Raw genomic sequence first — 228,948 nt, 5'->3', positions numbered from 1 at the left:
AAGAATGACCAGTTCTCGTGGTTTGATTACCGCTCAAAAGGCTTTGACGATAACCGTGGCCTGCGTATCGATCTGCTGCTGGCGAGCAACCCATTGGCGGAACGCTGCGAAGAAACCGGCATCGACTATGAAATTCGCAGTATGGAAAAACCGTCCGACCATGCGCCGGTATGGGCTAAATTCCGCGTCTGACCTTCTATGTTTTTTTACTCTCCGGGCCCGGCCTGGAGAGTCTGTTTATTCTGTGCAAAATCAATAAAGCGACGGTAATACATTGTTGCGGCCGGGAATTTATTATATCTTCGCGCGCACTTTTCGCTGACGAAAATGCTCCATTGCACTCGGTTTTACAGGAGAACCCCCATGAAAAAGAAGTTCGCATAAAGCAGAATACCGGCTGCTGATTGTCGCGGTCCTGTTCTGCGTTCTGGCGGGAGTTTTCCATCATTATGGTCTGACCGACCTGATAACCAATTTCCATCATTTGCAAGACGTCATCCGCCAAAGCGGTATGTTCGGCTATACGCTTTATATCCTGCTGTTTATTGTTGCTGCGCTGTGTCTGATCCCCGGCAGCATCCTGGTGATCGTCGGCGGTGTGCTGTTTGGCCCCGTGGCGGGGACGCTTATCTCGTTAGTGGCAGCAACCGTGGCCTCGGCGCTGTCGTTTTTGCTGGCTCGCTGGCTTGGACGGGATCTGCTCCTGAAATACGTTGGGCATACGACAATGTTTCAGGCTATCGAAAAAGGTATTGCCCATAGCGGAGTTGACTTTCTGATCCTCACCCGGCTCGTGCCGCTGTTCCCTTATAATATTCAAAATTACGCCTATGGGCTGACGGCCATTCCGTTATGGTCATTTACCGTGATATCTGCGGCAACCACTTTACCAGGCATTTTTATTTATACGCTGATGTCGCACGAACTGGCCAGCGAAGGAATTAGCTGGGCATTTATCGGTAAGCTCAGCGTGGCGGGGCTGGCGTTATTCGCCCTCGTACAGGCAACCAAAGCCTGGGCCCGTTATAAGCATGTCGATCCATCAGCTCCTCACGAGTGCGCAGATAAATGATAAAACGACGCATCCATTACTACCGCGCAGGAGTGATAATCCTGCTGCTGCTCGCGCTGATAGCGTGGGCGTGGATACCTGGCGTGAGCGATTTTCTCCACGCCAGCCTGGCGGCATTTGCCACGCTCGATCAGCATGCAATTGAGAATTTTATTCGTTCTTACGGAACTCAGGCGGCGGTCGTTTCATTCTTCCTGATGATCTTGCAGGCCATCGTCGCCCCGCTTCCCGCTTTTGTGATCACCTTTGCCAACGCCTCGCTGTTTGGTGCATTTTGGGGCGGCATATTGTCCTGGTGCAGCGCAATGGCAGGCGCGGCGCTGTGCTTTTTTATTGCCCGCGTTTTAGGCCGTGGCGCGGTGGAGAAACTGACCGGAAAAACGGTGTTGAACAACATGGACGCTTTTTTCGAGCGCTATGGCAAGCACACCATTCTGGTCTGTCGCCTGTTACCTTTTGTACCGTTCGATCCGGTAAGCTACGCAGCAGGCCTGACCTCGATTCGGTTTCGCCATTTTTTCATCGCCACCGGCATCGGTCAGTTACCCGCCACTATCGTCTATTCATGGGCGGGTAGCCTGTTAACCGGCGGTACATTTTGGTTTGTAACCGGCCTGTTCATCCTGTTCGCTCTGAGCGTAATAATTTCAGTGGCGAGAAGCCTTTATCTTGAACATCAGCGAAAAAAAACCTGAGACTTCCCCCATTTTTAGCCATGGAGATACTATGCGTTACTGCTTATTGTGCCTGAGTTTAATGCTCTGTCCGCTGGCGACGTTTGCCCAGGACGACGGCTGGCAACAAATCAAAAATGATGCCCGCGGTCAGACGGTGTGGTTCAACGCCTGGGGTGGCGACAATGCAGTTAACCAGTATCTCGACTGGGTTAGCGGCGAGATGAAAACGCACTATGCAATTAACCTGAAAATCGTACGTCTCGCAGATGCCGCCGACGCGGTAAAACGTATCCAGACAGAAGCAGCATCCGGGCGAAAAACCGGGGGTTCTGTCGATTTATTGTGGGTTAACGGCGAAAACTTCCGCACCCTGAAAGAAGCCGGGCTTCTGCAAACTCAGTGGGCGCAAACGCTGCCTAACTGGCGCTATGTTGATACCCAGAAACCGGTGACCGAAGATTTCTCCGTTCCAACGGAGGGGGCTGAATCACCGTGGGGCGGTGCCCAACTCACCTTTATTGCCCGGCGCGATCTCACCGCACAGCCGCCGCAATCTCCGCAGGCACTGCTTGAATTTGCGCAGGCGCACCCTGGCACGGTGACCTATCCGCGCCCGCCAGACTTTACCGGCACGGCGTTTCTGGAGCAGTTGTTAATTTCGCTCACCACCAAACCACAAGCATTGAAAGTTGCGCCAGATGCAGCGACATTCGCCGACGTTACCGCGCCATTGTGGCATTATCTTGATACCTTGCACCCTGTACTTTGGCGTGAAGGCAAAGATTTTCCGCCCACGCCAGCACGAATGGATGTACTGCTCAATAGCGGCACCCTGCGTTTGTCATTGACCTTTAACCCTGCCCACGCGCAGCAAAAAGTAGCCAGCGGCGAATTGCCTAAAAGCAGCTACAGTTTTGGTTTCTCACAGGGCATGCTCGGCAACGTGCACTTTGTTGCCATTCCGGCGAATGCCCGCGCCAGTGCCGCAGCAAAAGTCGTGGCAAACTTCCTGCTTTCGCCCGAAGCACAACTGCGTAAAGCCGACTCAACTGTCTGGGGAGATCCTTCGGTGCTTGATCCACAAAAATTACCTGTCGAACAGCGTGATGCGCTGCTGGCACGGATCCCACAAGGACTCCCTGCCGTTCTGCCGGAACCGCATGCTGCCTGGGTAAACGCTCTGGAACAAGAATGGCTACGCCGCTACGGTACGCATTAATTTTGCTACTCTGGGCCATCATGGCGACAGTTTATCTGCCGTTGGTGCCAGCGGCTTTCTCTCTGATAGCGCCAGCCCTTAGCCTAACCCATTGGCTGGCTCTCTTTGCCGACCCTCAACTTCCGCAGGCGTTACTGGCGACGCTTGTTTCCACAGGACTGGCTGCCGGCGGCGCACTAATCATCGCGCTGCTGGCGATCCTCGCTTTATGGCCCGGTGCAGGCTGGGCGCGACTAAGCACCCGTCTTCCGTGGCTGCTGGCGATCCCGCATGTTGCCTTCGCCACCAGCGTGCTGTTGGTTTTTGCCGAAGGCGGTAAAATCTGGCAATGGCTTCCGTTCCTCAGCCCACAGCCAGACCGTTACGGCATTGGGCTTGGCGTGACGCTGGCGGTGAAAGAGAGCGCTTTTTTGTTATGGATCCTCTCGGCTCTACTGAGTGAAAAACAACTTTCGCAGCAGGTTATCGTGCTGGATTCGCTGGGTTACAGCCGACTGCAATGCCTGAACTGGCTGGTACTGCCCGCTATCGGCCCGGCATTAGGCAAAGCTATGCTGGCGATTGTTGCCTGGTCACTCTCCGTTGTGGATGTGGCAATCGTCCTCGGCCCCGGAAATCCGCCAACACTGGCCGTATTGAGCTGGCAATGGCTCAGTCAGGGCGATGTCGAACAGCAGGCGAAAGGCGCACTCGCCAGCCTGTTGCTGGTGCTGTTACTCCTCATTATCGCGCTGGTGAGTTATCTGTTGTGGCGCGCCTGGCGACGTACTATCCCGGCAGTAAATGGTGAACGCCTGCATTTTTCACCTATAACAATCGCACGCCCGCTGGTACAGATCTTGCCCGTCAGCGGTGTGGTATGCGCGCTTGTACTGGCGCTTATCGCGAGCTATTCCTCACTAAACCACGAGGCGCTCTGCAATAGCCTGCAGCTAGGGCTCCTTTCCAGCGTGTTAGCGCTACTGATACTTTTTGTCTGGCTGGAATGGGGTCCACAAACCGGGCACCGCTGGGTCTGGCTACCGCTCATTTTGCCTGCGCTACCACTGGTAACCGGACAATATCTGCTGGCGTTATATGCCGAACAGGATGGACTGATGACAACCATTATCTGGGGCCACCTGCTGTGGGTGATGCCCTGGATGCTATTTGTGCTTAAACCGGCCTGGCAGCGCATTGACCCGCGATTAATTTTGATTGCACAAACGCTGGGCTGGTCGCAGGGGCGGATATTCTGGCTGGTGAAATGCCCGCTGCTGGTGCGCCCGGCATTGATTGCCTTCGCGGTTGGCTTCTCGGTCAGTATCGCCCAGTATATGCCGACGCTGTGGCTAGGTGCCGGACGCTATTCCACTCTGACCACCGAAGCGGTGGCATTAAGCAGCGGCGGTAGCAGCGAGATTCTGGCAACACAAGCGTTGTGGCAGCTTCTTCTACCACTGCTCGTTTTCGCACTCGCAGCCATTCTCGCCGCGTGGATTGGCCGCTTTCGACAAGGACTCCGCTAATGCTCATTGTGCAAAACGTTTCGTTGTACCAGGGGGCGACTGCGCTGCTGAAGAACGTTACCTTTCAGGTGGACAAAAGTGACATTGTCACGATTATGGGGTCTTCCGGCAGCGGAAAGTCTTCGTTGTTTTCGTGGATGGTCGGGGCGTTGTCGCCTCAGTTTCAGGCATCAGGCGAGCTGTGGCTCAACGAACGACGCGTTGACGCGCTGCCTACGGCGCAGCGCCAGATTGGCATTCTGTTCCAGGATGCGTTGTTGTTTGACCATTTCAGCGTTGGGCAGAATTTACTGCTGGCCCTACCTGCCAGCCTGCAGGGTTCCGCCAGACGACATGCGGTGGAAAGTGCTCTCGCACGCGCTGACCTGGCCGGTTTTTATTCTCGCGATCCGGCGTCGCTCTCCGGCGGACAACGCTCGCGTGTCGCCCTGCTCCGCGCGCTACTGGCTCAGCCCCAGGCACTGTTACTTGATGAACCCTTTAGTCGGCTGGATGCGTCGCTACGCGACACCTTTCGCCAATGGGTCTTCACCGAGGTGCGTAAGCTAGGGATCCCGGTGGTTCAGGTGACCCATGACGCGCAGGACGTTCCGCCTGCAGGCCGCGTACTTCAGATGGAAAACTGGGCGTGAATGTGGCGATATGCTGCGTTAACGCAAGGTTTTTACGTAACCGGCGGCACAGAATGTCGTCCTCTTTTTTTCAACGTCGGGCTATTCGATGAAACGTGTTTCTCAAATGACCGCGCTGGCACTGGCTTTAGGGCTCGCTTGCGCTTCTTCCTGGGCTACTGAAACAGCACAGACGCTTACCCTCAACCAGTTACAGCAAAAGCAAGGCGCGGCGATCGATACCCGTCAGAGCGCTTTTTACAACGGCTGGCCGCAGTCGCTTAATGGTCCTTCAGGACACGAACCTTCCGCACTGAACCTGTCTGCCGCCTGGCTCGACAAGATGAATAATGAACAACTCAGCGCCTGGGTTAAGTCACATCAACTCAACACCGACGCGCCGGTGGCGCTGTATGGCAACGATAACGACATACAGGCTGTCAAAGCCCGCCTGCAAAAAGTTGGCTTTAACCATATCTCCACCCTCAGCGATGCGCTTACGGACCCTGCCCGCCTGCAACGTCTGCCGCACTTCGAACAGCTGGTGTACCCACAGTGGCTGCACGACCTGCAGCAGGGTAAAAACGTAACCGCTAAACCGGCGGGTGACTGGAAAGTGATTGAGGCCGCCTGGGGCGCGCCGAAGTTGTATCTGCTCAGCCACATCCCTGGTGCGGGCTACATTGATACCAACGAAGTTGAAAGCGAACCGCTTTGGAATAAAGTTTCCGACGCGCAGCTCAAAGCGATGCTGGCGAAACACGGTATCCGCCACGACACCACGGTGATTTTATACGGTCGCGATGTCTATGCCGCCGCTCGCGTGGCGCAAATTATGCTGTACGCAGGCGTGAAAGATGTTCGTCTTCTCGACGGCGGTTGGCAAACCTGGTCCGACTCAGGTTTACCGGTCGAACGCGGCACTCCGCCAACGGTGAAACCAGAACCTGATTTCGGCGTGAAAATCCCAGCCCAGCCGCAGTTGATGCTCGATATGGAACAGGCTCGCGGTCTGCTGCATCGCCAGGATGCGTCTTTGGTGAGCATTCGTTCATGGCCAGAATTTGTCGGTACCACCAGTGGCTATAGCTACATTAAGCCAAAAGGTGAGATTGCAGGTGCACGTTGGGGCCACGCTGGCAGCGACTCCACGCATATGGAAGATTTTCATAACCCGGATGGCACCATGCGCAGCGCGGATGACATCGCCGCCATGTGGAAGCAATGGAATATCCTGCCGAATCAACAGGTCTCTTTCTATTGCGGCACCGGCTGGCGCGCTTCAGAAACGTTTATGTATGCCCGCGCGATGGGCTGGAAAAACGTCTCCGTCTACGACGGCGGCTGGTATGAGTGGAGCAGCAATCCAAAAAATCCGGTTGCCAGCGGTGAACGGGGCCCGGACGCCAGTAAGTAAGATTGTCATTATTGCCGGATAAGCATATCCGGCAACGCAATACGCTACGCCTGACGCTGGACCGCTTTCAGTGTCAGGTATCCGCTCCAGATCCGGGTAAACGTCGTCATCCAGCACAGCGCGCCAAAGACCCACGCCATCACGGCAAAATATTCCGGGAACAGACACCCCAACACAAATAGCAAAATCGTCTCAGTACCTTCGGTCAGTCCCCCCAGATAATAAAACGATTTATGCGCGTAGCCCGGGTTATCAATTTGATGTTTCGCCGCCAGCGCGGCAAAGGCCAGAAAGCTGCTGCCGGTTCCCATAAAGGCGAACAGCAGCCAGCCGCCAGCCAGCGAGTTAGCCGCCGGATCGGCGAGCATAAAACCGAATGGCACTAAGGCGTAAAACAGAAAATCGAGCGAGATATCAAGAAATCCGCCTGCGTCGGTTAGCCCTCTGCGCCGCGCCAGAGCCCCATCCAGCCCATCAAAAAGCCGATTGAGCACAATGACCGCCAGCGCTGCCAGATACCAGCCTAACGCCAGAAATGGCAAGGCCAACACGCCAATGGCAAAACCGACCAGCGTAAGCCCGTCCGGGGTAATCGCCGGTTTATCAATAATGCTTACGCAGCGATGCAAAAGCGGTTTTAATCGCGGATGAATATGACGATCAAGCATGCGGGCGTCCTTTAAAGCTGTCGCACAGCCCCTGGGAAGGAATATCGAGAGCAGCATTAAAACGCGCAGAGAGATTTTGAAACGCAATCAGCGCGGTCATTTCCGTAATGGCATCATCGGTAAAATGCTGCTTCATCTGCGCTTTCAGCGCATCATCAACCTGTGGAGGCGTTGCGGTCACCGCATCGGCATAGGCCAGAGCTACTTGCTCTTCTGCGCTAAATAGCGCCGATTCTTGCCAGTTGGCAACCTGTAAGACTTTATCCAGCGCGCCACAGCGTTCAGCCAACCGTAAACTGTTGGCATCAACGCAGAAAGCGCAGTGGCACACCTGAGAAACGCGGGTCATCAACAGCGCGCGCATCACCGGCGTTAAACGCGCCTTTTTACGCTCCAGAAACCCGACAAACAGCGCCACCAGCCAGAACAGAAACGGCATCCGCCCCCACCAGCGCGTGGGATGCAGCACATCGCCATAATGTTTTTTCTGCGTAGCAACGAGCGGTTTTAGACTGGAAGGGATACGCGTTAACGGCTTTACCCACGACTGAGGTTCGTTCAACGGTGGCTCCTGAATACTTTAGATAAAACAAAGATAACGATAGTATGTCATTTTCTGCTGTTAGATCTTGATGAATATAATGAAAACCCTCGACGTGGTCGCCGCTATCATTGAACGTGATGGCAAAATTTTACTGGCTCAGCGTCCGCTACATGCGGATCAGTCAGGCATGTGGGAGTTTGCCGGCGGTAAGGTTGAATCGGGCGAAAGTCAGCCCGAGGCGCTGTTCCGTGAACTGCGTGAAGAGTTGGGCATTGAGGCAGTCGTGGGGCGCTACATTGCCAGCCATCAACGCGAGATTTCGGGCCGACTGATTCACTTACATGCCTGGCATGTACCGTCATATCAGGGGGAACTGAAGGCGTATGAACATCAGGATATCGTCTGGTGTTCACCCGAAGAGGCGCTGCGTTATCCGCTGGCGCCTGCCGATATCCCACTACTGGAAGCGTTTATTCTTTTACGCGACGCCAGACCAGCGGATTTGTGCTGATCGTTTTCTCATCGCGTTGGCACTGAAGCAAGACGCCGTCAGCTTTAATCACTGCCCCTTCTGAATAGTTTTGATCCTGATAAATACAGCACTGGCTACAGGGCTGCGCCCGCTGACCGCTGGAACTGAACACTTCCGGCGGTACGTTAACCTGCACATCCGGGCGATAAGGCTGATTTGCCAGCGTCGCGCCGGACACCAGGGCCAACACGCCTGCCACGATTAAACGGCGCATATTCTTTCCTTTTTAACTGACAATTATGCTCAGTATAACGGTATAAATCGGCAGAAACTTTAGCCTCTTCGATCATCGTTTTTGGTTATGACCCACGACGCAATATTAATTTACTTAGCGGGGTTAATTTTTTCTTGCGTCGCGTCACAGTGCTGATGGTATAGTCAAAAACTGCACAACACTTAACACAAAAATCAAAAATATAACCATATCAATACATAAGAGGTTCTTATATCTATGGATCAGACATGTTCTCTGGAGTCATTCCTTAACCATGTGCAAAAGCGCGACCCGAATCAAACCGAGTTCGCGCAAGCCGTTCGTGAGGTAATGACCACGCTGTGGCCTTTCCTTGAGCAAAACCCGCGTTATCGCCAGATGTCATTGCTGGAACGTCTGGTTGAACCGGAGCGCGTGATCCAGTTCCGCGTAGTCTGGCTGGACGACCGCAATCAGGTGCAGGTCAACCGCGCATGGCGCGTGCAGTTTAGCTCTGCCATTGGCCCATACAAAGGCGGTATGCGTTTCCACCCTTCCGTGAACCTGTCGATCCTGAAATTCCTTGGCTTCGAGCAGACGTTTAAGAATGCCCTCACCACGCTACCAATGGGCGGGGGTAAAGGCGGGAGCGATTTCGATCCAAAAGGGAAAAGCGAAGGCGAAATCATGCGTTTCTGCCAGGCGCTGATGACCGAACTGTTCCGCCATTTAGGTCCCGATACCGACGTTCCGGCGGGCGATATCGGTGTGGGCGGCCGTGAAGTCGGCTTTATGGCCGGGATGATGAAAAAACTCTCCAACAACAGCGCCTGCGTCTTTACCGGTAAAGGTCTCTCTTTCGGCGGCAGCCTGATTCGCCCGGAAGCCACCGGCTACGGTCTGGTGTATTTCACCGAAGCGATGCTCAAACGCCATGGTCTGGGCTTTGAAGGCATGCGCGTAGCGGTTTCTGGCTCCGGTAACGTGGCGCAATTCGCCATTGAGAAAGCCATGGAGTTTGGCGCGCGGGTGGTTACCGCCTCCGATTCCAGCGGTACCGTAGTTGACGAAAGTGGATTTACCAAAGAAAAACTGGCGCGGCTGTGCGCAATCAAAGACAGCCGCGACGGTCGCGTAGCAGATTATGCCCGTGAGTTTGGCCTGACCTACCTGGAAGGCAAACAGCCGTGGTCGGTTCCGGTCGATATCGCCCTGCCGTGTGCCACGCAGAACGAGCTGGATGTCGATGCAGCACGCGTATTGATCGCCAACGGCGTGAAAGCTGTCGCCGAAGGGGCAAACATGCCGACCACTATCGAGGCCACCGATCTGTTCCTCGAGGCAGGTGTACTGTTCGCACCGGGTAAAGCCGCCAACGCCGGTGGTGTAGCGACATCCGGTCTGGAAATGGCGCAAAATGCCGCTCGTCTGGGCTGGAAAGCGGAGAAAGTGGATGCGCGCCTGCACCACATCATGCTGGATATTCACCATGCCTGCGTTGAATACGGCGGCGAAAGCAAGCAGACCAACTACGTACGTGGCGCCAACATCGCAGGCTTCGTAAAGGTTGCCGACGCGATGTTGGGTCAGGGTGTGATTTAATATTGTCTCTGCAGGCCCGTAGGCCGGATAAGGCACGGGTGCCGTATCCGGCTAAGCCTGATGCGCTATGCTTATCAGGCCTACAAACTTACAGACCCGCCTCTTCAGATGGCGGGCTTTTTTTCGCCGAACGTTTACGCGGCGCACTCTTTTTCTTATCGCCACCACTACCGCCAGGTGCAGCAATTCCACGAAAGCGTCGTACCGGTGTGCTGCGCGCCTGATCGATAAGCTGATACAGCGTCCCCACCAGCGGCTGCATGAAATCCTGATAGCGACATTGCTTTTCGCTGATTTGGGTCAGTATAGATTCCCAGTGCGCGGTCATGTCCGGGCGCGTCGCCATTTCTGGCAACGAGTGGAACAGCGCTTTTCCCGCGTCGGTCGAATGGATATACCGCCCTTTTTTCACCAGGAATCCACGCTTAAACAGCAGTTCGATAATTCCGGCGCGCGTCGCTTCCGTACCTAAGCCATCCGTTGCGCGCAGGATCTTTTTCAGATCTTTATCCTGCACGAATCGCGCAATACCGGTCATCGCTGACAGCAGCGTGGCATCGGTAAAGTGACGTGGTGGTTGAGTCTGACGTTCAACCACTTCGCCTTTTTCGCACAGCAGTTCATCATCTTTTGCCACCACCGGCAGCGGCGTCCCGTCATTATCTTCGTCGCGCTCTTTATTGCCAAGCAGCGTGCGCCATCCGGCTTCCGCCAGAAAACGCGCTTTAGCGACAAACTTGCCTTTGGCAATATCCAGCTCAATAACGCACTTCCTGAATACCGCATCTGCGCAAAATTGCATCAGATACTGACGGGCAATCAGGTTGTAAATTTTCGCTTCGTTGTCATTCAGATTGATGGACGAACTGCGCGCGGTAGGAATGATGGCATGGTGCGCATCCACTTTTTTGTCGTCCCAACAGCGATTTCGCGTATCGGGATTGACCGCCGGTTGCGGGAGCAGATCCGGTGCATGGACGCTAATCGCGTTCAGTACCGCATGACGTCCGGCAAAGTGCTCTTCCGGCAGATAACGGCTATCCGAACGCGGATAGGTAATCAACTTATGGGTTTCATACAACTTCTGGCAGATATCCAGAACGTTTTGCGCACTTAAACCGAAGCGCTTCGCCGCTTCAATCTGCAACGCCGACAGCGAGAACGGTAACGGCGCGGATTCTGATTCCCGTTTATCGTTATAGCTGGTGACTATCGCCGGTTGACCGTTAATTCGGTTCACCACGTGTTCAGCCAGCGTGCGATTCAGCAAGCGTCCTTCTTCATCCTGATACGGCTCACACGCTTCACTCGGCTGCCAGATAGCGGTAAACCGCTCATCGGCGGGCGTTACGATATGCGCTTTCACTTCGAAGAAGTCTTTGGCGACGAAGTTCTCAATCTCTTCATCACGACGCACAACCAGCCCGAGCACCGGCGTTTGTACGCGCCCGACCGAAAGTACGCCCTGATAGCCCGCGTTACGTCCGAGAATGGTGTAAGCGCGCGTCATATTGATACCGTACAACCAGTCCGCACGCGCTCGCGCCAGTGCCGACACGCACAGCGGAATAAACTCACTGTTGGCGCGCAGCCGCTCAATAGCCCGCTCAACGGCCTGCGGGTTGAGGTCGTTAATCAGGCAACGCTGCACCTTCTGGCGCTTTTCAGGCGCCAGTTGCAGGTAATCCAGCACTTCATCCACCAGCAACTGCCCTTCACGATCGGGGTCACCGGCGTGAATAACTTCGCTGGCCTCATGCAAAAAGCGCTTAATGACGTTGAGCTGTTTGGTCACCGAGGGGCGCGGTTGCAGTTGCCACTTTTCCGGGACAATCGGCAGATCGACCAGACTCCAGCGAGCATAACGACTGTCGTAGGCATCCGGCTGCGCCTGTTCAAGCAGGTGACCAATACACCAGGTCACCACTTGTCCATTTCCGCATTCGATAAAACCATCGCCTTTGCGATGCGGCTTTGGCAGCACATCGGCGATAGCACGCGCCAGACTTGGTTTTTCGGCAATAAACAACCGCATCGAGTTAACGAATCTCAACCATGGCGCGACCGCCACGAGCTTCCACTAACTCACCAATGGCGGTGAGATCGATACCGAACTGCGCCGCTGCCGCTTTCACTTCGGCTTCAGCTTCCGGCGTTACCGCCAGCAGTAGGCCACCGGAAGTTTGCGGATCGCACAACAGATCGCGTACCGATTGCGGCATTTCACCCATCAGGTGTCCGTAGCTGGCAAAGTTACGTTGGGTACCGCCGGGTACTGCACCCTGCGCGATGTATTCTTCAACGCCAGGCAGCTTAGGAATATCCTGGTAGATAATTTGCGCCTGAACGCCTGCGCCCTGACACATTTCGCTCAGATGCCCCAGCAGACCAAAACCGGTAACGTCGGTCATGGCTTTCACGCCGTCGATATCGGCGAATGCCGCACCGGCAATGTTCATCCGACACATCACTTCTGTCGCCAGTCCTTTGTGTTCTTCCTTCAGTAGTGATTTTTTCTCTGCTGTCGTCAGAACGCCAATCCCCAGAGGCTTGGTCAGGAATAACTTACACCCTGCCTCTGCGGTGCTGTTTTTCTTCACGCGTTCGGTCGGCACAACGCCGGTTACCGCAAGGCCAAAGATAGGCTCTGGGGCATCGATAGAGTGGCCGCCCGCCAGCGCAATACCCGCCTGACGGCAGGCAAAACGTCCGCCTTCGGTGACTTCGCGGGCGATTTCCGGCGCCAGCTTATCCAGCGGCCAGCCCAGAATAGCAATTGCCATAATCGGTTTGCCGCCCATAGCGAATATATCGCTGATGGCGTTAGTCGCGGCGATGCGGCCAAAATCAAACGGATTATCGACAATCGGCATAAAGAAATCGGTGGTGCTGATAACGCTGGTGCCGTTTCCCAAATCGTATACGGCCGCGTCGTCGCGAGTTTCATTACCCACCAGTAAGTTCGGATCAACAAACTTCGCCTGCTCGCTGTGCAGGATGGTTTCCAGCACTTTTGGGGAAATTTTACAACCGCAACCGGCTCCGTGGCTGTATTGCGTTAAACGAATAGCTTGCTCGCTCATGGACATCTCCTGTCATTGCAATCCGGATATGGTAGCGCTCATTCCATGATGTGGTAAGAGTGACTGTCTGAATTCGAGTGTCTTTGCTCAGAATCCAGACAGTTTTGCCGTTGATATCAGAAATAACGGACGAATGCGCTCGGATCGGCAAGGTTGATCGTCGTGGATGCTTTTAGCTGCGGTGTGCCCAGATAGAGGAAACCGACGATTTTATCTTGCGGGCGACAGTCGAATGCTTCACGAACGACCGCACTTTCGGTTAATGCACCACTTCGCCAGATACCGCCAAAGCCCTGGGCAATTGCGGCCATCTGCATAGCCATCACCGCACAACCGGCAGACATTTCTTGTTCCCACAGAGGAACCTTGTCGTTTTCTTCACATTTCGCCACCACGGTAATAATCAGCGGTGCGCGAAACGGTGCGTTGCGCGCTTTTTCCTGAGCTTTCTCATCGCTACCTGCGGCAATCGCGCCTTTCTCAAGTACGGTGCTAAAGCGTTCACGCCCTTCGCCCTCAATGACATAGAATTGCCACGGTTGCAGCGTTTTATGGTCCGGTGCGCGCATTCCCGCCCGCAGAATGTTTTGCAGTTGCTCTCCCGCCGGGGCCGGCTCGACAAGACGAGAAGCGCTACGACGGGTGATAAGTAATTCGAGTGCATCCATTTGCTTAACTCCAACAATGAGATTTGTTCACAAAATTAACACGTGAGCGGATTTTGTTACAGCACAGGCGGTGATTCCTGCTGACAAGTGCCTGTCTGGTCATTACGATAGCCTCATCTTATCGCCTTTCTCCGGGATTTCGGGATGGCGTGTTGTTAATCGGTAGGGAGAATACATGCGAACCCTGTGGCGATTTATTGCCGGATTTTTTAAATGGACATGGCGATTACTTAATTTCGTCCGTGAATTTGTGCTTAACCTGTTCTTCATCTTCTTGGTGCTGGTGGGCGTGGGTATCTGGATGCAGGTCAGCAGCAGCAATACCAGTGAACACGCTGAGCGAGGCGCACTGCTGCTGGATATCTCGGGGGTGATTGTCGATAAGCCGTCGAGCACCAGTCGCTTAAGCGTTATTGGTCGTCAGCTGTTTGGTGCCAGTTCCGATCGCCTGCAGGAAAACTCCCTGTTCGATATCGTGAATACTATTCGCCAGGCAAAAGATGATCGCAACATCACCGGCATTGTGATGGATCTGAAAAATTTTGCCGGGGCCGACCAGCCTTCCATGCAGTATATCGGTAAAGCGCTGCGGGAATTCCGCGACAGCGGCAAACCGGTCTTTGCCGTAGGCGATAACTTCAGCCAGGGGCAGTACTACCTCGCCAGTTTCGCCAATAAAATTTATCTTTCTCCACAGGGTTCCATTGATCTGCACGGCTTTGCCACCAACGGTTTGTACTACAAGTCCCTGCTCGACAAGCTGAAAGTTTCCACACACGTGTTCCGTGTCGGAACTTATAAGTCTGCCGTAGAACCGTTTATCCGTGATGATATGTCTCCTGCCGCGCGTGAAGCTGACAGCCGCTGGATCGGCGAGCTGTGGCAGAACTATCTCGACACGGTTGCTGCCAATCGCCAGATCCCTGCTCAGCAGGTGTTCCCTGGCGCACAGGCCATGCTGGACGGTTTGACAAAAGTCGATGGTGATACCGCGAAATATGCGCTCGACAACAAACTGGTAGATGCACTGGCCTCCAGCGCTGAAGTCGAAAAAATGCTGACCAAACAGTTTGGCTGGAGCAAAGCGGATAAAAATTATCGCGCTGTCAGCTATTACGATTACTCACTGAAAACGCCAGCGGATACTGGAGACAGCATTGGTGTTATCTTCGCCAATGGCGCGATTATGGACGGTGAAGAAACCCCTGGGAATGTGGGCGGTGACACGACTGCCGCGCAGATCCGCGAAGCCCGTCTTGATCCGAAAGTGAAAGCAATTGTTCTGCGCGTGAACAGCCCAGGCGGAAGCGTCAGTGCCTCCGAAGTCATTCGTGCTGAGCTGGCTGCGGCAAAAACGGCGGGTAAACCGGTTGTGGTGTCCATGGGCGGCATGGCGGCATCCGGTGGGTACTGGATCTCCACCCCAGCAAGCTACATTGTGGCGAACCCCAGCACCCTGACCGGTTCAATCGGCATCTTTGGCGTGATCAACACCGTGGAAAATAGTCTGGATTCCATTGGCGTACACACCGACGGCGTGGCGACATCCCCACTGGCGGATATCTCCATCACCAAAGCGTTACCACCAGAAGTGCAGCAAATGATGCAACTTAGCATCGAGAACGGCTATAAGCGCTTTATCACGCTGGTCGCAGATGCGCGTAAAACAACACCTGAGCAGATTGACAAAATCGCGCAGGGCCACGTCTGGACCGGACAGGATGCAAAAGCCAACGGTCTGGTAGACAGTCTGGGTGATTTTGATGACGCCGTGGCGAAAGCGGCTGAGCTGGCCAAACTGAAACAATGGCACATTGCGTATTATCAGGACGAACCGACATTCGTTGATATGGTGATGGACAGCATGTCAGGCTCCGTTCGTGCCATGCTGCCTGACGCCATTCAGGCTATGCTCCCACCACCGCTGGCCTCTGCGGCCAGTGCAGTAAAAGCCGAAAGCGATAAGCTGGCCGCATTCAACGATCCGCAAAACCGCTATGCGTTTTGCCTGACCTGCGCCAACGTTCGCTAACTATTGACCCCTCTTCGGGATGAAGAGGGGTTTTCTTTGAGACAGAAGAAAAGTCATGCAGAAAAAATCAATTTACGTTGCCTATACCGGCGGTACCATTGGTATGCAGCGCTCAGAACAGGGTTATATTCCCGTTTCCGGTCATCTGCAGCGCCAGCTGGCATTGATGCCTGAATTCCACCGTCCGGAGATGCCAGACTTCACCATCCACGAATACGCCCCGCTGATGGATTCCTCCGATATGACGCCGGAAGACTGGCAGCATATTGCGGAAGACATTAAAGCGCACTACGACGATTACGATGGTTTTGTCATTCTGCACGGCACTGACACCATGGCGTTTACGGCTTCGGCGCTCTCTTTTATGCTGGAGAATCTGGGCAAGCCGGTCATTGTGACAGGGTCACAAATCCCATTAGCAGAACTACGTTCTGACGGACAAATCAATTTGCTGAATGCGTTGTACGTTGCAGCAAATTACCCGATCAATGAAGTTACCCTGTTTTTCAACAATCGATTGTTTCGCGGCAACCGGACCACTAAAGCGCATGCTGATGGTTTTGACGCGTTTGCCTCACCCAACCTTGCACCACTGCTGGAAGCCGGGATCCACATTCGTCGGCTGGGAACTCCGCCCGCACCTCACGGTACAGGTGAGTTGATTGTGCATCCTATCACTCCGCAACCGATTGGCGTGGTCACCATTTATCCTGGGATCTCCGCTGATGTAGTACGCAACTTCCTGCGCCAACCTGTAAAAGCATTAATTTTGCGCTCCTACGGCGTGGGGAATGCGCCGCAGAATAAAGAGTTCCTGAAAGAACTTGAAGATGCGAGTTCGCGTGGCATTGTGGTGGTGAACCTTACGCAGTGTATGTCCGGCAAGGTGAACATGGGGGGCTACGCGACAGGCAATGCGCTAGCGCATGCTGGCGTGATTGGCGGCGCGGATATGACCGTCGAAGCCACACTCACCAAACTGCACTATTTGCTGAGTCAGGGACTGGATACGCAGACTATCCGTGAAGCGATGACGCAAAATCTGCGTGGTGAGCTCACGCCTGACGATTAAAGGAGTCTATGCCCATGGCCCGAGCCTTACTGTTGGTCGATTTACAAAATGACTTTTGTGCCGGTGGTGCCCTCGCGGTCCCACAAGGTGACAGCACAATCGATATTGCCAACCGTCTGATTGACTGGTGTGCCTTACGCGGCGACATGGTCGTTGCCAGTCTGGACTGGCACCCGGCTAATCACGGCAGTTTTGCCAGCCAGCATCAGGTCGAGCCCTACAGCCAGGGACAACTCGATGGACTGGCGCAGACATTCTGGCCCGATCATTGCGTACAAAACAGCGCAGGTGCAGCCCTGCATCCGCTGCTGAACCAGCGTGCGATAACTCAAACGTTCACTAAAGGTGAGAACCCGCTGGTCGACAGCTATAGTGCGTTTTTTGATAACGGTCGTCGTCAGGCTACCGCGCTGAATGCATGGCTACTCGAACGCCGCATTGCCGAGCTCATCATCATGGGTCTGGCAACCGACTATTGCGTTAAATTCACCGTACTGGATGCGCTCGATCTTGGCTACACCGTCAGCGTTATTACCGACGGCTGCCGTGGGGTTAATATTCAACCCCAGGACAGTGCAAACGCCTTTATAGAAATGGCGGCGGCGGGTGCAACGCTGTATACGTTGGACGACTGGCTGGAAACCCAACCGTAAGCGATGCCGACAGGGTCACTCCTGTCGGCGCGTTATCTCAGGCCAGCGCTGAAATCTCTTCCAGCGATACTTTGCGTGTTTCGATGCCAAAACAAAAAAGAATCAGCGCGCATAGAACCAACATTACTCCTAACACGATAAAGACCGTAACGGAGCCATAGCGGGTCAACAAAATAGCGACGCCATAGGGCGTAAACACAGCGACAATCCTTCCCACCGCATTAACAAAACCTGATCCTCTCAATCTTAGGTGCGTGGGCCATAGTTCTGGGACATAAACTGCAGAGGCAAAGCAGACATACATATACAGAAAAAAAATCATCACCAGCCCGTAGCTCAGAATGGCCCACTCTTCAGTTTGAAGTGAATAGAAATACCCGAGCAATGCGATAATAATCAACAAGAATGAGCCAAACAATCGCCGTGGAAAGCGATCGATAATTAACGCGGCAATAAATATCCCAACTGGCGCGCCAATCATAATTATCGCAGTCATAAATATGGATTTCGTTACATCGATTCCCGAATTAACAAATATAGTCGGGATCCATACCGTAATGGTGTAGAGCGAAATATTCATTGCGATAAGCACCGTGATCGCCACCAGTGTACAGCGCAACATTGGCCCCTTAAACAATAGCCAAAATGAACCACTTGCCGTGCTTAAATCCGCCGACGGGCATTCGTTCCGGCAGGATGGTAAAGTGATGTTTTTTTCTAGCTCAATTTGCGATTCAACCTGCATAAGATGTTTTTCAGCTTCGCTTCTCTTCCCTTTACCAGCCAGCCAACGTGGGGATTCAATATAGTATTTTCCTGACAGATACCAGGCCAACAGCATTGCCATGCCACCGAGCAGAAACATCACCCGCCAGCTTAAAAGTGCAATGATCACGACGCCAATTGCCGCAGATAGCATTGGTGCCCAGTTGCCGACAAATGACAGACGGGCAGACCATTTCCCACGTACCGCGGGTGGAATGAATTCTGTAAATGAGGCATAGCCCACCATAATTAGCGCCCCCATTCCAATCCCCATCAGACAGCGGAAGAAGATAAGCCAGTACATGTTGGGCACAAACGTTGCAGCGCAGGCTGAGGCCCCGACGATTAACAAATTGATACGGAACGCTTTGCGTCGACCGAGATAATCACCAATAAAGCCGCCGGCTAGTGAACCGATAAAGTAGCCGAACATCAGCGCTGAGGTAAACGCGGCATTTAGATAATTGTTTGACCAGCCAGTGTTGACTAATTTTGCTAATACCACATTCCCGGAATAGCTGAGAAAACCGGTTATTAACAAACTAAAACTAATAATACCGAAAATACGAAAATGAAATCGAGATAAAGGTAAGCGATCTAATCTTGCGCCGATAGGGTCACATTGTTCCATCTGGATGCCTCAAATTCAGCTAAATAGAAAGTATGGCGATCGCGGCAGAAGCAATTTTGCCGCGCCATCCATCATCATTAGATTCTTATGGCATTTCCCAGGTGCAAACTAAAATAATATCGACACAACCCTCGCTATAGTTAATAAACGAGTTGAATATTATTCTCTTTGCAAAATGCAATCCACTCTGCACCCGGTGCCTTATTGGTTATTAGGTAATTAATATGGCTAAAGTCCACTAGCTGAACGAAAGCTTTACGATCAAACTTTGAGTGATCAACTAACAATGCCACCTCAGTCGCCTGGCGGATCATGGTTTTTTTGATTTCCGCTTCCGCTTCATTAGAATCAAGCGCCCCACTCTGCATATCCAAACCTTTGCAGCTCATCACCATGATATCAACATGATAGCGGCTGATAATCTCCTTGGTGATTCTTCCCTGCAGCGACAGCGTATTCTTATTCAGCTCACCGCCAGTAGAGACCACGTTAATTTCTGACTGCGCCAGCTCATGAAATGCTTCAGCCGAATTGGTAAGCAACGTCAGATCGTTTCTTTCCTTCAACAGCTTTAATAATTCCATCGCGGTACTGCTGGAGTCGGCAGCCATTGTGGTCTTATTTTTAATAAACGGTAATGCATTACGTGCAATGATCTGCTTTTCTTCGAAGAAAGATTTTGCACGCTTATAAAAATGAATATTGTCGGACAACGCAGTGGTATTGAGCACTGCACCGCCATATGTTCGGGTCAAAAAACCTTCATCTTCCAGTTTTTCAAGATCGCGGCGAATCGTTTCCTCAGTCACCTGAAAGATTGAACTTAAATTAGATACCACCACTTTCTTATCGTTAGCCACCATTTGCTTAATGGCCTGAATCCTGTCTTTTGCCGCCACGATGATACCTCTGTTTCCTGCAAAGTAATAATAAGACCCTAGTATCTCACAGGCTATATTTATTTTCAAAAGAACATGTCTGAATCACAGATTTTAATACTCTTTTACACAGAAACAGAGGTCAATCCTATCTGAATTAATTTATATCCAACGCTTCCGCCATTCGCCTCATCAATAATGAATCATCATCTGTCAGGGGAATGGTTAACGCCTCGACATTCTCGCGAACCTGTTCAGGTGCGGTTGCGCCACTCAGTAAGGTGATCAAATCGCTTTGCTTTAAAATCCACGCCAGAGCTAGTGCGGGGATTGTGCAGCGGTATTTTTCACAAAGCGGCTGCCACTGCCCAAGCATATCAATCACCCGCAACATATTTTCCCGCTGAAACCAGACCTTGTTAGCCCGCGCGCCGCCAGGAACATAATCTCGGGCGATAGTACCGGTCAACAACCCCTGCTCAAGCGGTGAATATACCTGCACGATGATGCCATTCTGCTGACATAGCGGCAGCAGTTCAGCTTCCAGCGCCCGGTCAAGAATGCTGTACTTGGCCTGGATAATATCCAGCTCACCGTGTTTGAGATACTCCCTGATATGCCCGGCATTGACGTTTGCCGCACCAATCGAACGGATTTTCCCCTCTTTTTTCAGTGCGTTCAGCGTGTCTACGGTTTCCGAAATCGGCGTAAAACAGGGTTCGACCGACTGCCAGTGGGTCATATAGATATCAATACTGTCGATACCCAATCTTTGCAGGCTGGCATCAACCTCTTCGCGAATAGACTCAGGCGTGAGGTTTTTATACAGCTGGCGATCGCCCACTTTGTTAAACAGGCTGCCTGTTCGCTCCCAGACGATGCCGCATTTGGTTTCAACCACTACCTCGCTGCGCGGCAGCTTTTTCAGCGCCTGACCGACAATCACTTCACTGTTGCCAAAGTTGTAGCCTGGCGCGGTATCAATCAGATTGATACCGCAGCGATGCGCCTCAACAATGGTATCGATACAAATCTGCAGATCGAGATCGCCATTCCATGCCGGACCACCGCCAATAGCCCATGTGCCTAATCCCATGCGGGAAAGCGTAATATCCGTACTTCCTAAAGGAATCATTTTCATCTGCCGCTATTACCCTTCGTATTCGTCAAGAAGTTGTTCAACCAGCTTTCTGTTCTTCACACCCGTCGTGGCACCCACGCTCAGTACCGATATTGCCGCCGTTGCATTAGCAAACAGCGCGCAGTCGCGAAGCGGTTTGCCTTCTAGCAGCGCGGAGATAAATCCTGAAGCAAAGTTATCCCCCGCGCCGATGGTGTCGATGGCGGTAATTCCTGACACCGCCGGGACCTCCATTTTCATGTCAACACGCTTGATAAAACAGCCTCTCTTGCCGGTCTTAATCACGACGGTTTTCACGCCACAGTTCAGAAAACTGTCGGCAATCTCATCCAGCGTCTCTTTCCCAGTGAGCAGTTTTGCCTCTTCAAAATTGGGAAACAGATAATCCACGTAGCTCAGCGCTTCACGGATATCGTCCAGCGTTTCATTCAGTCGCGGTTTAATCATATCCGCGCAGATAATGAGCTTATGCGCTTTCGCCTGAGTGAAAATTGCCGTCAGTGCATCACCATCCAACAACGGGCTATTAAAAATACTCGCCAGCGACAGCAGCTTTGCTTGAGAGAAACGGTCAAAATCAACATCGTTTATATTCAGTTTCCATAAGCTGCCGTTACGGTTAGTCACAAAGGTGCGTTCACCATCAGCGGTGACTAAACCCACGTTAATGGAAGTATCAATATCAGCATCCTGCTTCAGGCTTTTAATATCAATATTCTCCCGACGGCAGTGGTCGACAATAAAATGCCCCGCAGCATCGTCACCTATCCGGCCTATTAACGCCGTGCGATGGCCGAGGCGAGAAATAATCGTCGCCTCATTAATAGCGTCACCTCCCGTGGTCATAGCTATTCGTTCTAATGGATAAGAGTCAACATCAAAGATATTTTTACTCACTGGTTGCAAGGGAATATCAACAATTGCCGCCCCTATACAAATAACCTCGATATTATCCATATTGTCATTCCGCTTTACCGTCTGAACCAAACAATTTGATTTTCTCCAGCGCGCGCGCTTTTACGGCTTTACGTACTTCACGTTCAACGTGCAGGAACGGCTGGTCCTGGTTCTCCTGCACCGCCACCATTGCGGCCTGGCACAGTTCGGTGTGAATATTGATTTTCGAAATGCCTAATGAAATGGCTTTTTTGATATCCGCGTCGCTAATGCCGGACGCGCCGTGCAGCACCAGCGGAACGGATACCGCCTGACGCACTCGTTTAACCACGTCAAAGTTCAGTTTCGGTTCGGAGGTGTAGACGCCGTGCTGGTTACCAATCGCTACCGCCAGCGAGTCACAGCCGGTACGCTCGACAAACTCAGCCGCCTGGCTTGGGTCAGTGTAGTGATAACCCGCCAGCGCCTCTTCGTAGACCGTTTCATTACCCACATGGCCCAGCTCTGCTTCGACCGGAATACCCAGCGGGTGGAAGAAATCGACCGCCTCTTTGGTCAGGCGAATATTCTCCTCGAAATCAAAAGCGGAAGCATCACGCATCAGTGAATTCATGCCGTGGGCCCATGCGTTATGGATTATCTCCATGCTGCGTCCGTGATCCCAGTGGGTAATAACCGGCACCGAGGCTTTTTTCGCCATAGAAACCATCATATGCGAAAAATCTTCAAACGAGGTATTACCCACAAAGCCGGTACCGAAGGAGATAATTACCGGCGATTTAGATTCTTCCGCCGCATCAATCACTCCCATTAGCATTTCCGCATTCCACACGTTAAAGTGGGCAATCGCATAATGTTTATTTTGAGCATCATTTTCCCAATATTTAATATCTGCCAGCATGGTTATTTCTCCCTTTTCAATAGATTAATAATTTACTTTAATAACGCCTTTGATAATTTCACATTTGTTATTAACGGATTCATCAAACGCGCGCTGAACATCTTCATAATCGTAAATATGCGTCACCATCGACTTCACATCAAAACGCCCTGAGGAGATGGCTTCAATCGTGACCGGGTAGCGGTTGGCATAACGGAAAACGGTCTGAATAGACACTTCACGGTTAATTTTGAGGAAATTAATCGCTGAATCACCAGGTACAGTACCCACGATCATGATTTTCCCGCCGCGCATTACCAGATATGGAGCCTGCTTAACAGTGATCGCTGAACCTGCGGTTTCAAAAACAATATCGGCCCCCATATCGCCGGAGAACTGCTGGCAGCGGACAACGGTGTCCTCTTTCGCCCCGTTGATCACGGTCGTCGCACCAAGTTGCTCGGCCATGGTCAGACGCTTTTCCAGGACATCAACCACCGCAATGTCGGTAGCACCCAAACATTTACAGGCTTGCAGGGTCATTAAACCAATACAGCCCGCCCCCAGAATGACGATTTTCTTGCCCGGTTTAACGTCCGCCAGCATTGCGGCATGCATCCCTACCGCCGCGGGCTCTACCAGCGCGCCTTCCATGGTGTCCATATTATCGGGCAACTTGTAAGTGAAGCTCTCCGGATGGCACAGATAGTGGGTTAGCGCGCCGCGATAATTAGGTTGCGTGGCCATAAAGTCAACATCAGGGCAGATGTTGTATTTCCCTTCCAGACAGAAGCGGCAGTGACCGCACGGCACGCCCGGTTCGATATTCACCTGGTCGCCGGGTTTAAATTCAGTCACACGGTTCCCTACTGCCACCACCGTACCGGCGCATTCATGCCCCAGACCAATTTCCTGATTGGGATCTTTCGGCGGAATAAAAGGACCTGATTCAAAACCATGAACATCTGATCCACAAATTCCAACGTATTCCACTTTAATCAGCACTTCGTGCTCTTTTGGCACCGGGATATCGGCGGCAATAATTTTCATCGTGCCCGGCGTTTTTAATATCGCTTTTGAATTTTTCATTTTATTTCCCATCAATATTATTTGCTGGTAACTGCATCAATACCGAGACTTTCGACAGAGACGCCTTTGGTTTCAATTCCGATGGTAGCAATGGCGACAGCGACAATAATGGAGACCGCACCCAGCAGTACAAATACACCCGTCACTCCATAACCATTAAGCAATACCGCGACCGCATAAGGCGCAGCGATACCACTGATACGTCCTACCGCATTCGCCAGACCAGAACCGCGGAGTTTCGCTTCGGTTGGCCATATTTCCGGAACATAGACTGCCGAGGCGTAGCAAACGTACATATAGACAAAAGTAATCAGGAAGAAACCAATTAGCGTAATCAGCAGCATGCTGGTTTGCAGTGAATAGATATATCCCAGCACGGCAATTAACACTAATAACCCCACACCCATGGTCTTTCTCGGAATTTTATCCATTACCAGCATGGCGATAAAAATCCCAAACGGCGCGCCGAACATACTCATGGTATTTAAGACAATGGAGTCTTTCAGATTAATGCCCTGTGTCATAAATATTGTCGGTAGCCAATTAATTAAGGTGTACTGGACGACGTTCATAGCAATCAGAACAAAGGAACCCAAAATAACCCGCTTCAGTAACACCCCTGTTAATAATGCGGAGTACGGAACAGAACACGGTTGTTTGCCATCATCATCTATTACGACTGGTGGCAGCGGCTTACCGGTCTGTCGAATGACACCTTCCTCAATTGCCCGCATCACCTTTTCGGCTTCCTGGTAGCGCCCGCGAGACTCCAGCCAGCGAGGCGACTCAGGGAAACTGCGCCAGGCAATAACCGTTGCTATGAGCGACAGCACCGCAGGAATCAACAACTGTACGCGCCAGTTCCATTCCGTGCTGATAAGTGGCGTCAGCCCCATCGCAATCAGCGAACAGAGTGGATAAGACCAGTTGCCGATAAACGAGACCCGACTCGACCATGTACCACGATTTCTACCAGGCATATATTCGGTAAACCCGGCAAATAAGGTCACTAACAGCGCGCCTAATCCAACTCCCATTACAAAACGGCAGGCGATCAGAAAGGTCATATTGGGTGAAAACGCACCCACGATCATAGAAATAATATGAATCGCTTCATATAGAATAAATGCGTTTTTACGCCCGATTTTATCGCCAATAATTCCCCCACCGAGCGCGCCGAGAAACATTCCTGCCGTCGTAATGGCAGAGAACGTGGCGGTGGTGGAATTATCAGTCCAGCCAAGTTCTTTTAACTGCGCGAGAATTAATCCGCCGACGGCATTACTCCAGCAAACCAGTAATCCGAAGGCAACCATCGCAAACATTGACGTATGCCAGCGACAGTCAGGTAGCCTGTCCAGTCTGGCGCCGCAGTGCGGTTTTGCTATTTGTTCCATGCGATAACGTCCTTTTAATAAACATGTTATTCATCAAAGTCGTAAGTCATGATGACTTTAATCGCGGTTTTATTGACCATGGCGTCAAATCCTTCGCGCCATTGCGATAGGCCGATACGGTGAGTGATCATCGGTTTGACCTTGATCGCTCCGCTGGCCAGCAGGCGTATGGCGTTGCGCCAGGATGTAGAATCGTAGGCCATATGGCCAATGATGCTTTTGTTCCACGCGGTGATGTCGTTGATGGAGAAATCGAGAGGTTTAAAGCCCATGCCGACGCGAACGACTTCACCATTCGGGCGCAGCATTTCGATCGATTGTTTCAGAGCTATATTGGCACCAGAGCATTCAATGACTAGCCCCAGATTGTCTTTACCGCAGATTTCCTGGCAACGTGCAACCACATCTTCGGTCGAACCGTTAACGACAGCTGTCGCGCCCAGGTCTTTGGCGATGGGGAAGCGTACGGCAACATCCTCTTCCAGCCCGACCATCACAATATTAACGGCCCCCATAATGCGCGCCATTTGCACGGAAAAGAGCCCTAATGGGCCGGTGCCGAAAACCACGACATCCTGGCCGGGAAGGAATTTGGATTGCTGAGCAATAGATTTGTAGGCGTTACAGATAGGATCCAGCACCGCCGCTTCTTCATAATCAACGCCTTGTGGGATTTCCCACAGCGCATGGCGGTGAATTTTGAGGATTTCTCCCGGCACCAGGCAATATTTAGAGAACCCTCCGCCCCATGTGTTGTTGTCGAGACCTAAGTTCACTTTTTCTGTACAACACAGAAAATCGCCTTGTTCGCAGGCCGGGCAAACACCGCAGACATGTCCACTATTGTCAGAAACCACCCGCTGACCGACTTTCCAGTCCTTAACTTTGTCGCCAACGCGGACAATTTTACCGGCGAACTCATGGCCGCGGATGGAGTTAAATTGATCAGATCCGCTATCAACATTGTAGTGTTTCATGTCCGCGCCGCAGATAGCCGCCGCTTTGATTTCAATCACGATGTCATCCGGGCCACAAACTGGTTCCGGTACATCAATCATCTTATAGCCGCCAAAGGCCTTGCCAAATCTTGCCAGTGCTTTCATTGAATTTTCCTTTGTGTTCAGTTTTGCATCAGTGACAATCATACTTATCCATATAATTTTTGAGGTCAACATCAAATCTTTAAAACACAGATTATTATCTGCATTTCACAACCAAGATCACAAATAAGTGCAAAGATGAATTGAAAACCAAGTGAACCTGGCAGCCGCTTCGCTAAAATGGCGTGAACCCCTTCGCATTTTTCCTGTTATGAAACTGTTAACCTGCGGGTGCTGTTTTTTTCGCCACGCCATTTCCGTGGCGTGTTTACTTGTTTAAATGTCAAAGAGGAACACCGATGAAACTATTGCCTTTGTTGGCAGCATTACCCTTGCTCTGCGCCAGCGTTGTTTCCGCCAATTCACTGATGTCAGTTGGCTACTTTAATGGCGGTGGCGACGTCACTGCCGGTCCTGGCGGCGACATCAATAAACTGGATGTTCGCCAGATAACTCATCTCAACTATTCGTTTGGCCTTGTCTACAACAACGAAAAAGACGAGACCAATGACGCCTTAAAAGACGCCAGCAAACTGCATCAAATTTGGCTTTCACAGAAAGTGCAGGATGATTTGCTGAAAATTCCACAGCTGCGTAAACAAAATCCAAACCTGAAAGTGTTACTTTCCGTCGGCGGTTGGGGAGCGCGTGGATTCTCTGGTGCGGCGGCAACGAAGGATACGCGCGCAGTGTTTATTCAGTCTGCGCAAGAGATAATTGCGAAATATGGTCTGGATGGCATCGACCTCGACTGGGAATATCCGGTTAACGGAGCCTGGGGACTGGTCGAAAGCCAACCGGCTGACCGCGCTAACTTTACCGCGCTGCTAACAGAACTGCGGACCGCATTGGGGCATAAAAAACTGCTGACCATCGCCGTGGGCGCAAATGCAGAAAGTCCGAAAAGCTGGGTGGATGTAAAAGCCATTGCACCATCGCTCGACTACATCAACCTGATGACCTATGACATGGCTTACGGCACCCAGTATTTTAACTCGAACCTGTATGATTCGACGCAATGGCCGACGGTCGCCGCGGCGGATAAATACAGCGCCGATTTTGTGGTCAGTAACTATCTCGCAGCCGGTCTGAAACCGAGCCAAATGAATCTGGGCATTGGCTTTTATGGACGCGTACCAAAACGCGCCGTTGAGCCAGGTATTGACTGGAGCAAACCTGACGCGCAGAAAAACCCGGCTACCCAGCCCTATTTCGAGTCAGCTCAAATTGAGTTGTTCAAATCACTGGGCGTCGACCTGAGCAAAGATACCTACGTGAAGTACAACGATATCGTGGCGAAGTTGATCAACGATCCGCAAAAGCGCTTTAGCCAACATTGGGATGATGAAGCGAAAGTACCGTGGCTGTCGGTGCAGTCTGCGGATGGAAAAACACTCTTTGCCCTCTCCTATGAAAATCCGCGTTCGGTGGCGATCAAAGCCGACTACATCAAAAGCAAAGGGTTGGGAGGCGCCATGTTCTGGGAGTACGGCGCAGATGACAATAATCAGTTGGCGAAGCAGTTAGCCGATTCGTTAGGCATCAAACACTGATCCCAACGCCTGACACAATAGGTTATGATTAGCACATTCTGCTGCGCCAGCTTTTGGCGCAGCTCTTCATTTTCTACTGGAGGCATGAGCTTTATGGCTTTTATCCCTAAAAATTACGCCCGTCTTGAAGTCGGTTACCGGGAAAAGGCGCTTAAACTCTTTCCCTGGGTCTGTGGACGCTGTTCCCGTGAGTTCGTGTATTCAAATTTGCGCGAGTTGACGGTACACCATATCGATCACGATCACTCGAATAACCCAGAAGATGGTAGCAACTGGGAAATGTTGTGCCTGTACTGCCACGATCACGAGCATTCCAAATATACGGAAGCGGACCAGTATGGTTCAACGGTGGTTGCAGGAGAAGATGCGCAAAAGGCCGTAGGCGAAGCGAAATACAACCCGTTCGCCGATCTGAAAGCGATGATGAATAAGAAATAACATCAACTGCAGGCCCGACATCGATGTCTGCCGGGCCTGGGTAATCAGGATTTAAACGTCGCAATCGGTTCGGGCGTAATACCAAACTCAACCTTCAACTGCTGCTTGCTCTTCATCACCATCTCACCGTTGGTATCAATCGTCATATGCTGCGCGTCAATATTGTTACGCGCCTGCCATAACATCACCAACTGTAAGCTATTCTCTTTTTGTTCTGCTGTTAGCGCTACCCCATCCGGCCATTTTCCGAGCTCAACGGCAGTCGATAAGCGCTGATAAACTTCCGGCGTCATACTGTTGATCATCTCATCAAGATTCATGTTAAATCCACTCTCCGTAGAATAATTTGCTGAATCGTTTCTTCAACCCTTGGTTTGCTCACCGTTTTCACTATCAGTGAAGTTCAAAGACGCTGAGTTAACGCAGTACCGTTCACCGGTAGGTTTCGGCCCATCCGGGAAGACGTGTCCCAGGTGCGCATCACAGTTTCCGCAGCGGATTTCTATGCGCTGCATGCCGTGTGACGTATCTTTTATGTAATGGATAGCCTCATCGCTGACAGGCTCGTAAAAGCTGGGCCAGCCGCAGCCAGAGTCATATTTTGTCTCGGAACGAAATAGCGGTTTATCGCAGATCAGACAGTGGTAGATGCCGTCTCGCTTGTTATGCAGCAAACGCCCGGTAAATGGCGGTTCTGTCCCGTGATTCTGCGTCACGTAGAACTGCATTTCGGTTAAATTTTTTTTCAGTTCTTCTGGAGAAGGTTGATTAGCCATTTGCTCACATCTCGCTTTATCTAAACTCACATCGCGAGACAGATTCTAACAAAACATTAACACCGGAGTGCGAACTTTTGTTCTAAACTTGATCCTTGCGAAATGGCAGCCTGCAATTCGTGATCAGAATCACGTTTTTATCTTGATTGCCCTTTAAAATTCGGGCCGCCGACCCCATGTGGTTTCAAGCCCAAAGGAAGAGTGAGGCGAGTCAGTTGCGCAAAGCTTAGGCAGCAGATTGATTTGTCGCAATGATTGACACGATTCCGCTTGACGCTGCGTAAGGTTTTTGTAATTTTACAGGCAACCTTTTATTCACTAACAAATAGCTGGTGGAATATATGACTATCAAAGTAGGTATCAACGGTTTTGGCCGTATCGGTCGCATTGTTTTCCGTGCTGCTCAAGAACGTTCTGACATCGAGATCGTTGCAATCAACGACCTGTTAGACGCTGACTACATGGCTTACATGCTGAAATATGACTCCACTCACGGCCGTTTCAACGGTACCGTTGAAGTGAAAGACGGTCATCTGATCGTAAACGGTAAAAAAATCCGTGTTACCGCTGAACGTGATCCGGCTAACCTGAAATGGGACGAAGTTGGTGTTGACGTAGTAGCTGAAGCTACTGGCCTGTTCCTGACAGATGAAACCGCTCGTAAGCACATCACTGCTGGCGCGAAAAAAGTGGTTCTGACTGGTCCGTCCAAAGATAACACTCCGATGTTTGTTAAAGGCGCTAACTTTGACAAATACGAAGGTCAGGACATCGTTTCTAACGCTTCCTGCACCACTAACTGCCTGGCTCCGCTGGCTAAAGTTATCAACGACAACTTCGGCATCATCGAAGGTCTGATGACTACTGTTCACGCGACCACCGCTACTCAGAAAACCGTTGATGGCCCGTCTCACAAAGACTGGCGCGGCGGCCGCGGCGCATCCCAGAACATCATCCCGTCCTCTACCGGTGCAGCTAAAGCTGTAGGTAAAGTACTGCCAGAACTGAACGGCAAACTGACTGGTATGGCGTTCCGCGTTCCTACCCCGAACGTATCCGTTGTTGACCTGACCGTTCGTCTGGAAAAAGCTGCTTCTTACGAAGAAATTAAGAAAGCAATCAAAGCTGCTTCCGAAGGCCCGATGAAAGGCGTTCTGGGTTACACCGAAGACGACGTAGTATCTACCGATTTCAACGGTGAAGTTTGCACTTCCGTGTTCGATGCTAAATCTGGTATCGCACTGAACGACAACTTCGTGAAACTGGTATCCTGGTACGACAACGAAACCGGCTACTCTAACAAAGTTCTGGACCTGATTGCTCACATTTCCAAATAAGTTGAGATGAGTATCTGATCCAAAAAGGCGACTTCGGTCGCCTTTTTTTATGACCAAAATATTCACATACCAAGGATTGCATCATGATTAACAAAATTTTCGCTCTCCCGGTCATTGAACAGCTTACCCCTGTCCTCTCCCGCCGTCAGCTTGATGAGCTTGAGGTTCTTGTTGTCGATCACCCCCAGGTTAAAGCGTCTTTCGCGCTACAGGGCGCACATCTTCTTTCCTGGAAACCAAACGGCGAAGAGGAAGTCCTGTGGTTAAGCAACAATACCCCGTTTAAAACCGGCGTAGCGCTGCGTGGCGGCGTACCAATTTGCTGGCCGTGGTTTGGTCCGGCTGCTCAGCAGGGCCTGCCTTCGCATGGTTTTGCCCGTAACTTGCCATGGACGCTGAAAGCGCACAACGAAGACGACAATGGCGTGGTGTTGACGTTTGAACTGCAGAGCAATGCCGAAACGCGTCAGCTTTGGCCGCACGAGTTTTGCCTGCTGGCCCGTTTCAAAGTGGGAGCCACCTGTGAGATGGAGCTGGAAGCTCACGGTGAGTTTGAAACCACCTCGGCACTGCATACCTATTTCAACGTTGGTGACATTGCGGCAGTGAAAGTTAGTGGTCTCGGCGATCGCCTGATCGATAAAGTGAATGATGCTAAAGAAGATGTGCTGGCTGATGGTATCCAGACCTTCCCGGACCGCACCGATCGTGTCTATCTGAATCCGGAAGCGTGCAGCGTGATTCATGATGATGCGTTGAATCGCAATATCGACGTTGTCCACCACCACCACCTGAATGTCGTGGGCTGGAACCCTGGCCCGGCGCTGTCCGTCAGTATGGGCGACATGCCGGATGATGGCTACAAAACGTTTGTTTGTGTAGAAACGGCTTACGCGACCGCTCCGCAGAAAACCACCGAAGAAAAACCATCTCGCCTCGCGCAGACTATTCGTGTTGCTAAACGCTAAGATAACTCTGCTCATCATGCCGGATGCGGCTAACGCCTTATCCGGCCTACAAACACACGCAGTCGTAGGCCTGATAAGCGCAGCGCCATCAGGCAAATCAGTGCAACATGCCGGATGCGGCATGCAAACCACACGCAGCCGTTGGCCTGATAAGCTGCGTGAGCAGCGTCATTTGGCAAATCAGGCCATATCCAGCGCTGTTTTACCTTTTGGCGCCGGATACGCCTTATCTAACTGCTTCAGCTCATCTACAGAGAGCGTTATCTCCAGCGCGGCGGCATTTTGTTCGACATGCGCTACGCTTGCGGCTTTTGGAATTGCTATTACACCCGACTGACGAATCACCCACGCCAGCAAAATCTGTGCAGCACTAACATTGTGCACGCGCGCAATGTCATTCACCACGGAATTAGAAAGCAAATCGCCACGCAGCCGTCCCGCCTGGGCCAGCGGACTGTATGCCATGACCGGCATCTGTTGCTGCTGGCACCACGGCAGTAAATCATATTCAATACCGCGCGAGGCTAAATGATAAAGCACCTGGTTAGTTGCACACTCCCGTCCACCGGGTACCTGCCATAACGCCTGCATATCATCATAATCGAGATTTGAGACGCCCCAACGGCGGATTTTCCCTTGCGCAATCAGTGTTTCCATGGCATCGACGGTCTCTGCAAATGAAAAATCGCCCATCCAGTGCAGCAAATAGAGATCCAGATAATCAGTTTTCAGTCGACGCAGGCTGGCTTCGCAGGCGGCAATGGCTTTCTCTCCACCGGCATTCCATGGGTAAACTTTCGAGACTAAAAAAGCGCTATCACGCCGTCCCGTTAATGCTTCACCCACCACCTCTTCCGCTGCACCATCAGCGTACATTTCTGCGGTATCAATCAATCGCAGGCCGAGATCCAGTCCGGCCTGCAGCGCAGACACTTCATCCCGGCGTCGGCTTGGATCCTCGCCCATGTACCATGTTCCCTGCCCAATAGCAGGAAGCGATACCTGGTTTGTAAACGTCACCTGTTTCGCTGTCATCGCACCCTCCTGTGTTAATGCACCACAGTAAAGCAAAACAACATGCATGTGTCCTGTTAGGGTGCACAAATTGCACCATCATGATCTGGGGGTTGTCTTAAATTTAATGACGTAAAAAAGCCCGCAGAGATGCGGGCTAGTGTTTGACACCGAGTAGTATCAGAACTTGTAGGTCACACCCACCGAGAAGATGCCAGACCAGGACTTATCGACCATCGGGCTGTCTTTCACTTCATCACTCAAACGCACATAACGGCCAGTGCCGTACACGTTCCAGTTGCCAAGGAAGTTATAGCTCGCGGTCAACTCCAGGTACGGATCCCATCCATCGTCAGCGTTGTAGCTATTCAGACCACTGCGGCGAGACTCGTGATTGGACACACCATAATAGTAGTCGTTGTAGTTTTCGCTGCTGTACTGCACACCGATACCCGGCGTCAGGGTCAGACCACCATTGGTGTAACGGTAGAGCCAGGCCAGATCCCAGATAAAGCCGTTGCTGTTATCCAGGGTATCACCCGCCAGCGCGGTACGCAGGAAACCATACTGGGTGTTATGTACATATGATAGGCCAGCCATCAAGCTGCTTTTACGCTTGTCGAGTTGGCGTAAAGCATGGCTATCGCTATCACCCGGCTTGAAATGCGTCGGATCATAGTACGCCATGATGGAAAGCTTATCTGCCGTATCATTCCACAAATAGTAACCGCCACCCAAGCCGCGGAACCACACATTATCGCCTTCATAGGTGACAACCGGAACAGGGTAAACATCGCGGTCATACTGTTTGTACGGGCTGTTAATCACACCAACACCCGCGCCAACAGTCCACTGACTTTCCGCCTGTGCGGTGCTAACTGCGGTTGCGGCAAGGACGCCAAGTGCCAGAAGTTTGAGTTTGGTCACAATCCATAATTCCTTATTCAAATGTGTAGCGGTCAAAGTGTAACCGCCAATACGCTTCAGCCCAACTATTTTACGTATTCACCCCAGAATGTAACCCCCTAATTTCTCAGCGAGTGATGACATTTTGCTTGCAGCACGGTGAACACCGCATGAATCCCGCTCCAATTCTTTACATAAGATGTGCTTTTTTTGCTGATGAGTTATTGATATGCCATTGAAATTCATTTGCGCACACAGGCAAGTTTTGCAAATGCCATCTACGCTTAATTTTAGAAGGTGTATCACCGAATACGTTGATCTCCTGACCACTAAAATGGCATGAGAGTTGCTTATTTCTTCAGCAGCGACGTCGTTCAGTTTACCTCTTCAGGGGCCTCTACTATTCATATGAACGGCTCTTAACATGTGCTAAAAAACGAAAGGACGGCATACCATGAATATATTCGATCACTATCGCCAGCGTTATGAAGCTGCCAAGGACGAAGAGTTCACGCTGCAGGAGTTTCTTACCACTTGTCGGCAAGATCGCAGTGCTTATGCCAACGCGGCAGAGCGGCTATTAATGGCTATTGGTGAGCCTGTCATGGTTGACACTGCCCATGAACCTCGACTTTCTCGACTCTTTTCGAATCGGGTAATTGCACGCTATCCCGCTTTTGAAGAGTTTTACGGCATGGAAGACGCCATTGAGCAGATTGTTTCTTATTTGAAGCATGCGGCTCAAGGTCTGGAAGAGAAGAAGCAGATTCTGTATCTGCTGGGGCCTGTGGGAGGGGGGAAATCATCTCTTGCTGAGCGGCTGAAGTCGCTGATGCAACGAGTACCGATTTATGTCCTGAGCGCCAATGGCGAACGTAGCCCGGTCAACGATCATCCGTTATGCCTGTTTAATCCGCAGGAAGACGCGCAGATCCTGGAAAAAGAGTATGGGATCCCACGTCGTTATCTCGGTACGATCATGTCGCCGTGGGCTGCTAAACGTCTGCATGATTTTGGCGGGGACATTACAAAATTCCGCGTCGTCAAAGTCTGGCCGTCTATTCTGGAGCAGATCGCTATCGCTAAAACGGAGCCTGGTGATGAAAACAACCAGGATATTTCTGCGCTGGTCGGGAAAGTGGATATTCGTAAACTCGAACACCACGCCCAGAACGATCCTGATGCCTACGGTTATTCGGGCGCACTGTGCCGCTCAAACCAGGGGATTATGGAGTTCGTTGAGATGTTTAAAGCACCGATTAAAGTGCTGCATCCTCTGCTGACCGCCACCCAGGAAGGAAACTACAACGGGACAGAAGGTATCTCCGCCCTGCCGTTTAACGGGATTATTCTTGCCCACTCGAACGAGTCTGAATGGGTAACGTTCCGTAATAACAAAAACAATGAGGCGTTCCTTGACCGTGTTTACATCGTCAAAGTGCCTTATTGCCTGCGGATCTCTGAAGAGATCAAAATTTACGAAAAACTGCTTAACCACAGTGAGCTGACCCATGCGCCTTGCGCACCGGGCACGTTGGAAACGCTCTCTCGCTTTACCATTCTTTCTCGCCTGAAAGAACCTGAGAACTCGAGCATTTACTCGAAGATGCGCGTTTACGATGGCGAAAGCCTGAAAGATACCGATCCAAAAGCGAAATCCTATCAGGAGTATCGGGATTACGCCGGGGTTGATGAGGGAATGAACGGTCTGTCCACGCGTTTCGCGTTTAAGATCCTCTCTCGCGTCTTTAACTTTGACCATGCCGAAGTGGCAGCTAACCCGGTTCATCTGTTCTACGTACTGGAGCAGCAAATCGAGCGTGAACAGTTCCCGCAGGAGCAAGCTGAGCGTTATCTTGAGTTCCTGAAAGGCTATCTGATCCCGAAATATGCTGAATTCATCGGCAAGGAGATCCAGACAGCTTATCTCGAATCCTATTCCGAATACGGACAGAACATTTTCGACCGTTATGTCACTTATGCGGATTTCTGGATTCAGGATCAGGAGTATCGCGATCCAGATACCGGTCAGCTGTTTGATCGCGAGTCACTGAACTCAGAACTGGAGAAAATTGAGAAGCCGGCGGGTATCAGTAACCCGAAAGATTTCCGTAACGAGATCGTCAACTTTGTTCTGCGCGCCAGAGCGAATAACAGCGGTCGCAATCCAAACTGGACCAGTTACGAAAAACTACGCACGGTTATTGAGAAGAAAATGTTCTCCAATACCGAGGAGCTGCTGCCGGTCATTTCGTTCAATGCTAAAACCTCGACTGACGAGCAGAAAAAACACGACGATTTTGTCGACCGTATGATGGAAAAAGGCTACACGCGTAAACAGGTGCGTTTACTGTGCGAATGGTATTTGCGCGTACGTAAATCGTCTTAACATAAGTGCCCGGTGGCGCATGCGCTTACCGGGCTTGCAAAACAATGTTCCGTAGGCCGGATAGCGACAGCGCCATCCGGCACTTACAGACATGGCGAACAGTTGGCAGTACGGGGGGCTTATGACCTGGTTTATTGACCGGCGTCTTAACGGCAAAAACAAGAGCACGGTAAACCGCCAGCGCTTCTTACGCCGTTATAAATCGCAAATTAAACAGTCGATCTCCGAGGCCATTAACAAGCGTTCGGTGACTGATGTGGATAGCGGCGAATCTGTCTCTATTCCGACTGATGATATTAGCGAACCAATGTTTCATCAGGGACGTGGTGGCCTGCGCCATCGCGTACATCCGGGTAACGACCATTTTGTGCAGAATGACCGCATTGAACGCCCACAAGGCGGCGGTGGCGGCTCAGGAAGTGGACAAGGCCAGGCCAGCCAGGATGGTGAGGGTCAGGATGAGTTCGTCTTTCAGATCTCTAAAGATGAATATCTTGATCTGTTGTTCGAAGATTTAGCACTTCCTAACCTGAAGCAGAATCAGCAGCGTCAGTTAACGGAGTATAAAACACACCGGGCAGGTTTTACCTCTAACGGTGTGCCTGCCAACATTAGCGTGGTGCGATCCCTGCAAAACTCACTGGCGCGCCGTACGGCGATGACAGCGGGTAAGCGTCGTGAACTGCATGCTCTCGAAGCGGATCTGGAAACCATCGCGAAAAGCGAACCAGCGCAGTTGCTGGAAGAGGAACGGTTACGCAAAGAGATTGCCGAACTGCGGGCAAAAATCGAACGCGTGCCATTTATCGACACCTTTGATTTACGCTACAAAAATTATGAAAAACGCCCCGACCCTTCCAGCCAGGCGGTGATGTTCTGCCTGATGGACGTCTCTGGTTCGATGGATCAGTCGACCAAAGATATGGCTAAACGTTTTTATATCCTGCTGTATCTGTTCTTAAGCCGGACCTATAAGAACGTGGAGGTGGTTTATATTCGCCACCATACCCAGGCGAAAGAAGTGGATGAACATGAGTTCTTCTACTCTCAGGAAACCGGGGGGACCATTGTCTCCAGTGCACTGAAGTTAATGGATGAAGTGGTGAAAGATCGCTACAACCCTGCCCAGTGGAACATCTATGCTGCACAGGCATCGGACGGTGATAACTGGGCAGATGATTCACCGCTGTGTCATGAGATTTTGGCGAAAAAGCTACTGCCAGTGGTACGCTATTACAGCTATATCGAAATCACTCGCCGCGCCCACCAAACCTTATGGCGTGAATACGAACATCTGCAATCAACCTTTGATAACTTTGCGATGCAGCATATCCGCGACCAGGATGATATTTACCCGGTATTTCGCGAACTGTTTCATAAGCAAAGTACGACCAGTAACAATTAATCTAAACAAATCAGTCAGCGCGTAGATGTGCTGACTGATTTTATAAATAGTGCCCCATCCTGTTTTTATTTTCCCTTAACAGAGCAGCAGGCAATGTAGTTTAGCTGATGACGTTGCGAACGGAAGAAGCGGAACATTTTCAGGAACCGACGACGATTTTCGCTCGTGCGTAAGCCGTTAAACACAATTTTAACTGCCCCTGTAAGCCCTTCATCACGAATTAATCCGCGCGGTGACATCAGCGACATGTTGCCATTCTGCTGCAAGACCTGTTCGAACCCGCAGTTAAGAAACAAATCACGCCAGCCTTGTCTGGTCATTGGGCTAACGTTTGATTTCACCACATCGACAAGCTGGCCCTGATCGCCCGCGCCCAGTTTTTGGGCGGTGAACATAATATCGTGGGTGAGCAGGCGCCCACCGGGCTTCAACACACGATAATATTCGGCAATTAACTTCGCCTTCGCTTTATCGGCATACATTGTCAGCATGGCTTCGTTAATCACAACATCAAAACTGTTATCCGCAAAAGGCAGGGTACTGGCATTCGCAGCCATCACATGGATGTGATTTTCCAGCCCATTTGCTGCCACATTATTTCTGGCATTAGACAGCGCGGTTTTATCCATATCGATAGCGTAGACCGTACAACCAAAGCGTTGAACTAACTCTATCGCCGTCGTGGCCATGTTGCACGCCACTTCAAGCACCTGGCTGCCGGGCGTCAGCTGTGACTGGCTAAACAACCATTCTGTTGCTTCAACGCCGCCCGGACGCAGACGGGTTTTGCCCAGGCTGGCTAAAAATGTATGACCCGCTTTTTCAGTCGCGCTCATTGGCCTGTCTCCTTTTATAAGTTGCATTATAAATACAACATTAAGAGTTAAAGGTGAAGCGCGCGAATGATTTTTATTACAAAATGTCCTTGCCCGTAGCGTTAGAGCGGATGTATGCCGTGTGATAGACTGAACTATCAGACTTACAGGGCTGTAAATCATTATGAAATTGCATCATAAAGCGCTCAGGCTCTTTATCTCCGTCAGCGTAATTGTTTTGACGTCTTCTTTTTTGGTTTATGAGCTCATTGCCAGCGATAAAGCAATGAATGCGTACATGCGCTATATCAATGAGAAAGCCGACTCATCGTTCCTCTATGATAAGTACACAAATCAGAGCATCGCAGCCCATCTGATGCGCACATTTTCGTCCCCCCATGAGCCAGCCTCTCTCGAACAGCAAAAAGCACTTTGCACCGCTTTCGACAGCGTTAACGGCGCTCATGGGCTCAACCTTACTAAGCACAACTATCTGCCATTGCACGGTACGTTGCAGACCACCTCAACAAAATGTAGTGAGCAGCTTGATGACATTTTTCTGCTGCCTTCTTTTGACCGGGCGGTCAATGTTAATCGTCAGCAGAAAGATTACGGTCAGGGATTAGGGACGTTAGAGTATAAATTTCGATATTACGTCGATCTCAAAAATAACTACGTCTATTTCTATGATTTGATCGACTCGCGGAAATTTGCGATACACAACTGGTCGTTTTTGCAAAAAGGTACGCTGGGAATCGACCAGAATGATATTGATGGTATTTTCACCGGCCGCACGGTGATTTCCAGTATTTATGAAGATAACCTGACCGAGAAAAAAGTGATGAGCTTTTTAACACCGGTCTACTACACCGGTAAGTTAAAAGGTGTGGTGATGGTAGATATTAATAAAGAGAATTTACAGAATATTTTCTATACCAGTGACCGCCCTCTCGTCTGGCGCTATCTTAACGTAACGGTCTCGGATACCAGCTCCGGTAAAGAGATTCTCGTTCATAAAAGTGAAACCGATCTGTTCCGCTATGTTCACTATGAGAAGGACATACCCGGTGGTATACGCATCACACTCTCACTCGATGTTATGTATTTTATTGTCTCGTCCTGGAAGATATTCGCATTCTATTTACTGGCAACGATATTACTGCTGAATATGGTCAGAACGCATTTTCGGCTGTATCACAACGTCACGCGGGAAAATGTCAGTGATGCGATGACCGGGCTCTACAACCGTAAAATTTTAACGCCGGCGCTTGAGCAGCGTTTGCAACAGTTGGTGAACACGGGAACGCTCGTCACCTTTATCGCCATCGACTGCGATAAACTGAAAGTCATCAATGACACGTTAGGGCATAAAGAAGGCGATCGGATTATCACCCATCTGGCCAAAGCCATTCAAAGTTCTATTCGCAAAAGCGACTACGCCATCCGCCTCGGCGGCGATGAGTTTTGTATTATCCTCATCGACCACCCCAGTGATTTAACGCCCCGCCTGCTGGAGAGAATTCGCTATAACTTACAAATTATTGCGCATGATATATCCATCAGCTTCTCCGCCGGGGTTTATAATATGCAGCCGAACGACACTATTGATGATGCTTACAAAACATCTGATGCACAGCTCTATCTGAACAAACAGAAAAAACACGCCGGTGCGTGATTATTTTTCTGCAGGATTTTCATTGTTGTACCAGGAGTAAGTCATGACGGAAGTGAACAAAGGTAACGCAACGCATCAGCGTTTAATTTCGCTGTTGTCAGAGCAAGGCGCAACGTACCGCGTGGTAAGCCATGAAGCCGTCGGCAAATGTGAGGCAGTTTCTGAAATTCGTGGTACCGCACTGGGCCAGGGAGCAAAAGCGCTGGTCTGCAAAGTAAAAGGCAACGGCGTCAATCAGCATGTTCTGGCGATCCTCTCTGCCGATCAGCAGGCCGACCTGAGCCGGTTAGCCAGCCATATTGGCGGGTTGAGAGCGTCTCTTGCCAGCCCGGCGGAGGTAGATGAACTGACTGGCTGCGTATTTGGCGCTATCCCACCGTTCAGTTTTCATCCTAATCTCAAGCTGGTCGCTGATCCGCTACTGTTTGAGCGTTTTCATGAAATTGCGTTTAATGCCGGGTTGCTGGAAAAATCCGTGATCATGGATACCGCAGATTACCTGCGTATCGCGCAACCTGAATTAATGCCTTTCCGCCGCGAACAATAATGGTCTGCGTTAGCAGTAAAAAACGTCGCATCGTGCGTTAGCCCAAAAAAATCATAATCATTAAAAAAAGCCTGTTCCGTCACGCATTTACGCGTACAGTAAGCAGGCTTATTTTTTCTTTTGGCAAGGAAACTACGATGTTTGATGTCACTCTGCTGATCCTCCTCGGACTGGCAGCTCTGGGCTTTGTCAGCCACAACACCACTGTCGCTGTTTCAATTCTGGTGCTGATCATTGTCCGTGTTACCCCTCTGAATACTTTCTTCCCCTGGATTGAAAAACAGGGCCTGACCGTCGGGATTATCATTCTGACCATTGGTGTCATGGCACCGATCGCCAGCGGAACGCTACCGCCCTCCACGCTCATCCACTCCTTTGTAAACTGGAAATCACTGGTCGCTATTGCCGTCGGGGTATTTGTCTCATGGCTCGGCGGACGCGGCGTTACGCTAATGGGCAGTCAGCCCCAGCTTGTTGCCGGATTACTAGTGGGCACGGTACTGGGCGTGGCACTGTTTCGCGGTGTGCCGGTGGGGCCGCTTATTGCGGCAGGCCTGGTCTCGTTGATTGTTGGGAAGCAGTAGCCAGCCCGTTCAGATAACGGCCTGGCGTCTGCCCCAGGCCTTTTTTGAACATAGTGATAAATGCCGTGGTCGAATCGTACCCGAGCATTTGCGCGACCTGTTGTACATTGCGGCCATCGATCAACGCCTGCAGCGCCAGAATCAGCTGGAGCTGGTGACGCCAACGGCGAAAACTCAACCCCGTTTCTTTGACGACCAGACGAGCAAGGTTACGTTCACTCATCGCAAATACGCTGGCCCATTGTCCCAACGTCTGCCATTGTGCTGGCTCTTTCGCCATCGTTGCGACCATTCTGCGAATTTTCGGGTGATCGGAAACCGGTAACTGCATCTGCTCCTGTGGTTGCTGCGGGAGTTCATCAAACAACACTTGCGTCAGCCGCTGGGTTGCCGGCTCCAGTCGCTGAGCATCCGATTTGGACGCCAGCGCCAGAATGAGTTCCCTACATAACGGGGCGATTTTCAGCGTGCAGCAACGTTCAGGCATCACGACAGCCTGCGGCTCAATAAACAGAAAACACAATTGCGCGCCCACGGTAACGTGGTTGCTGTGTGGAATTTCGCCAGGGATCCACACCGCATATTGCGGAGGTACCATCCACATAGCGTTTTCAACTTCACAGGTGATCGCGCCATGCAGCGCCAGGATCAACTGTCCCTTACGATGCTGATGCAGCGGACTGAAAAGTTCATCTTCCCGAGCCTGAATACAAAATGCTACCGCCGCATCGTGGTGCAAATCGGGCTCATATCCATCCAGTCTCAGCCCCAACATAAGAATGTCCTATTTTAGCGATAATCTGTCATTTTAGCTTGATTCATCCATAGTGTAAAAACGCTAAAGTATCGCCTCGCCTGACGATATGAGAACAAAATGATTACTACACCTTCCTCCCGTGGCAAAAACGCAGCGTTGCTGATCGCGGGGATCCTGATGATTGCCACCACACTGCGCGTCACCTTTACCGGCGCAGCCCCGTTGCTGGATGCCATTCGCGCCGACTACGGCTTGAGTACCGCCCAGACTGGGCTTCTGACTACCCTGCCGCTGCTGGCCTTCGCGCTGGTATCCCCCCTGGCTGCCGCTGTTGCGCGCCGCTGGGGCATCGAACGTAGCCTGTTTGCCGCGATGCTGTTGATTTGCGTAGGTATTGCGATTCGTTCGCTGCCTTCGTCAGGGTTCCTGTTTAGCGGTACCGCCATCATTGGTTGCGGAATCGCGTTGGGAAATGTGCTGTTACCCGGATTGATTAAGCGTGATTTTTCCCAGCATGTGGCGAAACTCACTGGCGCATACTCGCTGACCATGGGCGCGGCGGCGGCACTGGGCTCGGCAATTGTGGTTCCATTGGCACTAAATGGATTTGGCTGGCGCGGTGCGTTGATGGTGCTGATGGCCTTCCCGCTGCTGGCGCTGATTATCTGGTTGCCCCAATGCCGCCAGACTGCTCATGCCAGCCTGAGTAACTCGCGCGCCTTGCATTCCCGCGCGATCTGGCGCTCTGGCCTAGCCTGGCAAGTGACGCTGTTTCTGGGGATCAACTCCCTTGTCTATTACGTCATCATTGGCTGGCTACCCGCCATTTTAATTAGCCATGGCTACAGTGAATCTCAGGCCGGTTCGTTGCATGGTTTACTGCAGCTGGCGACTGCCGCGCCGGGAATATTGATCCCTCTCGTCCTGAACAGATTTAAGGATCAGCGCGCCATCGCCGCTCTGGTTTCGTTAATGTGCGCCGTCGGCGCGGCGGGATTCGCCATAATGCCCGAACAGGCATTGCTATGGACCATCCTGTTTGGCTTTGGCTCAGGCGCGACGATGATCCTCGGCTTAACCTTTATTGGCCTGCGCGCAAGCTCAGCGCATCAGGCTGCAGCGCTCTCCGGCATGGCGCAGTCTGTCGGATATTTACTGGCCGCCTGCGGGCCACCGCTGATGGGGAAAATTCACGACCTCAACGGTAGTTGGCTGATTCCATTAACGGGTGTCGCCGTGTTAGCGATGCTGATGGCGGTGTTTGGTTTGTGCGCGGGGCGCAATCGGGAGATCGCGAGCGCATAATGCAGAGGGCAGGTTCGCGGACAACCTGCCCAATATTTATCCGCGCGCGGCGCGCAGCATCGCCTGAACCAGAGGTACGGGTTTTCCCGCCAGCGCTCCGCGTTCATGCTGAAAGAGCGTGCCGACATAAAATGGATGTGTCACCAGCTCAATGGCACGAATATCACCAGCCTCATCCCAACCGGTCACACGGAGATCGCCACGCTCCAGCTCAGCGGCAAAATCTTCCGATACGCCGTAGTTGCAGTGATATCCCTCCGAGATAACATCCCGTCCGTAGGCTTTGGCAATCAGCGTATTGGCCCGAAGCTCAATATCATCCGTTTTTTCTACCAGCGAGCAGGTCAACGGTGCTATCACCATCCGACCCGTGGTGTCCGTCTCCGCGTGGGCGGCGTCGATCCAGCCCAGCACGTTGCGGGCATACTCCAGAATGGCATGTTGAAAGCCGCCACAGGTACCCAGGAATGGGATGCTGTTTTCACGCGCATAGCGTATCGCGATCAGCGCCCCTTCCAGGTGGCGATAAGGACTGCCTGGAACGACCCAAATGGCATCATAACCTACCAGGTCCTCACTGCTGCTGATATCAGATGTGGTTAGCCAGTCATAATCAGCCACTAATTCCAGGACGGCAGCGGCATCATCAATGGTAAGAGGAATAGCCTGATGCGCCACAATATCGGGGTTGTAATCGCCCACCAGCGCAATGCGAAGCGTATCTTTAATCGGGGAAATTTCCATTAAACGTTCCTTATGTCCAGACAATGAGGGACACTATAAGGAGCCTCAGCCTACCGATTTTTTGTTGGTATCACAATCCCTTAAATTGGGAGTCAGGGCTGGCGGAATGCTATAATGGTCACGTTTTACGATCTTATTTAACCGTAATAGCGATAGCTTAATGGAGCGGATGAAGAGATGAATATTCAGTGCAAACGTGTGTATGACCCGGCAGAAAAAAGCGATGGTTACCGCGTGTTGGTCGACCGGTTATGGCCTCGCGGGGTGAAAAAGAGCGATCTTATTTTCAACGAATGGAATAAAGCACTTACCCCGTCATCTGATTTACGTAAGGCATTCCACGCAGAGTTGATTGATTTCTCGCATTTTTCTGAGCAATATCGCGCTGAACTGGCTCAACAGCAGCAAGAAGGAAAGCGCCTCGCAGAGATTGCCCGACAGCAAACCTTAACGCTACTGTATGCGGCGAAAAATACCCAGCAAAACCACGCGCTGGTGCTCGCTGAGTGGCTACGTCAATGCTGACCGCGTATCACTTGCCCGTTGTCGGATGATCTCTACGCCAGAGCGCCCATTCATCAATCACTTCCCCTCCGGGTAGTTTGCAGTCTGACCTTACGCCTTGCGGAGTCTGCACCGCAACCAGCGTACCGCCCTTTTGTTCGCAATACACCGATGCCGGATTCGCCATGCCGATTTTTGGTGGTTTAGGGGCATCAGGCTGCGTGGTACACCCCGCCAGCACCAGCAAGCCGGGCAAAATAATAGACGCTAGTTTCATCTCTACTCCTGTTTAAAAGCATTATTCCGGCAGGTTACCCCGACTTCCCTTCTATCTCCATGTTTTACGTTCTAATTTCAATTTTATGATTACATTTCAGCCAGAAACACGTGTTTCATCTTGCTCCCTGATGTTCTATCATGCGCCCACGCCAGCCTTGTCATCACTCAGGAGTATTTACACCTCATGTCGGACATGATCCTTGCCAGAGTCTCACAATCCTTAGCCACGGAGCAGTCAGTTGAGAGTCTGGTACGCCAACTTCTGGAAATGCTGGAAGTAGTGACTGAGATGGAATCTACATACTTGACCAAGGTCGATCTGGATGCCCGTCTGCAGCATATTCTGTATGCGCGTAATAGCTGCCAAATGCAGATCCCCGAAGGGCTGTCCGTACCGTGGGATGAGACGCTGTGCAAACGCGCTATTGAGGAAAACTGTCTGTACAGCGACAACGTGCCCGTACGATGGCCGGAATGTACCACCGCTCGCGCACTGGACATCACCACTTTTCTGAGTACTCCCGTTCATCTTCCGGACGGAACGTTTTACGGTACGCTCTGCGCCACCAGTCGCCGCCAGCATGCGTTAAGCGAACGTGGTGAACAGGTGTTGCATCTGTTTGCCGGACTAATCGCCCAGTCTATTCAAAAAGAGTCGCTGGTTGCTCAGTTACGTGAAGCGAACGCTGCGCTGATTGCTCACTCCTACACCGATGCCCTGACCGGATTACCGAATCGGCGCGCAATTTTTGAAAATGTAGAGACCCTTTTTTCGCTCGCCCGCCACCTCAGGCAGAAGATAGTTGTCGCATATATCGATTTGGATGATTTCAAATTGATCAATGACCGCTTTGGCCACGAGGTTGGCGACCAGTTCCTGATCCAGATTGGCCACCGCCTGCTGCGTAAATGTAGTGATAATGACATTCTCGGTCGACTGGGCGGTGACGAATTTTTAGTCGCTCGCCTGTCGCCGGATGATGACAGGGAGCAACGCGTTCGTCTGCAGCAGGTGAAACATCAGTTGCAGCAGCAAATTTGCGGCGACTACCACCTGGGCGATATTCATCTGTTTTATCCTGGCGCCAGTCTGGGCGTGGTGGAAATTGATCCGCTGGAGACTGATGTAAACTGTGCGCTTCACCTCGCAGACAGCGCAATGTACAAGGATAAAAAGCGTCAGGATAAAACCGCTTTTGTCGTACATTAACCCCTGCTATGCTGACTCGTCTTTAAATAACTCTGGTAGATAATCGTATGCGACTCGGTATTATTTTCCCTGTCATTATTTTCATTTCCGCTGTCGTTTTCTTATCCTGGTTTTTTATTGGCGGTTACGCTGCGCCTGGAGCATAACGATGAAAAAAACAACGCTTATTATGATTGGCGTGGCTATCATCGTGGTTCTGGGCACGGAACTGGGGTGGTGGTAACCAAAGAAAAAGGCCACTTATCAGTGGCCTCTATTGTCTGCATGTTTACTTAACTTTTGACTTTTCTATAGATAAACAACACCACAATCGCACCGATAACCGCTACGACAAAACTGCCAAAGTTGAAACCATCAACTTTACCAAAACCAAAGAAGGTACTGATCCAGCCACCCACTACCGCACCGACAACCCCTAAGATGATGGTCATAAAGAATCCGCCGCCATCTTTACCCGGCATAATCCATTTTGCCAAAATCCCAGCGATAAGACCGAAAATCACCCATGAAATAATGCCCATAATATCCCTCACTTATGTTTTTAAGTTAACGATTCGCTCGTTGTATAAAAGCATAGCATAGCGCTGGAAAATTAAAATTTGTGATCGGTATCACCTGCTATTTTCATCTTTTTCTGATCTTTCATAAGGTTAAACCATTCGATGCGACATTTTCCCTGACGTAGCTCGTCATTAATGTCGAATCGTCAGTCATTCTGCTTTACTCATTCGCCCTCAGTCCCTGCAATTACTGGGTTTTCACTTCTGGCACGATTTATGCTTAAACAACCGGTCACTATGACAAATCGTAGTCCGCGATGCGTATCGCGCGGCTCCGTTTACAATTCGCGCTATTTCAGCATTTAACAGGTCTGTTATTGATGAAAAAAATCACCAGTGTATGCCCATACTGTGGGGCCGGGTGCAAGCTCAAGCTTGTTGTTGAGAATAACAAAATCATCCGCGCCGAGGCCGCAGAGGGTGTAACGAACCAAAATCAGTTATGCCTGAAAGGCTACTATGGTTGGGATTTTCTTAACGACACTCGCCTTCTGACTCCCCGTCTGACTCGCCCGATGATCCGTTATGAAAAAGGTGGAAAATTCACTCCCGTTAGCTGGGATGAAGCCATTCGTTACACCGCAAAACGCTTATCTGAAATCAAAAATACCTATGGCCCCCGCGCCATTATGACCACTGGGTCTTCACGTGGAACAGGGAATGAAACCAACTACGTGATGCAAAAATTCGCACGTGGCGTTCTCCATACCAATAATGTCGATTGCTGCGCCCGTGTCTGTCACGGCCCTTCCGTTGCCGGGTTACAGGAAACATTAGGCAATGGCGCCATGAGCAATTCCATCAGCGACATTGAAAACTCAAAATGTCTGCTGATCTTTGGCTATAACTGCGCCGACTCGCACCCGATCGTGGCTCGCCGGGTAATTAAAGCTCGCCAGAATGGCGCAAAAATCATTGTCTGTGACCCACGTCGTATTGAAACTGCTCGTATCGCTGACCAACATTTGCAGTTAAAAAACGGTTGTAATATGGCACTGGTTAACGCCTTTGGCCATGTCCTCATCGAAGAGCAACTCTACGATCGCGAGTATGTACAAAAGCATGCGGAAGGACTGGAAACATACTGGGAAACCGTGAAGGACTATGCGCCTGAAGCCGTTGAACATTTAACGGGTGTTCCCGCACAGCAGGTTCGTCAGGCGATGCGTACATTTGCCGCAGCGCCATCGGCAACCGTGATGTGGGGAATGGGCGTCACCCAGTTTGGCCAGGCCGTTGACGTGGTTCGTGGTTTGTCGAGCCTGGCGTTGCTGACCGGCAATCTGGGACGTCCTAACGTCGGCGTTGGGCCGGTGCGTGGGCAGAATAACGTGCAAGGCGCGTGCGATATGGGGGTACTGCCTAACCAGTTCCCTGGGTATCAGGACGTGACCGATTTCACCATCAGGGAGAAATTCGCCAACGCCTGGGGCATTGACGTTAATCAGATGGATGACAAGATTGGGACGCGCATCACTGAAGTTCCGCATCTGGCTATTGAAGGCAAAATTAAAGCCTACTACATCATGGGGGAGGATCCGTTGCAAACCGAGGCCGATTTAGGTCTGGTCCGCGAAGGGTTTAACGCGCTCGATTTTATTGTCGTGCAGGATATCTTCATGACCAAGACAGCGGAAATGGCCGACGTCCTCCTGCCGGCCACCTCCTGGGGTGAACACGGTGGCGTCTTTACCTGCGCCGATCGTGGATTCCAGCGTTTTGAAAAAGCGATTGAACCCTCAGGTGATGTCAAGCGTGACTGGGAGATCATCAGCCTGCTGGCCAGTGAAATGGGCTATCCCATGCGGTATCAAAGTAACCAGCAAATCTGGGATGAGATGCGCGAGCTGTGCCCGCTGTTCTACGGCGTAACCTATGAGAAAATGGGTGAAATGGGGCATATTCAGTGGCCATGTCCGGAGCTCGATCACCCCGGCACACCTTACCTTTACGCGAACAGCCAGTTTGATACCGCCAATGGCAAAGGCAAACTGTTTGCCGCACAATGGCGAGCGCCCGCAGAAGTTCCTGATGAAAAGTATCCGCTGGTCCTGTGTACAGTGCGTGAAGTTGGGCACTACTCCTGTCGTTCAATGACCGGCAACTGCGCAGCGCTGCAAGCCCTGGCAGATGAGCCTGGGTATGTGCAAATCAATACTCATGATGCAGAAAAACTGGGTATTCGTCATCGTGACCTGGTATGGGTCAGCTCGCGTCGTGGTAAGGTCATCAGCCGCGCGGATGTATCCGAGCGTATCAATACCGGAACGGTGTATATGACCTATCAATGGTGGATTGGTGCGTGTAACGAGTTAACCCAGGATAACCTCGATCCTATTTCGAAAACGCCGGAAACCAAATATTGCGCCGTAAGTATTGAGCACATTAGCGATCAGGGATGGGCTGAAAAGTATGCCGCACAGACGTATAGCGACATGAAATCACGCTTGTGCGAGGCCATTGCGTAAGTCACCTCGCTAACCGCCTGAGTCTGGTCATCCAGACTCAGGTATTTTCTCGTTACTTCGCCAACTGTGGTTCACTAAAGCGAATAGCAGCAGATTCTTCCTGCTTATCCCGCTGCATAAAACCGAGGTTCATCAGGAACAATCCTACCATAAACGGGAGTTCATACAGCTCTTCAATGAGATCGCCGTACTGCGCGTTGTGCAAAAAGACAGGGGCCAGCAGACGATGATGCTCTACCGTATCGGAGATCAAAAATGCACAGGTGGTGATCGCTAACAGCCATAGCGGCAGCGGTTCATTGCGTAAGCGACGGGCAATATCCTGGCGTAAGCGTTTTGATATCAGGACAGGCAGAATAATCATTGCAATCAATACCACTGAGATAACTCTGAACAGAAGTTTAGGGTGCTCGGGGAAATAATCACGGCCCCAACTGGTACTGCGACCCAGCAACACCAACCACCACACAGCCGCCCAAAGCCAAAATTGTTTCTCGCCTTCAGGACGTGATAAAGGCCGGATGTAGCTGAGAGTAAAAAGCGCTCCAAACAGCAGCCATAACGCCTGGCCATTCTCAATCCATCTGACGACAGTACCGTTGAGCAAAGGTAGATTCCAGTTCGCAGTGAACGGGATCGCTACGATGATCAGCCCAAGAATGAAAGTGGGTAATGTTAGTCGGGTATTCAGTTTCATAAGCGAGGTTCTGTATTGTGACTGTTTCACGATCATAACCCCTGTGAATGATCCAACATTAGCAATCAATGCGGATTTCTTAAGGTATTCTTAAGAAATCTTTTTCCGGATATTTCCAGGTTTAACACGGATAAAAAAACCGCTCTGCGCCAGAGAAACGCAGTGCGGTTTATAAATCAAAAACGAAAATATGCAATCAGAGGCAGAGGCTAACATCTACCAGCCGCAGACGTCGTGCTCATTCTCGGTATCGTATGAACGTACCGTATTGACCAGGTCTTTAACCACTTCAGCGGCCACATCCGGAATCAACAGCGTCATCGGCGCTTCAGTTTCATAATCGACTGACACGCCGTTGCTGTTATTGGTCACTGTTACGGTATAGGTTGCTTTGCCCATGATTTACTCCTTGCCGGTGCGCACGACTTTTCGTTGATTCGCGCTCTCCATCAGAACTTCCGGGGCAACGAAAAAATCGATATTAAAGTAAGTGTCGTCGGTCATCACTTCGATGTTATGCCATTTTTCCGGTGGAAAAACGCCAAACTGACCGGCTTCAATAACCATCACCTCTACGGGCTCCGGGCTATGTTCATCTGCGTATCCGAGATATTTGACCGCCCCCTGCATAACCGAAAGTCGAGGATAAACCCCGGCACGGGTTCCTTTATCAAGGTGGCGTTCGAAAATTCCGGCAGGTGCCGTTTCTTTGTTCCAGAATGGAGTAGAGCGTGTATGGATATGGTTCTGTGGAATTTGAAGCATTTTTCTTCCCTTTTCCAGTCGACAACCAGCGAGTTCTTACTGAACCGCTGCTGTACACAGGGTACGCCTCATAATATACATTTAAAATACCATTTATTGGTTATAACAATACAATTATAAATGAATTGCAGGGTGTAATATTGAAGGCCCGCCGTAACCAACGGGCCAATGGCGTCACGACTGAAGCGTGGCCAGACGAGCGGCAAAACCAACAAAAATCAGACCAATAAGGGAATTACCCACTTTGGCCAGTTTTTTCTTCGTACGGATATACTGCGTCACGAACGCGCCGGAGAAAATAAGAAAGCTCAGATAGAAAAAGCTCACTATCTCAAGCGTAATAGCCAAAATAAAGAATGACAGCCCTGAGTGCGGCGCATTGACATCAATAAACTGCACGAAGAACGACACATAAAACAAAATAGCTTTAGGATTCGTCAGGCTCAGAATTAACGCACGTTTAAAAATAGCGCCAAACGGGACTTCTTCAGGCGCGGCATCGCCAGCTTTCGATTTCAGTGTTGCATACAGGATCTTCGCACCGAGGTACAGCAGATAAAACGCGCCAAGATAGCGAACGATGTTGAACAAAACGGGCGTTGTTTTGATCAATGCGGCAACTCCGGCATAGGCCAAAAACATTAACACGGCATCGCCGATAAACACACCGCTTGCGGCGAGATAACCGCCCTTCACTCCCCGACCAACGCTGTTCTTCAACACAAATATCGTATTTGGCCCCGGTACCAGCACGATAAAAATAGCCCCCACCAGATACGTCCAGTAATTCAGAACTCCATACTCTGCGAACACGTTAACCTCTTCCTGAAAAAACACATGCACTTGCTGCGAGACAATATGCTAACGAATGCATCGGGTGATGGAAAGAGAAGGTTATGAATTAAAAAACCCGCCACTGGTGACGGGTGTGTACAGATAAGGTTAGCCCGGATTAATGGTGCAGCATCTCATCCACAACCTCTTCTCCCTTCAACTGGTAAGGGTAGTAGGTAGGCCAGTTTTCCATCTCTTCAAGCAAGGCTGCCTGCGAGGTATTTCCCATAAAGATATGGAAGTGGCTCGATTTACGCGGCGCGATAATATGATCGCTGAATTGCACGTATTTAGGTGCTTTGCTGTTAGCGTCTTTACACTCAAACAGATAGCGTACACCTTTCTTGCCTGACTTATAGTGCAGAATTTTATAACCGGCGTAGTCGTATTTACATGATGCAACCTGATTACCGGTGTGAAATTCCATTACGTCATTTTCGATGCCGATGGTGTCTACGTTGGTTGCATAACCTTTACGGTAGTAATCTTTAATTTGTTCTGCCGTTTTGCTTTTGTCTTTCTCCGCTTTCTTTTTGAAGACCGGATCAAGCTCGCCGCTGACCAGATACGGATAGACAGATTGCCACATGCCATCCCAGTCGGTCAGCTCCCTATTTTGCACCTGGTTATCATCAAAAACCCCTTCCGACGCCTTTTGTTCTGCTTCGCTCATCGGCGCACCATGGGAATGATGACCGTGCGCCATAACCGAACCACTGACTACAAGCATCCCCAGAGCAATTGTCAGTTTTTTAATACAAATAGCCAAAATTTCACCCTCAAATCATTTGCGAGTGAATGTTATAATATAACATATCAATTTAATCAATAGATCAGCTACAAGCCTTATCTCATTTCACGTTACAAGGAGTTTGCTGGAACAAAGCTGCTCAAGCAGGGCCTGTTGATGGCTGATAATCAGCATAGCCAATGGCCGACGCTGGCATTCTTCAAGCAGCAGCGCCCAGATATCCCGTTGAATGGAAGGATCGAGCTGGGCGGTAATTTCATCAGCAATAAGAAAACGTGTCCGCGGGTCCAGCGCACGAAGTAAAGCAATTCGCGCCAGTTCACCGCCAGAAAGTTGTCCGGGGCGGCGAGTTAACCACTCTGGGTTGATGTGAAGACGGGTAAGCATTTCAGCATCCGGTCGCCAGGCATCATGAACCGCATCACCGGTGCTGCGTCGGGGGTTAAAAGTTAATTCCGGATGCTGTGGCACCAGTTGCACCGGGCAATACTGGTGCATCGGTAACGGTTGTTCATCAACCAGAATGTCACCCGAAGTTGGTTTCTGCCAGCCCGCCAGCACGCGTCCCAGCGTCGTTTTGCCCGTCCCACTTGGCGCACAAATCCCAATACGTTCTCCAGGGTGTAGAGAGAAGGTCAGATTTTGCCACAGAACCTTTTCTCCCTGACGGATTGTTACATCACGACAGCACAACATCGCGCTCTCCAAAAAGTTGATTTCTTTCAGGCAGCGCCCGCCATTGTCGTTGCAGATGTTCGCTAATCTCTCCGCGTAACAGCTGTTCCCGGCTGACGTTATCCGACACCCTTCCCTGATGCAGCGCGACAATACGATCCGCATGGCGGGCCGCCAGCGTGAGGTCATGCGTTACCCATAAAACGCCAGCCCCTTGCTCACATTGCTCACGCAACTGTTCAAGGAGTTGATTAGCCAGAGGTGCATCAAGCCAGGCGGTAATTTCATCCGCCAGAATATAGCGAGCCTGACTCAGAGACGCATGACAGGCCAGGACACGTTTCGCCATACCGCCTGAAAGCTGGCGCGGAAAAGCATCTAATACGCGACTTTCCAGTCGGCTACGCTGGAGCAATCGTTCAATTTTTCCGGCATTCCATTGTTGGCCAGAAAGCTGGCATGCCCTGCGCAGATGCTTTTCAATCGAGAGCAGCGGGTTAAGCGCCTGAACGCCTTGCGGGACATAGCTGAAGGTATCGCCACGACATTTGCGAATATCATCGCTGTTCAGCGTTTTGCCCTCCAGTGTGATAGTGCCCTGGAAGCGCAAATTCTCCGGTAAGAGATCGAGCAGGCATTGCAGCAGCAGGCTCTTACCCTCCCCGCTTCCTCCCACTAACGCCACCATTTGACCCGGTGCCACGTCGAAAGAGATATCCTGCAACAGCGAAGACCAGTTTCTCGCGCCGTACCAGCGATAACGCGCCACCTCCAGCGAGACCTGTCTTAAACTCAACATGCGTCACCTTGTAACCATAAACGATGTACCGCCCTTGCGAGCTGATCGAATAACATCACCAGACTGAACAGCATCAGTCCCGGAAACAGCACCAACCACCAATCGCCATGACTGATAAATCTCAGCGCATCCGCCAGCAGCAGTCCCAGTGACGGTTCATGCGGTGCCAGCCCAAAACCGAGGAAGCTTAACGCCGCACTGTGCAACACCGCGTGGGGAAACATCAGTAGTGTTCCCGTTAGCCATTGAGGTAATAAGGCGGGTAGATAGTGATGTCGCCAGCAGTAAAAATGGCCGTGCCCCAGACGCCAGGTCAGCGTCAAGTAGTCACTGTGGGCCACGCGCTGCGCTTCAGCACGCAGGATTAGCGCCAAACGCGGCCAGTGGGTCAGCGCAACCGCCATAATCACGCCGTTTTTCCCACCGCCCAGCGTAAAACAGATCAAAATGAGCAACAGCAGATGCGGCATCGACAGCATGGCATCGGTAATCAGGCGCATAAGCACATCCAGACGCGGATGTATGCGCGAAACCGCCGCCATCACTAACGCGATGAAACCGCTACACAACGCCGCACCAATACCAATTTGCAGACTGGTTAGTGCACCCTGAAAACAACGGATCCACAGGTCGCGACCAAGGTTGTCGGTGCCAAACCAGTACAGCGCATCAGGCGGTAAATGCCGGGCGAGCAGATTAACGCTCAACGGGTTATCCAGCATTGCGGCACCATACACTGCAATGAATAACAGGCAGCTAAAAGAGAGCAAAAGACGAATCAGCGTCGGCGTCGGGTTATAGAGCATCAGGTCGTTCCAGAGCACGGTTCAACATACGGACAAGCCAGGTAGACAGCGAGTTACCAATAAACACCAATACGGTACTGAACAATACAATTCCCATCAGTAACGGCAGATCTCCACGTAATCCGGCATCAATAGTGGCCTGCCCCAGTCCCGGGTAAGCAAAGACTTTTTCGGCCAATAATGCGCCTCCCAACAACTCCCCCAGCGAGGCAAACTGCAAACACAGCGCAGGCGTAATTGCATGACGCAGAACCTGATGGCGTAACAGTGACCAGCCTTTATCTCCCTGAGAACGCGCAAAACGGACAAAATCGCTTTTCATCACGCTGGCGATGCTTTCCCGTGTATGAAGCGTAATTTGTCCCAGCCCCAGCAAACTGAGCGCGCAAACGGGAAGCACCAGATGGCGCAGACGCTCAGTCAGCGTCGCCATATCGCCGCTATTGCCCGGCTCCCACGCGCAGCAGACCGGAAATACCGGCCAGCGCACGGCAAATAATGCCAGCAACAGCATGCCAATCCAGAAGGTCGGCAGCGAAGAAAGCAGATAACTGAGGCGACAGATTGCTTTATCCGGCCAGCGATTCAGGTAGCGACCCGCGACAAACCCCATTGCCGTTCCCAATATGCCAGAGAGTAGCCACGCGCCACCAAGCAGCGCAAACGAAGTCGCAAAGCGCTCCTTGATCACGCTGGCAACCGGCGCGTTAAACAACATTGAGTAGCCGAGATCGCCCTGTAATACACGGCCAAACCAGTGACCAAAACGCTCCCATAGCGGTTGGTCCAATCCCCAGCGAGCCGCGATACGCGCATATTGCTCCGGCGGCACATGCAGGAGATCGTTGCCGATATAAGCCCGAATCGGATCGACCGGAGAAAAGCTGAGCAGCACAAAAGTGCCAGCCGCAACCAGCACTAATAACACTATCAGCCGTAGAAAATGGCCCACAACAGACTTCATCAACGGCAGGTCCAGGTCCATTCATCCAGATTATTGAGCAGTGACCAGCTACCGTGAATCTCCGGTGCGCCTTTACCTAAGTCAATACACGGATTTGCCAGGTAGGTATGCTGAATATTCAGCAGCCATGCCCAGGCAGCATCGCCCTGCACGCCAGCCCCTTGCTTGCCATCCCACTCAACTTGCTGCCAGAACGGCAACGCTTTTTGCCAGTCCGGAGCGTCAATTGCCTGTTTAAGATGCTGCTCAACGACAGGATTGCTGTAATAGCCTGGATTGTAGTATTCCACGCCCGCAGCCTGATTACTGTAGTGATGGAAAAGCTCCATCGGATCCAGACTTCCCCAGCCAAACAGCGTCGGGTTGGCATGCATATGCCGCTCAACAGTTTCCCAGCTCCCGGATTGCAGAGAAATCTGAATACCCACTGGCTCCAGCATCGCACGTACGGCTTCGGCTAAATCCCGGCGTGTACTGTCACCGCTGGCGTACCACAACGTTAAGCGAGCCTCTTTACCGTCCTTCACGCGTACGCCGTCTTTACCCACCTTCCAGCCGGCTTCTTCAAGAATCGTTCGCGCTTTTTCGCTATCGCCATCTTTGAACGCAACTGATTGTCCCTGCCATGGCAGACCCTGAACCGCGCTATACGCCGGAATCGCATGACCTTCCATGACCTGATCGGCAAGCTGCTTACGGTCGATGGCGTAGTTGATGGCGCGCCTGATGGCAACATCGGCAGTGATATCGTTCCCAATCGGATAGCCATTGGCGTCTTTTTTACCTGCAGGAACCATCGGGAACACAATGCCGCGGTTTTCCACGCTGTCGCGTACCCAAAGTTTCAAATTTTTCTGCTGAGGAGCGACCGCCATCGACGGCGCGATACGTACGAGTCCCAGTTGGCCGCTGCGCGCTGCGGCATAAGCGTTATCTTCATCAAGGAAGACAAACACCAGCTTACTGAAATCATTTTTCTTACCGGCATACCAGGGATTAGCCTCAACGATCAACTGCTGCCCCGGCTGAAAACTCACCAGTCGATACGGACCCGCGCCAATCGGATTTTTAGCGAATGTTTTTTCGTCATACCGTTTTTGCGGAACAATTCCTAATGAACCCAGCACGTTCACAAAGGTACTTTGCGGGCTACGCAACGTAATTTCTACCGTGCGGTTATCTTTCAGACTGGCATGGGTGAAGTTTCCCATGTCGATTTTGCCGCCGCTTTTTGCTGCTTTGTTATAGGTGAACACCACATCTTCAGCGGTTAGCGGCGAACCATCAGAGAATTTAAGGTCAGGTTTTAACGTCAACGTCCAGGTTTTGCCGTCTGCGCTGGTCTCTACTTTTTCCGTCAGCAGGTTTCCCCAGCTCATATCTGCATTTTGTTTTAATAATGGTGCATGCAAAAGCAGATAGCTGCCATGACTCCAGCCCAACATCGGGTCAAAACCTTCCGTTGGCTCCGGTCCAATTGCCAGTTTTAACGTCTGCCCTTCGCTCGCATTTTGCGCGGCGAGAAGTGGTGAGGTTAATGCGAGAGTCAATGCGCACGTAAGCAGTGCCAGCTTGCCTTTGATCATTATGTTATCCAGATTTACGTTATTTTTATGCTGCATAACGATTTACAGTCGTTAAGCAGTCTCCTGGGGAAGGGATTATGGCGGACAGAAATGACGAAAAAAATGATGCGGCGCAGAAAAGTATGACGATTTTCTAAAATTATCATACTTTTTTCTGATACTCCGTTATGAGTACGATGTGAATCTCAAAATATAGATTAATCCCTCGCCATTTATTCAAAGGAATATTAATCCCTATCTAATAATTACTCATGTTGACTATTTACCCTTCCTGCTATTTCCTTATCTAAAATTAATGACAATTTATGTATATTTATTCAAAAAAAACACCAGAAGTGACAAGTTATGTAAATTTGTAATGATAATTATTTGTATTATCATTACGATCACTTATCTTACTGCCTTTGATTTTTAACAAAGGAAGTTTGACTATGCGTTTAAAACCCGTTGCCTCTGTCGTTCTGTCCTGTTTAGGATTTTCCAGCCCCCTGGTATTTGCTGAAGATGTCATGGTGGTAACCGCTTCCGGTTACGAAAAGAAAATCACCAATGCCGCCGCCAGCGTCTCTGTTATTTCGCAGCAAGAGTTACAAACCAATAAATATAATGACTTAGGTGAAGCCCTGCGTTCTGTTGAAGGGGTAGATGTTGAAAGCAGCACCGGTAAAACTGGCGGTCTGGAGATCAGCATCCGTGGCATGCCCGCCAGCTATACCTTGATCCTGATTGACGGTATTCGTCAAAACGGCAGCAGCGACGTGACGCCAAACGGCTTCTCTGCCATGAATACCAGCTTTATGCCCCCGCTGGCGGCAATCGATCATATTGAGGTTATCCGCGGCCCGATGTCGACGCTTTATGGCTCCGACGCAATCGGTGGCGTGGTGAATATCATCACCAAAAAAAGCACCGATAAATGGAGCACTTCCATCAATACCGGCGTTAACCTGCAAGAGAGCAATAAATGGGGTAACAGTACGGTCGCCAACTTTTGGTCAAGCGGCCCGTTAATCGCGGGCGTACTGGATATGCAGGTTCGGGGGAGCACAACTCAGCGTCAGGGTTCCAGCGTCACTTCGCTGAGCGATACCTCTTCCACCCGCGTACCTTATCCAACCGAGTCGGAAAACTACAATATTGGTACGCGATTCGACTGGAAAGCCAATGAAAGCAATACGCTGTGGCTGGATCTCGACTCCGCCAGACAGCGTTATGACAACGATGACGGTCAGTTGGGTAACCTGACGGGAGGTTATGATAAAACGCTGCGCTATGAGCGTAACAAAGTGACCCTCGGCCACGATACCGCCTTAACGTTCGGCACCTGGAAATCCTCCCTCGGCTGGAATGAAACCGAGAACAAGGGCCGACAACTGGTCTCCTCCGCACTCACGCCAGAGAACGCAGGTCGGGCCGGTGACGCGCGTGAACTGAAGAACACCAACGTCATTCTGGACTCCGTGCTGCTGACACCACTAGGTGATTCGCATCTGTTAACCCTCGGCGGGGAATATTGGGATGCACGGATGAAAGATGGTGTGGTGCTGGCCAATACCGGCGAGACGTTCCACCAAAAAACGTGGGCAGCCTATGCCGAAGATGAATGGCATATTCTCGATTCGCTGGCCTTAACCGCAGGAACACGCTATGAGCATAACGATGTCTTTGGCGGTCATCTCAGCCCACGTGCGTATATGGTCTGGGACGTATCTGATGAATGGACCCTCAAAGGCGGCGTAACGACAGGTTATAAAGCACCATCACTGAGCCAGTTACATAACGGGATCAGCGGTGTAACCGCGCAGGGAACGGTGAATACAGTCGGTAACCCGGACCTCAAACCTGAGGAAAGCATCAGCTACGAAACCGGGCTGTATTACGAGAACAACGCCGGGCTTAACGCCAACATTACCGGCTTCTATACTGAATACAAAAATAAAATTGTCTCGTATTCTATCGATGATAATACCAACAGTTATACCAACAGCGGCAAGGCGAGGACCGATGGCGTTGAATTTGCCAGCACCTTCCCTCTATGGTCGGATGTGCTGACCTTATCTCTCAACTACACCTACACTCAGAGCAGGCAAAAAGATGGTGACAATAAAGGCGCGCCGTTAAGCTATACACCAAAGCATATGGCTAACGCCCGTCTGAACTGGCAGGCAACGGAAGATATGAACGCCTGGCTGAGCGCACGTTATCGCGGTAAGGCCCCACGCTTCACGGAAAATTACGACAATCTCAGCGCAGTACAAAAAGCCGTCTATGACGATAAAGGTGCTAATTTAAAAGCCTGGACCGTCCTGGACATGGGAATGTCTTACAAACTGACCAAAGATCTGACACTTAATACGGCAGTTAATAACGTGCTGGATAAAGACTTTAGCGAGGTTAAACTTTACCAGGTGGGCCGTAATAGCACCTACGCAGGTGATTATTATCAGACTGCACAATCCACTACCGGATACGTAAACCCGGGCCGTAACTACTGGGTATCGTTAAACTATCAGTTCTAATGTTGTTTTCCCTTCCTGACGGACTGGAATTGATAGCCCGTCAGGAATTATGTTACATCAAATAACAGGCGGATGATGTTGTAAAATCGCACTCTTTATAAGGATATGATTAAAACACTCTCAGCTACCTGTAACTAAAAGTAACTAATTTTCATGTTAAATTCTTACCAGGCAAGAACACCAGAATCATATTTATTCACACAACAAATGCCTGGATTTTAAAAACCGAAAAACAAAAGCCAACATCATCATATTTTCCTGAGTTACCAGATCTTACTCTCAAAAAACATTTATCAAAATAATAATAAAAATACATTCACATAATCAATTCTTCAAGTTTAAAAAACAAAAAGAAACATCTTCTTTGATTTGGAACGGATACTCAATGTTATTATTTCAAAAATAACATCCACGGTAACCGCCATGCTCATCACACACGAAATACTTAATGGAATAATGGGTGAAAGAGTTTCCGATGATTGTATTATTTACTTGTCTGGACCTTCATCATTAGATACGCCCCTTGAGATAATGCGTAGTAAAAGCTGCATTTGCGTAAATGGTAGCGCAGGCTATTTAATTAACAACAATATCCCTGTATTTCTTTATGTTGTTTGTGACGGTTCTTTTTATGAAAACAATAAAGACTTATTTTATAAGTATTCCGCCTATGCTCAGCATACCTTTATTAGTGAAGATGTTATTAAAAGAGCTAATTCAACAGAGGCAGAGAACTTGCTCAACACATGTTTTCTGTTAAAGGACATTTGCAAATCCAGAGGTGGTATCGGTAGAAAGATTCGCTATAAAATAAAAACAATGACTAACAGGAATCTTCGAATTAAATGCTCTGCATTCAGAAAAGTGAAAACAATTGCATTTTCAACTGATGTAACACATGGTCATTTTGGTAGTGCTACGGTCGCATTTAGCGCGTTACAAATAGCCTTTAGTCTAAAATTTGAAAGAATAATTTTTTCAGGTTTAGATTTGAAAGGTAGCTGTAAACGGTTTTACAATGAAGTTAACGCTCAACCCACGACTCTACCCGCTGATCTTAGCTTTATATTAAGGTCATTTTCTTATGTAAGTAGCCACTATGACGGTAAGATCTACAATCTTTCTCCACAAACAGCTATTCCCTACGATGTTATTCCGTTCATCAATACAGAAGAAGTAGCTTGTTCCACCTCCTACTAGCAATACACCAACGGTAAGAATATTTAAACAATTAATACAGAAACACCCCTTCTTGCGCCATTAGATACAATGTCAAAACAATAACCCCGACGATACCACCTAAAAACAGTACTGCGGCAATCGCAAACTGGTTGCGGTTTGTGTACTTCGTATTGTTTCGCACATCCAACTTTTTTTTCGCCGCTTTGTGACTTGAATCACGCTCCATCGCGAATGTTATATCTGCCATGCCATTATCCAGTTGCTGTATATGAAAACACAAATAACCACCACATCGATAAGGGTATAGATTTTAAATAACAGAATCTGAGATTTGTCTCACGATAAAGATAATCATCGGATTTTTACTCCCGAAGCAGATTTCATGATCCCTTTTCATCAATAGGGTTATCATGTACTTATTCGACAAAAACCTTCACTTTAGGCTTTGCCAGCAGAATCATGACGAACTCAGTGAAGGTTACTGGTTTATAGAAATAGTACCCTTGCAGGAAAACAATGTTGTTTTTGTTGAGATAATCGAGCTGAGCCTTCGTTTCAACTCCTTCTGCAACGATGCTTAAAGATAGCTTGCGCGCCAGATCGAGAACACAAACCAAAATTCGGGTTGAATCGGGAAGCTCATTAACCCTTCCCACAAAGCTCTGATCGATTTTAATGTAATCAATGTGCAGGTCATGCAAATAAGAAAGCCCGGAATAGCCCGTACCAAAATCATCAAGCGCAATCACAAAGCCATTTTCATGCAGGATATTGAGCCTCTGCACAAGTTCTTCATCTACATGTAATGGCACACGCTCAGTAACTTCAATCACCAGGTTGAGATCATGGCGGCTGAAGCCATCTTTGAATTTCAGACACTCTTCAACAAATGTAGGGGTAGTGATATGGGATGCGCTGAAGTTAATACCGACATGGAATCCAGATGGCAGTTTGCTGGCAATGGCGTTCATATTCGCCGCAACCTGCCTCATGAGACTTTGAGTTAGTGGCACTATCAGGCCTGATTTTTCGGCGACGGGAATGAAAGAGGCAGGAGAGATATATCCGGCTTTTGGATGTTTCCATCGGGCCAGCACTTCAACACCGCGTAACGTCCCCTCACGACCATTTACGATAGGTTGATAAAAAGGCACGATCTCTCCTTTTACTATCGCTCTGCGCAACGTTTCTTCTGGGGTATCATTCTTATTTTGTAGTGGTCAACTAAAACTGGCCACGGCTTTAGAGTTTTTCCAGTATCGGTTTTCCGATTCGTTTGGGGGCAACCCACCGTTATAGTCATGCGGCCTTAGCGAGCTGTAATACCCGACGATATAGTCTGTGATCGCATGAGCAGCATCGCTAAAGTTTATATAACCTGTCACTGGCACCCACTCGTTTTTCAGACTACGGAAGAAGCGTTCCATCGGGCTGTTGTCCCAACAGTTTCCACGTCGGCTCATACTCTGCCTGATCTGGCAACGCCACAGTAACTGCCGGAACTGCCTGCTTGTATAGTGGCTACCCTGGTCACTGTGGAACATCACTCCGGCTGGTTTACCGCGAGCTTCCCACGCCATTTCCAGCGCTCTGATGGTCAGCTTGCTATCCGGCGAGAATGACATTGCCCAGCCCACTGGTTTCCTTGCGAACAGATCGAGAACAACTGCAAGGTAAGCCCAACGCTTGCCTGTCCAGATGTACGTCACATCGCCGCACCACACCTGGTTAGGTTCTGTCACTGCGAACTGTCGCTCAAGGCGATTCGGGATAGCGATGTGTTCATGACCAACACGTTTATACCGGTGGGTAGGCTGCTGACAACTCACCAGCCCCAGTTCTTTCATGAGCCTGCCAGCAAGCCAGCGTCCCATTCTGAAGCCTCTCAGGGTTGCCATAATGGCGATACTTCTTGCGCCAGCAGAGCCATGGCTGATGTTATGCAGCTCCCGAACCTGGCTGCGTAACACAGCTCGCCAGCCGTCTGGCTTTTCGGCGCTTTTCTCCCAGTATTTGTAGCTACTGCGATGAACCCCGAACACGTGGCAGAGTGTGACCACAGGATACTGCGCTCTGAGTTTCCCGATTAACGAGAATTGTTCAGGGAGTCTGACATCAAGAGCGCGGTAGCCTTTTTTAATATGTCGTTTTCCATTTCAATGCGTTGTAGCTTTTTCTTCAGCTCACGTATTTCAATCTGTTCCGGGGTTATAGGGGAGGCTTTAGGTATTTTGCCCTGTCGTTCATCCCGCAACTGCTTTACCCATCGCGTCATGGTAGAAAGACCCACATCCATAGCACTGGCCGCAGCTGCAACGGTGTAGTTCTGATCAAGGACCAGTTGAGCGGATTCACGTTTAAACTCTGCGCTGAAATTTCTTTTTTTCATTGAGGCACCTGTAATGTTCTGAGGTGAGCATATCACCTCTGTTCAGGTGGCCAAATTCAGTAAACCACTACATACAGTCGGGACGATGTTCCTGAAGGTATTAATCTGTGGGGAGGACGAGAACCTTCCCCTTCACTCTCATTCGAGGAAATTAAAGCTCGAACAGAAGGCCTTGGTGTTTACCCCATTGCAGCCAATGCCCTGCACGTATTCCCGTACAAATTTTCATCAAAAGAATGATTGCATACAGCAGGCGAAGCGTTTTTCTCAAACCAAAGTAAGGCCATTGTTATCATAAATACCTCTGGCCTTGGGGGGGGGCAACTCGCCAATATCTGTTACTTCTGATTGCAGTCCATGCTGGCGCTGCATTATTTCATCACTATATACAGAAAAAAATACGCTTTTGAGAGTGATTCCTGAGCATAAGCATTGGAATAATTAATAAATGATTATAATGTTAAGAACATAAGCACTCAAGACAGTATGTACGTGGTCTAAAATATTAATCGTCATCATAATGCTTATTTTTCTTGCGATCACTCATAGACTCTTTAAAAGCATCTGCTTGTGTATTAGCAGCCTGCAGTCGACTCATGTTAGCACTGTAATTATTCCAATATTCTTTTTCTTCGTGATAACAAACATCACGGCTAATTCCCTTCGCTTCGCACTTAGCTAAGCGTTGTTCTTCTGATACGCAACCAAACATCAAAGAAACAGTAGAAAATGCAACCAGTATTATCATTAATTTATTCATATAAATAACCTTAGAATTTCCAGCCGGCACCGACTACAATACTATTAGCTTGCGCGCCAAAGACCTTAGAACCTTCATAGCCTGCATCAACAGTGAAAGCTGCAATGGGGGTAAACTGAATACCAGCACCATAGGCAAAACCTGTAGAAGTATCAGTTTCACCATTAGCTTTGATCGCACCTCTCCCAATACCCACCATTACATAAGGTTTTATCACATCATTTACTTTATAACTTGCACCGACTAATGCAGAACCATAACCACGATCTATATCATTATCGTCATTTGCTGAAATAGTTAAGGATGTTATAACGCCTAAATCACTTTCATCTGGGGTATAACCATATTTAGCGTTAAGACCGTTAAGGTTCTGTCCATCTGTCCGGGTATGTACATAACCGCCGGTGACTACGCTTTCTCCTGCATAAACTGTCATAGCAAAGCATAATGTAACAGCCACTAAACCTGTTTTTAAACTTAGCATTTTAATAACCATTTTCATCATCAACTAATAGTAAGTTACATACATAACAAGGAGTCATTCTTTGAATTTTATTTCTCAAACATGTCGCCAAGATAAAAACAGAAAGGTAATAAAAAATCAATCGAGAAAAATGTTCTTTTTTGGACATTATTAATATTCAGGATAATAAATTATCATAACATGTTGATAAAAATGGATTTAACATTAGAGTAAAACAACATTAAAACGCACCATCTTTAATATACCCCCAATATTTTCTTGTTTTTAAAACGACTGTTTTACATATAATAATTAATAATATACAAACTCCACTCAATTATATTTAGTTCTCATACCCGAATCGGTTTAAATAAATATTGAAAGATATGGATATCTTTTATCAATAAATAGAATTGTAATGACAAAGATAAAAATTAAATCTTTAGTGCTATTAAAATGAGTTTAATAGTCTAAGTTCCAGGAAAGCACTTTGCAGGTAAAAAAACGGGAACCAATCGGTTCCAATTCTTATACAACCCAGAATCTGGATTACATGTTTTCGATGATCGCGCCTTCCATACCTTTAACAATTAAGTCAGCCGCTTCGGTCCAACCCATGTGGCGCAGCATTACATTGCTAAAATCATAGCAACCATCTGATAAAGTTGAAATTATCATCCTCTCTACTTTCAAATCAGCCTGTAGCTACCATTTTAAACTCATTGATTGTCTAAACTTTGGTTTTAGTTTTGGGGAAGAGTTTTCGCCAAGAATCCAAGTTTTTCACGCCAGCACATTCAACACACTACCGCTAATGGCAAGCCTCGATGGTAAAGCTGTTACTGCCGCAGAGGTCCGATTTGAGCGAAAACCGGACGCCCGCATAGCGTGTACAGGCGTCCGGTATTTTGAAGTGGCAGATTACTTAATCTGCTTACCCGTTCCGTCAATGACCTTCTCGCCATCCTCTTTGGTAAACGCTCCTTTCTGACCTTCCGGTAGAATATCCAACACTATTTCTGAAGGGCGGCAAAGACGAGTGCCAAGCGGCGTAACGACTACCGGCCGATTAATCAGGATCGGATGTTGAAGCATGAAATCAATTAACTGCTCATCACTAAATTTCTCTTCATCAAGACCCAGGTATTCATAAGGCTCAACATTCTTACGCAGTAATGCACGCACCGTAATTCCCATATCTGAAATAAGTTGAATCAGCTCATCACGGGTCGGTGGCGTATCGAGATAATAAATTACCGTTGGTTCGTTGCCGCTGTTACGGATCATCTCCAGCGTGTTGCGAGAAGTGCCGCAGGCAGGATTGTGATAGATGGTAATGTTGCTCATATCTGTATCTCATTACAAAGTGATGGAGAGCCGCAACGCCAGCGCGGCCAGAGTGACAAACAGCACGGGCAGAATCATGATAATACCCGTACGGAAGTAATATCCCCAGGTAATCGTTATATTTTTCTGGGCAAGCACATGCAGCCAAAGCAGGGTTGCCAGACTGCCAATCGGGGTGATTTTCGGACCTAAATCGCAGCCAATCACGTTGGCATAAATCATTGCCTCTTTGACGATGCCAGTCGCCGTGCTCCCGTCAATCGCCAGTGCACCAATCAGCACCGTCGGCATATTGTTCATCACCGACGACAGGAACGCGGTCAGGAAGCCGGTGCCGAACGTTGCTGCCCATAACCCCTTTTCTGCCAGTAGGTTCAGCACGTCAGACAGATACTCCGTAAGCCCTGCATTGCGCAGGCCATAGACCACCAGGTACATACCCAACGAAAAAATAACGATCTGCCATGGTGCACCGCGGAGGACTTTTCCGGTGTTGATGGCATGACCTCTTTTCGCCACTATAAACAGTATTGCTGCGCCAGTAGCCGCTATCGCGCTGACCGGGATCCCCAGTGGCTCCAGAACAAAGAAACCGACAAGCAGCAATAACAGGACAATCCAGCCCGCCCTGAACGTTGCCGGATCCTTTATCACACTGGCAGGCGTCTTCAACAGCGAAACGTCATACGTCGCCGGAATGTCCCTGCGAAAGAAGAGATGCAGCATGACCAGAGTGGCCGCAATCGCTGCCACATCTACGGGGATCATAACGGAGGCATACTGCGTAAAGCCCAGACCGAAAAAGTCCGCCGAGACGATATTCACCAGGTTAGAAACAATTAGCGGCAGGCTGGCCGTATCTGCAATAAATCCTGCGGCCATGACAAACGCCAATGTCGTGCCCTGGCTGAATCCCAGTGCGAGCAGCATCGCAATTACAATCGGCGTCAGGATCAGCGCAGCGCCGTCATTGGCAAACAACGCAGCAACAGCGGCACCAAGCAAGACTATCCAGGTAAACAAAAGGCGGCCACGTCCGTTACCCCAGCTGGAGACGTGCAGTGCGGCCCATTCAAAGAAGCCGGACTCATCAAGCAACAGGCTGATGATAATGACCGCAATAAATGCCGCTGTCGCGTTCCAGACGATATTCCAGACAACGGGAATATCAGCGATATGGATGACTCCGGTTCCCAGCGCCAGCGCAGCTCCGATACTCGCGCTCCAGCCAATACTCAGGCCTCTGGGTTGCCAGATAACCAGTACCAGCGTCAGTAAAAATATACTCCCTGCCAAAAACATTTCAGACTCCGTTATATATGATTATGTAAATATGTTTTACTGCCTCAGCAGGAGGTACAGGCCGACTTTGCCAACCATTCCCGCACATCCTCCCGAAGGCACAGCCAGGATGTCGTGATTGTCTCAGCGGCCCACGCCGGAATATGAGGTGACAGACGATAGTGGATCCATTTCCCTTCCCGACGATCAAGAACAAGCTTTGCCTCGCGCAGGACGGCCATATGGCGTGATATTTTGGGCTGTGATTCGGCGGTAGCTGCACAGATATCGCACACGCACAGTTCTCCGGACTCCCGCAGAAGCATGACAATGGCGAGACGAGTTTCATCTGACAAGATTTTGAAAAGCTGAACAGGTTGTAGCATTTTTCTCTCCGCTCCCTTTAGAATACACATATGGTAAATCATATGTATCAACTTTGAAATCATCAGCTCTCTCTGGAGGAGAAAAATGGAACAATTTCCTGCCCTGAATACTGCATGCTTTGATCAACACATCGCTGAACGCCTGAACGTGCAGGAGCCACCACGGATTCTGATCCTGTATGGTTCAGTGAGAGAGCGCTCCTACAGCCGCTTTGCCGCGGAGGAAGCCGGTCGCCTGCTGACGGCGATGGGCGCGGAGGTGAAACTGTTTAACCCCTCCGGTTTACCCCTGCCGGATGATGCGCCGGACACGCATCCCAAAGTCACCGAGCTGCGCGGTCTGGTCAGATGGTGTGATGGGATGGTGTGGAGTTCTCCGGAACGGCACGGTGCTATGAGCGCAGTCATGAAGGCGCAGATTGACTGGATCCCCTTAAGTGAAGGAGCGATTCGTCCTTCGCAGGGCAAAACACTTGCGGTAATGCAGGTCTGCGGCGGTTCACAGTCCTTCAATGCCGTGAACCAGATGCGTATACTTGGTCGCTGGATGCGGATGTTTACGATCCCCAACCAGTCCTCTGTAGCCAAGGCATGGCAAGAGTTCGACGAAAACGGACGAATGAAACCTTCTTCATGGTATGACCGCATCGTCGATGTAGCCGAGGAGCTGTTTAAAATCACGCTGCTGCTTAAGGGACAAACCAGTTATCTTGCAGATCGTTACAGCGAGCGAAAAGAGAGCCATCAGGAGCTTTCATCCCGTGTCAATCAGGACAAAATATAACGTATGTTCTTCGTGAATCCATACTGCATGAGCTTACCAATGTCCGCTTTGGCAGATTGATTATGCCGGATGATCTCTAAATGTGAATGGCACGATTATGCGGGCTACTTACAATTGCACATATCAGCAATGAGCCATCGCAGGCAGTAAGTGACGCATCCACAACAAACAGCACCCCCTGAAGTATTCCTTCCCTGAAATGTGAACGCGATGCCCGCATAAAATAAGTCGCTGCGGGCTGGCTGATTAGTTGCTGGTCGAGGGAGATTCGTGTTTCAACATAATCTGCCGCAGGTGAAGGAAAGCCCATGTTTATGCCCTCTCTTGAATACCGGATAAAAACACAGTATAAATACTGTATATCCATCCAGCAAAGAGGCGATAAGCAATGTTCGTGGAACTCGTTTATGACAAAAGGAATTTTGATGGTCTGCCCGGTGCAAAAGATATCATTCTGGGCGAATTGACCAAGAGGGTTCACCGGATTTTCCCCGACGCTGATGTCCGGGTTAAACCGATGATGACATTGCCGGCAATCAACACTGACGCCAGCAAGCACGAGAAGGAACAGATAAGCCGTACTGTTCAGGAAATGTTTGAAGAGGCTGATATGTGGCTGGTTTCAGATTAAGTGCGTTCGATTCATCTTCCTTTACCCTATCCCGCTCAACTGTATTCTGCTGCTATACGCAGATAGCTGTCACAGCCGGGATTAAGTGCAGCAGTCAGTAATTCATCTGTGTTGAGGCCTGATTAAGCCGTATCGCGGTTAAATAGCCAAGGAACCTTAACTGGAGAAGCATTGATGGAGTGGGTAAACGCGTTGATGAGCCATTTCGCGCTTCATCCTTTCAGCCTGTGGGGCCTGCTTTTTGGAATAGCATTCGCAAAATCTACGTTCCTCATTTCAGCTGTATTACCGCCAGCATCTGTTATGTTGGTTGCTGTAATTTCCGTCGGCAAGGCGACTATTGCGCCATGGGAAGCGGGAATTGCTGTAATGATTGGCGCATGGTGCGGGACAATTGTTAATTATCACCTTGGAATGATGATGGGACATCTACCCTGGCTGGCACGCATCATGTCGCGTCATGCCGATACAGTAGTACGGGTTCGACGCCGGTTGCAAAACAGTTCTGTACCGATACTTTTTACTTCGCGCTTTATTGCCGTGCTGCGTTACATTGTGCCATTAGTTGCTGGAATGTTGCATCTTCATCCAGTGAAAGTGTATGCAGTCAGTCTGATCTCTGCGGCGACCTGGTCAGCGCTTTATGTCGGAGGCTTTAGTCTCGTTTTGCCTTTTTTTAGCTAAACCAGACATAAATAGACCACAACAAGCCCTGATCCCCCCTGGTACTGGGCGGATAAAAATGACAGGGAAAGAATTTATCAGGCACAAAAAAAAACGGGAACCAATCGGCTCCCGTTCTCATACAACCCAGAATGTGGATTACATATTTTCGATGATCGCGTCACCAAACTCGCTACATTTCAGCAGCTTAGCGCCGTCCATCAGACGTTCGAAGTCATAGGTTACGGTCTTGGCGTTGATTGCGCCTTCCATACCTTTAACAATTAAGTCAGCCGCTTCGGTCCAACCCATGTGGCGCAGCATCATTTCTGCAGACAGAATGATAGAACCTGGGTTCACTTTATCCTGACCTGCATACTTCGGTGCAGTACCGTGGGTTGCTTCAAACAGTGCGCATTCGTCACCGATGTTTGCACCCGGCGCGATACCAATACCACCAACCTGTGCGGCCAGCGCATCGGAGATGTAGTCACCGTTCAGGTTCATACATGCAATCACGTCATACTCAGCCGGGCGCAGCAGGATCTGTTGCAGGAACGCATCGGCAATGACGTCCTTAACCACGATCTCTTTACCGGTTTTCGGGTTCTTGATTTTCACCCATGGACCGCCATCGATCAGTTCGCCACCAAATTCTTCACGCGCTAACTGGTAACCCCAGTCTTTGAACGCGCCTTCGGTGAACTTCATGATGTTGCCTTTGTGTACCAAGGTAACTGAATCACGATCGTTGGCGATGGCGTATTCAATCGCTGCACGTACCAGACGTTTAGTCCCTTCTTCAGAACACGGTTTGATACCAATACCGCAATGTTCCGGGAAGCGTATTTTCTTCACACCCATCTCTTCGCGCAGGAATTTAATCACTTTCTCAGCATCGGCAGAGTCAGCTTTCCACTCGATACCCGCGTAGATATCTTCGGAGTTTTCACGGAAGATGACCATATCGGTCAGTTCAGGGTGTTTAACCGGGCTTGGTGTACCCTGATAATAACGCACCGGACGCAGGCAGACATACAGGTCAAGTTCCTGACGCAGAGCTACGTTCAGAGAGCGAATACCGCCGCCAACAGGGGTGGTCAGAGGGCCTTTAATGGCAACACGATATTCACGAATCAGATCTAAGGTTTCAGCAGGCAGCCAGACGTCCTGGCCATAAACCTGAGTGGATTTCTCGCCGGTGTAGATTTCCATCCAGGAGATTTTACGCTCGCCTTTATAGGCTTTCTCGACAGCAGCATCGACAACTTTGATCATCGGTGGGGTTACATCAACGCCGATACCGTCGCCTTCAATGAACGGGATAATCGGATTTTCAGGAACGTTGAGTTTGCCGTTTTGCAGGGTGATCTTCTTACCTTCCGCCGGAACAACTACTTTGCTTTCCATTCACCTCTCCTTCGAGCGCTTCTGGTTCTGCTCGTCTGTCATCGCGCTGCATGTGCGTTTGCGTCCTGCTGCACGAATGCGTTAGAGCAATTTTTTGTTAATGTTTTGTAATGAGCATGTCAATACTACCCTAATGTTCGTCGCCATGAAAGACACTCGTTCTTAGGCTATAATGCGGCAATTGATATAATCTGAAAATACCATGCAAAAAACTTCTTTTAGAAATCACCGGGTTGAGCGATTCAGCTCACGACAAGTCACTAAGCAGCGTAAAGAAAACCAGCCAAAACGCGTGGTTTTGTTCAATAAACCCTACGATGTTTTGCCACAATTTACTGACGAGGCTGGCAGAAGCACGTTAAAAGATTTTATTCCCTTGCCGGGAATTTATGCGGCGGGCCGACTCGACCGGGACAGCGAAGGGCTTTTGGTGCTGACCAATGACGGCGCACTGCAGGCGCGGTTAACGCAACCCGGGAAGCGTACTGGGAAAATTTATTACGTCCAGGTTGAAGGCGAGCCGACAGCAGAAGCGCTGGACGCCCTGCGTACCGGAGTAACGCTCAATGATGGCCCCACGCTACCCGCAGGCATTGAGGTAGTAGAGGAACCCGTATGGCTGTGGCCGAGAAATCCGCCGATTCGGGAACGAAAAAACATTCCCATCAGTTGGTTGAAAGTCACCTTATATGAAGGCCGCAACCGCCAGGTACGTCGTATGACCGCGCATGTTGGATTTCCTACGCTGCGCCTCATCCGCTATGCCATGGGTGATTACACGCTGGAAAATCTCGCTAACGGCGAGTGGCGGGAACTGAAATCATAACCGTACGGTTTAACGTGAGTGTTAACAGGGAAGAATGAAAAATATGGATAAACAGCTTTTTGCAGCATTCATCCTGCTCGGCGTGTCACCGTTTTGTTCAGCAAAACTGGACTGTGAGGCGATTGCCGGAATTGCAGCAGGAGAGGCAAACTACCTTTATGAGTCTGCCAAAGTAAAAACCGACTCACGTCTGCATTTCTATTCTGCACCAGCAACAGAGTGTCAACTCCCCGCGTTCATGGTCAATGGCGACACTGTTGAGGTGCTCAGGAGTTCACAGCGCTACAAAAGCACGGGCATGCTTTCCAAAGATGAGCCTTATCGTTACGTACGTTATCGGGACGCTAAAGGAACCTTTGCCACCGGGTGGGTCTCGGCTGATGGATTAACACTGTTATCCAGCCCGCTTGCAGCAAGCGCGTCTTGCCAGTCATGGGCAAATAAAGAGATGTCACAGCGTGGGTATTTGCCCTACTCCTTCGCAAACCACTATCAGGTAATGGGAGACGCCCGCGCATGGTTCTATGCGATGCCAACCGAACAGTGTCGCAGCCCATCCGTATTTTTAGTGCCCGGCGACCTCGTCTCTGTACAAGAACAATCCAACGATGATTTTATGGAAGCGGTCTACTACACCACCGATCGCCATATCGTACGCGGCTGGTTAAAAAAGTCGCAGTTACAGGCTTTAAACAGCGGTGACCGCTATCGCGACGACATCAACCCGCTGTCGACAGACAAGGCAACGAGAGTCGCCACCCTTGGGCTACGTCACGACTATCAATGTATTTTTTATGAAAGCTGGAATGCTAAAAAGGCCATTGAGATTATCGTACGCGAGGATCATCAAACTGCATTGTGTCGCGGAGGGGCCGACCCACAAACGTCGCCTCCTGTGGCTTATATCAGTATCGACAAGACCAGCGGTGAAATTAGCTGGCCAGATGTTGCCGAAGGTTTTGCTGAGGAATAAGGGGGAAACATGTTCAAACCGCACGTCACGGTCGCCTGCATTGTGCATGCAGAAGATAAATTCTTAGTCGTTGAAGAAACGATCAATGGCAAAGCCTTGTGGAATCAACCCGCAGGACACCTGGAAGCCGACGAAACGCTGGTGCAAGCCGCAGCACGCGAACTATGGGAAGAAACGGGCATTAAAGCACAGCCACAGCATTTTGTTCGTATGCATCAATGGATTGCACCGGACAGAACGCCCTTTTTGCGTTTTCTTTTCGCTATCGAGCTTGCCAATATGTGCGCTACTGAACCCCATGACAGCGATATTGATTGCTGTCGTTGGGTCAGCGCAGAAGAGATTTTCTCTGCGCCAAACCTGCGTTCGCCGTTGGTTGCAGAGAGTATTCGCTGTTACCAGAGCGGCCAGTGCTACCAGCTGTCCATGATCGGTGAATTTAACTGGCCATTTACAGAGGGTGTCAAGTAAAGGGCTGCGTGCTAGAATATGCCGCCTTGAAGTTCAATGTTGTGAGTATTCCTATGTCTGAAAGCCCAAAAAAAGTGATCGTCGGCATGTCCGGCGGTGTCGATTCCTCCGTTTCTGCCTGGCTGTTACAACAACAGGGCTATCAGGTAGAAGGCCTGTTCATGAAGAACTGGGAAGAGGACGATGGCGAGGAATACTGCACAGCGGCCGCCGACCTTGCGGATGCACAGGCTGTTTGTGACAAACTCGGCATTGAACTGCATACCGTCAACTTTGCCGCAGAATACTGGGACAACGTCTTTGAACTGTTCCTTGAAGAGTACAAAGCGGGTCGTACGCCGAACCCGGATATTCTGTGCAATAAAGAAATTAAGTTTAAAGCCTTCCTTGAGTTTGCCGCCGAAGATTTAGGTGCCGATTACATCGCCACCGGTCACTACGTGCGTCGCGCAGATGTCGACGGCAAAAGCCGACTGCTGCGTGGGCTCGATGGTAATAAAGACCAAAGTTATTTCCTCTATACGCTCGGCCATGAGCAAATCGCGCAAAGCCTGTTCCCGGTCGGTGAACTGGAAAAACCGCAGGTGCGTAAAATTGCCGAAGACCTTGGTCTGATTACGGCCAAGAAAAAAGACTCCACCGGCATCTGCTTCATTGGCGAACGTAAGTTCCGCGAATTTCTTGGTCGCTACCTGCCGGCTCAGCCAGGCAAAATCATCACCGTTGATGGTGAAGAGATTGGCCAGCATCAGGGGCTGATGTACCACACTCTGGGTCAGCGTAAAGGTCTGGGTATTGGCGGAACGAAAGAAGGGACAGAAGATCCATGGTATGTAGTGGATAAAGACGTTGAGAACAACATTCTGGTTGTCGCTCAGGGTCATGAACATCCACGTCTGATGTCTGTTGGCCTGGTGGCGCAACAGCTGCATTGGGTCGATCGCGAACCGTTCACTGGTACCATGCGCTGTACGGTGAAAACCCGCTATCGTCAGACCGACATTCCGTGCACCGTTAAAGCACTGGATGCTGAGCGTATTGAAGTCATTTTCGACGAGCCAGTCGCGGCGGTTACGCCGGGTCAGTCGGCTGTCTTTTACAATGGCGAAGTGTGCCTCGGCGGCGGCATTATCGAACAACGATTGCCTCTGCCGGTATAATTACTTACACATTTGATACAAGGAAGCAGTGAACGTGGCAAAGAATTATTATGACATCACCCTCGCCCTGGCAGGCATTTGCCAGTCGGCACGCCTGGTGCAGGAACTGGCGCACCAGGGGCATTGTGATGCCGATGCATTACACGTTTCACTGAACAGTGTCATCGACATGAATCCCAGCTCTACGCTGGGCGTGTTTGGCGGCAGCGAGGCCAACCTGCGTTTGGGGCTGGAAACAATGCTCGGCGTACTGAACGCCAGCAGTCGCCAGGGACTGAACGCTGAACTCACTCGTTACACGCTAAGCCTGATGGTGCTGGAGCGTAAGCTGTCAGCGGCCAAGGGCGCTATGGACACGCTGGGAGACCGTATCAGCGGCTTGCAGCGCCAGCTGGATCATTTTGATTTGCAGTCAGAAACGTTGATGAGTGCGATGGCTGGCATTTATGTTGACGTCATCAGCCCACTCGGCCCGCGTATTCAGGTCACGGGTTCCCCGGCCATCCTCCAGAGCCCGCAGGTTCAGGCTAAAGTACGCGCTTCGCTGCTGGCTGGCATCCGTGCTGCCGTGCTCTGGCATCAGGTTGGTGGAGGCCGTCTGCAACTCATGTTTTCTCGTAATCGCCTGACGACTCAGGCAAAACAAATTCTTGCTCATTTAACCCCGGAGTTGTGATCTATGGAATTATCCTCACTGACCGCCGTTTCCCCTGTCGATGGACGCTACGGCGATAAAGTCAGCGCGCTGCGCGGGATTTTCAGCGAATACGGTTTGCTGAAATTCCGCGTACAGGTTGAAGTACGCTGGCTGCAAAAACTGGCCGCGCACGCAGCGATCAAGGAAGTTCCTGCTTTTGCTGCCGACGCAATCGGTTTCCTTGATGCGATCGTCGCTAACTTCAATGAAGAAGATGCTGCGCGTATCAAAACCATTGAACGTACGACCAACCATGATGTGAAGGCAGTTGAGTATTTCCTGAAAGAGAAAGTAGCGGATATCCCGGAACTGCACGCCGTTTCCGAATTTATCCACTTTGCGTGTACCTCAGAAGACATCAACAACCTGTCTCACGCGCTGATGCTGAAAACCGCACGCGACGAAGTGGTTCTGCCGTACTGGCGCCAGCTTATCGACGCGGTGAAAGATCTGTCTGTACAGTACCGCGATATTCCTCTGCTCTCCCGTACCCACGGTCAGCCAGCCACCCCGTCTACGCTGGGCAAAGAAATGGCTAACGTGGCCTACCGTATGGAGCGTCAATATCGCCAACTCAATCAGGTTGAAATTCTTGGTAAGATCAACGGTGCAGTCGGTAACTATAACGCCCATATCGCCGCTTACCCGGAAGTTGACTGGCATCAGTTCAGCGAAGAATTTGTCACCTCGCTGGGCATCCAGTGGAACCCGTACACCACGCAGATTGAGCCGCACGACTACATTGCCGAGCTGTTCGACTGCATCGCCCGTTTCAACACCATCCTGATCGACTTTGACCGTGATGTCTGGGGCTACGTGGCACTGAACCATTTCAAACAGAAAACTATCGCGGGTGAAATCGGCTCTTCCACCATGCCGCATAAAGTTAACCCCATCGATTTCGAAAACTCCGAGGGTAACCTGGGCCTGTCTAACGCTGTTCTGCAGCACCTGGCGAGCAAACTGCCGGTCTCCCGCTGGCAGCGTGACCTGACTGATTCTACCGTTCTGCGTAACCTGGGTGTGGGTATCGGCTATGCGTTGATCGCCTATCAGTCTACGTTGAAGGGGGTTAGCAAACTGGAAGTAAACCGCGATCATCTGCTGGATGAACTGGATCATAACTGGGAAGTTCTGGCAGAGCCGATTCAGACCGTGATGCGTCGCTACGGTATTGAGAAGCCGTACGAGAAGTTGAAAGAACTGACCCGTGGCAAGCGCGTTGACGCCGAAGGTATGAAGCAGTTTATCGATGGTCTGGCACTGCCGGAAGAAGAGAAAACTCGCCTGAAAGCAATGACGCCTGCCAATTATATTGGTCGCGCCATCGCCATGGTTGATGAACTGAAGTAATCAGCAACTCCCCAGATGCTGAACAGAAGCCGGATAAGCGTAAGCGATTCCGGCTTTTTATCACCCGCTACATTATCCCTTCCCCCGGTTTATTAAATGTTTATCCCCACAGCCACATAATCAGCGTTAGACTATAAAATTGATTTTGTAAAATTAGCAAATACAGTTAATTATCATAAAATCAATTAGTTAATAAAAAACCATCTTAGACAATTGCGGGCAATATGAGTCATTTCATCGCCCCAAATCATGCCCCAAGCTAATTTTTGCCCCCAAATTTGCCCCAAAAAAGTAAAAATGGGTAGTGGTCTATCTGCCATTTAGCAACCTCGAGAAGCTAAAAGCCATAATGGAATATTGGTGGTGTGGAGCTTCAAATCCTATCGTTCTACTCAATATCCTATACTTTCAGTCTGACAGTTGGCTGGAGGTTTCTATGTGTGGACGCTTTTCACAGTCAATGACACGTGAGGACTATCTCGCCCTGCTCGCTGAAGAAGCTGAACGTGATATCCCATATGACCCTGAACCGATCGGGCGATTCAACGTGGCGCCAGGCACCAAAGTTCTGCTGCTGAGCGAACGTGACGAGAAACTTCATCTTGATCCAGTTATCTGGGGATACGCCCCCGGGTGGTGGGATAAACCACCGCTAATTAACGCACGCTCTGAAACTGCGGCTAACAGCAGAATGTTTAAACCACTCTGGCAACATGGTCGCGCAATTTGCTTTGCCGATGGCTGGTTTGAGTGGAAAAAGGTAGGTGACAAGAAGCAACCCTACTTCATTCATCAAGCCGATGGTCAGCCAATATTCATGGCGGCAATTGGCAGCACACCATTTGAACGTGGAGATGAAGCAGAAGGTTTTCTGATAGTGACGGCTACTGCCGATAAAGGACTGGTAGATATTCACGACAGGCGACCGTTGGTACTGTCACCAGATGCTGCTCGCGAGTGGATGAGGCAGGACATTGGAGGGAAAGAAGCTGCGGAAATTGCGACCGACGGTTCCATGCCGGCTGATAAATTTATATGGCACGCCGTGACACGTGCCGTTGGGAATGTGAAAAATCAGGGCTCACAGTTAATCCAGCAAATATGACGCAGCATTATATCGCCAATATCATAGCAACCATTTGATATAATTGAAATTATCACGCTTTTACTTTCAATAACATTTAGTGGTTATCTTTTACAACTCATTGATTATCTAAATTTTGATTTTAGTTTTAGAGAAGCGTTTTCGCCAAAAATCCAAGTTTTGCCGCCGGCACATTCAACACGCTACCACTACTGGCAAACCTCGATGATAAAGCTTTTACTGCCGATGAGGTCCGCTATGAGCGAGGAGCGGACGTCGTAGAGACATGAGAATAAGAGCGGCTAGGTTGTGGATTTTGTGCTTTTTACTCCCATCCCATTTCTTTGTAGGTCTTACTATCCTGTTCAGGGAAATCAGTTTGATATTCACCCCAATTACGGAACGTATAATATTTTTTCATTGCTTCAAGGTGCGAGTCTGCATCACATGTCCACACTAATCTGTAGTCCAGATCCAGCAATTTCCGAGCAGAGTCTCCCAGTGGACCGGCAAGACAAAACAAATCTAAACCAGCTTCATTTGTCCACAGCTCGTGCTTCATAATTTTATCCCCATGGACTGCTATCCATGAATTAATATATCACGATGTTAGCAACGTCCGCTCCTGGCACGAAGCGGACCAGGTCACTGAGCTGAAGGTCCGCTGTGAGCGTTAAACGGAAATTAAAGGGGGCGAACACGACATTAATTATCATGCTGCTCGGTTCAGCTTATCAGGCATGATTAATTAACATTCAGTCGCAATGCTAAATCCTGCGGATAGGGATCAAAGTAATTCTGCGTCAGCAGGTAGTCGTCCGGGTATTCCACCAGATAATGTTTAAGCAGCGTCATCGGGGCCAGGATAGGCAGTATCCCTGCGCGATAATTGAGGATAACCTCGCGCAACTCGCCGCGCTGGCGCATTGTTAATTGATTACGGAAGTACCCCTGAATGTGCATCAGCACGTTAGTGTGGTTTTTACGTGAGGCAGGTTTCTTCAGGATTGTCATTAATTTATCGCGGTAGACCGCAAAGAAAGCCTCCAGATCGTCCCATTCATGCAGTGATGCGACAAATGGGCCAATTTCCCGGTATCCGGCCTGATGGTGAGCCAGCAATTGCAGTTTATAACGGCTATGAAAATTCAGTAGCGCCCGCCGCGTCAGGCCATTTTTGCACAGCGTATGGAGCTCATGTAGCGCGAAAACCCGTTCGACGAAGTTTTCACGCAGAACCGGATCGTGCAGCCGTCCATCCTCTTCAACCGGCAGCCACGGATATTTCTCCATCAGCGCGGCTGTAAAAACTCCCACCCCGTCTTTGCGCCCGCGATTACCTTTTTCATCATATAAACGCACTCGTTCCATGCCACAGCTGGGGGATTTGGCACAGACGATAAAACCCGACAGTGTGTCCAACCCTGACAGATAGCTCAGACAAAAGTCAGCCATTTTGTCGGTAACGTCTTCGTGAGGTGCGTGGCTAAAACGCATGCGAATATCCCCGATAGTTGTTTGTACGAGGCGCAACGCCGGTCGTGGGACAGGCAAGCCTATCGCCATCTCCGGACAAACAGGCTGGAAAGTCACCCAACGGGCCAGTTTCACCATCGCAAACTCTGCCCGCTTATGCCCGCCGTCAAATCGGACGGCAGACCCCGTTAAACAGCCGCTGATCCCAACGATGGGTTGCGTTTTCATGGCGTCTTCCTCGCTAGTGCGTTTTACGGGAGAAGAAGAGCGTCACCGTGCCGACGGTGAGGCCAAATTTCTTCATCTCAGTTTTATTAAACAAATGGTTAGCATCCTGCAGGTACATCCAGTCATCAAAATTCAGCAACCAGGTTCTGCCGCTGGCTTTCACATTCATACTGTAATGCCAGTTGAACGCGTTGCCCGCTGTTTGCCCCTTCGCCACGCCTTCAATATCGCCAGCAGTACCTTCGTAACGATCGGCGCTGATTTTACGGATATGCCACACACGCTGCTGCTTCTCTCCATCGTCGTACACAAAGCGTTCATTGAGGGTCAATGTGTCCCCCACCACATCGCCGTTAATATCGACATGGAAACGACGAAGCTGTTTACCGCTGCGATCCTGAACCATCCCCCATGCTTGCGTTTCTCCCTGAAAATACTGAAAGATATCCAGCGTCGGCTGCTGCTGGCGATACTCGGTAATTTCGGCGCTACAGCCAGAAAGTTGCATCATCAGCGGTAAGCTTAGGGCTAATAAACGTTTCATTTATTACCTCCAGTGAGCTGCTGCCGCAGCTCAGGATATTGCGTACGGGAACCCAGCCAGATAGCGAGAAAGTTTTCGCTGAACGCCGCCGACTGTGGTGGGCCAAGCGGGATGAAATGCCTTTGTGCCACTGACAAGCGATACCAAAATTGCCCCTGCTTATCCTGGAAGACAAAAACCAGTTGCGTACCCGGCGCAACGTCAGGCCATAGCTCACCCAACATGCGAAGCCAGGACTCACTCTGCGCCTCCCGTGCCAAAATACCCTGCGCTCGCCACTGTTCGCGGGTAGCATCCACCAGTTCTTGCCGTTCAATATTGCGCTGATAGGTGATAATCAGTGCCTGATCCTCTTTCAACCCACGATAGCGCCCATCCGGGGTGCGTAATTGTGAGTTATAGATCGTGAATGGCCCCCAGGTGAGCGTAGCATCACCGACTTTCCGCCAGCTTAACCAGTCTGTGGCACCTGCAAACGGCGCAATCGCCATTACTCCCAGCAGTATCAGTAAGGCAAGTTTCATTGGTGTTTCCCCATAAAAATATGAAAAAACAGCATCAACACCAGCCAGCCCGTCGCCATTAAACCGAGCACGATAAATGTCGGCTCCAGAAAAGTAATGGCACCCAAACGCTCTCCTATCAGATAAGCGATCGGTCCTCCACCGGTGGCCATTATTACCAGCAGCCATCCTGGCAAAGAGGTCGAGCAGGTGAGGTGCGTCCACATGACGGCGAACATGAGCCAGAGCGCAAGCATCCATAACGGCAACAATGCTTCGCCGCGAAAATCGATCAACCCGGTCAGCGCCCACAACGCATCCAGACCACTGCCCGCAGCTGTCAGCATTAACGCGCACAGTCGTTGCGCAGCAGGCAACATGAAGCAGGCCAGAATAGCCAGACCAAGCCATAACACCAGACCGCGCTCACGAAATAACACCACCATGAACCAGTACAAATCGAACCCGACAGCCAGGAGAAAGACCTGTAAATGGCGGTTCATGGACGCTCCGCCGTCAGTTGCACCACACTGATTGTACGGGCGTTAAAACCTGCTTCGCAGTAACCGAAGTAGTACAACCACATACGGCGAAAACGCTCATCAAAGCCCAGCTTTTCAATTTCATGCCAACAGTGAACAAATCCTTGCCGCCAGTGCGCAAGGGTCCGGGCGTAGTCGGGCCCCATATCGAACAGGTTGCGAACCACAAAGTCAGTGTGCTTTGTCATCAGCCCACTCATCGCGGTGATGCTGGGTAAAAAACCTCCCGGAAAGATATAGCGCTGAATAAAATCGACGCTTTTGCTGTAATCGCGAAAGCGCTGATCCTGAATGGTAATCGCCTGAAGCGCCATTTTGCCCCCAGGGCGCAGGCGCGCCTGACACGTACGGAAAAACGTCGGCAGATAGCGCTGCCCCACCGCTTCGATCATTTCAACTGATACCAGTTTGTCGAATTCCCCGGTCAGGTCGCGGTAGTCGCAGAGCAATACGGTGACTCTCTCCTGTAAACCAGCGCGGGCAATGCGCGCTTTCGCCCAGGCAAACTGCTCCTGCGACAGGGTCGTGGTGGTCACCCGACATCCGTAATGACGCGCGGCGTATTCCGCCATCGCTCCCCAGCCGGTCCCAATTTCCAACAGATGATCATTCGCGGTCAGCGCCAGCTGTTCGCAAAGTCGCGCCATTTTGGCCTGCTGAGCCTGCGCTAACGACTGCTCGGGGCAGGTGAACAAGGCGCTGGAATAGAGTAAATCCTCATCCAGAAAGTGCGCGTAAAAGGCATTGCCGAGATCGTAATGCGCGGCAATGTTTTCTTTTGCCTGTTGCCGATGGTTGCGGCGCGTCCAATGACGTAAACGCTCAACGGGTCGGCCAAGCAGGCGAAATCCACTTTCCAGCCGCCCCAGCAGGGTGCTGTTGAGCGCAAATATTTGCAATAACGTAGTGAGCTGCTGCGTTTCCCACTCTCCATCCATCCAGGACTCTGCCGCTGCAAGACTTCCCCCCGTCAACACCCGCCAATACACCGTGGGCGAAACAATATGTACGTCGGCGCGTAATTCAGCCGAAACATCACCAAAATGAAAGACCTGGGCCCCTTCCCGCACCGTGACTGAACCCTGACGAAGGCCGCTCAGCATACGAAAAAGGAACCAACGCGCAACACGCAGGTTGCGCGGAATATCGGGTTCAAGCGCAAAGGTGGGATCGATCATGATCGTTCACTCCTGCTCACGGGATGATTGTAGAGAGGGACTCGCTTGAGCCACAGTCGTAGCGCCTGCCAATAAATCGCTGACACCGTTTTCAGCGTCATCATCGGCAGTCGTCGCAGCAACGTGCGTAAACTTGCCGGCGTCAACGGCTCGCGTTTGAGCATCAGGGTGGCATCAGAAATTTTCTCTGCCTGATGGTTTTCGATATGCATATGCAGCGTTTTACCCGGCGAGTTAAATCGCCAGTGATAGACCATATCCATCGGATTAAACGGCGATACATGGAACGCTTTTTCCAGTGGTCGCTTTTCCTGCGCATCTACGGCGTAGTAATGACGCTCATTCCACGGCGTATTGCGGACCTCCGCCAGCACCCAGCGCAGGATCTGCGCGCGGTCATAGCAGTAGTAAAAATTGACCGGATTAAAATGAAAACCGAAATAGCGCAACTGCGTCAGGAGCATCACGCGACCTTCAGGACGCTCGCCTGTCAGGCTGGCAAGCTGATTCAGTACGTTCTCTTTTAACGGGGTTCCCAGCGGGTAATCGGCATCATGAAAAGTAGTTGCAGCGAAGCGATTACGTTTCACGCCCACGCCCGGAAGCTGAGCGAGCTCGTCCAGATCGAGCCAAGCCATAAACACCTGATAAGTAAACTGGTGCGTGGTCGGCTGAAGGCGTCGGTGGCGTAATACGCCGTGGTACAGGCAGCTGTTCATCTTAGCTCCCCTCTCCTGCAGCAATGCCGTGTACCACATCCAGCGCACTGCGTACGCCATCTTCGTGAAAACCGTTGTACCAGTAAGCACCGCAGAACCAGCTCCGATGCTGACCGTTGATCTCAGCGCGACGCGCCTGCGCTCGCCAGCTTTCAGGGTTAAACAACGGATGCTCGTAAACAAAGCGTCGCCAGACGAAACGGTCGTCGATGGGGATGTCCGGATTGAGGGTCACGCAAAATAGCGGGCTTCCTTCAGGTAATCCCTGGAGAATATTCATGTTATAGGTGACGCAAGCGCGGGCCCTATCTTGCTCACTCAGGCGGTAATTCCAGCTTGCCCAAGCGCGTTCGCATACCGGTAACCAGCGGCGATCGCAGTGCAACACAACCTCGTTACGTTGCCAGTCAATTGCGCCCAGCACGTCGCGTTCTGCAGGGGTCGCATCCTCAAGTACAGCCAGAGCCTGCGAGGAATGGCAGGCGAAGATCACCTGATCAAATGTCTGTATTGATCCTGCCAATTGTATTTTGACGCCGCTGTCGTAGCGAATAACCTGCTGAACAGGTGAATTGAGGTGCAATTTCAGACGATCGCCCAGCTTCGCCAGCATGACACGAATGTATTCGCGCGATCCGCCCGGCACCACATACCATTGCGGTCGATGCCAGATATCCAACAAGCCATGGTGCTCAAAGAACCGTAAGAACAGCGCCAGTGGAAAACGGCGCATCTCCTGAAGTGAAGATGACCATATGGCCGCGCCCATCGGCAAAATATAATGCCGCGCAAAGAACACACTGAAGTGGTGCTGGTCGAGGAAAGTCTGAAGCGTCGCGTTCACATCGGTCTCATTTAATGCCTGTTTCGCCAGACGATTAAAACGGACAATCTCTTTCAGCATTCCCCAATATGCGGGGTTGACCAGGTTTCGACGTTGGACAAACAATGAAGTCAGCGTATGACCGCTATACTCCATACCGCTTTGCGGATTATGCACCGAGAAGCTCATCTGCGTTTTTTGCCCCTGAATGCCGAGTTCGCTCAGCAAGCCCATAAAACGCGGATAGGTTCGGTCGTTATAGACGATAAAGCCGCTATCAATCGCGAAACTCCCGTGCGGAGTCGCCACATCCACTGTCGCAGTATGGCCGCCAGGGGTCGACGCCGCTTCAAAAAGCGTCACCTGATGGTGTCCGGCCAGACGCCAGGCGCAGGTTAATCCGGCAATCCCACTGCCAATGATAGCTATTTTCATGAACGCACCATCCTGCGCAGTAACGCGCGCTGGAGACGCTCAGGTAGCCCGCCCAACACACGCAGCAACACGCCAAAACCCGACGGAAAGGCAATATGGTTTTTCCCTTTCGCCAGGCCATGACGAATCGCCTTCACCGCCTGCTCTACACTTACCTGACCGGGCATAGGAAAATCGTTTTTACGGGTAAGCGGGGTATCGACAAATCCTGGCGAAACGACAGTCACGGCGACACCTTTCGGCTCCCAGTCCAGACGCAAACTGTTAGCAAACCAGGTTAGCGCCGCTTTAGACGCGCCATAGGCTTCAGCCCGAGGAAACGGCATCCAGTGGGCCATCGAACTGACCAGCACCACGCGGCTACCGGAGGTTAGCTGCGTCTGAAGCGCTTCCAGGCAGTTGATGGGGCCCAGATAATTCGTCGCCATCACCCGTTCAACCTTCTCGGCATCTATCCAGCCGTGGTCGAGATATTCGCAGGTTCCGGCGCAGAGAATAACCAGTTCGGGTTTGCAGTCCGCCAGCTCCTGGCGACAGGCGTCTTTGTCTGTCATATCGAACAGGCGTACTGTGACATTGGCGTGGGATTGGCGCAGCTGTTCCAGCCTTTCTGGATTGCGGCCACAGGCAATCACGTGACAGCCGTCATCGGCCCATGACTTTGCGAGCCCGGCACCAATCCCGGAACTTGCGCCAGTAATGAGGACTGTCATCATGCGCGCACCCTCCTTTTAACGCCGCGGACGGCCCAGCCCAACAGCGGCAGATGCTCATAAAGCATCTCTCCGGCATCGTAATAATCACGCTGGCGAACAATCTTCTCGTTATGCGTCCCGACCATTGAACATCCCGGCAAGGATCGTAATTCTCCGCCAGCAATACGCGGATGCGACCAGTACATGGTCCACGTCACGGCAAACCGTCCGCTCTCACACAGCGGAGGACCAATGGCAAAACGGCAGGTGTTCACATTCCCCAGCAGATGCGAGAAATAGCGCTGGATGGCAAACAGCCCGTTATGTTCCCCGAAGGGATCGACAAGTACCGCGTGCTCGTCGTACAACCCGGCAAGTGCGGCGGCGGGCTGGCGATCCAGACTGGCGTAGTAATCCACAAACCTGTTAATAACGGATGGCTGCGCGCGCATAGCTCTTACCCTTATGTGGACCACAACACGTATGTGGCATAATTAAAACTTACACAAACACTTTGTTTTGTCCAAGTTTTGGCTGGGTAATTTTTATAAACACATTTAATTCAATGAATTAAGTTTTATTTTTTTGAGCGAGATTATCTGGGATCCACTAAGGCAGTGGCTAATCGACTCACAGGAACGGTAATGACTGAAGATTAAAGCGGGATCACTTCGAGGAAGTTGACCTGTTGTTGCCAGAGGTCTATCTGTTTTTTACGTGCTGCGGTGAGTTTGCCGGACGTAACCAACAGCCATTTTCGCTCGGGGAAAATTTCAGGCGCGAGCATCGCGGGCGCTACAGGAAGCACATCAATGCGATGTCCTTGTCCAGTGCGACCAAGCGCTTCAAGCCAGATCTCGCAGGGGTCGGTAAGATGCCAGCCTGTAATCAGGTAGTTATCACCCGGCGCACGCTTATCCCTTTCCAGGCAAAACGAGGTGTAAGAGATGATAATACCATCGAGGATTTCACGCAGCGTCATGATAGCCGGCACGTTGGCCGAGACCTGGCTTCGCAGAGGGCGCAATACCTCACTCACCAGTTCAGGGCGAGGATACTCGCGGCCAGCGTCATAAATAAGCTGGCGCAGAGATTCAATTTTCCCTTCGTTCAGGCGCTGCAGCATACTCTCTTGCAGAGATAGCCAGTTATTCGTTCGCCGCGCATCAGGGCGGGCCAGCAGCGGTTTTACCTGGCTTATCGGTACACCTTTTTTCACCCAGTCGAGAATTTTAAGCGCCAGCTGGATATCGTCATCGCTATACAGCCGGTGCCCACCATCTGTACGCTGTGGTTTGAGAAGTCCATAACGACGTTGCCAGGCACGCAGCGTCGTGGGGGTTATTCCGCAAACCCGCGCAAATTCACCGATGGAATAGGACATACAGAACACCTGATAACAAAGAATACTCTCAATATACTACGAACTACGCCGGAATAAACTCTAACTGAAATGGTCGATAAAAGCTGGCCACTTCACGAGGAGGCTTTTCAAACCACGACAGGTCCGCTTCTGGCACAGACCTGCCTATCAGACTAGGTTCAGGTCTGTGCCATAGCTGTGTCATGTCAGATCTAAGTTAATACAATTTAGACATTTAGAAAGGTGAACCAGCACATTACTTCCTCTCACTCCAGCCAACTGGATATTCAGCAATGGCATTAACATCTGTAAGTAACGCTACCTCCGATTTCATCTGCCTCTGCCGTTCGTGAATACTGAAGCCGTGCACTACCATTGCCTGCATCATCGCTGCCTCCAGTTGTTGCAGGAACGCAAAATTTACGGGAACGTCGTGGTTATCCGCATCGGTCCAGAAAAATCCCTCAGGTAACTTTCCTGTTCTACCAGCCATAACCACGGGTGCAAGACGCTCCTGCGATACTTTGCCTCCATCCCACCGGCGATTGTCCAGTTCAAAAATAATGTTGGCGTTTTCCTGAACGTCCCGCCAGTTGCTGATTTCAGCCAGTTTCTGATTTCGTAAATCCTCCACCATCTTGTCAGTCACAATAAAAGGGGCGACAGGTCCATACTTTCCTGATTCAAGCTCGCTGTAGATACGGCGCCCATGCTCCTCAAAATCATTCGGGCATGCAGTGAACGGCAGAAACTCATCAAACTCTGCAAATTTAACACTACAATTAATCGCTGTATGTTCTTTATTCGCCCACTCAGGAGCCTGAATGACCTCAATGTTCATACAATCTCCTTTTATGAGATTCGCTGAAAAATGCCTGCATAGTAACCCAAATTAGTCCCAGCCAGACCTTCAGAAGAACTCGATGCAATTCCACACGAACGCCATGTACCCGGCAAAGTATATTTGCCACTACTACCCGTAATACAAAACGACGCTTTAGCGTCGCTGTTGCTGATAATTCCACACGCTATTAAACTTCCCCCCGAATAACTTGTACCTGGATTAGTACCTCTCCCTCCAGGCGCTGGCATATATGCCAGCGCAAACGTACCTACAGCATGAAGAGCACCTGCTGGTACGCCTGCTGGTCCCTGAGGCCCTACAGGGCCAGTTGGTCCTGTTGCTCCCGTTAACCCGATATCACCCTTGTCACCTTTTGCACCCGCCGGCCCCTGTGGACCTACAGGTCCAGTTGGTCCTGTTGCCCCCGTTAATCCGATATCTCCCTTGTCCCCTTTTTCGCCTTTTGCGCCTGCCAGTCCCTGCGGACCCACAGGGCCAGTTGGTCCTGTGGGTCCCGTTAATCCGGTATCACCCTTGTCACCTTTTGCCCCTGCCGGCCCCTGCGGACCTACAGGGCCAGTTGGTCCTGTTGCCCCCGTTAACCCGGAATCACCCTTGTCCCCTTTTTCGCCTTTTGCGCCTGCCGGTCCCTGCGGACCCACAGGGCCAGTTGGTCCTGTTGCCCCCGTTAATCCGGTATCACCCTTTTCACCTTTTGCACCTTTTGCACCTTCTGGCCCCTGCGGGCCTGGCGGACCACTGAGGTCTTCACTTTCCTGTATCTCTTTAATGGTCTCAGCGGCGGCTTTTGAGGCTGCACTCCTTGCCTGTTCAGCAAGGAGCTGTGCTTCATCCCTTGCCTGTCCACTTTCTTTCTCACTGGCAGCAGCAGCCTGTGCGCTGTTCCGGGCATTCAGGGCGTCTTCCTGAGCTTCATCGCGCAGCGTCAGGGCCTCATCTCTGGCCTGCTCTGCGCGAGTGGCACTCTCAGTGGCTGCATTTTGTTGATTCTCAGCAGTTTTCGCAGCCTGCAATGCTGATGCTTCACTTAAGGAAGCCGATTGTGCACTGCCTGCTGCCTCAGTCTCTGATTTAGCAGCCTTTTCACAGAACTCCCTGGCATGCTGTTCACTTAGCGCTGCAGCTGCAGCGCTGTTATCCCCCTGTTCTGCAGCCTGTATAGCCGTGAGGACGTTTTCACGCACTGAGGTTTCAGATGCGGCTGCATTACCGGCATGCTCACCCGCTGTTTGTGCTGACGCAGATGCACTTCCGGCACTCCCCGCTGCAGACTGTGCCGAAGCGCCTGCCTCCTGCTGCGCTTTCTGTGCCGCATCAGCGGCGATCTTTGCCTTTCCGGTCTGTTCCGTCGCTGTCTGTGCCGACTTTGCCGCACTGTCAGCATCTACACTGCTGGCCAGAACGTTCTGCGCTGTCTGTCGGGCATTATCTGCAGCAGACCGGGCAGAATCATCAGCAGCATCCGCAGAGAGTGCCGCCTGGCGCTGTGACTCTGTTGCAGCCATTGCAGACAATGCTGCCGCATCATTGCTCTGCGCTGCTGACTGTGCGGCCTGTTCAGCGAGTTTCCGATCCTTCTCTGTTGCACCGCTCAAATCCACAACGCGGTTTACCATTTCCTCAAAACGTTTCATCACCTCCGGACGCAGGTCTGCATCCTTTGGCGCATCGAGAAACGCATTCAGGGTATCCGGCGCATCGGTCGGGGCCACATAAATATCGCCGGCCACTGAGGGAGGAAAACCTTCCCGCAACAGTGACACACTGTAATAACCCGGCTCAGCCTCAATGCTGTAGTGACCGTCCGCTCCTGTAATAGAGTATGAAGTCACCTCAACCACAACGGTCGGGCTGGTTTTCCTGGCACTCAGCTGAATAGTGCAGCTCTGAACCGGTTTGCCGGCCCCGTCTCTGAGCACTCCAGAGATAAGTACTGCCATAATTCCTCCATAAAAAAACCGCCCGAAGGCGGTTTCTGTCATTAACTGATTGTTATCCCGGCTGATGACTTTTTCGTCACAATAACCAGCAGGTCACTGATTCGGGAATATGGCCAGCCGCTGCTGTTACCATGTGTATTGACACTGAAACTCAGCGTCATCCGTCCGCTCCCGGCAGGCATATCCAGTGTCCGCGTAAAAACGGCCGGTACACCTCTGCTTGTCTGGTTGTATATCTCCACCCCGTTTTTCCTGACAGTCAGCGTACAGTCATCCCATACGTCATTACTGGTCTGGCTGTCATACGCTGCACCCTGAAAGGTAATCCCAGGAATGGAAACCTGTCGGTCAAAAGACTGGTCATCTTCAATCACGACTGTCAGTGTCCCGTTGGCGTACCGTTTTTCACCGTTACTGGTTATGAAGTAAGGGAACTCCCTGCCCGCTGCCTTAACAATATCCCCAAGAATACGCTCGGCCCGGAGCGTCCCCTTTATGGTGCAGTTTTCCTCAATCGTCACATTGTTGAGAGCACCAGAATTCGCACTAATATGGCCGCTGATATCCGCATTACGGGCAGTCAGTTTTCCGTCAGGTGTCAGCATAAAGGTCGGCGGGTTCCCGCCACTGGTGATAGTGGGAGCCGTCAGATATTTGAGGAACACCTCGTTCATAAATATCTGATTACCCTGAGCCACAAACATCGGGGTCTCATTGCCGTTTGCCGGGTCGATAAACGCGATACGGTTTGCTGCCACCAGGAACTGGCTTACCTTCCCTTCTTCCGTGTCTTCCATGCTCAGGCCCAGACCAGCCACATAGTGCTTCCCGTCTTTGGTCTGCTCTATCTTCACACCCCACATGGCATTCCATTTGCCGTTCGCGTCCTGCCATTCTTCCGAAAACTGATCCAGCCTGCTGGCGTTGTCTTCCGTCAGCTCCACCTTCTCCAGCAGCTCTTTCCCCAGGTGGCTTTCGGTGATTTTCCCTTTGAAGAAATCCAGGTAGCCCGCCGCATCGTTGCTGGCCTGCCCTTTAGCCTCCACGAACGCCGATTTCCCGACCTGGTTCACGGCCCGGATATAGAAGTAATAATCCTTGCCGGGTTTGATACTGCTGCTGGCCGCAATCCAGTACAGCGCGGTGCCGAGATAACGCGCATCGGTTTCCACCTGGCGGGTATCGGCAATCTGCGTATCTGTAAACCAGAATTCATACTGCACCGTGGGGTCATATACCGCCTGGCGCGGGGTGGCGGTTATCTGAAAATAGCCGGGAGTCAGCTCAACATAAGACGGTACTGCCGGCGCGGCGATGCTGAAATCCGTGCTGGCCGGATCGCCCTGCTGGCCCTGGCTGTTCACCGCCCGCACCGTCAGGGTGTAACGTCCCGGCGTCAGGTTACGGAAAGTATGCTCCGTTTTTGTCAGGATCAGGCTGCTGGCCAGCCGGTCGCTGTTATCTTCCGCTTTCACCGTCAGGCGCAGGGAGAAGTTAACCCCCTTAACCACACGCGGGGTATCCCATCGCGCCCGCGCCTGATACTGCCCCTCCTCTGCCAGAATCTCTGTGGTCAGGTGCTGCACGGCAGGCAGCGTATTCGTGATACCGGTGTCCGGTAACGGATCAAACGTCGCCCCGTTGTCCACGATGCTCGCTTTCTCCGGGACATGCTGTACGGCGGTAATGGCATACGTGCCGTCATCGTTTTCCCGTATGGCCACACAGCGAAACAGGCGCTGGCGCAGGTCCGGCAGTTTCAGCCCCCACACGCTGTACTCCGCCACGCCATCGGGTAACTGGCTGACGGTCACGGAGTCCGGGGCGGGGTGCGCGGTAACTGCGACGGTAACAGGCTGACCATCGCTGCCCACCAGGTTCAGCACCACATTGCCGCCTGGCGGTATCTCCACCTCACGGTCCAGCGTGAGCGTGCGCGTAAGGCTGTCGACCGACAGGATTCGTCCGCCCACGGTCACACCGGCATAATCACTGTCGCAGATCTCAATGATATCTCCGGGAACATGTCGCAGCCCCTCAGCCCCTACGGAAAAATCCACCGTCTGCGTTTCCAGCAATTCAGTGGTGATGGCCCACAGTCCGGCGCGGTGCGCCTGCCCACGGCTGGTACAGGCGAATGCATCCATCTTCAGAACGTTGCGACCGTAGCGCCGGATGGCAGCGTCGTTTTCCACCAGTTCGGTGGACGTTTCCCAGCCGTTGTTCGGGTCGGTGTAACGGACCTCGGCAGCATTGTGTCGCTCTTTCAGTGCGCTGAAGCTGTAGATGAATGGCGCACCGTCAGCGGGCATGACCACATTACTTTGTGTATAGGTCCAGACTTTATCGGCGGGCCGGTCCTGCACAAACGTCAGGGTGCTGCCGTTCCAGACCGGCATGCAGCGCATCAGGGAACAGAAGTCCCCCAGCACATCCCATGCTTTACGCTGGTCCGTCAGATACGCATTGCAGGTGATACGCGGCTCTGTCCCGCCAAAACCGTCAGGAACAGGCTGATCACAGTACTGTGCAATGGCATACAGCGCCCACTTGTCCACATCGGCAACACCAATGCGGCTTCCCATGCCATAGCGCGGGTGAGTCAGCATATCCAGCACACACCAGGCCGGATTATCTGTCCAGGCGGGTTTAAACGTCCCGTCCCATATTCCCGTACAGGTCTGTTTTAACGGATCGTAATTCGATGGTACCGGCACAATACGCCCGCGCAGGTGATAGTTTCGCGTGACCTGCTGGCTGCCAAACTGCTCCGCATCCACTTTTACCCCGATAACGGCGGTGTTCGGGTAGCACTGTTTCACATCGATGATTTCGGTAAAGCCTGACCACACCGTTTTGTTCTGCAGCAGGTCTGTCGTACTGTCATCAGTGAGGCGCAGCATGCGGACTTCAAAAGGCCGGGGCGGTAAATCATCAATCACCACGGATGCCAGAAACTGCGTGGTCGTTTTCCCCGTAATGGTGATATCCCGTTCCGTTCGCCACAGCCCATCCCGCCGAAACTGGATCAGCATCTGTACGCTGGTCGGGTTGCGGTCACCTTTGGTACTGGTGCTGACCAGCGACTGAACACCAAAGGTAAAGCGCAGACGGTCCAGCGTTTTGGTGGTAATGGTGCGGGTCACTGGCTCTGACTTCTTCACCTCCACACCCAGCAGGGTTTCAGCGCCGGAGTCTTCGAACCCCTCCATCGCGGTCTGCTCATCCTCCCCCACGCGATAAACCACAGTGACACCGTGAACCATCGCGTTACCGTCGCTGTCGAGGACCGGCGTTTTGTTAATTCTGACACTTTTCAGCCCGTCCACAGGACCTTCAATCGGCCCCTCGCAGATGGCATCAACAACCGTCAGCATCTGGCTGGATTTCAGGTCGTCAGGAGCCTCATGCGGCGTTTTACTGCTGCCACCCCCCTTACCCATAATCTGTTCCCTCTGAAACGACAAAACCGCCCGGAGGCGGTTCTTTGCAAATACAAATATGCTGCAAGAATGTCAGCGACCGATGATCACCACCTGCCCCCCACCACCTTCATCCCGTGTGCTGATTTCCTGGGAAATTGTGCGGGAGCCGACCAGCATTTCACCGTACAACACCGGCAGGGCATTACCCTGCGCCACCAGATTGTCCAGCGACGAAAAATAAGTGTTCTGTTTGCCGTTGTCGGTCTGCCGGGATGAGGGGATTTTTGCCTGGGGTGTCAGCATCTGCGCTACCCCCCCCAGCATCATGGCCGCTCCCATAGAAAACAGGACTGAAGATGCTGAAATAGCACCGGCAGATAACGCTGCTCCCCAGGCTGCCAGTGAAGCTCCTGCTGTAAAAAAGGACGCGGCTATTGCCACTGCTCCCAGCACCACCTGGAACAGACCACCGGATTTAGCCCCAGCCATGCGTGGGACAATATGAATAATGGCACCGTCTGGCAGCGGCTCGTGCAGACGGGCTGACAGGCTGGTTTCATTCACATCCAGGCCTGCAATGCGTATCTGATACCAGCCATCATTCATTTTCTGCCGGAAGCCCGGTATCTGCATGGCCAGCGCGTAAATGGCCTCGGCCCCCGTTTTTATACTGAGGCTGAAGCGGCGGCCAAATCGTTGTAAATCCCCGTGAAGGCAGACTCGTGCCATGCCCGGTGTCGCCATATGGAGTGTGTGCGGCGTTGCCATTTGTCGGTATACCTCTCGCGTTTACTGAGCTGGTCAGGAATATGGTGCAACAGTTCCCCGTCGCCGCAGTAAATCGCGGCATGGTTGGCAACCGATGAACCAAAACAACAAATCAGAATGTCTCCGGGCTGTGCCTCTGCGGCATTCACCCGGTAAAAGCCTGTCGCCTCCAGGTTATCCAGATACAGATTATCCCCCTGCTTCCACCAGTCCTCCCTCCGCGCAAAATCCGGCATCTCAATCCCCGCCAGATGGTACGCATCACGGAACAGGGTGTAACAGTCCGTCACGCCATGCTCAAATGCCCGCCCGGTGAGGAACGGCATGCAGCGAAATTTGTATATCCGGTCATCGCAGACCAGCCACCACGGCAGGCCACTCTGCACCTGCAGGCGGCGATCAACATCGCTGAGATTCGGCAGGCCATCGGGATGGCTGTGGACCAGGGCCACCACATCGCCCGCCACCTGCGCCTGAAGGTAATCTGCCGGATCCATGCGGAAATACATTGTCGGTTCAGCGGAAAGATTCTGGCAGGGAAAATACCGCTCCCCGGCAGACGTCTCCACCACATAGCCGCACGATTCAGCCGGCGCACACGCAGCGGCATGCGCCAGGATATTTTTGTTCATGGGTGTATCCATCAGGAGAGACGGTTAATCGAGAGGAAGCAGCCGATGCGCGGCAGGTTATCACGCAGCTCGCAGCCAGTACGGCATTTGCTGCAGGCATCTTTTGCCGGGTCTGCCGTGGGTTTGTCAAATTCATCCGCCACAGGCGGCCCGGCATACCCACACTCCTCAGAACGGTAGGTCCAGTTGCAGACATCAGCCAGCATGATCCGCGCCGGAAACACGCTGCCGTCCGTTTCGGTCGGCGTGGCCAGCACAAAGGTCGCCGTGGTGGCTTTCAGCTCTGACAGTTGTTCAATCACCCAGCGGCTGACTACTTCCTGTTCCGGATCGGCCTCCGGGTTGCCGCCTGTAAAGTTCACCGCATCGAGAAAACGGGCGTACACAACATGCCTTACCACCGTGGCCCCGACGAGGCTCTGCATATCTGCCGCAAGTCCCGTAACCATGCCAAACAGGTTCGACACCGCCAGCGTCGGGCGGGCGGTAGTCCCTTTCCCTACCAGGTCGAACCCGGTTCCCTGTATAGGGTAAACGTCATACTTCCGCCCCTGCCAGGTGACCGGCTCGCCCTTCTCATTCGCTTCATTTGAAAAATAGTAACGCTGGCCACCAAAGGCCGTCAGGTCGATTTCCCACAAATCAATGCGGGCCGACTGCTCGGTTTTCGTGGTTTCGTTGAGGGTGTTCTGAGGTATATCCTGCATAAGGATCCTTAAGCAATGACCTGCTCAAATTTACAGCTGAAATCAGAATACGTGACGTTGTCCGTAACAGACCATTCCCGGCAGACAACTTTAATCGTGCGGTTGTATTTTGGCGGTCGCCACAAAAAGGCTTTATATCCTCCATGCTCGACCAGAAACGCTTCAAGTGCGGTGCGGGAATTGTCCGACGTGATACGGAAAACAGGCTGGAAGTTAATTAACTGATGGTTGAGTCCGGTCGGGCGACGTTGCTCATAGCCATCCCCAAATTTTATGGTTGTCACCGAAGGGGAAACAGAAGACGGCATCCCCTCCCTGGGTGCCCAATGAAAGGTTTTCACTTATCCTCCCGCCAGCATGCCACCATCACGTCCCTGAGTTCTCAGGATACTCATGACACGCGTATCGATCATTTTGACCAGCATCTGCGATGCCTGCGGCCCTATCTGCCCGTTTTGCCCGTCATTCTGAATGGCAATGTGATACACAGGTGAATAAGCAATCCCCCCATTCATACCACCACCAGAGGAACCCGGGTCACCCAGCGCCCTGACACCCAGCTTACCGTCAGTCGTTTTCGCCAGAGGCATAATGGCTTCCGGACCAGCCTCACCAAACACGCCAGCCCCCTTTGCAAAAGCAAACAGGGTCGGGCTGTCATAGATGCCGTTGCTGTAGGCACTTAATGAAGGTGAGTCATAAACACCGCCCTTCGCATTAAAACTAAAACTGCTGATGGCCGTGCCGGTGCTCGCGGTGGCTGCGCCGCCAAAAAGACTGCCGCCGATACCCATAATGGATTTCAGGATGGTGTTGGTAATCAGCGCCTGCGCTGCCATATCGACAAGGTTTTTAATCACCGACTGTGTCAGGGAGGAAAATAACCCAATCATCCCGTCCCGGAGTGTCTGTGTACCATTCAGCATGCCGGTCAGCATGTTGGAGGTTCGCTCCTGGGTGGTTTCCATCAGGCCAATGGCGAGGCTGTTCAGGTTTCCCTGCGACTTATAAAGCTCCACCGCCGTCTGGTACTGCGCATCAGCGGAATCTTTATCCGCCTTTTGCTTCAACAGTTCGTACTGCTCTTTGTTGATCGCATCGTTCTGGTAAAACGCCTGCAGCAGTGACTGACGCTCGGCCAGTTGATTGCGCAGTTCTGCCAGCGGATCAACCGTCCCGGCGATATCAATCAGAGGGGCAGACATTGCCGCTGCCTGTGCCTGTAACAGTTCGCGGGCCGTACTTTGTGCCAGCGTGATTCTGGCCGTCTGGTATTCCTTTTCATCCAGAATACGGGCATTCAGGAGCGACTTCAGCTCCTGGCTCGCTTCACGCTCTTTCGTAAGAGTTGCTCTGGCTGGCGCATACTGTTCTGCCAGTTCGAGGCGCTGTTTCTGATAGTTTTCAGCATTCAGCAGCAAAGTCTTCTGAATATCAGCCTCGCTGGCTCCGTCAGCGCGGGCGGCTTCAAGAAGTTTTCTGGCGCTTTCCTGCTCCTGCAGGTTGATACGTCCGAGACTGGAGGCATGCGCCGCTTCGATTTCACGCCGCAGTTGCTCATACTGGTTAACCTTCGACTTTTGCCCCTTACCAGTATCCCCGCCTTCCCCGGTCCAGGGGGTATCAGGTTTATCACTCCCTGTTTCATTCCCTGGTTTATCCGGCTTCGGTGTGGGATCGGTTTTCCCTGATTTAGCGTGTTCTATGGCCTCTTTGACAATTTTTTGCCGTTCTTTGAGGAGTTTTAACCCCTGCTCAACGGCATCCAGATCCCCTTTGTAGCGGGTTTTATCGTTCTGTACGCCTTTAAGTTGTCCGAACGGATCGAAGCCACTCAATCCATCAATACGGCTTTCCGCATCCTGAATTTCTTTAATCAGTTTATTTCGCTGAATAACCTGATTCTCAAACTGTTCATCAATGTCCAGCTGCTTCACGTTGAGCTGGTTAAGCGACAGTTTTTTTAGCTCTTCATTCGTTTCAACAACAGCATTTTTCAGGTCAATCGCTGACTGGCGGGCATTCTTCGCCTGATTATGGAAATAGAGCAACGCCGAACCGGCAAGCATCGCCGCCCCCACTGGACCGCCCACCAGTGCCAGCGCCCCTCTGGCCATACCTACTGCTGCAGAGGCCGCGCGGGCTGAAATTGAAAGCTGTTTATTGGCAGCATTCAGCTGGCTCTTTGCCTGGGTGGAAAGCAGTGTCTGCTCGGTTTCCTGGCGGATTAAGCGGTTAAACTCGCTCTGGTAACTCACGTTAAGGCCAAATTGTCTGGCGCTTTTCTCCATTTCCCGATAACGCCCGAATTCTGCGTTATTCTGTGCCAGCGTAGCGGCGGTACTTTCCAGCGTTTTTCGCGCCATATCGGCCTGCGCCATCGCGCTGGCCCTGACTGCCTGCTGCTGCTCAACCCAGGCACCGATGTTCCCCCTGATACCTGCCGTCAGTTTTGTCGCCAGAACAGGAATCAGTGTATACAGCGCAACGTTGGCGACCGTATTAAAATTATCCGTCAGGCCATTAATGGCATCGGTAACGGTCTGAACACCACTGCGCAGCGGGCCGTTTCCGCTCTGTCCTACCTTAATAATCAGACCTTCAAAAGCCGAAGTCAGGCTGAGAAGATCGCCGTTCAGGTTATTTACCCTGATTTCGGCCTGCTCATGCGCGGTCTGCGTACCGGTCAGGGCGGCGGTCAGCGACTCCACCTTCTCGCGGTTCTGCACCAGGATGGATGCTGCGCTGAGGTTTTCCACCCCGAACAGCTTTACGGCCTGTTTTGTTGACAGGTTTTTTCCCGCCAGATTCTCCAGCGCCTGGCTCAGCCCGACAACAGAAGGCTTCAGGGTCTTATCCGTTCCTTTCTCCAGATTCAGGATCACGTTGCGCAGTGCGGTCCCGGCTTCGCCGCCTTTCACTTCGCGCTCCGCCAGTACCTGTATGGCGGCATTGAGGGTTTCAAAACCAACGCCAGCCTGTGCCGCTGCCACCCCGCCATTTTTAATCGCGGCAGCAGTATCGGCTATCTCCGACGAGCCAAATTTCGCGCCAGCAGCCAGCACGTTGATATACCGGTCGGCTTCACTGGCTCCCGCCCCAAACTGGTTTAATGACAGGGCCAGCGTTCGGGTGGCATCCGGAAGCGTGGTCCCAGCGGCCTGGGCCAGCGTTAACGCGCTTTTGGTCGCCGCCGTCAGCCCCGCAGAGGTGCTCAGCAGTTCAGGCTTTGCCGAAGCCATCAGCTTAATCGCCTCAGCGGCCTGTGATGCGCTGTATTCCGTTGTGCGGCCCATTTCCTGCGCCGCCTGATCGTACAGTTTCATCTGCGCACTGGTGGCACCGGTGATAGCCTGCAAATCCGACAACGACTGGCTGTACTGCCGCGTGGTGCTGATAATGGTACCCAGCGATAAACCCGCCCCGGCAAAACCTGCCAGCCTGCCTGCCAGCCCCGATACCGAAGCAGAAACACGCTTATAGGCATCCTCCGTCTTTTTCGCATCAGCCTGGGCATTGCGGTTAAACTGGCGTGACTGACTCTCAGCGCTGCCGTAGGCGCTCATCAGCTGCGATTTAAAGTTCGCTGCATTCAGATGCAGCCCAACGGCAAGAGAGGCAACGTCACCCATTACATTAATACCTTCATGACTGCCGCACACTGCGCATCCAGACTCTGGTTCGCTGCTGCGGGTGATTTAACAGGGGGCGGGTTATTGTCAGAACCTTCTGGCGAAGGCTTTTTGAAAATGCCCTGTTTGAGGAAGAAAGCACGCCAGTGAAAAAGCGTGTCAGCCGGAAGCGCCGCAATTTTTGACGGGTCAGGCTCGCCCCAGCGGTCGGCCAGCCAGAAAATTAGCTCCAGCCAGGGCGAGTCACTCAGTTTTTTTCGGCGGTTTCCAGCTTACCGATGCCGTGCTTTTTCACTTTGTCGATGGCATCCAGAAGCGCAACGTTATCGTGTGCCGCCAGCAGCTCCTTCGCCGTGGGTTTGTCTTTGGCTTTAATCGGGGAGCCGTCAGGCTGAACCAGACTGTCGATAACAATCTGTACGCTCAGCTCTGACGCCATGCGGGCGTTGCCAGAGGTCTGTGCCTCGATGAGCGCATCTTCATGATCAATAAGCTCAGCCGCCGTCAGCCGGCGAAGGTAAACCTTTGTACCGAAGATTTCGGTTTTAATTGGAGAGGGTTTTGCGCTGAGCAGGGCCTTTTTCAGTTCGGAGAGGCTAAATTCAGACATGATGTATCCTGTTTTTCAAACGAAAAAAAAACGCCCGGAGGCGGTGTGTAACGGGAAACGGATTACGCGCCGGCATCTGGCGCCGGGGCGGCAATTCCCCATTTAATGTTGTTTTGCTTACCCTGCACCGTAATCTGGATAACTTCACTGGCAGGCGCTGTGATTTCGTTCATCTGCCAGCCTGAAAGCGCAAGGATCATTGAAGCCGTTCGTTTGTTCGGCAACTCAACATAAAACTGAACGGTCTTACGCTGTTCTGCAGCATTGAGGAACGCGGTGAAATCTTCGTTTTCCGGGTCGTCAATGAATCCCAGCGATTTCTCCGGCCCTTCCGGCAGGTCTGACACCGACTGCTTACTCTTGTCCAGCAGGGTGGTACAGTCGACAAATCCTCCCGTCTGACCTGTCGCGCCCAGCGCCTTACAGTTAATCAGAGGTTTCAGCGCCGCCACTGCGGCCCCTACTTCGCCAAACTTCACCACCGTCCCGGCAGGAAGCATTGCATACTCAGGGGATGATTTTGGCGTGTTATTTTCATCAGCCATAATGATTCTCTCTTAAATAGTGGGCAGCGGTTGCTACCTGTTCTGAATGCCATTGCGGATTTCTACGGTCAGAATGCGCAGAATCTGCTGGACGTTGTAATCCAGTGCCGGACGGATGAACGGATTGGCAACCTGTTTCACCGTACCGAACTCCTGGGCCAGCGCTTTCATGTAATGCTTTTTGCTGGGGCCAACCCGAAGGATGACCACCGTATTTCCGCTACCTTTCCGGGTGGATGAACGAATTTTGATGGAATCACGCATATGCTCTGCAGAGGACGCATCGTCGAAGCCGGCATGTTGTTTCATGTCTTCTTCAACCACTTTCAGCGCCTCACGCCCTGCATCACGTAACACCTTCATGCCGACCTTTTCACCGAGCGCAGTAAGCTGCCGCTCCAGCTCGTCCAGCCCTTTTACGTCCATAGTGATCATGGTGAGGCGTCCCGGTAGTGAAAGGTGAAATCCCGCACGAGCCGGTACTGAATATTGCCGCTGGTCAGTACCGTTTTACTCTGCTGTATTCCACCCCGGACCACATTCTGCACGGGAAAACCCTCCAGATGGCCATGCACGATAGCGGTCCATTCCGCGCTGATTTTCTTATCCAGCTGTAACAGGCGGGTGTAGTCATTAAGCAGATGAATCGCTATCTGGAAGCGCCCCGCAATCAGGCCTGTGCGCAACAGTCCGGCGTACAGTTCCGGATCCGAGATACACTGGTAAGTAATCCCCTCCTGCAACTCATCAGGCAGGAGCAGAGGGTAAACATTCAGCCCGGTCAGGCGTTCAAGTGCTGTCTTTAATGCCAGCTCGATCATGACGTGCGTCTGCCTCCCCTGTGATGATGATGCGGTCCGCAAGACGTTCGACGTTACGAACGGTATAAATCCGGTCAGACGTTGTTATTTTCCAGTCGATATCAATATTCAGGTTCGGATGAGTGGTAAAAAGACACGTTTCAACAACCTGCAGTTGATCCAGTGTGCGGACCTTTCTGCCCGACACCAGTTCGCGCTTCGCCCAGGCTTTCCCGGTCGCGACCAGTTGTTCCGGCAGATGTTCACCCAGCGGCCCCCGGCCGGATTGCATATACCCAATCGAAAGACGGCAGGTCATCTCTTCCGGCTTCAGGCTCATACGGTGTTCTCCTGCAACGGGAAAAGAAGGTGCCGGACCGCAGCCGTCTCCAGCCACTGACCGGTGAAACCATTCAGATACGCATCCCCGACCAGATACTGCATGGCCAGCTGGATATCTTCATCCGCCACAAAACCGCGTACCCCTTCCGGCAGCGCCTGCAGTTCGTCATCGCTTCCCACCAGTTTGCAGTAGTAGTCACGCTCAATACTCTTTTGCGCAGCCGCCACCATTTTAGTGAGCATGTCGTCATGCTCCGTGAAATCCGGCTCCAGACGGAGCTGGGTTTTCACATCATCCAATGTCAGTATCATGGTCATCGGCTCCCTTGCGGGGACTCAGCGCCTTTTCCGCATCTTCTGGCCATACCGCAATATGGCGTTCAACCAGTTTCTCTGCATACTCAGCATCAAAACAGGCCGTATCACCGCGTGAATAACGATGATAGGGTCCCAGGAAAAAAACCGCTTTCCGCGCCACTTCTGCTCCCGTCAGGCCCGTGGCCCCGTTTGTTTCACTTCCGGTCAGATCAACACCTGTATCACCTGAACCCGCTGCAGTATTCTGACCGCCATCCCCGTCCACTGTATTTTCCGGCGTCAGTTCATCCGGCTTTTTCACATCACCGGCTGCAGCCGCCGCTGCCGCTGCTTTTGCCGCTTTCGTCGTCATCGTTTTGCTCCTGAAAAGAAAAAACCCGCTGCTGCGGGCCTGGGGAATTACGTGCTTTTACGCTGTGCGACCGTGGTCGCACAGAGTGCAGGACCGGTTAAAACAGCACTTTTGTCCCGAGAACAAGACCTTCCGGATGACGGAAGCCGATATCGTGCTCCGTCACCACGCGGATCAACGACTGGTTACGGGAGAACGCGGAAACCAGATTGCCATCCCCGTCCTGGTAGGAGGCTTCCTGCGAGAACGACACCTTCATGTTGCCGTCTTCACCGATAACCACATCATTAAAGTCAGCGAAGTAAATTTCCGACTCTTTGCCTGCGTCACCGAGGTTTGCCGGGATAGCGCTGGTACGCTGAATCTGAAATCCCTTCAGGATCCCCTGGGCCATTTCCGGGTAGACCTTGTTACCGTTACCGTCGCGCAGACCGAACAGTTTCATGTAGGTACGGTTCGACATACCCCAGCCGCAGCTGATCATGTTGCTGTTGCCGTCCATAGCCATCAGGATGATGCTGTCGAGATAGGTATCAATCGTCTGCAGATTAACCTCTGCAGCAGCTTCCCACGGCAGCAGGCGGTTCCACTCAGTTGCCCGCGCTTTCATACCGACAGGCGTATCACCGGTACCGTCATCGCGCATAAAGGCTTTATCTTCACGAACAGAAATCGCGGTCAGAATATCCTGCAGGACCAGCTGCTCCACGTTGTAGCCAGCACGACCAATCAACTGGTTGGAGATTGGCACCATCGCAATCATGGTTTTCGCAGTGAGTTTCACATCATCAAAGCGGGCTTCTGATACTTTCGCATCCTTGCCTTCCCCGGTGTAGCTCGCCGTCGCACCACCGGCCAGACGCGGCAGCGCCATATTGCCGTTCGGCAGCGGAATTGAGCGCGCGCCCAGCTTACGAACGATAGTGCGATCGCGCAGCAGCTCGATCACCTCGCTGTGGAGGTTTTGTGGAATAAGAACGCCACCTGACGCGGCGGCAGTATTGATGGCCATCGAGACAGACTGGTCATTCAGTTCTTCAGCTGCAAATTTTGCAGCGCCCTGGACGTTACCCTGTGCTGCCGCAATCGACATCACCAGACGGGTCATGCCTGCGCCGGTATATTGCTTTGGCTCTGCCTTAATGCTGATACCAGGAGCCTGCTGTGTGGCTTTAACCGGTTTGGCGACAAGCGCTGCAGCACGTTCAGCCGCTTCCAGACGCTCAATCTTGGCGCTGATATCCGTGAACTGCTGCTGCAGGCTGGCAAATTCGGTTAACTGCTCCGCTGTCAGCGTACCGCCACCAGTTTCTACTGCCGCCAGTACCTGAACCTTCTGATTAATACCCGCACGTTCACGACGCAATTCTTCAATCTGTGGCATAGTTTTCTCTCTTTTTTGCATAAAAAAAGCAGCCAACAGGCTGCTTTCTGGTAATGACGCGTTAGCGCCGGGTCACATTCTGGTTTGCAGGTCCATCGCGGCGGCCTGCAACTTTATGGAAGTGGTTCGTTGAGGTTGTTTGTACTTTGCTGCAATGGCATTAATCGCAGACTGAGGATCCGAAACTTCATCGGCAAGACCAGCAGAAATGGAATCAGCGCCGAAATAGATTCCGGCCTGCGTGTTAATCACCGTCTGAGGGGCAAGATTCCGGTATTCCGCTACAGAGGTAATAAACGTCTCGTACATATCGTCAATCATCCTCTGGAACATTCCCCGAGCGTCTTCACTCAGTGGCTCATGTTGTGTACCGTTATTTTTGTTATCTCCCCGAAAAATCGTGGTGAATGTTAACCCCATTTGCTCTTCCATCCTGGAAGTATCCAGGTGTTCCATAATCACTCCAATCGAGCCGACTCCACTGGTCTGGCTGACTACAATTTTGCTGCAGGCCGAAGCGATAAAGTAAGCCGCAGAATAGGCGCTGTAGTTCACAATTGCAGTAATAGGCTTAGTTTGACGTGACTGGAAAATATAATCGGCCAGTTCCTTGCATCCAACCGCCGCACCACCACCAGAATTTATATCCAGCACAATTTCACTGATGGAAGGGTCATTTAATGCAGCATGCACCTGGCTACGTATGCGCTCATAGCTGGTAAGTTCAGAACACATTGCAGTAATTTGCCCACGACGCGGAACCAGAATGCCGTGAACAGGAATAACTGCCATTCCACCAGCTGGTTGAACCAAATCTGGCGCCTGATTGTTATCAGGCTCCTGCGTCATGTGAATTCCAGCCTCTTCTGATAATCCCTGAATACGGGGAACCAGCACAGCTTTTACAGAATCCATTGTCTGTCGTGTCACGTAATGTGGTACACCAAAGACCATAGCCGCCAGATGCGGCAGATTAATTAAATTTTTTGTCATGATGTTTACCGGGTCAGCCCGCACTGCGGGTGATATTCAGTTTCTGGACAGAATAGAGTTGATTTCTGCCAGTTGTTTAGTTGTTGGCGTGTTATTGCCAGGTAAGATTTGTTTACTGTCGACCATATTCAGAGGCGTCAGGTATTTGTCCCCTCCGGCGATGGGTGGAAGGTTCTCCATGCGGCGAATATCATTAACCGATAACCACCCCCACTGGCGGCCTAATGCATAAGATTCATAACGCGACTTCTGATCCCCGCGCAACAGGCCAGAGACATTGAATTCTATGTACAGATCACTGCGCTCGCTGGGTAAAAGCAGATCGCGCATTAATGCGCCTTCATGACGCTTCAGCCAGGCCAACAGCGTGTACATCACAAACTGCAGCCCCTGGTGCTCAATGTTGTTATTCGTGGCTTTCGCCAGCATCTGCACCATATGAGGCGGGATTTTATAGAGTCGGCACACTTCCTCCACGCCCCACTGACGAGACTGCAACAGCTGCGCTTTCTCATTGTCCTGAGATAACTGCTTGTAGCTCATCCCTTCCTGAAGCAATGCAACAGAGAAGGCGTTTCTGACACCGGAATATCTGTCCGTCCACTTTGCCAGCAGGCGGTCGATAGCATCCTGGCTTTTGATCGTCGGGGCGTCTTTTGGTCGCTCAATAACGCCGCTCATCGTACAGCCACGGCGAAAAACCTGAGAAGCGTGCTCTTCCACCGCCAGACTTAACCCAAGAACGTCTGCGTTCGTCTGGATTGGAGAGCTACCGATATAACCATCCAACGAGAAAACTTTCACATGATGCATCATGCGCATTGGCAACGTTTCGCCAATTTCGGGGAGTTCATAATAGGGCATCCCGTCAGGCCCTTTCAGGACGATGACTTTTTTGGGATTAACCGGGATTAATTCCCTCGGGAAACCTTTCCCGTCCCTGTCGATGATCGAGTAGCAATTCCCCTCCAGACCAAGCAGGCCCTGCTGCTGTTCAAAGTATTCAAATGAAGTGTCTTTTTTGTTGGGCTGGGAATGAATCAGATCATAAACAGGGTGGTCAGTCGCCCGTTCACGGCCTCCGTTAGCGCCTCGCCTGTAAAGTTCACACGGCAGCTGCGCCACCGATTCTGCCAGAAGCGTTACACATGCCCGGACCGCCGATAACGCCATTGCGGTTTCAGAAGTGATAATGATCCCCGCCTTACTCTGGCTGGAACTCACACCACCCAGCATCGCCTGCCAGAAACTACCACCAGACTGAGATTTACCCCGAAACATCAGGGGAATGAACATTATTCACCCCCTGATTTAATTACGCTGGCAGACATTGATTTCGCGATTAAAAATGACCACAGCAGGCAGATTGAACCGCCAGTAATAAGCCCGGCTGCAGGTGAAATAAGCCAGGCACCGGCAGACAGTAACGCGGCTCCGGCGAGGCCGATAAAAAAACTTAAAAATGTCATTAGCATGCTACATCTTCCTCGTCGTAAACGGATGAATTACTCGCCCGGCTATTCAACATTGCCCGTCCGATTGCCATAATCAGCGAAACCGCGCCATCGATTTTGTTTTCGTTCTGCTCTTTGATGGGTTTAACCACATCGTCATTACCGGGCAAATACTTCCCGACGACGTTGCTGATACACCAGCTCATAATCGGGTTCCCGTCGTGATGAAAGCGGCCTGACTCAATGGCGGCTTCCAGCTCCTTCGTCGGATCAGACATATTGGTGTAGTTCTGAACAATAGTGATCGGATTAAGGCTTTCATCAGCCAGATCATGTGAAAGCCCCGTCGCGCCGAAAGGGTCAATCGGTGACTCACTGACTGGGTTGAGCTTGTTTGCCGCCTTGGCCTCTTCAAGGATGTAGCGGTAATCAACTTCAGCGCCATCAGTAACTGTAAGCAGTCCCATTTCAACCCATTTCTGAAATCGCTCCGCAGTACGACGATCTTCGTTCTTTTCAACGCTGAATACTGCGTCGTAGGGAACCCAGAAGCGGGGAGCAACGCTGTAGTAATGTGTCTTGCCGTCAATTTCCCTGGTGAACAACCGCGCCATACTGTTCATATCCAGCTTGCGCGCCAGGTCGAAAGACAGAACACATGGCTGTCCTTCGAATTGCTCCAGCGTAAGTGTCTTATCCTCACAGTTCTGCCAGGAAACCAGGTTGTAGAAAGCGGCACGGGCTGCAACCCAGATGTTGAGGTGTTTAGTTTTAAATACACCAGCCTGACGGGCGTTATTAATAGCTCTCTGTTGCTGGCTGAGGAGAAAGTCACGATAGACCGACACGCCCATATTCGGGTTAGCTTTTTCCAGCACTTTAGGATCGGTCCAGTCATCCCCCTCGTCGACGGTGTATATCACGCCGAACAATTCCTCATTCGGTACTGTGCCGTTCAGCATCTCAATCACTTCACGCCGTTTGTCGTAGCATGGACCCTCAATGTTGTAACCCGCCGTCGTGATCGCCCACATTAGTGGTTGTCGCCGCGCCCCCATACCCGTCAGCATAGTGGTGTAGAGCGAATCTGTGGGATGTTCGTGATACTCGTCAACAATTGCACAGTGCGGTGAAGCGCCGTCCCCAGGGTTACCAATCAGCGGCTCAAAACGCGCGCCATCTTCTGGCCGGTTCAGGTTGGACGCATTAACTTCAATCCCGAACGCTTCCACCAGCAGCGGGGTGCGCTTACACATCAGACGAGCTGGTCTGAATACTTCCCACGCCTGTTTTTCAGTTGTGGCCCCGGAATATACTTCAGCGCCAAACTCGTTATCACAGGTAAAACAGTACAGCGCCACACCTGCCGAAATAGCTGATTTCCCATTTTTACGCGGTATCTCCGTGTAAACCTCGCGAAATCGTCGAAGCTTCGACCCTTTCTGGACCCAGCCAAAGGCGCAGCACACAATAAACAGTTGCCATGCCTCCAGAGTGATCGGCATCCGCTTGAATGCCCACTCTCCTTTTGTATGTGGCAACAACTGGATAAATTTCGCGGCCTTTTCTGCCATGTCTTTATCGAAGCGGTAACGAAATTTCTTACTCTTTTCAGCCGCCATGTCATCGATATGACGCTGGCAGGCCTGAATGACAAACTGGCACGCCGGAATTTTCCCCCGCACAACGTTGCGGGCGTATTGATTCGCGGCGTTTACGTTGGGGTACGATTTCCGGCTCATGAGTTGATCATCTTCAGGAATGGGTTAGAGGTTTTCTTCTGTCCGGCAAGGCCGATTAGGCGTTGTCGACTGCTGGGATCAAGGCCAAGCATGGAGCCGGTAGAGCTCATCTCCGATTCCTGCTCTTTCTTTGCGGTTAGCTCAGGGTTTTTTATCTTCCCCCCCATAGCACCAGTAATAGTCAGCCCTTCTCTGGCGATATTTTTAACCGCCCTGCGCCAGAACTCATATGCAACACACCAGCGCTCAAGTACGGCAAGATCGGTAACACACAGTAATCCCTGTCCACATAATTCTTTCGTGGTCAGTTCCCACATGACGGCCGCCATTGGCAGACCATCATCCTCAGAAAACCAGTCAGGTGGTGCCACACCTTTAATCGGTGTGAATACAGGTTCCTCTTTATTCAGGGCTCGTTTGCCGGGGTTCCCTGCCAGCTCCTTGCGCGCCGTTGGCTTGGGGCGACGCCCGGAACGCCCCGCCGTTCCAGCCATAAGCGACACTCCTGGTTAAATTGTAAGCGTGCAGCGAGAACCGTATTGACGGGGAGGTGTTATTCAGTTGGCAATGCTACGCGGCAGGGGAGCAGTTCGCTGACCCGGTTTATCGGCCAGTCAGCAATGACGTCAAGGACATAGCGGAGGTAGCTTTCTGGCTCCACACCGTTCAGTTTGCACGTCCCGATCAGGCTGTACAGCAACGCGCCGCGCTCACCTCCGTGATCCGAACCGAAGAACAGCCAGTTTTTTCGACCCAGGCTGACCGTCCGCAGAGCATTTTCAGCGATGTTGTTATCTGCTTCCGCCCAGCCATCGTCTGCATAGTACGTCAGGGCCGGCCACTGGTTCAGGGCGTATGCGAACGCTTTCGCCAGTTCTGAGTGTCGCGACAGGGTTTTCATCTTTTCACGCAGCCAGCTTTCCAGTGATTTCAGCAGTGGCTTCGTTTTCTGCTGACGTTCGGCAAGGCGCTGTTCTGCCGGTATTCCCCTTATTTCCGCCTCGATGATATACAACTCGCCGATACGCTTCAGGGCTTCATCCGTCAGCGCCGATGGCGTTCGGACATGCACATCGTGGATTTTTCGGCGGGCGTGAGCCCAGCAGGCGGCTTCCATTATCCGGCCATTGCGGTAAAGCTCGTTGAACCCGGCGTATGCATCCGCCTGCAGCACACCGCTGAAGCCGGCAAGATGGGTCTGCGGGTGGATGCCTTTTCTGTCCGGGCTATAGGCGAACCACACGGCCGGTGCCAGCGCTGACCCGGCGTTGCGGTCGTCGCGAACGTATGTCCACAACCGCCCGGTCTTCGTCTTCTTATTACCCGGCAACAGCACCTGCACCGGGGTATCATCGGCATGGAGTTTGCCATCGGTCAGGACATAGTCCTGAAGCGCCTCTTCCAGCGGTGACAGCAGCCGGCAGCATGCATCCACCCAGCCCGACAGCAGTGAACGGCTCAGGTCCACACCCTGGCGACCGTATATTTCTGACTGACGATACAGCGGGGTATGCTCTGCATACTTTGAACTCAGCACGCGCGCCAGCAGCCCCGGCCCGGCGATACCCCGCTCGATGGGGCGTGAAGGCGCGGGGGCCTGCACGATGGCGTCGCATTTTGTGCAGGCGTGTTTTTCCCGCACGGTCCGGATAACCCTGAAGGCGCTGCGCATCAGCTCCAGCTGTTCGGCGGCATCTTCGCCCAGGTAACTCAACGCACCGCCGCAGTCCGGGCAGCATGCCTCTGCCGGCAGCAGCCGTTTTTCGTCACGGGAGAGTGATGCGGGGAACGGTTTGCGGGTGCGGGTCTGACGCAACGGACGCTGCACTGTCGGGTCATCCACCCGACCGGTCAGAGCATCGCTTTCTTTCTGCAGCCGGTTCAGGTCGGCTTCCATCTGTGCGATGCGGCGGGAGACCTTTTCGGAACGACTGCCGAAGTTCATCCGGCGAAGTTTATCCAGCTGCGCCTGCAGCTTGTCTATTTCGCGCTCCCGGTTGCTCAGCTTTTCCTGCAGGGCGTGGATCAACGCTTCCTGTTCAGCCAGGCGCTGTTTCAGCAGAAGGATGTCGTCAGAAGAGGTGTCGTTCATAAGCCCGCATTTTACCAGGCTTATTCTGCAACAACCAGGATAAAGAGGCCTACAGCATGGTCAGGGAGGTCAGCAACCGCTTCGGCTGTCGCCAGTCGATGCCTTCCAACAACATTGCCAGCTGCGCCGGTGTCAGGAACACTTTGCCATCGCGGGCTGACGGCCAGGCGAAGCGCCCGCGCTCCAGCCGTTTGGTCAGCAGGCACAGCCCGTCTCCGGTAGACCACAGCAGTTTGACCTGACTGCCACTGCGGCCCCGGAAGATGAAGACGTGGCCGGACATCGGATCATCTTTCAGCGCCGTCTGCACTTTTGCAGCCAGCCCGTTGAAGCCGTTGCGCATGTCGGTGATACCGGCAACCAGCCAGATCTTGGTCCCGGAAGGTAACGGGATCATCACTTCAGTTCCTGTATCAGCAGAGTCAGGAGCTTTTCGCTGACCGTACCATTAAGGCGGAGCGTCCCGTGCCGGAACGTTACCTCACAGCTGATACTGAGAGCCTCCGGGCCCTCAGCGGTTAGTTCTGGCTGTACGGAGGTGGCATCGAGAGTCACAGGGAGTAGCTGAGGACTCTCTGAGGAAGGTAACAGCAGCTTTCCCTCACGCCATTGTTGGCGCCATTTGAACAACAGATTGGCGTTAATGCCATTTTCAAGCGCCAGTTTTGAGATGGATATCCCGGGTTCACAGGAGGCAGCTACGAGCTGCTTTTTAAACTCAGGAGAATAATTAGGGCAGCCCTTACGCCTGCCGGGAGTCATATTTTTCTGCATATCTGACACTTTGGTTCCCACTACTTATTTGGTGGACACCACTTTGTCGTATGCTGCAGATTATGACCAGACGGCTCTCGCTGGACGCTTACGTTAAATTTCATTTTTCGCGGGTATAAAAATGCGAGGAAGCGGGCAGTCCTGAAGTGCGAAAGGAGTCAGGGATTTGATCCCCCCTTCCCCAGACATCCGTCTGATTTAATCGAGATGAAAATCGTAATTCAGATTGCGGCGACTACAACTGCTCGCATTGTGCGAACAGGAATTCGAAAAATAGCCACTCAGCCCACAGTATATGTAATGGGCATAACTCATCGAATACGATCTCTTGCTGTCTTTGCTCTGTGGCATTCCCAGCACAACGACTCAAGGTTGGAATCGTCATCAGTACCGCCATGAGCTTTTGGAATGATGTGGTCAACGCTTTCCGCTTTCTTCGCTATCTTCTGCCGGCGATGGTTCTGACACAGGTATTTATCACGCTGAAGGATACGCGCTCGTTTAATTTCCCAGAGCCGCCCATATCCACGTTCTTGTCTGCTCTTTCCTGACTGATAATTCCGCCAGCCGTCACCAGCATGCTGCTTTCGGTGTTGGTCACAATATCCGCTGACATCGTTGGTGATTGCCGCACACCCTTTGTGTCGGCATGGGCGTTTAGCACGTGCTGGCATCGGCATAGTCCTGTTTGTTGGATACAAATTGTGTAATAGGCGGAAAGTAAAAATGAACCAGTAGTTGATTGAAAGTTCTCATAAATAGCGAGAATCAGCGTGGTTCTTGCCCCGTAACATCAAGGATTATCAGAAAGAAATAAAAATGAGAATTATTATCAAAACATTCAAGTGAGATCGCTGGAATAACAAACTCTTAATCTCTCAACAAAAATAAGGATTTGTTAAGCTTCATGATTTATGGTCGATGTAATACACCGTTTGAGGCAAGAATAATGGTCAAATTCTCAAAACTTCAGATTCGCTTACACTGGCTAACCCTGATATTAATAGCGATAACCTATGCAGCTATGGAGCTTCGTGGCTGGTTTCCCAAAGGCAGTAACACCTACCTTCTCATGAAAGAAACACATTACAATGTTGGGGTGTTTGTCTGGTTTTTAATGATAATACGATTAATTATTAAACATAAGTATCATGATCCAGCTATCACTCCCCCCCCACCAGCCTGGCAGATGATGGCTGCTAAAATAATGCATATCCTGCTGTACATTTCTTTTTTGGCTCTACCATTATTAGGTATTGCAATTATGGCTTACGGTGGAAAGGACTGGAGTTTATTAGGTTTTAACGTTGCATCGTTCGTTACTCCTGACGGGGAAACAAAATCACTTATCAAAGATACTCACGAAACACTGGCAAACATCGGATATTTTTTAATCGCAGCGCATGCTGGTGCAGCGTTATTCCATCACTACGTCCAGAAAGATAACACTCTTTTGAGGATGATCCCTGATTGTAACGATAAGAAATAAATACAAATTTTAATGTTTAACATTACAGCAGGCACTCAGTGAATGTCTGCTGTAATGCCTGCTCAGCCAAGTTGAAGCACACCGTGTTCTTTTGAATCAGAGAATGCAACAAACCCAGTGTATTCGGGGATAGTGTTCCGTCATCAGCATCAAATGCTGAAATGGTTGCGTGAAGAATCAAAAATGCTCCAAATCCCGCGCCGCTGCTGCCCCTCGATGGTCAGAATCGTCAAGGAGGACCCGTTAAAAGGTAAGCAGAAAATCTGTGGTTAGAAGTGAAGGCTTTGACAACGTTCTAAATTTTATGACAGAAATAAAAAAGCATTACCTTTCAAGATAATGCTTTTTCACTCGAACTGAATCTTATAACAATTAGATTAATGTGATTTTAATATCATAGCTTTCAAGCCCAGTCATTTTTTCACGAGCATTAAACTGGATATCGGAAACTTCTTTTCCTGTCTTTTTTTTGAGTTCAATAATTTTTTTTGTGATGAATTCAGAAATATCCGCTTCAGTTTTTCTTTTTAAATCTTCGACGTTCATTGTTTACCTCTCTTGATCTCTAACGTATCAACGCCAAGCATGTTACATTCCCCGTAGAGCACTTGTATAAGCGCTGATATGTTTAAAAGATAGAATAGAAAGACTCAATTATCAATAGGTTGCAGTACAATCTTCATACAAAAGAGCTCGCGACCACACAAACCACTGTACTAAAATCCGGGTCGGTCACGAAACAACCAGATCTCATTTCAAAAGCTTCGATGCTGCCTCGAGGATCTCTTCTGAACTGACATCACGATCAGAGGCTACATAAACTATTTTATGGTCTCCTGTCAGAGATGGAAATCCCGCTGACATCACGGGTAGGTGTGCTTTTTCCCCATTGGGAAACTCACGCATTATCGTAGTAATACCTTTCATTACGGTTACAACAACTGCAGGTTCTGCATTAAAAAAAACGATGACTTTTTTCATAATTTTACCGTGATGTCTCTTACAGAGATTGTCGGTTCAGCATACAAAAAAGGCTCCATAAGGAGCCTGAAATTTATTTTCTGAATTCTAACGAAGACTGACCAGAACGAATGTACAGTGCAATATTATCAAATGTAATCATTGTTGATTTGCAAAAAATACATTTTGCTCCGAAAGGATTTTTTTCAGTAACATCAAAGTTTGACGTTCGGTACTGAGATCCGTGGCAACACGGACATCTGAAGTGAATATTATTAGTAATAACAGTTACCTTATACAGCCACGACATTAACTGCCGTGGGGCCTTTAGGTCCCTGTTCAACACTAAATTCAACTTCCTGATTCTCATTCAGCGTCTTGAAATCATTACTCTGGATAGCAGAGAAGTGAACAAACACATCTTTACTACCATCTTTTGGAGTGATAAAACCAAAACCTTTTTCAGGATTAAACCATTTAACTAAACCAGTCATTTTATTAGACATAAACATTACCTTTATTGAGTAAGCCCTTGGGCAGAATGGTCCGAAAAAAATTATCAGAGAGAAAAGCTAACAAGGAAATCTCAACAGGAACAAGGAATAAAATTATTACAGCGACTGCTTCAGATAAATTCGTTACAAACCAGACATTCATTAACGCATGATTAACCAAACATAGCAAGGTTTAGTTTTGTAAGTAAATCTCAGTGGGTTTTGATCATAAAAATTAATTTAAATAGCTTAAATCGAAAATTATGTCATGCTGCGTAAGACCTTTATCTATCACCCTAAGTTGTCAGGGATTTTGACTCAAGGAAGAGTCGTATTTCCTTCATAGTAAAAATTCACAATTTTATCCACGAAAACCGTCAACATCTTAATTTATAGAGCTATTATTTTTCCTCTACGGTTCATTGTTAGTATTTTTACGGACTCATAAATCCGCTCACATGTCATTCCTGCCCGGTAGTTTTCATCAGCGCGTTCAGCATGGTATCGAGCTTCTTCTGTCAGGCTTCCTGGCATGTCTACGAGCATTGTGGTGTCATGGCGGATGGAAAGTTTTGTTGATTCGTTAGTTATCGAGCTGTAGAACGCTATGCTCTAGCGACTTGGAATAGGCAATCAGCCCGGTGTACTCAGGGATAACCTCGCCATCATCCGCTTCGAACTCAGGGATTGTTCCGGTAGTGATGGTGTATTGTGGCTGGCCATCTTCTTTTGCGAAGGCAGCCAGGTCTTCAATCTGCTTAGCTGTAAGAACTACTGTAATGCTCATTCCTCAGTTGTTAAAAAGCCCCGCTATTGCGAGGCTTGATTGATTATGGCTAACGACTACATCGTAACGGTTATAAAAGAAGCTATTAGCCAACATGTGGTGTATGGTTGTTAACCGCCCACCAGGACAATAAACATGTCGATACTCAAAGATATCAAGATGCGTACTTTACGCCATGTGAAAAGTACTTGTCCTCATTGCTCCCGCCAGTCAAAGCACAGTCTGTCGAGAATAAAAAACAATATAACGTTAATTTGCCCCTTCTGTGGAAACATCTATCTTCCATCGGAAAGCAAACCAATAAAGTAACTGATTGACTACCAAATAAAACTCATACTCTCAGAATGTGGCAAAGCAGACATAACCTTTTATTGTTGTTCTCATTTAAGAGAATGTAACACCCAGAGTGGAGAGGTTTTTTTTCTTCTCCACAATACGGCGATCAAGTTCAGCCACTGCATGCGGGCGTATGGCATCAAGAAAGGCGTTATCCTGATAGGTAGACTGGATTGTCACACCAAGTCCGGCACCACTTTCCAGTATGCTTTTCTGAAGTTGTAGTTCTTTTATATCGTTATTGAGGTAATACGCTTCACTTAGGTTTTCTGCGTTCATCTTCTAACCCTGTTGTTGTTTGACTGCCTCACTGAGTCGTAAATGCGCTCACACGTCATTCCTGCCCGGTAGCTTTCGTCAGATCGCTCAGCATAATATCGAGCTTCTTCTGCAAGGCGTCCGAGCATGTCGGCGAGCACTGCGGCGTCGGCTCCGGCTGTTTTGCTTCTGACGGCAGTGGCAAGATCTGCGGTGTGCTTTGCGGCGTCCAGGCGGGTGGCAAGCTTTGTTGCTTCGGTACGCAGCTGGTTAACAGTGGCAGACAGGCCAGCAGCAGTGGCAGCAGATTTAGCGGCTTGTGCTTGTGCATCTTTTACAGCCTCATCACGGGCAATTATGCGCCCTTGCTCAATCATGCGGGCGGCGGTCTGCGCGTTCGCTGTTCGCGATGATTCCGCGCTGTCACGTTCCGCCCACTTTTTTTCCCAGCCGCGGCTGCTCCATACACTACCCGCGATGAATGCGATGGCCACCAGCAGAGAAATGGCAATAAACTGATAGCGCAGGCTCACTGGTCTATCCCCCAGCACGCCAGTGCACTTTCCTGGTCTCGTCGTTCAACCTGTCCATAGCAACCATTCTTCTGGCCTTTGGTCAGACGACAATCGCGGCCACCGTCTTTAATCCACCAGCGGATCGCCTCACATGCCCCTTTTGTATCTCCGGCGTTGATACGCTGGTAGAACGTTGACGGGAAGCATTTGCCTGGACCAATGTTGTAAGGACAGAAAGAAGCGATACCTGCCTTCTGCTGCTCACTCAACGGAACTTTTATATTTCGTTCAACCCATGCCAGCGCCTTGTCGCGTTCTATGGCGTTTACCTGGGCACATTTCTCAGCAGAAAGCCTCATGTCCTGAACTACTGGCTTACCATCAACCATCGTGGCGCCACGGCAAATCGTCCAGAGCCCTCCGCCGTCGCGATACGCCGTCAGACTATTACCCTCTTTCTCATCCAGAAACTGATCGAGAATAACTGGCGCGGAGGCTCCCGCAAGAATCAGACCAACGACCGCTGCGCTCAGTTTATTCTTCAGCTTTGGTGACATTGCCATTAAGCCGGTCCTCCCTTTCCTTTTTCCTGTAATACCAGTTCACAGCACAGGTGATAACGGTGCATGCAATACCGACAATAATTGCCCAGTCACTCAGGCTTAACCCTGCAATTCTGTCGGCCAACATCCAGGACACCTCTTTTGCTGTTTTAGCTGTTTCGGCATATGCCTTCGCTGATACACCGCAACCGGTCAGCGTGGTTCCTGTTCCATATGAAAGTCTGCTGTAAATGGTGCTCATTCTGGTCATAGCCTCACCTCCGATTCTTCGGATGGCGCTGTGTGTGATTAAAGGGTCAGGCTTCACGGGCTGGATTTATCAACAAAGCACGTAGCGGATGATTCCCGTGAGCCTGAAATGAAAAAGGCCGCCATGCGGCAGCCTCGAAGTAAGTACAGTTGTTTACAATGGTGGAGAGAGAGGACCTTCTAACACCTCTGCTTCACCGTTATGGCAAATGTCATCGCCTCTGGTCAGATGCCAGACACCTGTGATTGTTTTACCCGTCTCCAGATCATCAACAGTGTCATTCGTGTAGTACGCCACCTGTACAATGCCAACATGCTGAATCCAGTAATAGCCCTCTTTCATAAGCTCCTCCGCGATACTCAGCAGATAGTATAGAGCGGCACAAATAATGCTGTGGTGCAGGAAACCACAACTTAACCTTTGCTAATAAAGTAATTTCGAAAGATGACGATAATGGGTAATAAATGTAAGGCCGGAGGAACCACCATGAGCATGACCGTTAGCACTTTGGGTCAGGACATACTGCAAAGCACAGTAAAACAAACATCTTCAAGTACTGGCAACTCTGTTTCACAACAAATTCAAAACCTGAAAAAACAAATTGGAGAGTTGACAAAAGAACTCAGCGCCATGGGTTCAAAAATAAATGAAGTAACCTCCGAAGATGAGGCAAAACTGCTTAAACAGCAGATGGAGATGATTCAAAGGCAAATCGAGTCTATATACGCAAAAATTGCTCAATTACAAAAACAAGAAGCAGAAAAAAACCAAATGGTATCGGAAGCATTACCTACGGTAAGTGACAAATCAAGTTCGAACGTTGCAGGGAATAATACTAAAAATATTGATGTCTACGTTTAGCAGTTGCCCCCTCTCATTTTTCCTCTGAGCTAGAAACGACAAAGCATTGAGCATTGTGAGAACTTGTTTTCAAGTTAACGATTTCAGCTCGGCGATATGACAGGGGTACTGGTGTAATACACCTCGCGAATACCCCTGTCGTATCGCCGGAAAGCAAAAACCCCGCGCTGGCGGGGTTCTCGTTATATTCAAATTGTTCGCTTTTCGTCGCTGCCATCGTGGCGCAGCTCTGCCAAGCATGAATTAATTATTCACTTTGTTGGCCCGTTTTCAAACGTTTTTACGTCATAAAGCACTTATAGCTAATTCCCGCTGCCATTTTGTACAAATATCGTTCAATCAATGAGCTACTTGTTGCAAAACGATCGTTTTGAACGATCGATAAATGAAAATTGATCTGTAATACCAATTTTAATTGTGTGGTTATCGCACGTAGACTCAGGGCAAAACCTAATAAATGGAATTATCATGAGCCTTTATCACTACTTGGCCATATATATCGCGGGTTTCATCGCAATGTTTGCTTTGTTAGTTCGTGGGGATAGAGTACACGGCCTCGAATTTGACCTGGCTGATACGGTGATAACCTCCATTCTGTGGCCCTTCTACGCCGTTGCTATTATCTGTATTAAGATTTATGAGCGGTTTAAACAGAATCGTCAGTAATAGCCAGTTCCCCCGGCTACTGACCGGGGTTTTTGTTTCGAATTACAGACTCATTAGTCTCCCGGTCAGCTCCTCTTTTGGTATGACTAACCATCCTCTAACCCAGCTCTCATCTGGTTACGAACCGCAAGGAATGTTTTTGCTCTGAATATTTCCAGGCACCATCGCACACGCTTTCTCGCCTCCCCGTCGGTTAACCATGGCGCAATCGCCTGCAGCTCCCGGGTTATGTCTGATATTTTTTTTCGGGTGGTGTAATACTGAAGACCAACAACATAAACCGGATCGTTTATATCCAGCGCCTGCAATACGCATTGTTCAACAAAATCGACATCATCATTATGCAGAGCTTCATCAATCACACTGGCAGTTGACTGTGGCCAGAGAATGCTATGTGCCCTGTTCATCGCCTGCTGTCCACGGAATCCCTCTTCACGAGCCTGGTTCAACGCTGCGGTGAAGCGTTCTAACGCCTTATCTGACCAGTTCCGTCCCTTAAGCACATTCCAGCACGCGTGTCCTCGCGGCATACGTGGTGCTGTTTTTCCTCCCACCCCTTCCCCCCAGGTAGTGAGCAAGGATTTAATCCATCCGGACTGGATCCCCGTAAGAAGGATACATTTACCCAGCCAGCTTTTACGCGGCGCTGATGCGGCTTTACCAAGTGCTTCAAAATGATTGCGGCGTTGACGTGGTGTCATCCTGTTCATCTCCTTACGCCAGAACGCCGAGCCCATAAGCCCGATCCAGCACTCTGATTATCATTACCGGCTGAGGAACATTTTTTTGCTCAAACTTCACCGGGTCGTTATGTAGTTCTGTATGGCACTGGCGGCACAGGGGGATCGCAAAAATATCATGCGCCTTTGTTGCCATTCCTCCCTGCCCCCAGCCAATTAAATGGTGTGGGTCATCTGATGGTTTACCGCAGCATTCGCAGGGTTGTGTTTTAATCCATTCCAGATACCTGGGGGCCGTCCAGCGGACCCGCTTTGGACGTTTCATATAGGTTTGCGGGGACTCAGGATCGACCAGAACACCAACTATGGGCTTAACCGCAGGTACCTGCGCTGGTGGCAAGTTCACGGGTATTGTGCTGGCTTTAGCTGTAATGATGCTGGTGGCGGTTACACCCGGTTTGATATCGCATTCACGCATGACTGACTGATGTTCTTCCGAAGGAATACGGAGCGCCCGGCTGGCTACTGATTCGGGAATTACGTCGGTAATCCCCATACGAACAGCCCACCAGCAAAGCTCCGCTAGCGACAACTCTCTGGAAGAATCCATATTCAGCGCCACCATGATGCTGTTAATAATCCAGTTAACAACATTACGTCTCGCCAGCTCTGAAAGTTGTTCGCTGTAGTGGTCACGCAAATGGTTATCACAATGTCCACACAGGAGAACCGATCCAGGTTCATGACGCAGAGTGGTTAGCTCGTGATAATGGTAATCGCTGTGTGGCCACTGGCAGCAGCTACCGCCATAACGCAGAAGCCAGTAATCAAGGCCACTCAAATCACCAGCAGCCTTAATAACTTTTTCATCCAGGAAGAACGGCTTCAGGGAGTCGTCACTGGCAAGTGGCTGGCGAACGTCAGGAACACGGCCAGCAGGCAACCTTTCCATGCTTGCCGGCTGGCTTTCCACCAGCACACGTTCACAACTGAATAATGACATCAGCTCACTGCCCGGTTTGAGCAGCACAATTCCAAGCTCACGCGCAACCACCGGCTTCAGCAGCGCCCTCATTCTGCTATCTCCCCGATAATTATTTGTCCCTTCTCTCCCCATAATTTAGTGACGCGTGAATCCCAGATGTGAGCGTCATCTTCGTAAATGGCATCCATCAGCGCTTTCATCATGTTGTCGAAATCGGGTTTAGCCTGGTGTGGTTTACCGTTTAACTCAGCCCGTTTCTTTTTGCTCCAGCTCGCTGGCATCGGAAGCATGAAGGTGACATGCGAACTGCTTTCCGGCAGCTCAACACCCTGCAGACGAACTTCATCACAGAAAGCCCGGTAACGCAGAACCTCAGGACGCTTTTTCCATTTGTCAGCGCGCGTCATTCGGGGCTTGCCCATTGGGGTGATATCGTAGACTTTCACATTCACCTCCAGATCCGCTGTTGCCAGGTTCTGTCCTGGCGAGGAGGCTTAGATGCTTCCGGCAAGAACGCGCTGATCGTCCAGTGAATAAAGTCATTATCCAGACTACGCTCGGTCTTAATCTGCTTTGCTTTATAGCTGGCTTCCAGTTCGTCAGCCTGCTCAGTGGTGAGTTGTGTATGTTGAAACCAGCTTTTCTTCATAACGCACCTCTGGATGCGGCAAAAAGAAAATCGCTGGCGTTGGTTAACGTCAGTATGAGGGATTGCTTGAATTGATCTTGCGCCATGGGGCTTTTCTCCTGTGGCGCAGCAGGTATAGGTTGTTCAGGCCTATGACGGGAGTGTAACAGATTTTTGGGTAACGCGATAACCAGCCCTTTCCAGCATCTGGGTAAACAACGTAGGTGTACCAATAATTTCATTATCCTGAAGAGGCATGAAAGACACCATGCTACCGCGACGGTACATCAGGGCGCGCTCACACTCAGGAAATGATTGCAGCCTGGCAACGATGACTCCATCGTGACATCTGATGACTGCGTAGCCTTTTTTGGGCAATCCTAATTTTTCTTTCACTTAAACTCCCCCATGCAAACGGGATAAAAGTAACACCCAAAATAATTAATAAAACCAGTCGTCAGCACTTTCCCAGGTTTCCTGGAGGATAGTCTCTATTTTCTTTTTATCTTCCTTGTCACCACCAAGAACACTTAAGCCATCAGAGCCTGTACGACGTATGCTCAGGCTGCAGTTCTCATACTGATTACCCAACCTTTTAAGTAACTCTTTCTCCAGCGCCGGCACTGCTCCCTTTGGAAGTTCTTTAGTACGATCAATGGTGAGTTCAACTTTCATATTAGCCTCCACTGCATATACTGTATATTTGTACAGTACACCGATACATTGAAATGATCAATGACTTAAGAGCACAAATTGTTAACCTTAGCCTATAAATGAGATGCAAAAAAAACCCGCCGAAGCGGGTTCAATCCAATGAGGACTTGTTGTTTTGACACCATTGTAAGTATTGAGATATCAACGTCCTTAAATTTGGATAACTGCTTTGATTGGGATTGATTGCGCAACTTTCATATGCTCGTCTCCCCCTGCAACTTTTTCAGGTTCTGTCTAACATACCCAATCAAAATAACAACTGTGTCAGGTATCCCATAATAATCGCCATGCCCAAAATAACGGTCAGAAATGCAGCAATCAAGGGTGTTTTGAACATTGATTTAAGCAGTATTACTTCCGTCAGACTAGCTCCTGCGCTACCAATAATCAGAGCCATTACTGCTCCCGTTCCCATGCCTTTATCCATCAAGACTGATGCCAACGGAATTACTGCCTCAGCACGTATATACAACGGTATTCCAATAATTGCACTTAGTGGAATCGCAAACGGATTATCATTCCCAGCATGAGCAGCAATCCACTCTGCAGGTATAAAACCGTAGATAAACGACCCTATAACAATACCTAACATCAGATAAGGTAATACATCTTTAAATTGAGTCCAGGCATCCTGAAATGCCAGTCGTATCGCACCAGGCTCTCTTACTACACTTTTCGGGAAGAATTGTTTATTTGTTTGGCCCGTCTCGCAGCTCAATTCACAATTTGTGCCCCGAAATGCTGAGAAACTCTTAAACGTTTCTTGTGGTTTAGAACAACTATTAGCCCCTATGTCCTGTTGATTTGATACAGAACAGCAAGCTGAAACACTCTGTAGTTTAGTTTCAGGAGTTTTTCCACTGCTAACACCACAACAGCTAGCCAGCGGTTTTGATGTTTCGACAATATGTCGGTCAAAACCAAGCACATCTAACAAAATACTTGCCAGTACGGAAACTGTTGCAGCTATAACAGCGTATAGCAGGGTAACTTTCCAACCAAAAGTAACCCACATCAGACCAATGATTATCGGGTTAAGCAGAGGTGAAACAAACAAGAATGTAAGTGTTGGACCGAAGCCTGCTTTTGCTGATAACAGTCCGCGTAACATGGGAATTGTAGAGCAGCTGCAAAACGGTGTTACAGCTCCTAACAGCGATGCAAGTATGTAACCTCTCCCCTTTCTCGCCCCTAACATTCTTTGAATCTTTTGGTCCGGAATTTTTTGCCTGATAAGGCTAACACCCGCACTAATCAGAAAAAAAAGCGCAGACAACTCGACAGCAAGAAACAAGAACATCTCTGCCGCGTTAGTAAACATAGAAATCCAGCTATTCATGAACCCCCCTATAAACCACATTTCTAGAATAATCGAATTATTGAGGTTAGATCAACATATTTCTGGTATTATCGAAATATCAATAGATGAGGAAGGTACCATGCAACTAGAAGAAGTAGCTAAAGCTATGAAAGAATTAGGACATCCAACACGTTTGTTTATTTTCAAACACCTTGTTAAAGCCGGTGAACAAGGTTTACCTGTAGGTGATCTACAAAAACAACTTGCGATTCCATCTTCAACACTGAGTCATCATATATCCGCTCTTGTTTCCGTAGGTCTGGTCAAACAAAATCGCGAAAGCCGCTCCTTAATCTGCGTTTCTCAATATGACAAGTTAGAGTCGATTATTGATTTTCTACGCGAAGAATGTTGCATCAACAGTCCAAAGATTTAAATCGAGGCAATCCATTGTTTTTATTTGATAAAGGAGCCGCCTAAATAACAGGCGGCTCTCCTGTCGCTTATTTCAATTTTTTGCCTGCATCATCAACGACTTTCTCGCCATCTTCCTTGGCGAAAGCCCCTTTCTGAGCATCAGGAAGGATATCCAGAACAACTTCAGAAGGACGGCACAGTTTGGTTCCCAGCGGTGTTACAACGATGGGGCGATTAATCAGGATCGGATGCTGCAACATAAAGTTAATTAACTGGTCGTCAGTAAATTTATCTTCGGCAAGACCCAGTTCCTCATATGGCTCGACGTTCTTACGTAGTAACGCCCGGACGGAAATGCCCATATCAGCAATGAGTTTGACCAGCTCATCGCGTGAAGGTGGAGTCTCAAGGTAAAGAATAACGGTCGGCTCATTACCGCTGTTGCGGATCATCTCAAGCGTGTTACGCGACGTGCCGCAGGCAGGATTGTGATAAATGGTGATGTTGCTCATATCAGTATCTCATTACAAAGTGAAAGAGAGACGTAGCGCCAGCGCTGCCAGCGTTACAAACAGCACAGGCAGAGTCATGATAATCCCGGTGCGGAAATAGTATCCCCACGTGATGGTCATATTCTTCTGTGAAAGTACATGTAGCCAGAGCAGCGTTGCCAGGCTACCAATAGGTGTGATTTTCGGCCCCAGATCGCAGCCAATCACATTGGCATAAATCATCGCCTCTTTGATGACGCCGGTTGCGGTACTGCCATCAATAGAAAGAGCGCCAACCAGCACGGTAGGCATGTTGTTCATGATGGAAGACAGGAAAGCCGTCAGGAAGCCAGTACCCAGCGTCGCGGCCCAGAGTCCTTTATCAGCCAGCACGTTCAGAACACCTGAAAGATATTCGGTTAGCCCTGCGTTGCGCAGACCGTAAACTACCAGGTACATCCCCAATGAGAAGATGACGATCTGCCAGGGTGCACCATGTAGCACTTTACCAGTGTTAATGGCATGGCCTCGTTTCGCCACTGCAAACAGAATTATCGCCCCAACCGCTGCAATCGCACTAACGGGAATACCGAGCGGCTCGAGGACGAAGAAACCAACAAGCAGGAGAATCAGAACTATCCAGCCAGTGCGGAATGTAGCCGTATCTTTTATTGCCTCTGTTGGTTTCTTTAGGAGGGCCAGATCGTAAGTTGGCGGGATGTCCTTGCGGAAAAACAGATGCAGCATAATTAGTGTGGCAATAATGGCGGCGATATCGACCGGTACCATCACCGATGCATATTCGGTGAATCCCAGACCAAAGAAGTCCGCCGAAACAATATTCACCAGGTTCGACACGATAAGCGGCAGGCTGGCAGTATCGGCAATAAACCCGGCTGCCATGACGAATGCCAGCGTGGTACCTTTGCTGAATCCTAATGCCAGCAGCATAGCAATAACGATTGGTGTCAAAATAAGTGCCGCACCATCGTTGGCAAACAGTGCCGCCACCGCTGCGCCGAGCAGGACGATATAGGTAAAGAGCAAACGGCCACGACCGTTACCCCAGCGTGAAACATGCAATGCCGCCCATTCGAAAAAGCCTGATTCATCGAGCAGCAGGCTGATGATAATCACCGCAATAAAGGTCGCTGTCGCGTTCCAGACGATATTCCACACCACCGGAATATCGCCTATATGCACAACGCCAGAAATCAAAGCCAGGCCCGCGCCCAGCGTTGCACTCCAGCCGATCCCTAATCCTTTCGGTTGACAGATAACCAAGACAATGGTCAGGACAAAAATAGCGCCTGCCAGTAACATACACCCTCCTGACAGGGCGGATCTGCCGCCCTGTATAAACAAAAAATTAACTCGCCAACTCTCTGAGTTTTTCAATACCTGTTGGCTCAGAAGCCAGTACCGGAACGAGCGCTATATGGTCAGCGTGCTGATTCTTAACAGCCTCAATCTGAGGCTGTTCCTGCTGAGCGCGCTGGCAAAGCAACGGAGAACGCGTATCCGCGATGGAAAGGCTGTTATTGATAATCCAGCCCCATGGATGAATCCCCGCTCTTTCAAGGTCAGCCTGTAGGCTTGCCGCTTCCAGTACCGGTGTGGTTTCAGGCAGAGTGACCAGCAGAACTTTGGTTCGTTCCGGGTCCTGAAGCTGCATCATTGGGGTAGTAAAATGACCTTTCTCCCCCATTTTTTTGGCAATCTCTCGGTGGTAAGCCCCGGTAGCATCCAGCAACAACAGCGTGTGCCCAGTGGGAGCTGTATCCATGACAACAAACCGCTTACCTGCTTCACGAATCACTCGGGAAAAAGCCTGGAACACGGCAATTTCTTCAGTACAGGGAGAACGTAAATCTTCTTCCAATAGCCGTTTCCCTGCTTCGTCCAGATCTTTTCCCTTCGTCTCAAGAACATGCTGGCGATAGCGTTCGGTTTCATCGTGAGGGTTGATGCGGCTGACCTGCAGGTTTTTGAGGCTGCCGTTCAGCGTTGTACTCAGGTGCGCAGCGGGATCAGAGGTGGTGAGATGCACGTCATATCCCATGTCTGCCAGCCTTACGGCGATAGCAGCAGCCATCGTGGTTTTCCCTACACCACCTTTGCCCATCAACATAATCAGGCCATGTTCACTGCGGGCGATATCATCGACCAGGTCAGAGAGCGATAAGTTTTCAGGCGTGTACAGGACGTTCGGTACCGGGAGCGGTAATGCATCAAAACGGGTATCCAGCAGCCCCTTCAACGCAGACACACCAACCATATTTACTGGCTGGAGTAATAAGGTATCTCTCGGTAGCTCAGATAAACCAGCAGGAAGATTTGCCAGTGCTTCCTGCTCCCGTTGCCATATCGCAGCAGCCAGCGCGTCATGTTCAGCTTCGGCTTTAGGCAGCACACCATTAATAACCAGGTACTGGTTTTTCAGGCCAATTGCGGCCAGTTCTTCATGGGTGCGGGCTACTTCCTGCAGCGTAGATTTTTGCAGTCGTGCAACCAGAACCAGGCGGGTACGTTCAGGATCGGACAACGCCTCTACCGCATGAGCATACTGCTCACGCTGCTTTTCCAGCCCGGCCATTGGGCCAAGACAGGAAGCACCATCCGGATTACTTTCAATGAAACTACTCCAGGCACCGGGAAGCTGGAGAAGGCGAATCGTGTGGCCCGTCGGCGCTGTATCAAAAATGATGTGATCGAAGCGGGTCAGCAGGGAAGCGTCTGTCAATAAGCCGGTGAACTCATCAAACGCCGCAATCTCAGTCGTACAGGCTCCTGAAAGCTGCTCGCTGATACTGTTAACAACGTCTTCAGGCAGAAGACCTTTGATAGGATCAACGATTCTGGAGCGGTATTGTTGGGCGGCTTCCTGAGGGTCAATCTCCAGAGCGGAAAGTTCAGTAACTGCTGTCACAGAGCGAATGGTGTTACCGATAGCCTGGTCGAATACCTGACCGACATTGGAGGCTGGATCTGTACTGACCAGCAAAACCCGCTTACCTTGTTCGGCAAGGCGGATAGCCGTCGCGCAGGAAATGGACGTTTTTCCTACGCCACCCTTGCCAGTAAAAAACAGGTAAGGCGGGATATTCTCTAAGAATTTCATATGTCCTCCTGACATATTCAGCAACAGGAAGTATTACCACCACAGCAGCTGGTGGGAGCTAACCCTACCTTCTCCAGCGGAATACCGAACCAGCGAGCCAGCTCAGCGCGTTTTGGGTATCGCCCAGCCATCACCGTTTCACCGTCCAACAGCAGTAGCGGAAGCCCTTCTGCTCCAGATGCTTCGAGGAATACTTTCGCTTTCTCATTATGAACAAAGCTCATGGGCTGCTGCGCCAGGTTATAACGTTCAACCTGTACGCCACGTCCTTTCAGCCACTGCACATCAGCAGAGAAATCAACCAGAACCTGATCGACATCTGAGCCACATACGCCGGTACTGCAGCACATTGCCGGGTCAAACACCGTTAACGTCTTCATTCTGAATACCTCACATTCGAAAAATCATATATGTTCAGGCAAATTTTTTAGATGCAAACAGCCTTACCGCTACCAGAGCAGTTTGCCGATGCCAGCTTACGGGCGATGGCCTGTACGTCGTCCTGTTGGCTTAACCAAGCCTGCTCAATTACCTGAGCAGCCCATGACGGAATATGCGGAGATAAGCGGTAGTGAACCCACTTGCCCTGCTTGCGATCCAGTAATAATCCACTTTCCCGGAGCATTGCCAGATGACGGGAGATCTTGGGCTGCGACTGATCCAGCGCCGTACAGAGATCGCACACGCATAGCTCTCCCATTTCTCTAAGCAGCAATACGATGCCCAGCCGAGTTTCATCGGAAAGGTTTTTGAAGAGTTGTAGAGAAGTTAGTTCAGCCATTTTAGTCTCCTGAATTCTCTCCGTAGTTTCCTGCAATAGTTGAGTGTCGTCAACCATCACATTCGAAAATTCGAATATGATGGCTATGTGGTTTTAATATCAGATTTACTGATTGTTCATTATTCAATTTGTTAATCCTGCCGCTTTTCGACGCCTGTATTCATCTATCAGTAATTGTGCTGGCGTTGGTCCTGCCGGATGGCGCGGCGCTTCCAGTTGACGTCGAATTGGTGGGACACTTAGTCCATTACCAACATGCTTCGACCACTTCGTGAGTAACTTTTCTGCCAGTCGTTTCAGCTCCCCCTCTGTCATTTGTCGTTCTACGCCCGTTCTCCGCATTTCAATGCAGATGTGATACAGCACGGGCTGAGGCCATGGATATTTATCGCTTCCTGAATACCGATATGACTCATTGCGCCAGCGCCGGTATTCCGTCATAACCTGCTCCGATTTCAGTCCGAATGGATTCGCACCACTCTCTGAAACCAGAGAAACAAACTCAGCCAGGTCAGGCGGCCATGTATTTCCCATCGCGCAGCGCTCCATGCATTGCTGACAGACCAGCCGAATTTGCTGTTCAGTCATCGAACCTATCTGGGCTATCCAGATAGGCGAAGGCTCCGCCCCGTTCTTCTGGGTCCATCGGTTCGAATACACCTCCCCCATGACCTGCCACAGTCGCCAGGCTGTTTCCGTCGCCATCAAGTCCATTCCTGCGGCGCCACTCTGCGTGTGCTGACTGAATTTGCTGAACTGCCCGGGATGCTGTTGGTTCTGATCCTGCTCCCACATGACTGTTACCTCCGGTTTCTGGTTTTACCTGCGTTCTCACCCGGGCTACATGTCGGGCAAATTTTTGTTCCCACTGGATTTGAGTAAAAACTTTCCCTTCCGACTCCCAATACGCGGTGAATTCTGCGAGTTCAGTCAGAAGGTAATCTGGTTCAGGCAGGGAGATACCCCACGATGCGGCGCGCTGTCGGAAGTCTCTGGAGGGAAGCCAGCTATCTGCCATGCTGAATTTCCCGATCGGTTCATCAACACCGTCCAGGTACCGGGGCATGGACGGGGATGGCAGTTCCTCCCCATTCGGATTTTTCATCGCGCCCGCGTTAAGAGAGGGGTTTAAGATCTGTTTACTGCTAACTGCTTTCTGGATACCTGATGGCAAAGGTTTAGCCAAAGACTTAGCCTTATCCTTAGGCAAGGCGAAAGCCTTATCAAAAGCCATCCCCATAGCGTCAGAAACCCCGTAGCAGGCGACTTTGAGAGCTTCATAAGCTTTATCTTTCAGTGAACATTCGGGCAGTAATTCAAACGATCTTGCCCAGGATTTGATCACGTTTACTGATGCTGGCGGATTATGTTTCACCGCATTAGGCAACCAAAAAACTCTGGCTTTAAGATCGGCTTCCACCATACCTAACGCTATGGCTTCACCTAAGGCTAAGTCGAAGGCTTCGACATCCCAGTTTAATTCTTCGGCCATAGCCGCCCTTCCCGCCTTATAAAGCCCGGGAATAATCCCTGTGAATGGACCTGTAAGCAGGTAAATAAACAGACTCTGCCCACTTGGCGGGAGTGGTGATAAGGCTCGAAACTTAGGATCATCCCACATGGTGATCTTCACCTTACGGTAAGGCTCGTTACTAGCCTTACTCTTAGGCATGGCCTTAGCCAAAGGATTAGGCATACTTCACCCCGCGAGTTGCAGTAATAATGGTCATAGGTCAAAACTCGATTAAAACAATTGCGGCGCTACGGCGCTTATACTCGCCAGTAGTGGTCCCGCCGCGTCAGCAGGTAGCATGTTGAACAATGCGATTGCCGCCTCACGAATTTCCTTCTCGAGCTTTTGTAATGGAGCGCCAATTAATTTCGCATGGTGTGCCTCACTGCACTCTTTGATAGCGTTCGCCACCAGCTCCGCTTCTGTGCTCGCATTACTTAACCCGTGCTTCCTGGCAATCTGAACTGGCATAGCAGCAATGATTGAGTCTGACAGCTGCATAACGTAAGCCGTGTACTTTTCTGACCCCCCTTCATTTTTCAGATATCGGAATAAATTCTGTTTATTAACAGCGATTCCGCGGCCATCTGCTTTGGCCCACTCTTCAGCCACCAGCTGAGCGATCCGTTCCTGTGCCTGTCCTGGTAATGTCGATTCCCATTCACGAACGGCGGCCAATATGGCACGGTGCTGGATACTGTCACGTCGCTGGGGTTTAAATTGATTTTGCGATTTCACCGCAGCGGCTACTCGTGGTTTATTATGGGAATAAGCTACTGATTGCATCTTTCAGACCTCGCTTTGTGGCGGAAATACACTATCAAGAGAGCAGGTGCGCCCTAACTCGTTAAGCTTCTCCACAATCAATCTGCATTCCGGTAGGCCAGGCTGACGTGTTCCGTTCTCATAATTTGAGAGCCTTGACTGACGCCACCCGAATAATTTGGCTAATTGCTCTTGAGTTAAACCGAGCGCTTGCCGTTCTTTGGCGATGTTGTTCATCTTGTCCTCACATTTAGTGTTTAGCTGAATTAAACACACAATGTGTTAGATAGTCAAGACGAAACGTTCTTTGAGCATTAACACGTAACGTGGTAAAAATCAGTAATGAATATAAACACTGCAATTGCCGCCAGACTGAAGCAGCTACGCGAACAGAAAAATATGTCGCAATCTAAACTCGCAGAGTTATGTGGGTGGGCTCAGTCACGCATCGGGAACTATGAAGCGGGTCGCCGCAATGTGGGCGTTGACGACGCTATAACGATATCTAAAGCTCTCGGAATTAGCCCGGCTGAACTAATGTTTGGTGATGATCACGCCGAATCATGGTTAACGCCAAAACATCGTAAGTTGATTACTCTTTTTGACCAGTTGCCGGAGTCTGAACAAGACAGAATGATCGATACCTTTCAATTGCGGCTGAAAGAAATTGATGAGTATGTCGAGAAGTACCTTCGGGGACGATTAAAGCCAACTGACGATTAAACTACAATTTTTAACAATCTAACCAGCCTACTTGGCTGGTTTTTTTATGCCTTTCACCTTCCCTTTTCCCATATCGTTATCATCCACGCCACCTTAAACACATGCTGTGTTGACTTTCAAACACATTTAGAGTTTAAATATAAACACAGTTTGAAAAACGTCATCTAGGCAGGACGCCCACGAAGTAGCTGCCGGCAGCATACGAATCACCGGATGAGATGGCGAACATTAATGCGCAGCAGTCAGTACCGTTCCGCTTGCCAGCGATAAGGCTAAATGAAGAACCCCCTGTATCACTGTTACTGGACACAGGGACAGAATGTTGAGGGAAACATTATGAGGATCGAAATAACTAAAGTTGGAGGCAAGGTTTGCTTAGTCATATCCCCTATCAAGCTCTCTGTCGCGGATCGCATAGCTACTGCCATGGAAAACAGCGAAATCGTTGCAGCTCTTGGTGCTTATTTCACAGCCATTGGAGAGGCACCAAACGGAGAACTCGTTGGGCTCTATCTCTATTTTAATAACTTGGATACCGCTACGTTCGTAACGCTCAATCATTTGATTGAAACGGATGAGCCAGTCCCGATAGTCATCAGGTAATACCCACGAATCGGTCAGAACTTCTTTACAGGAATCATACTGTGCGCGGTTCTTGAACCAAAAAACACTTATTGGTCGAGCGGCCAGTTTTATGTCCTTGCTGGCTAGATGGGAAATACCAGCTTATCACCGAGCCTGAAATGGAGAAATGACCGGTAAAACAAGGAAACCAAAATGATTGATTTTGCGCGTAAACCAGTGCGGTGTCAGGCCGTACATCTAAATCGCATTGAAGTAATCATTCGACTGATTTGCTACATGCTCGCCCAGAAGGGCGACCCGTCTGCCGACCAACAGACTGCAGTTCGTTCATAACGAGTTTGACCAATGGCTGTTGCCAGCATCAGTAAGGAAGTGACTATGGAATTTGGAATGAAACGTGTGGTGGCATCTGTTCAGGTGGTTGCCATCCTCAACAGGATTTACAACGGCAGCCCTGTTTCCGTCGCATCTATCAGTAAAGAATCAAAGCTGTCTGTGTCTTACCTCGAGCAGATTTTCTCGAAGCTGCGCAGAAGTGAAATCGTCACCAGCCAGCGTGGCGCTGGTGGCGGGTACCACCTTAGCAAAGCAAACCCCAGCGTGGCTGACGTCGTTCGCGCCGTTACTCACACGCCTGATTCATTTGAGCCCGTGCTGAATGCTCTGGAGTGGGTCCCCGTCGCACAGTTGGTGCAGGGAAAATCCCCTACCCCATAAAGCACAAAACCCGCGCAAGGCGGGTTAAGTACCCGGTCAGCCGACCAAAGCTTTCCGGAACGAGTTTTGACCAATAACCACTACCTTAGGCGGCGATCATCAGTTGCCGGGTATCTTACAATCCAATGGAGCCCGAACGCAATGTTAACGTATGCGTATCTTATTAAAGCCAAAGCGAAAGCAACTGAGGCAAAAAACCTGTTTTGCTGGTTCTCTGCGAAATCAGATTCCCGTGCAGAACGCGAAATCCTCAATATTCTCGAAGACAACGATATTGCCGTCGGTCGTGGCGCCGACTATCAATTACCTGTCCGCACCAACTGGTTTGTTGTTGACGATCTTCCTGAGGAAAGCACACTTGATGACACATGGTGCGATCGTTACGAACTGGCAGAAGATCAGCAAACGTGGCAACTGAAACAGAAGCCTGATCATGAGAATCAGGAGACTTCCTGCCAGCAAAAACCTGAAACTACCAGTGCCAATGTACCCACCAGCGATGCACCAACGTTGCTCCGCCCCATATCTCGCCTGCGCCTGTCTCAGCGACTGATTGCGCACCTGGTCAATGACACTGAAGAGAAGGAAATCAGTGAAGCGCAGCACATCCAGATCGGACAAATGGTACTGGACGAAAATGATCTCTATGTACAAAACCTGTTACTGGCCGTTGCGAATGTGCCGGCGGTGAAAGAGCTTTCTGCTCATGTTGAGTGGAAGCTGGCAAATGCAATAAAAGAAGTTTTTGACCGTGAGCAGGTCTATACCGTTGCTTCATTTGAGCAATTTATTACCGAATGGATTGAAGAACCAGAAAAGCGGGATCTTATCGTTCAGGAGTGGGTTAATAATAAGAAAGCACGAGTTGCGGGTGATGAACATGACACTCCACCTGTAACGCCAGAGCTTATTACCGTTGCGACTCTGCCGCTACGCCAGCGCCTCTTAGCTCAGTTTATTTCTGAAGAATATGCTTACCATATTGATACTGAGCAGAAGAAAACTATTCAGGAACTCGAACTGGATGTGGATAACAGCTATGTGCAGAACCTGCTGCTTGCCGCCGAGAATGTAGAACCATTCAGGAAAGCGCCAGAGATCGATATCTGGAAGATTGTCAGCGCGCTGAAAACCGTTTTTCCGGTTGATGGAAAACGAGTTGAACTGGTCACCGTCATTCAGTTCTTTAAGGCCTGGTTCAACACTGAACACATTGACCGTGGGCTGCTGGTTAAAGAGTGGTGTAAGGGCAATCGTGTGTCGCAGATTCAGCGCACTGACTCCGGAACCAACGCTGGTGGAGGCAATAAGACCGATCGCAACCCGCAACTTGTCCACACGCTGGATACTCTGGACATTGATATTGCGCTGGCCACACTTCCAATGGATTTCAACATCTACGATATTCCTGGTGGCGTTTTCCGTCGTGCAAAAGAGATCATTTCTAAAAACGAAAGTCCGTTCAAAGAGTGGTCCGCCGCCCTGCGCAAACGCGCTGGCATCCTGGATTATTCCCGCGCAGCTATTTTCGCGCTTATTCGTAGTGCAGAAGAAAACACTCACCATTTCCCGGAACTGCTGAGCCGTTACATCAACAAAAACCTGACTGAAACCGACCACCAGCACCCAACTGAAGAAACCCTGGCGGCAGCCGGTCACGTACCAGAAAAAAGCTGGGAAAACGAGATTAAAGAGAAGTCCACAGCTGAACAGAAGGCAATAGCCGAGCAACCAGAAATCGCCAACATGGGCAACGGTGTTTTCTCCATTGATGGCCTGATGGGTAACCAGCCGGCGCCAGCGCTTTCTGTCGTAGACCAGGTACGCCAGCGCGCCGTCGAAGAAAAATTACATCAAGCCAATACCGAGGAAACCACCAACGATGTGCAGATGGAAAAAACTGACAACAGCGAAATCAAAGCCAATCCTGATGTGCCTCAGGGCGAAGCAGCAGCTTTGCCAGTTGAAAGCACTGATGCAACTGGTGAGCCTCAAGCGTCCCTGAATAATGAACCCGTTCACCATATAGATACGGATCACCTGAACGCTTTTTATACTCACCTGATGGTTGATTTGGAAACTATGGGCAGCGGTCCTGATGCACCAATAGTCTCTATCGGCGCCGTATATTTTGATCCTTCAACTGGTAACACTGGTGCCGAATTTTACCAGGTTGTCAGTCTTGAATCATCGATGTCGTTTGGCATGAAACCGGATGCGTCAACAATTCAGTGGTGGTTGAAACAATCATCTGAAGCCCGCTCTGCAATTCTGGTTGATGAGGCCATGGGGCTGCGTGAAACCCTTGAACTACTGGCTGACTTCATTGCTGAAAATGCTGCTAACGGTAGTCACACTGTTCAGCTGTGGGGTAATGGATGCTCGTTTGATAACGTCATTCTCCGCCGCGCATATGCATTAACAGAGACTCCCTTCGCTGTTCCGTTCTGGAATGACAGGGACGTAAGGACCATGGTTGAACTGGGTAAATCTGTCGGTATCAACCCGCGCTTCGACATCCCATTTGAAGGCGGCATGCACAATGCGCTTTCTGACGCCCGGCATCAGGTCAAATACGTATCTGCAATCTGGCAGCGCCTGACAAAAAACTGATTTTAGGTTTTCACTTACAGCCAGCTACAGCATGTACTGTTGTAGCTGGCGGCATCGGAGTTATGTATGTCGCAACTCATTTTCAGCGAAGAGTGGATGGTTGAAGCGCGACTAACAGAAAAGACCGGCTTGTCGGAAAGACAAATTAAAAGTTATCGGTTGAATTTGTGGATCGAAGGCGTGCATTTCAAACATCTGACAGCTCTCGGGGAAACTGACAATTCTAAAGGTCTGCTTTGGTACAACTATCCAAAGATTAACCAATTAGTACAGGATGCATGATGGACTTTCCAACCGGCGTTGAGCTGCATAATGGAAAAATACGGATCACATTTACCTATCGCGGCAAACGTTGCCGCGAAGTCCTTCGCGGCTGGACGGTGAACAGCAGCAACATCAAAAAAGCTGGAAATCTTCGTGCGCTCATAACAAGTGAAATACAGCTCGGTAAGTTCGACTATGCGGAACGTTTCCCGGAATCCAAAGCGCTTAAGAAGTTCATCACAACCAAAAAAATTACCACGTTTAAAGAACTAAGTGATTTTTTTACAGACACCAAAGCCTTAGAGGTATCTGGTGCAACACTGCTATCGCTTACTTCGGTCGTAAATACGTTACTGCGTGTAGTCGGAGAAAATACCCGTCTGGTAGATATTGAGCATGCCGATATTTTGCATTACCGAAAGGAGTTATTGACCGGGACAATTATTAACCCGGCAATGCCGAATCTGACCAGGCAGGGCCGCGCGCCCTCAACAGTCAATAAACAGATGGCAGTTTTATCAGAAATGCTTAAGCTCGCAAACCGAAGCCAGTTTATATTGCATGCTCCTTATGAAGGAGTGTCGCGACTCAAGTTATCTAAAAATGATCCCGACCCACTTTTACTTCATGAGTACCAGGCACTGATAGCCGCCCTTCCCCGTAGCCAGGCATTAATCATTATTGTTGCCGTACATACGGGGATGAGGCCGGGCGAGATATGCGCCCTGGCATGGGAAGACATTGATTTGGTAAAAGGTGAAATCCACGTATCCAGAAGTTTGACGAATAAGCGAGTATTTGTACCCCCTAAGACAGATGCCGGAATAAGGACGATAACGTTGCTTAAACCTGCTCTGGATGCACTGAAGGAACAATACGAAGTCACCGGCGCTAATCCGAAGCAAGAAATTCGATTTCACCATCGGGAGATCGGAAAAACTGAGCAGCAATCTCTTCGCTTCGTTTTTTCACCAACAGCATATTCGTCAAAAAAAGGCAGTTACTTCTCCAAGAACTCGATTGCCTATGGCTGGAAGCGAGGCACTAAACTTGCAAATATCCGCGAAAGGAATCCTTATCAGTCACGGCATACCTACGCATGCTGGACGTTGATGGCCGGAGCGAACCCGTCATTCATAGCGAGTCAGATGGGACATGAAGATGCGCGCATGGTGTACGAGGTTTACTCCAAGTGGATTGGCGACATGAACCAGGATCAGGTCAACATGCTGAACAATCAGATGCCAACGGCACTGCCCCCAGGGCGCCCCCACGGGCAGGGGAGCATGAGAAAAGTTATTTAATTTCATAGCGCTGCTTTCAATCCACATAATCAGCGTTAAACTATTCATACCATTATTTTAGGGAGAAACGATGATGCGCGTACTGGTTGTCGAGGATAATGCTTTATTACGCCACCACCTCAAGGTTCAGTTACAGGATTTAGGGCATCAGGTGGATGATGCAGAAGATGCGAAGGAAGCGGACTATTATCTGAATGAGCATCTGCCGGATATCGCGATCGTTGATTTAGGGCTCCCCGATGAAGATGGTTTGTCGCTAATCCGCCGCTGGCGCAGTAATGAGGTTTCGCTGCCAATTCTGGTATTAACCGCGCGCGAAGGCTGGCAGGACAAAGTGGAAGTCCTCAGTGCAGGCGCTGACGATTATGTCACCAAACCGTTTCACATCGAAGAAGTGGCTGCGCGCATGCAGGCACTGATGCGTCGAAACAGCGGTCTGGCATCGCAAATTATCTCCCTTCCGCCTTTTCAGGTGGACCTCTCCCGACGCGAGTTATCCGTCAATGATGAAGTTATCAAGCTCACTGCGTTTGAATATACCATTATGGAAACACTCATCCGTAATAATGGCAAAGTGGTCAGTAAAGATTCGCTCATGCTGCAGCTTTATCCGGATGCCGAGCTGCGCGAAAGTCACACTATTGATGTTCTGATGGGGCGTCTACGTAAAAAAATTCAGGCGCAATATCCGCATGAGGTGATCACTACCGTGCGTGGCCAGGGATATCTTTTTGAACTGCGCTAATGAATAAACTATTGCGTCATTTTTTCCCGTTATCGCTGCGGTTACGCTTTTTACTGGCAACTGCAGGCGTGGTGTTGGTGCTGTCGCTGGCCTACGGCATGGTTGCCCTTGTGGGTTACAGTGTCAGCTTTGATAAGACAACGTTCCGCCTGCTGCGGGGTGAAAGTAATCTATTCTATACCCTGGCAAAGTGGGAAAACGGCAAGATAAACGTCGAGTTGCCTGAAAATCTCGATATGCAAAGCCCAACAATGTCGCTGATCTATAACGAAAGCGGTGAGTTGTTGTGGGCGCAGCGCAATGTTCCCTGGTTGACGCAAAGTATCCAACCGGACTGGCTAAAAACGAACGGTTTTCATGAAATTGAAGCCAATGTAGACGCCACCAGCACCTTACTGGGCGAAGATCACTCCGCGCAGCAACAGTTAAAAGAAGTCAGAGAAGATGACGACGACGCCGAAATGACCCACTCCGTGGCGGTAAACGTCTATCCTGCTACTGCCAGAATGCCGCAACTGACCATTGTGGTTGTCGATACCATTCCGATAGAGCTAAAGCGCTCGTATATGGTCTGGAGCTGGTTTATTTATGTGCTGGTCGCCAATCTGTTGCTGGTCATTCCGCTGTTATGGGTGGCCGCGTGGTGGAGCCTGCGGCCGATTGAATCGCTGGCGCGTGAAGTCCGTGAGCTTGAGGAACATCATCGTGAGATGCTAAACCCCGCCACCACACGCGAATTGACCAGCCTGGTTCGTAATCTCAATCGGCTGTTAAAAAGCGAACGTGAGCGTTATGACAAATACCGCACCACGTTAACAGACCTCACCCATAGCCTGAAAACACCACTGGCGGTATTGCAGAGTACTCTGCGCTCAATGCGTAATGAAAAGATGAGCGTCAGCGACGCAGAGCCTGTCATGCTGGAACAAATCAGCCGTATTTCCCAACAGATAGGTTATTACCTGCATCGCGCGAGCATGCGTGGCAGCAGTGCCCTACTCAGCCGCGAACTGCACCCGATCGCGCCGTTGCTGGATAAACTGACCTCGGCACTGAATAAGGTGTATCAGCGTAAAGGCGTCAACATTAATCTCGATATCTCACCTGAAATCAGCTTTGTGGGCGAACAGAATGATTTTGTCGAGGTGTTGGGCAACGTACTGGATAACGCCTGTAAATATTGTCTGGAGTTTGTCGAGATTTCAGCGCAACTGTCTGAGGATCAGCTGCATATTCTGGTTGAAGATGATGGTCCTGGTATTCCGCAAAGCAAACGGGAAGTGGTGTTTGACCGTGGACAGCGCGTAGATACGCTACGTCCAGGACAAGGCGTCGGTCTGGCGGTGGCGCGAGAAATCACCGAACAGTATGACGGGCAGATTATTGCCGGTGATAGCCTGCTGGGTGGTGCGCGCATGGAAGTTATTTTTGGTCGCCAGCAGCCGGGCCAGAAAGACGAGTAATCGTCGCATGTAATAAATATGTACTGACTTCACGCTTGAGGTTAAGTATCCGTTATAATCGGTTGCAGATACCAGCCTGCGGGATGCTCATTATGGAATACCAACTCACACTTAACTGGCCCGATTTTCTTGAACGCCACTGGCAGAAACGCCCGGTGGTCTTAAAACGCGGGTTTAACAATTTTATTGATCCTCTCTCTCCTGACGAACTGGCTGGACTGGCAATGGAAAGCGAAGTCGACAGCCGACTCGTCAGCCACCAGGACGGAAAATGGCAGGTTAGCCACGGTCCTTTCGAAAGCTACGACCATCTTGGCGAGAACAACTGGTCTTTGCTGGTGCAGGCGGTCAACCACTGGCACGAGCCAACTGCCGCGCTGATGCGCCCGTTCCGTGAATTACCGGACTGGCGCATCGACGACCTGATGATTTCTTTCTCTGTCCCCGGCGGCGGCGTTGGCCCGCACCTGGATCAGTACGATGTATTTATCATTCAGGGAACAGGTCGTCGTCGCTGGCGCGTAGGTGAAAAACTGCAGTTGAAACAACACTGCCCTCACCCGGATCTCCTTCAGGTCGACCCGTTTGAAGCTATCATCGATGAAGAGCTGGAACCCGGCGATATCCTGTACATTCCACCGGGATTCCCGCACGAAGGTTATGCGCTGGAAAACGCGATGAACTATTCGGTCGGTTTCCGTGCGCCAAACACTCGCGAGCTGATCAGCGGGTTCGCCGATTACGTTTTACAACGTGAACTGGGTAGTACCTATTACAGCGATCCTGACCTGCCGCCACGCGATCATCCGGCCGACGTTCTGCCGCAGGAGATGGATAAGCTGCGCGAAATGATGCTCGGGCTGATTAATCAACCAGAACATTTCCAGCAGTGGTTTGGCGAGTTTATTTCTCAGTCTCGTCATGAACTGGATATTGCCCCGCCGGAGCCACCGTATCAGCCAGACGAAATTTACGATGCCCTGAAGCAAGGTGATGTGTTAGTGCGTCTGGGCGGATTGCGTGTATTGCGTATTGGCGACGACGTCTACGCTAACGGTGAGAAAATTGATTCACCGCATCGTCCTGCCCTGGAAGCGCTGGCCAGTCATATTGTGTTGACGGCTGAGAACTTTGAGGATGCGCTGGAAGATCCTTCTTTCCTTGCCATGCTTGCCGCGCTGGTCAACAGCGGGTACTGGTTCTTCGAAGGGTAATGCGAAGTGTGCCTGATGCGACGCTACGCGTCTTATCAGGCCTACTGGAGTGTAATAATGTAGGCCGGATAAGCGAAGCGCCATCCGGCAACTACACATACTTTATTTTTGTTGCGCGGCCAGTTCAGCAATACGCACAATCACTTGTACCGCTTTTTCCATTCCTTCCAGGGTTACAAACTCATGTTTACCATGATAGTTGTAGCCGCCGGTGAACAGATTCGGACACGGTAATCCCATAAACGACAGCTGCGCGCCGTCAGTGCCGCCACGGATCGGTTTTAGCACCGGCTCAATATCGCAATCGCGCATCGCCTGCTGGGCGATATCCAGTACGTGCGGATGCTCAATCACTTTTTCGCGCATATTGTAGTAACTGTCTTCAATCACCAGTTCGATATAGCAGTCGGGGTGTAACCCTTTACCGACCTTCTTGGCGATATCCATGATCTTGCGTTTACGCGCTTCAAACTGCTTACGGTCAAAATCACGAATAATGTAGTGCATATCCGCCCGATCGACCGTCCCTTTCATGCTCGCCAGATGATAAAAGCCTTCGTAGCCTTCCGTCTTTTCCGGGCTTTCATCTGCCGGAACCTCTGCATGAATACGCGCCGCCAGCGACAGCGCATTTACCATCACACCTTTTGCGGTGCCGGGATGCACATTGTTGCCAACAATTTTAATATTAACCGACGCAGCGTTGAAGTTTTCAAACTCCAACTCACCTACGCCACCACCGTCAACGGTATAGGCCCACTGCGCATCGAATGCCGCAACGTCAAAATGCTTCGCCCCTTTACCCACCTCTTCGTCCGGTGTAAAGGCCACGCGGATATCACCGTGCGGAATATCTTTTTGGATAAGCACAGCCAGTGCGGTCATGATTTCCGCCACGCCTGCTTTATCATCCGCGCCCAGCAACGTTTTACCATCTGTAGTGATCAGCGTCTGACCCAGAAGTTGATGCAGCACCGGGAACATCACTGGCGATAAAACTTCATCACCAATGCCTAACGCAATATCGCCACCGCGATAGTTTTCAACAATTTGCGGATTGACATTTTTACCACTGAAATCCGGTGAGGTATCCACATGGGAAATAAAGCCGATCGCAGGAATATTGCCAGCAACGTTAGCGGGTAACGTTGCCATCAGCGTGCCTTTTTCGCTCAGTGAAATATTAACCAGCCCCATCTCTTCGAGCTGTTGTTTGAGCAGTTGTAATAATTTCCACTGTCCTTCGGTGCTGGGTACCTGCCGCACGCCCGATTTTGATTGGGTGTCCAGCGACACGTAGTGTAAAAAACGCTCAAGTAGTTTATCCATGCAGTCACCCTCACTTTTTGTGACAACATTATCAATAAGCAACAAAAGACAAATATTGCGTCAGGTCACTTTTATCCCCGCAAGTGAGAATATTTCGCCCTGACATCCCCTCTGACTATAGGGCTAAGTCAGTAATTCGCAACAAGGATTGGCGATTACAATGGTTTGCCGTAGAATAACGGCCCTCATTAAGAGTCATCAAGGTGGTTAACCACAAACCCCGCATCGGTCAGCCATCCGTTGCGTTTACATGGGACAGAGTAAAAAATTGAATAAACAACCGCGTTCGCTTTCTCCACTGGTGCAATTAGCGGGAATTCGCAAAAGTTTCGATGGCAAAGAGGTGATTTCCAGCCTGGATTTGACCATCAATAATGGCGAGTTTCTTACGCTGCTTGGCCCCTCTGGCTGCGGTAAAACAACCGTTCTTCGCCTGATTGCCGGTCTGGAAACGGTTGATTCCGGTCATATTATGTTGGACAACGAGGACATTACTCACGTTCCAGCGGAAAACCGCTACGTGAATACCGTCTTCCAAAGCTATGCGTTATTCCCCCACATGACCGTATTTGAGAATGTGGCCTTTGGTTTACGCATGCAAAAAACGCCCGCAGCCGACATTTCTCCCCGCGTTACCGAAGCCCTGCGCATGGTGCAACTGGAAGAGTTCGCCCAGCGAAAACCGCATCAACTTTCCGGCGGCCAGCAGCAGCGCGTAGCGATTGCCCGAGCTGTGGTCAACAAACCCCGCTTACTCTTGTTAGATGAATCCCTCTCTGCGCTGGACTACAAACTGCGTAAGCAGATGCAGAATGAACTGAAAGCGCTGCAGCGTAAGCTTGGTATCACTTTTGTCTTTGTCACACACGATCAGGAAGAAGCGCTGACTATGTCCGACCGCATCGTGGTGATGCGCGATGGTAAGATTGAGCAGGACGGTACGCCGCGCGAAATCTACGAAGAGCCCAAGAATCTGTTCGTCGCCGGGTTTATCGGCGAGATCAATATGTTTAACGCCACGGTGATTGAACGTCTGGATGAACAGCGTGTTCGTGCTAACGTTGAAGGTCGCGAGTGCAATATTTATGTCAACTTCGCGGTGGTTCCCGGACAAAAGCTGCACGTCCTGTTACGTCCTGAAGATTTGCGCGTAGATGAAATCAACGATGATAATCATATCGAAGGCCTGATCGGCTACGTGCGCGAACGCAACTACAAAGGCATGACGCTGGAGTCGGTTGTGGAACTGGAAAATGGCAAGATGGTGATGGTCAGCGAATTCTTCAATGAAGACGATCCTGACTTTGACCACTCTCTCGACCAGAAAATGGCGATTAACTGGGTAGAAAGCTGGGAGGTAGTACTGGCTGATGAAGAACACAAGTAAATTCCAGAGTGTGGTGATCGTCACCATTGTCGGTTGGCTTGTGTTATTTGTCTTTCTGCCCAACCTGATGATCATCGGTACCAGCTTTTTGACCCGCGACGACGCCAATTTCGTCAAAATGGTCTTTACGCTGGAGAACTATACGCGCCTGTTCGATCCGCTCTATTTTGAGGTGCTGGTTCACTCCCTCAATATGGCGCTGATTGCCACGCTCGCCTGTCTGGTACTCGGCTACCCGTTTGCCTGGTTTTTGGTGAAACTGCCGGAAAAAGTGCGCCCGCTGCTGCTGTTCCTGCTGATTGTTCCGTTCTGGACCAATTCACTTATTCGCATCTACGGACTCAAAATTTTCCTCAGTACCAAAGGCTATCTCAACGAGTTTCTGTTATGGCTCGGGGTTATCGATACACCCATTCGCATCATGTTTACCCCCAGCGCGGTGATTATCGGGCTGGTATACATCCTGCTACCGTTTATGGTGATGCCGCTCTATTCCAGCATTGAAAAACTCGATAAACCGCTGCTGGAAGCCGCACGCGATTTAGGTGCCAGTAAACTTCAGACCTTCACCCGCATCATTATTCCGTTGACGATGCCGGGGATTATCGCCGGATGCCTGCTGGTCATGCTGCCCGCAATGGGGCTGTTTTACGTTTCCGACTTAATGGGCGGCGCGAAAAACCTGCTGATTGGCAACGTGATTAAAGTTCAGTTCCTGAACATCCGTGACTGGCCGTTTGGTGCAGCCACCAGCATTACGCTGACCATCGTGATGGGTATGATGCTGCTGATCTACTGGCGTGCCTCGCGCTTGCTGAACAAGAAGGTGGAACTCGAATGATCGGTCGACTGCTCCGCGGCGGTTTTATGACCGCTATCTACGCGTATCTGTATATTCCAATCATCATTCTGATTGTGAACTCCTTTAACAGCTCGCGCTTCGGCATCAACTGGCAGGGTTTTACTACCAAATGGTACGGCCTGCTGATGAATAACGACAGCCTGTTGCAGGCGGCGCAGCACTCGCTGACGATGGCTGTGCTATCCGCCACGTTTGCCACCTTGATCGGCTCACTCACTGCGGTTGCGCTGTACCGCTACCGTTTTCGCGGTAAACCGTTCGTCAGTGGTATGCTGTTCGTGGTGATGATGTCGCCAGATATTGTGATGGCAATATCTCTGCTGGTGCTGTTTATGCTGATCGGCATTCAACTGGGTTTCTGGTCGCTGTTATTCTCACATATCACTTTTTGTCTGCCTTTTGTGGTGGTGACAGTTTACTCACGCCTGAAAGGTTTTGATGTACGCATGCTTGAGGCTGCTAAAGATTTGGGTGCCAGCGAAGTAACTATTCTGCGCAAGATTATACTGCCACTGGCTATGCCTGCGGTGGCAGCAGGTTGGTTGCTGAGCTTTACGCTGTCGATGGATGATGTCGTCGTTTCGTCCTTCGTTACCGGACCGGGTTATGAAATTCTGCCATTAAAAATCTACTCAATGGTCAAAGTCGGTGTATCACCAGAGGTGAACGCGCTGGCGACCATTTTGTTGGTTCTGTCGCTGGTTATGGTGATCGCCAGCCAGCTTATTGCACGTGATAAAACCAAGGGCCGCTGAGGCCCTTAATTCAGGGGACGTTAAATGATGAAAAAATGGTCACGCCACCTGCTCGCGGCGGGTGCTCTGGCACTGGGCATGAGCGCCGCTCACGCGAATGACAACAACACGCTCTATTTCTATAACTGGACCGAGTATGTCCCGCCAGGGCTGCTGGAACAATTCACCAAAGAGACCGGCATTAAGGTTATCTATTCGACCTACGAGTCGAACGAAACCATGTACGCCAAGCTCAAAACCTATAAAGACGGCGCATACGATCTGGTGGTTCCGTCCACCTATTACGTCGATAAAATGCGTAAAGAAGGCATGATCCAGAAGATCGACAAGTCGACGTTGACCAACTTCCACAACCTCGATCCGGAAATGCTCAACAAGCCGTTTGACCCGAACAATGACTACTCCATCCCGTATATCTGGGGTGCGACGGCCATTGGCGTAAACAGCGATGCTATCGATCCGAAAACCGTCACCAGTTGGGCCGATCTATGGAAACCGGAGTACAAAGGCAGTCTGCTGTTAACGGATGATGCGCGTGAAGTGTTCCAGATGGCGCTGCGCAAGCTGGGATACTCCGGCAATACCACCGACCCGAAAGAGATTGAAGCCGCCTATAACGAGCTGAAGAAACTGATGCCTAACGTCGCGGCGTTTAACTCTGACAACCCGGCCAACCCGTATATGGAAGGTGAAGTCAATCTGGGGATGGTATGGAACGGCTCCGCGTATGTTGCGCGTCAGGCAGGTACACCGCTGGAAGTGGTATGGCCTAAAGAAGGTGGCATTTTCTGGATGGATAGCCTGTCTATTCCGGCTAACGCGAAAAACAAAGAAGGTGCGCTGAAGCTGATTAACTTCCTGCTGCGCCCGGACGTGGCGAAAGAAGTTGCGGAAACTATTGGTTATCCGACGCCAAACCTGGCAGCACGTAAGCTGTTAAGCCCTGAAGTCGCAAATGATAAAACCCTGTACCCTGACGCAGAAACCATCAACAAAGGGGAATGGCAGAACGACGTCGGTTCCGCCAGCGCTATCTATGAAGAGTATTATCAGAAGCTGAAAGCAGGACGCTAATTGCCCTCCTCTTAGGCCGGATAAGACGCGCCAGCGTCGCATCCGGCGCATCATCACTGCCCGATGGCGCTGCGCTTATCGGGCCTACGCCATCCGTGCTCACAGACCTTTCAATAACTTCTCAACAAACTCTGGCACCACCTGGCTTGCCGGACCGTAATACTTCTCTTCAAACTCGCTGCCAACCTGGCTCGGTTCGAGATTTAGTTCTACCGTATGTGCCCCATGCAGCCGCGCCTCATGCACAAAACCCGCAGCCGGATAAACATGTCCCGATGTGCCAATCGCAATGAATACATCTGCCATTGCCAGCGCCATGTAAATTTCATCCATGCCCAGCGGCATTTCACCAAACCACACCACGTGTGGTCGCAGCGGTGCCGGAAATTGACAGCAGTGACATTTATCTTCCGGGGTCACATCGTCCTTCCATTCCAGAATCTGCCCGCTTTGCGAACAGCGAACTTTGAGCAGTTCGCCGTGCATATGGATAACGTTCTGGCTGCCCGCACGCTCATGCAGGTTATCAATGTTCTGCGTCACCAGTAAAAAACGGTCGCCCAGTTCGGCTTCGAGTTTTGCCAGTGCGATATGCGCCGCGTTGGGCTGGATTTCTGGCTGTTGCAATTGATGGCGACGGGCGTTATAAAACGACTGAACCAGTTCCGGGTTTCGACTAAATCCTTCCGGAGTCGCAACGTCCTCAACCCGATGTTCTTCCCAGAGACCATCCGCCGCGCGGAAAGTTCGAATTCCTGACTCAGCGGAGATTCCCGCTCCCGTCAGTACCAGCACTCTTGGTTTTTCCATCAATTCAGGCACCACTCTGTCTCTGAAAAAGATTCGTTGACGCAGGCGATCGCGCAAATGGCGTTTATTTTTACGAAAGCGGCTTAACCGATGACCCCGACGCGACAGCATAACAACCTCTTTGTATTAATCGGTAAGATGTAGGAAAGCAGCCCCGCGCATCCCGCCGGCATCACCGTGCCGTGCCTGCTCAATACGCGGTACCCGGGCAACCGGCAACAGATGACGTGGCAGTCGGTCCGTCAGTTGCGTCGTAATAGCGGTAAAATTCGATAAGCCTCCGCCAATCACCACCAAATCAGGATCGACGATAGTCAGGATATTCCCAAGACACACCGCCAGCAAATCCAGATAGCGTTCTACGTGTGCACGCGCATGTTCATCGCCCTGCTCCCACAACGCGATAATTTCACGGGCATCCAGCGGTTGATGGTAGTAATGCTGATACAACCACGCAAATCCACCGCCGGAAAGATAGCTTTCGATGCATCCCAGTTGGCCGCATCCGCAGCGGCGCAGCGGGAAATCAAAGCCCATCAGCGTCAGCGCATCAACCGGCAAACGAATATGACCAAACTCGCCGGTGATATAGCTGCGTCCGGTGATGGATTTCCCGTTAAGCACCAGGCCGCCGCCAACGCCCGTACCGAGGATCAACCCCATCACCAGCGGATATTGGGTAAACTCGTCATCCCAGGCTTCGGAGAGAGCAAAACAGTTCGCATCGTTATCCAGACGAACATCGCGGTCAAGGCGAGCGCTAAGATCTGCGCGGAGCGGTTTGCCACTAGCGGCAGGAACGTTGGCCGCGTACAACGTGCCGTCTTCCGTTTCCGGCATGCCAGGAATCCCGATACCGACCGAACCTTTGATACCAAAACGCTGGTCAGCTTCCGTCACCAGATTGCAGACCGCATCAAGGAAAGCGTCGTAGCTGTCGCGAGGTGTAGGGACGCGAGTTTCCCATTGCAGACGACGTTGCTTATCAAACACGCCCAGCGCAATTTTGGTCCCGCCGATGTCAAATCCGTAATACATCACCGCTCCTTGATACACGTCATCCTTCAAGATGCCTCTGCGTTGGCTACGCCTTGATGCAGCATGAATGCTGTCGTGTATTATTGTTGTTATTGGCCGCTAAGTACTCTCGCAGGATCAATATTGCTGGCGCGACGCGCCGGATACCAACTTGCCAAAAGACTCAGCACGAGTGCTGTCACCAGCACGTAAATCACATCCAGCCAGTGTAATTCCGATGGCAGGAAGTCAATGAAATAGATATCGCCGGACAGGAACTGATGACCGATAAGCGCCTCGATTCCGTTGATGATCGGCGTCAGTTGCAACGAGACAACCACCCCGATGACGACGCCTATCAGGCTACCGAACAGACCCGCCAGCAGGCCGTACCAGACAAAAATGGCACGGATCAACCCATCTTTCGCCCCGAGGGTTCTTAATACCGCAATATCGCCGCTTTTGTCTTTTACCGCCATCACTAACGTGGAAACGATATTAAAGCAGGCCACACCAATCACCAGCACCATCGCCAGATACATAATGGCGCGAATCATCTGGATATCGCGATACATATAGCCGTAAGTACCGATCCAGCTCTTAATATAAACATAGTTATTGGTGACTTCACCCGCGTCCCGCACCAGCTTATTGGCGTTAAACACGTCGTTAACCTTCAGCGCAATCCCGGAAACGCTGGTTCCCATATCCAGATATTGCTGCGCATCTTCCATTGGGATCATGGCAAAGCTGTGATCGAGCTGACCGCTCAGCTGCAGAATTCCCGTTACGTGCAAACGCACGCGTTTAGGCTGCTGTAATTTATGATCCGCGCTGGCGTTAGGGATCATAATCGACACCCAGTCGCCCTGCTTCACCTTCAGCGCATCGGCAATACCCTTACCAATGATGATTTGTTGTTCACCGGCTTTAAAATTATCCCAGGCATGGTTTTGCACGAAGGATGGCAGTGCGCTTAAACGCTGTTCCTGTTTCGGGTCAACGCCCTTCACCTGCACCGCGCGTAAGTTCGCCCCGCTCTCTACCAGTCCGGTAAAGTTGATATAAGGCGCCGCGGCGACAATACCCGGCACTTTTTGTACTTTGTCGAGTGCTTCCTGCCAGTTATTCCACGGCTGATTTACGGCTTCAATCTCTCCGTGTGGGACTACGGCCAGAATACGGTTGTTCAGCTCACGCTCAAATCCGTTCATGGCACTTAAACCAACGATCAACACCGCCACACCCAACGCGATGCCAACGGTGGAAATCACAGATATCAGCGAAACCATACCGCCGCGCCGCCGACCACGGCTAAAGCGCAGACCAATCAATAACGATAAAGGCGAAGCCATTACTCAGCTCCCATCAGGCTCAGTTCAGCCGTCAGGCGACCATCGCGCATTTCAAGCTGGCGGCTCATCCGCTTCGCCAGTTGCAGATCGTGCGTCACCACCAGAAATGCCGTGCCCTGAGAGCGGTTCAGCTCGCCCAGAAGCTCGAAAATGCTATCCGCGTTACGCGCATCCAGGTTACCCGTTGGCTCATCCGCCAGGACCAGACGCGGGTTATTCACCAGCGCACGAGCGATGGCCACACGCTGGCGTTCGCCGCCAGACAGTTCAGACGGGCGATGACTGGCACGATGATCCAGTCCTACGGCTTTCAGCATATCCCGTGCACGCTCGGTTATTTCAGCCGGTTTTTTCTTGCCTATCAGCAGCGGCATCGCTACGTTTTCCAGCGCAGTAAAGTCCGGCAGTAAATGGTGGAACTGGTAAATAAAGCCCAGCTTCTGATTACGCAGTTCCGCTTTCGCCGCCGACGAGAGCTTGCTTATTGGCTGACCGCTAAAAATGACGTCGCCGGAAGTCGGGGTATCCAACCCGCCTAACAGATGCAGCAGCGTACTCTTGCCGGAGCCAGAGCTGCCGACAATCGCCATCATCTCACCTTCGCCGACGCTAAAACTGACATCGTGCAGGACATCGGTCTGCACAGTGCCTTCCTGATAGCGTTTGCACAGGTTGTCGCATTGCAACAGGATCTTATTCATAACGTAAAGCCTCAGCGGGTTGAGTGGCGGCAGCGCGCCAGGAAGGATAAAGCGTAGACAGCAACGCGATGGCCATCGCCACCAGCGCAATGACGATAACCTGCAGCGGCTCAATAGCGACCGGCAGCGCCGCACCATCCAGCAGCACACCAATAATTGGCATCAAATTGTTCAGTTGGCTGGCGAGCAATGCGCCCAGCACCGCGCCAAGCAGCGCGCCGATAATCCCGGCACTGGCCCCCTGAACCATAAACACCATCATTATCTGCCGCGGCGTTAGCCCCTGCGTTTGTAGAATCGCCACTTCCCCTTGCTTCTCCATTACCATCAGACCCAGCGAGGTAATAATATTAAAAGCCGCCACAGCCACGATCAGGCTAAGCAGTAGCCCCATCATGTTCTTCTCCATGCGCACGGCCTGGAACAGTTCCCCTTTGCGCTCGCGCCAGTCCTGCCATTTGGTGCCCTGCGGCAGCGTTTGCTGGCTCAGCGTATCAACTTTTAACGGTTCGTTCAGCCACAGACGCCAGCCGGTAATATTGCCCACCGGATAGCGCATCAGGCGGGAAGCATCCTGAATGTTGGTTAGCATCTGGTAGCCGTCTACTTCGCTGTTGGCGGCGAAGGTGCCAATCACCGTAAACAGACGCTGGCTCGGCAAACGTCCCATCGGCGTAAACTGGCTGGCCGAAGGCACCATCACGCGAATTTGATCGCCACGGTTCACGCCCAACTGCCCGGCAAGCTGCTCGCCGAGGATGACATTATACTTACCCGGTTGCAGATCTGTTTGCTTCACATTGACCAGATACGGCGTTAACGGATCTTTTTGCGCCGGATCGATACCGAGCATCACGCCGACCGCCACGCTACGCGCGCTTTGCAGCACCACATCTCCCGTAGTTATGGGTGCAACTCGGTTGACGCCGTTCAACACCACCGCTTTTTCCGGCAGTTGTTGCGGGTTGAGGGAACCCTGTTCAGACGAGAGGACGGCCTGAGGCATCAGGCCAAGAATATTGTTTTGCAGCTCGCGCTCAAAACCGTTCATCACCGACAACACCGTGACCAGCGCCATCACCCCGAGGGTAATGCCAATGGTGGAGAGCCAGGAAACGAAGCGACCGAAGCGATCTGCTGCACGCCCACGCATATAACGCAGGCCGATGAATAGAGCGACAGGTTGGTACATGAAATCCGTCTGGTTGCTGTTAGCAAAGTCACGAGTATATAAGCGAAAGCGGAATGGGTAAATGACTGAACCGTAAGTGTTCGTCAGCACTATTCCTAAAAGTATAAATAAATCAATTCGCTAAAGCTGTCCCTCTTCCCTTCCATCCTGGACCCTGATCTTTATCTTAAAAAATCAAAATGCAGACAGTTACGCATTACAGCGCACAGCGGGTTGCGCAGGATGGCAGGCTATAACCAACAATATGGATACGCCGTCTCGATGAATAAAAAAGAACTATGGATTAATCAAATCAAAGGGTTATGTATTTGTCTGGTGGTGATTTACCACTCGGTAATCACATTTTACCCTCACCTCACTACTTTTCAGCATCCGCTTTCAGAGCTGCTGAGCAAATGCTGGATTTACCTCAATTTGTACCTGGCGCCGTTTCGCATGCCGGTCTTTTTCTTTATTTCGGGATATCTGATCCGTCGCTACATTGATAGCGTCCCGTGGACCACCTGCGTGGATAAACGGATCTGGAGTATTGCCTGGGTGCTGATTCTCTGGGGTGTGGTGCAATGGCTGGCGTTAGTGGCGCTCAATAACTGGCTGGCCCCACAGCGCGATCTGAGCCATGCTGCCAACGCCGCTTATGCTGGTTCGATCGCAGGTTTTACCCACGGGATGCTGACCGCCAGTACCAGCTTGTGGTATCTGTACGCGCTGATTGTCTATTTTGTTCTGTGTAAAATTTTCAGCCGTTGGGCAGTACCGCTGTTGGCGTTATTTGTGGCGCTGAGCGTGACGATCAACTTTGTCCCGACGCCGTGGTGGGGAATGAACAGCGTGATTCGCAATCTGCCCTGGTACAGCCTCGGTGCATGGTTTGGCGCAACGCTGATGGTATGGATTAAGGAGGTGCCCCTGCGCCGCCATGCGCTCATTGTTCTGGTTAGCGCAATCGCCGCCATCGTCGCGTGGCTGGCAAATGTCTCACTATTACTTTCTCTTCTTTCCATTGTGCTGATCATGAAGCTGTTTTATCAATTTGAGCTGCGCTTTGGTATGCGTGAGTCCGGCCCGTTAAGCGTAATTGGTGCCAATACCATCGCCATCTACACCACCCACCGTATTCTGGTTGAGCTGTTCAGCTTAACGCTAATCCCAAACATTAATCATGCCGCCTGGCCTGCATATGCAGAGCTGGCCCTGCTGCTGGTGTATCCATTCGCCTGCCTGCTGCTGTGCACCTTGTTTGGCCTGTTGGTGCGTAAAATTTCACAAAAAACAGTGGCCGACCTGCTCTTTTCCCCGCCTTCATTATCGGTCGTTTCGCGCTAACCCCAACGCGCTTTTTGCCCCCATCAGGGGGCGAATCAATTTGCTTATGAGAAACGATCACGGATAATAAAGAACATTGCTTATCAGATGTATATCTAAACGAGAACCTGACAACCGAATGCCTGAACAACATCGTTACACGCTCCCAGCGAAAGCTGGCGATCAGCGCCAGTTGGGTGAGCTTACCGGTGCCGCCTGCGCAACGCTGGTCGCCGAAATCGCCGAACATCACGCCGGTCCAGTGGTGCTGATCGCGCCGGACATGCAAAATGCTTTGCGCCTGCATGATGAAATTCGTCAGTTTACCGACCAGATGGTGATGAACCTGGCCGACTGGGAAACGCTGCCCTATGACAGTTTTTCTCCCCATCAGGAGATTATCTCTTCGCGTCTCTCTACGCTGTATCAACTGCCTGCCATGCAGCGAGGCGTGCTGATCGTTCCGGTAAATACTCTGATGCAGCGTGTCTGTCCGCACAGCTATCTGCACGGGCATGCGCTGGTCATGAAAAAAGGTCAGCGGCTTTCGCGCGACGCCCTGCGCGAACAGCTGGATAGCGCTGGCTATCGCCATGTTGATCAGGTCATGGAACACGGCGAATTCGCCACGCGCGGCGCGTTGTTGGATCTGTTCCCGATGGGCAGCGAGTTGCCTTATCGTCTGGATTTCTTTGATGACGAAATCGACAGCCTGCGTCTGTTTGATACCGACACCCAGCGCACGCTGGAAGAAGTCGATGCCATTAATTTGCTTCCCGCGCACGAATTCCCGACTGACAAAACGGCCATCGAGCTATTCCGTAGTCAGTGGCGCGATACCTTTGAGGTTAAACGCGACGCCGAACATATTTATCAGCAGGTCAGCAAAGGCACGTTACCTGCGGGTATTGAATACTGGCAACCGCTATTTTTCAGCGAGCCGCTGCCGCCGCTGTTCAGCTACTTCCCTGCCAATACGTTATTGGTCAATACCGGTGATATCGAGACCAGCGCAGAACGCTTCCAGGCCGATACCCTGTCACGCTTTGAAAATCGCGGTGTTGATCCAATGCGCCCGCTTCTGCCGCCGGAATCGCTGTGGCTGCGGGTTGATGAGCTGTTTTCTGAACTTAAACGCTGGCCGCGCGTTCAACTGAAAACCGAGAGTCTGGCGAACAAAGCTGCGAATACCAACCTCGGGTTCCAGAAGCTGCCGGACATCGCCGTGCAGGCACAGCAAAAATCACCGTTAGATGCGTTACGTAAATTCCTTGAGGGCTTTACCGGCCCGGTGATTTTCTCGGTCGAAAGTGAAGGCCGACGTGAAGCGCTTGGCGAGTTGCTCGCTCGTATCAAAGTGGCACCGAAGCGGATATTGCGACTCGATGAAGCCGTAGATAACGGTCGTTATCTGATGATTGGCGCAGCTGAGCACGGCTTCATCGATAGCAAACGCAATCTGGCACTGATTTGTGAAAGCGATCTGCTTGGGGAACGCGTGGCGCGTCGCCGCCAGGATTCGCGTCGCACCATCAACCCGGATACATTAATTCGTAACCTTGCAGAGCTGCATCCCGGTCAGCCGGTAGTGCATCTGGAACACGGCGTGGGTCGCTATGCCGGGATGACCACGCTGGAAGCGGGCGGTATCACCGGTGAATATCTGATGCTCACCTATGCCAACGATGCCAAACTGTACGTGCCGGTGTCGTCACTGCATCTGATCAGCCGCTATGCAGGCGGTGCAGAAGAGAATGCACCGCTGCATAAACTGGGCGGCGATGCTTGGTCACGCGCCCGACAGAAAGCCGCTGAGAAGGTGCGCGATGTCGCGGCAGAGCTGCTGGATATTTATGCCCAGCGCGCGGCGAAAGAAGGCTTTGCCTTTAAGCATGACCGTGAACAGTATCAGCTGTTTTGCGACAGCTTCCCGTTTGAAACCACGCCTGACCAGGCGCAGGCGATCAACGCTGTACTCAGCGATATGTGCCAACCTCTGGCCATGGACCGCCTGGTGTGCGGTGACGTCGGTTTTGGTAAAACCGAAGTCGCGATGCGCGCCGCTTTCCTTGCCGTAGAGAACCACAAACAGGTTGCCGTGCTGGTTCCGACTACCCTGCTCGCACAGCAGCACTTCGACAACTTCCGCGATCGTTTTGCCAACTGGCCGGTACGCATTGAGATGTTGTCCCGTTTCCGTAGCGCCAAAGAGCAAGCGCAGATTCTGGAACAGGTTGCCGAGGGGAAAATTGATATTCTCATCGGCACGCACAAACTGCTGCAAGCGGATGTGAAGTTAAAAGATCTGGGTCTGCTGATTGTCGATGAAGAGCACCGTTTCGGCGTTCGCCACAAAGAACGCATCAAGGCGATGCGTGCGGATGTCGATATTCTGACCCTGACGGCAACGCCTATTCCGCGTACGCTCAATATGGCGATGAGCGGCATGCGCGATCTGTCGATTATCGCCACGCCGCCTGCTCGTCGTCTGGCGGTCAAAACCTTCGTGCGCGAATACGACAGCCTGGTGGTACGCGAGGCGATCCTGCGTGAAGTTCTGCGCGGGGGACAAGTTTATTATCTGTTTAACGACGTCGAAAATATCCAGAAAACCGCTGACAGATTAGCAGAACTGGTGCCGGAAGCGCGTATTGGTATCGGCCACGGGCAAATGCGCGAGCGCGAGCTGGAACGCGTGATGAACGATTTCCACCATCAGCGTTTTAACGTGCTGGTGTGTACCACCATTATCGAAACCGGGATCGATATTCCGACCGCCAACACTATTATCATCGAACGCGCCGATCACTTTGGTTTAGCGCAATTGCACCAGCTACGCGGTCGTGTGGGACGCTCACACCATCAGGCGTACGCCTGGCTGCTGACGCCGCATCCAAAAGCAATGACCACCGACGCGCAAAAGCGTCTGGAAGCCATCGCTTCGCTGGAAGATTTGGGTGCAGGATTTGCGCTGGCGACCCACGACCTTGAAATTCGCGGCGCCGGGGAACTGCTGGGTGAAGATCAAAGTGGTTCCATGGAAAGCATCGGCTTCTCGTTGTATATGGAGCTGCTGGAAAATGCTGTCGATGCGCTCAAAGAGGGACGCGAACCATCACTGGAAGATCTCACCAGCCAGCAAACCGAAGTTGAATTGCGTATGCCGTCTCTGCTGCCGGATGACTATATACCGGATGTTAACACCCGACTATCGTTCTACAAGCGCATTGCCAGCGCGAAAGGCGAAAACGAACTGGAAGAGATTAAGGTCGAGCTGATAGATCGTTTTGGCCTGCTGCCCGACCCGGCTCGTACGTTGCTGGATATCGCTCGTTTACGCCAGCAGGCGCAGAAACTGGGGATCAGAAAGCTCGAAGGTCATGACAAAGGCGGTACCATTGAATTTGCCGAGAAAAACCACGTCAACCCGGTCTGGCTGATTGGTTTACTGCAAAAACAACCGCAACACTTCCGTCTGGACGGCCCAACCCGACTGAAATTTATGCAGGATCTGGGCGAGCGTAAAACGCGGATCGACTGGGTCCGCCAGTTTATGCGTCAGCTTGAAGAAAACGCCGTAGCATAGTGAACAGGCCGGGTGAGCACACCACTCACCCGGCCTGATGAATTTACAAACTCTTTGCACTTCCCTGCACTTCCAGACACAGCAAACCGCCATAATTCTCGTTTACTTTTACATAATAAAAACCACGTAAAAACAATGGATTTATGGTGATGTTAAACAATAAACGACTCTCTCGCTGGCTCGCGTTTTTTACGCTGGCAGCGACCTTCGCGTTAGCACTTCCGGCTCAGGCAAACACCTGGCCGCTGCCACCGCCGGGAAGCCGTCTGGTGGGCCAGAATACCGTTCACGTTGTTGAAGACAATGGCGGTTCTCTGGAGGCGATTGCGAAAAAATATAATGTCGGCTTTTTAGCGCTGCTGCAGGCCAACCCCGGCGTTGACCCTTACGTACCACGTCCGGGCAGCGTGCTGACTATACCGTTACAAACTCTGCTACCTGACGCCCCGCGCGAAGGTATTGTTATCAACCTCGCCGAACTGCGTCTTTATTATTACCAGCCGGGGACCAATTCGGTGACCGTTTATCCTATTGGTATTGGCCAGTTAGGTGGTGACACGCTGACGCCTACGATGGTAACCACCATTTCTGATAAACGCGCCAACCCCACCTGGACGCCGACGGCAAATATCCGCGCGCGATACAAAGCAAACGGAATTGACCTGCCTGCCGTTGTACCTGCCGGTCCGGATAACCCGATGGGCCATCATGCAATTCGCTTAGCGGCATACGGCGGCGTCTATCTGCTGCACGGCACCAATGCTGACTTTGGCATCGGCATGCGCGTCAGCTCCGGCTGTATTCGTCTGCGCGACGGTGATATCGAAACCCTGTTCCGTCAGGTAACGCCCGGAACTAAGGTCAATATTATCAATACGCCGATCAAAGCATCCGTTGAGCCTAACGGCGTGCGGCTAGTAGAAGTGCATCAACCGCTGTCCGAAAAAATCAATGACGACCCGCAACTGCTGCCAATCGTGCTGAATTCGTCCATGCAGACATTTAAAAATGCGGCGCAAACAGATAGCGCCGTCATGGATCATGCGATGGAGATTCGCTCAGGCATGCCGGTCGATGTGACCCGTCATCACGACGTTGCTCAACAGCCGATGTAAACTCCGCACATAAAAAAACCCCCGCTGGATTTTATTCCGCGGGGTTTTTTTATTTAACTCGCAGTGGCATTGCGATGGGTTAAATCTTATTTGTAGATAACAGCAGTCCCATGAAGGGTGTTAGGACCGGTAACGGAAGTAATACGGAAAGACTTCGCACCCATCTCATCGGCTTTCTGCGCCAGTTGATCTTCCAGTGAACCTAAGTTAGTCCCCGCATTCGCAGAAATAGTACCAACTTTCTCTTGACCCGCAGGTGTGGACTGAACTTCAACAGCGGCAAAGCTTGCAAATGACAGTGAGCTAAGAACAGCAGCAACAAACAGTGTTTTTACGTTTTTCATGATAGTGACCTTTAGCAGATGAATGGGTGTCGAAAAGATTAACTTAACGATCGATAGGTAAATCATAGATGTGATCCAGGTCACACGTCAATGTTTTTTTATAATGATCGTTATATAAAATATAAAGGTCTTATTTTTCATACCAATAGCTATAATTTATTTTTATCGTGAATCCGCTGGAGTGTGCAGTCGAATATTTTTATAATGGTTATTCAATAAACCCAACAAAGGTACATCGGCGCCATGACAACTGAAACGACAGGTTGTGCAAAAAAAAGCCGTGGCCGACCAAAAGTGTTCGACAGGGAAGCCGCGCTTGATAAGGCCATGACACTCTTCTGGCAGCACGGATATGAAGCGACCTCGCTCGCCGATCTCGTAGAAGCTACCGGCGCAAAAGCGCCCACGCTGTATGCGGAGTTCACCAATAAAGAAGGGTTGTTCCGTGCCGTACTGGACCGCTACATCACCCGCTTTGCGGCGAAACACGAAGCCCAGCTGTTTTGTGAAGAAAAAAGCCTTGAGTCCGCACTGGAAGACTATTTCACCGCCATAGCGACCTGCTTTACCAGCAAGGACACCCCGGCGGGATGTTTCATGATTAACACTTCTGCGACGCTGGCAGCCTCTTCCCGTGATATTGCGCACACGGTGAAATCCCGCCATGCAATGCAAGAACAGACGCTTACTCAGTTTCTTCATCAGCGTCAGCAACGTGGTGAAATCCCCGCCTACTGTGACGTGCAAAAACTGGCTGAATACCTGAACTGTATTTTACAAGGTATGTCGATCAGCGCCCGTGAAGGTGCAACGTTTGAAAAACTGATGCAGATCGCACGTACCACCCTGCGGCTGTGGCCCGAACTCGTCAAAGCTTAACCCTTTCCCGCAATTCCCCCACTGTACTAACACCCCCGGGAGCTGATAAAGCCCCCGGTTAGATTCCCGTTCCATTGCCCCTACATTTCTCATTGTTTTCATCGTGTTATCCTATCATTTTTTGTAAAAGGTATTGATAACGACAATTGTTATCAGCAATATTCGCATTTGTTTTAATACCTGTTTCACAATGTAACCATCGGTTTCTCTACCGCCATAACAAAAACAGATCGACTCTTTTTAAAAGGAATACAAATGAATAAGCGTCTCTGGGTGCTCAATCCTCTCCTGTTGTCTTTAACCCTCCCGGCCATTGCGGCTGAGGAAGAGAACCTTATCGTCAGCGCCAACCGTAGCCAACGCACCGTGGCAGAAATGGCGCAAACGACCTGGGTTATTGAAGGAAGCGAGATTGAACAACAGGTTCAGGGGGGGAAAGAGTTCAAGGATGTTCTTGCTCAGTTAATCCCAGGAATCGATGTCAGTAGCCAGGGGCGTACAAACTACGGCATGAACATGCGTGGTCGCGCCATTGTCGTGCTCATTGACGGTGTCCGTCTGAACTCCTCGCGAACCGACAGCCGTCAGCTTGACTCCATTGACCCGTTTAACATTGCGCACATTGAAGTCATTTCAGGCGCAACCTCACTTTATGGCGGTGGCAGTACCGGCGGATTAATCAACATCGTCACCAAAAAAGGCCAGCCGGAGCGTGAAGTAGAACTCGAACTGGGGAGCAAAAGCGGCTTCAACAACAGTAATGATCATGATGAACGCGTTGCCGCGGCGGTGAGTGGAGGAACAGATCGCGCTTCCGGGCGTATGTCCGTCGCGTATCAACGATTTGGCGGCTGGTATGACGGTAATCACGATGCCCTGCTGCTGGATAACACCCAAACCGGGCTACAGCACTCCGATCGTCTGGACGTGATGGGCACCGGGACGATTGAACTTGACGACAACCGTCAGTTGCAACTGGTTACACAGTATTACAAGAGCCAGGGGGATGATGATTACGGGCTGGATCTCGGCGAGAACATGTCCGCCGTAACCGGAAACGGTAAAGCTTATACCAGCAGCGGACTGAATTCCGATCGTATTCCCGGAACCGAACGTCATCTGATCAGCCTGCAATATTCAGATGCGGATTTTTTCGGCCAGAACCTGGTCAGCCAAATCTATTACCGCGACGAATCGCTGAAATTCTATCCTTTCCCGACGCTCAGCAAAGGTAAGGTCACCAGTTTCTCCGCATCTCAGCAGGACACAGACCAGTTTGGCGCCAAAATTACCCTCAACAGCCAGTTGATGGATAACTGGGAGCTGACGTGGGGTATCGATGCCGATCACGAGACCTTCGATTCCAATCAGAAATTCTTCGATCTGGCCTGGTCCCTGCCCTCCGGCGGCATGGATAACCGCACCGCTTATACCACCGGGCGTTACCCCGGTTACAGCATCACCAACTTTGCGCCTTTCCTGCAAAACAGCTATGACATTAACGACATCTTTACCCTCAGCGGCGGCGTGCGCTATCAATGGACCGAAAACAGGGTTGATGATTTCGTTGGCTATGCTCAACAGCAGGGAATCGCGACCGGGCTTGCGAACTCTGCCGATACCATTCCGGGCGGCAAAACCGATTACGATAATTTCCTGTTCAACGCCGGTATCCTCGCCCATCTGACTGACCGTCAGCAAACGTGGTTTAATTTCTCTCAGGGCGTGGAGCTTCCGGATCCAGGGAAATATTACGGTAACGGCACCTATTCGCTGGTTGGCGATCATTACCAGCTCCAGCGCAGCGTCAACGTGGCGGATTCACGTCTGGAAGGGATTAAAGTTAACTCGTACGAACTGGGATGGCGCTACACCGGCGATAGTCTGCGCACGCAACTGGCCGCTTACTACTCGACTTCGGATAAATCGATCGTTATCAACCGCAGCGATATGACCATTAACGTTCAACCCGACGATCGCCGCATTTATGGCATTGAAGGCGCGGTGGATTATTTCATTGCGGATACGGACTGGAGCCTGGGCGGCAACTTCAATGTCATTAAATCGGAAGTGAAACAGAACGGTAAATGGCAAAAATGGGATGTGACTCTGGCCTCACCGTCGAAAGCAACCGCATGGGTCGGCTGGGCACCAGAACCGTGGACCTTGCGCGTACAGAGCCAGCAAACATTTGATCTGACCGACGCCAGCGGCAATAAGCTGGATGGCTATAACACCATGGACTTTATCGGCAGCTATCAGCTCCCGTTGGGTAAGCTGACCTTTAGCGTGGAAAACCTGCTGAATGAAGAGTACACCACGCTATGGGGACAACGTGCGCCACTGCTGTACAGCCCAACCTACGGCAGTCCGTCACTGTATGAATACAAGGGCCGGGGCCGCACCTTTGGTCTGAACTATGCCTTAACCTTCTGATAAAAAAAGCCCCCCAGCCTGAGCGAATGGGGGGCTAATGTTCAGGATAATGCTATTTTACGCTTTGTTATTCAGTACCAACTGTCCGTTGTTATCCAACGGAATTTGCGCGCCGGGGTCCTTATCCATACGGATTTTCCCCTGCTGATCGCCAATTTTGTACGTCACGTCGTAGCCCAGCATCTTTTCAGATTTGTCATACACCGTTTTACAACGCTGCTGTGTGGTGGTGTAAGTATCGTTTTCCTGCATCGAACCCTGAATCTGATTACCTGCATAGCCGCCGCCTAAAGCCCCGGCCACGGTGGCAATATCTTTACCACGTCCGCCGCCAAACTGATGGCCAATAACGCCACCCGCAACCGCACCCAATACGGAACCCGCAATACGGTTTTCATCTTGAACCGGCTTACGGTGCGTGACAGTTACGTTCCGGCACTCCTGACGCGGTGTTTTTACCGACTCTTTAATCGGTGTTGCAGAGACAACTTGCGCATACTGTGGGCCACGCTCGAAAACGTTCAGACTGGCCACTGCTGCAACACCCAGCGCAGCAGCTACGCCAATCCCTATACCCGCCAACATTGATTTATTCACGGGACTTCCTCCTTTTTTGCTATTAGCAACAACTTTGCAACAGAAGGTAAGGAATGCCAATCAGATTACGGATGAAAATAGCAGGATGGGGCACGAACGCAGGATGATTCGGAGAACTCTGAAGGAAGGCGCCGGATGCGTAAAATCATCCGGCGCCACAAGTCGATATTAATGCAGTTTCAGACGCGGGCGAATCACCCGGTTGATACTACCGACCAGCATCATCAGGCCGGTTTTGAAGTAGCCGTGTAAAGCAATCTGGTGCATGCGGTACAGTGAGATGTATACAAAGCGCGCAATACGCCCTTCCACCATCATCGAACCACGAGTCAGGTTGCCCATCAGGCTACCCACGGTAGAAAAGTTAGAGAGCGAGACCAGAGAGCCGTGATCTTTGTACTGATACGCTTTCAGTGGCTTGCCGTTCATCTGTGCCAGAATATTGTTCATCGCACAGGTCGCCATCTGGTGTGCTGCCTGAGCGCGTGGAGGCACAAAACCCCCTTCCGGGCGAGCGCAGGAAGCGCAGTCGCCAATCGCGTACACGTCAGGATCGCGCGTGGTCTGCAGAGTTGGCTCAACCACCAGTTGGTTAATACGGTTCGTTTCCAGACCGCCAATGTCTTTCATAAAGTCTGGCGCTTTGATACCCGCCGCCCACACCATCAGGTCGGCTTTAATGTATTCGCCATCTTTGGTGTGCAGTCCGCCTTCGTCAGCGCTGGTGACCATAGTCTGGGTCAGTACGCGTACGCCCAGTTTGGTTAACTCATTATGCGCAGCACCGGAAATACGCGGCGGCAACGCAGGCAGAATGCGCTCGCCAGCTTCCACCAGCGTAACGTTCAGCGCATCGTTGGTCAGCCCTTTGTAACCATAGCTGTGCAGCTGTTTTACCGCATTGTGCAGCTCAGCGGAGAGCTCAACCCCCGTCGCACCACCGCCCACAATGGCGATATTCACTTTTCCGTTAGCGCCCAGATTCGCGGAATACTTCAGGAACAGATTCAGCATCTCCTGGTGGAAACGACGCGCCTGATGCGGGTTATCGAGGAAAATGCAGTTTTCTTTCACGCCAGGGGTGTTGAAATCGTTGGAGGTACTGCCCAACGCCATCACCAGCGTGTCATACGGCACTTTACGCTCAGGAACCAGCAGATCCCCTTTCTCATCGCGCAGCTCAGCGAGAGTAATGGTCTTCGCTTCACGATCGATATCTATCACCGAACCTAACTGAAACTGGAAGCCATGGTTACGGGCATGTGCCAGATAGCTCAGCGCATCCACGCCTTCATCCAGTGAACCCGTCGCCACTTCATGCAGTAACGGTTTCCACAAATGACTGTGGTTTCTGTCTACCAGTGTGATTTTGGCCTTTTTCTTACGCCCGAGTTTTTTACCCAACTGCGTCGCCATTTCCAGTCCGCCAGCACCGCCGCCGACAATCACGATCCTTTTCAATGGTGTAGTCAACGTGACCCCCTCAAATTTATTAACCAATTGTTAATTAAAAGTTATTTATATAGCTCTTAATTAACAACAAGTTACAGTAATGAAAATGTTCTTCGAGAGTGAGAATAACACGAACGGTGCATTGGTCATACCAAAATTGATGTGTATCAAGTTTTGATGCTGAAAAGATAGACAACCGGAACTTTAAGAACAAAAAAACCAGCCCGATGGCTGGTTTTTTACGCACTCAATAAGAATTAACCTAACGTCTTGAACGCTTTGATGCGCTGCAAATGCGGAGAGATATTCTTAAACTTATGCGTCTGCTCTTCGTCCCAGACTATCTCGTAAAAGTGATGCAGCTCTTCCGACGAACGCTGGCTATTGAGCGCTTCATCATGACGCGACAGGATAACCAGACAGCGATCGCGATTCTTTTCGCGGAAATTGGTCACGCATTTTGTTGCGATGTCTGCATACTCCTCAGGTCTGTCAACTTTGCCTTCCATGTTCTCATACGGGAACAGGTTAGGATTAAACACTACCTGACGAATATCACACAGAAAACCAATCCGTTCAGCCCAATATCCCCCGAGCCCCACACCACAAATCAGCGGACGGTCATCCACATTCAGCTGTAGCATTTTATCCACTTCTTTTAGCAGATGCTGCATATCATGTTTGGGATGCCGCGTACTGTAGCTAATCAGCCTGACATCCGGGTCGATGAATTGCAGCTGCAACACCTTCTCATGGTTGCCCGGGCTGTTAGAGTCAAAACCGTGTAAATAGATAATCATCGCATCCTCGCCAAACTTGCGTTAATGACCTGCTTTCTCTTCCTGCCAGCGCTCATGAAGCTGGTTTAGCTGAGCGCTTACCGTCTTCCAGCGTGCCGAATCCATCAGTTCCTGACGTGAAAATGAACCTTTATGATACAAACGTGTAACACGTTCTGCATTGATCGGCGACAGATTATCTAACACACTGACCGCTCCCTTACGATTATTGCAGACCAGGATCATATCGCAACCTGCATCCAGCGATGCCTGTCCACGCTGGGCATAGCTTCCCATAATCGCCGCCCCTTCCATCGACAAATCGTCGGAGAAAATGACACCATCGAAGCCAAGCTCCTGGCGCAGCACCGTTTTCAGCCAGTGAGGTGAGCCACTCGCCGGACGCGGATCTACATCACTGTAGATGACATGCGCAGGCATAATGGCATCCAGTTTGTTCTCAGTAATCAACGTCTGGAACACGGACATATCTTTCGCACGAATCTCGGCTTCTGAGCGAGGATCGGTTGGGGTTTCTTTGTGTGAATCCGCCGTCACGGCCCCATGACCAGGGAAATGTTTACCGGTCGTTTTCATGCCTGCGGCATGCATACCGTCAATGAAGCGGGTCGCCATCGCCAATGCTTTTAGCGGATCGGCGTGGTAAGAACGCTCGCCGATTGCGGCGCTGATATGGCCCACATCCAGTACCGGTGCAAAGCTGATATCAATGTCCATCGCGATCATTTCGCTGGCCATCAACCATCCGGCGTCCTGAGCCAGTTTGCCGCCCTCTTCCAGACCGTGCAGCGCGGCAAACGATTGAGCCGCAGGCAGGCGAGTAAAGCCTTCTCGAAAGCGCTGTACGCGTCCGCCTTCCTGATCTACCGCCACCACCAGATGGTTACGTGACGCAGTCCGGATTTGTCGCACTAATTCACGCAGCTGTTCCGGGTCATGATAATTTCGGGTAAAGAGGATCAACCCACCTACCAGCGGATGCGCCAGAATCTCACGCTCTTCTGCGTCCAGCTCATACCCTTCGACATCCAACATTACTGGGCCCACACTGCTCTCCTTATCCTTTCATTGTTAGCTGCCGCCAGGTTTCATCGGCCAGCCTGATAAATTGTCTATCACCGGTTTGCCGCCAGCGATACTCAAACCACCCCGCCTTCAGCATCATTATCCAGGGTTGCCATTGTCTGACTTGTCGCCACAAAACGTCTGGCTCAATGTGCGCTCGTTGAGCGTAGGTGCTAACCAGCTGTTGGTGCTGGGATTCATCGCTGACCCATACCGCCGCCAGCTCCAGGGCAATATCACCGTCTCCGGCGTATTCCCAGTCAATCAGCCGCAGCCCTGAGGCTGTGCGTACGATGTTGTCACCGTGAACATCCATATGCAGCGGCCCCAGACGCAAAGGTCGAGGCTCACCTCGTTTCCTCAGCCGCTTCAGCGCGCGCAGCCAGCATGGTGTACGACGCGCCGGATCGCCACACTGCCAGTACTGTTCAAGTAGCGGCAGCAGGCTGATTCGCCAGCCCAATCGGGGTTGCTGGTGCAGATGATACAGTAAGCCTGCGAGTTCGTCGGCGTCCGGTAATCTGGATTCTACCTTACCGTGAAAAAACTCGACGGCCATCCACCCACGCGTATAAAAATGAGGACGTGGCGCAAGGTTTTCTGGCAGGTGTTTTAACGCATGATATTGGCGTAAGAAATGCGATTCCGGCGCATCAGGGTCGTGATGACAACGCAGTACCAGCCGGTGAGAATGATGCTCAATGATGCAGCTCCCGCCGCTCAGGCCAGTTTGGCTGGCTGCGACGGGATGATACTGCGGGAAATAGCGCGACAACACTTCGCCGCGCGTGAGTCTGTTATTGTTGCTGAACGGCACCTTTACCTGACCAGATTATCTCGCCAGTTTGTACCAGCATTAATTGCATTTGCAGCGCAGGCGAATTGACGTTGCCGGATGCGCTGGAATAAAGCACATACTGCGCGCCAACGTTACGGGCGATACCAATCGCTTTACTGCGCGTTCCCAGACTATCGTTCGGCGACAGACCTAACTGCTGCTTGGCGACTGCCAGTTGCTGAGCGGAAACCAGAGTAAACTTACCGTTATTCGCCAGAGCATTACGTAAGGTTTCGGTGGCTTCACCCGCGTTCAGCGAGCCGTTGGTGCGGTTATTCACGCTATCAACCAGCAGAACGCCGCCCGCTTTTACGCCGTCAGCCTGCAGCATTTTTCCGACCATCGGCTGCATAGCCCCGTTCCAGTCATAATGACGTTGACGTGGCGTCGGCTGCGCCGTTTGGTCCTCGTGCTCAATCGGACCCGGCTGCTGCGGTATGGTTGGCACCGTTGGCACTACCGGCACCGGCTGTTGCGGCTGCACAGGCTGTTCCGGCACCGGCTTGACTTCCTCTACCGGTGCGGGCTCTCGTTGCACCACACAGCCAGAGAGAAACATCGCCAGCGCGGCAACCAGTGCGTAGCGATTCATTTTGATCATCAAGATTCACCCCTTACAAATAAAGATAAAGTCTAACCTTGTGCGCCCCCAGAAAATTGGCGCTGCCGTACAGCGTCACCGACGAATGAGCCGGAATAGTCACACTGCGTGGCGCTTCCAGAGGATGCATTTCCAGTCCTCTGGCGTCATACCAGTAAAACCGATAATGAACGGTGACGGGTTCTTGTCTTTCGTTATAGAGTCGCGAGGATGCCGAGGCCTGAATATCAGACGTGGTTAACGTGGGCTGTTCTGCTGTTATACCTGCCGCCAAAATCGTTGACTCCATCACCAGCGACTGTTCATCACTTACCGGAATTTCTGGGTGTGTTCGACAACCCGCCAGTAGCAGCAAGCCCAGTGAAAGTACAATGCATCCTCTGATCATGCCTACAGACCTTTATGCGCGAGCATTGGGCCAAGCGCACGGCCACCCAGCAGGTGCATATGAATGTGATACACCTCCTGACCCCCGTGGCGGTTGGTGTTCATGATTAAGCGGTACCCATCTGCAGCAATGCCTTCCTGCTCAGCAATTTTCGCTGCAACGGTGATCATGCGGCCCAATGCCTGTTCATGTTCAGCCGTCACATCGTTGACGGTTGGGATCAGGATGTTAGGAATGATCAGAATATGCGTAGGTGCCTGAGGGGAAATATCACGAAACGCAGTGACCAGTTCATCCTGGTATACGATATCCGACGGAATTTCACGACGAATAATTTTGCTGAATATAGTTTCTTCTGCCACGACGTTTTCCTTTTTTCATTAACAGCCCAAGCGTTTTGCCATGCTACGCCGGGTAACTCTGCGAGTATAGAGTATGAGCGAGTTACTCACGCTCTTTCAACTTTAACCCTCGATTTTTTAAGCGAAAACCCCAGTCAGTGCTGCTCTTATAACCATTTCCCTGCGCTATTGCTTAAGCATAGTACTGAAATCCTATTTCATTTATGCCCAAAGCGGTTTACACGTCAGGCATCAATGCGTGGCCGTTACCTTCTCGTCAGGGCGTATAACGGCTACATGACGATATCGGCCTCCCCGGCCACCACCAGGCGCAAGAAATCGTCCCGCCGATGGTTTTTAATTTTGGGGTTCCATGCCACACCAATGTTCCAGCGAATTTGTTTTTCAGCGAGCATCAATAGTCTCGCTTCGGCAGGCAAAAAATGCCGGACACTTGTGGGTAAAAAGGCGACTCCGTTCCCCCCGGCAACCAATGCCAATAGCGTAGTCATGTCATTTGTTACAGAGACCGGTTCAGCGCTAAGTTGGATGCTTTGTAGAAAGAGTGAGGTTTGTTCCGCAAGACATGGGCTGGTTGATGGATCCAACTGGAGTAAGGGATATGCCGATAGCGCACTCTGAATAGTCATGCTTTCCATATAACCCTCCATCGGAACAGCAAGAGCCAGCGTTTCCTCATAAAAAATATATGAAGCCAGGCCTTTACTGACCGGCATCCGGACAAAACCGATATGCAAGCGTCCTTCCAACAACATTTTCATCTGAGCGCTGGAGGGAAGATGATTAATAACCACTTCACACTCGGAAAATTGCTGATGGAATTGATTTATCCACTTAGGTACTTGCTGAAAAGAGGAAAGACCAAATCCCATAAATAACTTTTCACGATTTCTGGTATTTATTTCTTTCGCATAGTTTAGAAATTCAATATGGGATTGTAAAAGTTCATTGGCTTTTGAAAAAATCTGTTGACCAAATACTGTCAAACTCGCGCCATGGCGTCCGCGCAAAAAAAGCTCACCACCGGTCAAATGCTCCAGCGTTTGTATCTGCTTTGACAGTGCTGGCTGAGTCAGGAAAAGTTCCTTTGCAGCATTGCTATAACTTCCTTTTATCGCCAACGTAACAAAGGCACGCAGCAATTTCATATCTATTCCTTTCATTTATCGAACCTTGAAAAAAATGGAATTATACAAATACCTATAATAAGCACATGATAGCAAAGCATGGCAATAAATAAACATAACTCTCCATAGAGAAATCGCAAAAAAAATTACGCCCATTATTTTAATGATAAAAGAATATAAATATGCCAAATGTAGCTGTGTTAACAAATGATCTGCAATATGAATTTACATATAAAATAACCTATTCGGCTCAGGAATTAGAACAAAAATTGACTGCATTTAATCAGTTTCTTGACGGCATCAGAAATCAAAACCAGGCAGTCATCCATTTGCAGTTAATAAATGATCCTGCCGATCCCGCAGTACAACGGCGCTATAAAAATCGCGATGCAGGTATTCCCGCCCTCGCAGGACGACCTGAAAACCGAATAATCGACAGTATTTGCGCCCCCTCCGATCTCATCGTAGTAAAAGGCAGAGATAGCGGTTTCTTTAATAATAATCTTGATGAAACACTGCAAAAACTGGGTGTAAAAACGGTCATCGTGACCGGCTTACAAACGCATGTTTGCGTACAAACCACGGCCGCAGATGCATTTTTCCGCGGATACAATGTTTGGGTGCCGGAAGATTGCGTATTTGCCCCTTCTGCCGATGATACCACTCGCGCCTTAGAGTGGCTTGCCAGCTATTGCGCAACCGTTGCCCCCTCGGCTGAGATTTTATCGCTGCTAGCAAAACATGATGATCTTCCTGAGCGCAACGAAAGGAAAACCGCATGAAAAGTCCATTAACACAAGCGATGAAACCAACAGATACCGTCGTTCTGGACCATGGCACGGGCGCTCGCCTGAGCAGGGAACTGGTCGAATTAATTGCGGAAATTTTGGGCGATACTTATCTGGGAACCATGGAAGACAGCGCGTTACTGGAGTTACCGTCCCGACAAATTGCATTTACTACAGATTCTTTTGTTGTCACTCCGCTTATCTTTGGCAATGGGGATATCGGTAAAATTGCCGTATGCGGTACCGTTAACGATCTTGCGGTAAGTGGCGCACGTCCGCTGTATCTGACGCTGAGTCTCATTATTGAAGACGGTATGCCCATATCTGAACTGAGCGCCATTATTGAGTCAGTTCGCGATACAGCCATTGCTGCAGACGTCAAAATTGTTGCCGGAGACACGAAAGTTGTCGGCAAGGGTGAGGCAGATCGCTTGTTCATCAATACAGCAGGCGTCGGCGTTATTGAGCGCGCCCCCGTTTCAATCAAAAACGTGCGCCCAGGACAAAAAATCATCCTCAGTGGTTTTATTGGGAATCACTCCATTCATTTGTTATCTCTGCGTGAAGGTCTGGGGTTTGAACGAAATATTCTCAGCGACTGCGCCCCTCTCAACGCGATGATTCACCAGCTTATCGATGCCGTTCCTGCCGGGAAAATTGCCTCGATGAGAGATGTCACTCGCGGTGGACTTTCCGCGGTACTCCATGAACATGCCCGTGCAGCAAAGCATGAAATGCGCTGCGAACGGCAATCTTTACCCATCCAGCCTGAAACGGCGATGGCGGCAAATATGCTGGGCGTCGATGTCATCAATCTTGCAAACGAGGGATGCCTTTGCCTGTTTGTCGAACCAGACAGCGCAGAAGACGTGCTCAGACTATTAAAGACGCACCCACTTGGCCAAAAAGCCGCCATTATTGGCGAGGTATTAGCAACGCCAGAAGTGAGAGTCAGCATGCTTGAGCAGGATGGAACCGTATCGACAATAGAGGAGCTCTATGGTGCAGAATTGCCACGACTCTGCTGAGCAAGGCGGCGCTCTGGAAACCCGACGTTACCGCATTTGCGGAATTGTCCAGGGAGTCGGGTTTCGTCCTTTTGTCCATCGACTGGCTCGCACCTTTGCCGCGACCGGCTGGGTTCTCAATGATTCCGAAGGCGTGTTACTGGAACTACAGGCTACATCAGACAATATCGCGCAGCTTATTGATGAGCTGGCATCTAACCCGCCGCCAATGGCCCGCATAAATGGTATTGTGGAGGTACCGCGAGAAAATTCGGATCAACGTTACGCAGAGTTTAGTATCCGTAAAAGCCGTCAGCTTGCGAAGATGGATACCATTATCCCGCCAGACTCAAACGTCTGTCAGGATTGTCTGAACGAAATGTTTGATCCGCAGAACCCGCGCTATCGGTACGCTTTTATTAATTGCACAAACTGCGGGCCGCGATATTCAATTATCCAGGCAATGCCCTATGACCGTTCACAAACAACAATGCAAGCCTTTGCAATGTGCCCGGCCTGTCAGCATGAGTATGACGATCTCGATAATCGTCGTTATCACGCGCAACCCAATGCCTGCCCCGCATGCGGACCAAAACTGGATCTGAGGTCGCGTAATGGCGAGACCGTAATAACAGATGATATCGTCAAATTTGCCATAGCAAGGCTACACGAAGGGGCGATTATTGCGATTAAAAGCCTTGGCGGTTTTCATCTGGTTGTTGATGCGAGTAATGAAGATGCGGTTTCGCAACTGAGGCAACGCAAACGTAGAGATGCAAAACCTTTTGCCATTATGGTAAGGGACGCGGACAACGCGGCACAAATAGTCCACGTCAACGCTCAGGAAAGAAAACACCTGGAAAGTGTAGAGCGCCCCATCGTACTGCTGCGTAAACGCCGCAGTACGATGCCGGAAATCATCGCACCGCATAATCCGAATATTGGCGTCATGCTGCCATCAACGCCGCTTCAGTATTTAATGCTAGAAGATGCCACAATGCCAGCGCTGGTGATGACCAGCGGCAATCTTTCAGGCCACCCTATCGTATTTGATAATGTGAGTGCAATTGCGCAGTTGGGCGAAATCGCGGACTATTTTATTCTTAACGATCGTGATATTCACACGCGTATCGATGATTCAGTGGTCCGCGTTATGGCTCATCGTAACCACCTTTCATTCCTGCGACGTTCACGAGGTTATGCCCCCTATCCTGTCCACCTTCCTTTCAACGTTGATCCGATCATCGCTCTCGGGGCGGAACTGAAAACCACCGTTAGCATTGCTAAAGGTAATAAGGTGTTTATGAGTCAACACATTGGCGATCTCAAAAATGACCTTACGTTTAAATCACACCTTGCGTGCGTCAATCACCTGCAAAAGCTCCTCGATATTGAGCCAACGATTGTGGCCTGTGACCTTCATCCGGCATTTCGCTCAACGCGCAATGCGCTGGAGCAATCGCAGCTGCGGGTTATTCAGGTACAGCATCATCATGCGCATATGGCTGCGTGTATGGCCGAGAACGGACTCAGAGGAAAAACAATTGGCGTAGTATTCGACGGTACGGGTTACGGCACTGATGGCACAATCTGGGGTGGCGAATTTCTTGTGGGGGATACCAGAAGCGTTGAACGTGCAGCACATCTGCGCCACATCGCTTTACCAGGCGGTGACAGCGCGGTTAAAGAACCCATCCGGATCGCTATTTCGCTATTAACAGAAATTTTCGGCGAGCATATTCCTGAATCCTCAATTCCAGGTCTAAGCACGTTGCCGGCTCAACAGCGTGACGTCTTCGCCAAAATGGCTATGCGCAGGATCAACACGCCTGTAACCAGCAGCATCGGTCGACTTTTCGATGGCATCTCCGCATTAATGGGTATTTGTACGCATATTGAATACGAAGCGCAGGCCGCCATTGAATTAGAAGCGTTGTTGCAATGCGATCTTCATATGGCGCAACCTTTTGCCTTCTCGATTGTGGAATCAGAAGACCATCTCGAAGTGGATTATCGCCCGTTGGTCCACGAACTGATTTCAGCACTGACAACACGGCCTCTCGATTTACCTGAGTTAAGCCGACGCTTTCATTCGACCATCGTAGAGATTATTACCGCGGTCTGCATCCGTTTGTCTGTGCACGCAAAAACACGGCAAGTGGTATTAAGCGGCGGGGTTTTTTGTAATGAGTTTCTTCTCATCAATGCTCTTGACCGATTACACGCGGCAGGATTTGAAGCTTACTGCCATCAACTTGTACCCACTAATGATGGAGGGATCTCTTTAGGACAAATTGCCGTCGCGTCCAGACTAAGTCAAACGAGTCAAACTAATAATAAGGAAACCGAGTATGCATAATATCACCAACAGAGCTGCCGCCGTGTTATTTGACATGGACGGTGTGCTTATTGATTCAAATGAGGTTATAGAAAGAGCCTGGCGCGAAACAGCAGATATGTATGGTAAGACAATATCTGAAGACGAGATTATCAAACATATCCACGGGCAACCTGGTCCACATACTATTCGGGCACTGTTCAGTGACCTACCGCTCGTGGATCAGCAAAAAGTTCAGGCTCATATTATTCATGTCGAAAACACGGCTTCCTACAACCCTATTCCCGGTGTCTCTGAGCTTATCACTGCGCTGGATGCAGCAGGCGTCCGGGTTGGTATTGTAACCAGTGGCTGGCGCGAGAAAATCGACCGTGTGACGGCGATGCTTCAGGTTCAGTCTTGCATTTCCGTTATTGTTGAACGCGATGACGTCTCCCGGGGAAAACCCTTCCCTGACCCGTATCTTCTCGCAGCCGAACGTCTTGATCTTCCTGCGGAGAAAACAATCGTCTTTGAAGATTCTAAAAGTGGCGTAACGTCCGCAGTTGCCGCTGGCGCGTTTTGCGTTGGCATCGGTGGCGTTGAATTGATTCCATGTGGTGCCAGACTTGCTATTCCAGACTTTACCGGTGTTGAGGTCATATCACGACTGGACGGAAACACCGCGATTTCATTTTGTCCGGACCACATTTTGATCATCGATAAAAAAGATATGTCTCAGGCATCAGAGTAGAATTAAAAGGATCACTAATGGAAGTCGCGCAAAAAGGGCGCTGGGCTGTTACAACATTATTTTCAGTGAATGGGTTTGTAACCGGTGCCTGGGCAGTACAAATTGCCCAACTGGTTTCACGCTTTCACATTACTGATAAAGTAATTGGCCACCTGATATTGATTTTCGGGCTTGGCGCATTATTTATGATGCCGATGTCCGGCATGGCCATGGAAAAATACGGCTCACAGCGTGTCGTGCGCATTTTTTCCATTGCGGCATCCGTCGCCCTTATTCCTGTTGGATTCGCACCTGATATCTACTGGTTAGCACCAGTGCTATTTTTGCTGGGTGCTATGATTGGAGCAATGAACGTCGCAATGAACTCGAATGCCGTGGCAGTCGAAAAAGCACTGTCACGCACGGTGTTATCTTCATGTCACTGTTTCTGGAGCATTGGGCTTTTCATTTCAGGTCTTATTGGGGGGTATCTGGTTAAGCAATTCGGCTTTCTCATGCACCTGTTTTTAATTAGTGCTATTTCCTTAGCGATCACGCTGTCGGTATATCCACATATCATCAAAGATAAATCGATAAAAATAAAACGGTTAATCAAAGGAAAGCAGCCACATCGCTCATGCACGATCTACTTTATAGGCGTTATTGCCCTGCTCGCCATGATCCCGGAATGTGCTGTTGTGGACTGGTCGTCACGTTATTTATTGAAAAATCTCAATGCGACTACAGAAACGGCAAGCCTTTCCTTTGCCTGCTTTGCGGGAACAATGGCAATCTTTCGCTTCATGGGAGACTTCATTCGTAACCGCTTTAATGCCATTCTCGTGATGCGCTCATCCAGTCTGTTAGCTGGAATTGGGCTGCTGGCAGCCGCAATGGCTAGTCATCCCTGGCAAGCCACCGTTGCCTTCGCTATTGCCGGTATTGGCATAGCCAATCTGGTACCGATTGCTTTTTCCGCTGCGGGAAACCAGCCTGATATCTCGACCAACACGGGAATGAGCATCGTCACCACGATCGGTTATCTGGGTACGCTACTGGCCCCTGCACCTATAGGCCTGGTGGCTGAAATCACAGGTTTTCCTGCTGTATATACCGGGATGGCCGCCATGTTGGGCATGATTATGCTGCTTGCTCCCCTGATTAGGGTAAAGGCCAGCGTCAAATTTGATGCCAATTTGACGCGTTGAAAACAAAAAGCCTGCTTAGTTTCCTAAGCAGGCTTCTTAAATATGGCTCCTCTGACTGGACTCGAACCAGTGACATACGGATTAACAGTCCGCCGTTCTACCGACTGAACTACAGAGGAATCGTAGTGGAGGCTTATCTTAGCGGCGAAAAAATTTTTGTCAAACCTCATTTCTTCGAATGCGAATCAATTGATGCTTCTCTCGACAGTTTGTTGCATTTACAGACATTTTAAATAGAAAAAACTTTGCAGCTTTTTTGATTCTCCCTCATCATTTGAAATGAGGTTTCAACTTTCTTCGTTAAGGTCCACTTTGAACGTCTCCGCTGCCTTACGCCAGGTCGCTTCCCGCACGCCCTGGTATGCCAAACGCAAGAGTTATAAGGTTCTCTTTTGGCGCGAAATCACTCCGCTGGCTGTCCCCATTTTCCTGGAAAACACCTGTGTGCTATTGATGGGTGTTCTGAGTACCTTCCTGGTAAGCTGGTTGGGAAAAGAAGCAATGGCCGGTGTCGGACTCGCCGACAGTTTTAATATGGTCATCATGGCATTTTTCGCCGCCATCGATCTGGGTACCACCGTAGTTGTAGCATTTAGCCTCGGGAAACGAGATCGTCGACGGGCCAGAGCCGCAGCCAGACAATCGCTGGTGATCATGACAATTTTTGCTACCGTGCTGGCAGCGGTCATTCACTATTTTGGTCAACAGATTATTGACGTTGTCGCAGGTGAAGCAACGCCAGACGTTAAAGCTTTGGCACTTACCTATCTGGAGCTGACGGTGCTCAGCTACCCGGCGGCAGCCATTGCGCTGATCGGCAGTGGCGCACTACGTGGAGCCGGAAATACTAAAATACCGTTGTTGATAAACGGCGGTATGAACATCCTGAATATCATCATCAGTAGCATCCTGATTTACGGGATCTTTTCCTGGCAAGGTCTGGGATTTGTGGGAGCAGGCCTGGGACTGACCATTTCGCGCTACATCGGGGCGATTGCCATCATCTGGGTACTGATGATTGGTTTTAACCCCGCGCTGCGAATTCCCTTCAAAAGCTATTTTAAGCCACTCAATCTCGCCATTATATGGGAAGTGATGGGGATCGGCATTCCGGCAAGTATCGAGTCGGTGCTGTTCAACGGCGGTAAACTTTTGACGCAGATGTTTGTTTCAGGCATGGGAACCAGCGTTATCGCCGGGAACTTTATTGCATTTTCTATCGCCGCGCTTATCAATTTACCGGGGAATGCTTTAGGTTCCGCGTCGACAATCATTACCGGCAGGCGTCTGGGAAATGGCCAGATTGCCCAGGCTGAAATCCAGCTACGGCATGTGTTCTGGCTGTCGACGATTGGGCTAACGGCAATTGCCTGGCTAACCGCACCTTTCGCCGGGGTGATGGCCTCATTTTATACCCACGATCAGGATGTAAAAGAGGTCATAGTCATCCTGATTTGGCTCAACGCAGCATTTATGCCGATATGGGCAGCCTCCTGGGTGTTACCAGCGGGCTTTAAAGGTGCGCGAGATGCACGTTTTGCTATGTGGGTATCGATGCTGGGCATGTGGGGCTGCCGCGTAGTCGCGGGCTACACTCTGGGTATCGTATTAGGATGGGGAGTTGTCGGCGTTTGGTTAGGTATGTTCTTCGACTGGGCCGTGCGCGCCGCGTTATTTTACTGGCGTATGGTCACAGGCCGCTGGTTGTGGAAATACCCACGCCCCGAACGCGAAAAGTGCATAAAACAACCGGTTGCGTCTGAATAATCGGCGAAATGAGGAATATTTCAGCAAACGATCGCATTTATCCATTCAGGCTTTGACAACGCTGAGCGGCATCGCTAATATTCGCCTCGTTCAAACGATTCCTCTGTAGTTCAGTCGGTAGAACGGCGGACTGTTAATCCGTATGTCACTGGTTCGAGTCCAGTCAGAGGAGCCATATTTAAGAAGCCTGCTCAGGAAACTAAGCAGGCTTTTTGCTTTTCTGCGATCCCATTAGCCAGGTAGAGCGCTTCACTTCACACCCAGGCTTTTCCATACTGGCGACGATAGAAGCCCGTTTCTCACGGGCTTTTATTGTTAAATCTGATAATCAATCACCGCTTCATCTGGCTCCATCGCCTGACGCTTAATTTCATCGACGGATAACCCTGCGTTGCATAGCTCGATGAATCGCCAGACGTAGTTGCGCTGCAGTTGTCCGCGTTTAAGCCCTAGCCAAACGGTATTTGCATCAAACAAATGCCGGGTATCCAGACGGGTTAACGTCCCCTCTTCCTGCTCGCCGCTGGATTGCTCTGCCACCAGCCCAATCCCCAATCCCAGTGACACGTAAGTTTTAATCACATCCGAGTCCTGGGCACTGAGAATAATATCAGGTATCAGCCCCTTGCGAGCAAACGCCTCATCGATGCGGGAACGCCCTGTAATCCCCTGACGATAGGTAATTAACGGCCAGTGAGCGATGGACTCCAGCGTTAGCGGAGAAGCCTTCACTAATGGATGGTCCTGAGGAACAAGCAGGCTGTGGTGCCAACGAAACCAGGGAAAAGCCACCAACAATGGATCGCTGCTCAGCCGCTCACTGGCAATTCCGATATCTGCCCCGCCATTTTGTAGCAGGACATCAATCTCCTGTGGTGTGCCCTGAATAAGTTCCAGACGCACCTCAGGGAACAGCTCACGAAAGGCTTTTATCACCGCAGGCAAGCTATAGCGTGCCTGCGTATGCGTGGTGGCAATCGTCAAAACGCCGGACGTATCATTGGTAAACAGATCCGCCAGTCGACGAACATTGCTGGCCTCATTCAGAATACGTTCGGCAATGATCAGCAAGGCTTTACCCGGTTCAGTCATGCCCAACAGGCGTTTACCGCGACGGATAAAAATTTCGATGCCAAGTTCATCTTCAAGTTCACGAATGTGTCGGCTGACGCCCGACTGCGAGGTGTACAGTATATTCGCGACCTCCGTCAGGTTGTAATCCTGACGGGCCGCCTCGCGGATTATTTTGAGTTGCTGGAAATTCACGTTTCACTCCGGGCACATCAGACATTACGCTATTGTTAAAGTCTGATGCCCGGCATAACAAATAATAAAAACCTGCATCTTATTCCTCGCGGGAATAAGGTTTAGCTGACCAGCTGCAGTTCGCGATTTTCCAGCGCCGGACGGCTAACCAGCGATAGCAGGATCTCCTTCACTGCCTGCGCCTGGGGCGATAAGCTCCCTCTGGCTGATACGTTCAACGATAATGGCAGATTCATCGATGGGGTTGTGATGCGCGCCATCCAGCCGTTCGCTGCATTGCATAATGAACGGGCGGCCGACTCGGGCAACACTGTGACGCCCATACCACTGGCAATGGCGGCCGTCAGGGTGGAGATAGACTCAATTTCGCCAATCACTTTAGCCGTTAAGCGACGTAGCGAAAAAGCTTCATCCACGCGCAGGCGAACCGCGCTGTAATCCCGTGGCAAGAATAAATTCATCTGCGCCACCGCGGCTAAATCGACGCTTTGCCCCGGACACTCACGCGTGCCGACCAGATACAGATCCTCTTTAAGCAACGGTTGACTGCTGATGCCCGCCACGGGTGAACGCTCATAGAGCACTGCCATATCTAATTGCCCGCTGAGCAGCTTGTCATTCAGCACTGCCCCACTGTTTTCATGCAGATAGACCTGCACATCAGGCAGTTCGGCACGTAGCGTCTGTAATAACGGCATGGTAATGGATGACGCTGCTGTCCCCGGCGCAAGGCCGATAGAGACCAGGCCTGTCAAGGTCTGTCCCACGTTATTAACCGCAAGTTGCGCTTGTTCACACTGACGTAAAATCGTCCGGGCGTGGGTATATAACACTTTTCCTGCTTCCGTCGGCGTGACGCCACGCTTGGTACGAATCAGCAATTGTTGATCAAGCTCACCTTCCAGCGTTGCGACCTGCTGGCTCAGCGCGGGTTGCGCAATGTGCAATACTTCCGCTGCCTGGGTCAGGCTACCAATATCGACGATTTTCACGAAATATTTCAGTCGTCTAAAGTTCATTTTGCCTCCTGTCGGAATACCAGAACCCGTGCTGGCAGTCATTGAATTCAGGATTGCAAGATACTTGCCACTTTCGTCTAAAACGGTGTTTTATGGTTAAAGCCGCACAAAGTCAGGAGTAAAAGCGAAGGAAGATCATTCTGCACACCTAAATATCTCATTCAGGCTGCCCTGGAAGAGGTAGACACGCACCAGAATGGGGCAAAAGCATAAAAAGACGGAAAGATCGCCGCTTTGCTGATTTTGTCAGCAAACGAACACACAAATGTATTTACCCCTTTGACAAGCCTCACCACCCTCGCTAATATGCGCCTCGTTCAAACGATTCCTCTGTAGTTCAGTCGGTAGAACGGCGGACTGTTAATCCGTATGTCACTGGTTCGAGTCCAGTCAGAGGAGCCATATTTAAGAAGCCTGCTCAGGAAACTAAGCAGGCTTTTTGCTTTTATGCTATTGCTCATTGCGCATATCAAAGCCACAGCTCAGTCTGGCCAACACTTCATTCATAATGACCGCAGGTATTTGTTCCAGGCGCTTGCCGTTCCGAGGTTCCATATCAATAGTTCTGGACTGATCACGGCGAATAACGCCCGTCGTTTTAGTGCCCGCATCATCCAGTTAAACGCTAAAACCAGCAGCACGAGCAAAGTTTCCGTCACCTGTGACAGGAACAACAACAAATTGAGGTGTCCGATTCTCGCTCACAGCAGACTTTAAACTCACCCAGTACGTCCGATCTGTGCCAGGAGCGGACGTTGTTTTTGATAGCTATTAAGCTATGAATCACTGTTAATCTGTAAATGATAAAATTTTTTATATTGCATCTTACTATTTCCTATATCTGATTGATAATAATATAAATTAAAGAATAATTTTTGCCAGGGCAAAACCGATTGGGACTGCAACTAATATAGAGATACAGCCTGGTAAAAAGAATGGATGATTAATTATCTTAGAACCATTCCACCGTTTACTTAAAAATGAGCCAGTATCATCAGTTGCAATTGCAAATGCAGTTGTTGGGTAAATGTTAGTGAGATAGAGTGCACTAACAGCGACGAAGCTGGCTAAAATAGCATCAGCGCTAATACCAATAGAGGCGGCAATAGGCATCAATAAAGCACATGTTGCGCCCTGACTGAATAACATTGCGCTGGTACAGAAAAAAACTACCGCCAGTAGCCCCGGATACATACGTAACATATCACTGGCTTGTATTTTTATCTCATCGATATGTGCGCCAATAAGCGTACTGCTTAACCACACAATACCTAACACCACAACCAGTGATTCAGCACCAGATTTAAATATAGGTGTATTCTTCAGTTCTTTCATATCAAGTTTACAGATAAAGACAATTAATGTAGAAACAACAAACATGGTGATGATTATTAGATCACGAGAATTAATCGCATGCCCAATAACCGATTTAAACAGCAACATACAAACTACAAATATAACACCAACCAAAAAAATGATTACCGAAGATTTAGCCCCTGAGGGAACTCCGTTGTTGATATGCTTATTTATAATAATTTTGTTTTCTTGCATAACTTTTTTACAAATGGGGTCATCAGCCAAATTTTCACCTTGTCTGCTGGCGATAAAAGCTGCAACCAGCATAGCAAAAAAAGCTGTGGGAAAAACAATCAACATAGCATCACCAAAACTGACTCCCATTACCTCAACAGTACCATACATAATTGCTGTAGCTGCAGAGATTGGTGAGGCTGTAATTCCTAACTGCGAAGCAACAACAGCTGAACTTAATGGTTGGCTGGGCCTAATACCGTTATCTTTTGCAACTTCCTGAATCACATTCATGACTGACATAGCGGTATATCCCGTACCGGAAAGTACCGTCAGGAAAAAGGTCACTGTTGGCGCAAGAATATTAAGATAACCTGGATTATTACGTAATAATTTCTCTGTCAGAGTTACTAAATAATCCATTCCGCCAGCCTGTTGCATTGCAGAGAGCGCTACAATGGTGGACAGAATAATGAGCATGACGTCGACAGGCGGAGTCCCTACCGGAACATCAAAAATAAAAACTGAAATTGCTAATCCAACCCCACCAGCAAACCCTACTCCAATTCCCCCCCAACGGGCGGCAACCATGATAGTCCCCAGCAATAAAACGACATGAAACATTACCATATAATTATCCTGTTTTTATATTTATTTCACGCGAAGTGGATGCCAAGGTAATGAATTTTTACATTCATTACCTCAAGTCAAAACTAATTATTTATTAAATCGGGTTACTACAAAATATTCATTTCTTTTTGATACCGCTTAATCACTGCTGTACTTTTTTGTGGGTCAGTCATATTCATTGGATCAAGCAAGTAATCTGCCTGTTCTGGTGTTAACAGATTTTCTGCTAACACGACCTGCTTTACACTGGTCTGCTGCTGAAATGCAGCTTTGGCGATCCTAGATCCTACCTGATAGCCAAATAATGTGGAGATGATAGTCGCAAGCGCTGTACTTTCCTCTGCATAACGGGCGCTCACTTTTTCGTTGATCGCAATATCCTTCAGGCACTTATCAATAAATAACGGTATCCCTTTACTTAATAATGAGCAGGATTCAAAGAGAACTTTTAACAACACAGGTTCCCACACGTTCAGATCAAGCTCACCGCCCTCCACAGCCATCGTCACAGTTACGTCATTACCAATCACCTGATACGCAATTTGATTTATCAATTCAGGTATTACAGGATTAATTTTTCCCGGCATAATTGAAGAGCCCGGTTGGACAGCAGGGACAATAATTTCATTAAACCCCGCTCTTGGTCCTGAACCTTGTATACGAAAATCGGTAGCCATTTTGGAGAGAAACGCAGCTATTTTTTTTAGCTGTGCGGAAAATTCAATATAAAAATCACCGTGCTGAAGACCGTCAAAGAAATCCGATTCTGGCGTGTATTTATCGCCAGTAATGATTTCCAGCCACTGATAAACTGCCGGGATATATCCTTCGTGAGTGGACAGGCCTGTGCCTATAGCTGTCGCGCCCAATGGTAAAAACAAAGCTTCTTCGCTTACTTCAGCCATTTTTGCTCTAAGTTTGCTGACCTGCGTGCGATAAGCGCCAAACTGCTGGCCAAACGTCATCGGCACTGCATCTTGTAAGCAGGTTCTCCCTAACTTCACCTTGTCAGAAAACAGAAAACTTTTTTCTGACAGTACCGCTTCAAGTTCTTCTAATTGAATTAACAATTGATTAATATTCATACGGCTGGTCATTTTCATCGCCGCAGGGATGACGTCATTCGTTGACTGCCCCATGTTAACGTGGGTATTTGGGTGAATCTCATCATATCCGCGTTTGCCAGTGATTAGCTCATTGGCCCGGTTTGCGACTACTTCATTCATGTTCATATTGGTTGAAGTGCCGCCTCCCCCCTGAAAAATATCAATAGGAAAATGGGCATCAAAATCACCGGCCATTACCTCTTTCAACGCAATAACGATGGCTGACGCTTTCTTTTCATCCAGCGCACCAATTTGTCTGTTAGCCTCTGCTGCCGCTTGCTTGATTGAGGCGATAGACCATAAAAAGTGTGGAATTTCTCCAGCTGTTTTTCCTGACACGGAGAAATTCAGCACCGCACGTTGTGTTTGAATACCATAATAGGCCTCATCTGGCACCATTAAAGTTCCTAATAGATCTTTTTCTTCACGCATATCCGTTTCTCTTGTGTATTAAGGTTGCCTATACATTAATTTAGCGATGTAACAGATAGTTTGAAGTAGCTCAAAGAAAAAATACCATTTAAAAGTTAAATAGATACTATTAAAAAATGTAATACTAAGGGGCAAAATGAAGGATATTAACTTTGATTTTAAGCAATTGCAGGCATTTTTAGCCGTGATAGACACTGGATCATTTACAGCCGCAGCAAGGAAACTGAATGTGACTCAGTCATCAATTTCGCAGCAGGTTGCAAACCTGGAGCTAGGATTAAATACTGCTCTAGTCAACCGTTCACAGCGACCAATCCAGATGACGATAGCCGGACAAGCACTCTATCCGTTAGGAAAAAAAATTATTGATAACGGCGTCCACCTGCAAGAACGTATCAATGCAATAAGCGACGGACATATTTCAAATCTGAAAATTGGGTTTGTGGATTCAATTAGCAAAACCGTTGGACTGGATATCCTGAAATTCCTGCAACCACAGGTGAAGCATATTTTTCAGGTGACTGGCACAGCATCCGGATTACTCCAGGCACTTAATAATGGGAATATTAATCTTGCTGTAACCATGCTGTATACTGAAATGCCACCCAATGTTAGAATGTACCCTTTGATTGAGGAAGAGTTTCTATGTATTTGCCCCAAAGCATGGCCGGAAACAGAGCTGGAAGAATTATGTAAACAGCGGAACTACATTGCTTATACCCAAAATACGCCAACGGGAATCCAGACACTTAACTGGCTGAAATGGCAAAACTTTTCCCCCACCATTCAGTTTGAAATGGACAATGCTGATGAAATATTGAAACTAATATCCTGTGGTTACGGGTGGACGTTAACGACACCGTTGTTCATTACTACTATTCCTGCTTTTTCTAACTCGCTGAAGATTATCCAGATCAAAAAGCGTAAAGAGCATCGCAAAATTGTTCTGCTGTGCAAGAATGATGAGTTCTCAGTTTTTTATAAAAATATGGCGTTTGAGATTCGTTCGATATTGGAAACGAAACTGGAGCAGGAGTTTTACAACCAACTGGATTTGGATGATAATTTGCCATCATAGATATGCACACGAACATAACAGATCTCAAATCCAATGTCCGCTCCTCGCTCACAGCGGACCTTCACCTCAGTGACCTAGTCCGCTTCGTGCCAGGAGCGGAAGTTTGCAACATGGTTTGTGCCCATTGAGTAGAGGAATTTCGTGCATATTTAAGCTGAATACTGGGCGTTACAAACACCCTCGCTGTGATTTTCTCAGATGAGGATATAAGTGGTTTAAATGCAAAATCCCTAGCCCTTGAATGTCATTAACGATCTATTTGTAATAAAGAAGTGGTATATTCCTTAAAGCTTGAAATTATTTTATTAATTTCGATTTTTTCTATAGTTATATCTTCTATAACAGGGTGCTTTATATCTTGCCAAACGCGTCTCTCACCATGTGAGACTAATTCAGATACCTTACCACCTAAGATTCTAACGAAATTTTTGTTCGAAACGGCAAAAAAACATGCTCCAGATTCTAAAATGATCGTGGGTGAAGCATTGAACTTACAAATTCCATCAGGATATTCATCCTCTGACGTGGGCTGTGGGTAAGCCATTTTATACAGATATTCAAAAGCTTTATCCGTAGATGCATTAAATATTTCATCATCACATGGCATAGCTATAAGAGCATTTTCAGAATCAATAACATCATCATAATCAACGAATAAGGTCGATGTGCGGATATCATTAGGATACATACTCCCGTTCAAAAAGAAATAAAAAAAACCATTTTTTATAGAATCGCCCCACTGCGGAACGTATTCAATCCAGATTGCAAAGCGATAGGGATCACCAAAAATCATAATATTCCTTTACCGAATAGTTGATCGATTTAGAGAAGTTCTGTTCGAAGCACATCAATGCTCTTAAGAATTTATGGTCTTTTTATATAGTAACCACTCATCCCAGGCATTTTTCGCATCAATATCGGGATAGCCTCGGCTTTCGATCATGTCCTTGGCAATCTCAGCAGGTAACTCAATAGCAGTAGCATCATCACGGATTGACTCAACATCCTCTCGTGTCAATTCTCGTCCGAAGTCCTTCTCTTTGGCTTCAAGCAGCACAACAAGGGCAGGAATAAACACAATAGCCATGATTTGCAATACTCCGTAAATGATTAAATTTAATTCATTTTGGCATAGATATCATGTCAATACATACCTTATAGCCACTGCATAACTGGAAAAATTTTATGTTTGAGTTCGTTCGTGAGGTGTAAACGTCCGCTCCTCGCTCACAGCGGACTTTTCTATCGCCGCTGATGTATTAATCAATGGAGAGCAGGCCATATTTATAATATAAATTGACGGGTACGCTGAATTTTACAGGAACATCTCCGATGAATATTGCCGCCTCAATTGCCCTTTTGGGCGCCTGCCCATTTGTGAGTCTGGCGGCAGTACCAGTGACCTTTTCCGAAACTGTCCTGGATGCCGCTGGACCAAAAGGGCCTTTAAAAGGCACATTACTCACCCCGAATTCAAAACCAACAGCCGTTGTTCTTATCGTTCCTGGCTCCGGGCCGACCGATCGGGATGGAAACAACCCGCTTGGAGTGAATGCATCGCCTTACCGACTTCTTGCTGAAGGCCTGGCGGCTAAAGGCTTTGCGACGCTTCGTATCGACAAACGTGGAATGTTCGCTAGCGCAATGGCCGTAGAGGATGCCAACGCGGTGACGATTGCTAACTATGTTGACGACGTTCGATCCTGGGTAGACGTGCTTAGACGTCACATGCACACTCCCTGTATTTGGGTTTTAGGACACAGCGAAGGGGGCGTAGTCGCACTTGCCTCGGCTCAAGAAGAGGATGTGTGCGGCGTGGTTCTTATCGCAACGCCCGGGAGACCGATGGGCGAGGTGTTGAGGGGGCAACTTAACGCTAATCCGGAAAACGAAATGCTATTAAAGCAGGCACTGCCGATAATTGATGCCCTGGAGAATCGGCGGCGAGTCGATATTACGAATATGCACCCAGCACTACAAAGTCTCTTTAATCCTGCGGTTCAGGGGTTTTTGATCAATGCGTTTTCATATAATCCGGGTCATCTCATTTCGAGTATCTCCAAACCCGTGTTAGTGCTACAAGGGCAACGCGACCTCCAGGTGGAAGAAACGGATGCAAGACTGCTTAAGGCCGCGAATCCTCAAGCGTCCCTGGTTGTACTGCCCAATATGAACCATGTTATGAAAGAGGTGACTTCGGACGATCGCAAAGCGAATATCGCAACATACGCTGAACCCGCGCTCCCCTTAGCTCCCGGTTTAATCGACTCGATTGAGCATTTCCTGATCCGCAACTCACCTTTTCCCGAAAAGTAACAGCTGCTCCACGCTCACAGCAGGCATGGTCAGATGTCATTCCAACCGTCACATGCCTTAAGCAGACTCCCTCTTCCCCTTCCGATATCCACCTCAGAACATTTTTATAAATAACAACGCATTAAGAAGTTCAACGTAATACAATTATATTTCCAATTGTAATGATAACCATTCTCATATTACTATAATCGCGTGATAATTAACTTTTGATACATTCCGCATGTCTGACCACGCCACTACCACTGCTTCCTTTACGCTCGAGTCGCTTTATGGCGCACATCACGGCTGGCTGAAAAGCTGGCTGACGCGCAAACTCCAGTCCGCCTTTGATGCAGATGACATTGCCCAGGACACTTTTCTACGGGTAATGGGCAGCGGGCCGCTCTCGACGATCCGCGATCCGCGTTCCTTTCTGTGCACTCTCGCCAAACGGGTGATGGTCGACCTGTTTCGCCGAAACGCGCTGGAAAAAGCCTATCTGGAGATGCTGGCGCTTATGCCGGAAAATCTCGCGCCTTCGCCCGAGGAACGCGAGAGTCAGCTCGAAACCCTGCAACTCATCGACAGCATGCTTGACGGGCTGAGCGGAAAAACACGCGAAGCGTTTCTCCTTTCGCAGCTGGATGGTCTGACCTACAGCGAAATAGCGCTAAAGCTCGGTGTTTCGGTCAGTTCAGTGAAAAAATATATGGCAAAGGCTATCGAACATTGTCTGCTGTTTCGTCTGGAGCACGGTCTGTGAACGCTTCTATCACCGATTCTCGCCGTCAGGCTTTGCGCTCGGCATCACACTGGTATGCTGTATTGAGCGGCGAGCGTGTCAGCCCACAGCAGGAAGCACGCTGGCAACAATGGTATGAAGAGGACAAAGATCATCAGTGGGCCTGGCAACAGGTTGAAAACCTGCGCAGCCAGCTCAGCAGCGTTCCGGGCGATATCGCCAGCCGGGCGCTGCACGATACGCGTCTTACCCGTCGTCATGTCATGAAAGGGCTACTGCTGCTGCTCGGCGTGGGCGGCGGCTGGCAGCTCTGGCAATCTGAAGCCGGAGAAGGTCTGCGCGCAGACTACCGCACCGCCAAAGGGGCTGTCAGCCATCAGCGGCTGGACGATGGCTCGCTGCTGACGCTCAACACGCAAAGCGCCGCGGACGTTCGTTTTGATACGCGTCAACGCGCTGTCCATCTCTGGTACGGCGAAATTGCTATTACTACCGCAAAAGACGCGCAGCAGAGACCTTTCCACGTTGTGACCCGCCAGGGCCTGCTCACCGCGTTAGGCACAGAATTTACCGTCTACCAGCAGGACAACGTAACACGCGTTACCGTTCAACAACACGCGGTTGAAGTCTTACTGGCAAACCGTCCGCAGGAAAAACGCATCGTCAGCGCTGGCGAGAGCCTGCAGTTTAGCGCGTCTGAATTTAGTGCAATTACCTCAGCGGATGATGAAAGCGCCGCCTGGACGCAGGGCATTCTGAGCTTTAGCGATAAACCTCTGGGTGAAGTGATTGCCACGCTGAGCCGTTATCGCAACGGCGTGCTGCGTTGCGATCCGGCGGTGGCCGGGCTGCGCCTGAGTGGCACTTTCCCGCTGAAAAATACCGATGCGATTCTGGATATTATTGCCCAGACACTTCCAGTGAAAATTCAGACTATTACGCGATACTGGGTCAATATTTTGGCACTGTAAGAAAAATAATTCTCATTTTCATTGTCCTTTTTCCCCTTCTCATTCGACTCATAGCTGAACACAACAAAAATGATGATGGAGAAGGTATGACGCCTTTACGCGTTTTTAGCAAAACAACACCTTTGGTTAACGCCATTCGCCTGAGCCTGCTGCCGCTGGCTGGGCTCTCGTTATCCGCTTTCGCAGCGCAGATTGATATTGCACCAGGCTCACTCGATAAAGCGCTAAACCAATATGCCGCACGCAGCGGAATTACCCTGTCTGTTGACGCCAGCCTGACGCGCGGCAAACAGAGTAACGGTCTTCACGGTGACTACGATGTTGAGAGTGGTTTGCAGCAGCTGCTGAACGGTAGCGGCCTGCAGGTGAAACCACTAGGTAATAACAGCTGGACACTGGAGCACGCACCAACACCGCAAGAAGATTCCCTGACCGTGGTGGGCGACTGGCTGGGCGATGCGCGCGAAAACGACGTATTCGAACATGCCGGCGCGCGTGACGTTATCCGCCGTGAAGATTTCGCCAAAACCGGCGCGACGACCATGCGCGAGGTGCTGAACCGCATTCCTGGCGTTACCGCCCCAGAAAACAACGGTACCGGTAGCCACGATCTGGCGATGAACTTTGGTATTCGCGGCCTGAACCCGCGCCTGGCCAGCCGTTCAACGGTACTGATGGACGGTATTCCGGTGCCGTTTGCCCCTTACGGCCAGCCGCAGCTTTCCCTGGCACCTGTTTCGCTCGGAAATATGGACGCCATCGATGTGGTGCGCGGCGGCGGTGCTGTGCGTTACGGGCCGCAGAGCGTGGGCGGCGTGGTGAACTTTGTCACCCGCGCCATTCCGCAAGACTTCGGGATCGAAGCCGGCATGGAAGGCCAGCTCAGCCCAACGTCCTCACAAAATAATCCCAAAGAGACGCACAACCTGATGGTGGGCGGCACGGCGGATAACGGTTTTGGTACCGCCCTGCTTTACTCCGGCACGCGCGGCAGCGACTGGCGCGAGCACAGCGCGACGCGCATCGACGACCTGATGCTGAAAAGCAAATATGCGCCGAACGACGTGCACACCTTCAACAGCCTGCTGCAATACTACGACGGAGAAGCCGACATGCCCGGCGGCCTGTCGCGCGCGGATTACAACGCCGACCGCTGGCAGTCCACGCGCCCTTACGATCGCTTCTGGGGGCGCCGCAAACTGGCAAGCCTCGGCTATCAGTTCCAGCCGGACAGCCAGCATAAATTCAATATTCAGGGCTTCTACACCGAAACCCTGCGTAGCGGCTACCTGGAACAGGGCAAACGCATCACCCTTTCACCGCGTAACTACTGGGTACGCGGCATTGAACCGCGCTACAGCCAGAGCTTTATGCTTGGCTCTTCCGCGCACGAAGTCGGAGTGGGATATCGCTATGTGAGCGAGTCGACGCATGAAATGCGTTATTACACCGCCACCAGCAGCGGACAACTCCCGTCCAGCGCTAGCCCTTACGATCGCGACACCCGTTCCGGTACCGAAGCGCACGCCTGGTATCTGGATGACAAAATCGACGTAGGCAACTGGACGATCACACCGGGTATGCGCTTTGAACATATCGAGTCATACCAGAACAACGCCATCAAAGGCACGCATGAGGAAGTGAGCTACAACGCCCCACTTCCGGCGCTAAACGTGCTCTATCACCTGACTGACAGCTGGAATCTTTATGCAAACACTGAAGGCTCATTCGGCACCGTACAGTACAGCCAAATTGGCAAGGCTGTGCAAAGCGGCAATGTGGAACCGGAAAAAGCGCGAACCTGGGAGCTCGGAACCCGATACGACGGTGGCGCGCTGACCGCGGAAATGGGGCTGTTCCTGATTAACTTTAATAATCAGTACGACTCCAACCAGACCAACGACACTGTAACCGCACGGGGTAAAACGCGCCATACCGGGCTGGAAACCCAGGCCCGCTATGACCTCGGCACGCTGACGCCAACGCTCGACAACGTTTCGGTCTACGCAAGCTATGCGTATGTGAACGCCGAGATCCGCGAGAAAGGCGACACCTACGGCAACCAGGTGCCGTTCTCGCCGAAACACAAAGGCACATTGGGCGTGGACTATAAACCGGGTAGCTGGACCTTCAACCTGAACAGCGATTTCCAGTCCAGCCAGTTTGCGGATAACGCCAACACCGTGAAAGAGAGCGCCGACGGCAGCACCGGCCGCATCCCGGGCTTCATGCTCTGGGGCGCACGCGTAGCTTATGATTTTGGTCCGCAAATGGCAGACCTGAACCTGGCGTTCGGCGTGAAAAATATCTTCGACCAGGCGTACTTCACCCGCTCTTATGACGACAACAACAAAGGCATCTACGCAGGCCAGCCGCGCACTCTGTATATGCAGGGGTCGTTGAAGTTCTAATTCACACCGATTTCGTAGGCCGGGTAAGCGCAGCGCCACCCGGCTTTCAGGAGCACCGATGTTCACATTTATCCGCACACTTTTCGCCGCTCTGCTGCTGGTCACCAGCCACGCTTTTGCAGCCACGGTTCAGGACGAACATGGCACCTTTACGCTTGATAAAACGCCACAGCGGATAGTGGTACTGGAGCTGTCGTTCGCGGACGCGCTGGCTGCCGTCGATGTTAGTCCGATCGGCATTGCCGACGATAACGATGCCACGCGCATTCTTCCTGAAGTTCGCGCCCATCTGAAACCCTGGCAGTCTGTCGGCACGCGTGCGCAGCCGAGTTTAGAAGCCATCAGCGCGCTGAAACCGGACCTGATCATTGCCGACAGCAGCCGTCATGCGGGTATTTTCAGCGCCTTACAGCAAATTGCACCGGTGCTGCTGCTGAAATCTCGCAATGAAACCTACGCTGAAAATCTTCAGTCTGCGGCCATCATCGGCGAGATTGTGGGCAAAAAGGCACAGATGCAGTCACGCCTGGCGAAACACAAACAACAGATGTCAGCGTGGGCCAGCCAGTTGCCAAAAGGCACGCAGGTGTTGTTTGGTACGTCCCGGGAGCAGCAGTTCAACCTGCACACGCAGGAGACCTGGACCGGGGGCGTCCTGACCTCTCTGGGGCTGAAGGTACCTGCGGCGATGGCGGGTGCGTCTATGCCGTCCATCGGCCTGGAGCAGTTGCTGGCGCTTAATCCTACATGGCTGCTGGTCGCACATTATCGCGAAGAGAGCATCGTCAAACGCTGGCAGCAAGACCCGCTGTGGCAGATGTTAACGGCTGCGCAAAAACAGCAGACGGCGTCGGTCGACAGTAACGCCTGGGCGCGGATGCGCGGCATTTTTGCGGCCGAACGTATTGCCAGCGACACGGTAAAAATCTTTCATCACCAGCCTTTATCCGATGTGAAATGACAGTTCTCAGACATCCGGCACTGCAATGGGGGCTGCCCCTTGCCGCGCTTATCGCAATTTTCTGGCTGAGTCTGTTTTGCTACTCGGCCATTCCTGTTTCTGGCGTTGATGCTATTCGCGCCCTGCTGCCGGGCCATACGCCGACGCTTGCACAAGCGCTGGTGCAAAACCTTCGTTTGCCGCGAAGCCTGGTCGCCATTCTGATCGGCGCAAGCCTGGCTCTCGCGGGAACGCTGCTGCAGACCCTGACGCATAATTCAATGGCCTCCCCTTCACTGCTCGGCATTAACAGCGGCGCGGCGCTGGCTATGGCACTGACCAGCGCGCTCAGCCCCGTGCCCGTTTCGGGTTACTCCATCTCCTTTATCGCCGCCTGTGGCGGCGGCGTAAGCTGGCTGCTGGTGATGACCGCAGGCGGCGGATTTCGCCACACCCAGGACAGAAACAAACTGATCCTCGCGGGCATCGCGTTCTCGGCGTTTTGCATGGCCCTGACCCGCATCACCCTGCTGCTGACGGAAGATCACGCTTACGGCATTTTATACTGGCTCGCGGGAGGCGTATCCCACGCACGCTGGCAGGAGTTCTGGCAGCTTTTCCCGGTGGTGGCAGTTGCTATACCGGTGGTGTTGCTGCTGGCCAATCAACTGAATCTGCTTAACGTCAGCGACAGCACCGCCCGCACGCTGGGGGTGAATCTGCCGAAGCTGCGTTTAATCATCAACATTCTGGTGCTGCTTCTGGTCGGTACCTGCGTCAGCGTGGCCGGCCCGGTGGCTTTTATCGGTCTGTTGATGCCGCATCTGGCTCGCTTCTGGGTAGGATTCGACCAGCGCAAGTTCCTGCCGATGAGCATACTGATGGGCGCCACGCTGATGCTAGTGGCGGATGTTCTGGCCCGCGCGCTGGCCTTCCCTGGCGAATTACCCGCGGGGGCTGTGGTGGCTCTGATTGGTGCGCCCTGCTTTGTCTGGCTGGTCAGGAGGCGTGGTTGAAAATTGTGTTAGTCATTTTTATCGCCCTCGCACTGGCAGGATTTTCGCTGTTGTCTCTACAAATGGGGGTGATCGCCGTTCCCTGGCGCGCCCTGCTGACCGACTGGCAGGCCGGGCGTGAGTATCATTACGTGTTAACGGCGTACCGCCTGCCGCGACTGCTGCTGGCGCTGTTTGTCGGTGCAGCCCTCGCGGTTGCAGGCGTTCTGGTACAAGGGATCGTGCGTAACCCTCTGGCGTCGCCGGATATTCTCGGCGTAAACCATGCCGCCAGCCTTGCCTCTGTGGGCGCACTGCTTCTCGTACCGTCACTGCCGGTGATTGCTCTGCCGCTGCTGGCCTTTGCCGGTGGCATGGTGGGCCTGATCCTGCTGAGAATGCTGGCGAACACCAGCCAGCCGATGAAGCTGGCACTCACGGGTATCGCGCTGTCTGCCTGCTGGGCCAGCCTGACGGACTGGCTGATGCTTTCGCGTCCGCAGGATGTGAACAGCGCTCTGCTGTGGCTAACCGGCAGCTTATGGGGCCGTGACTGGAGCTTTGTGAAGATTGCCGTCCCGCTGCTGATGTTGTTTCTGCCGCTGAGCCTGGTTTTTTGCCGCGATCTCGACCTTCTGGCACTGGGCGATGCGCGCGCCACCACGCTCGGTGTGTCGGTGCCGCGTATCCGGTTCCTGGCTTTGCTACTGGCCGTCGCCATGACATCTACCGGCGTGGCCGTCTGCGGCCCGATTAGCTTTATTGGTCTTGTGGTGCCGCATATGGTGCGCAGTATTACCGGTGGGCGTCACCGCTGGCTGCTGCCCATATCGGCCATGACAGGTGCGTTGCTGCTGGTGGTTGCCGACCTGCTGGCGCGAATTACTCATCCCCCGCTGGAGCTTCCGGCTGGCGTACTGACCGCCATTATCGGTGCACCGTGGTTTGTCTGGCTGCTTGTGAGAATGCGATAAATGACATTACGAACTGAAAATCTGACGGTCTGTTACGGTACAAACAAGATCCTTGATGGCGTTTCACTCGCCCTACCAGCGGGGAAGACAACCGCCCTGCTCGGCCCTAACGGCTGCGGGAAATCGACGTTGCTAAACTGTTTTTCACGGCTGTTAGCGCCGCAATCCGGTGGCGTATTTCTCGGCGATAATGCCATCAACACGCTCTCATCACGCCAGCTAGCCCGCAGGCTGGCGCTGCTGCCCCAGCACCATTTAACGCCAGAGGGGATCACCGTCCAGGAGCTTGTTTCGTACGGTCGCAACCCGTGGTTGTCACTCTGGGGGCGTCTCTCCGTTGAAGACAATGCGCGGGTCCAAGATGCTATGCACCAGACCCGGATCCAACATCTTGCCGACCGACGATTAACCGATCTTTCCGGCGGTCAGCGCCAGCGCGCCTTTCTGGCGATGGTCCTGGCCCAGAATACACCCGTCATACTACTCGATGAGCCAACCACCTATCTCGATATCAATCACCAGGTGGAACTGATGCGGTTAATGGGCGAACTCCGGGCTCAGGGGAAAACGGTGGTCGCAGTGCTGCACGACCTTAATCAGGCCAGCCGGTACTGCGATCATCTGGTGGTAATGGCGAACGGACATATTATGGCGCAAGGCACACCAGAAGCGGTGATGAACCCTGGATTGCTGAGAACCGTATTCAATGTGGATACGGAAATACACCCCGAACCAGTATCTGGTAGGCCGATGTGTGTAGTGAGGTAAATGACACAAGCTGTAATGGTACCATGGTCTCAACAGGTCGCCTGTCATATCACTTGCGCTGTGATGACTTCACCCTGCCCAGGTAACATTTCAACTGTTCTGAGCTGAATAATATTGCAGCGTTCTGTCATCAATCATCATGCGTTTAGGACCAGTCAAAACCATGTTAATCATCGGTTCATAAATTGCAGACAGGCGGTGTTCAGGGATTACCCTCAACACCATAGCAACCCGTGAAATGCAGGTTTCGGTACGCTGATTATCCGTGGCTAATGCAAGTTCTCGTAACTTCGGTAATTTTTGCATTTAACGAGTGATAACACGTCGCTGTATGCACAGCAAGAGAGGCAGGATAAAGGAAAAGCGAAGAGGATGGAGAAACGGGGAGACGCGTTAATTCATCTTTCCGCTTAATATTAACGGGCGCCGGGTTGCTTCATGCCAACGTCCGCTGAGTGCCAAAAGCGGAAGTTAACTACGGATAAAATTCAGCGCCTCACACCCAGAGCCGCTGCATAACGGCAATAAGCTACACTTGTTCATTATTTCCAAAACCGGAAAGCCTTCTGCTGCTTCAACGGTGTGTATTTTACATCGCGCTGTTGGGGCATTTTGAACAACAACGAGCATGGCCCGCTAACGATGAAATTGATACTTGTTCGACACGCAGAAACAGAGTGGAATTTGGACGGAATTATTCAGGGGCACAGCGATAGCTCCTTGACCTGTCGGGGTTTGCGTGAAACATCCGTCCTACTAGCAGCGTTTAGTGCAAGTGAATATCAAATAGAGCGTGTTTACGCTTCTCCGCTTGGACGTGCCTGGCAAATGGGGCAAAGCCTGGCTGAACACTTTCGCTGTTCACTGACGGCTGAACCGGCCCTTAAAGAGCAGGCCTTTGGTCAGTTTGAAGGTATGCCGTTAGAACTACTCAGACAAAAACATCCGAACGATTCAAATGCATTATTCAGGCTTGATGCAGAGTATTGTCCACCTGGGGGGGAGTCACTGGCGCATGCTTCTCAGCGAGTTATGCGTTTTTTACAAAACCTGGAAGATACTTCATCACATCAACAAACAATATGTATTGTGTCTCACGGGCATGTCAGTCAGGGCACTCTGGCAATTCTTAAAGAAGGGACTGTCAATAGTTTCCCTCGCTATGCTCACCCCAATGCAAGTTATTCTGTTATCGACCTGATTAATGGAAAATGTATCGGCCTAAAGTGGGGGATTGCTACACATTTACGTCACCTGAATTAGTGGTCACCTTGCAATCATTGAACACCCATCCTGCCAGAGCCATCATTATTATTTAAGCACAATGTCAGCCCCTCGCTCAAAGTTGCCCCTCAGCTCCACACCAGGTGTTGAGTAAACGCATCCGTGTAAGTGCACAATTTTCATGTGCCACTAAAGCAGTGTGTTCCCATCGACATTCAGTCAGCTTTATACGCCTGCCACTCGCGCCAGACATTCTCAGGATCAATATCGCGGTAGCCACGCTCTCTGATTATATCCTCGGCTGCTTCGGCCGGCAGGCGGATGGCTGTAGCACCATCGCGAATGGACTCAACCTCATCGCGGGTCAATTCCCGTCCTATGTCCTGTTCTTTATCAATCAGGACTACGATCAACGCAGGGATAAAAACAATCTTCATACTGACAAGCCTCTGAAATATTCGCATCCCACTGTATCACCGACAGTTTTGATATCATTCAGTAATCGTCAATTTATTACCAGGACGGGAATCATTCATGACATTACAAATCCGTGACGCCACACCGGCCGACGCGATGTTGCTTAATGCGCTGGGCTACCGCATCTACCGCGCACATTTTGAACAAAAGGTACTGGAGCTTCGCTTATATGTCCACGGAGATAACGGGCTTGCGATTCGTGCTTATGAGCGATGTGGTTTCACTGAATCTCCGTATACCATTATGAAAGTGGGTTTATAGCTTCCCCAAATACAGTAATCCTAATGCTCCGCCTGAAATCAGAATACTCCTGACAGGCCAAGATTCCACCAGATTCAGATTTTTCATTCATCTTATTTTTCATGTTGCCATCAGATGAGGGAGATAATCGTTTTCACTTCCCGTCTGTCGCGGTAATCTCATAACGGTCGTTAATATTGCGACTGCAATGTGTGTAACCCAACTCAAATACTAATAACTAAAAAACAGTACAGACAGGATAACTATGGATTCCACCCTCACCTCCACGGGTCCCCAACAGGACGCCTCTTCGCTTAACCGCGCACGACGCGCTGCGCTTGGCAGCTTCGCGGGTGCCGTGGTCGACTGGTATGATTTTCTGCTTTATGGCATTACTGCCGCACTGGTCTTTAACCGCGAGTTCTTCCCGCAAGTCAGCCCAGCGATGGGGACACTTGCCGCATTTGCTACCTTTGGCGTCGGATTTTTGTTCCGTCCGTTAGGCGGGGTGATCTTCGGCCACTTCGGCGATCGTCTGGGCCGTAAACGTATGCTGATGCTTACCGTCTGGATGATGGGTATTGCCACTGCGCTGATCGGGATTATTCCCTCTTTTGACACCATTGGCTGGTGGGCTCCCGTTCTGCTGGTGACGCTGCGTGCTATTCAGGGATTCGCCGTTGGCGGTGAATGGGGCGGCGCAGCGTTGCTCTCGGTCGAAAGCGCGCCGAAAAATAAAAAAGCCTTCTACAGCAGCGGCGTTCAGGTTGGTTACGGCGTCGGACTGTTACTTTCTACCGGTCTGGTCTCGCTGATTAGCTCGCAAACCACCGATGAGCAGTTCCTGAGTTGGGGCTGGCGTATTCCATTCCTGTTCAGCATCGTGCTGGTATTGGGCGCGTTGTGGATGCGTAACCGAATGGATGAATCGGCCGAATTCGAACAGCAGCAGCAGGCACCGCAACCAGAGAAAAAGAGACTACCGGTAGTCGAGGCATTAATCCGTCATCCAGGGGCGTTTTTGAAAATTATCGCTCTGCGCCTGTGTGAACTGCTGACGATGTATATCGTCACCGCGTTTGCCCTTAATTACTCCACGCAGAATCTGGGCTTACCTCGCGAACTGTTTCTGAATATCGGGTTGTTAGTTGGTGGACTGAGCTGTCTGACCATCCCCTGCTTTGCCTGGCTCGCCGACCGCTTTGGTCGCCGGCGCGTTTACATTACTGGCGCACTGGTCGGGACGCTTAGCGCATTCCCGTTCTTTATGGCGTTAGAAGCGCAATCCATTTTCTGGATCGTGTTCTTCGCGATTATGTTGGCCAACATTGCACACGATATGGTGGTCTGCGTACAGCAGCCTATGTTTACCGGTTTGTTTGGCGCAAGCTATCGCTACAGCGGCGCAGGCGTTGGTTATCAGGTAGCAAGCGTAGTTGGCGGCGGTTTTACCCCCTTCATTGCTGCTGCACTGGTAACATTCTCCGGCGGAGACTGGCACAGTGTAGCCATTTATCTGATGGCGGGTTGTCTTATTTCCGCGACTACAGCATTGCTGATGCGGGATAAGCAGCACGGTTAAGCCCGGGTGCGGAGGCCGTCCGGTCTTCGCGCAATCTTCCTCAACGTCTGACTTTTGTTTCACATTCCTGTGACATACTATCGGGAGAGCAGTACATCTGTGGAACAAGGAGACAGACATGAACAATAAGGGCTCCAGCCTGACCCCAACTCAGGCACTGGATAAACTGGACGCGCTGTACGAGCAGTCGGTTAAAGCACTGCGTAGCGCCATTGGTAAGTATATTGAAACAGGGACGCTCCCTGATGTAATCGCCCGCCATAACGGTCTTTTTGTTTACCCATCACTGTGTGTCACCTGGGATGGCATCGCCACCAATCCCCCGAAAACCCGAGCCTATGGGCGTTTTACCCATGCGGGCAGCTATACCACTACGATTACCCGTCCGTCGCTTTTTCGTCCGTATCTTGAAGAACAGCTCACGCTGCTGTATCAGGATTATGATGCGCATATCTCCGTCGAGCCGTCGCAGCATGAAATCCCCTATCCCTATGTGATTGACGGTTCAGAACTGACGCTGGATCGCTCGATGAGCGCCGGATTAACGCGCCATTTCCCCACCACTGAATTGTCGCAGATTGGTGACGAAACGGCAGACGGGATTTTTCATCCGGCGGAATTTTCTCCGCTGTCTCACTTCGATGCCCGACGCGTGGATTTTTCGCTGGCGCGACTACGTCATTACACGGGAACGCCGGTTGAACATTTTCAACCTTTTGTGCTGTTCACCAACTACACCCGCTACGTCGATGAGTTTGTGCGTTGGGGTTGCAGCCAGATCCTCGACCCGGACAGCCCATATATCGCGCTCTCTTGTGCGGGCGGGATCTGGATCACCGCCGAAACCGAAGCGCCAGAAGAAGCCATCTCCGATCTCGCCTGGAAGAAACACCAGATGCCCGCCTGGCATTTAATCACGGCTGACGGTCAGGGGATCACGCTGGTCAATATCGGCGTTGGCCCGTCTAACGCCAAAACCATTTGCGATCATCTGGCCGTACTGCGTCCTGACGTCTGGCTGATGATTGGTCACTGCGGTGGTCTGCGTGAAAGTCAGGCGATTGGCGACTATGTTCTGGCCCATGCTTATCTGCGTGACGACCACGTGTTGGATGCCGTACTACCGCCGGATATTCCGATTCCGAGCATTGCGGAAGTACAACGCGCCCTGTATGACGCCACCAAAGAAGTCAGCGGTATGCCCGGTGAAGAAGTTAAACAGCGCTTGCGTACCGGTACTGTCGTCACCACCGACGATCGTAACTGGGAGCTACGCTATTCCGCTTCTGCGCTGCGTTTCAACCTCAGTCGCGCGGTGGCTATCGATATGGAAAGCGCCACCATCGCCGCTCAGGGATACCGTTTCCGCGTTCCGTACGGCACGCTGCTGTGCGTTTCCGACAAGCCGCTGCACGGTGAGATCAAACTACCTGGTCAGGCCAACCGTTTTTATGAAGGTGCTATTTCTGAGCATCTGCAAATAGGTATCCGGGCTATCGATCGTCTGCGTGCTGAAGGCGACCGACTGCACTCCCGTAAATTACGTACATTCAACGAACCGCCGTTCCGTTAAGACCTGAAGGTTAACTATGCACATCTCAACTCCTCTTTCCGCCCTGCGCAACCTGCTGATAGCGCAGGGGCTGGATGGCATGATTGTTCCGCGCGCCGACGCTCATCAAAGCGAAGATTGTACGCCGCATGACAATAAACTGGCCTGGCTGACCGGATTTAGCGGTTCTGCCGGCCTCGCGTTGGTCCTTCGGGATCGCGCGTTAATGTTTGTCGATGGACGCTATCAGGTCCAGGTACGCAATGAAGTCTCGCTGGATGATTTTGAAATTCATCATTTACACGATGAACCGCTGGCCGACTATTTGCAGTCTCACGTTGCAGCGGGTACACGTATCGGCTTTGAACCACTGCTGATGGTCAACAGCCAGTTTGAAGCCTTGTCGGCAACTCATTGCGAGCTGGTACCTCTTGAGCAAGATCCTTTTGACCAGGTGTGGCTTGACCGACCGGCAGCCCCCTGCGGCATCATTCGTGAAATGCCCATTGAAATCAGCGGGGAAAGCAGCACGCAAAAGCGTGCCCGCGTCGTGGAACAACTCGCTCAACATGAGACTGACGTACTGGCAATTACCCTGCCGGATAACATTGCCTGGCTGTTGAATGTACGCGGTTCAGATCTGGCTATGGTGCCAGTACCGTTTTCGTTTGCCCTGCTCCATCGCAGCGGTGAGCTGGAATGGTTTGTGGATAGCAACAAAACGCAGCAACTCCCCGTATCACTGCTAAACACGCTCACGCTGGCCCCGCAAGAGAGTTTCCTGGTACGTTGCCAGCAACTGGCCAGTGGGAAACGCTTCCTGGTCGATAAAGACTACGCCCCGGTTGCGTTGCGTTTTGCCATTGAAGAACACGGTGGCAACGTCTTATGGGCCCCTGATCCCATCACCTTGATGAAAGCCCACAAAAATGACGTTGAACTGGCGGGCTATCGGGAATGCCATGAACAAGATGGCGCTGCCTGGGTTAATTTCCTTGCCTGGCTGGCCCATGAAGTCCCTTTGCGCGAAGCGGCTGGCAATCCGGTCACCGAACTGGAAGCCCAGGCGAAGCAACTGGAATTTCGCCAGCAGCAGCCGGGATTTATTGAGCAAAGCTTCAGCACGATATCGGCCTCTGCCAGCAATGCGGCGATGTGTCATTACCACTCCAGTGAAAAAACCAATACGCCAATTACCTCGCAGGCCATGTATCTGAATGATTCCGGCGGCCAGTACCACAATGGTACGACGGATACGACGCGTACCTTCGCGTTTGGTCCACAGGATCCGCAACGTCGTCTGCATTACACCGCCGTGCTGAAAGGCTTTTTGTCGCTTATTTCACTGCAGTTTCCCAGCGGCACTCAGGGCCATCAACTGGATGCCTTTAGCCGTCGGGCGTTGTGGGATTTAGGCCTGGATTTTGATCATGGAACAGGACACGGCGTAGGCCACCAGTTGCTTATCCATGAACAACCCCATCGCATTGCCAAGAAAGTAAACCCCTGGCCTCTGGTCGCGGGCAATATCATCACTATCGAACCGGGTTACTATCTGGCCGGGCAATATGGGATCCGTATTGAGAACCAGGTGGAAATAATCAACAGCCGCCCTGGCTTCTGTCGTTTCTCAACGCTGACGCTGGTGCCGATTGATTTGAACCTGGTTGAACTGCATCTGTTGAGTGAAGCTGAAAAGCAATGGATTGATGATTACCACCAGCAGGTCAGAGAGACGTTATCCCCTCGCGTGAATGCAGAGGCTCGTCCGTGGCTGTTCGCCGTCACCGCGCCGATTCGCGTTCAGGCTAATTAATGCAATAAAAAAGGCAGCCCGTAGGCTGCCTTAGTTCTCCCCAATTTCTTACTGCTTAGCTGTTACGGATGTACTCATCCATTTCAGTTTTCAGGTTATCGGACTTAGTACCGAAAATCGCCTGAACACCGGAACCAGCTACCACAACGCCCGCCGCACCCAGTTTCTTCAGGCCAGCCTGATCCACTTTAGCAACGTCAGCCACGCTGACACGCAGACGAGTGATGCACGCATCGAGGTTAGTGATGTTTTCTTTACCGCCGAATGCAGCAACCAGAGCCGGAGCCATTTCACCGGTCGCACCTGCTTTGCTGTCTTCAGTAGCATCTTCACGACCCGGAGTTTTCAGGTCCAGCGCTTTGATCAGCACACGGAAGATGGTGTAGTAAACAATCGCATAACCGATACCGACAATCGGGAACAGCCACAGTTTGCTGCTGTTACCGGAAAGAACGATAAAGTCGATCAGACCGTGGGAGAACGACGTACCGTCACGCATACCCAGCAGGATACATATCGGGAATGCCAGACCAGCCAGAATCGCGTGGATGATGTACAGGATCGGCGCCACGAACATGAAGGAGAACTCGATCGGCTCGGTAATACCGGTCAGGAACGAGGTCAGCGCCGCGGAGATCATGATACCGCCCACTTTCGCGCGGTTTTCTGGTTTAGCAGAGTGCCAGATAGCGATAGCAGCAGCCGGCAGACCGTACATTTTGAACAGGAAGCCACCGGACAGTTTGCCCGCAGTCGGGTCACCCGCCATATAGCGAGGGATGTCGCCGTGGAACACCTGACCTGCAGCGTTGGTGTATTCACCGATCTGCATCTGGAATGGAACGTTCCAGATATGGTGCAGACCAAACGGCACCAGGCAGCGTTCAATGAAGCCATAGATACCGAACGCCACGACAGGGTTCTGGTATGCAGCCCACTGGGAGAACGTCTGAATAGCAGTACCGATTGGCGGCCAAATGAAGGACAGAACCACACCGGTGAAGATAGCAGCCAGACCAGAAATGATAGGAACGAAGCGCTTACCCGCAAAGAAGCCAAGATACTCAGGCAATTTAATACGGTAGAAGCGGTTGAACATATACGCTGCAATCGCACCGGAGATAATCCCTCCGAGAACACCCGTATCAGCAAGGTGTTTAGCTGCGATCTCTTCAGCAGGTAAATGCAGAACCAGCGGCGCAACAACAGCCATGGTCTTAACCATGATGCCGTAAGCAACAACGGATGCCAGTGCAGATACACCGTCATTATTAGTGAAGCCTAACGCAACACCGATAGCAAAAATCAGCGGCATGTTCGCAAAAACAGAACCGCCCGCTTCTGCCATTACGTGCGATACAACGGCTGGCAGCCAGCTGAAGTTAGCGGAACCGACGCCCAGCAGGATACCTGCAATTGGGAGTACGGATACCGGCAGCATCAGCGATTTACCGACCTTTTGCAGGTTAGCAAATGCATTCTTAAACATAATTAGGAGTGCTCCTGAGTATTTGTGCTTTTCTACGTTCTCACGCATTAGCGAGGGGGGAGAACCTCGCCGTGTACAGGGCATCTAAGTACCCTTTATTTATTACACAGAGTAAAATAATTCAGTTTGTTTTTGTTTGACGGCTATCACAGTTCAGTCGTGAATGGCCGCAAAATCCGCACATTCCGATAAAATGCGTTTCTGAATGTGTCAAGCTGGTTATTCACCGCCCATTTTGTGGCGGTGAACTTTACTCGCATTAGTGATTAATTACGAGCTTTAAAAAAAGTCAGTTAACGAACAGATTGCAGGCGAGAAGCGTCGATGTGAAACAGGCGGGCAAAGTTATCAGTGGTTGCCTGCGCCAGTTCTTCAACGGCAACACCTTTCACTACGGCCATGTACTCTGCAACGTCACGAGTCATGGCGGGCTGGTTCTCTTTTCCACGATGCGGTACAGGCGCAAGGTAAGGAGAATCCGTCTCGACCAATAACCGGTCCAGAGGAACATAGCGGGCAGCATCACGGAGCTGCTCTGCATTTCGGAACGTGACGATGCCGGAAAACGAGATATAGAATCCAAGGTCCAGTAATTTGCCCGCCGTTTCTCTGTCCTCTGTAAAACAGTGTAGTACGCCGCCACAATCCGTCACTTTTTCTTCGCGCAGAATAGACAGCGTGTCGGCTCGCGCATCGCGGGTATGCACGATAACTGGCTTCTGTAACTCACGGCCGATCTGAATATGGTGGATAAAAGATTCCTGCTGGCGCACCTTTGTTTCCGGAGTGTAAAAATAGTCCAGTCCGGTTTCTCCCATCGCCACAACCCCCTCTTCGGCGGCAAAACGACGCAGCTCCTCAACATCATAGGTTTCATCCTGATTTAACGGATGCACGCCGCAGGAAAAAACCACATTGTCACGCTCACCAACCAGTTCACGCATACTGCGGTATCCTGGCAAGGTGGTTGCAACGGCAAGACAGAATTTCACATCGCGTGCGGCCGCTTTCGCCAGCACGTCGTCCACGTCCTTATGCAGAGATTGATAATCCAGGCCATCAAGATGGCAGTGTGAGTCGACTAAAAACATAATGTCTCTCTCAAAGATGGGGAACAGGCAGTACGGTGCCTGGTTGCAGGTAATGCTCAATACGAAGAATAAGATCGGTTAATACCAGCTCGCGGTTTACGCCCGTCACGTTCAGCAACTGCTGACGGCAATGACAAACGTCACCGAGTATCGCCTGTATCTGGGCAACGGATAACCGTTCTGCGATGGAAGATATCAGGTCCAGGGCATCGGGATTGGTTAAATGGGCAATCCCATACGGACGTTTCAACGCATCCGTAAACAACGTTGCCAGCCAGTGTAAACGGGCGGCAGCCTGATCGTGGTTTAACGCCGCGAGCAAGATATACCAATCACCGGCGTTTAATGTATTCACCAGTGCCGCACAAAAATCTGTACGGTGTGCCCAGCTTTCAGCCTGTAACAGCGTGAGTGCCGCGCCTGGCGAACCGGCACTTAGACGTAACGCGCTAAGCAGCGCTTCTGACGACGCAGTCACTTCACGAGCAAGCCAGGAGATAGCATACGACTCCGGAGGTGGCGCAAGATGATGTAACCGACAACGGCTGCGTAATGTCGCCAGCAAACGAGCAGGCTCTGTGCTGGCGAGGAAAAACCAGGTCTGTGCCGGGGGTTCTTCCAGCGTTTTCAACAGGGCATTGGCGGCAGCATCGGTTAACTGGGCGGCATCAGGGATCCACACGACCTTCGCACCGCCGAGACGCGAATGCTCGTACAGCTTTTCACTGACTTCGCGTACAGCATCAACCCCCAGCGTGCTTTTGCCTTTTTCTGGCAGCAGCGAATAGTAGTCAGGGTGCGTCCCCGCCTGCATCAGCTGACAGCCACGGCACTGTCTGCAGCTTTTATGTCCTTCCGGCTGCTGGCACATTAAATAGCGGCTGAGGGCGTAAATAAGCGCCTCGTCGCCCATTCCGGGTAACGCCTGAATCAGTAACGCATGGTGACCACGACTCGCCTGGTAGCTGGCCACCAGTTTTTCAAAATCCGGTCGTAACCATGGGTACCATTTCATGCGCCCTGCTCCTTCACCCACTGGGTGATGGTATTGCGAATATCAGCCATCACATCCTCCAGCGGCTGCGTAGCGTCTATAGTGCGAATGCTGGCGTCTTTGGCAGCCAGCTCAAGATAGCGCGCGCGGGTACGATTAAAGAAATCGAAAGATTCCTGCTCAATACGATCCAGCTCGCCGCGTGCACGGGCACGCTTCAACCCGACTTCTGGCGTCACATCCAGATAGATAGTCAGATCCGGGCGAAAATCGCCGAGCACTGCATCGCGCAGGGTTGCCAGCATGTTTTGATCGATACCACGTCCACCACCCTGATACGCCTGGGTAGACAGATCGTGACGATCGCCAATTACCCACGCGCCTTTCGCCAGCGCAGGTTTAATAACGGTCTCGACCAGTTGTACGCGCGCGGCGTAAAACATCAGAACTTCGGCTTTGTCGGTGATAACCTCGTCACCCACCGACTTAATGTCCAGCACCAGGCTTCTTAGTTTCTCAGCCAGTTGCGTGCCGCCAGGTTCGCGGGTGAAAACCATGTCACGAATACCGAGTTGCTCAAGTGTCTCTACCACTACGTTACGCGCGGTGGTTTTTCCGGCGCCTTCCAGGCCCTCGATGACGATATAGTTACTGCCCATTTTTTTCCTTAAGCACTTTCAGGTAATCCTGCACGGACCGGTTGTGGCTGGCAAGATTGGTGTTAAACGTGTGGCCACCTTTACCGTCAGCCACAAAATAAAGATACGGCGTTTTTGCCGGATGTGCCGCGGCCTGCAACGATGCCTCTCCCGGCATGGCAATCGGGCCAGGTGGCAGTCCTGTAATGGTATAGGTGTTATAAGCGGTCGGGGTGTCTAAATCCACGCGCGACAATTTGCCATTATACCGTGACCCCATACCGTAAATCACCGTCGGATCGGTTTGTAAACGCATACCGATACGTAAACGGTTAATAAACACCGAAGCCACCTGGTCACGCTCGCTAGCAACCGCAGTCTCTTTTTCAATAATAGAGGCCATGGTTACCAGCTGATTTTTGTCCTGATAAGGCAGGCCTTCAGCGCGCCCTTCCCAGACGGTATCCACCGCTTTAACCATCTTCTGATGCGCACGTTTTAGCAACGCCACGTCGGTTGTATTGGCGGTATACATCCAGGTATCTGGCCAGAACCAGCCTTCCACCCATTGCGGATTTTCCAGCTTCAGCGCCTCGGCAACGGTCTCGTAGCTATCGTCGCTTAACGTATGTTTGATATACGGGGCATCGCGCAGCTGTTTCAGGTAATCGCTTAGGCGCATCCCTTCAACCAGACGTAACGGGAACTGCGCCTCTTTTCCGCTTTCCAGCAGTTGCAGCATATCCCGAACCGTCATGTCGGGTGTAAAACGGTAGGTTCCGGCCTTAAAATGCGACAGTTCGGGTTCCACACGCAGCAGCCATTGGAACACGCGCGGACGGTTAATAACCTTGTCCGCATACAGCTGTTCGCCAAGGGCCAGGCGGCCCGTCCCCGCTTTCAGCGTAAAAATCGTCTCTTCTTTAATCAATAATTTACTGTCCGCCAGATGGCGAACTTTCCACATTCCCACTCCCGCGGCAATGCCCAGCACAACCAGCAATAACAGGACAACGAGTAACAGTTTTTTCATGACTAATTCGGGTGCTCACAAAGTGGGGCTAAAAAATCGAATAACAAACGTGAAGACAGCAATGTGTCGCCACAGGCACGCACGGGAATAATGGGCATTAACGCGTTACAGACGACGATTTCATCAGCCTGCATAACCTCCTCCAACCCGGCATACACTTCGACAATACTGAATGGCGATTGTGCCAGCATCCGGATACAGAATTGTCGCATAATGCCGTTTACTCCGGCCTGATCCAGGCGGGGCGTGTAAACCACATCACCTTTACGCCAGAACAAATTAGCCGCACAGCATTCCGTAACCCATCCCTCGCTGTCAAGAACCAGTGCTTCATCTGCGTCCGTCTGCTCAAGATGAGAGCGAATCAACACCTGCTCCAGTCGATTCAGATGTTTAAGCCCGGCAAGCAGTGGATTACGTCCCAGACGTACTGGGCTTAGCGCCAGCACAATGCCATCTTGCCGCCAACGATCGTAATGAACGGGCCAGGCTGAAACGGAGAGGATGCGTGTGGCGCTGTGACAACTTTTGCCACTGTAGCCCCGGCCTCCACTGCCACGGCTGATAATCACTTTCAACACCCCGCGTACGTGCCCTTTCGCCAGCATTTTCATTTCATTTTGCAGCTCGGACCAATTTTCAAAAGAGATCAGCAGTTTTTGGCAAGCGTCTTGTAAACGCTCAAGATGCGCTGCAAAGAGAGGGATTTCGCCGTCGATAATACAGGCAGTGGTAAAACAGCCATCACCAAATTGGGTCGCTCGATCGCTTGCTAACAGCATATTCTGCTCGCAGCCATTAATTAAGAACATGGTGGCTCCTTATTTCTGGTCCGCTAGTTTGGCAGGATGAGTAACACAGGACAAGGGCGGAAAACCGAATAAAAAAAGGCCCGACAAGCGGACCTTTTCAATTTGCTATCGATGCTAGCGCATCACCTAACGGGCTTAAATCTTTTTAAAGATCAAAGAGCCGTTGGTACCACCGAAGCCAAAGGAGTTACACAGCGCATACTCCAGACCACTAACCTGACGCGCTTCGTGAGGTACGAAGTCCAGGTCACAACCTTCATCCGGGTTATCCAGGTTGATGGTTGGCGGAATAGCCTGATCGCGCAGCGCCAGGATAGAGAAAATAGACTCTACCGCGCCCGCCGCACCCAACAGGTGTCCGGTCATAGATTTGGTGGAGCTTACCATTACACGGCTTGCCGCATCACCAAAGACAGATTTCACTGCCTGGGTTTCTGCTTTATCGCCTGCAGGCGTAGACGTACCATGCGCGTTGACATAGCCAATCTGACCCGCTTCGATAGCCGCATCACGCAGCGCGTTGACCATTGCCAGCGCAGCGCCTGCACCGTTTTCCGGTGGTGACGTCATGTGGTAAGCATCACTGCTCATACCGAAGCCAACGACTTCAGCATAGATTTTTGCACCGCGAGCTTTCGCATGTTCGTACTCTTCCAGTACAACCATGCCTGCGCCGTCGCCCAGCACAAAGCCATCACGTTCTTTGTCCCACGGACGGCTTGCCGCTTGCGGGTTATCATTACGTGTAGACAGCGCACGTGCCGCGCCAAAACCACCCACGCCCAGCGGCGTACTGGCTTTTTCTGCACCACCCGCAACCATCGCGTCCGCATCGCCGTATGCAATGATACGTGCAGCATGACCGATGTTATGCACGCCTGAAGTACAGGCGGTTGCGATGGAGATGCTTGGCCCTTGCAGGCCGTACATGATGGTCAGGTGACCTGCCACCATGTTAACAATCGTCGACGGAACGAAGAACGGGCTGATCTTACGCGGTCCACCATTTACCAGAGAGGTATGGTTTTCTTCGATAAGACCGAGACCGCCAATACCAGAGCCGATAGCGGCGCCAATACGGTGGGCGTTCTCTTCCGTTATTTCGAGGCCAGAATCCTGCATGGCCTGAACGCCAGCGACAATTCCATATTGAATGAAAGCATCCATCTTGCGCTGTTCTTTGCGCGAGATAATGTCTTCACAGTTAAAATCCTTTACTAAGCCAGCAAATTTCGTTGCATAGGCGCTAGTATCGAAATGGTCGATCAGGCTGATGCCACTCTGACCGGCAAGGAGAGCTTTCCAGGTAGACTCTACGGTATTGCCGACAGGAGACAACATGCCCAGTCCGGTCACAACTACACGACGCTTAGACACGGTTGTCCTCCAGGGAGGGAAAATAATTCAAGTGGGATAAAAAGATAAAACTCAGGCGGTCGAATGACCGCCTGGAGATGTTCACTTACGCCTGGTGGCCGTTGATGTAATCAATGGCAGCCTGAACGGTAGTGATTTTCTCAGCTTCTTCGTCCGGAATCTCAGTATCAAACTCTTCTTCCAGAGCCATTACCAGCTCAACGGTGTCAAGAGAATCTGCGCCCAGGTCTTCAACGAAGGAAGCATTGTTGGTTACTTCTTCCTGCTTAACGCCCAGCTGTTCGCCGATAATTTTCTTAACGCGTTCTTCGATAGTGCTCATACTCTTAAATTTCCTATCAAAACTCGCTTTCGCGATGGTTTTCGTAGTGTATAAAATGTTGAAAAATTTGCAACTAAATCCCGGCAGGTCTTACCACGATTTTGCGCTATTTTGAGGCCATTCACCCTAATAACGCAAATATTTTTCAATCGTGGTTAAACCATGTACATCCCGCCGTTGACGTGCAAAGTCTCACCTGTGATGTAACTTGCTTCGTCAGAAGCTAAAAATGCAACCGCACTGGCGATTTCCTGAGCGCCGCCAAGGCGACCCGCAGGAACCTGCGCCAGAATACCCGCACGCTGATCATCAGACAGCGCACGCGTCATGTCCGTTTCAATAAAGCCCGGAGCAACAACGTTTACAGTAATGCCACGAGACGCAACTTCGCGCGCCAGTGATTTACTGAAGCCGATCAGACCCGCTTTCGCCGCAGCGTAGTTAGCCTGACCCGCATTTCCCATGGTACCAACCACAGAACCGATAGTGATAATACGCCCATGACGCTTTTTCATCATAGCTCGCATTACCGCTTTTGACAGACGGAAAACAGATGACAGGTTGGTTTCGATGATATCGTTCCATTCGTCATCTTTCATGCGCATTAACAGGTTATCACGAGTAATCCCGGCATTATTGACCAGGATATCGACTTCACCAAATTCTGCGCGAATATTTTCCAGAACAGATTCGATAGATGCAGGATCGGTCACATTCAACATCAGACCTTTACCATTTGCACCTAAATAATCGCTAATGGCCTGCGCGCCGCTTTCGCTGGTAGCAGTACCGATAACTTTCGCGCCACGGGCAACGAGTGTCTCAGCAATTGCGCGGCCAATGCCACGGCTTGCACCGGTAACCAGCGCGATTTTTCCTTCAAAACTCATGGTCTTCCTCTTTTATTGCTCTAGCGCCGCAGACAGTGCCGCCGGCTCATTCAGTGCCGAAGCAGTCAGGGTGTCAACAATACGTTTCGTCAAACCGGTCAGAACTTTACCCGGACCGACTTCATACAGGTGCTCTACGCCCTGGGATGCCATAAATTCAACAGTTTTAGTCCACTGAACCGGGCTATACAGCTGACGAACCAACGCATCGCGAATAGCGTCTGCCGTGGTTTCACACTTCACATCGACATTGTTCACGACCGGAACCGTCGGTGCGTTAAAGGTGATTTTCTGCAGCTCAACGGCCAGTTTCTCAGCAGCAGGCTTCATCAGAGCACAGTGAGACGGCACGCTAACTGGCAGTGGCAGAGCACGTTTCGCACCCGCAGCTTTACAGGCAGCGCCCGCACGTTCAACCGCTTCTTTATGACCCGCGATAACCACCTGGCCTGGCGAGTTGAAGTTGACCGGAGAAACGACCTGACCTTCTGCTGACTCTTCACATGCTTTAGCGATAGACGCATCATCAAGACCGATAATCGCAGACATACCGCCTGTGCCTTCTGGTACAGCTTCCTGCATGAACTTACCGCGCAGTTCTACCAGACGTACGGCATCAGCAAATGCGATCACGCCTGCGCAGACCAGCGCAGAATATTCGCCCAGGCTGTGACCCGCCATCAGCGCAGGTGTTTTACCACCCTGCTGCTGCCATACGCGATAAAGCGCGACAGATGCGGTCAACAGCGCTGGCTGCGTCTGCCAGGTTTTATTCAGTTCTTCGGCCGGACCCTGCTGAGTCAACGCCCACAGATCATAGCCCAGCGCAGCTGATGCTTCAGCAAATGTTTCTTCAACAATCGGGTAGCTTGCTGCCATTTCAGACAACATCCCAACGGTCTGGGAACCCTGCCCCGGAAACACAAATGCAAATTGCGTCATGTTTAAATCCTTATACTAGAAACGAACCAGCGCGGAGCCCCAGGTGAATCCACCCCCGAAGGCTTCAAGCAATATCAACTGCCCAGCTTTAATACGCCCGTCGCGGACGGCTTCGTCCAGCGCGCACGGTACGGAGGCAGCAGAGGTATTACCATGTCTGTCGAGCGTCACGACAACATTATCCATCGACATACCCAGCTTTTTCGCCGTCGCGCTGATAATGCGCAGGTTAGCCTGATGCGGTACCAGCCAGTCCAGCGCAGAACGGTCGAGATTATTGGCTTCCAGCGTTTCATCAACGATGTGCGCAAGCTCGGTCACCGCGACTTTAAATACTTCGTTACCCGCCATCGTCAGATGAATCGGGTTTTCTGGGTTCACGCGATCGGCGTTAGGCAGCGTCAACAGTTCGCCATAGCGACCGTCGGCGTGCAGATGCGTGGAGAGAATGCCTGGCTCTTCCGATGCGCTCAGTACAACCGCGCCCGCCCCATCACCGAAAATGATGATCGTTCCGCGATCGGTTGGATCACAGGTGCGCGCCAGAACATCAGAGCCAACGACCAGAGCATGCTTAACTGCGCCAGATTTAACATACTGGTCGGCAACGCTCAGGGCGTAAGTGAAACCAGCGCAAGCTGCTGCAACGTCAAACGCCGGACAGCCTTTGATCTCCAGCATACTTTGGATCTGGCACGCCGCGCTTGGAAATGCGTGAGTGGATGATGTGGTAGCAACCACAATCAGACCAATTTGCTCTTTGTCGATGCCCGCCATTTCAATCGCACGGTTTGCGGCGGCAAAGCCCATCGTCGCAACTGTTTCATTTGGCGCTGCAATATGGCGTTCACGGATACCTGTACGAGTGACGATCCACTCATCAGATGTCTCAACCATTTTTTCCAAATCGGCGTTAGTACGCACTTGTTCAGGCAGATAGCTGCCAGTACCAATAATCTTCGTATACATGTACGCTCAGTCACTTTTTGGTTATATACCGCCACGAGCAAATCGCTGATACGTTGGCCACATTCACAAACGCACCGTTATCTGTGTGCTCGTGAGGTTGCGCTTTCGCCACCGTCCAGCAGTTCGAATCCAGCTGGGTATACAGATTCCAGGCGAGCGGCAATTCGCTGAGGAACTTGTCGCTGCACCGCCTGCACTGCCTGTTCAATCGCGACTTCAAATGCTCGCTGATTGGCCGCACCATGACTCTTAATCACCGTGCCGCGCAATCCTAACAGACAGGCGCCATTATACTGGTCGGGGTTGAGGTGACTAAATCGCCTTGTCAGGCTTTTTTGTAACCAACGTTTTAATAACAGAAGCCACCACGACCGTTTTTTGCCCTCACCCTGAGATTTCAGCAGTGAAAGGAACATTCTGACAACACCTTCCATCGTCTTTAATGTGACATTACCTGTAAAGCCGTCACAGACCAACACATCGGTTTTGCCAGTCAGTAACTCATTGGCTTCAAGATAGCCGATATAATTAATGGAAGGGATTGTTTTTAGCACAGCTGAAGCATCTCGAATACTGTCGAGACCTTTCGTTTCTTCTTCGCCGATGTTGAGTAACGCTACGCGAGGATTGGCAATGCCAACAACCTCTTCTGCCAGCACGGAACCCATGACGGCAAATTGCACCAACATCGTGCTATCACAATCTACGTTGGCGCCCAAATCCAACACCACCGTTTTGCCCTTTTGCTGATGCGGTAAAACCGTCACCAACGCCGGACGCTCAATCCCATCAAGGGGTTTGAGCAATAACTTCGCAAGTCCCATAAGTGCGCCCGTATTACCGGCGCTGACACAAGCTTGTGCCTGACCTTCTTTCACGAGCTCCAGGGCAACACGCATTGAGCTTCCACGACTGGCGCGAATAGCTTGCGAGGGCCGGGCATCACTGGCAATAACTGACTGAGCAGGGATAATCTGCAGACGCGAACGTTGTTCGAAGTCAGCTTTGGCAAGTAATGGCGTGATTGTATCGGGATCCCCGACTAAAAGAAGTGTGAGTTGCGAATTAGAATTCAGTGCCTGCAATGCTGCAGGCACTGTCACGGTAGGGCCAAAATCTCCCCCCATGACATCTAACGCCAGGGTTAGACGTGTCAAGGTATCGTCGCTGCCCGGTTAGGTGTTTCCCCAGTTACCCGGGGAAAGCCTCACTAAGCTTCATCACGCGTTCACTCTTTGTCTTTCTCACCAGGGGTGGAAAGCCATTGAGTCATGCGTGATTACTTAGCGATTACCTTACGGCCACGGTAGAAACCGTCGGCAGTGATGTGGTGACGCAGGTGTTGTTCACCAGAAGTTTTGTCTACAGACAGGCTGGTGACTGCGGTCAGAGCGTCATGAGAACGACGCATGCCACGTTTGGAACGGGTTGGTTTATTCTGTTGTACGGCCATGGACCTTACTCCTCAATTACTTACGCTTTAAGCTGGCTAATACGGCAAATGGGTTTGGTTTTTGCGCTTCATCAGGCAATTCGCCAAAGACCATGTCCGCCTCGGACACTTCACAGTGTTCAGAATCATGCACCGGAACTACCGGCAAGGAGAGGATAATCTCATCTTCAACCATTGCAAGCAGATCGATTTCACCGAATTCGTTAACCTCAATCGGCTCATACGCTTCCGGGAGTGCTTCAGCCTGCTCGTCAGAACGGACAGGACTAAAACAATATGTTGTGTGAACATGAAGTGGGAACGGTTTCCCGCAACGCTGACATTCGAGCGTAACCGATACCTTCGCATCACCGGTTATAACGGCGAGACGCTGGTTATCGATAGCGAACGACATGGAGCATTCCACATCACTGTCCACACTGACTACAGAATCGGCGACGCGCTCAACCAGATCAGAAGTATAGATACCTTCATAATCGAGGCGTTTTTGAGCCGTACGAACCGGATCAAGAGTCAGGGGTAATTTTACCTTTTGCATAGGGCGCGCATATTAACTTTGTAACGTCATATAGTCAAAGAAAAAGGCAGCCTGTGGTTGCCTTTTGCCAATAATTCGCACACATTGCGGGTCATCGACTTAAAATCGCTCAAGACAAGCCACTACAGCCAGCTTGTAGGTCGAAGTCCATAGTTTAAAATGGCTCTCATCAATACGCTATATGCGAGGGAAAAAATATGCCTCAACTTATTCTTGCTTCCACCTCTCCCTGGCGTCGCGCTTTACTCGAAAAACTGGCAATTCCGTTCGAATGCGCAGCACCAGAGGTTGATGAAACACCATTACCAGGCGAGGCGCCACGTCATCTGGTGTTGCGACTGGCGCAGCAAAAAGCGCAATCACTCGCCCACCGTTATCCCTCGCATCTGATTATTGGCTCCGATCAAATTTGTGTTCTTGATGGTGAAATAACCGGCAAACCATTAACAGAAGAAAATGCGCGCCAGCAATTACTCAAAGCCCGTGGCAATATTGTGACATTTTACACCGGACTGGCGCTGTATAATTCTGCGACCGGACATTTACAAACTGAAGTAGAACCTTTTGACGTCCATTTCCGTCATTTAAGCGAGGCGGAAATTGATGATTATCTGCGCAAAGAGCGTCCGCTCCATTGTGCAGGTAGTTTCAAAAGTGAAGGGTTAGGTATTGCACTCTTTGAACGCCTGGAGGGTCGTGACCCAAATACCTTGGTAGGTTTGCCGCTGATCGCGTTGTGTCAAATGCTGCGGCGGGAAGAAATGAACCCGTTGAACGCCTGATTAATCTGCCTGATGTCGACGCGATGCGTCTTATCAGGCCTACGGTCCATCACACGATTGTAGGCCTGATAAGCAACGCGCATCAGGCTTTGCTGCGTAATACCTCGAGGCAGCGCTTCAACTGTTTATCCATTGGCGCTTCAATACGCATCACTTCCCCCGTACCCGGATGAGTAAACTTCAACGCTGCGGCATGCAGGAAAAGTCGGTTCAACCCCGTATCCGCCAGTTGCTTATCGAACTCACGGTCACCGTAGCGATCGTCAAAAGCAATTGGATGACCGGCATACTGGGTATGCACACGGATCTGGTGCGTACGTCCGGTCACCGGGCTACAGCGCACAAGCGTGGCAAACGCATAGCGCTCTTCCACTTTAAAACGTGTTTCTGACGGTTTGCCTTCCTGATTCACCCGCACGATACGCTCGCCGCTTTGCAGAATGTTCTTTAACAGCGGCGCCTGCACGGTTTTGACATGCGACTGCCATTGGCCTCGAACCAGCGCGAGGTAATCTTTCTGCATGCCTTTTTCACGCAGTTGTTCATGCAATGAACGCAAGGCTGAGCGTTTTTTGGCAACCAGCAGCACACCGGAGGTATCCCGGTCGAGGCGATGCACCAGCTCAAGGAAACGCGCTTCCGGACGCAACGCACGTAATCCTTCAATGACGCCAAAGCTTAACCCGCTTCCGCCATGCACGGCCGTACCTGAAGGTTTGTTAAGCACCAGAATGTGGTCATCTTCATATAAAATGACATCGGTCAGCGCCGCAACCTTCTGCAGGTTTGGCGAAATGGCCTCTTCTTCACGTTCAGCGACACGCACAGGTGGAATACGCACAATATCCCCATCTTCGAGTTTGTACTCGGGTTTAATGCGTTTTTTATTCACCCGCACTTCGCCTTTACGCAAAATGCGATAAATCATACTTTTCGGCACGCCCTTAAGCTGGGTGCGCAAAAAGTTGTCGATGCGTTGCCCTGCTTCGTCGGCAGTAATGGCAACTGTTTTTACGGCTGGAGTCTCTGTTTTCATGGGGGCCGATTTTAAATAGCCATCAAGATTCGCGCCACACATTTTTCTATGCTTATATTAACTGCTATACCTTATTACTTAAGTTTGACATAGCCGATTTGGTGGTTATTAAAGCAATCACTACGCGGAAGTGAAAAAACTGTGAGTAACCGGGTGATAAATGGCAAAAGTCATCTTGCTATAACAAGGTTAGCAGTGGAATAATGCGGTTGTTTCCGTGTTGAATCTTGTTAAAACAAGAACTTTTCCGGAATGACCCAATTTTGCCCGACCGATCATCAACGCAGCAATGGCGTAAGACGTATTGATCTTTCAGGCAGTTAGCGGGCTGCGGGTTGCAGTCCTTACCGGTAAGTGCTCTATGGATTTCACATTGTAGGAAGGCGGCAAGTCTGGATACCCCCAGGTTCTTACTCCTGTAAGTGACCAGGGTGAGAAGATAAAGCCAACGCACCGACAGCGTGAAAGACGACAAGCACAATGGAAGCTTCTCTGGAGAGTAACACCCAGACTGTTCCCCTGATAATTGCGCTGTGTTTCCGTATGAAATACAGGCAACCGACACTCTGCGCCTCTTTGAGCTGACGATAACCGTGAGGTTGGCGACGCGAATAGACACGAGGCCATCGGTTCACACCCGGAAAGGCATTACTCTGCCCGCAGCTTAGTCGTCAATGTAAGAATAATGAGTAAGTTACGATGAAAAGAATGTTAATTAACGCGACTCAGCAGGAAGAGTTGCGTGTCGCCCTTGTAGATGGGCAACGTCTGTACGATCTGGATATCGAAAGTCCTGGACACGAACAGAAAAAAGCCAACATCTATAAAGGCAAAATTACCCGTATTGAACCGAGTCTGGAAGCTGCTTTTGTTGATTACGGCGCTGAACGTCACGGTTTCCTCCCGTTAAAAGAAATTGCCCGCGAATACTTTCCCGCTAACTACAACTCCCATGGTCGCCCCAACATTAAAGACGTGTTGCGTGAAGGTCAGGAAGTCATCGTTCAGATCGATAAAGAAGAACGCGGCAACAAAGGCGCTGCGCTGACTACCTTTATCAGCCTGGCGGGTAGTTATCTGGTTCTGATGCCGAACAACCCGCGCGCGGGCGGCATCTCCCGTCGCATTGAAGGCGACGACCGTACCGAATTAAAAGAAGCGCTGGCAAGCCTGGAACTGCCTGATGGCATGGGGCTTATCGTGCGTACCGCAGGGGTAGGCAAATCCGCCGAAGCGCTGCAGTGGGACCTGAGCTTCCGCCTGAAGCACTGGGAAGCGATTCAAAAAGCCGCTGACAGCCGCCCTGCTCCGTTCCTGATCCATCAGGAAAGCAACGTTATCGTGCGTGCCTTCCGCGACTATCTGCGCCAGGACATCGGCGAAATCCTCATCGACAACCCAAAAGTCATGGAGATGGCGCGTCAGCACATCGCGGCGCTGGGTCGTCCGGATTTCAGCAGCAAAATCAAACTGTACACCGGCGAAATCCCGCTGTTCAGCCACTATCAGATCGAGTCTCAGATTGAGTCCGCGTTCCAGCGCGAAGTGCGTCTGCCGTCCGGCGGCTCAATCGTTATCGACAGCACTGAAGCACTGACCGCTATCGATATCAACTCCGCACGTGCAACCCGCGGCGGCGACATCGAAGAAACAGCGTTCAACACCAACCTTGAAGCAGCCGATGAAATTGCGCGTCAGCTGCGTCTGCGCGACCTCGGCGGTCTGATTGTAATCGACTTCATTGATATGACGCCGGTTCGTCACCAGCGCGCGGTTGAAAACCGTCTGCGCGAGGCCGTACGCCAGGACAGAGCGCGTATTCAGATCAGCCATATTTCTCGCTTCGGTCTGCTGGAAATGTCCCGTCAGCGTCTGAGCCCGTCACTGGGTGAATCCAGCCATCACGTGTGCCCGCGCTGCTCCGGTACCGGTACTGTACGTGATAACGAATCACTGTCGCTGTCTATTCTGCGTCTGATCGAAGAAGAAGCACTGAAAGAAAATACGCAGGAAGTACACGCTATTGTTCCTGTGCCTATCGCATCCTATCTGCTCAACGAAAAGCGTACCGCGGTAAATGCAATCGAGACGCGTCAGAATGGCGTGCGCTGTGTGATCGTGCCAAACGATCAGATGGAAACCCCGCACTATTCTGTGCTGCGCGTACGTAAAGGGGAAGAAACGCCGACCCTGAGCTATCTACTGCCGAAACTGCATGAAGAGGCAATGGCATTGCCGACGGAAGAAGAGTACGTCGAGCGTAAACAGCCTGAGCAACCGGCGCTGGCCACCTTCGCCATGCCAGACGTTCCGCCAGCCCCTGCTCTGCAGGAACCTGCCGCGAAAGCCGCCGCGCCTAAAGCTGCGGCAGCGACCGCAGCCGTTGCCGCACAGCCCGGTTTGATTAGCCGTTTCTTTGGCGCACTGAAGTCCATCTTCGGTGGTAGCGAAGAAGTGAAACCGGTTGAACAGCCTGCACCGAAAGCTGAAGAGAAAACCGAACGCCAGCAGGATCGTCGTAAACCGCGTCAGAACAATCGTCGCGACCGTAACGATCGTCGTGATAACCGTGATAATCGCGGTGACCGTGACAACCGTAACGAACGTTCAGAAAACGGCGAAAACCGTGAAGATAACCGCCGTAACCGTCGTCAGTCACAGCAGCAAAATGCGGAAGCTCGCGATAACCGCCAGCAAACTACTGACGTTGCAGACAAAGCGAAATCTGGTGATGAGCAGCAGGCTCCGCGTCGCGAACGCAACCGCCGTCGTAACGATGACAAGCGTCAGGCTCAGCAGGAAGTTAAAGAGCTGAACCAGGCTGAACAACCTGTGCAGGATGCCGAGCAGGAAGAGCGCGTACGTCAGCCTCAGACTCGCCGTAAACAGCGTCAATTGACTCAGAAAGTGCGTTTCACTGACAGCCCGGCGGTTGAAACCGAAGTGGCAACTGCCGCAGTAGTTGCTGAAACCTCTGCCGCTCAGCCAACAGAACAGCCTGCACCAGCACAACGCACCGAACTGGCGAAAGTTGATCTGCCAGCCGTCGTTGCGACTGAGCAGGAAGACAACAGCGACGCGCGTGACTCCAATGGTATGCCGCGTCGTTCCCGTCGCTCCCCTCGCCATCTGCGCGTCAGTGGACAGCGTCGTCGTCGTTACCGTGACGAGCGTTATCCGGTTCAGTCACCAATGCCGTTAACGGTCGCCTGTGCATCTCCTGAATTAGCGTCCGGTAAAGTTTGGATCCGCTACCCTGTCGCACGTCCTCAGGATCAGCAGGTTGAAGAACAGCGCGAACAAGAAATGCTCCAGCAACAAGCCGCACCTGTCGCCGTAGAGCCTCAGGTTGCTGCAGCTGCCGTGGAACACATTGTGGATGCCCCTGCGCCAGTTGAAGCCGTGCAGCCAGAGATTGTCGTAGCTGAGCCTCAGGCCGCCGTTGTTGAAACCACACAGGTTGAAACCACGCATCCGGAAGTCATTGCGACCCCGGTCGAGGAACAACCGCAAATTATCGCTGCATCTGATGCGCCCGTTGCAGAAGAAATCGCCGCTGAAGCCGAACCTGTGGCTGACGTTGTGACTGCGCCGGTTGTTGAAGAGCCTGCAGAGGTTGTTATTTCCCAGCCAGAAGTGGTTGAAGAGATTGCCGAAGTTGTGGAAACAGCGCCAGTTGCTGAAGAGATTGCTGCGCCGCAGGAAGTTGTTGCAGCGCCAATTGTAGAAGCGACTGTCGTTAAGCCTGAAGTTGTCGCAGCCAGTGTTGATGCTGAACACCTTCACAGCCATGCGACCGCACCGATGACCCGCGCCCCGGCACCGGAATATGTGCCAGAAGCGCCGCGTCATAGCGACTGGCAGCGTCCGGCATTCGCCTTTGAAGGCAAAGGTGCCGCAGGTGGACACAGTGCAACGCATCAAGCGACTGCGCCAGCAACACGTCCTCAGCCTGTCGAGTAAGCCATAATCAATATCAAAGCCGGCCTTCGGGTCGGCTTTTTTATATCTGATCTACTCCTTTCATCCCCGTCAGCTGCGGCATAACATCCTTCATTAAGTCCAGAAACTTGCGTAAGCGAATCGGATAGTAACGCGCCCACGGATAAACCAAATGTACAGGCAACGGCGCCGCATGCCACTCAGGTAGCAACGCAACCAGACGTCCGTTGGCAATATCCTCCGCCACCATCCAACTTGAAACAATAGTCACTCCCAACCCCGCCAGCGCGGCATTCCTTGCGACATAAATACTGTCGGTACTTAATCTGGGTGAAATATTCAACGTGACTGGCTCATTACGCAATTGGTGCAACAACGAAACGCTATGTTGATAAAACGTATTCACGGCAATCCAGGGCAGCGCTGATAACTGCTCAGGATGAGAAAGCTCGCCGTATTGCTCCAGCAGCCCAGGGCTCGCCACCATACTACGGGGAACTTCAGCCAGTAAAACGGCAACCGTGGCCGGATCCACCTCGGCACCAACCCTGATAGCGCAGTCAATATTATCGCTCAGAAAATCAACGGTTTTATCGTTGAGCATCCACTCTACTGCTACCTGGGGATAGCGCGAAAGAAACTGCAAAAGCGGCTCAAGCAGTTGTTGTTGCCCGAACGCATGCGGTGCACGGACTCGCAACGTCCCCACAGGTTCATCTTCTGTGACATTAAGTCCATCTTCCAGCGCCAGCCAGGCATCAATAATCTTCTTGGCATGCTGGTAGCCTCTTTCGCCGTCGTCGGTCAATTTCATCGCATGCGTGGTACGCATGATCAGTTTCACACCCAGCAGGGTTTCCAGGGATTGCAACCGTCGACTTACGGTCGCTTGCGTTGTCCCCATCTGTTTTGCCGCTGCCGAAAGCGATCCTGCTTCGACAATACGTACAAACGTACGCATCAGCTCCACCCTGTCTATACGCTCATTTTTTATCATTTTCAGTTTCATCATACGTCTGACGTATAACTGTTTTACCACTGCGCTCGCTACCACGCCACTCGCTGAAGGATAAAAATAGCCGCACATCCTGTGATTGAGGAATCATCTGTGAACACATTTACCGCACTTTCCCGTTGGGTCACTTTCGTTCTGGCAGTAGGTGCCGGATTCAGTGTCGCTGCTATCTACTATGCTCAACCCCTTCTGCCTTTAATGGGTCAGGATCTGAACTTAAGTATTACCGGCATGGGGTTGGTCCCGACGCTGACCCAGGCGGGATACGCGCTGGGTATTTTGTTTTTATTGCCATTGGGCGATCGTTATGACCGCAGGACATTAATCCTGCTGAAAAGTATCTCTCTTGCTGTGCTGCTTCTGGCATGCAGCTTTACCGGGCAGTTGCATTCACTGTTAATAGTGAGTCTGTTGATGGGCATGGCGGCAACCATGGCACAAGATATTGTGCCTGCGGCGGCAATACTGGCGCCCGAAGGCAAACAGGGAAAAACGGTGGGCACCGTGATGACAGGCCTTCTGCTGGGAATTTTACTCTCACGTACCGTCAGTGGACTGGTCGGTGAGGCGTTTGGCTGGCGTGAGATGTACCAACTTGCTGCCGTCAGTATTGCCGTAATCACCGCGATTATGTGGAAAGCACTGCCTCGTTTTACGGTCCATTCCACGTTGAGCTATCCATCATTAATGCTCTCGATGGTGCAACTTTGGCAACGATATTCCACCTTGCGCCGAGCAGCACTGGCACAAGGCTTTCTGTCCATTGCTTTTAGCGCCTTCTGGTCTACGCTGGCGGTGATGTTATCTGAGCATTACCACCCGGGTAGCGCTATAGCGGGTGCTTTTGGTATCGCGGGAGCAGCCGGAGCGCTTGCTGCACCGATGGCGGGCCATCTTGCCGATAAAGTGGGTGCAGCAAAAGTGACGCAATTGGGTGCTTTGCTGGTAACGGTATCTTTCGCACTGATGTTTTTGTTACCCGCCCTGCCCGTTCAGGGGCAGTGGCTGCTTATCGCCCTTTCGGCGGTAGGTTTTGATCTCGGATTGCAATCCAGCCTGGTTGCCCACCAAAACCTGGTCTATAGCCTGGAGCCTCAGGCACGAGGACGATTGAACGCTCTGCTGTTTACGATGGTGTTTATCGGTATGGCGCTGGGTTCCGTTCTCGGGAGTCAGGTCTATGCGCTTGCCAACTGGGAAGGAGTGGTGACGCTGGCAACATTCAGCAGTGCGATCGCGTTGGTCATAAGACTGACGGGGAACCCGTCGCTTAGTAAGCCGTCGGTTGCCTAAAAAAATGCCCGCTCCGGGGTGTTAAAGGAGCGGGCAGACAAACATACCCAGTTTCATGATATGTTCAAAATGGATCGTTACCGGTTAAGCTGGAACAGCGACATTCCCTGCATATCAGTAAACGTTTTATACGATGCCTGTAGTGCGGCTTGTTGCATCACGTAAGACGAAATCGCGGCGTTCCAGTCGACATCCACCAGATTACTCATCTGCTGAGTTTGCCCCAATGCACGATCGGCGCCCAGTGAATCCAGCGAGCTCAATTCGCTAAGCTGCGTGCCTAATTCTGCACGCACGGACAGCACATTATTCAGCGAGTTTTTAAGACCTCGGCTGGTTTTATCGATGGCTGCAGTGGCAGTAGCTTTTGCCGCATCATTGCCCTCAACCGGTGTCTTAAGCGCATCAATAGCAGTATCCAACATTTTGAACACATTCTTTTCCTGGGTACCGCCGCCTGGCTCCGGCACAGCGTTGCTGGTCAGACTGGCGAAGACTTTATCACCGGTATGACCAATCACCATGGTCCGGGAGGCATCAACCTGCTGGGTGACGTTTGTCGTACCGCCGCTGTAAGCGCCATCAGCCTGGGCAAACGGTGCAGATTCTGTTTTATATCCGCCAAAAATGTAGCGCCCATTACCGTCGGTGCTGTTCGCCAGGTTCATCAGTTGATCGCGGATCCCCTGCAGGTCGGTGGCCAACGATGCACGGTCATCATCACTTAACGTACCGTTTCCCGCACTAACGATTTTTTCCTGCGCGGTCTGGATCGCCGTCGTCACCTGATTCAGCACGTTCTCTTCCAGCGATACTTTTTGCGTCGCGAATGAACGCGCCAGCGTGTATTGGCTGTTCTGCGCCTGAGCCTGCGAAAGTACTACGGCCTGCGAGGCGGCAATCGGATCGTCAGATGGATTGATCACGCGTTTACCCGTCGACATCTGCTCGCCGAACTTCATCCATTCCGCCTGAGAGTTAGTGATGCCGCGCATATTCTGCTGGTACATCATCTGGGTGCTAATACGCATAGTCTCCCTCTCCCTTAGCGAATATTGATCAGTGCATCAAACAGCGCATTCGCAGTTTGCAGAACTTGCGCGTTAGCCAGGTAATATTGTTGATAACGCTGCAAATTTCCGTACTCTTCATCGAGGTTAACCCCGGAAATAGACTGCTGCTGCTTATAAAGCTGCGTTACCACGTTGTTCTGAGTAGTGGCGCTGGTTTTCAGCGTCGCCGTTTTGTTCCCGACATCGCTCACCAGCGTAGCGTAGGCATCATTAAACGTTTTATCACCGACGGTAGACTTGGTTTGCAGATCCAGCAGCTTTTGACCGTTACGGTTATCGCTTTTGCCTTTATCAACATTCGGATCAAGGTCGTTTTTGGATACTTCTGCCATGGCGATTTTCGACTCATCGGTCACCGCCACTTTCATATTGATAATGGCGTCACCCACGGGTTTCACCGTAAAGCTGTCATTTGCCAGCGCACCATTTTTGACAGTGATTTCCAGCCCATCAAACGACATTTTTCCGCCAGTGACGGTCGGCTTAAAGCTGGTATTGTCAGCCAGACGGGTTACCTGCCAGTCAGTACCATCAAACGTAATTTTATAGTCTGTGGCTTGCACCGACGAACTATCCGTTATTTTAACATCAAGCGCACCGGTCCCTTTATTCGTCGTATTGCTAAGGACTGCCGGGCCACCAATATCGAAAAAGTTTTTGCCCGGGTCGCCGTTGGCATCAAAACCTTCTTTGTGCTGCGTGTTAAACGCATCAGCAAAAGCGAGGGCCAACTGACCAAGGGTATTACGCGTTTGGTCGAGTTCCTGCGAACGGAACGTCAACAGCCCGCCCAGCGAACCGGTCGTGATCAGCTTTTCCGGGATGGCAACTTCTCCGGCCACGCCGTCAACATAAGCGACAGTCGTGCGAGAGGGATCGTCGCTGGAAGGGACTGCCGCCAGTTGGCGAGCGTTGCTGCCCTGCACCAGCGAATAGCCATTCGCCATGGTCACGTTGTAAGTCCCGCCGTCCTGCACGCTGACTTCCACGCCGACAATTTGGTTCAGTTCACTCACCAACTGGTCGCGCTGGTCGAGTAAATCGTTCGGCGATGCCCCCGCGCCGACGCCCGTCATGCGGGAAATCTGGTCGTTAAGGTTGGCAATCTGTTTCGAGTAATTGTTGATCTGGTCAACGCTGGCCTTAATCGCCGTGTTTACCTGCTTGTCCTGATCCCGCAGATATTGGTCGGTTGTTCTGAACTGGTTGACTAAACCTTCCGCTTTGCCGATCAGCGCCTGGCGTGCCGCCGGATCTTCAGCGTTGCTGACCAGCGTCTGCAGGCTGGTAAAAAAACCCTGCATTGAGGTCGAAATAGAGCTGGTTTTGCTGGAGAGCAAATTATCGATTTTTGACATTTGCTCATAGCGCGTCGTCAGACCGCTGCTCTGGTTCTGCGCTGCTCTCAACTGGTTAGTGATAAAGGAGTCATATTCACGTTGTACACCAGAAACATAGACGCCATTGCCTACCCAGCCCCCCGCACCCAGCGTGCTGTTCGCTTGCGCCATAATTGTTGTTTGTCGGGTATATCCGGCAACGTTATAGCTGGAGATGTTATTACTGGCAGTATTCAACGCGGCCTGCGCTGCGCTGAGTCCACTCATCGCGTTATTAATCAAGCTGGACATGGAGGTTCCTTGTAATCCTTCAATACTCGTTATTATCGGCAGCAGGTCGGTAGACTTGAGCTATTTAAAAGAGATTATCGAGATTCGTGCTGTAGGTTTTACTCACCTTTTCGCTCATCGATTTCAACTGCTGGATCATGCTGGTTAATTTACGTGCATAGTTAGGGTCTGTGGCGTAACCCGCATTTTGCAATGCCTGCGCCCCCTGTTCGGCGGTCGCGGCAGCGGTCACCGCCGCATAGCGCGGGTTACGGGATATCAGACCGACATAATCCGACAACGCCTCAAGGTAAGAGCTATAGACACGGAATCTGGCTTTCACCTTTTTCGCCTCACCGTTCTCATATTCAGTGGTGGTGATTTCAGTGGTTGGACCTTTCCAGCTTCCCGAAGCCTTCACACCAAAAATGTTGAAACTCGGTTCGCCATTCTCGCGACGAATTTGTCGCTGCCCCCATCCGGACTCCAGCGCCGCCTGCGCCAAAATCAGATGATGCGGGACCCCGCTCTGCTGACTGGCCAGCTTAGCCGGCAGTGACAGCTGGGCGAGGAAGTCTTTGCTGTCACCTGACAGCGGCTGATCATTACTTTCTGTCGCCCGGGGGATGGCTTTGCGGACTAGTTGCGTCAGTGCCTGATTTTGATAGCTGGTCACCGTTTCCAGTGAAAACTTCATCGGCACCTGCGGCGCGTCATCCGCAGGTTGCGCTTGCCCTTCAGTCATCTGCTTGACCATCATTTCAGCCAGCCCCAGACCTTTGCCTGCGGTCATCTGCTGCGCAATTTGTTGGTCATACATGCTGGTATACAAGCGCGTTGAATCGCTGCTAAACACGCCATCTTTCGGTAACGCTTCACGCATGCTTTTCAACATCATTTGCACGAACATCCCTTCAACCTGACGGGCGACCGGGCGGATATTCGCCGCCGGGTCCTGACCCGCTTTCGCTTTCAGTTCGTTCAGAGATTGCGCATCCCAGGCGGCACTGGTCAGCAGTTTGCTGTCACCAATCATTAGATGATTTCCAGTTTGGCGCGTAAGCAACCCGCGCTCTGCATCGATTGCAGAATGGACATCAGATCCATCGGCGTTGCTCCCAGCGCATTCAGCGCACGCACAACATTGTTCAGGTTGGCGCTGGAACGCACGCTTTGCAGCGAACCACCGCTTTGGCGCAGGTCAATCTGGGTTTGTGGCGTCACTACGGTTTGTCCACCGCCAAACGGAGTGTCCGGCTGGCTGACGTTCGCCTGGCGGTTCACCGTGATCGACAAGTTGCCTTGTGCCACGGCACAGCTATCCAGCGTTACTTCGCGGTTCATGACGACAGATCCGGTGCGCGAGTTGATAATCACTTTAGCGTCCTGCGGCGTGACGTTCACCTCCATATTCTGGATATCAGCAAGGAAACGCACCTGCGAGCTGTTGCCGCTTGGCACGCGCACCTGAATAGTGCGGGCATCCAACGCCGTTGCGCTGCCAAAACCACGCGAGCGGTTAATAGTGTCGGTAATTTGCTGCGCCATCGTGAAATCTTCATTATTCAGTTGCAGATTAATGGTGTTACCGCCGCCGAACTGGCTGGGTAATTCACGTTCGATGGTCGCGCCGTTGGTAATGCGTCCGCCATTGAGCTGGTTTACCTGCACGCTGCTGCCACCCGCAGCCGCGCCCGCACCGCCAACCAGAATATTCCCTTGCGCCAACGCATATACCTGGCTATCGACCCCTTTCAGCGGGGTCATCAGCAGCGTTCCGCCGCGCAGGCTTTTAGCGTTACCCATGGAAGAGACTACAACGTCAATAGTTTGCCCCTGACGACCAAAGGCCGGGAACTGCGCGGTGACCATTACCGCTGCCACGTTTTTCAACTGCATATTAGTGCCGGTGGGCACGGTGATCCCCAACTGCGACAGCATGTTGTTGAGCGTTTGCGTGGTAAACGGCGTCTGGGTGGTCTGGTCACCTGTACCATCCAGACCCACCACCAACCCATAACCAATCAGCGAGTTTTCCCGCACGCCCTGCACGCTGGTCAGGTCACGAATACGGTCGGCATGCGCGAAGGCGGTTACCAGCACCAGTGCCATTCCAACAAAAAATTTAAACACCGGGTACCTCGCTTACATCGGCGACAAGTTAAGGAAGAAACGCTGCAACCAGCCCATATTTTGCGCTTCATTGATGTAGCCGTTTCCGACGTACTCAATACGCGCGTCCGCAACCTGGGTTGACGGTACGGAGTTGCTGCCACTGATGGTGCGCGGGTTAACGACCCCGGAGAAGCGAATGAATTCAGTGCCCTGATTTATGGCGATCTGTTTTTCACCCACGACATGTAAGTTGCCATTCACCAGTACCTGATCGACCGTTACGGTCAGCGTACCGCTGAAGGTATTTCTGGCGTTCGCGCCGCCTTTACCGTTAAAGGAGTTACCGCCTGAGGCTTCTACGTCGGCACGTTCGTTACCGAACAGACCTTGCAGATAGCGCGGTACGGTATCAAAGCCAAAGTTTGTCTTGCCGTCGCGGCTGGCGTTCGCCGAAGAGCTTTTGCTCGCGCTGACGTTTTCCTGCAATACGATGGTCAGCGTATCGCCAATATTGCGTGGACGACGGTCTTCAAAGAGTGGCTGATAACCATAGTTAATCGGTTGTGCCGACTGGAAGATTGAGCCATTCGCCACCGGCGTTGGACCTGGAACGGGCTGGGCAGTCGTCGCGCCCTGCACGAGGGGAGTAGCCGGGATCCAGGCACATCCTGTTAGTGAAACCACCAGCAGGGCTAAAATAGGGTATGGGTGAAGCGCGTATTTTCGCATTGCGGTCATCTTCAAAATCAGTGTGCCGGTGAGGTTTTCACCCCACCGGACTCCACTTTAGAGTTGCGTCAGTTTTTGCAGCATCTGATCGGTGGTCGATACCGCTTTACTGTTGATTTCGTAAGCGCGCTGAACCTGGATCATGTTTACCAGCTCTTCCGCCACGTTGACGTTAGAGGTTTCAACATAGCCCTGATACAGCAGACCCGCGCCGTTCAGCCCCGGCGTGCTCTCGTTCGGCGCACCGGATGACTGCGTTTCGGTGTACAGATTCTCACCAATGCTTTCCAGACCGGTATCGTTCATAAAGGTTGTCAGGTTAAGCTGCCCGACCTGAACAGGCGCCGCCTGTCCCTGTTGGGTCACGCTGACAATCCCGTCGCGTCCAATGGTGATACTGAGCGAGTTAGCCGGAATGGTGATGGCAGGCTGAACCTGAAAACCACCCGCCGTCACCAACTGACCGTTCTGATCCACCTGGAAAGAACCGTCGCGGGTATAAGCGGACGTACCATCGGGCAACATGACCTGGAAAAAGCCCTGGCCTTTAATCGCCACATCTTTACTGTTGTTGGTCTGCGACAGGTTACCCTGGCTGTGTAAACGCTCGGTTGCAACCGGACGTACACCGGTACCAATCTGCAAACCAGACGGCAGCGTGGTTTGTTCAGAAGACTGTGCGCCAGGCTGACGAATCGTCTGGTACAACAGATCTTCGAACACGGCGCGCTGGCGCTTAAATCCGTTGGTGCTGACGTTTGCCAGGTTGTTGGCAATCACATCCATGTTGGTTTGCTGCGCATCCAGGCCGGTTTTGGCGATCCATAATGAACTGATCATAAAATGTCCTGTATTAACTCATCGACAGCAGTTGGTTGGCGCGGCCCGCGTTATCATCCACGCTACTGATAATTTTCATCTGCATTTCAAAGCGGCGGGCGTTGGCGATCATGTCGCTCATCGCAGCAACCGGTTTAACGTTACTGCCTTCCAGCACGCCCGACATCACACGGATGCTGGGGTCGGCCTGTAACGTCGCACCACGGGTAGCCTGTGCGGCCTGGGTCAGACGGAACATACCGTCATCGCCACGTTGCACTTCGATCCCTGTTGCCTTCACCAGCTTCAGCCGCCCCACTGGCGCGACCGTATTAGCCGGATCGCCAGGGTTAAGTGCAGAAATTGTCCCGTCCGCCGCAATGGTGACTTCTGAACCTTCCGGTACGGCTATCGGTCCGGCTTCGCCAATTACCGGGTGTCCCTGAATTGTCAGTTCACCCGTTGGGCTTACCTGAATAGCGCCGTTACGGGTATATCCTTCGCTACCATCCGCGGTCTGCACAGCCAACCAGCCATCCTGTTGCAGCGCCACATCCAGCGGGCGGGAGGTATAGTCCATCTGACCCGGCGTCATGTCGGCCCCCGGTGTGGAGGCCACGACCAGCGTACGCGTCGGTAAAGACAATCCTTCTACAGGAACCGCGCGCAGTGCATTGAGCTGCGCACGAAACCCTGGCGTGGAGGCGTTTGCCAGGTTGCTCGCCGTCACCGCCTGTTGATTCAGCGTCTGACTGGCCGCGCCCATGGCGGTATAAATTGCGTGATCCATTAAGCCATCCCGTCAGGCGCTTAGCGCAGGTTGACCAGCGTGTTGAGGATTTGATCCTGGGTTTTGATGGTCTGCGCGTTCGACTGATAGTTACGCTGGGCGACAATCATATTCACCAGTTCTTTACTCAAATCCACGTTTGACGCTTCAAGCGCCCCGTTGGTCAGCTTGCCGAAGTTACCCGTACCCGCGGTACCCAGCAGCGCCACACCGGAGGCCTGAGTGGCCGCCCAGACGTTGTTGCCCTGAGACGCCAGACCTTCGTTGTTGGCAAAGTTTGCCAGCACGATCTGTCCTAGAACCTGTTGCTGTTCGTTGGAGTAGTTGCCGACTACGGTACCGTCATTGTTAATCTGGTAGCTCACCAGATCGCCTGGTTTGTAGCCGTCCTGTTTAGTGGCAACAATGTTGTTGGCACCTGTGTTCTGCTGCATGGAGTTCTGGAAACTCATTGCGAAGGTGACAGCCGGTGCGCCATTGAGCGCAGCTGTGGTGATATTGAATGTACCGCCGCCGATTAGCGCTCCATTAGTATCAAATTCCAGCGTGGACGTCGGTGCGGTTGGTACAGCAGCCTTAGGATCACTGCTATCAACGGTATAGACAGCCCATTTGTTATCAGGCTGTTTTACAAAATAGGCGTTAACTTCGTGGGCATTTCCCAGACTGTCATAAACGGTGACGGGGCCTTTTTTGTTATAGCTGTCAGCATCTTTCGGATCAAACTTTGTCGTTGTCGGGATTTTATCCGATGAGTTGAGGTTGATCTGCATTGAGGCCTTGCTGGTTGCCTGTGCCGCCATCAATGTGTTGGGGATCGTAATCGGCCCCGGGTTTGCACCCTGCTGAACTGTCGGTGGTGTACCGGTAGCCGGATAGCCCGTCAGTTGCAGCCCCTGCATGTTGACGATATTGCGGTTTTCATCGAGCTTGAACTGACCGTTACGGCTGTAGAAAACGGAACCGTTGCTGTCTACCATACGGAAAAAACCGTTCTGGCTGATAGCAACATCCAGACCACGTCCGGTGTTGGTGGTAGTACCGTCGGTAAAGTCCTGAGTAATACCCGCAACTTTAACGCCCAAACCGACTTTCGAACCGGCAAACATATCGGCAAAAGATGCCGTACCGGATTTAAAACCGTAGGTGGCGGAGTTGGCGATGTTGTTACCAATGACATCGAGGTTGGTCGCTGCAGCGTTCAGACCGCTGACCGCTTGAGAAAAGGCCATGACTTACTCCTGATAAGTGTGAAGGCTTAAATTATCTGCCGTACTTCGTCGAGGGTGGTGGTTCCATAGGTGCCAAGATCCAGCGTATTACCGCCGTTACTGCGAATAACGCCCTGCACCAGCGCAAACTGAAGCGGCTGTGCCACCAGTTGCGTTCCGCCATTGCTGGCAGCAATTGACACGTTGTAAGAACCGCTTGGTGCATCCGTGCCATCGGTCATGGTGCCGTCCCAGGTAAAGGTATGAACGCCCGCTTTCAATCCACCAATGTCAATGGTGCGTACCACTTTGCCGTCTTTATCGGTAATGGTTGCGGTAACCTTATCTGCCGGTTGCTGCAGCTCAACGCCAAAAGGTGTTGTCGTGGTTTTGGCACCCTCTTCCGTCCCTTTACCGGTCAGGATGGTAGTACCCGGGATCATGACCCCGTGGCCAATCAGCGTACTGGCCTGCAGCGACTGACTGTTGTCGATCTGCCCGGAGATCGACCCTAACGTGGTGTTCAGTTTCTCAATCCCGCTCACGGTACTGATTTGCGCCAACTGGGTAGTCAGTTCGTTGTTTTGCAGCGGGTTGGTAGGATCCTGGTTTTTCAGTTGTGCAACCAGCAGCGTAAGAAAGCTGCTTTGCAGGTCAGCGGCATTGCTGCCCGTCAGGGAGCTATTCCCCGTGGCGGCATTAACCCCCGTCGTGCTCGGGTCATTCATTTTTACAGCAATAGACATGTGCGCCTCCTTTACTGGCCTAGCGTCAACGTTTTGAGCATCAGGCTTTTCACGGTGTTGAGCACTTCGACGTTTGCCTGATAGCTACGCGAGGCTGACATGGTGTTGACCATCTCACCAACGACGTCCACATTCGGCATTTTTACGTAGCCATTCGCATCGGCCAGCGGATTACCGGGTTCATAAACCAGCTTATCCGGCGCCTGACTTTCAATGACGTCAGCAACTTTTACGCCACCGGTAGCCGCACCTGGCGCAGCATCTACCTGAAAAACAACCTGTTTCGCGCGATACGGCTGACCGTCGGGCCCGCTGACGCTATCCGCATTCGCCATGTTACTGGCCGCGACGTTCAGGCGTTTAGACTGAGCCGTCAGCGCAGAACCTGCGATATCAAAAATATTTAACAGCGCCACGAATTAGTTCCCTCCTTGCAGCACGTTCATCATGCCTTTGATTTGCCCACCCAGCGCGGTCAGCCCCATTTGATACTTGAGGCTGTTGTCTGCAAATTGCGTGCGCTCCCGGTCCATATCCACCGTGTTGCCATCAAGAGATGGCTGGTCAGGAATACGGTAGAGCAGCTCCGTAGACGGCGAAGAAACGGTCTGGGCCGGAATGTGTTGTGCAGAGGTCAGCGTCAACGAAACGCCGCCGGTTTCTTCCCGTCCTCGCACCATGACTTTTTTTAATTCACTGGCGAAATCAAGGTCGCGCGCCTGGTACCCCGGCGTGTCGGCATTGGCAATGTTGGCCGCCAATATTTCCTGGCGTTGGGCGCGCAAATTCAGCGCTTCCTGTTGAAAACGTAAGGCGGCGTCGAGCTTATCGAGCATATCTCCTCCGCAAATGACAAAATTCAGCCGACAGCTTAAATCCCATTACGCGCGCGTTATCGCCGGAATAAACGCAAAATGCGTCGCTATTTGTTGCGTTGATGACTGCGTCACACAGGTAAAATCCTGCCACTACCTGAAAAAGCGCGAGGTTTTGATGCAAACGTTTAAACGTGGAATAGTCGTGGCAGCACTGCTGTTCAGCCCTATGACGCTGGCGCAAGACCTGAATTCGCAGCTAACGGCATGGTTTTCCCAGCGCCTGGCCGGATTTAGCGATGAGGTGGTGGTCACTATCCGAACGTCGCCAAACTTATTGCCGAGCTGTGAGCAACCGGCATTAAGCGTGTCAGGTAGCGCGAAACTGTGGGGTAATGTGAATGTGCTGGCTCGCTGTGCCAACGAAAAACGTTATCTGCAGGTAAACGTCCAGGCGACGGGAAACTACGTAGTAGCCGCCGCGCCTGTAGCGCGAGGTAGCACCCTGACCCCAGCCAGCGTAACGCTGAAACGTGGTCGACTGGACCAACTACCGCCGCGCGCGGTGCTGGATATGAGTCAGGTGCAGGATGCTGTGAGCCTGCGCGATCTGGTCCCGGGCCAACCGATACAGCTTTCGATGTTGCGCCAGGCATGGCGGATCAAGGCCGGTCAGCGCGTGCTGGTTATTGCCAACGGAGATGGCTTTCGGGTTAATGCCGAAGGTAAAGCGCTGAACAACGCCGCTGTCGCACAGAATGCGCGAGTGCGGATGATTTCAGGCCAGGTGGTGAGCGGCGTCGTCGATTCTGATGGGAATATTCTTATTAACCTATAATAGGTTAAAGATTTTTTAGCGTGTGCCGATAGATAAACAACCAATGATTACAGCGGGCCGCTATAGCGTAACCCCTCGATGAGGAAAAATAAAATGAGCATTGATCGTACCTCACCATTGAAGCCAGTAAGCACCGTTCAGCCGCGTGAAACCAGCGATGCGCCGGTACAAAAAGCGCAGAAGGAAAAAACCACCGCGACCACCAGCACCAGCGTCATGCTGAGCGACGCCCAGGCCAAACTGATGCAGCCCGGCACCAATGACATCAATATGGAACGCGTGGAAGCACTGAAAACCGCAATCCGTAACGGTGAATTGAAAATGGATACCGGAAAAATTGCCGACTCGCTGATTCGCGAGGCGCAGAGCTACCTACAGAGTAAATAAAGTATGACTCGTTTGTCAGAAATACTTGACCAGATGACGACCGTCCTCAATGACCTGAAAACGGTAATGGATGCTGAACAGCAGCAGCTTTCCGCAGGCCATATCAACGGCAGCCAGCTACAGCGTATTACAGAAGAAAAAAGCTCTTTGCTGGCGACCCTTGATTATCTTGAGCAACAGCGCCGCCTGGAGCATGACGCCACGCGCAGCGCCAATGATGAGATTGCTGAACGCTGGCAGACTATCACCAAGAAAACACAGCACTTACGCGACCTCAACCAGCACAATGGTTGGCTGCTGGAAGGGCAGATCGAGCGTAATCAACAAGCAATACAAGTGCTGAAACCGCACCAGGAACCGGCGTTGTATGGCGCAAACGGTCAAACTTCAGCTGCGCACCGCGGCGGGAAAAAATTCTCTATCTGATGCAAGCCTGATAACGTTTTGCTTATCAGGCCTACACTTTTTGTAGGCCGGATACGGCGTTATGCCGCCATCCGGCATTGATTCTTTATGCCGTCCGGCGCACAAACTCTTTTACTTTAAAGCCCAGCACAGCGAGTGCTGCGAAGTAAGCAGCAATACCTGCCACCACGACCGCCATCAGACGCAGCAGGCGCCACAACATCGTTCCCTGCGACCAATCTGGCATGATGTAAAGCATCCCTACCAGTGCCGCCGACATCACCAGCACAGAAATCACCAGTCGCGTCAGGAACCAGGCCCAACCCGGCTGTGGAGTAAAGATTTTCTGCTTACGCAACTGCCAGTACAGCAGTGAAGCGTTCAGACACGCCGCCAGACCAATCGACAGCGACAGCCCGGCATGCTTTAACGGCCCGATAAACGCCAGGTTCATCACCTGGGTCATAATCAGCGTCACAATGGCAATCTTCACTGGCGTTTTTATATCCTGGCGCGAGTAAAAGCCCGGAGCCAACACTTTCACCACGATCAAACCAATCAAACCTACCGAATACGCCACCAGCGCACGCTGGGTCATCGCGGCATCAAAGGCAGTAAATTTACCGTACTGGAACAGAGACACCGTC

240 protein-coding genes, 3 tRNA genes and 6 pseudogenes (2 of these 249 only partly in view) are annotated in these 228,948 nt (G+C 51.1%); 90 read left to right on the top strand and 159 right to left on the bottom strand.

The genetic code is table 11. The annotated features are described in order from the left end of the window. From xthA to WN16_RS13810, 7 genes are all read left to right on the top strand, one after another. A protein-coding gene (xthA, locus tag WN16_RS13840) for an exodeoxyribonuclease III (protein ID WP_003030642.1) crosses the window boundary here: on the top strand, positions 1-192 show its 3' end. Its footprint begins 615 nt before the window's first position; 192 of the gene's 807 nt are visible here — the last part of the coding sequence; the start codon falls outside the window, past its left edge; the stop codon is at positions 190-192. Between the two features lie 223 nt (positions 193-415). Further along, positions 416-1,072, top strand: a complete 657-nt coding sequence (locus tag WN16_RS13835; protein WP_168707992.1) for a TVP38/TMEM64 family protein — start codon at positions 416-418, stop codon at positions 1,070-1,072. Beyond that, positions 1,069-1,767 (top strand): TVP38/TMEM64 family protein, encoded by a 699-nt coding sequence (locus WN16_RS13830; protein ID WP_003843444.1) that lies wholly within the window; start codon positions 1,069-1,071, stop codon positions 1,765-1,767. The genes WN16_RS13835 and WN16_RS13830 overlap by 4 nt, the downstream gene beginning before the upstream one ends. 31 nt (positions 1,768-1,798) lie before the next feature. Continuing rightward, positions 1,799-2,968, top strand: coding sequence for an ABC transporter substrate-binding protein (locus tag WN16_RS13825; protein ID WP_032936111.1), 1,170 nt, complete (start codon positions 1,799-1,801; stop codon positions 2,966-2,968). Beyond that, positions 2,941-4,476, top strand: a complete 1,536-nt coding sequence (locus tag WN16_RS13820) for a thiamine ABC transporter permease (RefSeq protein ID WP_044700014.1) — start codon at positions 2,941-2,943, stop codon at positions 4,474-4,476. The genes WN16_RS13825 and WN16_RS13820 overlap by 28 nt, the downstream gene beginning before the upstream one ends. Then, positions 4,476-5,108, top strand: coding sequence for an ATP-binding cassette domain-containing protein (locus WN16_RS13815; RefSeq protein ID WP_044700015.1), 633 nt, complete (start codon positions 4,476-4,478; stop codon positions 5,106-5,108). Before WN16_RS13820 ends, WN16_RS13815 begins: the two co-directional genes overlap by 1 nt. An 88-nt stretch (positions 5,109-5,196) precedes the next feature. Further along, positions 5,197-6,504 (top strand): sulfurtransferase, encoded by a 1,308-nt coding sequence (locus tag WN16_RS13810; RefSeq protein ID WP_044700018.1) that lies wholly within the window; start codon positions 5,197-5,199, stop codon positions 6,502-6,504. Positions 6,505-6,548: 44 nt separating this feature from the next. Here WN16_RS13810 and WN16_RS13805 read toward each other — a convergent pair whose 3' ends face one another. Then, on the bottom strand, positions 6,549-7,172 hold the full coding sequence (locus WN16_RS13805; protein ID WP_044700021.1) for a CDP-alcohol phosphatidyltransferase family protein: 624 nt from the start codon (positions 7,170-7,172) through the stop codon (positions 6,549-6,551). Further along, positions 7,165-7,734, bottom strand: coding sequence for a carboxymuconolactone decarboxylase family protein (locus WN16_RS13800; RefSeq protein ID WP_003030660.1), 570 nt, complete (start codon positions 7,732-7,734; stop codon positions 7,165-7,167). Before WN16_RS13800 ends, WN16_RS13805 begins: the two co-directional genes overlap by 8 nt. Positions 7,735-7,813: 79 nt before the next feature. On the opposite strand from WN16_RS13800, the gene WN16_RS13795 reads away from it, so the two are divergent. Further along, entirely contained in the window at positions 7,814-8,227 is a 414-nt protein-coding gene (locus tag WN16_RS13795; RefSeq protein ID WP_032936117.1) for a pyrimidine (deoxy)nucleoside triphosphate diphosphatase, read from the top strand. Here the strand turns inward: WN16_RS13795 and WN16_RS13790 are convergent. Next, positions 8,187-8,462, bottom strand: a complete 276-nt coding sequence (locus WN16_RS13790; RefSeq protein ID WP_016150109.1) for a YnjH family protein — start codon at positions 8,460-8,462, stop codon at positions 8,187-8,189. The two genes, WN16_RS13795 and WN16_RS13790, sit on opposite strands and share 41 nt — an antisense overlap. Before the next feature lie 237 nt (positions 8,463-8,699). Between WN16_RS13790 and gdhA the strand changes: the two genes are divergently transcribed. Continuing rightward, positions 8,700-10,043, top strand: a complete 1,344-nt coding sequence (gene gdhA, locus WN16_RS13785) for an NADP-specific glutamate dehydrogenase (RefSeq protein WP_003832501.1) — start codon at positions 8,700-8,702, stop codon at positions 10,041-10,043. Positions 10,044-10,131: 88 nt separating this feature from the next. Here the strand turns inward: gdhA and topB are convergent, their stop codons facing one another. From topB to WN16_RS13770, 3 genes are all read right to left on the bottom strand, one after another. Then, on the bottom strand, positions 10,132-12,078 hold the full coding sequence (gene topB, locus WN16_RS13780; protein WP_044700023.1) for a DNA topoisomerase III: 1,947 nt from the start codon (positions 12,076-12,078) through the stop codon (positions 10,132-10,134). Positions 12,079-12,082: 4 nt separating this feature from the next. Then, positions 12,083-13,126, bottom strand: a complete 1,044-nt coding sequence (gene selD / locus WN16_RS13775; RefSeq protein WP_003840882.1) for a selenide, water dikinase SelD — start codon at positions 13,124-13,126, stop codon at positions 12,083-12,085. A gap of 116 nt (positions 13,127-13,242) precedes the next feature. Then, a complete protein-coding gene (locus tag WN16_RS13770) occupies positions 13,243-13,794 on the bottom strand; it encodes an NAD(P)H nitroreductase (protein ID WP_003030670.1) in 552 nt (183 codons plus the stop codon). A 175-nt stretch (positions 13,795-13,969) separates the two neighbouring features. Between WN16_RS13770 and sppA the strand changes: the two genes are divergently transcribed. The 3 genes from sppA to pncA are packed head-to-tail and all read left to right on the top strand — an operon-like array spanning position 13,970 to position 17,551. Further along, a complete protein-coding gene (sppA, locus tag WN16_RS13765; protein ID WP_044700025.1) occupies positions 13,970-15,826 on the top strand; it encodes a signal peptide peptidase SppA in 1,857 nt (618 codons plus the stop codon). Between the two features lie 55 nt (positions 15,827-15,881). Beyond that, complete coding sequence (gene ansA / locus WN16_RS13760; protein WP_003030673.1) at positions 15,882-16,898, top strand: asparaginase; 1,017 nt, start codon at positions 15,882-15,884, stop codon at positions 16,896-16,898. Between the two features lie 8 nt (positions 16,899-16,906). Then, complete coding sequence (pncA, locus tag WN16_RS13755) at positions 16,907-17,551, top strand: bifunctional nicotinamidase/pyrazinamidase (RefSeq protein WP_155267879.1); 645 nt, start codon at positions 16,907-16,909, stop codon at positions 17,549-17,551. A gap of 37 nt (positions 17,552-17,588) precedes the next feature. Here pncA and WN16_RS13750 read toward each other — a convergent pair whose 3' ends face one another. The 8 genes from WN16_RS13750 to WN16_RS13715 all read right to left on the bottom strand — a co-directional run bounded on the left by WN16_RS13750 (position 17,589) and on the right by WN16_RS13715 (position 26,332). Beyond that, the gene (locus WN16_RS13750) at positions 17,589-18,947 is read right to left on the bottom strand and encodes an MFS transporter (protein WP_003840879.1); all 1,359 of its coding nucleotides are present in this window, start codon (positions 18,945-18,947) and stop codon (positions 17,589-17,591) included. A gap of 140 nt (positions 18,948-19,087) precedes the next feature. Beyond that, complete coding sequence (locus tag WN16_RS13745; protein WP_003030679.1) at positions 19,088-19,846, bottom strand: DeoR/GlpR family DNA-binding transcription regulator; 759 nt, start codon at positions 19,844-19,846, stop codon at positions 19,088-19,090. Positions 19,847-19,982: 136 nt separating this feature from the next. Beyond that, positions 19,983-20,966: an aldo/keto reductase gene (locus tag WN16_RS13740; RefSeq protein ID WP_044700027.1), complete on the bottom strand. Its 984-nt coding sequence runs from the start codon at positions 20,964-20,966 to the stop codon at positions 19,983-19,985. 9 nt (positions 20,967-20,975) lie between these two features. Continuing rightward, positions 20,976-21,923, bottom strand: a complete 948-nt coding sequence (locus WN16_RS13735) for a PfkB family carbohydrate kinase (protein ID WP_003840877.1) — start codon at positions 21,921-21,923, stop codon at positions 20,976-20,978. Between the two features lie 4 nt (positions 21,924-21,927). Further along, entirely contained in the window at positions 21,928-22,764 is an 837-nt protein-coding gene (locus tag WN16_RS13730; RefSeq protein ID WP_003840876.1) for a ketose-bisphosphate aldolase, read from the bottom strand. Positions 22,765-22,788: 24 nt separating this feature from the next. Then, positions 22,789-23,832: an NAD(P)-dependent alcohol dehydrogenase gene (locus tag WN16_RS13725; RefSeq protein WP_047715844.1), complete on the bottom strand. Its 1,044-nt coding sequence runs from the start codon at positions 23,830-23,832 to the stop codon at positions 22,789-22,791. Positions 23,833-23,849: 17 nt separating this feature from the next. Continuing rightward, positions 23,850-25,229 (bottom strand): MFS transporter, encoded by a 1,380-nt coding sequence (locus tag WN16_RS13720; RefSeq protein WP_047715846.1) that lies wholly within the window; start codon positions 25,227-25,229, stop codon positions 23,850-23,852. A 26-nt stretch (positions 25,230-25,255) separates the two neighbouring features. Next, positions 25,256-26,332: a zinc-binding dehydrogenase gene (locus WN16_RS13715; protein WP_044700068.1), complete on the bottom strand. Its 1,077-nt coding sequence runs from the start codon at positions 26,330-26,332 to the stop codon at positions 25,256-25,258. Between the two features lie 296 nt (positions 26,333-26,628). On the opposite strand from WN16_RS13715, the gene WN16_RS13710 reads away from it, so the two are divergent. Further along, positions 26,629-27,882, top strand: a complete 1,254-nt coding sequence (locus tag WN16_RS13710) for a glycoside hydrolase family 18 protein (RefSeq protein ID WP_044700031.1) — start codon at positions 26,629-26,631, stop codon at positions 27,880-27,882. Positions 27,883-27,975: 93 nt separating this feature from the next. Beyond that, positions 27,976-28,320, top strand: coding sequence for an HNH nuclease YajD (gene yajD / locus WN16_RS13705; RefSeq protein WP_003832478.1), 345 nt, complete (start codon positions 27,976-27,978; stop codon positions 28,318-28,320). Positions 28,321-28,364: 44 nt separating this feature from the next. On the opposite strand, the gene WN16_RS13700 is transcribed toward yajD, so the two are convergent. Both WN16_RS13700 and msrB read right to left on the bottom strand, forming a co-directional pair. Beyond that, complete coding sequence (locus WN16_RS13700; protein WP_003030693.1) at positions 28,365-28,640, bottom strand: YeaC family protein; 276 nt, start codon at positions 28,638-28,640, stop codon at positions 28,365-28,367. 42 nt (positions 28,641-28,682) lie between these two features. Continuing rightward, on the bottom strand, positions 28,683-29,096 hold the full coding sequence (gene msrB / locus WN16_RS13695) for a peptide-methionine (R)-S-oxide reductase MsrB (protein ID WP_003030695.1): 414 nt from the start codon (positions 29,094-29,096) through the stop codon (positions 28,683-28,685). A gap of 341 nt (positions 29,097-29,437) precedes the next feature. Here msrB and gapA point away from each other — a divergent pair, with 341 nt between their 5' ends. Both gapA and WN16_RS13685 read left to right on the top strand, forming a co-directional pair. Further along, positions 29,438-30,433 carry a glyceraldehyde-3-phosphate dehydrogenase gene (gene gapA / locus WN16_RS13690; RefSeq protein ID WP_044700033.1) on the top strand — a complete coding sequence of 332 codons (996 nt, stop codon included), beginning with the start codon at positions 29,438-29,440 and terminating at the stop codon, positions 30,431-30,433. 83 nt (positions 30,434-30,516) lie between these two features. Next, positions 30,517-31,401: a D-hexose-6-phosphate mutarotase gene (locus WN16_RS13685; protein WP_003846660.1), complete on the top strand. Its 885-nt coding sequence runs from the start codon at positions 30,517-30,519 to the stop codon at positions 31,399-31,401. A gap of 180 nt (positions 31,402-31,581) precedes the next feature. On the opposite strand, the gene WN16_RS13680 is transcribed toward WN16_RS13685, so the two are convergent. Next, positions 31,582-32,436, bottom strand: coding sequence for an aldo/keto reductase (locus WN16_RS13680; RefSeq protein ID WP_044700036.1), 855 nt, complete (start codon positions 32,434-32,436; stop codon positions 31,582-31,584). Positions 32,437-32,595: 159 nt separating this feature from the next. Beyond that, positions 32,596-33,342 (bottom strand): MipA/OmpV family protein, encoded by a 747-nt coding sequence (locus WN16_RS13675; RefSeq protein ID WP_003030706.1) that lies wholly within the window; start codon positions 33,340-33,342, stop codon positions 32,596-32,598. A gap of 433 nt (positions 33,343-33,775) precedes the next feature. Here WN16_RS13675 and yeaG point away from each other — a divergent pair, with 433 nt between their 5' ends. Both yeaG and WN16_RS13665 read left to right on the top strand, forming a co-directional pair. Continuing rightward, on the top strand, positions 33,776-35,710 hold the full coding sequence (gene yeaG / locus WN16_RS13670) for a protein kinase YeaG (RefSeq protein ID WP_003030707.1): 1,935 nt from the start codon (positions 33,776-33,778) through the stop codon (positions 35,708-35,710). A gap of 121 nt (positions 35,711-35,831) precedes the next feature. Beyond that, the gene (locus tag WN16_RS13665; RefSeq protein WP_003030708.1) at positions 35,832-37,115 is read left to right on the top strand and encodes a YeaH/YhbH family protein; all 1,284 of its coding nucleotides are present in this window, start codon (positions 35,832-35,834) and stop codon (positions 37,113-37,115) included. A gap of 65 nt (positions 37,116-37,180) precedes the next feature. Here the strand turns inward: WN16_RS13665 and WN16_RS13660 are convergent, their stop codons facing one another. Continuing rightward, positions 37,181-37,951 carry a class I SAM-dependent methyltransferase gene (locus tag WN16_RS13660; protein ID WP_044700039.1) on the bottom strand — a complete coding sequence of 257 codons (771 nt, stop codon included), beginning with the start codon at positions 37,949-37,951 and terminating at the stop codon, positions 37,181-37,183. 163 nt (positions 37,952-38,114) lie between these two features. Between WN16_RS13660 and dgcJ the strand changes: the two genes are divergently transcribed. From dgcJ to WN16_RS13645, 3 genes are all read left to right on the top strand, one after another. After that, on the top strand, positions 38,115-39,605 hold the full coding sequence (dgcJ, locus tag WN16_RS13655; RefSeq protein WP_044700042.1) for a diguanylate cyclase DgcJ: 1,491 nt from the start codon (positions 38,115-38,117) through the stop codon (positions 39,603-39,605). A 43-nt stretch (positions 39,606-39,648) separates the two neighbouring features. Further along, a complete protein-coding gene (locus WN16_RS13650; protein ID WP_016150101.1) occupies positions 39,649-40,152 on the top strand; it encodes a YbaK/prolyl-tRNA synthetase associated domain-containing protein in 504 nt (167 codons plus the stop codon). Positions 40,153-40,289: 137 nt separating this feature from the next. Further along, complete coding sequence (locus WN16_RS13645) at positions 40,290-40,736, top strand: DUF441 domain-containing protein (RefSeq protein ID WP_003832453.1); 447 nt, start codon at positions 40,290-40,292, stop codon at positions 40,734-40,736. Here WN16_RS13645 and WN16_RS13640 read toward each other — a convergent pair. Beyond that, a pseudogene (locus WN16_RS13640) lies at positions 40,719-41,511 on the bottom strand (helix-turn-helix transcriptional regulator); the annotation flags it as partial. The gene WN16_RS13645 and the pseudogene WN16_RS13640 overlap by 18 nt on opposite strands. 99 nt (positions 41,512-41,610) lie before the next feature. Here WN16_RS13640 and WN16_RS13635 point away from each other — a divergent pair. Beyond that, positions 41,611-42,798, top strand: a complete 1,188-nt coding sequence (locus WN16_RS13635; protein WP_003846669.1) for a CynX/NimT family MFS transporter — start codon at positions 41,611-41,613, stop codon at positions 42,796-42,798. Positions 42,799-42,834: 36 nt separating this feature from the next. Here WN16_RS13635 and WN16_RS13630 read toward each other — a convergent pair whose 3' ends face one another. Then, positions 42,835-43,542, bottom strand: a complete 708-nt coding sequence (locus tag WN16_RS13630) for a CTP synthase (RefSeq protein WP_044700044.1) — start codon at positions 43,540-43,542, stop codon at positions 42,835-42,837. Between the two features lie 177 nt (positions 43,543-43,719). Here WN16_RS13630 and WN16_RS13625 point away from each other — a divergent pair, with 177 nt between their 5' ends. After that, positions 43,720-44,067 carry a DUF488 domain-containing protein gene (locus tag WN16_RS13625; protein WP_003030722.1) on the top strand — a complete coding sequence of 116 codons (348 nt, stop codon included), beginning with the start codon at positions 43,720-43,722 and terminating at the stop codon, positions 44,065-44,067. A 7-nt stretch (positions 44,068-44,074) separates the two neighbouring features. Here the strand turns inward: WN16_RS13625 and WN16_RS13620 are convergent, their stop codons facing one another. After that, positions 44,075-44,323, bottom strand: coding sequence for a DUF333 domain-containing protein (locus WN16_RS13620; protein WP_003030725.1), 249 nt, complete (start codon positions 44,321-44,323; stop codon positions 44,075-44,077). Between the two features lie 186 nt (positions 44,324-44,509). Between WN16_RS13620 and WN16_RS13615 the strand changes: the two genes are divergently transcribed. Genes WN16_RS13615 through yoaJ form a run of 3 tightly spaced genes read left to right on the top strand, consistent with a single transcriptional unit; the run spans position 44,510 to position 45,758 of the window. Next, positions 44,510-45,535 (top strand): sensor domain-containing diguanylate cyclase, encoded by a 1,026-nt coding sequence (locus tag WN16_RS13615; RefSeq protein ID WP_003840865.1) that lies wholly within the window; start codon positions 44,510-44,512, stop codon positions 45,533-45,535. Positions 45,536-45,582: 47 nt separating this feature from the next. Further along, the gene (locus tag WN16_RS13610) at positions 45,583-45,681 is read left to right on the top strand and encodes a YoaK family small membrane protein (RefSeq protein ID WP_032941789.1); all 99 of its coding nucleotides are present in this window, start codon (positions 45,583-45,585) and stop codon (positions 45,679-45,681) included. Positions 45,682-45,683: 2 nt separating this feature from the next. Then, a complete protein-coding gene (gene yoaJ / locus WN16_RS13605; protein ID WP_099530266.1) occupies positions 45,684-45,758 on the top strand; it encodes a protein YoaJ in 75 nt (24 codons plus the stop codon). A gap of 49 nt (positions 45,759-45,807) precedes the next feature. Here the strand turns inward: yoaJ and WN16_RS13600 are convergent, their stop codons facing one another. Then, positions 45,808-46,056, bottom strand: coding sequence for a GlsB/YeaQ/YmgE family stress response membrane protein (locus WN16_RS13600; protein WP_003030729.1), 249 nt, complete (start codon positions 46,054-46,056; stop codon positions 45,808-45,810). 359 nt (positions 46,057-46,415) lie between these two features. Here WN16_RS13600 and fdhF point away from each other — a divergent pair, with 359 nt between their 5' ends. After that, positions 46,416-48,563: a formate dehydrogenase subunit alpha gene (gene fdhF, locus WN16_RS13595; protein WP_044700069.1), complete on the top strand. Its 2,148-nt coding sequence runs from the start codon at positions 46,416-46,418 to the stop codon at positions 48,561-48,563. 52 nt (positions 48,564-48,615) lie between these two features. Here fdhF and WN16_RS13590 read toward each other — a convergent pair whose 3' ends face one another. The 10 genes from WN16_RS13590 to WN16_RS13545 all read right to left on the bottom strand — a co-directional run bounded on the left by WN16_RS13590 (position 48,616) and on the right by WN16_RS13545 (position 56,476). Further along, positions 48,616-49,260 (bottom strand): hypothetical protein, encoded by a 645-nt coding sequence (locus tag WN16_RS13590; RefSeq protein ID WP_003840864.1) that lies wholly within the window; start codon positions 49,258-49,260, stop codon positions 48,616-48,618. 216 nt (positions 49,261-49,476) lie between these two features. Then, complete coding sequence (locus WN16_RS13585; RefSeq protein ID WP_003840863.1) at positions 49,477-49,659, bottom strand: DUF1869 domain-containing protein; 183 nt, start codon at positions 49,657-49,659, stop codon at positions 49,477-49,479. 3 nt (positions 49,660-49,662) lie between these two features. Further along, entirely contained in the window at positions 49,663-50,025 is a 363-nt protein-coding gene (gene yeaR / locus WN16_RS13580; RefSeq protein WP_003030735.1) for a DUF1971 domain-containing protein YeaR, read from the bottom strand. 174 nt (positions 50,026-50,199) lie between these two features. Continuing rightward, a complete protein-coding gene (leuE, locus tag WN16_RS13575) occupies positions 50,200-50,838 on the bottom strand; it encodes a leucine efflux protein LeuE (protein WP_003840862.1) in 639 nt (212 codons plus the stop codon). Positions 50,839-50,977: 139 nt separating this feature from the next. Beyond that, entirely contained in the window at positions 50,978-51,589 is a 612-nt protein-coding gene (gene zinT, locus WN16_RS13570; RefSeq protein WP_230122440.1) for a metal-binding protein ZinT, read from the bottom strand. A gap of 126 nt (positions 51,590-51,715) precedes the next feature. After that, entirely contained in the window at positions 51,716-52,306 is a 591-nt protein-coding gene (locus WN16_RS13565; RefSeq protein WP_016150096.1) for an ATP-binding cassette domain-containing protein, read from the bottom strand. After that, a complete protein-coding gene (locus WN16_RS13560; protein ID WP_003846680.1) occupies positions 52,290-53,084 on the bottom strand; it encodes an ATP-binding cassette domain-containing protein in 795 nt (264 codons plus the stop codon). Before WN16_RS13560 ends, WN16_RS13565 begins: the two co-directional genes overlap by 17 nt. After that, complete coding sequence (locus WN16_RS13555; RefSeq protein ID WP_044700048.1) at positions 53,078-53,890, bottom strand: ABC transporter permease; 813 nt, start codon at positions 53,888-53,890, stop codon at positions 53,078-53,080. The genes WN16_RS13560 and WN16_RS13555 overlap by 7 nt, the downstream gene beginning before the upstream one ends. Next, positions 53,880-54,854 (bottom strand): ABC transporter permease, encoded by a 975-nt coding sequence (locus WN16_RS13550; RefSeq protein WP_032936455.1) that lies wholly within the window; start codon positions 54,852-54,854, stop codon positions 53,880-53,882. Before WN16_RS13550 ends, WN16_RS13555 begins: the two co-directional genes overlap by 11 nt. Beyond that, positions 54,854-56,476, bottom strand: coding sequence for an ABC transporter substrate-binding protein (locus WN16_RS13545; protein ID WP_003030747.1), 1,623 nt, complete (start codon positions 56,474-56,476; stop codon positions 54,854-54,856). Before WN16_RS13545 ends, WN16_RS13550 begins: the two co-directional genes overlap by 1 nt. 395 nt (positions 56,477-56,871) lie before the next feature. On the opposite strand from WN16_RS13545, the gene WN16_RS13540 reads away from it, so the two are divergent. Further along, positions 56,872-58,959, top strand: coding sequence for a TonB-dependent receptor (locus tag WN16_RS13540; RefSeq protein WP_044700050.1), 2,088 nt, complete (start codon positions 56,872-56,874; stop codon positions 58,957-58,959). 423 nt (positions 58,960-59,382) lie between these two features. Beyond that, positions 59,383-60,159 carry a 3-deoxy-D-manno-oct-2-ulosonate III transferase WaaZ gene (gene waaZ, locus WN16_RS13535; protein WP_044700052.1) on the top strand — a complete coding sequence of 259 codons (777 nt, stop codon included), beginning with the start codon at positions 59,383-59,385 and terminating at the stop codon, positions 60,157-60,159. A gap of 31 nt (positions 60,160-60,190) precedes the next feature. On the opposite strand, the gene WN16_RS13530 is transcribed toward waaZ, so the two are convergent. The 8 genes and pseudogenes from WN16_RS13530 to WN16_RS13490 all read right to left on the bottom strand — a co-directional run bounded on the left by WN16_RS13530 (position 60,191) and on the right by WN16_RS13490 (position 66,767). Then, on the bottom strand, positions 60,191-60,388 hold the full coding sequence (locus WN16_RS13530; protein ID WP_044700054.1) for a hypothetical protein: 198 nt from the start codon (positions 60,386-60,388) through the stop codon (positions 60,191-60,193). Between the two features lie 169 nt (positions 60,389-60,557). Further along, a pseudogene (locus WN16_RS13525) lies at positions 60,558-61,352 on the bottom strand (cyclic diguanylate phosphodiesterase); the annotation flags it as partial. 9 nt (positions 61,353-61,361) lie between these two features. Then, a protein-coding gene (locus tag WN16_RS13520; protein WP_100216202.1) for an IS3 family transposase occupies positions 61,362-62,530 on the bottom strand; the annotation gives its coding sequence in 2 pieces (ribosomal slippage) (positions 61,362-62,281 and positions 62,281-62,530; 1,170 coding nt in all). A 505-nt stretch (positions 62,531-63,035) separates the two neighbouring features. Beyond that, positions 63,036-63,290, bottom strand: coding sequence for a hypothetical protein (locus WN16_RS13515; RefSeq protein ID WP_044702845.1), 255 nt, complete (start codon positions 63,288-63,290; stop codon positions 63,036-63,038). Positions 63,291-63,300: 10 nt separating this feature from the next. After that, positions 63,301-63,774, bottom strand: coding sequence for an Ail/Lom family outer membrane beta-barrel protein (locus WN16_RS13510; RefSeq protein WP_224773599.1), 474 nt, complete (start codon positions 63,772-63,774; stop codon positions 63,301-63,303). Positions 63,775-64,674: 900 nt separating this feature from the next. Then, positions 64,675-65,100, bottom strand: coding sequence for a glutaredoxin-dependent arsenate reductase (gene arsC, locus WN16_RS13500; protein WP_044702844.1), 426 nt, complete (start codon positions 65,098-65,100; stop codon positions 64,675-64,677). Between the two features lie 12 nt (positions 65,101-65,112). After that, positions 65,113-66,402, bottom strand: a complete 1,290-nt coding sequence (locus tag WN16_RS13495) for an arsenic transporter (RefSeq protein ID WP_016150088.1) — start codon at positions 66,400-66,402, stop codon at positions 65,113-65,115. A gap of 44 nt (positions 66,403-66,446) precedes the next feature. Beyond that, positions 66,447-66,767 carry a transcriptional regulator gene (locus WN16_RS13490; protein ID WP_003030762.1) on the bottom strand — a complete coding sequence of 107 codons (321 nt, stop codon included), beginning with the start codon at positions 66,765-66,767 and terminating at the stop codon, positions 66,447-66,449. An 85-nt stretch (positions 66,768-66,852) separates the two neighbouring features. On the opposite strand from WN16_RS13490, the gene arsH reads away from it, so the two are divergent. Then, positions 66,853-67,551, top strand: a complete 699-nt coding sequence (gene arsH, locus WN16_RS13485) for an arsenical resistance protein ArsH (RefSeq protein WP_008320415.1) — start codon at positions 66,853-66,855, stop codon at positions 67,549-67,551. A gap of 112 nt (positions 67,552-67,663) precedes the next feature. On the opposite strand, the pseudogene WN16_RS13480 reads toward arsH, so the two are convergent. After that, positions 67,664-67,918, bottom strand: a pseudogene (locus WN16_RS13480) (LexA family transcriptional regulator); the annotation flags it as partial. 21 nt (positions 67,919-67,939) lie between these two features. Here WN16_RS13480 and WN16_RS13475 point away from each other — a divergent pair. Both WN16_RS13475 and WN16_RS13470 read left to right on the top strand, forming a co-directional pair. Beyond that, on the top strand, positions 67,940-68,182 hold the full coding sequence (locus WN16_RS13475; RefSeq protein ID WP_003840850.1) for a DinI family protein: 243 nt from the start codon (positions 67,940-67,942) through the stop codon (positions 68,180-68,182). Positions 68,183-68,356: 174 nt separating this feature from the next. Then, positions 68,357-68,866 (top strand): VTT domain-containing protein, encoded by a 510-nt coding sequence (locus WN16_RS13470; protein ID WP_003030767.1) that lies wholly within the window; start codon positions 68,357-68,359, stop codon positions 68,864-68,866. A gap of 138 nt (positions 68,867-69,004) precedes the next feature. On the opposite strand, the gene icd is transcribed toward WN16_RS13470, so the two are convergent. Continuing rightward, entirely contained in the window at positions 69,005-70,255 is a 1,251-nt protein-coding gene (gene icd / locus WN16_RS13465) for an NADP-dependent isocitrate dehydrogenase (RefSeq protein ID WP_003841892.1), read from the bottom strand. 202 nt (positions 70,256-70,457) lie between these two features. Here icd and rluE point away from each other — a divergent pair, with 202 nt between their 5' ends. From rluE to WN16_RS13430, 7 genes are all read left to right on the top strand, one after another. Then, complete coding sequence (gene rluE, locus WN16_RS13460) at positions 70,458-71,081, top strand: 23S rRNA pseudouridine(2457) synthase RluE (protein ID WP_044702842.1); 624 nt, start codon at positions 70,458-70,460, stop codon at positions 71,079-71,081. Between the two features lie 34 nt (positions 71,082-71,115). Beyond that, positions 71,116-72,054: a hypothetical protein gene (locus tag WN16_RS13455; RefSeq protein ID WP_044702841.1), complete on the top strand. Its 939-nt coding sequence runs from the start codon at positions 71,116-71,118 to the stop codon at positions 72,052-72,054. A 9-nt stretch (positions 72,055-72,063) separates the two neighbouring features. Continuing rightward, positions 72,064-72,525, top strand: a complete 462-nt coding sequence (locus tag WN16_RS13450; RefSeq protein WP_044702840.1) for an NUDIX hydrolase — start codon at positions 72,064-72,066, stop codon at positions 72,523-72,525. Between the two features lie 53 nt (positions 72,526-72,578). Beyond that, on the top strand, positions 72,579-73,685 hold the full coding sequence (mnmA, locus tag WN16_RS13445) for a tRNA 2-thiouridine(34) synthase MnmA (protein WP_003832402.1): 1,107 nt from the start codon (positions 72,579-72,581) through the stop codon (positions 73,683-73,685). Positions 73,686-73,719: 34 nt separating this feature from the next. Next, complete coding sequence (gene hflD, locus WN16_RS13440) at positions 73,720-74,361, top strand: high frequency lysogenization protein HflD (protein WP_003841885.1); 642 nt, start codon at positions 73,720-73,722, stop codon at positions 74,359-74,361. Between the two features lie 3 nt (positions 74,362-74,364). Then, the gene (gene purB, locus WN16_RS13435; protein WP_032949068.1) at positions 74,365-75,735 is read left to right on the top strand and encodes an adenylosuccinate lyase; all 1,371 of its coding nucleotides are present in this window, start codon (positions 74,365-74,367) and stop codon (positions 75,733-75,735) included. Between the two features lie 436 nt (positions 75,736-76,171). Next, entirely contained in the window at positions 76,172-76,840 is a 669-nt protein-coding gene (locus WN16_RS13430) for an SOS response-associated peptidase (protein ID WP_044702837.1), read from the top strand. A gap of 304 nt (positions 76,841-77,144) precedes the next feature. On the opposite strand, the gene WN16_RS13425 is transcribed toward WN16_RS13430, so the two are convergent. The 35 genes from WN16_RS13425 to WN16_RS13240 all read right to left on the bottom strand — a co-directional run bounded on the left by WN16_RS13425 (position 77,145) and on the right by WN16_RS13240 (position 109,374). After that, positions 77,145-77,381: a hypothetical protein gene (locus WN16_RS13425; RefSeq protein WP_044702835.1), complete on the bottom strand. Its 237-nt coding sequence runs from the start codon at positions 77,379-77,381 to the stop codon at positions 77,145-77,147. Between the two features lie 182 nt (positions 77,382-77,563). Beyond that, a complete protein-coding gene (locus tag WN16_RS13420) occupies positions 77,564-78,523 on the bottom strand; it encodes a DUF523 and DUF1722 domain-containing protein (protein ID WP_046670535.1) in 960 nt (319 codons plus the stop codon). 13 nt (positions 78,524-78,536) lie between these two features. Further along, positions 78,537-79,067, bottom strand: a complete 531-nt coding sequence (locus WN16_RS13415) for a DUF3833 domain-containing protein (RefSeq protein ID WP_044700520.1) — start codon at positions 79,065-79,067, stop codon at positions 78,537-78,539. Further along, positions 79,064-79,591 (bottom strand): hypothetical protein, encoded by a 528-nt coding sequence (locus WN16_RS13410; RefSeq protein ID WP_044700522.1) that lies wholly within the window; start codon positions 79,589-79,591, stop codon positions 79,064-79,066. The genes WN16_RS13415 and WN16_RS13410 overlap by 4 nt, the downstream gene beginning before the upstream one ends. Further along, positions 79,588-80,073 carry a DUF2878 domain-containing protein gene (locus tag WN16_RS13405; protein WP_044700524.1) on the bottom strand — a complete coding sequence of 162 codons (486 nt, stop codon included), beginning with the start codon at positions 80,071-80,073 and terminating at the stop codon, positions 79,588-79,590. Before WN16_RS13405 ends, WN16_RS13410 begins: the two co-directional genes overlap by 4 nt. Then, positions 80,070-81,290 carry a cyclopropane-fatty-acyl-phospholipid synthase family protein gene (locus WN16_RS13400; RefSeq protein ID WP_044700526.1) on the bottom strand — a complete coding sequence of 407 codons (1,221 nt, stop codon included), beginning with the start codon at positions 81,288-81,290 and terminating at the stop codon, positions 80,070-80,072. The genes WN16_RS13405 and WN16_RS13400 overlap by 4 nt, the downstream gene beginning before the upstream one ends. After that, on the bottom strand, positions 81,287-82,009 hold the full coding sequence (locus tag WN16_RS13395) for a DUF1365 domain-containing protein (RefSeq protein ID WP_044700528.1): 723 nt from the start codon (positions 82,007-82,009) through the stop codon (positions 81,287-81,289). The genes WN16_RS13400 and WN16_RS13395 overlap by 4 nt, the downstream gene beginning before the upstream one ends. A gap of 1 nt (position 82,010) precedes the next feature. Then, positions 82,011-83,267, bottom strand: coding sequence for an FAD-dependent oxidoreductase (locus WN16_RS13390; RefSeq protein WP_103790861.1), 1,257 nt, complete (start codon positions 83,265-83,267; stop codon positions 82,011-82,013). After that, positions 83,264-83,983: an SDR family NAD(P)-dependent oxidoreductase gene (locus WN16_RS13385; protein WP_044700533.1), complete on the bottom strand. Its 720-nt coding sequence runs from the start codon at positions 83,981-83,983 to the stop codon at positions 83,264-83,266. The genes WN16_RS13390 and WN16_RS13385 overlap by 4 nt, the downstream gene beginning before the upstream one ends. After that, the gene (locus WN16_RS13380; RefSeq protein WP_044700535.1) at positions 83,980-84,414 is read right to left on the bottom strand and encodes a nuclear transport factor 2 family protein; all 435 of its coding nucleotides are present in this window, start codon (positions 84,412-84,414) and stop codon (positions 83,980-83,982) included. Before WN16_RS13380 ends, WN16_RS13385 begins: the two co-directional genes overlap by 4 nt. 203 nt (positions 84,415-84,617) lie before the next feature. Continuing rightward, a complete protein-coding gene (locus WN16_RS13375; RefSeq protein WP_044700539.1) occupies positions 84,618-85,346 on the bottom strand; it encodes a MerR family transcriptional regulator in 729 nt (242 codons plus the stop codon). A gap of 235 nt (positions 85,347-85,581) precedes the next feature. Next, a complete protein-coding gene (locus WN16_RS13370; RefSeq protein ID WP_044700540.1) occupies positions 85,582-86,166 on the bottom strand; it encodes a DUF4376 domain-containing protein in 585 nt (194 codons plus the stop codon). 11 nt (positions 86,167-86,177) lie between these two features. After that, complete coding sequence (locus WN16_RS24665) at positions 86,178-88,130, bottom strand: prophage tail fiber N-terminal domain-containing protein (protein WP_278249172.1); 1,953 nt, start codon at positions 88,128-88,130, stop codon at positions 86,178-86,180. Between the two features lie 41 nt (positions 88,131-88,171). Beyond that, the gene (locus WN16_RS13355; protein ID WP_046670531.1) at positions 88,172-91,573 is read right to left on the bottom strand and encodes a host specificity protein J; all 3,402 of its coding nucleotides are present in this window, start codon (positions 91,571-91,573) and stop codon (positions 88,172-88,174) included. A gap of 72 nt (positions 91,574-91,645) precedes the next feature. Next, positions 91,646-92,323 (bottom strand): tail assembly protein, encoded by a 678-nt coding sequence (locus tag WN16_RS13350; RefSeq protein ID WP_071681833.1) that lies wholly within the window; start codon positions 92,321-92,323, stop codon positions 91,646-91,648. After that, positions 92,221-92,955 (bottom strand): C40 family peptidase, encoded by a 735-nt coding sequence (locus WN16_RS13345; RefSeq protein ID WP_069219688.1) that lies wholly within the window; start codon positions 92,953-92,955, stop codon positions 92,221-92,223. The genes WN16_RS13350 and WN16_RS13345 overlap by 103 nt, the downstream gene beginning before the upstream one ends. 11 nt (positions 92,956-92,966) lie before the next feature. Beyond that, on the bottom strand, positions 92,967-93,662 hold the full coding sequence (locus WN16_RS13340) for a phage minor tail protein L (protein ID WP_046670530.1): 696 nt from the start codon (positions 93,660-93,662) through the stop codon (positions 92,967-92,969). Between the two features lie 8 nt (positions 93,663-93,670). Then, entirely contained in the window at positions 93,671-93,970 is a 300-nt protein-coding gene (locus tag WN16_RS13335) for a phage tail protein (protein WP_196238998.1), read from the bottom strand. 33 nt (positions 93,971-94,003) lie between these two features. Beyond that, positions 94,004-97,294, bottom strand: a complete 3,291-nt coding sequence (locus tag WN16_RS13330) for a phage tail tape measure protein (protein ID WP_044700552.1) — start codon at positions 97,292-97,294, stop codon at positions 94,004-94,006. Between the two features lie 247 nt (positions 97,295-97,541). Beyond that, positions 97,542-97,904: a phage tail protein gene (locus WN16_RS13320; protein WP_044700554.1), complete on the bottom strand. Its 363-nt coding sequence runs from the start codon at positions 97,902-97,904 to the stop codon at positions 97,542-97,544. A 62-nt stretch (positions 97,905-97,966) separates the two neighbouring features. Further along, positions 97,967-98,449: a major tail shaft subunit gene (locus tag WN16_RS13315; protein ID WP_044700555.1), complete on the bottom strand. Its 483-nt coding sequence runs from the start codon at positions 98,447-98,449 to the stop codon at positions 97,967-97,969. 33 nt (positions 98,450-98,482) lie between these two features. Then, positions 98,483-98,884 carry an HK97-gp10 family putative phage morphogenesis protein gene (locus WN16_RS13310; protein ID WP_044700558.1) on the bottom strand — a complete coding sequence of 134 codons (402 nt, stop codon included), beginning with the start codon at positions 98,882-98,884 and terminating at the stop codon, positions 98,483-98,485. Next, positions 98,881-99,270, bottom strand: a complete 390-nt coding sequence (locus WN16_RS13305) for a hypothetical protein (protein WP_046670528.1) — start codon at positions 99,268-99,270, stop codon at positions 98,881-98,883. Before WN16_RS13305 ends, WN16_RS13310 begins: the two co-directional genes overlap by 4 nt. Continuing rightward, positions 99,239-99,589 carry a phage head closure protein gene (locus tag WN16_RS13300; RefSeq protein ID WP_044700562.1) on the bottom strand — a complete coding sequence of 117 codons (351 nt, stop codon included), beginning with the start codon at positions 99,587-99,589 and terminating at the stop codon, positions 99,239-99,241. The genes WN16_RS13305 and WN16_RS13300 overlap by 32 nt, the downstream gene beginning before the upstream one ends. Beyond that, on the bottom strand, positions 99,586-99,903 hold the full coding sequence (locus WN16_RS13295) for a head-tail connector protein (RefSeq protein ID WP_003832371.1): 318 nt from the start codon (positions 99,901-99,903) through the stop codon (positions 99,586-99,588). The genes WN16_RS13300 and WN16_RS13295 overlap by 4 nt, the downstream gene beginning before the upstream one ends. Then, complete coding sequence (locus tag WN16_RS13290; protein WP_044700565.1) at positions 99,884-100,261, bottom strand: hypothetical protein; 378 nt, start codon at positions 100,259-100,261, stop codon at positions 99,884-99,886. Before WN16_RS13290 ends, WN16_RS13295 begins: the two co-directional genes overlap by 20 nt. Before the next feature lie 97 nt (positions 100,262-100,358). Further along, positions 100,359-101,645 carry a phage major capsid protein gene (locus tag WN16_RS13285; RefSeq protein ID WP_044700568.1) on the bottom strand — a complete coding sequence of 429 codons (1,287 nt, stop codon included), beginning with the start codon at positions 101,643-101,645 and terminating at the stop codon, positions 100,359-100,361. A 72-nt stretch (positions 101,646-101,717) separates the two neighbouring features. Next, positions 101,718-102,638: a S49 family peptidase gene (locus WN16_RS13280; RefSeq protein WP_044700569.1), complete on the bottom strand. Its 921-nt coding sequence runs from the start codon at positions 102,636-102,638 to the stop codon at positions 101,718-101,720. Positions 102,639-102,674: 36 nt separating this feature from the next. Further along, the gene (locus WN16_RS13275; protein WP_044700572.1) at positions 102,675-103,934 is read right to left on the bottom strand and encodes a phage portal protein; all 1,260 of its coding nucleotides are present in this window, start codon (positions 103,932-103,934) and stop codon (positions 102,675-102,677) included. Further along, a complete protein-coding gene (locus tag WN16_RS13270; protein WP_003832363.1) occupies positions 103,934-104,113 on the bottom strand; it encodes a hypothetical protein in 180 nt (59 codons plus the stop codon). Before WN16_RS13270 ends, WN16_RS13275 begins: the two co-directional genes overlap by 1 nt. After that, entirely contained in the window at positions 104,107-105,834 is a 1,728-nt protein-coding gene (locus WN16_RS13265; RefSeq protein ID WP_016150031.1) for a terminase large subunit, read from the bottom strand. Before WN16_RS13265 ends, WN16_RS13270 begins: the two co-directional genes overlap by 7 nt. Beyond that, a complete protein-coding gene (locus WN16_RS13260) occupies positions 105,831-106,328 on the bottom strand; it encodes a phage terminase small subunit P27 family (protein ID WP_003832359.1) in 498 nt (165 codons plus the stop codon). The genes WN16_RS13265 and WN16_RS13260 overlap by 4 nt, the downstream gene beginning before the upstream one ends. Before the next feature lie 59 nt (positions 106,329-106,387). Further along, positions 106,388-107,926 carry an IS66 family transposase gene (locus WN16_RS13255; protein ID WP_042922208.1) on the bottom strand — a complete coding sequence of 513 codons (1,539 nt, stop codon included), beginning with the start codon at positions 107,924-107,926 and terminating at the stop codon, positions 106,388-106,390. A 49-nt stretch (positions 107,927-107,975) separates the two neighbouring features. Next, complete coding sequence (gene tnpB / locus WN16_RS13250; protein ID WP_042922210.1) at positions 107,976-108,323, bottom strand: IS66 family insertion sequence element accessory protein TnpB; 348 nt, start codon at positions 108,321-108,323, stop codon at positions 107,976-107,978. A gap of 688 nt (positions 108,324-109,011) precedes the next feature. Beyond that, positions 109,012-109,374, bottom strand: coding sequence for an HNH endonuclease signature motif containing protein (locus tag WN16_RS13240; RefSeq protein ID WP_047715729.1), 363 nt, complete (start codon positions 109,372-109,374; stop codon positions 109,012-109,014). Between the two features lie 275 nt (positions 109,375-109,649). Here WN16_RS13240 and WN16_RS13235 point away from each other — a divergent pair, with 275 nt between their 5' ends. Then, positions 109,650-110,189, top strand: coding sequence for a cytochrome b (locus tag WN16_RS13235; protein WP_044700576.1), 540 nt, complete (start codon positions 109,650-109,652; stop codon positions 110,187-110,189). Positions 110,190-110,561: 372 nt separating this feature from the next. On the opposite strand, the gene WN16_RS13230 is transcribed toward WN16_RS13235, so the two are convergent. The 6 genes and pseudogenes from WN16_RS13230 to WN16_RS13205 all read right to left on the bottom strand — a co-directional run bounded on the left by WN16_RS13230 (position 110,562) and on the right by WN16_RS13205 (position 112,424). Then, a complete protein-coding gene (locus WN16_RS13230; protein ID WP_001100119.1) occupies positions 110,562-110,735 on the bottom strand; it encodes an addiction module toxin, GnsA/GnsB family in 174 nt (57 codons plus the stop codon). Positions 110,736-110,939: 204 nt separating this feature from the next. Beyond that, the gene (locus WN16_RS13225; protein WP_000756041.1) at positions 110,940-111,170 is read right to left on the bottom strand and encodes a hypothetical protein; all 231 of its coding nucleotides are present in this window, start codon (positions 111,168-111,170) and stop codon (positions 110,940-110,942) included. 73 nt (positions 111,171-111,243) lie between these two features. After that, positions 111,244-111,432: a hypothetical protein gene (locus tag WN16_RS13220; RefSeq protein WP_057069020.1), complete on the bottom strand. Its 189-nt coding sequence runs from the start codon at positions 111,430-111,432 to the stop codon at positions 111,244-111,246. Positions 111,433-111,442: 10 nt separating this feature from the next. Next, positions 111,443-111,655 (bottom strand): cold shock protein CspG, encoded by a 213-nt coding sequence (cspG, locus tag WN16_RS13215; protein ID WP_000066494.1) that lies wholly within the window; start codon positions 111,653-111,655, stop codon positions 111,443-111,445. Between the two features lie 378 nt (positions 111,656-112,033). After that, positions 112,034-112,189, bottom strand: a pseudogene (locus WN16_RS13210) (DUF2514 family protein); the annotation flags it as partial. A 37-nt stretch (positions 112,190-112,226) separates the two neighbouring features. Beyond that, positions 112,227-112,424, bottom strand: coding sequence for a hypothetical protein (locus WN16_RS13205; RefSeq protein WP_044700634.1), 198 nt, complete (start codon positions 112,422-112,424; stop codon positions 112,227-112,229). A 141-nt stretch (positions 112,425-112,565) separates the two neighbouring features. On the opposite strand from WN16_RS13205, the gene WN16_RS24540 reads away from it, so the two are divergent. After that, the gene (locus WN16_RS24540; RefSeq protein ID WP_213083834.1) at positions 112,566-112,739 is read left to right on the top strand and encodes a YnfU family zinc-binding protein; all 174 of its coding nucleotides are present in this window, start codon (positions 112,566-112,568) and stop codon (positions 112,737-112,739) included. Positions 112,740-112,814: 75 nt separating this feature from the next. Here the strand turns inward: WN16_RS24540 and WN16_RS13200 are convergent, their stop codons facing one another. The 5 genes from WN16_RS13200 to WN16_RS13180 all read right to left on the bottom strand — a co-directional run bounded on the left by WN16_RS13200 (position 112,815) and on the right by WN16_RS13180 (position 114,694). Further along, a complete protein-coding gene (locus WN16_RS13200; protein ID WP_000990801.1) occupies positions 112,815-113,045 on the bottom strand; it encodes a hypothetical protein in 231 nt (76 codons plus the stop codon). Then, positions 113,042-113,557, bottom strand: a complete 516-nt coding sequence (locus WN16_RS13195; RefSeq protein WP_044700581.1) for a DUF2514 domain-containing protein — start codon at positions 113,555-113,557, stop codon at positions 113,042-113,044. The genes WN16_RS13200 and WN16_RS13195 overlap by 4 nt, the downstream gene beginning before the upstream one ends. After that, positions 113,554-114,102 carry a lysozyme gene (locus WN16_RS13190; RefSeq protein WP_046670524.1) on the bottom strand — a complete coding sequence of 183 codons (549 nt, stop codon included), beginning with the start codon at positions 114,100-114,102 and terminating at the stop codon, positions 113,554-113,556. The genes WN16_RS13195 and WN16_RS13190 overlap by 4 nt, the downstream gene beginning before the upstream one ends. Beyond that, positions 114,074-114,352, bottom strand: a complete 279-nt coding sequence (locus WN16_RS13185) for a phage holin (RefSeq protein WP_003832349.1) — start codon at positions 114,350-114,352, stop codon at positions 114,074-114,076. The genes WN16_RS13190 and WN16_RS13185 overlap by 29 nt, the downstream gene beginning before the upstream one ends. A 153-nt stretch (positions 114,353-114,505) precedes the next feature. After that, positions 114,506-114,694: a hypothetical protein gene (locus WN16_RS13180; protein ID WP_044700587.1), complete on the bottom strand. Its 189-nt coding sequence runs from the start codon at positions 114,692-114,694 to the stop codon at positions 114,506-114,508. A gap of 144 nt (positions 114,695-114,838) precedes the next feature. Between WN16_RS13180 and WN16_RS13175 the strand changes: the two genes are divergently transcribed. Next, entirely contained in the window at positions 114,839-115,213 is a 375-nt protein-coding gene (locus WN16_RS13175) for a FlxA-like family protein (RefSeq protein ID WP_044700589.1), read from the top strand. Between the two features lie 752 nt (positions 115,214-115,965). Here WN16_RS13175 and WN16_RS13165 read toward each other — a convergent pair. The 7 genes from WN16_RS13165 to WN16_RS13135 all read right to left on the bottom strand — a co-directional run bounded on the left by WN16_RS13165 (position 115,966) and on the right by WN16_RS13135 (position 120,225). After that, a complete protein-coding gene (locus tag WN16_RS13165; protein WP_044700635.1) occupies positions 115,966-116,580 on the bottom strand; it encodes a hypothetical protein in 615 nt (204 codons plus the stop codon). 13 nt (positions 116,581-116,593) lie between these two features. Then, complete coding sequence (locus WN16_RS13160; RefSeq protein ID WP_046670521.1) at positions 116,594-117,634, bottom strand: DUF968 domain-containing protein; 1,041 nt, start codon at positions 117,632-117,634, stop codon at positions 116,594-116,596. Next, complete coding sequence (locus WN16_RS13155; protein ID WP_088169020.1) at positions 117,631-117,990, bottom strand: RusA family crossover junction endodeoxyribonuclease; 360 nt, start codon at positions 117,988-117,990, stop codon at positions 117,631-117,633. The genes WN16_RS13160 and WN16_RS13155 overlap by 4 nt, the downstream gene beginning before the upstream one ends. Positions 117,991-117,992: 2 nt before the next feature. Further along, entirely contained in the window at positions 117,993-118,193 is a 201-nt protein-coding gene (locus WN16_RS13150) for a hypothetical protein (RefSeq protein ID WP_044700593.1), read from the bottom strand. A gap of 129 nt (positions 118,194-118,322) precedes the next feature. After that, the gene (locus WN16_RS13145) at positions 118,323-118,568 is read right to left on the bottom strand and encodes a hypothetical protein (RefSeq protein ID WP_071681812.1); all 246 of its coding nucleotides are present in this window, start codon (positions 118,566-118,568) and stop codon (positions 118,323-118,325) included. A 45-nt stretch (positions 118,569-118,613) separates the two neighbouring features. Then, positions 118,614-118,847, bottom strand: a complete 234-nt coding sequence (locus WN16_RS13140; protein ID WP_044700595.1) for a DinI family protein — start codon at positions 118,845-118,847, stop codon at positions 118,614-118,616. Between the two features lie 286 nt (positions 118,848-119,133). Further along, complete coding sequence (locus WN16_RS13135; protein WP_044700597.1) at positions 119,134-120,225, bottom strand: permease; 1,092 nt, start codon at positions 120,223-120,225, stop codon at positions 119,134-119,136. A gap of 100 nt (positions 120,226-120,325) precedes the next feature. Between WN16_RS13135 and WN16_RS13130 the strand changes: the two genes are divergently transcribed. After that, positions 120,326-120,622: a metalloregulator ArsR/SmtB family transcription factor gene (locus WN16_RS13130; RefSeq protein ID WP_038641364.1), complete on the top strand. Its 297-nt coding sequence runs from the start codon at positions 120,326-120,328 to the stop codon at positions 120,620-120,622. Between the two features lie 67 nt (positions 120,623-120,689). On the opposite strand, the gene arsC (WN16_RS13125) is transcribed toward WN16_RS13130, so the two are convergent. From arsC (WN16_RS13125) to WN16_RS13085, 9 genes are all read right to left on the bottom strand, one after another. Then, entirely contained in the window at positions 120,690-121,115 is a 426-nt protein-coding gene (arsC, locus tag WN16_RS13125) for a glutaredoxin-dependent arsenate reductase (protein ID WP_038641366.1), read from the bottom strand. 12 nt (positions 121,116-121,127) lie between these two features. After that, a complete protein-coding gene (gene arsB / locus WN16_RS13120) occupies positions 121,128-122,417 on the bottom strand; it encodes an arsenite efflux transporter membrane subunit ArsB (protein WP_038641369.1) in 1,290 nt (429 codons plus the stop codon). Positions 122,418-122,463: 46 nt separating this feature from the next. Further along, entirely contained in the window at positions 122,464-124,215 is a 1,752-nt protein-coding gene (gene arsA, locus WN16_RS13115) for an arsenite efflux transporter ATPase subunit ArsA (protein ID WP_044700601.1), read from the bottom strand. A 17-nt stretch (positions 124,216-124,232) separates the two neighbouring features. Continuing rightward, positions 124,233-124,595 (bottom strand): arsenite efflux transporter metallochaperone ArsD, encoded by a 363-nt coding sequence (gene arsD, locus WN16_RS13110; RefSeq protein WP_038641374.1) that lies wholly within the window; start codon positions 124,593-124,595, stop codon positions 124,233-124,235. Positions 124,596-124,642: 47 nt separating this feature from the next. After that, the gene (arsR, locus tag WN16_RS13105) at positions 124,643-124,996 is read right to left on the bottom strand and encodes an As(III)-sensing metalloregulatory transcriptional repressor ArsR (RefSeq protein WP_044700602.1); all 354 of its coding nucleotides are present in this window, start codon (positions 124,994-124,996) and stop codon (positions 124,643-124,645) included. A 123-nt stretch (positions 124,997-125,119) separates the two neighbouring features. Then, positions 125,120-125,665 carry a replication protein P gene (locus WN16_RS13100; protein ID WP_122984015.1) on the bottom strand — a complete coding sequence of 182 codons (546 nt, stop codon included), beginning with the start codon at positions 125,663-125,665 and terminating at the stop codon, positions 125,120-125,122. Beyond that, positions 125,577-126,488 (bottom strand): DnaT-like ssDNA-binding domain-containing protein, encoded by a 912-nt coding sequence (locus WN16_RS24535; protein WP_044700638.1) that lies wholly within the window; start codon positions 126,486-126,488, stop codon positions 125,577-125,579. The genes WN16_RS13100 and WN16_RS24535 overlap by 89 nt, the downstream gene beginning before the upstream one ends. A gap of 252 nt (positions 126,489-126,740) precedes the next feature. Continuing rightward, positions 126,741-127,295: a toxin YdaT family protein gene (locus tag WN16_RS13090; protein ID WP_044700607.1), complete on the bottom strand. Its 555-nt coding sequence runs from the start codon at positions 127,293-127,295 to the stop codon at positions 126,741-126,743. 3 nt (positions 127,296-127,298) lie between these two features. Then, positions 127,299-127,511, bottom strand: a complete 213-nt coding sequence (locus WN16_RS13085) for a helix-turn-helix transcriptional regulator (RefSeq protein ID WP_003832309.1) — start codon at positions 127,509-127,511, stop codon at positions 127,299-127,301. 105 nt (positions 127,512-127,616) lie between these two features. On the opposite strand from WN16_RS13085, the gene WN16_RS13080 reads away from it, so the two are divergent. The 10 genes and pseudogenes from WN16_RS13080 (at position 127,617) to roxA (ending at position 136,902) form a co-directional block, all read left to right on the top strand. After that, complete coding sequence (locus WN16_RS13080; protein ID WP_003832307.1) at positions 127,617-127,997, top strand: helix-turn-helix domain-containing protein; 381 nt, start codon at positions 127,617-127,619, stop codon at positions 127,995-127,997. A gap of 336 nt (positions 127,998-128,333) precedes the next feature. After that, complete coding sequence (locus tag WN16_RS24365) at positions 128,334-128,600, top strand: hypothetical protein (protein ID WP_044700608.1); 267 nt, start codon at positions 128,334-128,336, stop codon at positions 128,598-128,600. Positions 128,601-128,771: 171 nt separating this feature from the next. Beyond that, positions 128,772-128,915: pseudogene (locus tag WN16_RS24530) on the top strand (hypothetical protein); the annotation flags it as partial. Between the two features lie 45 nt (positions 128,916-128,960). Continuing rightward, positions 128,961-129,299 carry an Rrf2 family transcriptional regulator gene (locus WN16_RS13070; RefSeq protein WP_224776500.1) on the top strand — a complete coding sequence of 113 codons (339 nt, stop codon included), beginning with the start codon at positions 128,961-128,963 and terminating at the stop codon, positions 129,297-129,299. 141 nt (positions 129,300-129,440) lie between these two features. Next, positions 129,441-131,912: an exonuclease gene (locus WN16_RS13065; protein ID WP_052946585.1), complete on the top strand. Its 2,472-nt coding sequence runs from the start codon at positions 129,441-129,443 to the stop codon at positions 131,910-131,912. 66 nt (positions 131,913-131,978) lie between these two features. After that, a complete protein-coding gene (gene xisR / locus WN16_RS13060) occupies positions 131,979-132,194 on the top strand; it encodes an excisionase family protein (RefSeq protein WP_032943036.1) in 216 nt (71 codons plus the stop codon). Next, on the top strand, positions 132,194-133,480 hold the full coding sequence (locus WN16_RS13055; protein WP_044700610.1) for a site-specific integrase: 1,287 nt from the start codon (positions 132,194-132,196) through the stop codon (positions 133,478-133,480). The genes xisR and WN16_RS13055 overlap by 1 nt, the downstream gene beginning before the upstream one ends. 73 nt (positions 133,481-133,553) lie before the next feature. Continuing rightward, the gene (phoP, locus tag WN16_RS13050) at positions 133,554-134,225 is read left to right on the top strand and encodes a two-component system response regulator PhoP (protein WP_003030783.1); all 672 of its coding nucleotides are present in this window, start codon (positions 133,554-133,556) and stop codon (positions 134,223-134,225) included. Further along, positions 134,225-135,688 (top strand): two-component system sensor histidine kinase PhoQ, encoded by a 1,464-nt coding sequence (phoQ, locus tag WN16_RS13045; protein WP_003846712.1) that lies wholly within the window; start codon positions 134,225-134,227, stop codon positions 135,686-135,688. The genes phoP and phoQ overlap by 1 nt, the downstream gene beginning before the upstream one ends. Before the next feature lie 92 nt (positions 135,689-135,780). Next, on the top strand, positions 135,781-136,902 hold the full coding sequence (gene roxA / locus WN16_RS13040; RefSeq protein WP_003030786.1) for a [50S ribosomal protein L16]-arginine 3-hydroxylase: 1,122 nt from the start codon (positions 135,781-135,783) through the stop codon (positions 136,900-136,902). 102 nt (positions 136,903-137,004) lie between these two features. Here roxA and pepT read toward each other — a convergent pair whose 3' ends face one another. Next, positions 137,005-138,231 carry a peptidase T gene (gene pepT, locus WN16_RS13035; protein ID WP_016150059.1) on the bottom strand — a complete coding sequence of 409 codons (1,227 nt, stop codon included), beginning with the start codon at positions 138,229-138,231 and terminating at the stop codon, positions 137,005-137,007. Between the two features lie 250 nt (positions 138,232-138,481). On the opposite strand from pepT, the gene potA reads away from it, so the two are divergent. From potA to potD, 4 genes are read left to right on the top strand one after another with little or no spacing between them, the layout of a single operon-like run. Next, the gene (gene potA, locus WN16_RS13030) at positions 138,482-139,618 is read left to right on the top strand and encodes a spermidine/putrescine ABC transporter ATP-binding protein PotA (protein ID WP_003030791.1); all 1,137 of its coding nucleotides are present in this window, start codon (positions 138,482-138,484) and stop codon (positions 139,616-139,618) included. Beyond that, a complete protein-coding gene (gene potB / locus WN16_RS13025) occupies positions 139,602-140,459 on the top strand; it encodes a spermidine/putrescine ABC transporter permease PotB (RefSeq protein ID WP_044700611.1) in 858 nt (285 codons plus the stop codon). Before potA ends, potB begins: the two co-directional genes overlap by 17 nt. Continuing rightward, a complete protein-coding gene (potC, locus tag WN16_RS13020; RefSeq protein ID WP_003030794.1) occupies positions 140,456-141,235 on the top strand; it encodes a spermidine/putrescine ABC transporter permease PotC in 780 nt (259 codons plus the stop codon). Before potB ends, potC begins: the two co-directional genes overlap by 4 nt. Positions 141,236-141,262: 27 nt before the next feature. Further along, positions 141,263-142,309: a spermidine/putrescine ABC transporter substrate-binding protein PotD gene (gene potD, locus WN16_RS13015; RefSeq protein ID WP_003030797.1), complete on the top strand. Its 1,047-nt coding sequence runs from the start codon at positions 141,263-141,265 to the stop codon at positions 142,307-142,309. A gap of 99 nt (positions 142,310-142,408) precedes the next feature. On the opposite strand, the gene cobB is transcribed toward potD, so the two are convergent. The 5 genes from cobB to lolC form a co-directional block, all read right to left on the bottom strand. Continuing rightward, positions 142,409-143,230 (bottom strand): Sir2 family NAD+-dependent deacetylase, encoded by an 822-nt coding sequence (gene cobB, locus WN16_RS13010; protein ID WP_003030799.1) that lies wholly within the window; start codon positions 143,228-143,230, stop codon positions 142,409-142,411. A gap of 15 nt (positions 143,231-143,245) precedes the next feature. Further along, complete coding sequence (nagK, locus tag WN16_RS13005; RefSeq protein ID WP_003030802.1) at positions 143,246-144,157, bottom strand: N-acetylglucosamine kinase; 912 nt, start codon at positions 144,155-144,157, stop codon at positions 143,246-143,248. Positions 144,158-144,246: 89 nt separating this feature from the next. Next, entirely contained in the window at positions 144,247-145,491 is a 1,245-nt protein-coding gene (gene lolE / locus WN16_RS13000) for a lipoprotein-releasing ABC transporter permease subunit LolE (RefSeq protein WP_003030804.1), read from the bottom strand. Further along, complete coding sequence (gene lolD / locus WN16_RS12995) at positions 145,491-146,192, bottom strand: lipoprotein-releasing ABC transporter ATP-binding protein LolD (protein WP_044700614.1); 702 nt, start codon at positions 146,190-146,192, stop codon at positions 145,491-145,493. The genes lolE and lolD overlap by 1 nt, the downstream gene beginning before the upstream one ends. After that, positions 146,185-147,384, bottom strand: a complete 1,200-nt coding sequence (gene lolC, locus WN16_RS12990) for a lipoprotein-releasing ABC transporter permease subunit LolC (RefSeq protein WP_003030806.1) — start codon at positions 147,382-147,384, stop codon at positions 146,185-146,187. Before lolC ends, lolD begins: the two co-directional genes overlap by 8 nt. 261 nt (positions 147,385-147,645) lie before the next feature. Between lolC and WN16_RS12985 the strand changes: the two genes are divergently transcribed. The 3 genes from WN16_RS12985 (at position 147,646) to WN16_RS12975 (ending at position 153,390) form a co-directional block, all read left to right on the top strand. Then, positions 147,646-148,710, top strand: a complete 1,065-nt coding sequence (locus WN16_RS12985; RefSeq protein WP_016149996.1) for an acyltransferase family protein — start codon at positions 147,646-147,648, stop codon at positions 148,708-148,710. 118 nt (positions 148,711-148,828) lie between these two features. After that, entirely contained in the window at positions 148,829-152,275 is a 3,447-nt protein-coding gene (mfd, locus tag WN16_RS12980) for a transcription-repair coupling factor (RefSeq protein WP_044700616.1), read from the top strand. A 149-nt stretch (positions 152,276-152,424) separates the two neighbouring features. Continuing rightward, positions 152,425-153,390: a L,D-transpeptidase family protein gene (locus WN16_RS12975; RefSeq protein WP_044700617.1), complete on the top strand. Its 966-nt coding sequence runs from the start codon at positions 152,425-152,427 to the stop codon at positions 153,388-153,390. A gap of 86 nt (positions 153,391-153,476) precedes the next feature. On the opposite strand, the gene bhsA is transcribed toward WN16_RS12975, so the two are convergent. Beyond that, positions 153,477-153,734, bottom strand: a complete 258-nt coding sequence (gene bhsA / locus WN16_RS12970; RefSeq protein WP_003030810.1) for a multiple stress resistance protein BhsA — start codon at positions 153,732-153,734, stop codon at positions 153,477-153,479. Positions 153,735-153,977: 243 nt separating this feature from the next. Between bhsA and comR the strand changes: the two genes are divergently transcribed. Then, positions 153,978-154,613, top strand: a complete 636-nt coding sequence (gene comR / locus WN16_RS12965; RefSeq protein ID WP_003030812.1) for a TetR family copper-responsive transcriptional repressor ComR — start codon at positions 153,978-153,980, stop codon at positions 154,611-154,613. Between the two features lie 255 nt (positions 154,614-154,868). Further along, positions 154,869-157,049, top strand: coding sequence for a TonB-dependent siderophore receptor (locus WN16_RS12960; protein WP_044700620.1), 2,181 nt, complete (start codon positions 154,869-154,871; stop codon positions 157,047-157,049). 57 nt (positions 157,050-157,106) lie between these two features. Here WN16_RS12960 and WN16_RS12955 read toward each other — a convergent pair whose 3' ends face one another. The 9 genes from WN16_RS12955 to WN16_RS12915 form a co-directional block, all read right to left on the bottom strand. Then, positions 157,107-157,646, bottom strand: coding sequence for a glycine zipper 2TM domain-containing protein (locus WN16_RS12955; protein ID WP_003030814.1), 540 nt, complete (start codon positions 157,644-157,646; stop codon positions 157,107-157,109). A 168-nt stretch (positions 157,647-157,814) separates the two neighbouring features. After that, positions 157,815-159,119, bottom strand: a complete 1,305-nt coding sequence (gene ndh / locus WN16_RS12950) for an NADH-quinone dehydrogenase (RefSeq protein WP_003846726.1) — start codon at positions 159,117-159,119, stop codon at positions 157,815-157,817. A 236-nt stretch (positions 159,120-159,355) separates the two neighbouring features. After that, on the bottom strand, positions 159,356-159,898 hold the full coding sequence (gene ycfP, locus WN16_RS12945; RefSeq protein WP_044700623.1) for an alpha/beta hydrolase YcfP: 543 nt from the start codon (positions 159,896-159,898) through the stop codon (positions 159,356-159,358). Positions 159,899-159,919: 21 nt separating this feature from the next. Beyond that, the gene (gene nagZ / locus WN16_RS12940) at positions 159,920-160,945 is read right to left on the bottom strand and encodes a beta-N-acetylhexosaminidase (protein ID WP_003841848.1); all 1,026 of its coding nucleotides are present in this window, start codon (positions 160,943-160,945) and stop codon (positions 159,920-159,922) included. A gap of 10 nt (positions 160,946-160,955) precedes the next feature. Further along, positions 160,956-161,780 carry a thiamine kinase gene (gene thiK, locus WN16_RS12935; RefSeq protein ID WP_003841846.1) on the bottom strand — a complete coding sequence of 275 codons (825 nt, stop codon included), beginning with the start codon at positions 161,778-161,780 and terminating at the stop codon, positions 160,956-160,958. Further along, entirely contained in the window at positions 161,761-162,402 is a 642-nt protein-coding gene (lpoB, locus tag WN16_RS12930; protein ID WP_003030820.1) for a penicillin-binding protein activator LpoB, read from the bottom strand. Before lpoB ends, thiK begins: the two co-directional genes overlap by 20 nt. 13 nt (positions 162,403-162,415) lie before the next feature. Beyond that, positions 162,416-162,790, bottom strand: a complete 375-nt coding sequence (locus WN16_RS12925) for a YcfL family protein (protein WP_003846733.1) — start codon at positions 162,788-162,790, stop codon at positions 162,416-162,418. A gap of 2 nt (positions 162,791-162,792) precedes the next feature. Continuing rightward, positions 162,793-163,152, bottom strand: a complete 360-nt coding sequence (gene hinT / locus WN16_RS12920) for a purine nucleoside phosphoramidase (RefSeq protein ID WP_003030826.1) — start codon at positions 163,150-163,152, stop codon at positions 162,793-162,795. A 272-nt stretch (positions 163,153-163,424) separates the two neighbouring features. Next, positions 163,425-164,315 carry a LysR family transcriptional regulator gene (locus tag WN16_RS12915; RefSeq protein ID WP_003841843.1) on the bottom strand — a complete coding sequence of 297 codons (891 nt, stop codon included), beginning with the start codon at positions 164,313-164,315 and terminating at the stop codon, positions 163,425-163,427. A gap of 146 nt (positions 164,316-164,461) precedes the next feature. Here WN16_RS12915 and WN16_RS12910 point away from each other — a divergent pair, with 146 nt between their 5' ends. The 5 genes from WN16_RS12910 to WN16_RS12890 are packed head-to-tail and all read left to right on the top strand — an operon-like array spanning position 164,462 to position 170,332. Beyond that, complete coding sequence (locus WN16_RS12910) at positions 164,462-165,061, top strand: cysteine hydrolase (protein WP_044700624.1); 600 nt, start codon at positions 164,462-164,464, stop codon at positions 165,059-165,061. Further along, positions 165,058-166,095 (top strand): hydrogenase expression/formation protein HypE, encoded by a 1,038-nt coding sequence (gene hypE / locus WN16_RS12905; RefSeq protein ID WP_003846740.1) that lies wholly within the window; start codon positions 165,058-165,060, stop codon positions 166,093-166,095. Before WN16_RS12910 ends, hypE begins: the two co-directional genes overlap by 4 nt. After that, positions 166,067-168,433: a carbamoyltransferase HypF gene (gene hypF, locus WN16_RS12900; protein WP_044700625.1), complete on the top strand. Its 2,367-nt coding sequence runs from the start codon at positions 166,067-166,069 to the stop codon at positions 168,431-168,433. The genes hypE and hypF overlap by 29 nt, the downstream gene beginning before the upstream one ends. Beyond that, entirely contained in the window at positions 168,426-169,145 is a 720-nt protein-coding gene (locus tag WN16_RS12895) for an HAD family phosphatase (protein ID WP_044700626.1), read from the top strand. The genes hypF and WN16_RS12895 overlap by 8 nt, the downstream gene beginning before the upstream one ends. Before the next feature lie 17 nt (positions 169,146-169,162). After that, positions 169,163-170,332, top strand: a complete 1,170-nt coding sequence (locus WN16_RS12890) for an MFS transporter (RefSeq protein ID WP_044700627.1) — start codon at positions 169,163-169,165, stop codon at positions 170,330-170,332. A 43-nt stretch (positions 170,333-170,375) separates the two neighbouring features. On the opposite strand, the gene WN16_RS12885 is transcribed toward WN16_RS12890, so the two are convergent. Next, positions 170,376-170,451 (bottom strand) — tRNA-Asn (locus WN16_RS12885). A gap of 160 nt (positions 170,452-170,611) precedes the next feature. Between WN16_RS12885 and WN16_RS12880 the strand changes: the two genes are divergently transcribed. After that, positions 170,612-172,099: an EmmdR/YeeO family multidrug/toxin efflux MATE transporter gene (locus WN16_RS12880; protein ID WP_003846749.1), complete on the top strand. Its 1,488-nt coding sequence runs from the start codon at positions 170,612-170,614 to the stop codon at positions 172,097-172,099. A 99-nt stretch (positions 172,100-172,198) separates the two neighbouring features. After that, a tRNA-Asn gene (locus tag WN16_RS12875) sits at positions 172,199-172,274 on the top strand. 140 nt (positions 172,275-172,414) lie between these two features. On the opposite strand, the gene cbl is transcribed toward WN16_RS12875, so the two are convergent. Further along, positions 172,415-173,365 carry an HTH-type transcriptional regulator Cbl gene (gene cbl, locus WN16_RS12870; RefSeq protein ID WP_003846751.1) on the bottom strand — a complete coding sequence of 317 codons (951 nt, stop codon included), beginning with the start codon at positions 173,363-173,365 and terminating at the stop codon, positions 172,415-172,417. Positions 173,366-173,466: 101 nt separating this feature from the next. Continuing rightward, complete coding sequence (nac, locus tag WN16_RS12865; protein ID WP_044700649.1) at positions 173,467-174,384, bottom strand: nitrogen assimilation transcriptional regulator NAC; 918 nt, start codon at positions 174,382-174,384, stop codon at positions 173,467-173,469. Positions 174,385-174,710: 326 nt separating this feature from the next. On the opposite strand from nac, the gene WN16_RS12860 reads away from it, so the two are divergent. Further along, positions 174,711-174,786 (top strand) — tRNA-Asn (locus WN16_RS12860). 48 nt (positions 174,787-174,834) lie between these two features. Here the strand turns inward: WN16_RS12860 and WN16_RS24525 are convergent. The 3 genes and pseudogenes from WN16_RS24525 to WN16_RS12845 form a co-directional block, all read right to left on the bottom strand. Beyond that, positions 174,835-175,062, bottom strand: a pseudogene (locus WN16_RS24525) (type II toxin-antitoxin system PemK/MazF family toxin); the annotation flags it as partial. 183 nt (positions 175,063-175,245) lie between these two features. After that, positions 175,246-176,544, bottom strand: coding sequence for an anaerobic C4-dicarboxylate transporter (locus tag WN16_RS12850; protein ID WP_044700652.1), 1,299 nt, complete (start codon positions 176,542-176,544; stop codon positions 175,246-175,248). Positions 176,545-176,651: 107 nt separating this feature from the next. Continuing rightward, the gene (locus WN16_RS12845) at positions 176,652-178,082 is read right to left on the bottom strand and encodes an aspartate ammonia-lyase (protein WP_044700655.1); all 1,431 of its coding nucleotides are present in this window, start codon (positions 178,080-178,082) and stop codon (positions 176,652-176,654) included. Positions 178,083-178,218: 136 nt separating this feature from the next. Between WN16_RS12845 and WN16_RS12840 the strand changes: the two genes are divergently transcribed. Then, positions 178,219-179,160, top strand: coding sequence for a LysR family transcriptional regulator (locus WN16_RS12840; RefSeq protein WP_044700656.1), 942 nt, complete (start codon positions 178,219-178,221; stop codon positions 179,158-179,160). Positions 179,161-179,407: 247 nt separating this feature from the next. Here WN16_RS12840 and WN16_RS12835 read toward each other — a convergent pair whose 3' ends face one another. Continuing rightward, a complete protein-coding gene (locus tag WN16_RS12835; RefSeq protein WP_003840847.1) occupies positions 179,408-179,953 on the bottom strand; it encodes an Imm42 family immunity protein in 546 nt (181 codons plus the stop codon). Between the two features lie 63 nt (positions 179,954-180,016). Continuing rightward, on the bottom strand, positions 180,017-180,247 hold the full coding sequence (locus WN16_RS12830; protein ID WP_005120603.1) for a hypothetical protein: 231 nt from the start codon (positions 180,245-180,247) through the stop codon (positions 180,017-180,019). Between the two features lie 245 nt (positions 180,248-180,492). Here WN16_RS12830 and WN16_RS12825 point away from each other — a divergent pair, with 245 nt between their 5' ends. From WN16_RS12825 to fecE, 8 genes are all read left to right on the top strand, one after another. Further along, the gene (locus tag WN16_RS12825) at positions 180,493-181,476 is read left to right on the top strand and encodes an alpha/beta fold hydrolase (protein ID WP_044700660.1); all 984 of its coding nucleotides are present in this window, start codon (positions 180,493-180,495) and stop codon (positions 181,474-181,476) included. Between the two features lie 220 nt (positions 181,477-181,696). Continuing rightward, positions 181,697-182,218, top strand: coding sequence for a ferric citrate uptake sigma factor FecI (gene fecI, locus WN16_RS12820; RefSeq protein WP_032936172.1), 522 nt, complete (start codon positions 181,697-181,699; stop codon positions 182,216-182,218). Continuing rightward, positions 182,215-183,168 (top strand): ferric citrate uptake sigma factor regulator FecR, encoded by a 954-nt coding sequence (gene fecR / locus WN16_RS12815; RefSeq protein ID WP_044700662.1) that lies wholly within the window; start codon positions 182,215-182,217, stop codon positions 183,166-183,168. Before fecI ends, fecR begins: the two co-directional genes overlap by 4 nt. Before the next feature lie 86 nt (positions 183,169-183,254). Then, entirely contained in the window at positions 183,255-185,579 is a 2,325-nt protein-coding gene (gene fecA / locus WN16_RS12810; protein WP_047715725.1) for a TonB-dependent Fe(3+) dicitrate receptor FecA, read from the top strand. 58 nt (positions 185,580-185,637) lie between these two features. Then, entirely contained in the window at positions 185,638-186,540 is a 903-nt protein-coding gene (locus tag WN16_RS12805; RefSeq protein ID WP_032936179.1) for a Fe(3+) dicitrate ABC transporter substrate-binding protein FecB, read from the top strand. Further along, positions 186,537-187,535, top strand: coding sequence for an iron-dicitrate ABC transporter permease FecC (fecC, locus tag WN16_RS12800; protein WP_032936181.1), 999 nt, complete (start codon positions 186,537-186,539; stop codon positions 187,533-187,535). Before WN16_RS12805 ends, fecC begins: the two co-directional genes overlap by 4 nt. Continuing rightward, positions 187,532-188,488, top strand: a complete 957-nt coding sequence (fecD, locus tag WN16_RS12795) for a Fe(3+) dicitrate ABC transporter permease subunit FecD (protein WP_032936183.1) — start codon at positions 187,532-187,534, stop codon at positions 188,486-188,488. Before fecC ends, fecD begins: the two co-directional genes overlap by 4 nt. Then, a complete protein-coding gene (fecE, locus tag WN16_RS12790; RefSeq protein WP_003036301.1) occupies positions 188,489-189,256 on the top strand; it encodes a Fe(3+) dicitrate ABC transporter ATP-binding protein FecE in 768 nt (255 codons plus the stop codon). Positions 189,257-189,346: 90 nt separating this feature from the next. On the opposite strand, the gene WN16_RS24695 is transcribed toward fecE, so the two are convergent. After that, positions 189,347-189,481, bottom strand: coding sequence for an AraC family transcriptional regulator N-terminal domain-containing protein (locus WN16_RS24695; protein WP_224769972.1), 135 nt, complete (start codon positions 189,479-189,481; stop codon positions 189,347-189,349). Between the two features lie 417 nt (positions 189,482-189,898). Between WN16_RS24695 and WN16_RS12780 the strand changes: the two genes are divergently transcribed. Then, a complete protein-coding gene (locus WN16_RS12780; RefSeq protein ID WP_048241212.1) occupies positions 189,899-190,519 on the top strand; it encodes a histidine phosphatase family protein in 621 nt (206 codons plus the stop codon). A gap of 176 nt (positions 190,520-190,695) precedes the next feature. Here WN16_RS12780 and WN16_RS12775 read toward each other — a convergent pair whose 3' ends face one another. After that, positions 190,696-190,917, bottom strand: a complete 222-nt coding sequence (locus tag WN16_RS12775; protein ID WP_003036289.1) for a hypothetical protein — start codon at positions 190,915-190,917, stop codon at positions 190,696-190,698. Between the two features lie 97 nt (positions 190,918-191,014). Between WN16_RS12775 and WN16_RS12770 the strand changes: the two genes are divergently transcribed. From WN16_RS12770 to WN16_RS12755, 4 genes are all read left to right on the top strand, one after another. Then, positions 191,015-191,218, top strand: a complete 204-nt coding sequence (locus tag WN16_RS12770; protein ID WP_032936188.1) for a hypothetical protein — start codon at positions 191,015-191,017, stop codon at positions 191,216-191,218. 244 nt (positions 191,219-191,462) lie between these two features. Next, positions 191,463-192,779 carry a shikimate transporter gene (gene shiA / locus WN16_RS12765; protein ID WP_003036285.1) on the top strand — a complete coding sequence of 439 codons (1,317 nt, stop codon included), beginning with the start codon at positions 191,463-191,465 and terminating at the stop codon, positions 192,777-192,779. 118 nt (positions 192,780-192,897) lie between these two features. Next, positions 192,898-194,352 carry an AMP nucleosidase gene (locus WN16_RS12760; protein WP_003836722.1) on the top strand — a complete coding sequence of 485 codons (1,455 nt, stop codon included), beginning with the start codon at positions 192,898-192,900 and terminating at the stop codon, positions 194,350-194,352. Positions 194,353-194,368: 16 nt separating this feature from the next. Continuing rightward, on the top strand, positions 194,369-196,147 hold the full coding sequence (locus tag WN16_RS12755) for an aminopeptidase P family protein (protein ID WP_032936192.1): 1,779 nt from the start codon (positions 194,369-194,371) through the stop codon (positions 196,145-196,147). 55 nt (positions 196,148-196,202) lie between these two features. On the opposite strand, the gene ptsG is transcribed toward WN16_RS12755, so the two are convergent. The 14 genes from ptsG to yceD all read right to left on the bottom strand — a co-directional run bounded on the left by ptsG (position 196,203) and on the right by yceD (position 208,695). Further along, positions 196,203-197,636: a PTS glucose transporter subunit IIBC gene (ptsG, locus tag WN16_RS12750; RefSeq protein ID WP_003836725.1), complete on the bottom strand. Its 1,434-nt coding sequence runs from the start codon at positions 197,634-197,636 to the stop codon at positions 196,203-196,205. Between the two features lie 293 nt (positions 197,637-197,929). Beyond that, positions 197,930-198,727 (bottom strand): metal-dependent hydrolase, encoded by a 798-nt coding sequence (locus tag WN16_RS12745; protein WP_003036276.1) that lies wholly within the window; start codon positions 198,725-198,727, stop codon positions 197,930-197,932. Positions 198,728-198,737: 10 nt separating this feature from the next. Next, a complete protein-coding gene (gene holB, locus WN16_RS12740; RefSeq protein WP_044700671.1) occupies positions 198,738-199,742 on the bottom strand; it encodes a DNA polymerase III subunit delta' in 1,005 nt (334 codons plus the stop codon). Continuing rightward, positions 199,739-200,380, bottom strand: coding sequence for a dTMP kinase (gene tmk, locus WN16_RS12735; RefSeq protein ID WP_003846791.1), 642 nt, complete (start codon positions 200,378-200,380; stop codon positions 199,739-199,741). Before tmk ends, holB begins: the two co-directional genes overlap by 4 nt. Then, on the bottom strand, positions 200,370-201,392 hold the full coding sequence (gene yceG / locus WN16_RS12730) for a cell division protein YceG (protein WP_044700673.1): 1,023 nt from the start codon (positions 201,390-201,392) through the stop codon (positions 200,370-200,372). Before yceG ends, tmk begins: the two co-directional genes overlap by 11 nt. Positions 201,393-201,394: 2 nt before the next feature. After that, on the bottom strand, positions 201,395-202,204 hold the full coding sequence (pabC, locus tag WN16_RS12725) for an aminodeoxychorismate lyase (protein WP_044700675.1): 810 nt from the start codon (positions 202,202-202,204) through the stop codon (positions 201,395-201,397). A gap of 135 nt (positions 202,205-202,339) precedes the next feature. Continuing rightward, complete coding sequence (gene fabF, locus WN16_RS12720) at positions 202,340-203,581, bottom strand: beta-ketoacyl-ACP synthase II (RefSeq protein ID WP_003036260.1); 1,242 nt, start codon at positions 203,579-203,581, stop codon at positions 202,340-202,342. 85 nt (positions 203,582-203,666) lie between these two features. Beyond that, positions 203,667-203,903, bottom strand: a complete 237-nt coding sequence (gene acpP / locus WN16_RS12715) for an acyl carrier protein (RefSeq protein WP_000103754.1) — start codon at positions 203,901-203,903, stop codon at positions 203,667-203,669. Between the two features lie 155 nt (positions 203,904-204,058). Then, positions 204,059-204,793 carry a 3-oxoacyl-ACP reductase FabG gene (gene fabG, locus WN16_RS12710; protein ID WP_003036255.1) on the bottom strand — a complete coding sequence of 245 codons (735 nt, stop codon included), beginning with the start codon at positions 204,791-204,793 and terminating at the stop codon, positions 204,059-204,061. A 12-nt stretch (positions 204,794-204,805) separates the two neighbouring features. Continuing rightward, on the bottom strand, positions 204,806-205,735 hold the full coding sequence (fabD, locus tag WN16_RS12705; RefSeq protein ID WP_044700679.1) for an ACP S-malonyltransferase: 930 nt from the start codon (positions 205,733-205,735) through the stop codon (positions 204,806-204,808). A gap of 15 nt (positions 205,736-205,750) precedes the next feature. Beyond that, on the bottom strand, positions 205,751-206,704 hold the full coding sequence (gene fabH / locus WN16_RS12700) for a beta-ketoacyl-ACP synthase III (RefSeq protein WP_003036247.1): 954 nt from the start codon (positions 206,702-206,704) through the stop codon (positions 205,751-205,753). A 77-nt stretch (positions 206,705-206,781) separates the two neighbouring features. After that, entirely contained in the window at positions 206,782-207,861 is a 1,080-nt protein-coding gene (gene plsX / locus WN16_RS12695; protein WP_003836738.1) for a phosphate acyltransferase PlsX, read from the bottom strand. 122 nt (positions 207,862-207,983) lie between these two features. Continuing rightward, positions 207,984-208,157: a 50S ribosomal protein L32 gene (gene rpmF / locus WN16_RS12690; protein ID WP_003036242.1), complete on the bottom strand. Its 174-nt coding sequence runs from the start codon at positions 208,155-208,157 to the stop codon at positions 207,984-207,986. A gap of 16 nt (positions 208,158-208,173) precedes the next feature. Next, positions 208,174-208,695, bottom strand: coding sequence for a 23S rRNA accumulation protein YceD (gene yceD / locus WN16_RS12685; protein WP_003036239.1), 522 nt, complete (start codon positions 208,693-208,695; stop codon positions 208,174-208,176). A 197-nt stretch (positions 208,696-208,892) separates the two neighbouring features. On the opposite strand from yceD, the gene WN16_RS12680 reads away from it, so the two are divergent. Then, positions 208,893-209,477 (top strand): nucleoside triphosphate pyrophosphatase, encoded by a 585-nt coding sequence (locus WN16_RS12680; RefSeq protein WP_003836743.1) that lies wholly within the window; start codon positions 208,893-208,895, stop codon positions 209,475-209,477. 82 nt (positions 209,478-209,559) lie between these two features. Here WN16_RS12680 and rluC read toward each other — a convergent pair whose 3' ends face one another. Further along, positions 209,560-210,513 carry a 23S rRNA pseudouridine(955/2504/2580) synthase RluC gene (gene rluC, locus WN16_RS12675; RefSeq protein ID WP_003036228.1) on the bottom strand — a complete coding sequence of 318 codons (954 nt, stop codon included), beginning with the start codon at positions 210,511-210,513 and terminating at the stop codon, positions 209,560-209,562. A 699-nt stretch (positions 210,514-211,212) separates the two neighbouring features. Here rluC and rne point away from each other — a divergent pair. Continuing rightward, the gene (gene rne / locus WN16_RS12660) at positions 211,213-214,476 is read left to right on the top strand and encodes a ribonuclease E (protein ID WP_044700681.1); all 3,264 of its coding nucleotides are present in this window, start codon (positions 211,213-211,215) and stop codon (positions 214,474-214,476) included. A gap of 40 nt (positions 214,477-214,516) precedes the next feature. Here rne and WN16_RS12655 read toward each other — a convergent pair whose 3' ends face one another. After that, on the bottom strand, positions 214,517-215,542 hold the full coding sequence (locus WN16_RS12655; RefSeq protein WP_044700682.1) for a LysR family transcriptional regulator: 1,026 nt from the start codon (positions 215,540-215,542) through the stop codon (positions 214,517-214,519). 21 nt (positions 215,543-215,563) lie between these two features. On the opposite strand from WN16_RS12655, the gene WN16_RS12650 reads away from it, so the two are divergent. Beyond that, entirely contained in the window at positions 215,564-216,763 is a 1,200-nt protein-coding gene (locus tag WN16_RS12650) for an MFS transporter (RefSeq protein ID WP_044700684.1), read from the top strand. A gap of 77 nt (positions 216,764-216,840) precedes the next feature. Here the strand turns inward: WN16_RS12650 and flgL are convergent, their stop codons facing one another. The 11 genes from flgL to flgB all read right to left on the bottom strand — a co-directional run bounded on the left by flgL (position 216,841) and on the right by flgB (position 226,692). Beyond that, positions 216,841-217,794: a flagellar hook-associated protein FlgL gene (flgL, locus tag WN16_RS12645; protein ID WP_003836751.1), complete on the bottom strand. Its 954-nt coding sequence runs from the start codon at positions 217,792-217,794 to the stop codon at positions 216,841-216,843. Positions 217,795-217,808: 14 nt separating this feature from the next. Next, the gene (gene flgK, locus WN16_RS12640) at positions 217,809-219,467 is read right to left on the bottom strand and encodes a flagellar hook-associated protein FlgK (protein WP_016149929.1); all 1,659 of its coding nucleotides are present in this window, start codon (positions 219,465-219,467) and stop codon (positions 217,809-217,811) included. A gap of 64 nt (positions 219,468-219,531) precedes the next feature. Beyond that, positions 219,532-220,482 carry a flagellar assembly peptidoglycan hydrolase FlgJ gene (gene flgJ, locus WN16_RS12635; RefSeq protein WP_003836755.1) on the bottom strand — a complete coding sequence of 317 codons (951 nt, stop codon included), beginning with the start codon at positions 220,480-220,482 and terminating at the stop codon, positions 219,532-219,534. Further along, the gene (locus tag WN16_RS12630) at positions 220,482-221,558 is read right to left on the bottom strand and encodes a flagellar basal body P-ring protein FlgI (protein ID WP_057063917.1); all 1,077 of its coding nucleotides are present in this window, start codon (positions 221,556-221,558) and stop codon (positions 220,482-220,484) included. The genes flgJ and WN16_RS12630 overlap by 1 nt, the downstream gene beginning before the upstream one ends. A gap of 33 nt (positions 221,559-221,591) precedes the next feature. Next, positions 221,592-222,290 carry a flagellar basal body L-ring protein FlgH gene (flgH, locus tag WN16_RS12625; RefSeq protein WP_003836756.1) on the bottom strand — a complete coding sequence of 233 codons (699 nt, stop codon included), beginning with the start codon at positions 222,288-222,290 and terminating at the stop codon, positions 221,592-221,594. Between the two features lie 57 nt (positions 222,291-222,347). Continuing rightward, positions 222,348-223,130 carry a flagellar basal-body rod protein FlgG gene (gene flgG / locus WN16_RS12620; protein WP_003036202.1) on the bottom strand — a complete coding sequence of 261 codons (783 nt, stop codon included), beginning with the start codon at positions 223,128-223,130 and terminating at the stop codon, positions 222,348-222,350. 13 nt (positions 223,131-223,143) lie between these two features. Beyond that, entirely contained in the window at positions 223,144-223,899 is a 756-nt protein-coding gene (locus WN16_RS12615) for a flagellar basal body rod protein FlgF (protein ID WP_003036200.1), read from the bottom strand. A 20-nt stretch (positions 223,900-223,919) separates the two neighbouring features. Continuing rightward, positions 223,920-225,131 (bottom strand): flagellar hook protein FlgE, encoded by a 1,212-nt coding sequence (gene flgE, locus WN16_RS12610; RefSeq protein ID WP_044700686.1) that lies wholly within the window; start codon positions 225,129-225,131, stop codon positions 223,920-223,922. Positions 225,132-225,157: 26 nt separating this feature from the next. Continuing rightward, the gene (flgD, locus tag WN16_RS12605) at positions 225,158-225,856 is read right to left on the bottom strand and encodes a flagellar hook assembly protein FlgD (protein WP_003832158.1); all 699 of its coding nucleotides are present in this window, start codon (positions 225,854-225,856) and stop codon (positions 225,158-225,160) included. Positions 225,857-225,867: 11 nt separating this feature from the next. After that, positions 225,868-226,272: a flagellar basal body rod protein FlgC gene (gene flgC, locus WN16_RS12600; protein WP_003036191.1), complete on the bottom strand. Its 405-nt coding sequence runs from the start codon at positions 226,270-226,272 to the stop codon at positions 225,868-225,870. Positions 226,273-226,275: 3 nt separating this feature from the next. Then, a complete protein-coding gene (gene flgB / locus WN16_RS12595) occupies positions 226,276-226,692 on the bottom strand; it encodes a flagellar basal body rod protein FlgB (RefSeq protein ID WP_003846806.1) in 417 nt (138 codons plus the stop codon). Between the two features lie 157 nt (positions 226,693-226,849). Here flgB and flgA point away from each other — a divergent pair, with 157 nt between their 5' ends. The 3 genes from flgA (at position 226,850) to flgN (ending at position 228,322) form a co-directional block, all read left to right on the top strand. After that, entirely contained in the window at positions 226,850-227,509 is a 660-nt protein-coding gene (gene flgA, locus WN16_RS12590; RefSeq protein WP_003036186.1) for a flagellar basal body P-ring formation chaperone FlgA, read from the top strand. Positions 227,510-227,602: 93 nt separating this feature from the next. After that, the gene (flgM, locus tag WN16_RS12585) at positions 227,603-227,896 is read left to right on the top strand and encodes a flagellar biosynthesis anti-sigma factor FlgM (protein WP_003036183.1); all 294 of its coding nucleotides are present in this window, start codon (positions 227,603-227,605) and stop codon (positions 227,894-227,896) included. Positions 227,897-227,899: 3 nt separating this feature from the next. Next, entirely contained in the window at positions 227,900-228,322 is a 423-nt protein-coding gene (flgN, locus tag WN16_RS12580) for a flagella biosynthesis chaperone FlgN (RefSeq protein WP_003036178.1), read from the top strand. Positions 228,323-228,407: 85 nt separating this feature from the next. On the opposite strand, the gene murJ is transcribed toward flgN, so the two are convergent. Further along, a protein-coding gene (murJ, locus tag WN16_RS12575; RefSeq protein WP_047412118.1) for a murein biosynthesis integral membrane protein MurJ crosses the window boundary here: on the bottom strand, positions 228,408-228,948 show its final stretch. It continues 995 nt past the right edge of the window; only the last 541 of its 1,536 coding nucleotides appear in the window; its start codon lies beyond the right edge, outside the window — the gene reads right to left on this strand; its stop codon occupies positions 228,408-228,410.

It is taken from the genome of Citrobacter sp. ABFQG (assembly GCF_004322975.1).
GTDB lineage: Bacteria > Pseudomonadota > Gammaproteobacteria > Enterobacterales > Enterobacteriaceae > Citrobacter > Citrobacter freundii.
The sequence above is the reverse complement of the archived record's forward strand: the minus strand, read 5'-3'. Positions and strand labels throughout refer to the sequence as shown.

Excerpts from the sequence above, each read along its gene's own strand:
- WN16_RS13830 (WP_003843444.1), top strand. The coding sequence starts at position 1,069 with ATGATAAAACGACGCATCCATTACTACCGCGCAGGAGTGATAATCCTG.
- WN16_RS13825 (WP_032936111.1), top strand. The coding sequence starts at position 1,799 with ATGCGTTACTGCTTATTGTGCCTGAGTTTAATGCTCTGTCCGCTGGCG.
- WN16_RS13820 (WP_044700014.1), top strand. The coding sequence starts at position 2,941 with ATGGCTACGCCGCTACGGTACGCATTAATTTTGCTACTCTGGGCCATC.
- WN16_RS13815 (WP_044700015.1), top strand. The coding sequence starts at position 4,476 with ATGCTCATTGTGCAAAACGTTTCGTTGTACCAGGGGGCGACTGCGCTG.
- WN16_RS13810 (WP_044700018.1), top strand. The coding sequence starts at position 5,197 with ATGAAACGTGTTTCTCAAATGACCGCGCTGGCACTGGCTTTAGGGCTC.
- WN16_RS13805 (WP_044700021.1), bottom strand. The coding sequence starts at position 7,172 with ATGCTTGATCGTCATATTCATCCGCGATTAAAACCGCTTTTGCATCGC.
- WN16_RS13795 (WP_032936117.1), top strand. The coding sequence starts at position 7,814 with ATGAAAACCCTCGACGTGGTCGCCGCTATCATTGAACGTGATGGCAAA.
- WN16_RS13790 (WP_016150109.1), bottom strand. The coding sequence starts at position 8,462 with ATGCGCCGTTTAATCGTGGCAGGCGTGTTGGCCCTGGTGTCCGGCGCG.
- gdhA (WP_003832501.1), top strand. The coding sequence starts at position 8,700 with ATGGATCAGACATGTTCTCTGGAGTCATTCCTTAACCATGTGCAAAAG.
- topB (WP_044700023.1), bottom strand. The coding sequence starts at position 12,078 with ATGCGGTTGTTTATTGCCGAAAAACCAAGTCTGGCGCGTGCTATCGCC.
- selD (WP_003840882.1), bottom strand. The coding sequence starts at position 13,126 with ATGAGCGAGCAAGCTATTCGTTTAACGCAATACAGCCACGGAGCCGGT.
- WN16_RS13770 (WP_003030670.1), bottom strand. The coding sequence starts at position 13,794 with ATGGATGCACTCGAATTACTTATCACCCGTCGTAGCGCTTCTCGTCTT.
- sppA (WP_044700025.1), top strand. The coding sequence starts at position 13,970 with ATGCGAACCCTGTGGCGATTTATTGCCGGATTTTTTAAATGGACATGG.
- ansA (WP_003030673.1), top strand. The coding sequence starts at position 15,882 with ATGCAGAAAAAATCAATTTACGTTGCCTATACCGGCGGTACCATTGGT.
- pncA (WP_155267879.1), top strand. The coding sequence starts at position 16,907 with ATGCCCATGGCCCGAGCCTTACTGTTGGTCGATTTACAAAATGACTTT.
- WN16_RS13750 (WP_003840879.1), bottom strand. The coding sequence starts at position 18,947 with ATGGAACAATGTGACCCTATCGGCGCAAGATTAGATCGCTTACCTTTA.
- WN16_RS13740 (WP_044700027.1), bottom strand. The coding sequence starts at position 20,966 with ATGAAAATGATTCCTTTAGGAAGTACGGATATTACGCTTTCCCGCATG.
- WN16_RS13735 (WP_003840877.1), bottom strand. The coding sequence starts at position 21,923 with ATGGATAATATCGAGGTTATTTGTATAGGGGCGGCAATTGTTGATATT.
- WN16_RS13730 (WP_003840876.1), bottom strand. The coding sequence starts at position 22,764 with ATGCTGGCAGATATTAAATATTGGGAAAATGATGCTCAAAATAAACAT.
- WN16_RS13725 (WP_047715844.1), bottom strand. The coding sequence starts at position 23,832 with ATGAAAAATTCAAAAGCGATATTAAAAACGCCGGGCACGATGAAAATT.
- WN16_RS13720 (WP_047715846.1), bottom strand. The coding sequence starts at position 25,229 with ATGGAACAAATAGCAAAACCGCACTGCGGCGCCAGACTGGACAGGCTA.
- WN16_RS13715 (WP_044700068.1), bottom strand. The coding sequence starts at position 26,332 with ATGAAAGCACTGGCAAGATTTGGCAAGGCCTTTGGCGGCTATAAGATG.
- WN16_RS13710 (WP_044700031.1), top strand. The coding sequence starts at position 26,629 with ATGAAACTATTGCCTTTGTTGGCAGCATTACCCTTGCTCTGCGCCAGC.
- yajD (WP_003832478.1), top strand. The coding sequence starts at position 27,976 with ATGGCTTTTATCCCTAAAAATTACGCCCGTCTTGAAGTCGGTTACCGG.
- WN16_RS13700 (WP_003030693.1), bottom strand. The coding sequence starts at position 28,640 with ATGAATCTTGATGAGATGATCAACAGTATGACGCCGGAAGTTTATCAG.
- msrB (WP_003030695.1), bottom strand. The coding sequence starts at position 29,096 with ATGGCTAATCAACCTTCTCCAGAAGAACTGAAAAAAAATTTAACCGAA.
- gapA (WP_044700033.1), top strand. The coding sequence starts at position 29,438 with ATGACTATCAAAGTAGGTATCAACGGTTTTGGCCGTATCGGTCGCATT.
- WN16_RS13685 (WP_003846660.1), top strand. The coding sequence starts at position 30,517 with ATGATTAACAAAATTTTCGCTCTCCCGGTCATTGAACAGCTTACCCCT.
- WN16_RS13680 (WP_044700036.1), bottom strand. The coding sequence starts at position 32,436 with ATGACAGCGAAACAGGTGACGTTTACAAACCAGGTATCGCTTCCTGCT.
- yeaG (WP_003030707.1), top strand. The coding sequence starts at position 33,776 with ATGAATATATTCGATCACTATCGCCAGCGTTATGAAGCTGCCAAGGAC.
- WN16_RS13665 (WP_003030708.1), top strand. The coding sequence starts at position 35,832 with ATGACCTGGTTTATTGACCGGCGTCTTAACGGCAAAAACAAGAGCACG.
- WN16_RS13660 (WP_044700039.1), bottom strand. The coding sequence starts at position 37,951 with ATGAGCGCGACTGAAAAAGCGGGTCATACATTTTTAGCCAGCCTGGGC.
- dgcJ (WP_044700042.1), top strand. The coding sequence starts at position 38,115 with ATGAAATTGCATCATAAAGCGCTCAGGCTCTTTATCTCCGTCAGCGTA.
- WN16_RS13650 (WP_016150101.1), top strand. The coding sequence starts at position 39,649 with ATGACGGAAGTGAACAAAGGTAACGCAACGCATCAGCGTTTAATTTCG.
- WN16_RS13645 (WP_003832453.1), top strand. The coding sequence starts at position 40,290 with ATGTTTGATGTCACTCTGCTGATCCTCCTCGGACTGGCAGCTCTGGGC.
- WN16_RS13635 (WP_003846669.1), top strand. The coding sequence starts at position 41,611 with ATGATTACTACACCTTCCTCCCGTGGCAAAAACGCAGCGTTGCTGATC.
- WN16_RS13630 (WP_044700044.1), bottom strand. The coding sequence starts at position 43,542 with ATGGAAATTTCCCCGATTAAAGATACGCTTCGCATTGCGCTGGTGGGC.
- WN16_RS13625 (WP_003030722.1), top strand. The coding sequence starts at position 43,720 with ATGAATATTCAGTGCAAACGTGTGTATGACCCGGCAGAAAAAAGCGAT.
- WN16_RS13620 (WP_003030725.1), bottom strand. The coding sequence starts at position 44,323 with ATGAAACTAGCGTCTATTATTTTGCCCGGCTTGCTGGTGCTGGCGGGG.
- WN16_RS13615 (WP_003840865.1), top strand. The coding sequence starts at position 44,510 with ATGTCGGACATGATCCTTGCCAGAGTCTCACAATCCTTAGCCACGGAG.
- WN16_RS13610 (WP_032941789.1), top strand. The coding sequence starts at position 45,583 with ATGCGACTCGGTATTATTTTCCCTGTCATTATTTTCATTTCCGCTGTC.
- WN16_RS13600 (WP_003030729.1), bottom strand. The coding sequence starts at position 46,056 with ATGGGCATTATTTCATGGGTGATTTTCGGTCTTATCGCTGGGATTTTG.
- fdhF (WP_044700069.1), top strand. The coding sequence starts at position 46,416 with ATGAAAAAAATCACCAGTGTATGCCCATACTGTGGGGCCGGGTGCAAG.
- WN16_RS13590 (WP_003840864.1), bottom strand. The coding sequence starts at position 49,260 with ATGAAACTGAATACCCGACTAACATTACCCACTTTCATTCTTGGGCTG.
- WN16_RS13585 (WP_003840863.1), bottom strand. The coding sequence starts at position 49,659 with ATGGGCAAAGCAACCTATACCGTAACAGTGACCAATAACAGCAACGGC.
- yeaR (WP_003030735.1), bottom strand. The coding sequence starts at position 50,025 with ATGCTTCAAATTCCACAGAACCATATCCATACACGCTCTACTCCATTC.
- zinT (WP_230122440.1), bottom strand. The coding sequence starts at position 51,589 with ATGCTTGTAGTCAGTGGTTCGGTTATGGCGCACGGTCATCATTCCCAT.
- WN16_RS13565 (WP_016150096.1), bottom strand. The coding sequence starts at position 52,306 with ATGTTGTGCTGTCGTGATGTAACAATCCGTCAGGGAGAAAAGGTTCTG.
- WN16_RS13560 (WP_003846680.1), bottom strand. The coding sequence starts at position 53,084 with ATGTTGAGTTTAAGACAGGTCTCGCTGGAGGTGGCGCGTTATCGCTGG.
- WN16_RS13555 (WP_044700048.1), bottom strand. The coding sequence starts at position 53,890 with ATGCTCTATAACCCGACGCCGACGCTGATTCGTCTTTTGCTCTCTTTT.
- WN16_RS13550 (WP_032936455.1), bottom strand. The coding sequence starts at position 54,854 with ATGAAGTCTGTTGTGGGCCATTTTCTACGGCTGATAGTGTTATTAGTG.
- WN16_RS13545 (WP_003030747.1), bottom strand. The coding sequence starts at position 56,476 with ATGCAGCATAAAAATAACGTAAATCTGGATAACATAATGATCAAAGGC.
- WN16_RS13540 (WP_044700050.1), top strand. The coding sequence starts at position 56,872 with ATGCGTTTAAAACCCGTTGCCTCTGTCGTTCTGTCCTGTTTAGGATTT.
- waaZ (WP_044700052.1), top strand. The coding sequence starts at position 59,383 with ATGCTCATCACACACGAAATACTTAATGGAATAATGGGTGAAAGAGTT.
- WN16_RS13530 (WP_044700054.1), bottom strand. The coding sequence starts at position 60,388 with ATGGCAGATATAACATTCGCGATGGAGCGTGATTCAAGTCACAAAGCG.
- WN16_RS13515 (WP_044702845.1), bottom strand. The coding sequence starts at position 63,290 with ATGAATAAATTAATGATAATACTGGTTGCATTTTCTACTGTTTCTTTG.
- WN16_RS13510 (WP_224773599.1), bottom strand. The coding sequence starts at position 63,774 with ATGCTAAGTTTAAAAACAGGTTTAGTGGCTGTTACATTATGCTTTGCT.
- arsC (WP_044702844.1), bottom strand. The coding sequence starts at position 65,100 with ATGAGCAACATTACCATCTATCACAATCCTGCCTGCGGCACTTCTCGC.
- WN16_RS13495 (WP_016150088.1), bottom strand. The coding sequence starts at position 66,402 with ATGTTTTTGGCAGGGAGTATATTTTTACTGACGCTGGTACTGGTTATC.
- WN16_RS13490 (WP_003030762.1), bottom strand. The coding sequence starts at position 66,767 with ATGCTACAACCTGTTCAGCTTTTCAAAATCTTGTCAGATGAAACTCGT.
- arsH (WP_008320415.1), top strand. The coding sequence starts at position 66,853 with ATGGAACAATTTCCTGCCCTGAATACTGCATGCTTTGATCAACACATC.
- WN16_RS13475 (WP_003840850.1), top strand. The coding sequence starts at position 67,940 with ATGTTCGTGGAACTCGTTTATGACAAAAGGAATTTTGATGGTCTGCCC.
- WN16_RS13470 (WP_003030767.1), top strand. The coding sequence starts at position 68,357 with ATGGAGTGGGTAAACGCGTTGATGAGCCATTTCGCGCTTCATCCTTTC.
- icd (WP_003841892.1), bottom strand. The coding sequence starts at position 70,255 with ATGGAAAGCAAAGTAGTTGTTCCGGCGGAAGGTAAGAAGATCACCCTG.
- rluE (WP_044702842.1), top strand. The coding sequence starts at position 70,458 with ATGCAAAAAACTTCTTTTAGAAATCACCGGGTTGAGCGATTCAGCTCA.
- WN16_RS13455 (WP_044702841.1), top strand. The coding sequence starts at position 71,116 with ATGAAAAATATGGATAAACAGCTTTTTGCAGCATTCATCCTGCTCGGC.
- WN16_RS13450 (WP_044702840.1), top strand. The coding sequence starts at position 72,064 with ATGTTCAAACCGCACGTCACGGTCGCCTGCATTGTGCATGCAGAAGAT.
- mnmA (WP_003832402.1), top strand. The coding sequence starts at position 72,579 with ATGTCTGAAAGCCCAAAAAAAGTGATCGTCGGCATGTCCGGCGGTGTC.
- purB (WP_032949068.1), top strand. The coding sequence starts at position 74,365 with ATGGAATTATCCTCACTGACCGCCGTTTCCCCTGTCGATGGACGCTAC.
- WN16_RS13430 (WP_044702837.1), top strand. The coding sequence starts at position 76,172 with ATGTGTGGACGCTTTTCACAGTCAATGACACGTGAGGACTATCTCGCC.
- WN16_RS13425 (WP_044702835.1), bottom strand. The coding sequence starts at position 77,381 with ATGAAGCACGAGCTGTGGACAAATGAAGCTGGTTTAGATTTGTTTTGT.
- WN16_RS13420 (WP_046670535.1), bottom strand. The coding sequence starts at position 78,523 with ATGAAAACGCAACCCATCGTTGGGATCAGCGGCTGTTTAACGGGGTCT.
- WN16_RS13415 (WP_044700520.1), bottom strand. The coding sequence starts at position 79,067 with ATGAAACGTTTATTAGCCCTAAGCTTACCGCTGATGATGCAACTTTCT.
- WN16_RS13410 (WP_044700522.1), bottom strand. The coding sequence starts at position 79,591 with ATGAAACTTGCCTTACTGATACTGCTGGGAGTAATGGCGATTGCGCCG.
- WN16_RS13405 (WP_044700524.1), bottom strand. The coding sequence starts at position 80,073 with ATGAACCGCCATTTACAGGTCTTTCTCCTGGCTGTCGGGTTCGATTTG.
- WN16_RS13400 (WP_044700526.1), bottom strand. The coding sequence starts at position 81,290 with ATGATCGATCCCACCTTTGCGCTTGAACCCGATATTCCGCGCAACCTG.
- WN16_RS13395 (WP_044700528.1), bottom strand. The coding sequence starts at position 82,009 with ATGAACAGCTGCCTGTACCACGGCGTATTACGCCACCGACGCCTTCAG.
- WN16_RS13390 (WP_103790861.1), bottom strand. The coding sequence starts at position 83,267 with ATGAAAATAGCTATCATTGGCAGTGGGATTGCCGGATTAACCTGCGCC.
- WN16_RS13385 (WP_044700533.1), bottom strand. The coding sequence starts at position 83,983 with ATGATGACAGTCCTCATTACTGGCGCAAGTTCCGGGATTGGTGCCGGG.
- WN16_RS13380 (WP_044700535.1), bottom strand. The coding sequence starts at position 84,414 with ATGCGCGCGCAGCCATCCGTTATTAACAGGTTTGTGGATTACTACGCC.
- WN16_RS13375 (WP_044700539.1), bottom strand. The coding sequence starts at position 85,346 with ATGTCCTATTCCATCGGTGAATTTGCGCGGGTTTGCGGAATAACCCCC.
- WN16_RS13370 (WP_044700540.1), bottom strand. The coding sequence starts at position 86,166 with ATGAACATTGAGGTCATTCAGGCTCCTGAGTGGGCGAATAAAGAACAT.
- WN16_RS24665 (WP_278249172.1), bottom strand. The coding sequence starts at position 88,130 with ATGGCAGTACTTATCTCTGGAGTGCTCAGAGACGGGGCCGGCAAACCG.
- WN16_RS13355 (WP_046670531.1), bottom strand. The coding sequence starts at position 91,573 with ATGGGTAAGGGGGGTGGCAGCAGTAAAACGCCGCATGAGGCTCCTGAC.
- WN16_RS13350 (WP_071681833.1), bottom strand. The coding sequence starts at position 92,323 with ATGGCAACGCCGCACACACTCCATATGGCGACACCGGGCATGGCACGA.
- WN16_RS13345 (WP_069219688.1), bottom strand. The coding sequence starts at position 92,955 with ATGAACAAAAATATCCTGGCGCATGCCGCTGCGTGTGCGCCGGCTGAA.
- WN16_RS13340 (WP_046670530.1), bottom strand. The coding sequence starts at position 93,662 with ATGCAGGATATACCTCAGAACACCCTCAACGAAACCACGAAAACCGAG.
- WN16_RS13335 (WP_196238998.1), bottom strand. The coding sequence starts at position 93,970 with ATGCCGTCTTCTGTTTCCCCTTCGGTGACAACCATAAAATTTGGGGAT.
- WN16_RS13330 (WP_044700552.1), bottom strand. The coding sequence starts at position 97,294 with ATGGGTGACGTTGCCTCTCTTGCCGTTGGGCTGCATCTGAATGCAGCG.
- WN16_RS13320 (WP_044700554.1), bottom strand. The coding sequence starts at position 97,904 with ATGTCTGAATTTAGCCTCTCCGAACTGAAAAAGGCCCTGCTCAGCGCA.
- WN16_RS13315 (WP_044700555.1), bottom strand. The coding sequence starts at position 98,449 with ATGGCTGATGAAAATAACACGCCAAAATCATCCCCTGAGTATGCAATG.
- WN16_RS13310 (WP_044700558.1), bottom strand. The coding sequence starts at position 98,884 with ATGATCACTATGGACGTAAAAGGGCTGGACGAGCTGGAGCGGCAGCTT.
- WN16_RS13305 (WP_046670528.1), bottom strand. The coding sequence starts at position 99,270 with ATGATCGAGCTGGCATTAAAGACAGCACTTGAACGCCTGACCGGGCTG.
- WN16_RS13300 (WP_044700562.1), bottom strand. The coding sequence starts at position 99,589 with ATGAGCCTGAAGCCGGAAGAGATGACCTGCCGTCTTTCGATTGGGTAT.
- WN16_RS13295 (WP_003832371.1), bottom strand. The coding sequence starts at position 99,903 with ATGATACTGACATTGGATGATGTGAAAACCCAGCTCCGTCTGGAGCCG.
- WN16_RS13290 (WP_044700565.1), bottom strand. The coding sequence starts at position 100,261 with ATGACGACGAAAGCGGCAAAAGCAGCGGCAGCGGCGGCTGCAGCCGGT.
- WN16_RS13285 (WP_044700568.1), bottom strand. The coding sequence starts at position 101,645 with ATGCCACAGATTGAAGAATTGCGTCGTGAACGTGCGGGTATTAATCAG.
- WN16_RS13280 (WP_044700569.1), bottom strand. The coding sequence starts at position 102,638 with ATGACAAAAAATTTAATTAATCTGCCGCATCTGGCGGCTATGGTCTTT.
- WN16_RS13275 (WP_044700572.1), bottom strand. The coding sequence starts at position 103,934 with ATGTTCATTCCCCTGATGTTTCGGGGTAAATCTCAGTCTGGTGGTAGT.
- WN16_RS13270 (WP_003832363.1), bottom strand. The coding sequence starts at position 104,113 with ATGCTAATGACATTTTTAAGTTTTTTTATCGGCCTCGCCGGAGCCGCG.
- WN16_RS13265 (WP_016150031.1), bottom strand. The coding sequence starts at position 105,834 with ATGAGCCGGAAATCGTACCCCAACGTAAACGCCGCGAATCAATACGCC.
- WN16_RS13260 (WP_003832359.1), bottom strand. The coding sequence starts at position 106,328 with ATGGCTGGAACGGCGGGGCGTTCCGGGCGTCGCCCCAAGCCAACGGCG.
- WN16_RS13255 (WP_042922208.1), bottom strand. The coding sequence starts at position 107,926 with ATGAACGACACCTCTTCTGACGACATCCTTCTGCTGAAACAGCGCCTG.
- tnpB (WP_042922210.1), bottom strand. The coding sequence starts at position 108,323 with ATGATCCCGTTACCTTCCGGGACCAAGATCTGGCTGGTTGCCGGTATC.
- WN16_RS13240 (WP_047715729.1), bottom strand. The coding sequence starts at position 109,374 with ATGCCAGCACGTGCTAAACGCCCATGCCGACACAAAGGGTGTGCGGCA.
- WN16_RS13235 (WP_044700576.1), top strand. The coding sequence starts at position 109,650 with ATGGTCAAATTCTCAAAACTTCAGATTCGCTTACACTGGCTAACCCTG.
- WN16_RS13230 (WP_001100119.1), bottom strand. The coding sequence starts at position 110,735 with ATGAACGTCGAAGATTTAAAAAGAAAAACTGAAGCGGATATTTCTGAA.
- WN16_RS13225 (WP_000756041.1), bottom strand. The coding sequence starts at position 111,170 with ATGAAAAAAGTCATCGTTTTTTTTAATGCAGAACCTGCAGTTGTTGTA.
- cspG (WP_000066494.1), bottom strand. The coding sequence starts at position 111,655 with ATGTCTAATAAAATGACTGGTTTAGTTAAATGGTTTAATCCTGAAAAA.
- WN16_RS24540 (WP_213083834.1), top strand. The coding sequence starts at position 112,566 with ATGTCGATACTCAAAGATATCAAGATGCGTACTTTACGCCATGTGAAA.
- WN16_RS13200 (WP_000990801.1), bottom strand. The coding sequence starts at position 113,045 with ATGAACGCAGAAAACCTAAGTGAAGCGTATTACCTCAATAACGATATA.
- WN16_RS13190 (WP_046670524.1), bottom strand. The coding sequence starts at position 114,102 with ATGGCAATGTCACCAAAGCTGAAGAATAAACTGAGCGCAGCGGTCGTT.
- WN16_RS13185 (WP_003832349.1), bottom strand. The coding sequence starts at position 114,352 with ATGACCAGAATGAGCACCATTTACAGCAGACTTTCATATGGAACAGGA.
- WN16_RS13180 (WP_044700587.1), bottom strand. The coding sequence starts at position 114,694 with ATGAAAGAGGGCTATTACTGGATTCAGCATGTTGGCATTGTACAGGTG.
- WN16_RS13175 (WP_044700589.1), top strand. The coding sequence starts at position 114,839 with ATGAGCATGACCGTTAGCACTTTGGGTCAGGACATACTGCAAAGCACA.
- WN16_RS13165 (WP_044700635.1), bottom strand. The coding sequence starts at position 116,580 with ATGACACCACGTCAACGCCGCAATCATTTTGAAGCACTTGGTAAAGCC.
- WN16_RS13160 (WP_046670521.1), bottom strand. The coding sequence starts at position 117,634 with ATGAGGGCGCTGCTGAAGCCGGTGGTTGCGCGTGAGCTTGGAATTGTG.
- WN16_RS13150 (WP_044700593.1), bottom strand. The coding sequence starts at position 118,193 with ATGAAGAAAAGCTGGTTTCAACATACACAACTCACCACTGAGCAGGCT.
- WN16_RS13140 (WP_044700595.1), bottom strand. The coding sequence starts at position 118,847 with ATGAAAGTTGAACTCACCATTGATCGTACTAAAGAACTTCCAAAGGGA.
- WN16_RS13135 (WP_044700597.1), bottom strand. The coding sequence starts at position 120,225 with ATGAATAGCTGGATTTCTATGTTTACTAACGCGGCAGAGATGTTCTTG.
- WN16_RS13130 (WP_038641364.1), top strand. The coding sequence starts at position 120,326 with ATGCAACTAGAAGAAGTAGCTAAAGCTATGAAAGAATTAGGACATCCA.
- arsC (WP_038641366.1), bottom strand. The coding sequence starts at position 121,115 with ATGAGCAACATCACCATTTATCACAATCCTGCCTGCGGCACGTCGCGT.
- arsB (WP_038641369.1), bottom strand. The coding sequence starts at position 122,417 with ATGTTACTGGCAGGCGCTATTTTTGTCCTGACCATTGTCTTGGTTATC.
- arsA (WP_044700601.1), bottom strand. The coding sequence starts at position 124,215 with ATGAAATTCTTAGAGAATATCCCGCCTTACCTGTTTTTTACTGGCAAG.
- arsD (WP_038641374.1), bottom strand. The coding sequence starts at position 124,595 with ATGAAGACGTTAACGGTGTTTGACCCGGCAATGTGCTGCAGTACCGGC.
- arsR (WP_044700602.1), bottom strand. The coding sequence starts at position 124,996 with ATGGCTGAACTAACTTCTCTACAACTCTTCAAAAACCTTTCCGATGAA.
- WN16_RS13100 (WP_122984015.1), bottom strand. The coding sequence starts at position 125,665 with ATGGGGGAGGTGTATTCGAACCGATGGACCCAGAAGAACGGGGCGGAG.
- WN16_RS24535 (WP_044700638.1), bottom strand. The coding sequence starts at position 126,488 with ATGGCCGAAGAATTAAACTGGGATGTCGAAGCCTTCGACTTAGCCTTA.
- WN16_RS13090 (WP_044700607.1), bottom strand. The coding sequence starts at position 127,295 with ATGCAATCAGTAGCTTATTCCCATAATAAACCACGAGTAGCCGCTGCG.
- WN16_RS13085 (WP_003832309.1), bottom strand. The coding sequence starts at position 127,511 with ATGAACAACATCGCCAAAGAACGGCAAGCGCTCGGTTTAACTCAAGAG.
- WN16_RS13080 (WP_003832307.1), top strand. The coding sequence starts at position 127,617 with ATGAATATAAACACTGCAATTGCCGCCAGACTGAAGCAGCTACGCGAA.
- WN16_RS24365 (WP_044700608.1), top strand. The coding sequence starts at position 128,334 with ATGAGGATCGAAATAACTAAAGTTGGAGGCAAGGTTTGCTTAGTCATA.
- WN16_RS13070 (WP_224776500.1), top strand. The coding sequence starts at position 128,961 with ATGGAATTTGGAATGAAACGTGTGGTGGCATCTGTTCAGGTGGTTGCC.
- WN16_RS13065 (WP_052946585.1), top strand. The coding sequence starts at position 129,441 with ATGTTAACGTATGCGTATCTTATTAAAGCCAAAGCGAAAGCAACTGAG.
- xisR (WP_032943036.1), top strand. The coding sequence starts at position 131,979 with ATGTCGCAACTCATTTTCAGCGAAGAGTGGATGGTTGAAGCGCGACTA.
- WN16_RS13055 (WP_044700610.1), top strand. The coding sequence starts at position 132,194 with ATGGACTTTCCAACCGGCGTTGAGCTGCATAATGGAAAAATACGGATC.
- phoP (WP_003030783.1), top strand. The coding sequence starts at position 133,554 with ATGCGCGTACTGGTTGTCGAGGATAATGCTTTATTACGCCACCACCTC.
- phoQ (WP_003846712.1), top strand. The coding sequence starts at position 134,225 with ATGAATAAACTATTGCGTCATTTTTTCCCGTTATCGCTGCGGTTACGC.
- roxA (WP_003030786.1), top strand. The coding sequence starts at position 135,781 with ATGGAATACCAACTCACACTTAACTGGCCCGATTTTCTTGAACGCCAC.
- pepT (WP_016150059.1), bottom strand. The coding sequence starts at position 138,231 with ATGGATAAACTACTTGAGCGTTTTTTACACTACGTGTCGCTGGACACC.
- potA (WP_003030791.1), top strand. The coding sequence starts at position 138,482 with ATGGGACAGAGTAAAAAATTGAATAAACAACCGCGTTCGCTTTCTCCA.
- potB (WP_044700611.1), top strand. The coding sequence starts at position 139,602 with ATGAAGAACACAAGTAAATTCCAGAGTGTGGTGATCGTCACCATTGTC.
- potC (WP_003030794.1), top strand. The coding sequence starts at position 140,456 with ATGATCGGTCGACTGCTCCGCGGCGGTTTTATGACCGCTATCTACGCG.
- potD (WP_003030797.1), top strand. The coding sequence starts at position 141,263 with ATGAAAAAATGGTCACGCCACCTGCTCGCGGCGGGTGCTCTGGCACTG.
- cobB (WP_003030799.1), bottom strand. The coding sequence starts at position 143,230 with ATGCTGTCGCGTCGGGGTCATCGGTTAAGCCGCTTTCGTAAAAATAAA.
- nagK (WP_003030802.1), bottom strand. The coding sequence starts at position 144,157 with ATGTATTACGGATTTGACATCGGCGGGACCAAAATTGCGCTGGGCGTG.
- lolE (WP_003030804.1), bottom strand. The coding sequence starts at position 145,491 with ATGGCTTCGCCTTTATCGTTATTGATTGGTCTGCGCTTTAGCCGTGGT.
- lolD (WP_044700614.1), bottom strand. The coding sequence starts at position 146,192 with ATGAATAAGATCCTGTTGCAATGCGACAACCTGTGCAAACGCTATCAG.
- lolC (WP_003030806.1), bottom strand. The coding sequence starts at position 147,384 with ATGTACCAACCTGTCGCTCTATTCATCGGCCTGCGTTATATGCGTGGG.
- WN16_RS12985 (WP_016149996.1), top strand. The coding sequence starts at position 147,646 with ATGAATAAAAAAGAACTATGGATTAATCAAATCAAAGGGTTATGTATT.
- mfd (WP_044700616.1), top strand. The coding sequence starts at position 148,829 with ATGCCTGAACAACATCGTTACACGCTCCCAGCGAAAGCTGGCGATCAG.
- WN16_RS12975 (WP_044700617.1), top strand. The coding sequence starts at position 152,425 with ATGTTAAACAATAAACGACTCTCTCGCTGGCTCGCGTTTTTTACGCTG.
- bhsA (WP_003030810.1), bottom strand. The coding sequence starts at position 153,734 with ATGAAAAACGTAAAAACACTGTTTGTTGCTGCTGTTCTTAGCTCACTG.
- comR (WP_003030812.1), top strand. The coding sequence starts at position 153,978 with ATGACAACTGAAACGACAGGTTGTGCAAAAAAAAGCCGTGGCCGACCA.
- WN16_RS12960 (WP_044700620.1), top strand. The coding sequence starts at position 154,869 with ATGAATAAGCGTCTCTGGGTGCTCAATCCTCTCCTGTTGTCTTTAACC.
- ycfP (WP_044700623.1), bottom strand. The coding sequence starts at position 159,898 with ATGATTATCTATTTACACGGTTTTGACTCTAACAGCCCGGGCAACCAT.
- lpoB (WP_003030820.1), bottom strand. The coding sequence starts at position 162,402 with ATGATCAAAATGAATCGCTACGCACTGGTTGCCGCGCTGGCGATGTTT.
- WN16_RS12925 (WP_003846733.1), bottom strand. The coding sequence starts at position 162,790 with ATGATCAGAGGATGCATTGTACTTTCACTGGGCTTGCTGCTACTGGCG.
- WN16_RS12915 (WP_003841843.1), bottom strand. The coding sequence starts at position 164,315 with ATGAAAGGAATAGATATGAAATTGCTGCGTGCCTTTGTTACGTTGGCG.
- WN16_RS12910 (WP_044700624.1), top strand. The coding sequence starts at position 164,462 with ATGCCAAATGTAGCTGTGTTAACAAATGATCTGCAATATGAATTTACA.
- hypE (WP_003846740.1), top strand. The coding sequence starts at position 165,058 with ATGAAAAGTCCATTAACACAAGCGATGAAACCAACAGATACCGTCGTT.
- hypF (WP_044700625.1), top strand. The coding sequence starts at position 166,067 with ATGGTGCAGAATTGCCACGACTCTGCTGAGCAAGGCGGCGCTCTGGAA.
- WN16_RS12895 (WP_044700626.1), top strand. The coding sequence starts at position 168,426 with ATGCATAATATCACCAACAGAGCTGCCGCCGTGTTATTTGACATGGAC.
- WN16_RS12890 (WP_044700627.1), top strand. The coding sequence starts at position 169,163 with ATGGAAGTCGCGCAAAAAGGGCGCTGGGCTGTTACAACATTATTTTCA.
- WN16_RS12880 (WP_003846749.1), top strand. The coding sequence starts at position 170,612 with ATGAGGTTTCAACTTTCTTCGTTAAGGTCCACTTTGAACGTCTCCGCT.
- nac (WP_044700649.1), bottom strand. The coding sequence starts at position 174,384 with ATGAACTTTAGACGACTGAAATATTTCGTGAAAATCGTCGATATTGGT.
- WN16_RS12850 (WP_044700652.1), bottom strand. The coding sequence starts at position 176,544 with ATGGTAATGTTTCATGTCGTTTTATTGCTGGGGACTATCATGGTTGCC.
- WN16_RS12845 (WP_044700655.1), bottom strand. The coding sequence starts at position 178,082 with ATGCGTGAAGAAAAAGATCTATTAGGAACTTTAATGGTGCCAGATGAG.
- WN16_RS12840 (WP_044700656.1), top strand. The coding sequence starts at position 178,219 with ATGAAGGATATTAACTTTGATTTTAAGCAATTGCAGGCATTTTTAGCC.
- WN16_RS12835 (WP_003840847.1), bottom strand. The coding sequence starts at position 179,953 with ATGATTTTTGGTGATCCCTATCGCTTTGCAATCTGGATTGAATACGTT.
- WN16_RS12830 (WP_005120603.1), bottom strand. The coding sequence starts at position 180,247 with ATGGCTATTGTGTTTATTCCTGCCCTTGTTGTGCTGCTTGAAGCCAAA.
- WN16_RS12825 (WP_044700660.1), top strand. The coding sequence starts at position 180,493 with ATGAATATTGCCGCCTCAATTGCCCTTTTGGGCGCCTGCCCATTTGTG.
- fecI (WP_032936172.1), top strand. The coding sequence starts at position 181,697 with ATGTCTGACCACGCCACTACCACTGCTTCCTTTACGCTCGAGTCGCTT.
- fecA (WP_047715725.1), top strand. The coding sequence starts at position 183,255 with ATGACGCCTTTACGCGTTTTTAGCAAAACAACACCTTTGGTTAACGCC.
- WN16_RS12805 (WP_032936179.1), top strand. The coding sequence starts at position 185,638 with ATGTTCACATTTATCCGCACACTTTTCGCCGCTCTGCTGCTGGTCACC.
- fecC (WP_032936181.1), top strand. The coding sequence starts at position 186,537 with ATGACAGTTCTCAGACATCCGGCACTGCAATGGGGGCTGCCCCTTGCC.
- fecE (WP_003036301.1), top strand. The coding sequence starts at position 188,489 with ATGACATTACGAACTGAAAATCTGACGGTCTGTTACGGTACAAACAAG.
- WN16_RS24695 (WP_224769972.1), bottom strand. The coding sequence starts at position 189,481 with ATGGTGTTGAGGGTAATCCCTGAACACCGCCTGTCTGCAATTTATGAA.
- WN16_RS12780 (WP_048241212.1), top strand. The coding sequence starts at position 189,899 with ATGAAATTGATACTTGTTCGACACGCAGAAACAGAGTGGAATTTGGAC.
- WN16_RS12775 (WP_003036289.1), bottom strand. The coding sequence starts at position 190,917 with ATGAAGATTGTTTTTATCCCTGCGTTGATCGTAGTCCTGATTGATAAA.
- WN16_RS12770 (WP_032936188.1), top strand. The coding sequence starts at position 191,015 with ATGACATTACAAATCCGTGACGCCACACCGGCCGACGCGATGTTGCTT.
- shiA (WP_003036285.1), top strand. The coding sequence starts at position 191,463 with ATGGATTCCACCCTCACCTCCACGGGTCCCCAACAGGACGCCTCTTCG.
- WN16_RS12760 (WP_003836722.1), top strand. The coding sequence starts at position 192,898 with ATGAACAATAAGGGCTCCAGCCTGACCCCAACTCAGGCACTGGATAAA.
- WN16_RS12755 (WP_032936192.1), top strand. The coding sequence starts at position 194,369 with ATGCACATCTCAACTCCTCTTTCCGCCCTGCGCAACCTGCTGATAGCG.
- ptsG (WP_003836725.1), bottom strand. The coding sequence starts at position 197,636 with ATGTTTAAGAATGCATTTGCTAACCTGCAAAAGGTCGGTAAATCGCTG.
- WN16_RS12745 (WP_003036276.1), bottom strand. The coding sequence starts at position 198,727 with ATGTTTTTAGTCGACTCACACTGCCATCTTGATGGCCTGGATTATCAA.
- holB (WP_044700671.1), bottom strand. The coding sequence starts at position 199,742 with ATGAAATGGTACCCATGGTTACGACCGGATTTTGAAAAACTGGTGGCC.
- tmk (WP_003846791.1), bottom strand. The coding sequence starts at position 200,380 with ATGGGCAGTAACTATATCGTCATCGAGGGCCTGGAAGGCGCCGGAAAA.
- yceG (WP_044700673.1), bottom strand. The coding sequence starts at position 201,392 with ATGAAAAAACTGTTACTCGTTGTCCTGTTATTGCTGGTTGTGCTGGGC.
- pabC (WP_044700675.1), bottom strand. The coding sequence starts at position 202,204 with ATGTTCTTAATTAATGGCTGCGAGCAGAATATGCTGTTAGCAAGCGAT.
- acpP (WP_000103754.1), bottom strand. The coding sequence starts at position 203,903 with ATGAGCACTATCGAAGAACGCGTTAAGAAAATTATCGGCGAACAGCTG.
- fabG (WP_003036255.1), bottom strand. The coding sequence starts at position 204,793 with ATGAGTTTTGAAGGAAAAATCGCGCTGGTTACCGGTGCAAGCCGTGGC.
- fabD (WP_044700679.1), bottom strand. The coding sequence starts at position 205,735 with ATGACGCAATTTGCATTTGTGTTTCCGGGGCAGGGTTCCCAGACCGTT.
- fabH (WP_003036247.1), bottom strand. The coding sequence starts at position 206,704 with ATGTATACGAAGATTATTGGTACTGGCAGCTATCTGCCTGAACAAGTG.
- rpmF (WP_003036242.1), bottom strand. The coding sequence starts at position 208,157 with ATGGCCGTACAACAGAATAAACCAACCCGTTCCAAACGTGGCATGCGT.
- yceD (WP_003036239.1), bottom strand. The coding sequence starts at position 208,695 with ATGCAAAAGGTAAAATTACCCCTGACTCTTGATCCGGTTCGTACGGCT.
- WN16_RS12680 (WP_003836743.1), top strand. The coding sequence starts at position 208,893 with ATGCCTCAACTTATTCTTGCTTCCACCTCTCCCTGGCGTCGCGCTTTA.
- rluC (WP_003036228.1), bottom strand. The coding sequence starts at position 210,513 with ATGAAAACAGAGACTCCAGCCGTAAAAACAGTTGCCATTACTGCCGAC.
- rne (WP_044700681.1), top strand. The coding sequence starts at position 211,213 with ATGAAAAGAATGTTAATTAACGCGACTCAGCAGGAAGAGTTGCGTGTC.
- WN16_RS12655 (WP_044700682.1), bottom strand. The coding sequence starts at position 215,542 with ATGTGCGGCTATTTTTATCCTTCAGCGAGTGGCGTGGTAGCGAGCGCA.
- flgL (WP_003836751.1), bottom strand. The coding sequence starts at position 217,794 with ATGCGTATTAGCACCCAGATGATGTACCAGCAGAATATGCGCGGCATC.
- flgK (WP_016149929.1), bottom strand. The coding sequence starts at position 219,467 with ATGTCCAGCTTGATTAATAACGCGATGAGTGGACTCAGCGCAGCGCAG.
- flgJ (WP_003836755.1), bottom strand. The coding sequence starts at position 220,482 with ATGATTGGTGACAGCAAACTGCTGACCAGTGCCGCCTGGGATGCGCAA.
- WN16_RS12630 (WP_057063917.1), bottom strand. The coding sequence starts at position 221,558 with ATGGCACTGGTGCTGGTAACCGCCTTCGCGCATGCCGACCGTATTCGT.
- flgH (WP_003836756.1), bottom strand. The coding sequence starts at position 222,290 with ATGCGAAAATACGCGCTTCACCCATACCCTATTTTAGCCCTGCTGGTG.
- flgG (WP_003036202.1), bottom strand. The coding sequence starts at position 223,130 with ATGATCAGTTCATTATGGATCGCCAAAACCGGCCTGGATGCGCAGCAA.
- WN16_RS12615 (WP_003036200.1), bottom strand. The coding sequence starts at position 223,899 with ATGGATCACGCAATTTATACCGCCATGGGCGCGGCCAGTCAGACGCTG.
- flgE (WP_044700686.1), bottom strand. The coding sequence starts at position 225,131 with ATGGCCTTTTCTCAAGCGGTCAGCGGTCTGAACGCTGCAGCGACCAAC.
- flgD (WP_003832158.1), bottom strand. The coding sequence starts at position 225,856 with ATGTCTATTGCTGTAAAAATGAATGACCCGAGCACGACGGGGGTTAAT.
- flgB (WP_003846806.1), bottom strand. The coding sequence starts at position 226,692 with ATGCTCGATAAGCTCGACGCCGCCTTACGTTTTCAACAGGAAGCGCTG.
- flgA (WP_003036186.1), top strand. The coding sequence starts at position 226,850 with ATGCAAACGTTTAAACGTGGAATAGTCGTGGCAGCACTGCTGTTCAGC.
- flgM (WP_003036183.1), top strand. The coding sequence starts at position 227,603 with ATGAGCATTGATCGTACCTCACCATTGAAGCCAGTAAGCACCGTTCAG.
- flgN (WP_003036178.1), top strand. The coding sequence starts at position 227,900 with ATGACTCGTTTGTCAGAAATACTTGACCAGATGACGACCGTCCTCAAT.